Annotated in this window: 214 protein-coding genes, 4 tRNA genes, 2 pseudogenes and 1 riboswitch (1 of these 221 cut by a window edge); of the genes and pseudogenes, 95 read left to right on the top strand and 125 right to left on the bottom strand. The window is 41.8% G+C overall.

Translation table 11 applies throughout. The annotated features are described in order from the left end of the window. On the top strand, positions 1-222 hold the 3' end of the coding sequence (locus tag MMO42_RS06230) for an MFS transporter (RefSeq protein WP_005297407.1). 1,071 nt of this gene lie to the left of the window's left edge; the window shows 222 of its 1,293 coding nt (coding positions 1,072-1,293); its start codon lies beyond the left edge, outside the window; its stop codon occupies positions 220-222. Positions 223-274: 52 nt separating this feature from the next. Here the strand turns inward: MMO42_RS06230 and MMO42_RS06225 are convergent, their stop codons facing one another. Then, positions 275-1,051, bottom strand: a complete 777-nt coding sequence (locus MMO42_RS06225; protein WP_241319743.1) for an HD domain-containing protein — start codon at positions 1,049-1,051, stop codon at positions 275-277. A 353-nt stretch (positions 1,052-1,404) separates the two neighbouring features. Here MMO42_RS06225 and MMO42_RS06220 point away from each other — a divergent pair, with 353 nt between their 5' ends. Next, positions 1,405-2,712: a citrate:proton symporter gene (locus MMO42_RS06220; RefSeq protein WP_241319742.1), complete on the top strand. Its 1,308-nt coding sequence runs from the start codon at positions 1,405-1,407 to the stop codon at positions 2,710-2,712. An 87-nt stretch (positions 2,713-2,799) separates the two neighbouring features. On the opposite strand, the gene MMO42_RS06215 is transcribed toward MMO42_RS06220, so the two are convergent. Continuing rightward, entirely contained in the window at positions 2,800-3,684 is an 885-nt protein-coding gene (locus tag MMO42_RS06215) for a LysR family transcriptional regulator (RefSeq protein ID WP_241319741.1), read from the bottom strand. 107 nt (positions 3,685-3,791) lie between these two features. Here MMO42_RS06215 and MMO42_RS06210 point away from each other — a divergent pair, with 107 nt between their 5' ends. Further along, positions 3,792-4,547 (top strand): SDR family oxidoreductase, encoded by a 756-nt coding sequence (locus tag MMO42_RS06210; protein ID WP_241319740.1) that lies wholly within the window; start codon positions 3,792-3,794, stop codon positions 4,545-4,547. Positions 4,548-4,593: 46 nt separating this feature from the next. Here the strand turns inward: MMO42_RS06210 and MMO42_RS06205 are convergent, their stop codons facing one another. From MMO42_RS06205 to MMO42_RS06195, 3 genes are all read right to left on the bottom strand, one after another. Next, the gene (locus MMO42_RS06205) at positions 4,594-4,911 is read right to left on the bottom strand and encodes an AzlD domain-containing protein (RefSeq protein WP_241319739.1); all 318 of its coding nucleotides are present in this window, start codon (positions 4,909-4,911) and stop codon (positions 4,594-4,596) included. After that, a complete protein-coding gene (locus tag MMO42_RS06200) occupies positions 4,908-5,621 on the bottom strand; it encodes an AzlC family ABC transporter permease (protein WP_005297419.1) in 714 nt (237 codons plus the stop codon). The genes MMO42_RS06205 and MMO42_RS06200 overlap by 4 nt, the downstream gene beginning before the upstream one ends. A gap of 77 nt (positions 5,622-5,698) precedes the next feature. Next, positions 5,699-6,529, bottom strand: coding sequence for an AraC family transcriptional regulator (locus MMO42_RS06195; protein WP_241319738.1), 831 nt, complete (start codon positions 6,527-6,529; stop codon positions 5,699-5,701). Positions 6,530-6,756: 227 nt separating this feature from the next. On the opposite strand from MMO42_RS06195, the gene MMO42_RS06190 reads away from it, so the two are divergent. Genes MMO42_RS06190 through MMO42_RS06180 form a run of 3 tightly spaced genes read left to right on the top strand, consistent with a single transcriptional unit; the run spans position 6,757 to position 9,553 of the window. Beyond that, positions 6,757-7,629, top strand: coding sequence for a sce7726 family protein (locus MMO42_RS06190; RefSeq protein ID WP_241319737.1), 873 nt, complete (start codon positions 6,757-6,759; stop codon positions 7,627-7,629). Continuing rightward, positions 7,598-8,500 (top strand): sce7725 family protein, encoded by a 903-nt coding sequence (locus MMO42_RS06185; RefSeq protein ID WP_241319736.1) that lies wholly within the window; start codon positions 7,598-7,600, stop codon positions 8,498-8,500. Before MMO42_RS06190 ends, MMO42_RS06185 begins: the two co-directional genes overlap by 32 nt. 3 nt (positions 8,501-8,503) lie before the next feature. Beyond that, positions 8,504-9,553, top strand: a complete 1,050-nt coding sequence (locus MMO42_RS06180) for an RES family NAD+ phosphorylase (RefSeq protein ID WP_241319735.1) — start codon at positions 8,504-8,506, stop codon at positions 9,551-9,553. An 86-nt stretch (positions 9,554-9,639) separates the two neighbouring features. Here MMO42_RS06180 and MMO42_RS06175 read toward each other — a convergent pair whose 3' ends face one another. Beyond that, complete coding sequence (locus MMO42_RS06175; RefSeq protein ID WP_241319734.1) at positions 9,640-11,994, bottom strand: Tex family protein; 2,355 nt, start codon at positions 11,992-11,994, stop codon at positions 9,640-9,642. 339 nt (positions 11,995-12,333) lie between these two features. Here MMO42_RS06175 and ompR point away from each other — a divergent pair, with 339 nt between their 5' ends. The 3 genes from ompR to MMO42_RS06160 all read left to right on the top strand — a co-directional run bounded on the left by ompR (position 12,334) and on the right by MMO42_RS06160 (position 16,381). After that, positions 12,334-13,098, top strand: a complete 765-nt coding sequence (ompR, locus tag MMO42_RS06170; RefSeq protein WP_004657337.1) for a two-component system response regulator OmpR — start codon at positions 12,334-12,336, stop codon at positions 13,096-13,098. A 17-nt stretch (positions 13,099-13,115) separates the two neighbouring features. Next, complete coding sequence (locus tag MMO42_RS06165) at positions 13,116-14,570, top strand: ATP-binding protein (protein WP_005297427.1); 1,455 nt, start codon at positions 13,116-13,118, stop codon at positions 14,568-14,570. A 296-nt stretch (positions 14,571-14,866) separates the two neighbouring features. Next, positions 14,867-16,381: an acetyl-CoA hydrolase/transferase family protein gene (locus MMO42_RS06160; protein ID WP_005297428.1), complete on the top strand. Its 1,515-nt coding sequence runs from the start codon at positions 14,867-14,869 to the stop codon at positions 16,379-16,381. Between the two features lie 68 nt (positions 16,382-16,449). On the opposite strand, the gene MMO42_RS06155 is transcribed toward MMO42_RS06160, so the two are convergent. The 4 genes from MMO42_RS06155 to MMO42_RS06140 all read right to left on the bottom strand — a co-directional run bounded on the left by MMO42_RS06155 (position 16,450) and on the right by MMO42_RS06140 (position 18,042). Beyond that, positions 16,450-17,172: a class I SAM-dependent methyltransferase gene (locus MMO42_RS06155; protein WP_241319733.1), complete on the bottom strand. Its 723-nt coding sequence runs from the start codon at positions 17,170-17,172 to the stop codon at positions 16,450-16,452. Between the two features lie 97 nt (positions 17,173-17,269). After that, a tRNA-Phe gene (locus MMO42_RS06150) sits at positions 17,270-17,345 on the bottom strand. A 141-nt stretch (positions 17,346-17,486) separates the two neighbouring features. Next, positions 17,487-17,562: transfer RNA gene (locus tag MMO42_RS06145), tRNA-Phe, on the bottom strand. 102 nt (positions 17,563-17,664) lie between these two features. Beyond that, positions 17,665-18,042 (bottom strand): GNAT family N-acetyltransferase, encoded by a 378-nt coding sequence (locus MMO42_RS06140; protein WP_005297430.1) that lies wholly within the window; start codon positions 18,040-18,042, stop codon positions 17,665-17,667. A 104-nt stretch (positions 18,043-18,146) separates the two neighbouring features. Between MMO42_RS06140 and hisB the strand changes: the two genes are divergently transcribed. The 6 genes from hisB (at position 18,147) to MMO42_RS06110 (ending at position 23,299) form a co-directional block, all read left to right on the top strand. After that, positions 18,147-18,740, top strand: a complete 594-nt coding sequence (gene hisB, locus MMO42_RS06135) for an imidazoleglycerol-phosphate dehydratase HisB (RefSeq protein WP_005297432.1) — start codon at positions 18,147-18,149, stop codon at positions 18,738-18,740. Further along, complete coding sequence (gene hisH / locus MMO42_RS06130; RefSeq protein ID WP_241319732.1) at positions 18,740-19,357, top strand: imidazole glycerol phosphate synthase subunit HisH; 618 nt, start codon at positions 18,740-18,742, stop codon at positions 19,355-19,357. The genes hisB and hisH overlap by 1 nt, the downstream gene beginning before the upstream one ends. A gap of 155 nt (positions 19,358-19,512) precedes the next feature. After that, positions 19,513-20,058 (top strand): DUF805 domain-containing protein, encoded by a 546-nt coding sequence (locus MMO42_RS06125; RefSeq protein ID WP_241319731.1) that lies wholly within the window; start codon positions 19,513-19,515, stop codon positions 20,056-20,058. Between the two features lie 93 nt (positions 20,059-20,151). Further along, positions 20,152-20,814 (top strand): 3'-5' exonuclease domain-containing protein 2, encoded by a 663-nt coding sequence (locus MMO42_RS06120; RefSeq protein WP_241319730.1) that lies wholly within the window; start codon positions 20,152-20,154, stop codon positions 20,812-20,814. Between the two features lie 66 nt (positions 20,815-20,880). Further along, the gene (gene hisA / locus MMO42_RS06115) at positions 20,881-21,612 is read left to right on the top strand and encodes a 1-(5-phosphoribosyl)-5-[(5-phosphoribosylamino)methylideneamino]imidazole-4-carboxamide isomerase (protein WP_004803807.1); all 732 of its coding nucleotides are present in this window, start codon (positions 20,881-20,883) and stop codon (positions 21,610-21,612) included. 229 nt (positions 21,613-21,841) lie between these two features. Continuing rightward, positions 21,842-23,299, top strand: a complete 1,458-nt coding sequence (locus tag MMO42_RS06110; RefSeq protein WP_241319729.1) for a SulP family inorganic anion transporter — start codon at positions 21,842-21,844, stop codon at positions 23,297-23,299. A gap of 82 nt (positions 23,300-23,381) precedes the next feature. Here the strand turns inward: MMO42_RS06110 and MMO42_RS06105 are convergent, their stop codons facing one another. Continuing rightward, a complete protein-coding gene (locus tag MMO42_RS06105) occupies positions 23,382-23,933 on the bottom strand; it encodes an XRE family transcriptional regulator (RefSeq protein ID WP_241319728.1) in 552 nt (183 codons plus the stop codon). A 102-nt stretch (positions 23,934-24,035) separates the two neighbouring features. On the opposite strand from MMO42_RS06105, the gene MMO42_RS06100 reads away from it, so the two are divergent. Then, the gene (locus tag MMO42_RS06100) at positions 24,036-24,935 is read left to right on the top strand and encodes a DMT family transporter (protein ID WP_241319727.1); all 900 of its coding nucleotides are present in this window, start codon (positions 24,036-24,038) and stop codon (positions 24,933-24,935) included. Between the two features lie 65 nt (positions 24,936-25,000). On the opposite strand, the gene MMO42_RS06095 is transcribed toward MMO42_RS06100, so the two are convergent. Beyond that, positions 25,001-26,260, bottom strand: coding sequence for a monooxygenase (locus MMO42_RS06095; protein ID WP_241319726.1), 1,260 nt, complete (start codon positions 26,258-26,260; stop codon positions 25,001-25,003). A 12-nt stretch (positions 26,261-26,272) separates the two neighbouring features. Then, complete coding sequence (locus MMO42_RS06090; RefSeq protein ID WP_241319725.1) at positions 26,273-27,523, bottom strand: SfnB family sulfur acquisition oxidoreductase; 1,251 nt, start codon at positions 27,521-27,523, stop codon at positions 26,273-26,275. Between the two features lie 356 nt (positions 27,524-27,879). On the opposite strand from MMO42_RS06090, the gene MMO42_RS06085 reads away from it, so the two are divergent. Next, entirely contained in the window at positions 27,880-29,280 is a 1,401-nt protein-coding gene (locus MMO42_RS06085; protein WP_241319724.1) for an LLM class flavin-dependent oxidoreductase, read from the top strand. A gap of 26 nt (positions 29,281-29,306) precedes the next feature. Here the strand turns inward: MMO42_RS06085 and MMO42_RS06080 are convergent, their stop codons facing one another. The 3 genes from MMO42_RS06080 to MMO42_RS06070 are packed head-to-tail and all read right to left on the bottom strand — an operon-like array spanning position 29,307 to position 31,313. After that, on the bottom strand, positions 29,307-29,702 hold the full coding sequence (locus MMO42_RS06080) for a hypothetical protein (RefSeq protein ID WP_005297450.1): 396 nt from the start codon (positions 29,700-29,702) through the stop codon (positions 29,307-29,309). Positions 29,703-29,735: 33 nt separating this feature from the next. Beyond that, on the bottom strand, positions 29,736-30,353 hold the full coding sequence (locus MMO42_RS06075; RefSeq protein ID WP_241319723.1) for a DUF1294 domain-containing protein: 618 nt from the start codon (positions 30,351-30,353) through the stop codon (positions 29,736-29,738). Between the two features lie 9 nt (positions 30,354-30,362). Further along, positions 30,363-31,313: a homoserine kinase gene (locus MMO42_RS06070; RefSeq protein ID WP_241319722.1), complete on the bottom strand. Its 951-nt coding sequence runs from the start codon at positions 31,311-31,313 to the stop codon at positions 30,363-30,365. A 101-nt stretch (positions 31,314-31,414) separates the two neighbouring features. Between MMO42_RS06070 and hisF the strand changes: the two genes are divergently transcribed. Beyond that, positions 31,415-32,173 carry an imidazole glycerol phosphate synthase subunit HisF gene (gene hisF / locus MMO42_RS06065; protein ID WP_004776152.1) on the top strand — a complete coding sequence of 253 codons (759 nt, stop codon included), beginning with the start codon at positions 31,415-31,417 and terminating at the stop codon, positions 32,171-32,173. A gap of 306 nt (positions 32,174-32,479) precedes the next feature. Here the strand turns inward: hisF and MMO42_RS06060 are convergent, their stop codons facing one another. Further along, complete coding sequence (locus MMO42_RS06060; protein WP_241319721.1) at positions 32,480-33,133, bottom strand: sterol desaturase family protein; 654 nt, start codon at positions 33,131-33,133, stop codon at positions 32,480-32,482. Between the two features lie 115 nt (positions 33,134-33,248). On the opposite strand from MMO42_RS06060, the gene MMO42_RS06055 reads away from it, so the two are divergent. Together MMO42_RS06055 and aqpZ are read left to right on the top strand one after the other, a co-directional pair. Continuing rightward, the gene (locus MMO42_RS06055; protein WP_241319720.1) at positions 33,249-34,256 is read left to right on the top strand and encodes an AraC family transcriptional regulator; all 1,008 of its coding nucleotides are present in this window, start codon (positions 33,249-33,251) and stop codon (positions 34,254-34,256) included. A gap of 177 nt (positions 34,257-34,433) precedes the next feature. Next, entirely contained in the window at positions 34,434-35,123 is a 690-nt protein-coding gene (aqpZ, locus tag MMO42_RS06050; protein WP_005297457.1) for an aquaporin Z, read from the top strand. 47 nt (positions 35,124-35,170) lie between these two features. On the opposite strand, the gene MMO42_RS06045 is transcribed toward aqpZ, so the two are convergent. The 3 genes from MMO42_RS06045 to MMO42_RS06035 form a co-directional block, all read right to left on the bottom strand. Beyond that, complete coding sequence (locus MMO42_RS06045; protein ID WP_005297458.1) at positions 35,171-35,413, bottom strand: hypothetical protein; 243 nt, start codon at positions 35,411-35,413, stop codon at positions 35,171-35,173. A 72-nt stretch (positions 35,414-35,485) separates the two neighbouring features. Continuing rightward, entirely contained in the window at positions 35,486-36,559 is a 1,074-nt protein-coding gene (locus MMO42_RS06040) for a DNA/RNA non-specific endonuclease (protein WP_005147489.1), read from the bottom strand. A 157-nt stretch (positions 36,560-36,716) separates the two neighbouring features. Continuing rightward, positions 36,717-38,597 carry a potassium transporter Kup gene (locus MMO42_RS06035; protein WP_241319719.1) on the bottom strand — a complete coding sequence of 627 codons (1,881 nt, stop codon included), beginning with the start codon at positions 38,595-38,597 and terminating at the stop codon, positions 36,717-36,719. Positions 38,598-38,722: 125 nt separating this feature from the next. On the opposite strand from MMO42_RS06035, the gene MMO42_RS06030 reads away from it, so the two are divergent. From MMO42_RS06030 to MMO42_RS06015, 4 genes are all read left to right on the top strand, one after another. Then, positions 38,723-38,812: transfer RNA gene (locus tag MMO42_RS06030), tRNA-Ser, on the top strand. 153 nt (positions 38,813-38,965) lie between these two features. Then, entirely contained in the window at positions 38,966-39,835 is an 870-nt protein-coding gene (locus MMO42_RS18245; protein WP_241319718.1) for a GIY-YIG nuclease family protein, read from the top strand. Between the two features lie 148 nt (positions 39,836-39,983). Then, positions 39,984-40,310, top strand: coding sequence for a gamma-glutamylcyclotransferase (locus MMO42_RS06020; RefSeq protein ID WP_241319717.1), 327 nt, complete (start codon positions 39,984-39,986; stop codon positions 40,308-40,310). A 100-nt stretch (positions 40,311-40,410) separates the two neighbouring features. Next, positions 40,411-40,486, top strand: a tRNA-Thr gene (locus MMO42_RS06015). A gap of 9 nt (positions 40,487-40,495) precedes the next feature. On the opposite strand, the gene MMO42_RS06010 is transcribed toward MMO42_RS06015, so the two are convergent. From MMO42_RS06010 to MMO42_RS05995, 4 genes are all read right to left on the bottom strand, one after another. Continuing rightward, positions 40,496-40,918 carry a GFA family protein gene (locus MMO42_RS06010; RefSeq protein ID WP_241319716.1) on the bottom strand — a complete coding sequence of 141 codons (423 nt, stop codon included), beginning with the start codon at positions 40,916-40,918 and terminating at the stop codon, positions 40,496-40,498. Between the two features lie 7 nt (positions 40,919-40,925). Next, positions 40,926-41,753, bottom strand: a complete 828-nt coding sequence (locus MMO42_RS06005; protein ID WP_241319715.1) for a class I SAM-dependent methyltransferase — start codon at positions 41,751-41,753, stop codon at positions 40,926-40,928. 2 nt (positions 41,754-41,755) lie between these two features. After that, the gene (locus MMO42_RS06000) at positions 41,756-43,054 is read right to left on the bottom strand and encodes an FAD-dependent oxidoreductase (protein ID WP_005297503.1); all 1,299 of its coding nucleotides are present in this window, start codon (positions 43,052-43,054) and stop codon (positions 41,756-41,758) included. Between the two features lie 433 nt (positions 43,055-43,487). Beyond that, positions 43,488-44,354: a pirin family protein gene (locus tag MMO42_RS05995; protein ID WP_241319714.1), complete on the bottom strand. Its 867-nt coding sequence runs from the start codon at positions 44,352-44,354 to the stop codon at positions 43,488-43,490. A gap of 285 nt (positions 44,355-44,639) precedes the next feature. Between MMO42_RS05995 and ycaC the strand changes: the two genes are divergently transcribed. Further along, on the top strand, positions 44,640-45,266 hold the full coding sequence (ycaC, locus tag MMO42_RS05990; RefSeq protein WP_005147560.1) for an isochorismate family cysteine hydrolase YcaC: 627 nt from the start codon (positions 44,640-44,642) through the stop codon (positions 45,264-45,266). Positions 45,267-45,337: 71 nt separating this feature from the next. Next, a complete protein-coding gene (locus tag MMO42_RS05985; RefSeq protein WP_241319713.1) occupies positions 45,338-46,264 on the top strand; it encodes a LysR substrate-binding domain-containing protein in 927 nt (308 codons plus the stop codon). 10 nt (positions 46,265-46,274) lie between these two features. Here MMO42_RS05985 and MMO42_RS05980 read toward each other — a convergent pair whose 3' ends face one another. Next, the gene (locus MMO42_RS05980; protein WP_241319712.1) at positions 46,275-47,195 is read right to left on the bottom strand and encodes a LysR substrate-binding domain-containing protein; all 921 of its coding nucleotides are present in this window, start codon (positions 47,193-47,195) and stop codon (positions 46,275-46,277) included. Positions 47,196-47,330: 135 nt separating this feature from the next. On the opposite strand from MMO42_RS05980, the gene MMO42_RS05975 reads away from it, so the two are divergent. Beyond that, the gene (locus MMO42_RS05975) at positions 47,331-48,008 is read left to right on the top strand and encodes a hydrolase (RefSeq protein ID WP_005147577.1); all 678 of its coding nucleotides are present in this window, start codon (positions 47,331-47,333) and stop codon (positions 48,006-48,008) included. 137 nt (positions 48,009-48,145) lie between these two features. Here the strand turns inward: MMO42_RS05975 and MMO42_RS05970 are convergent, their stop codons facing one another. The 4 genes from MMO42_RS05970 to MMO42_RS05955 form a co-directional block, all read right to left on the bottom strand. After that, positions 48,146-49,582 carry an amino acid permease gene (locus MMO42_RS05970; protein ID WP_241319711.1) on the bottom strand — a complete coding sequence of 479 codons (1,437 nt, stop codon included), beginning with the start codon at positions 49,580-49,582 and terminating at the stop codon, positions 48,146-48,148. A 415-nt stretch (positions 49,583-49,997) separates the two neighbouring features. Then, positions 49,998-50,582 carry a single-stranded DNA-binding protein gene (ssb, locus tag MMO42_RS05965; RefSeq protein ID WP_241319710.1) on the bottom strand — a complete coding sequence of 195 codons (585 nt, stop codon included), beginning with the start codon at positions 50,580-50,582 and terminating at the stop codon, positions 49,998-50,000. A gap of 51 nt (positions 50,583-50,633) precedes the next feature. Beyond that, positions 50,634-51,995 (bottom strand): MFS transporter, encoded by a 1,362-nt coding sequence (locus MMO42_RS05960; protein ID WP_241319709.1) that lies wholly within the window; start codon positions 51,993-51,995, stop codon positions 50,634-50,636. A gap of 157 nt (positions 51,996-52,152) precedes the next feature. Further along, on the bottom strand, positions 52,153-53,235 hold the full coding sequence (locus MMO42_RS05955; RefSeq protein WP_005209435.1) for a DUF475 domain-containing protein: 1,083 nt from the start codon (positions 53,233-53,235) through the stop codon (positions 52,153-52,155). A 174-nt stretch (positions 53,236-53,409) separates the two neighbouring features. Between MMO42_RS05955 and tenA the strand changes: the two genes are divergently transcribed. After that, on the top strand, positions 53,410-54,084 hold the full coding sequence (gene tenA / locus MMO42_RS05950) for a thiaminase II (protein ID WP_241319708.1): 675 nt from the start codon (positions 53,410-53,412) through the stop codon (positions 54,082-54,084). Positions 54,085-54,236: 152 nt separating this feature from the next. Here tenA and MMO42_RS05945 read toward each other — a convergent pair whose 3' ends face one another. The 3 genes from MMO42_RS05945 to MMO42_RS05935 form a co-directional block, all read right to left on the bottom strand. Then, positions 54,237-54,590: a DUF1304 domain-containing protein gene (locus MMO42_RS05945; protein WP_005297513.1), complete on the bottom strand. Its 354-nt coding sequence runs from the start codon at positions 54,588-54,590 to the stop codon at positions 54,237-54,239. A 69-nt stretch (positions 54,591-54,659) separates the two neighbouring features. Continuing rightward, positions 54,660-55,637, bottom strand: coding sequence for a zinc-binding dehydrogenase (locus tag MMO42_RS05940; protein ID WP_241319707.1), 978 nt, complete (start codon positions 55,635-55,637; stop codon positions 54,660-54,662). Positions 55,638-55,640: 3 nt separating this feature from the next. Further along, positions 55,641-56,243 carry a TetR/AcrR family transcriptional regulator gene (locus MMO42_RS05935; protein WP_005147589.1) on the bottom strand — a complete coding sequence of 201 codons (603 nt, stop codon included), beginning with the start codon at positions 56,241-56,243 and terminating at the stop codon, positions 55,641-55,643. A gap of 244 nt (positions 56,244-56,487) precedes the next feature. Between MMO42_RS05935 and uvrA the strand changes: the two genes are divergently transcribed. Further along, positions 56,488-59,319 (top strand): excinuclease ABC subunit UvrA, encoded by a 2,832-nt coding sequence (gene uvrA / locus MMO42_RS05930; protein WP_241319706.1) that lies wholly within the window; start codon positions 56,488-56,490, stop codon positions 59,317-59,319. A 49-nt stretch (positions 59,320-59,368) separates the two neighbouring features. Here uvrA and MMO42_RS05925 read toward each other — a convergent pair whose 3' ends face one another. From MMO42_RS05925 to blaOXA, 3 genes are all read right to left on the bottom strand, one after another. Continuing rightward, complete coding sequence (locus tag MMO42_RS05925; protein ID WP_241319705.1) at positions 59,369-60,325, bottom strand: helix-turn-helix transcriptional regulator; 957 nt, start codon at positions 60,323-60,325, stop codon at positions 59,369-59,371. A gap of 78 nt (positions 60,326-60,403) precedes the next feature. Beyond that, the gene (locus MMO42_RS05920; RefSeq protein WP_241319704.1) at positions 60,404-62,125 is read right to left on the bottom strand and encodes a GGDEF domain-containing protein; all 1,722 of its coding nucleotides are present in this window, start codon (positions 62,123-62,125) and stop codon (positions 60,404-60,406) included. Between the two features lie 536 nt (positions 62,126-62,661). Further along, positions 62,662-63,498, bottom strand: coding sequence for an OXA-286 family carbapenem-hydrolyzing class D beta-lactamase (gene blaOXA / locus MMO42_RS05915; RefSeq protein ID WP_241319703.1), 837 nt, complete (start codon positions 63,496-63,498; stop codon positions 62,662-62,664). Positions 63,499-64,230: 732 nt separating this feature from the next. Between blaOXA and omp33-36 the strand changes: the two genes are divergently transcribed. Next, entirely contained in the window at positions 64,231-65,127 is an 897-nt protein-coding gene (gene omp33-36 / locus MMO42_RS05910) for a porin Omp33-36 (protein ID WP_241319702.1), read from the top strand. Positions 65,128-65,250: 123 nt separating this feature from the next. Here omp33-36 and MMO42_RS05905 read toward each other — a convergent pair whose 3' ends face one another. Next, complete coding sequence (locus MMO42_RS05905) at positions 65,251-65,901, bottom strand: response regulator transcription factor (RefSeq protein ID WP_004657203.1); 651 nt, start codon at positions 65,899-65,901, stop codon at positions 65,251-65,253. Positions 65,902-66,250: 349 nt separating this feature from the next. Between MMO42_RS05905 and msuE the strand changes: the two genes are divergently transcribed. Together msuE and sfnG are read left to right on the top strand one after the other, a co-directional pair. Beyond that, a complete protein-coding gene (gene msuE, locus MMO42_RS05900; RefSeq protein WP_005297521.1) occupies positions 66,251-66,991 on the top strand; it encodes an FMN reductase in 741 nt (246 codons plus the stop codon). Between the two features lie 27 nt (positions 66,992-67,018). Further along, positions 67,019-68,125: a dimethylsulfone monooxygenase SfnG gene (sfnG, locus tag MMO42_RS05895; RefSeq protein WP_241319701.1), complete on the top strand. Its 1,107-nt coding sequence runs from the start codon at positions 67,019-67,021 to the stop codon at positions 68,123-68,125. Between the two features lie 75 nt (positions 68,126-68,200). Here sfnG and MMO42_RS05890 read toward each other — a convergent pair whose 3' ends face one another. Next, positions 68,201-68,614, bottom strand: coding sequence for an AsnC family transcriptional regulator (locus tag MMO42_RS05890; protein ID WP_241319700.1), 414 nt, complete (start codon positions 68,612-68,614; stop codon positions 68,201-68,203). 104 nt (positions 68,615-68,718) lie between these two features. Here MMO42_RS05890 and MMO42_RS05885 point away from each other — a divergent pair, with 104 nt between their 5' ends. Beyond that, positions 68,719-69,261 (top strand): cysteine hydrolase family protein, encoded by a 543-nt coding sequence (locus tag MMO42_RS05885; protein WP_046739887.1) that lies wholly within the window; start codon positions 68,719-68,721, stop codon positions 69,259-69,261. 55 nt (positions 69,262-69,316) lie between these two features. On the opposite strand, the gene acs is transcribed toward MMO42_RS05885, so the two are convergent. Continuing rightward, the gene (gene acs, locus MMO42_RS05880) at positions 69,317-71,260 is read right to left on the bottom strand and encodes an acetate--CoA ligase (protein WP_005297526.1); all 1,944 of its coding nucleotides are present in this window, start codon (positions 71,258-71,260) and stop codon (positions 69,317-69,319) included. 337 nt (positions 71,261-71,597) lie between these two features. On the opposite strand from acs, the gene MMO42_RS05875 reads away from it, so the two are divergent. Both MMO42_RS05875 and MMO42_RS05870 read left to right on the top strand, forming a co-directional pair. Next, positions 71,598-72,161 carry a DUF805 domain-containing protein gene (locus MMO42_RS05875; RefSeq protein WP_241319699.1) on the top strand — a complete coding sequence of 188 codons (564 nt, stop codon included), beginning with the start codon at positions 71,598-71,600 and terminating at the stop codon, positions 72,159-72,161. Between the two features lie 131 nt (positions 72,162-72,292). After that, positions 72,293-73,255, top strand: coding sequence for a mechanosensitive ion channel family protein (locus MMO42_RS05870; protein ID WP_241319698.1), 963 nt, complete (start codon positions 72,293-72,295; stop codon positions 73,253-73,255). On the opposite strand, the gene MMO42_RS05865 is transcribed toward MMO42_RS05870, so the two are convergent. The 5 genes from MMO42_RS05865 to prfB all read right to left on the bottom strand — a co-directional run bounded on the left by MMO42_RS05865 (position 73,252) and on the right by prfB (position 78,040). Continuing rightward, a complete protein-coding gene (locus tag MMO42_RS05865) occupies positions 73,252-73,962 on the bottom strand; it encodes a 16S rRNA (uracil(1498)-N(3))-methyltransferase (RefSeq protein ID WP_241319697.1) in 711 nt (236 codons plus the stop codon). The two genes, MMO42_RS05870 and MMO42_RS05865, sit on opposite strands and share 4 nt — an antisense overlap. Continuing rightward, the gene (locus tag MMO42_RS05860) at positions 73,959-75,278 is read right to left on the bottom strand and encodes a 3-deoxy-D-manno-octulosonic acid transferase (RefSeq protein ID WP_241319696.1); all 1,320 of its coding nucleotides are present in this window, start codon (positions 75,276-75,278) and stop codon (positions 73,959-73,961) included. The genes MMO42_RS05865 and MMO42_RS05860 overlap by 4 nt, the downstream gene beginning before the upstream one ends. Positions 75,279-75,387: 109 nt before the next feature. Beyond that, the gene (locus tag MMO42_RS05855; RefSeq protein ID WP_241319695.1) at positions 75,388-76,452 is read right to left on the bottom strand and encodes an alkene reductase; all 1,065 of its coding nucleotides are present in this window, start codon (positions 76,450-76,452) and stop codon (positions 75,388-75,390) included. Positions 76,453-76,479: 27 nt separating this feature from the next. Then, on the bottom strand, positions 76,480-76,782 hold the full coding sequence (locus MMO42_RS05850) for a helix-turn-helix transcriptional regulator (RefSeq protein ID WP_032863220.1): 303 nt from the start codon (positions 76,780-76,782) through the stop codon (positions 76,480-76,482). A 162-nt stretch (positions 76,783-76,944) separates the two neighbouring features. Continuing rightward, a protein-coding gene (prfB, locus tag MMO42_RS05845) for a peptide chain release factor 2 (RefSeq protein WP_096089470.1) occupies positions 76,945-78,040 on the bottom strand; the annotation gives its coding sequence in 2 pieces (ribosomal slippage) (positions 76,945-77,967 and positions 77,969-78,040; 1,095 coding nt in all). A gap of 409 nt (positions 78,041-78,449) precedes the next feature. On the opposite strand from prfB, the gene MMO42_RS05840 reads away from it, so the two are divergent. Together MMO42_RS05840 and MMO42_RS05835 are read left to right on the top strand one after the other, a co-directional pair. After that, complete coding sequence (locus MMO42_RS05840; protein ID WP_241319694.1) at positions 78,450-79,262, top strand: putative porin; 813 nt, start codon at positions 78,450-78,452, stop codon at positions 79,260-79,262. Positions 79,263-79,488: 226 nt separating this feature from the next. Then, on the top strand, positions 79,489-80,346 hold the full coding sequence (locus MMO42_RS05835; RefSeq protein ID WP_241319693.1) for a putative porin: 858 nt from the start codon (positions 79,489-79,491) through the stop codon (positions 80,344-80,346). Between the two features lie 46 nt (positions 80,347-80,392). Here MMO42_RS05835 and recJ read toward each other — a convergent pair whose 3' ends face one another. The 10 genes from recJ to MMO42_RS05785 form a co-directional block, all read right to left on the bottom strand. Beyond that, positions 80,393-82,093 carry a single-stranded-DNA-specific exonuclease RecJ gene (gene recJ, locus MMO42_RS05830; protein WP_241319692.1) on the bottom strand — a complete coding sequence of 567 codons (1,701 nt, stop codon included), beginning with the start codon at positions 82,091-82,093 and terminating at the stop codon, positions 80,393-80,395. Continuing rightward, entirely contained in the window at positions 82,094-82,744 is a 651-nt protein-coding gene (gene pdxH, locus MMO42_RS05825) for a pyridoxamine 5'-phosphate oxidase (protein WP_241319691.1), read from the bottom strand. It abuts the gene before it with no gap. Between the two features lie 12 nt (positions 82,745-82,756). Then, entirely contained in the window at positions 82,757-84,094 is a 1,338-nt protein-coding gene (gene glmM / locus MMO42_RS05820; RefSeq protein WP_241319690.1) for a phosphoglucosamine mutase, read from the bottom strand. A 127-nt stretch (positions 84,095-84,221) separates the two neighbouring features. Then, positions 84,222-85,688: an IMP dehydrogenase gene (gene guaB / locus MMO42_RS05815; protein WP_005147644.1), complete on the bottom strand. Its 1,467-nt coding sequence runs from the start codon at positions 85,686-85,688 to the stop codon at positions 84,222-84,224. Between the two features lie 267 nt (positions 85,689-85,955). After that, a complete protein-coding gene (locus tag MMO42_RS05810) occupies positions 85,956-86,762 on the bottom strand; it encodes an MBL fold metallo-hydrolase (protein WP_241319689.1) in 807 nt (268 codons plus the stop codon). A 164-nt stretch (positions 86,763-86,926) separates the two neighbouring features. Then, on the bottom strand, positions 86,927-87,502 hold the full coding sequence (locus MMO42_RS05805; RefSeq protein WP_241319688.1) for a TMEM165/GDT1 family protein: 576 nt from the start codon (positions 87,500-87,502) through the stop codon (positions 86,927-86,929). 84 nt (positions 87,503-87,586) lie between these two features. Continuing rightward, positions 87,587-87,727: riboswitch (yybP-ykoY riboswitch) on the bottom strand. 34 nt (positions 87,728-87,761) lie between these two features. Continuing rightward, positions 87,762-88,049, bottom strand: a complete 288-nt coding sequence (locus MMO42_RS05800) for a hypothetical protein (protein WP_241319687.1) — start codon at positions 88,047-88,049, stop codon at positions 87,762-87,764. Positions 88,050-88,185: 136 nt separating this feature from the next. After that, the gene (locus tag MMO42_RS05795) at positions 88,186-90,147 is read right to left on the bottom strand and encodes a 2-oxo acid dehydrogenase subunit E2 (RefSeq protein ID WP_241319686.1); all 1,962 of its coding nucleotides are present in this window, start codon (positions 90,145-90,147) and stop codon (positions 88,186-88,188) included. Positions 90,148-90,149: 2 nt separating this feature from the next. Next, positions 90,150-92,867: a pyruvate dehydrogenase (acetyl-transferring), homodimeric type gene (aceE, locus tag MMO42_RS05790; RefSeq protein WP_241319685.1), complete on the bottom strand. Its 2,718-nt coding sequence runs from the start codon at positions 92,865-92,867 to the stop codon at positions 90,150-90,152. A 204-nt stretch (positions 92,868-93,071) separates the two neighbouring features. Further along, positions 93,072-93,773, bottom strand: coding sequence for a M23 family metallopeptidase (locus MMO42_RS05785; RefSeq protein WP_005297544.1), 702 nt, complete (start codon positions 93,771-93,773; stop codon positions 93,072-93,074). A 104-nt stretch (positions 93,774-93,877) separates the two neighbouring features. Between MMO42_RS05785 and MMO42_RS05780 the strand changes: the two genes are divergently transcribed. Continuing rightward, positions 93,878-94,318 carry a hypothetical protein gene (locus MMO42_RS05780; protein WP_005147659.1) on the top strand — a complete coding sequence of 147 codons (441 nt, stop codon included), beginning with the start codon at positions 93,878-93,880 and terminating at the stop codon, positions 94,316-94,318. A 98-nt stretch (positions 94,319-94,416) separates the two neighbouring features. Here MMO42_RS05780 and lpxC read toward each other — a convergent pair whose 3' ends face one another. The 9 genes from lpxC to MMO42_RS05735 all read right to left on the bottom strand — a co-directional run bounded on the left by lpxC (position 94,417) and on the right by MMO42_RS05735 (position 104,364). Continuing rightward, complete coding sequence (gene lpxC, locus MMO42_RS05775) at positions 94,417-95,319, bottom strand: UDP-3-O-acyl-N-acetylglucosamine deacetylase (protein ID WP_005297545.1); 903 nt, start codon at positions 95,317-95,319, stop codon at positions 94,417-94,419. A 111-nt stretch (positions 95,320-95,430) separates the two neighbouring features. Beyond that, positions 95,431-96,612, bottom strand: coding sequence for a cell division protein FtsZ (gene ftsZ / locus MMO42_RS05770; protein ID WP_005297547.1), 1,182 nt, complete (start codon positions 96,610-96,612; stop codon positions 95,431-95,433). A gap of 164 nt (positions 96,613-96,776) precedes the next feature. Continuing rightward, on the bottom strand, positions 96,777-98,039 hold the full coding sequence (gene ftsA / locus MMO42_RS05765; protein WP_241319684.1) for a cell division protein FtsA: 1,263 nt from the start codon (positions 98,037-98,039) through the stop codon (positions 96,777-96,779). Positions 98,040-98,100: 61 nt separating this feature from the next. After that, entirely contained in the window at positions 98,101-98,958 is an 858-nt protein-coding gene (locus MMO42_RS05760) for a cell division protein FtsQ/DivIB (protein ID WP_005209472.1), read from the bottom strand. 6 nt (positions 98,959-98,964) lie between these two features. Further along, a complete protein-coding gene (locus MMO42_RS05755) occupies positions 98,965-99,891 on the bottom strand; it encodes a D-alanine--D-alanine ligase (RefSeq protein ID WP_241319683.1) in 927 nt (308 codons plus the stop codon). A gap of 39 nt (positions 99,892-99,930) precedes the next feature. Next, positions 99,931-101,376 carry a UDP-N-acetylmuramate--L-alanine ligase gene (murC, locus tag MMO42_RS05750; RefSeq protein ID WP_005297550.1) on the bottom strand — a complete coding sequence of 482 codons (1,446 nt, stop codon included), beginning with the start codon at positions 101,374-101,376 and terminating at the stop codon, positions 99,931-99,933. Positions 101,377-101,389: 13 nt separating this feature from the next. Then, positions 101,390-102,487 carry an undecaprenyldiphospho-muramoylpentapeptide beta-N-acetylglucosaminyltransferase gene (gene murG / locus MMO42_RS05745; protein ID WP_081401650.1) on the bottom strand — a complete coding sequence of 366 codons (1,098 nt, stop codon included), beginning with the start codon at positions 102,485-102,487 and terminating at the stop codon, positions 101,390-101,392. A gap of 229 nt (positions 102,488-102,716) precedes the next feature. After that, positions 102,717-103,661, bottom strand: coding sequence for a glutathione synthase (gshB, locus tag MMO42_RS05740; protein WP_005147678.1), 945 nt, complete (start codon positions 103,659-103,661; stop codon positions 102,717-102,719). 223 nt (positions 103,662-103,884) lie between these two features. Next, positions 103,885-104,364 carry a glutathione peroxidase gene (locus tag MMO42_RS05735; protein ID WP_005209477.1) on the bottom strand — a complete coding sequence of 160 codons (480 nt, stop codon included), beginning with the start codon at positions 104,362-104,364 and terminating at the stop codon, positions 103,885-103,887. Positions 104,365-104,542: 178 nt separating this feature from the next. On the opposite strand from MMO42_RS05735, the gene MMO42_RS05730 reads away from it, so the two are divergent. The 5 genes and pseudogenes from MMO42_RS05730 (at position 104,543) to MMO42_RS05710 (ending at position 108,150) form a co-directional block, all read left to right on the top strand. Continuing rightward, positions 104,543-104,995: a MarR family transcriptional regulator gene (locus MMO42_RS05730; protein ID WP_241319682.1), complete on the top strand. Its 453-nt coding sequence runs from the start codon at positions 104,543-104,545 to the stop codon at positions 104,993-104,995. Beyond that, positions 104,996-105,193: a DUF3565 domain-containing protein gene (locus tag MMO42_RS05725; RefSeq protein ID WP_241319681.1), complete on the top strand. Its 198-nt coding sequence runs from the start codon at positions 104,996-104,998 to the stop codon at positions 105,191-105,193. Between the two features lie 96 nt (positions 105,194-105,289). Next, positions 105,290-106,606 (top strand): ATP-binding protein, encoded by a 1,317-nt coding sequence (locus MMO42_RS05720; protein WP_241319680.1) that lies wholly within the window; start codon positions 105,290-105,292, stop codon positions 106,604-106,606. Between the two features lie 36 nt (positions 106,607-106,642). After that, positions 106,643-107,218 (top strand): annotated as a pseudogene (locus MMO42_RS05715) (RloB family protein); the annotation flags it as partial. Between the two features lie 212 nt (positions 107,219-107,430). Further along, positions 107,431-108,150, top strand: a complete 720-nt coding sequence (locus tag MMO42_RS05710; RefSeq protein WP_241319679.1) for an SDR family oxidoreductase — start codon at positions 107,431-107,433, stop codon at positions 108,148-108,150. Between the two features lie 4 nt (positions 108,151-108,154). Here MMO42_RS05710 and MMO42_RS05705 read toward each other — a convergent pair whose 3' ends face one another. Continuing rightward, entirely contained in the window at positions 108,155-108,991 is an 837-nt protein-coding gene (locus MMO42_RS05705) for a GNAT family N-acetyltransferase (protein WP_241319678.1), read from the bottom strand. A gap of 304 nt (positions 108,992-109,295) precedes the next feature. On the opposite strand from MMO42_RS05705, the pseudogene ddlA reads away from it, so the two are divergent. Beyond that, a pseudogene (ddlA, locus tag MMO42_RS05700) lies at positions 109,296-110,405 on the top strand (D-alanine--D-alanine ligase). A 71-nt stretch (positions 110,406-110,476) separates the two neighbouring features. Here ddlA and pyrE read toward each other — a convergent pair. Beyond that, positions 110,477-111,127 (bottom strand): orotate phosphoribosyltransferase, encoded by a 651-nt coding sequence (gene pyrE, locus MMO42_RS05695; RefSeq protein ID WP_241287823.1) that lies wholly within the window; start codon positions 111,125-111,127, stop codon positions 110,477-110,479. A gap of 41 nt (positions 111,128-111,168) precedes the next feature. Here pyrE and MMO42_RS05690 point away from each other — a divergent pair, with 41 nt between their 5' ends. Both MMO42_RS05690 and MMO42_RS05685 read left to right on the top strand, forming a co-directional pair. Then, a complete protein-coding gene (locus MMO42_RS05690) occupies positions 111,169-111,993 on the top strand; it encodes an exodeoxyribonuclease III (protein ID WP_241319677.1) in 825 nt (274 codons plus the stop codon). 439 nt (positions 111,994-112,432) lie between these two features. Beyond that, a complete protein-coding gene (locus MMO42_RS05685; RefSeq protein WP_241319676.1) occupies positions 112,433-112,783 on the top strand; it encodes an arsenate reductase in 351 nt (116 codons plus the stop codon). Between the two features lie 65 nt (positions 112,784-112,848). On the opposite strand, the gene MMO42_RS05680 is transcribed toward MMO42_RS05685, so the two are convergent. Continuing rightward, a complete protein-coding gene (locus tag MMO42_RS05680) occupies positions 112,849-113,286 on the bottom strand; it encodes a DUF2147 domain-containing protein (protein WP_005209507.1) in 438 nt (145 codons plus the stop codon). Between the two features lie 204 nt (positions 113,287-113,490). Here MMO42_RS05680 and MMO42_RS05675 point away from each other — a divergent pair, with 204 nt between their 5' ends. After that, entirely contained in the window at positions 113,491-114,402 is a 912-nt protein-coding gene (locus MMO42_RS05675; protein WP_241319675.1) for an alpha/beta hydrolase, read from the top strand. 272 nt (positions 114,403-114,674) lie between these two features. Next, positions 114,675-115,862 carry a GGDEF domain-containing protein gene (locus MMO42_RS05670; RefSeq protein ID WP_241319674.1) on the top strand — a complete coding sequence of 396 codons (1,188 nt, stop codon included), beginning with the start codon at positions 114,675-114,677 and terminating at the stop codon, positions 115,860-115,862. Between the two features lie 37 nt (positions 115,863-115,899). Here MMO42_RS05670 and MMO42_RS05665 read toward each other — a convergent pair whose 3' ends face one another. The 5 genes from MMO42_RS05665 to MMO42_RS05645 all read right to left on the bottom strand — a co-directional run bounded on the left by MMO42_RS05665 (position 115,900) and on the right by MMO42_RS05645 (position 120,391). Next, a complete protein-coding gene (locus tag MMO42_RS05665) occupies positions 115,900-116,595 on the bottom strand; it encodes a glutathione S-transferase family protein (protein WP_241319673.1) in 696 nt (231 codons plus the stop codon). Between the two features lie 5 nt (positions 116,596-116,600). Then, positions 116,601-118,448, bottom strand: coding sequence for a protein-disulfide reductase DsbD (gene dsbD, locus MMO42_RS05660; RefSeq protein WP_241319672.1), 1,848 nt, complete (start codon positions 118,446-118,448; stop codon positions 116,601-116,603). Positions 118,449-118,527: 79 nt separating this feature from the next. Then, complete coding sequence (locus tag MMO42_RS05655) at positions 118,528-119,295, bottom strand: transporter (protein ID WP_241319671.1); 768 nt, start codon at positions 119,293-119,295, stop codon at positions 118,528-118,530. A 31-nt stretch (positions 119,296-119,326) separates the two neighbouring features. Then, positions 119,327-119,872, bottom strand: coding sequence for an ankyrin repeat domain-containing protein (locus tag MMO42_RS05650; RefSeq protein ID WP_005297591.1), 546 nt, complete (start codon positions 119,870-119,872; stop codon positions 119,327-119,329). Between the two features lie 144 nt (positions 119,873-120,016). Next, positions 120,017-120,391 (bottom strand): HPF/RaiA family ribosome-associated protein, encoded by a 375-nt coding sequence (locus MMO42_RS05645; protein WP_004803557.1) that lies wholly within the window; start codon positions 120,389-120,391, stop codon positions 120,017-120,019. Positions 120,392-120,761: 370 nt separating this feature from the next. Between MMO42_RS05645 and MMO42_RS05640 the strand changes: the two genes are divergently transcribed. The 3 genes from MMO42_RS05640 to MMO42_RS05630 all read left to right on the top strand — a co-directional run bounded on the left by MMO42_RS05640 (position 120,762) and on the right by MMO42_RS05630 (position 123,003). Beyond that, positions 120,762-121,487: an outer membrane protein OmpK gene (locus tag MMO42_RS05640; RefSeq protein ID WP_241319670.1), complete on the top strand. Its 726-nt coding sequence runs from the start codon at positions 120,762-120,764 to the stop codon at positions 121,485-121,487. A gap of 136 nt (positions 121,488-121,623) precedes the next feature. Further along, the gene (locus tag MMO42_RS05635; RefSeq protein WP_241319669.1) at positions 121,624-122,181 is read left to right on the top strand and encodes a GNAT family N-acetyltransferase; all 558 of its coding nucleotides are present in this window, start codon (positions 121,624-121,626) and stop codon (positions 122,179-122,181) included. Positions 122,182-122,262: 81 nt separating this feature from the next. Beyond that, positions 122,263-123,003: a hypothetical protein gene (locus tag MMO42_RS05630; protein ID WP_241319668.1), complete on the top strand. Its 741-nt coding sequence runs from the start codon at positions 122,263-122,265 to the stop codon at positions 123,001-123,003. Between the two features lie 298 nt (positions 123,004-123,301). Here MMO42_RS05630 and urtE read toward each other — a convergent pair whose 3' ends face one another. The 7 genes from urtE to MMO42_RS05595 form a co-directional block, all read right to left on the bottom strand. Next, entirely contained in the window at positions 123,302-124,000 is a 699-nt protein-coding gene (gene urtE, locus MMO42_RS05625; protein WP_241319667.1) for an urea ABC transporter ATP-binding subunit UrtE, read from the bottom strand. 9 nt (positions 124,001-124,009) lie between these two features. Next, positions 124,010-124,837, bottom strand: a complete 828-nt coding sequence (gene urtD, locus MMO42_RS05620; RefSeq protein ID WP_005297601.1) for an urea ABC transporter ATP-binding protein UrtD — start codon at positions 124,835-124,837, stop codon at positions 124,010-124,012. After that, positions 124,838-125,908, bottom strand: coding sequence for an urea ABC transporter permease subunit UrtC (gene urtC / locus MMO42_RS05615; RefSeq protein WP_241319666.1), 1,071 nt, complete (start codon positions 125,906-125,908; stop codon positions 124,838-124,840). It lies immediately after the preceding gene. A 4-nt stretch (positions 125,909-125,912) separates the two neighbouring features. Next, positions 125,913-127,535, bottom strand: coding sequence for an urea ABC transporter permease subunit UrtB (urtB, locus tag MMO42_RS05610; protein ID WP_241319665.1), 1,623 nt, complete (start codon positions 127,533-127,535; stop codon positions 125,913-125,915). An 86-nt stretch (positions 127,536-127,621) separates the two neighbouring features. Beyond that, entirely contained in the window at positions 127,622-128,902 is a 1,281-nt protein-coding gene (gene urtA / locus MMO42_RS05605) for an urea ABC transporter substrate-binding protein (protein WP_241319664.1), read from the bottom strand. 259 nt (positions 128,903-129,161) lie between these two features. Then, on the bottom strand, positions 129,162-131,045 hold the full coding sequence (parE, locus tag MMO42_RS05600) for a DNA topoisomerase IV subunit B (protein ID WP_005297610.1): 1,884 nt from the start codon (positions 131,043-131,045) through the stop codon (positions 129,162-129,164). Between the two features lie 14 nt (positions 131,046-131,059). Beyond that, positions 131,060-131,650, bottom strand: a complete 591-nt coding sequence (locus MMO42_RS05595) for a YqiA/YcfP family alpha/beta fold hydrolase (protein ID WP_032877725.1) — start codon at positions 131,648-131,650, stop codon at positions 131,060-131,062. 262 nt (positions 131,651-131,912) lie between these two features. On the opposite strand from MMO42_RS05595, the gene MMO42_RS05590 reads away from it, so the two are divergent. Next, entirely contained in the window at positions 131,913-133,259 is a 1,347-nt protein-coding gene (locus MMO42_RS05590; RefSeq protein ID WP_005297614.1) for a hypothetical protein, read from the top strand. A 53-nt stretch (positions 133,260-133,312) separates the two neighbouring features. Here the strand turns inward: MMO42_RS05590 and MMO42_RS05585 are convergent, their stop codons facing one another. The 8 genes from MMO42_RS05585 to gshA form a co-directional block, all read right to left on the bottom strand. Beyond that, on the bottom strand, positions 133,313-133,861 hold the full coding sequence (locus MMO42_RS05585; RefSeq protein WP_241319915.1) for a hypothetical protein: 549 nt from the start codon (positions 133,859-133,861) through the stop codon (positions 133,313-133,315). Between the two features lie 50 nt (positions 133,862-133,911). Further along, complete coding sequence (locus tag MMO42_RS05580; RefSeq protein ID WP_241319663.1) at positions 133,912-134,439, bottom strand: hypothetical protein; 528 nt, start codon at positions 134,437-134,439, stop codon at positions 133,912-133,914. Between the two features lie 25 nt (positions 134,440-134,464). Next, positions 134,465-135,061 (bottom strand): hypothetical protein, encoded by a 597-nt coding sequence (locus tag MMO42_RS05575; protein WP_241319662.1) that lies wholly within the window; start codon positions 135,059-135,061, stop codon positions 134,465-134,467. A 129-nt stretch (positions 135,062-135,190) separates the two neighbouring features. Continuing rightward, positions 135,191-135,586: a hypothetical protein gene (locus tag MMO42_RS05570; RefSeq protein ID WP_241319661.1), complete on the bottom strand. Its 396-nt coding sequence runs from the start codon at positions 135,584-135,586 to the stop codon at positions 135,191-135,193. Next, entirely contained in the window at positions 135,583-137,334 is a 1,752-nt protein-coding gene (locus MMO42_RS05565; protein ID WP_241319660.1) for a glycoside hydrolase family 19 protein, read from the bottom strand. Before MMO42_RS05565 ends, MMO42_RS05570 begins: the two co-directional genes overlap by 4 nt. Next, entirely contained in the window at positions 137,331-140,198 is a 2,868-nt protein-coding gene (locus MMO42_RS05560; RefSeq protein ID WP_241319659.1) for a type VI secretion system Vgr family protein, read from the bottom strand. The genes MMO42_RS05565 and MMO42_RS05560 overlap by 4 nt, the downstream gene beginning before the upstream one ends. Before the next feature lie 185 nt (positions 140,199-140,383). Beyond that, positions 140,384-140,890 carry a disulfide bond formation protein B gene (locus tag MMO42_RS05555; protein ID WP_241319658.1) on the bottom strand — a complete coding sequence of 169 codons (507 nt, stop codon included), beginning with the start codon at positions 140,888-140,890 and terminating at the stop codon, positions 140,384-140,386. A gap of 18 nt (positions 140,891-140,908) precedes the next feature. Beyond that, positions 140,909-142,483 (bottom strand): glutamate--cysteine ligase, encoded by a 1,575-nt coding sequence (gshA, locus tag MMO42_RS05550; RefSeq protein ID WP_241319657.1) that lies wholly within the window; start codon positions 142,481-142,483, stop codon positions 140,909-140,911. Between the two features lie 268 nt (positions 142,484-142,751). On the opposite strand from gshA, the gene MMO42_RS05545 reads away from it, so the two are divergent. From MMO42_RS05545 to MMO42_RS05525, 5 genes are all read left to right on the top strand, one after another. Further along, on the top strand, positions 142,752-143,291 hold the full coding sequence (locus MMO42_RS05545) for a DUF924 family protein (RefSeq protein ID WP_241319656.1): 540 nt from the start codon (positions 142,752-142,754) through the stop codon (positions 143,289-143,291). A gap of 36 nt (positions 143,292-143,327) precedes the next feature. Further along, a complete protein-coding gene (locus tag MMO42_RS05540) occupies positions 143,328-143,885 on the top strand; it encodes a hypothetical protein (RefSeq protein ID WP_004776316.1) in 558 nt (185 codons plus the stop codon). A gap of 17 nt (positions 143,886-143,902) precedes the next feature. Next, entirely contained in the window at positions 143,903-145,210 is a 1,308-nt protein-coding gene (locus MMO42_RS05535) for a DUF445 domain-containing protein (RefSeq protein WP_241319655.1), read from the top strand. A gap of 261 nt (positions 145,211-145,471) precedes the next feature. Continuing rightward, positions 145,472-146,626 carry a pyridoxal phosphate-dependent aminotransferase gene (locus tag MMO42_RS05530; protein ID WP_241319654.1) on the top strand — a complete coding sequence of 385 codons (1,155 nt, stop codon included), beginning with the start codon at positions 145,472-145,474 and terminating at the stop codon, positions 146,624-146,626. A gap of 105 nt (positions 146,627-146,731) precedes the next feature. After that, positions 146,732-148,099: an MATE family efflux transporter gene (locus MMO42_RS05525; RefSeq protein ID WP_241319653.1), complete on the top strand. Its 1,368-nt coding sequence runs from the start codon at positions 146,732-146,734 to the stop codon at positions 148,097-148,099. A 69-nt stretch (positions 148,100-148,168) separates the two neighbouring features. Here the strand turns inward: MMO42_RS05525 and MMO42_RS05520 are convergent, their stop codons facing one another. After that, positions 148,169-148,996 carry an SDR family oxidoreductase gene (locus tag MMO42_RS05520; protein ID WP_241319652.1) on the bottom strand — a complete coding sequence of 276 codons (828 nt, stop codon included), beginning with the start codon at positions 148,994-148,996 and terminating at the stop codon, positions 148,169-148,171. A 299-nt stretch (positions 148,997-149,295) separates the two neighbouring features. On the opposite strand from MMO42_RS05520, the gene MMO42_RS05515 reads away from it, so the two are divergent. From MMO42_RS05515 to MMO42_RS05500, 4 genes are all read left to right on the top strand, one after another. After that, positions 149,296-149,973, top strand: coding sequence for a TetR/AcrR family transcriptional regulator (locus MMO42_RS05515; RefSeq protein ID WP_241319651.1), 678 nt, complete (start codon positions 149,296-149,298; stop codon positions 149,971-149,973). Positions 149,974-150,224: 251 nt separating this feature from the next. Next, complete coding sequence (phoB, locus tag MMO42_RS05510) at positions 150,225-150,935, top strand: phosphate regulon transcriptional regulator PhoB (RefSeq protein WP_005147788.1); 711 nt, start codon at positions 150,225-150,227, stop codon at positions 150,933-150,935. A 9-nt stretch (positions 150,936-150,944) separates the two neighbouring features. After that, a complete protein-coding gene (gene phoR, locus MMO42_RS05505) occupies positions 150,945-152,303 on the top strand; it encodes a phosphate regulon sensor histidine kinase PhoR (RefSeq protein WP_241319650.1) in 1,359 nt (452 codons plus the stop codon). 103 nt (positions 152,304-152,406) lie between these two features. After that, complete coding sequence (locus tag MMO42_RS05500; protein WP_241319649.1) at positions 152,407-152,874, top strand: DUF2147 domain-containing protein; 468 nt, start codon at positions 152,407-152,409, stop codon at positions 152,872-152,874. A gap of 98 nt (positions 152,875-152,972) precedes the next feature. On the opposite strand, the gene MMO42_RS05495 is transcribed toward MMO42_RS05500, so the two are convergent. Continuing rightward, the gene (locus tag MMO42_RS05495) at positions 152,973-153,425 is read right to left on the bottom strand and encodes a PACE efflux transporter (protein WP_241319648.1); all 453 of its coding nucleotides are present in this window, start codon (positions 153,423-153,425) and stop codon (positions 152,973-152,975) included. A gap of 94 nt (positions 153,426-153,519) precedes the next feature. Here MMO42_RS05495 and MMO42_RS05490 point away from each other — a divergent pair, with 94 nt between their 5' ends. Further along, positions 153,520-154,413, top strand: a complete 894-nt coding sequence (locus tag MMO42_RS05490; RefSeq protein ID WP_241319647.1) for a LysR family transcriptional regulator — start codon at positions 153,520-153,522, stop codon at positions 154,411-154,413. Between the two features lie 430 nt (positions 154,414-154,843). Then, positions 154,844-155,185 (top strand): DHCW motif cupin fold protein, encoded by a 342-nt coding sequence (locus MMO42_RS05485; protein WP_016542258.1) that lies wholly within the window; start codon positions 154,844-154,846, stop codon positions 155,183-155,185. A gap of 402 nt (positions 155,186-155,587) precedes the next feature. Here the strand turns inward: MMO42_RS05485 and MMO42_RS18200 are convergent, their stop codons facing one another. Then, positions 155,588-155,713, bottom strand: coding sequence for a hypothetical protein (locus tag MMO42_RS18200; protein WP_277603276.1), 126 nt, complete (start codon positions 155,711-155,713; stop codon positions 155,588-155,590). Positions 155,714-155,809: 96 nt separating this feature from the next. Between MMO42_RS18200 and MMO42_RS05480 the strand changes: the two genes are divergently transcribed. Continuing rightward, a complete protein-coding gene (locus tag MMO42_RS05480) occupies positions 155,810-156,727 on the top strand; it encodes a LysR family transcriptional regulator (RefSeq protein WP_241319646.1) in 918 nt (305 codons plus the stop codon). Positions 156,728-156,965: 238 nt separating this feature from the next. Here the strand turns inward: MMO42_RS05480 and MMO42_RS05475 are convergent, their stop codons facing one another. Continuing rightward, positions 156,966-157,775 (bottom strand): PhzF family phenazine biosynthesis protein, encoded by an 810-nt coding sequence (locus tag MMO42_RS05475; RefSeq protein ID WP_241319645.1) that lies wholly within the window; start codon positions 157,773-157,775, stop codon positions 156,966-156,968. A 206-nt stretch (positions 157,776-157,981) separates the two neighbouring features. Here MMO42_RS05475 and MMO42_RS05470 point away from each other — a divergent pair, with 206 nt between their 5' ends. Next, a complete protein-coding gene (locus tag MMO42_RS05470) occupies positions 157,982-158,587 on the top strand; it encodes a LysE family translocator (protein WP_241319644.1) in 606 nt (201 codons plus the stop codon). On the opposite strand, the gene MMO42_RS05465 is transcribed toward MMO42_RS05470, so the two are convergent. The 6 genes from MMO42_RS05465 to MMO42_RS05440 form a co-directional block, all read right to left on the bottom strand. Beyond that, the gene (locus MMO42_RS05465) at positions 158,568-159,464 is read right to left on the bottom strand and encodes a LysR family transcriptional regulator (protein ID WP_241319643.1); all 897 of its coding nucleotides are present in this window, start codon (positions 159,462-159,464) and stop codon (positions 158,568-158,570) included. The two genes, MMO42_RS05470 and MMO42_RS05465, sit on opposite strands and share 20 nt — an antisense overlap. 358 nt (positions 159,465-159,822) lie before the next feature. Beyond that, positions 159,823-160,674 (bottom strand): archaetidylserine decarboxylase, encoded by an 852-nt coding sequence (gene asd / locus MMO42_RS05460; RefSeq protein ID WP_241319642.1) that lies wholly within the window; start codon positions 160,672-160,674, stop codon positions 159,823-159,825. Next, on the bottom strand, positions 160,671-161,519 hold the full coding sequence (locus MMO42_RS05455; RefSeq protein WP_241319641.1) for a rhodanese-like domain-containing protein: 849 nt from the start codon (positions 161,517-161,519) through the stop codon (positions 160,671-160,673). Before MMO42_RS05455 ends, asd begins: the two co-directional genes overlap by 4 nt. A gap of 368 nt (positions 161,520-161,887) precedes the next feature. Then, the gene (gene pncB / locus MMO42_RS05450) at positions 161,888-163,093 is read right to left on the bottom strand and encodes a nicotinate phosphoribosyltransferase (protein WP_241319640.1); all 1,206 of its coding nucleotides are present in this window, start codon (positions 163,091-163,093) and stop codon (positions 161,888-161,890) included. 140 nt (positions 163,094-163,233) lie between these two features. Then, positions 163,234-163,719, bottom strand: a complete 486-nt coding sequence (locus MMO42_RS05445) for an ankyrin repeat domain-containing protein (protein WP_241319639.1) — start codon at positions 163,717-163,719, stop codon at positions 163,234-163,236. A 127-nt stretch (positions 163,720-163,846) separates the two neighbouring features. Beyond that, a complete protein-coding gene (locus MMO42_RS05440) occupies positions 163,847-165,370 on the bottom strand; it encodes a catalase (RefSeq protein WP_241319638.1) in 1,524 nt (507 codons plus the stop codon). A gap of 196 nt (positions 165,371-165,566) precedes the next feature. Here MMO42_RS05440 and dtd point away from each other — a divergent pair, with 196 nt between their 5' ends. Beyond that, positions 165,567-166,007: a D-aminoacyl-tRNA deacylase gene (dtd, locus tag MMO42_RS05435; RefSeq protein WP_241319637.1), complete on the top strand. Its 441-nt coding sequence runs from the start codon at positions 165,567-165,569 to the stop codon at positions 166,005-166,007. A 50-nt stretch (positions 166,008-166,057) separates the two neighbouring features. On the opposite strand, the gene MMO42_RS05430 is transcribed toward dtd, so the two are convergent. The 3 genes from MMO42_RS05430 to serB form a co-directional block, all read right to left on the bottom strand. Beyond that, complete coding sequence (locus MMO42_RS05430) at positions 166,058-166,537, bottom strand: hypothetical protein (RefSeq protein ID WP_005147825.1); 480 nt, start codon at positions 166,535-166,537, stop codon at positions 166,058-166,060. 148 nt (positions 166,538-166,685) lie between these two features. Further along, positions 166,686-167,021, bottom strand: a complete 336-nt coding sequence (gene aciT / locus MMO42_RS05425; protein WP_004803470.1) for a ciprofloxacin tolerance protein AciT — start codon at positions 167,019-167,021, stop codon at positions 166,686-166,688. Positions 167,022-167,427: 406 nt separating this feature from the next. Next, positions 167,428-168,648: a phosphoserine phosphatase SerB gene (gene serB / locus MMO42_RS05420; protein WP_004803468.1), complete on the bottom strand. Its 1,221-nt coding sequence runs from the start codon at positions 168,646-168,648 to the stop codon at positions 167,428-167,430. Between the two features lie 61 nt (positions 168,649-168,709). Here serB and MMO42_RS05415 point away from each other — a divergent pair, with 61 nt between their 5' ends. The 8 genes from MMO42_RS05415 to glmS all read left to right on the top strand — a co-directional run bounded on the left by MMO42_RS05415 (position 168,710) and on the right by glmS (position 177,014). Further along, the gene (locus MMO42_RS05415) at positions 168,710-170,005 is read left to right on the top strand and encodes a hypothetical protein (protein WP_241319636.1); all 1,296 of its coding nucleotides are present in this window, start codon (positions 168,710-168,712) and stop codon (positions 170,003-170,005) included. A 284-nt stretch (positions 170,006-170,289) separates the two neighbouring features. Continuing rightward, the gene (ribBA, locus tag MMO42_RS05410) at positions 170,290-171,411 is read left to right on the top strand and encodes a bifunctional 3,4-dihydroxy-2-butanone-4-phosphate synthase/GTP cyclohydrolase II (protein ID WP_005147838.1); all 1,122 of its coding nucleotides are present in this window, start codon (positions 170,290-170,292) and stop codon (positions 171,409-171,411) included. An 11-nt stretch (positions 171,412-171,422) separates the two neighbouring features. After that, positions 171,423-171,893 (top strand): 6,7-dimethyl-8-ribityllumazine synthase, encoded by a 471-nt coding sequence (gene ribE, locus MMO42_RS05405; protein ID WP_004803462.1) that lies wholly within the window; start codon positions 171,423-171,425, stop codon positions 171,891-171,893. Between the two features lie 3 nt (positions 171,894-171,896). After that, positions 171,897-172,346 carry a transcription antitermination factor NusB gene (gene nusB, locus MMO42_RS05400; protein ID WP_004803459.1) on the top strand — a complete coding sequence of 150 codons (450 nt, stop codon included), beginning with the start codon at positions 171,897-171,899 and terminating at the stop codon, positions 172,344-172,346. A gap of 15 nt (positions 172,347-172,361) precedes the next feature. Further along, on the top strand, positions 172,362-173,279 hold the full coding sequence (thiL, locus tag MMO42_RS05395; protein ID WP_241319635.1) for a thiamine-phosphate kinase: 918 nt from the start codon (positions 172,362-172,364) through the stop codon (positions 173,277-173,279). Beyond that, on the top strand, positions 173,257-173,772 hold the full coding sequence (locus tag MMO42_RS05390; protein ID WP_241319634.1) for a phosphatidylglycerophosphatase A: 516 nt from the start codon (positions 173,257-173,259) through the stop codon (positions 173,770-173,772). The genes thiL and MMO42_RS05390 overlap by 23 nt, the downstream gene beginning before the upstream one ends. 26 nt (positions 173,773-173,798) lie before the next feature. Further along, the gene (gene glmU, locus MMO42_RS05385) at positions 173,799-175,163 is read left to right on the top strand and encodes a bifunctional UDP-N-acetylglucosamine diphosphorylase/glucosamine-1-phosphate N-acetyltransferase GlmU (protein WP_241319633.1); all 1,365 of its coding nucleotides are present in this window, start codon (positions 173,799-173,801) and stop codon (positions 175,161-175,163) included. Positions 175,164-175,175: 12 nt separating this feature from the next. Continuing rightward, entirely contained in the window at positions 175,176-177,014 is a 1,839-nt protein-coding gene (glmS, locus tag MMO42_RS05380) for a glutamine--fructose-6-phosphate transaminase (isomerizing) (RefSeq protein ID WP_241319632.1), read from the top strand. Between the two features lie 79 nt (positions 177,015-177,093). Here glmS and MMO42_RS05375 read toward each other — a convergent pair whose 3' ends face one another. From MMO42_RS05375 to pncA, 3 genes are all read right to left on the bottom strand, one after another. Further along, positions 177,094-177,732, bottom strand: a complete 639-nt coding sequence (locus tag MMO42_RS05375; RefSeq protein ID WP_241319631.1) for a YitT family protein — start codon at positions 177,730-177,732, stop codon at positions 177,094-177,096. 217 nt (positions 177,733-177,949) lie between these two features. Continuing rightward, positions 177,950-178,414: an Lrp/AsnC family transcriptional regulator gene (locus MMO42_RS05370; protein WP_005147848.1), complete on the bottom strand. Its 465-nt coding sequence runs from the start codon at positions 178,412-178,414 to the stop codon at positions 177,950-177,952. A gap of 91 nt (positions 178,415-178,505) precedes the next feature. Continuing rightward, positions 178,506-179,138, bottom strand: coding sequence for a bifunctional nicotinamidase/pyrazinamidase (pncA, locus tag MMO42_RS05365; protein WP_241319630.1), 633 nt, complete (start codon positions 179,136-179,138; stop codon positions 178,506-178,508). Between the two features lie 290 nt (positions 179,139-179,428). On the opposite strand from pncA, the gene dapA reads away from it, so the two are divergent. The 4 genes from dapA to MMO42_RS05345 all read left to right on the top strand — a co-directional run bounded on the left by dapA (position 179,429) and on the right by MMO42_RS05345 (position 184,346). Further along, on the top strand, positions 179,429-180,322 hold the full coding sequence (gene dapA, locus MMO42_RS05360) for a 4-hydroxy-tetrahydrodipicolinate synthase (RefSeq protein WP_241319629.1): 894 nt from the start codon (positions 179,429-179,431) through the stop codon (positions 180,320-180,322). A 15-nt stretch (positions 180,323-180,337) separates the two neighbouring features. After that, positions 180,338-180,940, top strand: a complete 603-nt coding sequence (locus MMO42_RS05355) for a hypothetical protein (RefSeq protein ID WP_005297687.1) — start codon at positions 180,338-180,340, stop codon at positions 180,938-180,940. Between the two features lie 35 nt (positions 180,941-180,975). Beyond that, a complete protein-coding gene (purC, locus tag MMO42_RS05350) occupies positions 180,976-181,695 on the top strand; it encodes a phosphoribosylaminoimidazolesuccinocarboxamide synthase (protein ID WP_005186090.1) in 720 nt (239 codons plus the stop codon). Between the two features lie 242 nt (positions 181,696-181,937). Continuing rightward, entirely contained in the window at positions 181,938-184,346 is a 2,409-nt protein-coding gene (locus MMO42_RS05345) for a TonB-dependent receptor (protein WP_241319628.1), read from the top strand. A gap of 43 nt (positions 184,347-184,389) precedes the next feature. Here the strand turns inward: MMO42_RS05345 and MMO42_RS05340 are convergent, their stop codons facing one another. The 7 genes from MMO42_RS05340 to MMO42_RS05310 form a co-directional block, all read right to left on the bottom strand. Beyond that, positions 184,390-186,129, bottom strand: coding sequence for an amidohydrolase (locus MMO42_RS05340; protein WP_241319627.1), 1,740 nt, complete (start codon positions 186,127-186,129; stop codon positions 184,390-184,392). A 143-nt stretch (positions 186,130-186,272) separates the two neighbouring features. Then, complete coding sequence (locus MMO42_RS05335) at positions 186,273-187,391, bottom strand: acyltransferase (protein WP_241319626.1); 1,119 nt, start codon at positions 187,389-187,391, stop codon at positions 186,273-186,275. 133 nt (positions 187,392-187,524) lie between these two features. Further along, positions 187,525-188,409 carry an aromatic amino acid DMT transporter YddG gene (gene yddG, locus MMO42_RS05330; RefSeq protein WP_241319625.1) on the bottom strand — a complete coding sequence of 295 codons (885 nt, stop codon included), beginning with the start codon at positions 188,407-188,409 and terminating at the stop codon, positions 187,525-187,527. A 102-nt stretch (positions 188,410-188,511) separates the two neighbouring features. Then, positions 188,512-189,786 (bottom strand): replication-associated recombination protein A, encoded by a 1,275-nt coding sequence (locus MMO42_RS05325; RefSeq protein ID WP_171067499.1) that lies wholly within the window; start codon positions 189,784-189,786, stop codon positions 188,512-188,514. A gap of 82 nt (positions 189,787-189,868) precedes the next feature. Continuing rightward, positions 189,869-191,056 carry a class C beta-lactamase gene (gene ampC, locus MMO42_RS05320; RefSeq protein WP_241319624.1) on the bottom strand — a complete coding sequence of 396 codons (1,188 nt, stop codon included), beginning with the start codon at positions 191,054-191,056 and terminating at the stop codon, positions 189,869-189,871. Between the two features lie 25 nt (positions 191,057-191,081). After that, positions 191,082-192,245 (bottom strand): PQQ-dependent sugar dehydrogenase, encoded by a 1,164-nt coding sequence (locus MMO42_RS05315; RefSeq protein WP_241319623.1) that lies wholly within the window; start codon positions 192,243-192,245, stop codon positions 191,082-191,084. Positions 192,246-192,350: 105 nt separating this feature from the next. Further along, positions 192,351-192,803 (bottom strand): YcgN family cysteine cluster protein, encoded by a 453-nt coding sequence (locus MMO42_RS05310; protein WP_241319914.1) that lies wholly within the window; start codon positions 192,801-192,803, stop codon positions 192,351-192,353. Between the two features lie 187 nt (positions 192,804-192,990). Between MMO42_RS05310 and MMO42_RS05305 the strand changes: the two genes are divergently transcribed. The 7 genes from MMO42_RS05305 to MMO42_RS05275 all read left to right on the top strand — a co-directional run bounded on the left by MMO42_RS05305 (position 192,991) and on the right by MMO42_RS05275 (position 198,025). After that, positions 192,991-193,149 carry a DUF1328 domain-containing protein gene (locus MMO42_RS05305; RefSeq protein ID WP_004776391.1) on the top strand — a complete coding sequence of 53 codons (159 nt, stop codon included), beginning with the start codon at positions 192,991-192,993 and terminating at the stop codon, positions 193,147-193,149. A 167-nt stretch (positions 193,150-193,316) separates the two neighbouring features. Continuing rightward, positions 193,317-194,054, top strand: coding sequence for a dienelactone hydrolase family protein (locus MMO42_RS05300; RefSeq protein WP_241319622.1), 738 nt, complete (start codon positions 193,317-193,319; stop codon positions 194,052-194,054). Positions 194,055-194,504: 450 nt separating this feature from the next. After that, on the top strand, positions 194,505-195,542 hold the full coding sequence (mutY, locus tag MMO42_RS05295; protein ID WP_241319621.1) for an A/G-specific adenine glycosylase: 1,038 nt from the start codon (positions 194,505-194,507) through the stop codon (positions 195,540-195,542). Positions 195,543-195,580: 38 nt separating this feature from the next. Further along, on the top strand, positions 195,581-196,117 hold the full coding sequence (locus MMO42_RS05290) for a M23 family metallopeptidase (protein WP_241319620.1): 537 nt from the start codon (positions 195,581-195,583) through the stop codon (positions 196,115-196,117). 9 nt (positions 196,118-196,126) lie between these two features. Further along, positions 196,127-196,372 (top strand): hypothetical protein, encoded by a 246-nt coding sequence (locus tag MMO42_RS05285; protein ID WP_241319619.1) that lies wholly within the window; start codon positions 196,127-196,129, stop codon positions 196,370-196,372. Positions 196,373-196,408: 36 nt separating this feature from the next. Further along, on the top strand, positions 196,409-196,963 hold the full coding sequence (locus MMO42_RS05280; RefSeq protein WP_171550932.1) for a DNA-3-methyladenine glycosylase I: 555 nt from the start codon (positions 196,409-196,411) through the stop codon (positions 196,961-196,963). 36 nt (positions 196,964-196,999) lie between these two features. Then, positions 197,000-198,025, top strand: coding sequence for an NAD(P)-dependent alcohol dehydrogenase (locus tag MMO42_RS05275; protein ID WP_241319618.1), 1,026 nt, complete (start codon positions 197,000-197,002; stop codon positions 198,023-198,025). A 51-nt stretch (positions 198,026-198,076) separates the two neighbouring features. Here the strand turns inward: MMO42_RS05275 and MMO42_RS05270 are convergent, their stop codons facing one another. Then, a complete protein-coding gene (locus tag MMO42_RS05270) occupies positions 198,077-198,895 on the bottom strand; it encodes an isocitrate lyase/phosphoenolpyruvate mutase family protein (protein ID WP_241319617.1) in 819 nt (272 codons plus the stop codon). A gap of 38 nt (positions 198,896-198,933) precedes the next feature. After that, positions 198,934-200,361, bottom strand: coding sequence for a PLP-dependent aminotransferase family protein (locus MMO42_RS05265; RefSeq protein WP_241319616.1), 1,428 nt, complete (start codon positions 200,359-200,361; stop codon positions 198,934-198,936). Between the two features lie 90 nt (positions 200,362-200,451). Between MMO42_RS05265 and MMO42_RS05260 the strand changes: the two genes are divergently transcribed. Next, a complete protein-coding gene (locus MMO42_RS05260; RefSeq protein ID WP_241319615.1) occupies positions 200,452-200,862 on the top strand; it encodes a hypothetical protein in 411 nt (136 codons plus the stop codon). Here the strand turns inward: MMO42_RS05260 and MMO42_RS05255 are convergent. Beyond that, on the bottom strand, positions 200,810-201,712 hold the full coding sequence (locus MMO42_RS05255) for a LysR family transcriptional regulator (RefSeq protein ID WP_241319614.1): 903 nt from the start codon (positions 201,710-201,712) through the stop codon (positions 200,810-200,812). The two genes, MMO42_RS05260 and MMO42_RS05255, sit on opposite strands and share 53 nt — an antisense overlap. A gap of 133 nt (positions 201,713-201,845) precedes the next feature. Between MMO42_RS05255 and dkgB the strand changes: the two genes are divergently transcribed. Both dkgB and MMO42_RS05245 read left to right on the top strand, forming a co-directional pair. Beyond that, positions 201,846-202,652: a 2,5-didehydrogluconate reductase DkgB gene (gene dkgB, locus MMO42_RS05250; RefSeq protein WP_241319613.1), complete on the top strand. Its 807-nt coding sequence runs from the start codon at positions 201,846-201,848 to the stop codon at positions 202,650-202,652. A 1-nt stretch (position 202,653) separates the two neighbouring features. After that, positions 202,654-203,841 carry an MFS transporter gene (locus MMO42_RS05245; RefSeq protein ID WP_241319612.1) on the top strand — a complete coding sequence of 396 codons (1,188 nt, stop codon included), beginning with the start codon at positions 202,654-202,656 and terminating at the stop codon, positions 203,839-203,841. A 39-nt stretch (positions 203,842-203,880) separates the two neighbouring features. Here the strand turns inward: MMO42_RS05245 and MMO42_RS05240 are convergent, their stop codons facing one another. The 6 genes from MMO42_RS05240 to MMO42_RS05215 all read right to left on the bottom strand — a co-directional run bounded on the left by MMO42_RS05240 (position 203,881) and on the right by MMO42_RS05215 (position 211,559). Further along, positions 203,881-204,531: an START domain-containing protein gene (locus tag MMO42_RS05240; protein ID WP_241319611.1), complete on the bottom strand. Its 651-nt coding sequence runs from the start codon at positions 204,529-204,531 to the stop codon at positions 203,881-203,883. A gap of 95 nt (positions 204,532-204,626) precedes the next feature. Beyond that, positions 204,627-205,448 carry a 4-hydroxy-tetrahydrodipicolinate reductase gene (dapB, locus tag MMO42_RS05235; protein ID WP_005297729.1) on the bottom strand — a complete coding sequence of 274 codons (822 nt, stop codon included), beginning with the start codon at positions 205,446-205,448 and terminating at the stop codon, positions 204,627-204,629. Between the two features lie 113 nt (positions 205,449-205,561). Next, positions 205,562-206,674, bottom strand: coding sequence for a molecular chaperone DnaJ (gene dnaJ / locus MMO42_RS05230; protein WP_241319610.1), 1,113 nt, complete (start codon positions 206,672-206,674; stop codon positions 205,562-205,564). Between the two features lie 143 nt (positions 206,675-206,817). Beyond that, the gene (locus MMO42_RS05225) at positions 206,818-207,195 is read right to left on the bottom strand and encodes a hypothetical protein (protein ID WP_241319913.1); all 378 of its coding nucleotides are present in this window, start codon (positions 207,193-207,195) and stop codon (positions 206,818-206,820) included. A 132-nt stretch (positions 207,196-207,327) separates the two neighbouring features. After that, entirely contained in the window at positions 207,328-210,456 is a 3,129-nt protein-coding gene (locus MMO42_RS05220) for an efflux RND transporter permease subunit (protein WP_241319609.1), read from the bottom strand. A gap of 2 nt (positions 210,457-210,458) precedes the next feature. Then, entirely contained in the window at positions 210,459-211,559 is a 1,101-nt protein-coding gene (locus MMO42_RS05215) for an efflux RND transporter periplasmic adaptor subunit (protein ID WP_241319608.1), read from the bottom strand. A 151-nt stretch (positions 211,560-211,710) separates the two neighbouring features. Between MMO42_RS05215 and MMO42_RS05210 the strand changes: the two genes are divergently transcribed. The 4 genes from MMO42_RS05210 to MMO42_RS05195 all read left to right on the top strand — a co-directional run bounded on the left by MMO42_RS05210 (position 211,711) and on the right by MMO42_RS05195 (position 217,705). After that, positions 211,711-212,334: a TetR/AcrR family transcriptional regulator gene (locus MMO42_RS05210; RefSeq protein WP_005297742.1), complete on the top strand. Its 624-nt coding sequence runs from the start codon at positions 211,711-211,713 to the stop codon at positions 212,332-212,334. Positions 212,335-212,418: 84 nt separating this feature from the next. After that, entirely contained in the window at positions 212,419-215,100 is a 2,682-nt protein-coding gene (ppc, locus tag MMO42_RS05205) for a phosphoenolpyruvate carboxylase (RefSeq protein ID WP_241319607.1), read from the top strand. Between the two features lie 309 nt (positions 215,101-215,409). Beyond that, positions 215,410-216,705 (top strand): solute carrier family 23 protein, encoded by a 1,296-nt coding sequence (locus MMO42_RS05200; RefSeq protein WP_241319606.1) that lies wholly within the window; start codon positions 215,410-215,412, stop codon positions 216,703-216,705. Between the two features lie 109 nt (positions 216,706-216,814). Beyond that, positions 216,815-217,705 (top strand): LysR family transcriptional regulator, encoded by an 891-nt coding sequence (locus MMO42_RS05195; protein WP_241319605.1) that lies wholly within the window; start codon positions 216,815-216,817, stop codon positions 217,703-217,705. Between the two features lie 12 nt (positions 217,706-217,717). On the opposite strand, the gene MMO42_RS05190 is transcribed toward MMO42_RS05195, so the two are convergent. From MMO42_RS05190 to ilvD, 3 genes are all read right to left on the bottom strand, one after another. Beyond that, complete coding sequence (locus tag MMO42_RS05190; protein WP_241319604.1) at positions 217,718-218,449, bottom strand: sulfite exporter TauE/SafE family protein; 732 nt, start codon at positions 218,447-218,449, stop codon at positions 217,718-217,720. Positions 218,450-218,530: 81 nt separating this feature from the next. Continuing rightward, positions 218,531-219,820, bottom strand: a complete 1,290-nt coding sequence (locus tag MMO42_RS05185) for a hypothetical protein (protein ID WP_241319603.1) — start codon at positions 219,818-219,820, stop codon at positions 218,531-218,533. A gap of 143 nt (positions 219,821-219,963) precedes the next feature. Further along, on the bottom strand, positions 219,964-221,793 hold the full coding sequence (gene ilvD, locus MMO42_RS05180; RefSeq protein ID WP_241319602.1) for a dihydroxy-acid dehydratase: 1,830 nt from the start codon (positions 221,791-221,793) through the stop codon (positions 219,964-219,966). 210 nt (positions 221,794-222,003) lie between these two features. On the opposite strand from ilvD, the gene fmt reads away from it, so the two are divergent. Beyond that, positions 222,004-222,966 carry a methionyl-tRNA formyltransferase gene (fmt, locus tag MMO42_RS05175; protein WP_241319601.1) on the top strand — a complete coding sequence of 321 codons (963 nt, stop codon included), beginning with the start codon at positions 222,004-222,006 and terminating at the stop codon, positions 222,964-222,966. Continuing rightward, complete coding sequence (gene rsmB / locus MMO42_RS05170) at positions 222,963-224,270, top strand: 16S rRNA (cytosine(967)-C(5))-methyltransferase RsmB (RefSeq protein WP_241319600.1); 1,308 nt, start codon at positions 222,963-222,965, stop codon at positions 224,268-224,270. The genes fmt and rsmB overlap by 4 nt, the downstream gene beginning before the upstream one ends. Positions 224,271-224,318: 48 nt before the next feature. Here rsmB and MMO42_RS05165 read toward each other — a convergent pair whose 3' ends face one another. The 3 genes from MMO42_RS05165 to MMO42_RS05155 form a co-directional block, all read right to left on the bottom strand. After that, a complete protein-coding gene (locus MMO42_RS05165; RefSeq protein ID WP_003654330.1) occupies positions 224,319-224,462 on the bottom strand; it encodes a methionine/alanine import family NSS transporter small subunit in 144 nt (47 codons plus the stop codon). 10 nt (positions 224,463-224,472) lie between these two features. Further along, positions 224,473-225,951: a sodium-dependent transporter gene (locus MMO42_RS05160; protein ID WP_005201740.1), complete on the bottom strand. Its 1,479-nt coding sequence runs from the start codon at positions 225,949-225,951 to the stop codon at positions 224,473-224,475. Between the two features lie 377 nt (positions 225,952-226,328). After that, positions 226,329-227,771 carry an aldehyde dehydrogenase family protein gene (locus MMO42_RS05155; protein ID WP_241319599.1) on the bottom strand — a complete coding sequence of 481 codons (1,443 nt, stop codon included), beginning with the start codon at positions 227,769-227,771 and terminating at the stop codon, positions 226,329-226,331. 132 nt (positions 227,772-227,903) lie between these two features. On the opposite strand from MMO42_RS05155, the gene MMO42_RS05150 reads away from it, so the two are divergent. Further along, positions 227,904-228,599, top strand: coding sequence for a TIGR04219 family outer membrane beta-barrel protein (locus tag MMO42_RS05150; RefSeq protein ID WP_241319598.1), 696 nt, complete (start codon positions 227,904-227,906; stop codon positions 228,597-228,599). A gap of 290 nt (positions 228,600-228,889) precedes the next feature. On the opposite strand, the gene MMO42_RS05145 is transcribed toward MMO42_RS05150, so the two are convergent. Together MMO42_RS05145 and MMO42_RS05140 are read right to left on the bottom strand one after the other, a co-directional pair. Beyond that, positions 228,890-229,201 carry an ankyrin repeat domain-containing protein gene (locus MMO42_RS05145; protein ID WP_241319597.1) on the bottom strand — a complete coding sequence of 104 codons (312 nt, stop codon included), beginning with the start codon at positions 229,199-229,201 and terminating at the stop codon, positions 228,890-228,892. A gap of 438 nt (positions 229,202-229,639) precedes the next feature. Next, a complete protein-coding gene (locus MMO42_RS05140) occupies positions 229,640-230,470 on the bottom strand; it encodes a hypothetical protein (protein WP_241319596.1) in 831 nt (276 codons plus the stop codon). Between the last annotated feature and the right edge of the window lie 216 nt (positions 230,471-230,686).

The following is a 230,686-nucleotide window of genomic DNA, read 5'->3' as shown; positions in this document are numbered from 1 at the left end:
GCTGAAATGTTCCCACCACATGTCCGTGCTTTGGGTGTCGGCTTTTCTTATGCTGTCGGTAATGCCTTATTTGGCGGTTCTGCACCATCGGTGGCGTTATTATTTAAAGATGCAGGCATTGAAAATACCTTCTTCGTATACGTGATTGTCATGCTGATTATCTGTTTCTTATGTAGTTTGGCCTTACCGAAAAAGCCTGAATACTTGGAACATGACCATTAAATATATTCTGTCGTGAACAAGAACCACTTTTGTCAAAGCAAAGGTGGTTTTTTTATTTGGGGGTTGATTCCAAATAAGGATTCAGATTTACCAAATGCCTAAATCCACTCTGCACCACCATGGCGGTACGGGATCGAGGACGTTGCATCGCTTCTTGTTGAGTAAATTCAATTATGATTCGATTAAAATCGAGCCGAGGATATTTTTGCTGTAATTGCTGCCTAAATTGTTTTGAAAACTCAAAACCACGACTTCCAATCACATCACAACTGGCCGCCTGTTGCAGCAAATGTGCTTCAACGCCTTCTTTCAATGCCACATGAGGATTCATATGCATACTGATCACATCAAAAAGTTGATCGGCTCGTGCTGGTTGCCACCCCTGCTCGAGTGACCAATCTCTTGCAGCATAAGCCCCCTGTCCCGCAAAACAACGACAATGTGGTTCATGCTGATAATGCGGTGCAGTCATTCCCAAATCATGCAATAAACACGACACCGCCAACAGCTCATCATCACGCTGAAGATCTTGCATCTTGGCAAAAGCAACTGCGTAACACCATGTGCGGAGACAATGGTTTTGCAAGGCATCCGAACTACAAGATTGCATTTGCTCTAATGCCTGCCGTACGTCTGAACTGTCAGGCAATCTAAGATCATCCAGACTCAAGTCGTGCTGAACAAGCGGCCCGTTACGATTCGCCAAACTGTACATTTTTATACTTTGTTTTAGTACAGGCAACAGGCTATGACTCAATAGCGCCATACGATCCTTTAAGGATAAATCACCTGAAGTTTGTCTCATCCAAGCTTGTCGACCAATTTGCATTTTCACTTTCCCTATCAAAATTAGAGTAATTACTCTAATTTAATTTTTACTTGAATGAACCGCGAAAGTCAAAAGGATTACGATTGGCTTTTTGGGTTTTACCTCTCTCTTTTAGACCAGATAAAAATCATTTTTTCACACACTTATCACATAATTTAAAAGGAGCTTGAGTCGAATTTTTATCTAAAATTAAACATTTTGTTCATTTAATCGGCTTTTTGCGTAGTTTTTATTCTTATTTTTAAGAATTAATTAAGTTTTTATGCATAATGGACGGCGCTTCATTTTTTAATTTTTGGTGTATTTTTAACACTTTTCCAATGACAAGAGGTTACAACTTAAGGGAGTAAATAATGCTGACGCTGATCGGTATTCTAATTATTGTGACGATTGTCGTGCTGCTGATGTCTGGTAAAACCAGTCCAATTGTAGCGATGTCGATTGTTCCTCTTATTGGCGCCCTCATTGCTGGTTTTTCGATTAGCGAGATTTCTGGCTTCTTTGAAGCTGGTCTAGCCAAAGTGACCAAAGTAGCGACGATGTTTTTATTCGCTATTTTATTTTTCAGTATATTAAAAGAATTACATGTCTTTGACCCAATGATTAAACGCATGGTTCAAATGACGCGCGGCAATGTTGTGATTGTTGCGGTCATGACCACTGTGATTGCCGCAATTGTGCATCTGGATGGTTCAGGTGCTGCAACCTTTCTGATTATTATTCCAGCCTTATTGCCACTCTACCGTAAACTCGGGATGAGTCCTTATCTGATGTTATTGCTGATGGCAGGTAGTATGGGCGTGATGAATATGGTGCCGTGGGGCGGACCTTTGGGCCGTGCTTCAGCCGCGACAGGGTTGGATGCTGCCACACTCTGGCATAGCCTGATTCCCGTTCAAGTGATTGGTGTGGCAGGAATGATGGTGTTTGCCGTATTCATGGGATTACGTGAGAAAAAACGGATTCTCGCAGCTCAAGCTTTCGGTACCACCCCATTTGAACAAGGCTGTATGGCCAAGGACCTTGCCGAAGATATCCAAGAAGATGCTCAACCCAAAAACCTGTGGTTTAACTTGGGGTTGATCGTTGCAGCGATCATTTGCTTGGCGTTTGGTCTATTCTCTGCGCCTTATGTGTTTATGATCGCCCTTGCACTGGTGTTGATCATCAATTTCCCTCAACCAAAAACACAGATTGAAGTGATTGGTCGTCATGCACCGCAAGCATTAAGTATGGTTGCGATTATTTTTGCTGCGGGCGCATTTCTTGGGATTCTCTCTGAATCCGGCATGTTGCAATCGATTGCCTTGGATTTAATCAAAATTCTACCCAGCACATGGATCGGCAGTTTACATATTCTGGTCGGGATCTTAGGTGTACCGATGGACATTTTTACCAGTACCGATGCTTATTACTTTGCGCTGTTACCGATCGTGCAGGAAGTTACTGCAACGGCTGGTGTCAATGCTGACTCGGTGGTGTATGCCATGGCAATTGGCAATAATGCAGGAACTTTTGTGAGTCCATTCTCGCCTGCAACTTGGCTTGCAGTCGGACTGACAGGCACCGATATGGGACGCCATTTGCGCTATTCTTTCGGTTGGATCTGGTTATTCAGCTTCTTCACCTTAGGTGCTGGCTTCTTACTTGGTCTTTATTAATCCTTTCCACAATAAAAAAGCATACTCAGGTATGCTTTTTTATTGGTTTGAATGCTGCGCTTAGCCTCAGAAAATCACGCTTTTATTTTAAAGTTTGGTTTTTAAGAGTTCATCCAGCCAATCTATAAAATCTTGAAAATACTTGGGTCGATACTGACGGTCAGTCAGTAAAATATTGACTGGTAACTGCATACTCGGGATGTCAGCAAATAAACGCTGTAACTGCCCGTGTTGCACATAAGGTGCTGCATCAAATTCAGGAATTTGAATAATGCCAATACCCGCTAAACCTGCCTGAATATAGGCTTCGGTGTTTTCAATCAATAAGCGATACGGCATTTTGATCCGATGCGCTTGAAAAGCCAATTCACTCATCTCTCGATAATGTTTAGCCACATGATAATCGACCGCAAAATGTTGTTGTAGCTCCTCAAAACGCTGAGGTTCACCAAACTCAGCCAAATATTGTGGGGCCGCCACAGTCCATATCTCGGTCTGGGTAATGGGACGAATCAACAGATATTCATCCTGAACTTGTCCCACGCGTACCACACAATCCAGCTGTTGCTCGATCAAATTAGAAAAGTCATCACTACCATTCACCAGCACTTTTACTTTGGGGTAACGTTGGTAAAACGCGGATAGATGAGGAATCAGAACTTGTGTTGCCAAACGTTTTGGCATACCAATACTGATCTTGCCCTCCTGACTACGCACATGGGTTTTGAAACGATTCAGCTCCTTGAGCTGTGCCACCAACCGCATGGCTTCATCATAGAACAAACTGCCTTCATGAGTTAAAGACACCTTTCGCGTGGTTCGATAAAACAAGAGCACTTCATATTCTTTTTCAAGTGACTGAATCGCATATGTGACATTGGAACGCGGCAGCCCCAGTTGCACTGCGGCTTGTGCAAAAGACTGTTTCTCTGCAACCAAACAGAAGATCTTTAAACGATCAATCTTATCCATTTTTATTGTTCAACTTTCTTGCACAATCAGTTCAATACTAACAACTATTTCAAACAAATAAATTCAATTAGCATGATTTTCATGCAAAACAAGACGAGGATAAATCAATGTCAAAGCATGATCTAAAAGGAAAAACCGTATTGATTACGGGTGGTGCTAAAAACTTAGGTGGTTTGATCTCACGTAAATTCGCTGAACAAGGTGCCAATTTACTCATTCATTATAATAGTTCAGCGACACAAGTAGATGCGGAAGAAACCTTAAAAGCAGTTCAACAACTTGGGGCAAAAGCCATACTCGTTCAAGCAGATTTATCTCACATTGAAAATATTGAAGCACTCTTTGTCAAAGCCAAAGAGGAATTTGGCGGTGTTGATATTGCGATTAATACGGTTGGGCGCGTACTAAAAAAACCATTCTTAAACACCACCGAACAAGAGTTTGATGGTATGAATGACATCAACAATAAAATTGCCTACTTCTTTATTCAATCAGCGGGTTGGCATCTCAATCCAAATGGAAAAATCTGTACCATCGTCACCAGTCTACTGGCTGCCTATACAGGTCTCTATTCAACCTATGAAGGTTTAAAAGCACCTGTTGAGCACTATACGCGTGCGGCATCAAAAGAATTTGGTGAGCGCGGTATCTCGGTCACTGCTGTTGCACCTGGGCCAATGGATACACCTTTCTTTTATGGACAAGAATCGCCAGAAGCGGTGGCTTATCATAAATCAGCATCGGCTTTAGGCGGTCTTACCCAAATTGAAGATATTGAACCACTGGTCCGCTTTCTGGTCACAGAGGGTTGGTGGATTACCGGACAAACCATTTTCGCCAATGGCGGCTATACCACACGTTAATGTGTGTTGAGTAATAAGCTTGGGATGGTTTCTATCCCAAGCTGGTTTAATTTAACCCATAGACCAAGGCATAAAAACAAGCCAGACTCAGGATAATAGTCAGCAAGGTATGTTTGACTTTATAGGCAAGCACAACGGTGATGATCGTGGCAAGGAAATATGGATTCAATAAAGTCGAACGGAATGCACCTTGCTCATCCATAAAGACAATCGGTGTCGCAATCGCAGTCAGCAAACACGGCGCAGAATATTGCAATGACTGCTGAAACCATTTCGGTAATCGCAACGGAATATTCGGTTCCAGCAAAATATAGCGATTCATAAACACCACTAAAGCCAAAATAATCAGAAGAAACCAAGTCATGCTGCACGCTCCCGAAGATTCTGTAAGCAGGTCGCTGTCAACATGCCGATTACACCAGCCAAAATGGCTGCACTCTTAATCCCTAAGCTCAAGAAAACCAAGGTTAACAGCACAGATACCAACACACCGACCAAGGTGTTTATATTTTTAATAAAGGGAATAACAATCGCGATAAAGGTCGCAACAATCGAAAAGTCTAAATGATATTGATCTAAATTTGGCACTGAAGCCGCCAATAATACGCCACATAAACTAAACAGCACCCAGCACAGATAAAAACAACTGCCAGCCCCAAGTAAATAGTAAATATAGTGCTGCTGTTTTTTAATGCTTACAGCAAACAATTCATCGGTGAGCAAAAAACCCAGCATCAATCGATGTTTCAGCGGTTGCTTGGAAATATCCTCACGTAAATACAGCGCATATAAATAATGCTGCGTGGTAATCAGAAATACCGAAATGATGATGGTTAAGGCAGGTGTTCCAGCCATCACTAAACCCAAGGTCATCAATTGCGCCGCACCAGCAAAAACCAAAGCCGACATGCCAATCGCTTGTAGCGTGGTCAGTCCCGCCTGTATCGCCATGGAGCCCGCAAGCAAACCCCACGGTAGAACTGCAAAGCATAGAGGCAATATTTTAATCACACCGTTTAAAAATGCCCGAGATGCGGTCATTGGCGTGTTATCTGTTATGGTCTCACTTAACATCAAAATCACAATTGCTCATAAAAGACACCATCACTATGCCAAAAATTGATAAATGAGAATTGTATAAAATTGCTGTTTTATTTGAGGTAGCTGATATAGCCACCCGGTGTAATACCAAATGTTTGACGGAAATGCCGACTAAAATGACTCTGATCCGAGAATCCACATTGCTGTGAAACCTCAGATAAATTAAGTCCTTGTCTTAACAATTTTTGTGATTTTTGCAGCCGTGCCTGCACCAACCACGCGTGGGGTGCTAGTCCCACATGTTTTTTAAATTGACGTAAAAAATGCCACTGACTCAGATTGGCCATTTCCGCAAGTGCAGCCAATGAGAACTCCTGCTCTGGCATGCTCGCCATCAGCTCTTTAATATTTAAAATTCGCTGCTTGGCATTGCTCAAGTCCGTTGTTTGTGGTTTGACCTGACTATATTTGGACACCAACCATGCAATTGTAGATAAGAATAAAGTTTGTTTTAGCAAGGTGTTGTTGGGCTGTTCCAATAAATCGAAGAGTAATCGAAATTGTTGAGCTAGGCCTTCATCATGGAGTACTGCCTCTCTAAACCACGGCGCAGTGCCATGCACGGTAGTCAAATCACGTGTCAGTTCATTAAATATTTCGGGGGTCGGATAAATTGCACGATAGCGCCATCCTGTTTCTACAGCAGCAGAGCCCGTATGAACCTCATCAGCATTGACCAGAATAATATCGCCTTGTGGTGCAACATGATTGCCACCTGTACGATAAAAGCGTTGCGCGCCCTCTTCGATCACGCCAATGCAAAATCCTTCATGAACATGTCGTGAAAACTCCTGCTGATAGTAACTTGCTTTCAGCATTTCCAGACCACCTAATTCTTCTAGGTGTAAGTAATCGACTTGTTCACGAGGTCTACGCGACATCACGACCTCCTTTGAATTCTTTGCATCATGTCAGGTTAACGCGATTTAGATAGATTTATAGAACAAAATTGCTGTTTGATATATTAAGTTATATAAAACAACTTAGTAGTAATTTATGTTCAAAAATTTAAGTAATAAGAGATAAAAAAATCTTTTTCAGCTTTTGTTCACATTAGATTACTAGGTACAATATGATCAATCTAATTTATCTAACTTGTCTTAAGATTGTGAATACTGTAGAGAGAGAAATTGCCAAACTTTTTACAAGCAACAGCTTAAAAGCGATTGCTTCTGGCAACCTTTCATCTCTTGAAAAAGTAATAAATAACAAAAATTTAAGTTCAAACATAAATATAACCAATTTCTATAATTTATATTCGTCTGCATTTGACTTCTTGGGTCAGAATTATCGAAATGAATATGTCTATAAAAATCTAATTGCTCGCAAAATTTTAAAAAGCAAACATTCACTCCAGTCATCGGTTTTACTTTCGGAATTTAGAGTAGGTCAGAACAAAGCTGATTTAGTCTTACTAAATGGCTGTTCAACGTGTTATGAAATCAAAACAGAATATGATTCATTGAACAGATTAGAAGACCAACTACAGTCATATATTCAATTATTTGAAAAAGTTTATGTCGTTTGCCCCAGCTCCCTACAACCAGATGTAGAAGCTATCATTCCTCATAATGTTGGTATTATTGTTTTGACCGACAACAACACTTTACGGACTATAAAAGAAGCTACATCAAATAATATTTTTGATATTGGTCTTATGATGAAGTCATTAAGAAAAGAAGAATATTTAGATATCGCTGAAAATATATATGGTTTGAAAATAGATGTTCCTAATACTCAAGTTTTTGATCTATGCTTTAAAATTCTAAATAAATCTGATAAAGATGTCATAAACAAATTATTTTTAAAAACTTTAAAGAAACATAGAAAGAATAATATTGAAGCAATAAATATTCTTCCAACCCCTTTGACTAATGCATTGATTAGCTATAAATTCAATAAAAATGATATTAAAACTTTAATTAGCTTTTTCTCGGAGAAAGACCTCAATGTATTATCCAATTTTAAGAGGGAAACTTAACGAACTTTTAGCCCTAAGAGAATTAGCTCCATTACAGCTGAACTACTATACACCAGTCATTGAACCAGTGAAACGAGATATCAAACCATTAGTGAAAGCTGTTGAAATGCTTAATAGTAATGGGATTACTCCTTACATTATCATTAATCCAACTATTGGTGACTATGCCAACTCTCCCCATGAATTATTCAACGAGTTAAATAAAATTGAATCGATAGAATATGAAACTCTTTATTCAATCAATGAGAAAACAGAAAAATATCAAGACTTCTTAGATATAGGTTCATTTGGACTATTTATACAAAAAGGCATTGATCAGAATATTATTGACTTCTCAAAATTATCTAAAATTAATTTCATTCAAAATGACACCAGCCCAAATGTTAAAAGATTAATTAAAAACAAGGTCTTATACGAAGATTTTTTTAGAAAGCAAATAAGAAATGCTGACTATCCTAAAGAATCTCCTTTTTCCTCTCTCCATAGTTATTATTCTGATGAAAATAATATAGGCTTTGCAGATTACACAATAACGGGAGATGAATTTACTGAAGGTGGTGGGCCTGCTTATGTGGTAACCATTCATGTTTCATACATTGATAAAAATAGATTTGATGAACTATTTATTCGGCACTATTCATCGAGAGATGATGGTACACCAACAAATCCTGGTTCAAAATTTAAAGAAGCACTAGATTTACTAATACAAGAATATTTATTGAATGAAATTCCATTTTACAATACTAATGGTCTACAGGAGTTCTATGAACTTCATAAAATTGAACATTTCCCAGGATTAGGACAAGTAAAAAAAATATCCATAAAACATCATATCGAAACTACCACACAGTATCTTAGTGAAAAGGGGTAATGGATGGCTCATAGATGTTGTAGTAACTGTTTTTCAGATAAGTCATTAAAAGCAAAAATAAATGCTATTGGAAGAATACAACGATGTTTTTATTGCAAAACTAATGAAAATAGTTCTATTGATATTGACCAACTCTACCCTCTTATCCAACCACTTATAGAGGTTATCATACAAAATTATCCTGAAACCAATGAAGGCTTAACTATAACCGAAATATTAGACCAAGAATTTAGCCTATTTAATACCAGCAATTGTATTCCTCTAATAAATGATGCTCTTTCAACAAATCAAAATAATTTACTTTTAAAAAGATTTGCACCTGTATCCAAAAATTTACCAAGTGAATGGAAAGAGCTAAAAGAAGAACTCATGCATAACAATCGCTTTTTTCCACAAACTCAACTATATCAAGATGCCTTCTTAGAAAGAGGCAATTTATTTGAAATATTTACAAATGTTATTGAAGATCTCAACTATGAAATTAATACATCTGATGAACTCTTTCGAGCAAGGATATCAGACAAGCCTTTGATTCATAGTGAAATGTTAAAACCACCAATAGAAGTTGTATCTATCGGTCGTGCAAATCCTGATGGTATTTCATATTTATATGTAGCTGAAAATATTGATACCTGTCTATCAGAGGTTAGACCTAGCAATGGACAAACTATTTATATTGCATTATTTAAGCCTATAGTAGATTTTAATGTTCTTGATTTAAGAAATCCAAGAAAAGACATCTCTTTTTTATCTTTAGCCGAAAATGATGACAATGATGATTTTAAAAAATTTCTGAAATTAATAAACTTACTTGAAGAGTTCTCAAAAGAACTTTCTTTACCTGTTTTACCTAATAGATCTAGAATAGATTATATACCCACTCAATTTATTACAGAGTTTTTCAAAAATATTGGTATTCTTAGTGGCTTAATGTTTAATAGCTCTTTTGGTAAAGGTTACAACGTTGTTGTTTTTAATCAAGATTTAATGAGCTGCTTATCAACAGAGATAAAAATATATAAAGTAAAGGGAATAGATTTGCACTATGAATAAAAAATCTTTCAAAAGAAGGTTGATATAAAACAAAATCACACACTCAAAATAAAAGCCTCCGAAGAGGCTTTTATTTATTGGATCAATTACTTAGAACCCTTAATCCCAGCTTGCAATAACAAAGCACCTAAACCACCAATTTTTTGCTCTTGTGGTTTTTCAGTTTTTGGCTTGTTATTCTGCGGACGCTTAAAGTCACCTTCTTTACGCGGTGGACGCTGGCCTTGTGGCTTACGCTCTGAACGTTCCGTACGATCTTGTGGCGCACGTTGTGGACGCGCAGCTTTTGCAGGAGCAGAACCTTCTGCACGCATACTCAAGTTGACACGATTACGTTCCACATCTACCTGCATCACACGCACTTGCACAATTTGACCCGGTTTCACCACTTTATGCGGATCAGAGACAAACTCATTTGCAAGTTCAGAGATATGCACTAAACCATCTTGATGCACACCCACATCGACGAAAGCACCGAAGTTAGTCACATTAGTCACTACACCTTCAAGCTGCATACCCTCAGTGAGTTGAGCAACTTCAGTGATGTCTTCGCGGAACTTCGCTGTACGGAACTCTGGACGTGGATCACGGCCTGGTTTTTCCAATTCAGCTAGAACGTCTTGGATGGTTGGCAAACCGAATTTGTCATCCACAAATTCATCTGCTTTGACTTGGCGAATGATTTCAGTATTACCGATAATGTCTTTTACCGTCGTAGCTTTAGCAGCAACAATTCTTTCTACCAAACCATAACTTTCAGGATGAACTGCAGACGCATCCAATGGCTCAGAACCATCTTGCACACGCAAGAAACCTGCCGACTGCTCAAAAGTACGCTCGCCTAAACGTGGCACTTTTTTCAAAGATTGACGGTTATCAAAACGACCATTTTCTTTACGATATTCAACAATTTGCTGTGCGATTGCTTTATTTAAACCTGCGATATACGCCAGAATCGCTGGAGAAGCAGTATTTACATCCACGCCCACAGCATTCACACAGTCTTCAACCACAGCATCCAATGTTTTTGCCAAACCTGCTTGGTTCACATCATGCTGATATTGACCTACACCGATCGATTTAGGATCAATTTTAACGAGTTCAGCCAACGGATCTTGTAAACGACGAGCAATTGAAACTGCACCACGAATTGAAACATCCAATTCAGGCAACTCCTGTGAAGCCAATTCACTTGCAGAGTAAACCGATGCACCCGCTTCACTGACAGTGATACGTGTAAGTTGCAGATCAGTATTGGCAGACATCATTTCTGCAACAACAGCTTCGGTTTCACGACTTGCTGTTCCGTTACCAATCGCAATAAGTTCCACGTGGAACTCTCGACACAAACGTGCAAGTTCTGTAATAGAACCTTCTTTATCTTCTTTTGGAGCGAATGGATAAATGGTGCTATGCGCAAGAACATCACCAGCATTACTCACTACGGCAAGCTTCACGCCTGTACGGATACCAGGGTCAACACCTAAAGTTGTACGACCACCAGCAGGCGCAGAAAGCAATAAATGACGCAAGTTCTCAGCAAATACATCCATTGCTTCAGCTTCAGCAGCCAAACGTTTATCCGTTAATAATGAATGTTCGATTTGCGGACGAATCTTGCCTAACCAGAATAGCTTTGCCGTTTGCTTTAAATAATCCTGACGCGTTTGTGGTTGAATTTGTTCAAGATTGTATTCAGTTTCAATACGAGCCAATGGAGCATCATCTTCGCCATCAACTTTCAAACCCAATACATTTTCTTGGCGGCCACGCAGCATTGCCAATAAACGATGTGAAGGGACTTTATTAAAGTTTTCAGAGAATTCGAAATAATCACGGAATTTTTTGCCAACTTCTTTTTTCTCTTCAGAAGCAACCGCACTTTTCAACACCGCAGTTTTAGCAAAAGTTTGTTTTAATTCTGTGGTTAACGCAATATTTTGCGCCCAGTCATCAATCAAGATATGCTGAATTGCATCCAGTTGGCTTTCAACATCTGAGTAGTCTTCATGACTAAAACCAGCCAAAGCTTCAGTTGGATCAACTTGATCTGCAATAATTTTTTCAGCAATGATGCCTAAGCCAGCTTCTCTCGCCTTAAATGATTTGCTGGTCCGTTTTGGACGGTATGGAGCATAAATTTCTTCTAATGCGTTTTTAGTCTCAGCTGCATTTACACGCGCCAATAAATCATCGCTTAATTTATCTTGTTCTTGTAAAGATTGGATCACCTTCTCACGACGCTCAAATAAATCACGTAAATATGTTAAACGTGTATCGAGTTGACGTAATTGCGTATCGTCTAAGCCTTGCGTGACTTCTTTACGGTAACGTGCAATAAAAGGAACGCTAGCACCTTCATCAATTAAACGAATAGCAGCTTCTACTTGGTTTGGACGTACGGCAAGTTCATTTGCCAACTGCTGAACTAAGTCAGTCATCGTGATTGATTCCACAAGGGTTAAGTCTAAAAGCACTGATTATAAAGTTCATGGCTATAAAATCCACCATTGTTTTTTTGAATATTGTGCAAGTAGTTTATGCAAATCGCTGAATGTTTCTAAAATACCAAGATTTTTTCGCCTAAATATTGAAAAATAGATTGATTGTCATAATTTTGCCTGTATATATTTGGTATCTATCTCTTGATTTTATTGGCAATATTTGTTGCTTTATAACATAGCCAAAACTGTGCAATGAATCGTATACTCAAAGGTCTATTGATATTTCACAATCGCATTGCATAAAGACGATGACAATAAACGATAAAGGAGCACATCATGAGTTTAGTTGTACCTGCCGAATCGACGGAAACTGTACACCATGAGACAGACCGGGTCGAACGCATCTTAGTGGTCGATGACGATGTGCGCTTGCGTACGCTGTTACAACGCTTTTTAGAAGATAAAGGCTTTGTGGTAAAAACTGCCCATGATGCAACCCAAATGGACCGTTTACTGCAACGTGAATTGTTCTCGCTGATCGTGCTTGATTTTATGCTCCCTGTAGAAGATGGTTTAAGTATCTGTCGTCGTTTACGCCAGTCAAATATCGATACACCCATTATTATGCTGACAGCGCGTGGCAGTGACTCTGATCGTATCGCAGGCCTTGAAGCAGGCGCAGATGATTATTTACCAAAACCATTCAACCCAAATGAATTGTTGGCTCGTATCCGTGCAGTATTGCGTCGCCAAGTGCGTGAAGTACCTGGTGCGCCAAGCCAACAAGTGGAAGTGGTGAGCTTTGGTCCTTGGTCACTCGACCTTTCTACTCGTACCTTAACCCGTGAAGGTCAAGTCGTTACCTTAACCACAGGCGAGTTTGCCGTATTGAAAGCACTGGTTCAGCATCCTCGCGAACCACTGACACGCGATAAATTGATGAATTTGGCGCGTGGCCGTGAATGGGGTGCGATGGAGCGCTCGATTGATGTCCAAGTCTCTCGCCTACGTCGTTTAATTGAAGATAACCCTGCTCGTGCACGCTATATCCAAACGGTATGGGGTGTGGGTTACGTTTTTGTTCCAGATGGTGCTGAATAAGCTTAGGAAATAAAACGTTGAAACTTGAACCAATTGATCCACAAGAATTCACTGAGTTCGCGGCTTATTCCGAAAGGCCACGAACCCAATGGGAACGTTTTTTAGATAAAATTAAACCGCGTTCTGCTGCCATGCGTACGACCATCTTGGTCTTGTTCATGGTATTTTTCAGCCTATTTATGTCCTTGTGGTTCTTTTGGCGCACTCTCTATCTTCCTGAGTTACAGCAACACGCCCGTTATCTCGCGATTGAGTTAGAACTGGTCAATAATCCGGATATCCGTATTCTGCATCGCGACAGTGAGGTCGATGTCGACACTTGGCTAAAAAATCGGATTGGCATTGAATACGTGACCGATCCTAGAGAATTCCCCAAAGTTGAAGACAAATTCTTGGCGGAACTGTTCACCAATCAGATCGAATCTAAACTGGCAAAAGAACTCGGTGTAGAAAACGTCACCGTTTATTTTAAATTTAAACCGATCCCTCGTATCTGGATTCAAACACCAGAGATGAATGGCAACTGGGTGAGAGAGCCACTCAAAACCTATACCAACTACAGCGTAGAGTTGATCGCTGCATGGTTATTTGGGGTTCCAATCGTATCTTCCATCATTATTTTGATTTTGGTTCGACAAATGAACCGACCTTTGCGTCGCCTACAAAATACAGCCAATAATTATAGTAAAACAGGTAAAGCACCCTATCTGGATACCAACCATGGTCCACTCGAAATCCGTCAGGTCAATCAAGCCTTTAACCACATGGTATATACGCTTGAGCAGACCGAACGTGATCGCCAAATTATGTTGGCAGGTATTTCCCATGATTTACGCACACCACTGACACGCATCCGCCTCACCGCAGAAATGCTGCCAGATGAGTTCTTTCGTGAAGGCCTGATCTACGATGTCGATGACATGGATGCGATTCTGAATCAGTTCATCTCCTATATGCGTGATGGTTCAGATGAAGAGCTCACAGACACTAATCTGAATACCCTATTACAAGAAGTGGTGGTACAGTTCAAACCGCTAGATATTCGTTTTCAAGCGCAAGAGCTACCGATCATTCCAGCCCGCAGCTTGTCTTTAAAACGTTTGATTGCCAATTTGGTCAATAATGCCAAGCGCTATGGTGCAGAGCCAATTGAACTCTCTGCCAGCCACGTCGATGACCATATTTTAATTACAGTTGCAGATCATGGTGAAGGCATTCCACCCGATCAAGTGGAAGAGCTGATGCAACCCTTTGTTCGCGGCAACTCCGCTCGCACCATACAAGGGAGTGGGCTTGGACTGGCTATTGTGAAACGTATTGTCGATATTCACCAAGGACAAATCAGCATCCGCAATCGTGAACAAGGTGGTTTGGAAGTGGTGATTTCCCTTCCAATCAATATCGCGCCAGAGGAAGAACCTCAAAATAACGCAATCGACAAAATCAAACAAACCTTGACAGGGCGCTTTTAAAAACTGCGCTTAAGTGTCCAACGCACCCCTCTCTCTTCGACTAAAGTCTTCAATCAGAACACCACCAGACTGAAGACTTTTATTCCGTTGAAGAGCGTCTAAGCATGAAGCAAAATCCAAGACCCAATTTGTTTTTCTGCATGAATTCAATTAAATATCACACAGAAAATCGCCTATCGCATCGCAACTGAATAAAGCGTATTCACCTGTATTAGACCTTAGCCTTATTTCAATCCACTTTTCATGTTTTAGCGATAGAATCCATAACCAATGAAAAGCAATATTGAGAATGGATGATGTCTTTAAGTCGTATTCGCCTTGCGTCGCTGCATGACAAGGTAATGAGTGCAGAGCAGGCAGCTCAGTTTATTAAAAATGATATGACGGTTGGTATGAGCGGTTTTACCCGTGCTGGTGAAGCGAAAGCAGTACCACAAGCATTGGTTGAACAAGCGAAAAAGAATCCGTTAAAAATCACATTAATTACGGGTGCAAGTCTCGGCAATGACTTAGACAAACAATTGACGGAAGCTGGTGTTCTTGCCCGTCGTATGCCATTCCAAGTCGACAATACCTTGCGTCGCGCGATTAACAACGGCGAAGTGATGTTTATCGATCAGCATTTGTCTGAAACTGTTGAGCAGATGCGTAACCAGCAATTGAAACGTCCTGATGTTGCGGTGATCGAAGCCGTAGCGATTACCGAAGATGGTCATATCGTTCCAACCACATCTGTAGGTAACTCGGCAAGTTTTGCCATTTTTGCAGAAAAAGTGATTGTTGAAATCAATACGTCTCTTAGTGAAAACTTCGAAGGTCTACACGATATTTATATCCCAACCTATCGCCCTACGCGTACCCCACTACCTTTAACGCAAGTGGATGATCGTATTGGTTCGACTGCGATTCCAATTGATCCAGCGAAAATTGTGGGTATCGTATTGAATGATACGGCGGATTCTCCATCAACTGTGACCGCACCTGATGCTGAAACTCAAGGCATTGCCAACCACCTGATTAAATTCTTCGAAAAAGAAGTGGCTGAAGGCCGTTTAGCGAAGAATTTAGGGCCGTTGCAAGCAGGTATTGGTTCAATTGCTAATGCTGTTTTAACAGGACTTAAAGATTCGAATTTCGAAGACTTGGTCATGTATTCAGAAGTACTGCAAGACTGTACTTTTGAACTGATTGATGCAGGCAAAATGAAGTTTGCTTCGGGTAGCTCAATCACCTTATCAGCACAGTGTGGCGAGCGCGTTTTTGGTAATCTTGAAAAATACAAAGACAAGTTGGTGTTACGTCCACAAGAAATTTCAAACCATCCTGAAATCGTGCGTCGCCTAGGCATTATCGGGATTAACACTGCGCTTGAGTTCGATATTTACGGCAACGTGAACTCAACCCATGTATGTGGCACCAAAATGATGAATGGTATTGGTGGTTCAGGTGACTTTGCCCGTAACGCACACCTCGCAATCTTCGTAACCAAATCAATTGCCAAAGGCGGTGATATTTCATCGATCGTCCCAATGGTCAGCCATGTCGATCACAATGAACATGACGTGGATATCTTGGTAACAGAAGTTGGTTTGGCTGATTTACGTGGTTTAGCGCCACGTGAACGTGCTCGTGTCATTATCGACAACTGCGTACATCCACTTTATCAAGGTGCGTTAAATGATTACTTCGACCGCGCTTGCGAACGTGGTGGTCATACCCCTCATATTCTTCGTGAAGCATTGTCATGGCATGCCAACTTTGAAGAAACAGGTCATATGTTAGCGCGTGTGGATATTGCTAAATCAGCTTAATCCACCCCTATTCCCCATCAAAAAGCATGCTTCGGCATGCTTTTTTTATTGACTGACTTTTAAACCACTTATCGCCCAACTCTGAGCAACACTGGAAAAGTGACCTGTATCGGCTTTTGAATCTGCAAGATATCCTGTAAATCTGCCAAAGCACTAACATGCAATTGATCTTGGTAATGCTTTAACGCCGACCAAGTATTGAGATAATCCCAAAGCTGCGGCCCTGTCCATGTCAATTCAATCTGGAACTGCGGCATTGGAATTCCCTCAAAGGGAAATGGAATGGTTTGGTAATGCTCATCGATATAACGTCGCTCTGCGTCCCAGAAGCCATTTAAAGTCTCTCGATAGAGGCGCTGTACGCGATCATTTAAATCCTGATCATCAAGCTGTAATAGACCATAGCCAATGACTGCAAAAATACCATCGACCTTTAATGTCCGTTTCACTTCTGCATAGAATTTTTCAAAATCAAACCAATGAATCGCCTGTGCAACGGTAATCAAGTCAAAGTACTGGTCAGGGAAAGCACGTTGTTCAGCAGCTTGTTGTAAATATTCGACATTGGCAAATGCAGGTGCTTGATCCAATTGGCTCTGACTGAGATCAGTCGCGACCACCGTTTCAAAATAGGGTGCGATCAACTGCGTCAATTGCCCTGAACCCGCACCACAATCCCACGCTCGCTCAAAGTGATTGAGGTGCATTAATACGCTTTTGATCAGCAATTGTGGATAACTTGGTCGCGCCTGTTGATAAAGTTCACTTTGCTCAGAAAATAAGTCTTTCATCGTGATTTCTTCTTAAAATTTTTGACTGAGCACCAATATAGCAAAATATGATAGAGATAAAAAAAGCCCCAAACTTTCGTTTGAGGCTTTTTGAATATGGTGGCGAGACCCAGGATCGAACTGGGGACACACGGATTTTCAATCCGTTGCTCTACCTACTGAGCTATCACGCCGATGGGGTGTATTAAGCCGTATCTCAGCTGAATAGTCAATAATTATCATGGGCTTTTGATTTGAATGCACATTTTTCACGCAATCAAATTTCGGATAAAAAAAAATCCCTGATGGGATCAGGGATTGAAAATACAAATTTATGGTGGCGAGACCCAGGATCGAACTGGGGACACACGGATTTTCAATCCGTTGCTCTACCTACTGAGCTATCACGCCAAAGTGGGCGTATTAAACAATGTTTGTCTAAGCCCGTCAAGCAAATTTGTGGATTTTTCTCTTAAGCGCTTATTTTTACTCCAAAGAGCAAGCTAAGCGGCTTTAGATTTTCCCAAGATGCGATAAACAGCGGTGAATTGCCCCACAACCTGGCTCAAACTGTTTAACACCCTGCTCTTCCTCCATACGGCAAACTTCTTCAACCAAACGTTCTGCAACCCCACGGCCACGATTGGCTGGATGCACCACAATATATTCCAAAACACGGCTTTCGCCTTGTCCTGTTGCCCAAATTGCACCTATAATTTTGGTGTTAAATTCGGCAGTGTAAACTGTGGTATATTGCTGGAGATTTTGTTCAAGTTGTTCCAGTGCATCTTGCCCATCACCAAACTCTGGGCTGGTATCGTAAAGTCGCTCTAGCTGAGTACGAATTCCTAGATTATCCAGAGAACTGTAAGCATGTACGGTAATAGGCATTGATTAACCCTCCTGAGCAAACTATGATGCTGTCACTTTTTCGTCACAGCGAAACTATTGGTTTTTAATTCAATCATTTTTGACGTTTTTTGAGGAACGTGTCCATGACGCAACGTATCAGTGAAGTGGTAAGAAATACCAACGAAACAAAAATTCGAGTTCGTCTCAATCTCGATGGTACTGGTCAAGGCACACTCAACACTGGAGTTCCATTTTTAGACCATATGATTGATCAAATCAAGCGTCATGGTCTATTTGATATAGACATTCATTGCGATGGTGACCTAGAAATTGATGATCATCATACCGTTGAAGACTGTGGAATCACCTTGGGACAAGCCTTTGCGCAAGCTTTGGGTGATAAAAAGGGCTTACGTCGTTATGGTCATTTTTATGCACCATTAGATGAAGCACTGTCTCGTGTGGTCGTCGATCTTTCTGGTCGTCCAGGCTTATTTATGGATATCCCATATACACGTGCCCGCGTCGGAAGCTTTGATGTCGATTTATTCTCGGAATTTTTCCAAGGTTTTGTCAATCATGCACTGATGACATTACATATTGATAACCTGAAAGGCAAAAATAGCCACCATCAGATCGAAAGTGTGTTTAAAGCACTGGCGCGTGCATTGCGCATGGCCTGTGAAGTTGATCCACGTGCAGAAAATACCATTGCTTCGACCAAAGGTAGTTTGTAATGACCCGTATTGCGTTACTTGATTATGGTATGGGCAACTTGCACTCTGCGGCAAAAGCCTTAGAGCATGTTGGGGCAACAGTTGATGTCACCAATGATCCTAAACTGATTGCCAAAGCGGATAAAATTGTTTTTCCGGGTGTTGGTGCTATGCGTGACTGCATGCAAGGCATGCGTGAAGCAGGGATTGATGACGTGGTACATAAAGCCGCGTTCAACAAACCTGTTTTAGCGATCTGTGTCGGCATGCAAGCGCTGCTACAACGTTCGGAAGAAAATGGTGGTGTAGATGCTTTGGGTATTTTTGAAGGTGTGGGAAAACACTTTCCTGAAATTCCAAATTTAAAAGTGCCACACATGGGGTGGAACCAAGTACATCAACTTGATCCAAGTCATCCCATGTGGAATAACATTGAGCAAGATGCACGTTTCTACTTTGTACATAGCTATTATGTGGAACCTAAAGACACCTCAATCATCGCAGCAACCTGTGATTACGGCGTGAATTTCTGCACCGCTATTCATAAAGACAATTTGTTTGCGACCCAATTCCATCCTGAAAAAAGTCATACCGCTGGTTTGCAGTTGTTAAAAAACTTTGTGGAATGGAAGATTTAAGCTTCGCTCATACAGATCAAGTCCTTTGTTATGACTTGATCTGTTATTCATAAAATAATTTAAGCATTAATTTTAGAAAATTTCTTTAATATTCTAAGGCATAATACATTTTTTAAGTTTTGCAATCCCATAAAAACACTTAGATAGGAATAACAATGAATTCATTAACTCAAAACGTGGATCATCCACTGAGCCACAAAGGCCGTTTTGGTCGGCTTTCCTATGCAGCTTGGACATTGTTAAGTTCAATCGCCGCAGTGATTATCATTTTTGTCTTGGCATTTGGCGCTGTGCTCGTGACTGGTGGCAATCTCGAACAAGGGCAAGATTATCCAATCCTCGCAATTGTCCTGTTTATCATTCTCTATATCGTGTTCGTCTATTTTTCTTTTGTATTTACCATTCGTCGTCTACATGACCGAAATCAAACGGGTTGGTTGTCGTTATTAGCCATTGTTCCCTTTGTAAATTTCATTTTCATTATTTATCTACTCTGTGCCAAAGGAACGGCAGGCGAAAATAAGTTTGGTGTTGAACGTGAGACATCAGGCTGGGAAAAAGTCTTGGGCTGGATTTATATTGTAATTATTCCACTTGCCGTCATTTTTGCCTTAGTGGGCAGCGCAGTTCCTGCATATCAGGAATATGTGCAAAGAAGCCAGCAAGCTCAGATTGAGCAACAGATAAATCAAGCTGAATAAATACGTCATGTTTACTAAGCCAAGTTCCGACTTGGCTTTTTTATTTCAATAAAACCCTTTAAGCTCAATCAAACGCTTTGAACTTTTAATCTGATGAATATGCAGCCATCCACCGTTCCGTTAAGTAAAGAACAAATCCGCGCATTGCCTGCATTTCAAAACCTAAACACAGATCGTATCTTGGTCATCCAAACGCTTGAACAGTGTTTAGCCATCCAAGCTGAACTGCACTCCACTCAGGTTTTTGGCTTTGATACTGAATCCAAGCCAATGTTCAAAGTTGGAGAAAAATCGACAGGCCCTCACCTGATCCAACTTGCAACACCAGATAGAGCTTATCTATTCCAAGTCAATGCTGAAATTTTAGATTTTCTTCGACCTATTCTCGAAAATGAACAGCAACTAAAAGTCGGTTTTGGATTAAAGAATGACGCCCATATTTTTCGTGCTAAAGGAATCAATCCTCAATCCATGATTGATCTGTCCAAAAGCTTTGCAAATTTTGGCTATAGCGCTCAAGTCGGTATCCAAACAGCAATTGCCCTGCTGTTCCAACGTTATTTTGCCAAAAGCAAGAAAGTCAGCACCTCAAATTGGTCGGTTAAAAATCTCAGCCCACAACAAATCAATTATGCCGCAGCGGATGCCTATGCAGCATTCTTATGCTTCGAAAAACTGTATCAGCAACGATTACTCACATCACAATTATTGCAACAAATCATGAGAATACTTGAAGGTTCAGCAGACAAGGCTTAGCGATTGATCAATACTTTGCTAATATGTAGACAATTTAAACTCTATGATGACGCAAGGAGCGAAAGCATGCTAATCATCCCAGCAATTGACCTGAAAGATGGTAAATGTGTCCGTTTAAAACAAGGACGTATGGAAGACGATACCGTTTTCTCTGAAGACCCTGTGGCAACTGCACAACATTGGGTGGATGAAGGCGCACGTCGTTTACATTTAGTCGATTTAAATGGTGCTTTCGCAGGTACGCCGATTCATAAACCTGTGGTTGAAGCCATTGCGCGTGCGCAGCCTGAACTACCAATTCAAATTGGTGGCGGTATCCGTTCACTCGAAACCATCGAACATTATTTAGAAGCTGGCGTTTCTTTCGTAATTATCGGCACCAAAGCAGTAAAAGAGCCTGAGTTTGTGGAAGAAGCATGTAAACGCTTTGCAGGTCATATTATTGTCGGTATCGATGCGATCAACGGTATGGTGGCAACAGATGGTTGGGCCAATGTCACTGATGTGAAAGCGACTGATCTTGCCAAACGTTTTGCGGATGCAGGCGTATCAAGCATTGTTTATACCGATATTGCCCGTGATGGCATGATGCAGGGTGTTAACGTTGAACAAACTGTGAACTTGGCCAATTATTCAGGTCTGCCTGTAATTGCGTCAGGTGGTGTTACCAATCTGGATGATGTCCGTAATCTAAAAGACAAAAAAGGCATCCTAGGTGCGATCACAGGTCGTGCAATCTATGAAGGCACATTAAGTCTTCGTGAAGCGCAGTTATTGTTAGACCAACAATCGCTCTAAGCATTGTCAGCTCTAGTTATTGTCAGAATAGCTAGAGCTTTGGTCCTTTGAATGTTATTCTAGCCGCAGTCCCAATTCAGGTCTTCTCTCCTCACATGATGCTTACGCCACCTTAAGTTTTTTACATGCCCTATGTATTAACTCATCACTGTCTAGTGATGTGGTGTAGTTGTGTGTCTGTATATCACATCACTAGCCTTTAAAAATTCCTAAAGAATAGGCTATTTCTATGTTATCCAATATTCGAGCGCAATGGTTCTCCAATATCCGTGCGGATATTTTGGCTGGACTGGTTGTCGGTTTAGCACTTATTCCTGAAGCCATTGCCTTCTCTATCATTGCAGGGGTAGATCCCAAAGTCGGTTTATACGCTTCGTTCTGTATCGCAGTTGTGATTGCGTTTGTCGGCGGTCGTCCCGCGATGATTTCTGCTGCAACGGGTGCAATGGCTCTCGTCATGGCCAGTTTAGTCAAAGAGCATGGCTTGCAATATCTACTTGCCGCCACCTTGCTCACGGGTGTTTTACAAATCATGGCTGGCTATTTAAAGCTGGCGAAACTCATGCGCTTTGTTTCCAAATCTGTAGTGATTGGATTCGTCAATGCGCTGGCGATTTTAATTTTTATGGCGCAACTGCCTGAACTGGTGCATGTAACGTGGCAGGTCTATGCATTGGTTTTACTGGGTCTGGTCATTATCTATGTATTTCCACTCATCCCGAAGATTGGAAAATTACTCCCCTCGCCTTTGGTCTGTATTATTACAATCACGCTGCTCGCCCTCTACTTCGGCATTGATATTCGAACCGTCGGAGACATGGGCTCATTACCCGATACACTTCCTGTATTCTTGATTCCAGATATTCCCTTCAACTTTGAAACCTTAAAAATTATCTTTCCGTATGCTGTTGCCTTGGCTGCAGTGGGTTTACTTGAGTCGATGATGACCGCGACCATTATTGATGAAATGACCGATACCCCAAGCGACAAGTTTCAAGAATGTAAGGGTCAAGGTATCGCCAATATCGCTTCTGGTTTTATGGGTGGCATGGCAGGTTGCGCCATGATTGGACAGTCCATGATTAATGTCAAATCAGGTGGGTTGACCCGTTTATCAACTTTCTCAGCAGGTATTTTCCTCTTAATTTTAGTGGTCTTTATCAGTGACTGGTTGAAAGTGATTCCAATGGCAGCCTTGGTTGCGGTCATGATTATGGTTTCTATCAGCACTTTCGAATGGAAATCCATCAGCAGTTTTAGAAACAATCCTATGAGCAGCAATATCGTGATGCTTGCCACCGTCATTGTTGTGGTCGCTACCCATAATTTAGCCTTGGGTGTACTGACAGGTGTGTTGTTATCAGCATTATTCCTTGCCAATAAATTAGAACAAGACATTCGTGTTGAGTGCTATTTTGAAGGTTCTACACGGGTATATGATCTCAAAGGGCAGATTTTTTTTAGTTCGTCAGAAAAATTCATGCAGTGTTTTGATTTCAACGAAGACGTCAATGACGTCATGATTGATTTAACCCATTCACATATTTGGGATGTCACCTCAGTGGCGATGATCGACAGTGTAGTGCATAAATTCCAGCGTAAAGGCGTGCACGTCAGTGTGCGAGGTCTCAACGAAGCAAGTTCAATCATGATTGAGAAATATGGTACACATCAGACTTCGATTTAATATGCTCGAAAATGCATGAACCCAATCCAAAATCCGTCAAACTACAGCGCTTAAAGCAACCAGCTCAAGCGCTTTTTCAGGATTAATAAATGACGTTGCGAATAAAGCGCACGCGGGTGTCGCCCTGATTGAGATACCGATAATCGACAGAGCTTTCAAATAAAATTGAATCCCCTGCCTGAACGACTCGATTTTCATGTTCAAACGACAGGGTTAATTCTCCCTCTAAGACATAAATCAATTCTTGCCAACCTTTTGGGTCCGCTTCAGCCTGATAGATCTCTCCAACAGCTAAGCTCCAGTTCCATAATTCCACCTGAGCGTGGGCAGGTACAGCGGCGAGTAAAGTTGCCCGACTTTCAGGAAACTGTCCTTGCCAAGCCAAGGTATTCACAATCGCAGATTCATTTAAGGCCGATGCACTGACCAATCTTTTAAAGTCCACAGCCAAAGCTGTTGCAATTGCATCCAGCTTGGCCAAACTAATGTTGACTTGCCCTGTTTCTAAGGCTGCGATGGTACGGCGACTAACACCAGCTTGGTCTGCCAATTCTTGCTGACTCAATTGACGTTCCGTTCGGAAAAGGCGGATATTCTGTCCGACATATTCCAATACCACCTCTGAATGACTCATTGATAATCACAACAAATAAAAATATGAGCAATATATTGCACAATAGTTCAAAGCAATGCAACATGTGCAATATATTGCACTATATCTCACTGGAGCGATGTCTTGACTGCTTTATCACAATCCCCTAAAGCCGCACAAATTGCACTTATTATTATTACCATGATCTGGGGCGGCACTTTTTTAGCCGTGCAATATGCACTGAACTTTAGTACCCCCATGTTTTTCGTAGGTTGTCGTTTTGCAGTTGCAACCCTAGCCATTTTCTTGATTTCAATGAAATCGATGCGTGGGCTAACACTCAAAGAAAGCATGGCAGGTGCAGCGATAGGCGTTTTGATTGCAATTGGTTATGGTACACAAACCATTGGGCTGCAAACGATTCTGAGCAGCGAGTCTGCTTTTCTAACCGCACTATATGTCCCCCTCGTCCCAATTCTCATGTGGGCGATCTTTCAAAAACGACCGCCCTTGATGACATGGGTCGGTACTGCGTTGGCCTTTATCGGATTGATCTTTTTAACGGGTAATGGCTTTTCAAATATTAACTTTAGTTATGGCCAAATCTTAACCCTAATCTGTGCTCTTGCCGTCGCTTTAGAAATTATTCTGATTGGTTATTTTGCAGGAAAAGTAAACCTAAGACGGGTCACAGTCATTCAATTGGCGGTGGCATCATTATTGTCTTTTGCCAGTATGCCCATGGTGGGTGAACACAGTATCCCCAACTTCTCATGGGGTTTGGTGATTATTGCCGTGGCGTTAGGACTTGCCAGTGCCTTAATTCAGTTTGTGATGAACTGGGCGCAACGGATGGTTGATCCAACACGTGCTGCGATTATTTATGCAGGTGAACCCGTATGGGCAGGTGTAATCGGTCGTATTGCTGGAGAACGCTTAACTTTATTGGCTTTGTTTGGTGGCTTATTGGTGGTACTCGGTATTTTAGTCAGCGAGCTGAAATTTAAATTTTTTGAAAAGAAGAAAATTATAGAAAATAAATAAGGCAATTGAGAAGATAAATAACAGTGCCGATGAAAAATAAGCACTGTTATTCACTGTAGTTTTCTCTAGGCAGGAATTTCGTTTTGTTTCGCTGCAACAGGACTATTTCCAATTTGCCAGACATAAGGCAAGGGAGCTTGATTGACTTCCCAGTCGCCAATCACTTTCTGCTTATAAATAAGTGGATTATGAGAGGCTATGACACGTGCATTCCGCCAAAAGCGATCTAGCTGTTTTTCCGTGGTACTGGCGGATGCACCCAGAGCATTAAACAGCTCGCTACTCAGATTCAACACCAATTCCGCAATCACCACCTGCCCCTGTGATGACGCTAACTCGGCACGTTCGTTGGCTGCTAACTCAGCCTGCTCATCATTTTGAAAATGATGCAGATAGGCCTCATCCAATGCTTCCGCAGTACTTAGTGCAATACTTTGAGCCGCATAAGCCTGCGCAGAGGCTTTGCCAATTACCTGCAAAATTTGCGCATCATCGCGTACTAAACCCGCGTTGCCATGGCTATAAATACGAGTACGCTTCTGCACTTCCTGCTTAAAGTTTTGTACTGCACTTTGTGCAATGCCCGCCAAAGTCGCCAGATGCACCACTTGATAAAAAGCGGTTTGATATTTAAATCGATTTTCAAAGACAAGGACATGATCACGGGCAATCTCGACATTGCTAAGTGTTAAGCTTCCACTGCCCGTGGTTTTTTGACCAAAACCATCCCAGTCATCGACAATATCAATTCCTTCTGCTTGAGTGGAAACCGCAGCAATGACATGTTGATTGGTGGTTTCATCCAAAGCGAATAAATCAATCCAGTCTGCGAAAATCGTGCCTGTGGAGTAATATTTCTGACCATTCACACGTAATTTTCCATCTTGTGCTGCCGTCACTCGGGTCACGACATCCCCGATTTCGACTTTACCAATTTCAGTCCATGCATTACCAACAATTTCCCCACGTACAAATCGTTCAAACCATACGGTCTGAGGTTCAGTTTTGTGTGCATTTAGACGATCTTCGACAAAGGCAAAATGACCGCGTAATGCCTGCACCACATTGGAATCGGCTTGAGCAAGTTCTATCAACAACTGAAATAATTGCTTTTGTGAAACGCCATCACCACCAAAAGCCACAGGGACACGTACGGCACCAAAGCCAGCCTGCTTAAGCCATTGAATGGGCTCATAAGGTAAAATTCTATGCTTTTCACGGGTTAACGTACCCTCTGCAATACGCGCAAAGATCGGACGGAACTTGCCCGCCACCTGCTCATAATGCGCACCCAATGAGAGATTTTGATTGCTTTGAATTGTCATAATACGCTCCTCTCAACTCCACGCATGACGTGGTAGTGCCACACCATTCAGATAATAATTACCCACCAGATTAAACTTCCAACGTACGGGATCATGCAGCGTATGTGTTCGTGCATTACGCCAGTGCCGATCCAGATTCAACTCGGATAAGGTCGAGCGCGTACCAGATAACTCAAATAATTTATTGGCCGCCAACAATGCAATTTCAGTGGTCAGTACCTTAGACTCGGCGGTAATCAACGTTGCCTCGGTCACGGTTTCCTCAGTGGGATTTGCTAAAGCGCGATCAATAGCCTCGCCCGCCAAAGCTAAAACCGCCTCCGCAGCACGCAGTTTAATTTTCAGCTCACCGATATTACTAATCGTATAGGGATCGTCAGAGGCTTGTTCCAAACCTGAATCAATCCAAGGGCGTGCATATTCACGGACATAACCAATCGTTTCCTCAATTGCCCCACGTGCAATACCGGCATCGACAGCTGACTGAATAATTTGCGAAATTGCACCTGCTGCAGTAGGACGTTCAAAAGCCTGATGAATCGGAACCACATATTTCAGATCGACACGCACATGATCTAGCTGCACGCTGCCACTGGCTGTGGTGCGCTGACCAAAACTGCTCCAGTCATTTACAATGGTCAATCCTGGCGTATGTTGTGGCACCAGTGCAGCAAATACTTTTGCATCATCACTGACTGCAACCACAGGAATCCAATGTGCCAATAATGCTCCCGTGGCAAAGAATTTCTGGCCACTGATGACCGCATAATCATCTTTGAATTCAATTTTAGTGGTCAGATCCGCGACTGTTTTTGAGTTTTTTTCAGAAAATGCATTGCCTAAACGCTTACCTGCCAATACTTGTGCAAAGAAGAATTGCTGTTGTTCCAATGAAGCATCCAAACGGATATGTTCTAAAAAGGCCCAATGATTTTGTGCAATTTGCCCCAGAGATGAATCTGCACTGGAAATGATCGTCACGACCTCAGCAAGGGTTTTATAACTTACCCCTGCACCACCAAACTGTTTCGGGATATTAATTCCCCAAAGACCTGAGGCAGAATATTGCTGGATTTCTTGCAAGGGCAGTTTTCGCTCATGGTCACGCTTCGCCGCCTCTTGGGCAAAAGTAGCTGCTAAGCGATGTGCCACAGCGAGTGCTTCCTGATCTGAAGCAATCACATGTGCTGGCGTATTATTTAAGTAAAAATCTTGGGGAATACTCTGTGCATCTTCCAGTTTTATTTCTATTTTCGAGGTCATTATAAATACTCATTTCTCATTTATAAAAATAAACTAGCACTATTTTTATTGCCTATTTATAAGTTAAATTTGGAAACAAATCTTTTTATTTAAAATAAAACCACCCACCCACTGATTTTTTTAAATAGTCATTTAAAATCAAATAAAAAACCACGTTTACAGTATTCATTTACACCTCAATACATGCATACCGAGAAAACAAAATAACTTTTTGAATTTCATTAAAAAAGAATAATAAAAAGCGAAACCAGATACGCTACTCAATAGATTCATGATAAACATTGAATTTTTTATGATTAATAAATTAGATATTTTTTCATTAATATTTATAAAAAGCTTTCATTTAGTAAAGAGTAATGACCAAGAAAATTAGATTTAATGCCTTTGAGATGAATTGTATTGCGCATCAATCCCCAGGATTGTGGCGACATCCGCTTGATCGTTCTACCGAATATAAAGACCTCGAATATTGGACCGATTTGGCAAAAGTTTTAGAGCGTGGCAAGTTTGATGGGGTTTTTATTGCGGATGTTTTAGGGATTTACGATGTTTATCATCAGTCCGCAGAACATGCCCTCACTGGCGCAGTCCAAGTTCCTGTCAACGATCCCTTGCAAATCGTGCCTGCCATGGCAGCTGTCACCAAACACTTAGGCTTTGGACTTACCACCTCCATTTCTTTTGAACACCCCTATCCCTTTGCGCGGCGGATGAGTACCTTGGATCATTTGACCAAAGGGCGCATTGGTTGGAATATTGTGACTTCATACTTGGAGAGTGGTTCAAAAAATTTAGGCCTTAAAACTCAAGTCAGCCATGATCAACGCTATGATATTGCGGATGAATATCTCGAGGTTCTCTACAAGCTTTGGGAAGGTTCTTGGGAGCAGGATGCGGTCTTGCGTGATAAGGAACTAGGGATTTTTGCAGACCATCGCAAAGTTCATCCGATCAACCATCAAGGTCAATATTTCAGTGTTCCTGGCATCCACATTTGTGAGCCCTCCCCGCAACGCACCCCTGTGCTTTATCAAGCAGGTGCATCCAATCGTGGGCAGTTATTTGCCAGCCAAAATGCAGAATGTGTATTTATTTCAGCACCGACCAAAGCAGCTGTGAAAAAACTGGTACAAGGCATCCGTTCCAAGCTGATTGAGCAGGGCAAAGACCCGTATTCGATTTTGATCTATACCATGCTGTCGATCGTGGTCGATGAAAGCGATGCAAAAGCTCAGGCGAAATTTAAAGACTATCAAAACTACGCCAGTTATCACGGCGGTTTAACTTTGGCATCTGGCTGGTCTGGAGTCGATTTTTCACAATTTCATGCGGAAGACAAAGTTGAATATATTCATACCGATGCAATCCAATCGATGCTTGATTCTTATGTAAAAGCAGATCCGAATCGTATTTGGACCATTGAAGAGATTGCGAAATTTATTAGTATTGGCGGGAATGGCCCAATCTTGGTGGGCTCAGCTGCGACTGTAGCCGATCAGCTACAAGCATGGACTGAAGAAACCGATATTGACGGCTTTAACTTGGCTTATATCTTGGCGCATCAAAGCTTTGAAGATGTGGTGGAATATTTAGTACCTGAACTTCAGCAACGTGGGGTATATCAAACGGACTATACTGAAGGAACCTTACGCGAAAAGCTGTTTGGTCAAGGTCCACTTCTGACAGAACAACATCGCGGTGCGCACTATCGCTATCATTCAACGACAAAGGCAGTCAATAATCCAGAACTCGCTTAGTGCTACCAAGCGAGTTCTGAGCAATCTTAATCTTGATACATCGGTTTATTGTCATTTAAGGCAATCAGACCACGAATAGCACGATAGACAATCCAGATCCATGCACCAAAGATCACGGCAAACGCAAAGGTCGTTGCAGACACGGCCACACCAGCAAAGGCCGTGCTGTTATCTCCGGTAAAGAACAGGAACGAGAACGGTATAAAAGCAATAATATTCCAAGCCAAATACCACCAGAAGGTGCGAATTTGCCAAGTAAAGTGACTTTCAAAAATCGAACCTTGTACATCACTGCGTTTTACATAGTTGATGATTAAAGCAATGATTGCCAATAAACCACCCGTAAAAATGGCAATGATATAAAGTACATAAAGAACCAAAGTCAAAGTACGGTTTGGATCTTGATCAACGGAATAATTCATTTTTATTTATCTCCAGAAACAAAGCTCCCCCGATCAATAAAACACATTGAGTGGAGAAATTAACCAACATATCAACAATATATGGAAGACTATGGTACAGAAATAAATCTTACGAAACGGTTGTTTTTGTGTTTTATGTCTCAGTTTTTGCTGAGCAAGCCAACCAGCACACCATCCACCAAGTGAATCTACGATATGCAAGGTCTGTTCTGGAATACGTCGATTACCCAATTGCGCCGCCTCTTTGTCTTGCGCATAGAGCCAATAACTCAACACATTCATCAAGCTGACAAATAATAAGGTATACGGTGGCAACACTTTGCTAAAGCTTGCGATCACCATAAAGACAATATAAATGACGATCGCAATCTGCATGGCTGACCAAGGTTTAGAAGTCGTTGTTTTCTCTACTTTAGCTTTATGTTCAAAGACTTGAGAGGCTTTTAAATAAACCACTTGCTGAGCGCGATAACGACCGCGCTCATCCAGAATCACTACATATTCCAGCGCACAACCCACCAATGGTCGAGGCCCTGTGCGAGCAAAGTCTTTAATGTGAATAAAGACACGATCTTTTTGTGTGTCATTGGGCTGGATAAACCCATAGCCTTTATCATCGAACCATTCAACTAAACGACCTTGATCTCGCATGACTCTTTCCTAAGCTGTGATTCGTTGTAAACGGTCTTGCAACATCATGCGCATTTCCAGAGGATCTTTTTGCAAAATGTCATCGCCTGTACGGCCTTGCTCGGCATTTTTCTGTGCCACCTGTAAACGCATACTCCAGAAACGGCAAGCTGCCATGGCCAAGAAAATATTCAAACAAGCCAATTCATCTGCACTCAGCGTACGAATACCTTGATACGCTGCGAGGAACGTATCTGCTTTCGCTTGATCTAAATGCGCTTGTGGGTAGGCGGTACAAAAGTCATTGATACTAATCGCGATATCAAACAACCATTCATCTTGATTTAACTCATAAAAATCAAGAATACCTTGCAGTTGATCACCTTCAAACAGCGTATTGTCTCTAAATAAATCTGAATGAATAAAACCTGTAGGGCGATCTGGGTGTTGTTGCGTGATCTGTACAAACTGCTGAAAAACCTGTGCCAGTAGAGCCTGATCTTCGGCATTCATTTGAGGTTTAAGCTGATCAGCAACCTCTGACCAATATTGATGATTCCGATTAAAATCACGTTCTAAAGGAAAACCTTGCAAGGCCAAATGCAATTTTGCCTGTGCTTGGGCAATTGCCTGGATTTGTACAATCGTTGCATCTTCTGGATGCTCACCCATCAAGCGTGGCGCAATTTGTGCTGGCTTATCAGCAATGCTATGAATTGCCTGACCATGATGCTTTAACGGCACCGCCACAGGCACATCTGCCTCACCCAAACAGTCCAATACAGGCACCAGTTCACCTGCCCCTTCAGCATCTAATTCTTCAAAAACTGTTAAAACATATTGTTTCTGTGATTGATCCACCAAAAAATAATTGGTGTTTTGAATACCGCCTTGGATTGGAATCAGGTCAATCACCGCTAAACCATAAGGCTCAGCAAAGGCTTGAACTTCTTCTAAACTCAACGGGGTATAAACCGACATGGAAAACCTGCAAAAAATAGCTGTGAAGTTTGATAGAATACCTGTTCCCTCCATGAAGGTGTAGCACCCCTTTCTTTATTGGCGATTTTTTGGAAAATTTTATGCTCGCAAAACGTATTATCCCTTGCTTAGATGTTGATAATGGTCGAGTCGTCAAAGGCGTTCAATTCCTTGATATTCGTGACGCAGGTGACCCTGTCGAAGTTGCCCGTCGCTATAACGAACAAGGTGCCGATGAAATTACCTTTTTAGATATCACTGCTACCCATCATGGACGCGACACCACTTACCGTACCGTAGAACGCATGGCAGAAAGCGTTTTCGTACCTTTAACCGTCGGCGGTGGTGTCCGTAAAGTTGAAGATATCCGTTTACTGCTCAATGCAGGTGCTGATAAGGTCAGTATCAACTCGGCAGCAGTATTTACCCCTGAGTTTGTTCAGGAAGCCTCGCAACGCTTTGGCGCACAATGTATCGTGGTCGCGATTGATGCGAAAAAAACGGGCGAGAATAAGTGGGAAATTTTCACTCATGGCGGCCGTAAACCCACAGGTATCGATGCGATTGAGTGGGCGGTGAAAATGGCGGACTTCGGTGCTGGTGAATTGCTGATTACCAGTATGGATGCTGACGGAACCAAGGCAGGTTATGACATTGCCTTGATGCGCCAGATCAATGATCGCGTCAATATTCCAACCATCGCATCAGGTGGCGTCGGCAATTTACAACATTTAGCTGATGGTATCTTGAAAGGTGGCGCAGATGCTGTACTTGCCGCATCTATTTTCCACTTTGGTCAACATACTATTCCTGAAGCAAAACAATTCCTTGCTGCTCAAGGCATTGAAATGCGTCTCTAATCAATGCGCTATATAAAAAACCTCTCGCTGGAGAGGTTTTTTATTAAACAATATCTTTTAACAGACAAAAAAATACCTTGCTGAGCAAGGTAGGAAACTGCGTTATACAACGCTAGAGGGTAAGCATAATACGGTCAATTTGAACAAATTCTGAGCATTTAAAATGCTTGAGCTAAATTAGCGAGAAAATGAGCAGAAATATTGACATTAAAAACCAATTTTATTGACAATTTACGACAAAACCCTATTTTTGCCGTCATGATTTGTCAATAAAAAGATGCTGCCCTCTGTTATTCGTACATAAATTCAAGCCACCGATTCTTGTGCTTGTTTTTGCTGTTGCTCAAGCATAGCCGTCTCGACCAATTTTGGTTTTTGTTCTACCCATTTTGCAGGAAAGACAGATTCTATCGCTTGCGTCAACACTTTAGACAAAGCCGCAGGTAAAGGAAAACCCAATGGATTGGTCTCTTTTAAATCGGCAGAAGACACCACTCGCGTACCCATCACATAATCAAACCATGGACGAGTCACACACCAGTTGGCATCTTGGTTAGAGTTCATATGATGATCATAATGCCAAGGAATGGTTCGTTTTGCCCAATCAGGTTCTAAGTGCGCACGACGATGTACATAATAATAGTTACCTGCACTATAAAGCGCCGCCAAAGACATACCTTTTGAAATCGGATAAAAGGCAACACTGGCAACGCCTGCCACCACAGCCAATGACATGATTTCATTACGTGTCCGCCAGTGATCGACCCCTTCTACATAACAATCATCTGAAAATGCCTGCTTACGCACTTCACGGTGATGTGCCCAATGTGACTCCATGCTTTTCGGCACAGGGCTATAACGTGGCTGTCCAGGACGATGTACCCCATGCAAAATGTATTTATGTGCAAACCACTCAAATGCATTTGCAACAGCCAAGCCTGCGATAAAACCCTTAATCATGGTTTTCTCCAAATGTTTCCTTATTTTTATTAAAGATATAAATTTTTGTAGGCGAAGTATTGACGATGCGATATATTTATATTGACAAAACACGACAAAACACGAGGTGGACAGGATGTCACAACTCAAGAACTATACAGGCTCTGTTTTTGGGGGATTGGGGCATTTATTAAAGGCCTATTGCGAAGCAGAAAATATTGCAATTCCTGAACAATTACAACAAGTTCAAAATCTCGAACGGTTTGATTATGTGATTTGGCGTGACCTGTTGGAAGACCTCAATCGCCTGCATCCAAAAGCAGGTTTGGGCTTGCAAATTGCAGCCTACGTACAGCCCAAGCATCTTGGCATTATTGCCTATCTGGCCTTGTCTTGCGAAAATCTAGGCGAAGCTTTGGCACGTTATCATGACTTTCATCGCCTGATTTATGATGGCAGTCCGTTGGTGGTGGAATTAAGTCATCCCTATGGTTCGATTCGCTGGGAAGCACCTGAACCCCATCCGACTCAACTGACCGATGAAATTGCGATTGCGCTGATGGTGCAGTTTCTTAAACTGTTTATGTCAGGTGACAGCATTCATTTACATGAAGTACATTTTGTGAATCCTGCACCTAAAAACATCAGCATTTATGAACAGTATTTCCATTGTAAAGTCCGTTTTGAGCAGCCTAAAACCCAACTCCTGATCCCTGTCAGTGAAGCCTTTAAACCCCTGCGAACTGGCGATCACACTTTACAGCAATTACTGTTGCAGCAAGCCCACGCCTTGCTGGATAAACTACCCAATTCAACCCAGTTGGATCAACGCCTGCAACATGCTATCTTGACCGGGCTACAAAAAAACCAATATCAAATCGATTTTATTGCAGAAAAACTAGGGCTTTCTGTACGTCAACTACAACGCCATTTACAACAACAAAACACCACGTTTCAGGAGCGGGTGCAGCAAGTTCGCTTTATGTTGGCAACAGAATATTTAAAAGATCCACATCTCAGTTTGCAGGAAATTGCCTTGCTACTTTGTTATTCTGAACAAAGCGCTTTTCAGCGAGCTTTTAAGATCTGGACAGGTCAAACCCCGCAACAGTGGCGGAACAACAACACAACTTACAATTCTTAATAAAAATACTGAGGAACTAACTGTTTCACAACTGACCAGTTTCATTGCTCGTTTTATATAAGAGCCTATATACCTATGTGAATTAGTTCACAATTTTTTCACGCAGGTTAAACATATCCATAATAAATTTTTGGATGCTTGCTTTTTTATTTTTTTATAACTGATGTGGTGATAACAATGAACAAATATTTAGCAGAATTTCTGGGAACCTTTTGGCTCGTTTTTGGTGGTTGTGGTAGTGCCGTGCTTGCAGCTGCATATCCAGAACTTGGGATTGGTTTCTTAGGTGTTGCATTAGCGTTTGGTTTAACTGTTTTAACAGGTGCCTACGCTTTCGGTCATATTTCGGGTGGTCACTTTAACCCTGCTGTCAGTGTAGGTTTATGGGTTGGTGGACGTTTTGATTCTAAAGATTTAGTCCCTTATATCGTGTCTCAAGTGATTGGCGGTACTTTAGCGGCATTCGTGCTGTACATCATCGTACAAGGTCAAGCTGGTTTTGCGGGTACGGGTGGTTTCGCAACCAATGGTTATGGTGAGCTTTCTCCAAACCATTTCTCTGTTGCCTCTGCGTTCTTAATTGAAGTGGTACTGACTGCATTCTTCTTGATCGTGATCATGGGTGCAACAGATCGTCGTGCACCTGCTGGTTTTGCTCCAATTGCAATTGGTTTAGCTTTAACGTTAATCCATTTGATCAGTATTCCAGTGACGAACACGTCGGTGAACCCTGCACGTAGTACTGCAGTCGCATTCTTTGCTGAAACAGCGGCAATCAGTCAACTCTGGTTGTTCTGGGTTGCACCAATTATCGGTGCCATCATTGGTGCGGTGATTTACAAAGTGGTCGGCAGCGAGAAAAACTAAAACCTGCTTCCCATAAAAAAACAGCCTTCAAAGGCTGTTTTTTTTATTTATAGAAAAGGATTTTCGATATCCTGCTCAGGTTTTCGTTCAATCTGCTCAGGTAAATTCTCTTTCTCCAATGCAGCGACCACATCATTAATGAAGCTTTGCAATGCCTTTGCCGTTTTCAACCCCGCCTGATCTTTGGTAATCTGCAAATTACCATATAAACTGACGCAATCGACCTGATTTTCCAACGTCAGATCATAAATTGCTGACGACTCATCACCCTGTTCAAACGGTTTAAACATCTTTTCCCTCTCATTGTTCTTGTCTGTCTCACAACATGAGCCAAGCAGCATAACTTTGCAAGATGTTCTACATTATCTCAACATTTGTAAGAAATACTGCAGCAATGCATTGACCAGTTGATTGATCAAGGCCTGTTTGGTCTCTTCATCAATTTGTGGGAACTTGCTTTCTGCGGCCTCAGTTTGCTGTGAGGTAAATTCACGCTGCTGCGCTTGAATCGCATCTGTTTTAGCATCTTCAGCACATTGACTCTGACCATCCCAATGCGAATAACTAATATCTTTATTCGACTTCACTTGCTGCGCAGACAGTGGCAATTGATATACATTGCGCTTCTGTTGCTCCGTCAATTGTGGGAATAAATTAACGCCAAGTTTCTCTTCCAAATAGCAGACGCTGACCACTTTGACCTGCTGAGAATTATTATTCGGCGCATAGTAGGCTCCAATAATCCCCTGCTTCGGTAAATACACCGCTTTATATACCGCAGTCGGGACAATCACCCCTTTGCCTATGGTTTTCAGTCTTTTGCCTTCAAATACTGGACCTGTCAGGACATAGGCATCTTTATGCTGTTTGGTCACAATAGAACGCACGGCTTCTTCTAATTTACGCCAAACTTCCTGATTATTTTTAGGTGCTTGTGGCACCATATTGGCTAAAGAAAAGCTGTCGTACTGTGCCGCAGTATTATTCATGTCGCCATTGGGTGCCATATGCCCACGGTCATAGCCCGAGCCACGATAATCAGATAACAACGCACGATGTGCAAGTTTGACTCGTGTTTCCTCATGGAAATTATCTTCACGTTTAATTTTGATGCTTAAACGTTCTGGTGTCAGGTATTCTGCTGTCCATAACGGGGTTTTAGATACACCTGAATACATCACATTAAAGTCATTAAAACACAAGGCATAACTGTCTTTTTTAAGGCTGTCTTTGCTCAACAATGGTGGAACATCACGATAAAACTGTTTTAAACAGCCAGCATTACTCGATTGAAATGGCATCAACTTCGAAATTTTTTCACTGCCAAATGCGATCGCAAAACTTCCCGTCGCGACCAAAGCCAACAGCATTTTTCCAATATTTTGGCTCAAAAAAGCAAATGGTGTTTTACTCTTTCGAGTTGGTCTCTTTGCCATAACTACATCAAAATCAATACGAACGCGCAGCTTAACAACTCAAAAGCCCACTGTATATTGAGTTTCAGCCCAGAGCGACACTTTATGTCGCAAATCTGTACACTTGATCTACAGACAATAAAAAAGGCACCCGAAAGTGCCTTTTATCTGTTTTTATTTAAATTTCAATCTGACTGCCCAGCTCCACCACACGGTTGGTTGGAATCTGATAAAAGTCACTGACAGGACTGGTATTGCGCTGCATCGAGATGAATAACTTTTCACGCCATGGTGACATACCATCACCCACGGTATGCACGATACGATCACGTGAAATGAAGAAACTCATTTGCATCATATCGAATTCGAAGTCCAACTGTTCATAGGCCTGTTTCAACGCCTCTGGAATATTTGGCTGATCTTTAAAACCGTAGTAAATAAAGATGCGATAAAAATGCTCATCCAGTTTTTCAACTTTTAAACGATCTTCATTGGCCACATACGGAATATCTTGGGTATAGACCGTGACCATGACATTACGTTCATGCAAAACCTTATTGTGCTTAATATTATGCAGCATTGCATGTGGCACAATATGCGGTGTTCCTGTTAAGAAAATCGCTTCACCTGGTACAAAATGGGTTTCCTTGCTCATACCAATACTTTTGATGAACAATTCAATTGGCAAGGCATTGGTTTCCATACGGGTATAGACGATTTCACGACCACGTTTCCAAGTCATTAAAATGGTATACACCACCACACCAATCAAGATCGGCACCCAACCGCCTGACAAGATTTTTAATGAAGTTGAACCAACAAAAATTAAATCAATAATCAGGAATGGCACTGCAAATAATGCTACTTTCCATAACGGCCAACGCCATACACCATAGGCTAAAGTCGAGATCAGAATCGTACCGCACAGCATGGTCATGGTCACAGCGACGCCATAAGCACTCGCCAATTCCGCACTGCTTTCAAACAGTAAAATCAGAATCACAACTGAAATATATAATACCCAGTTAATAAAAGGCAGATAGATCTGACCTTGCTCTACATCCGAAGTATGGTGCACAGTTAAACGCGGTAAATAGCGTAATTGAATGGCTTGGTTTGCCATCGAAAATACACCTGTAATGACCGCTTGAGAAGCGATTACTGCTGCGGCTGTTGCCAAGCCAATCATCGGGAATAAAGCCCAATCTGGCACCAATAAATAGAATGGGTTTTCAATGGCTTTGGCATCACGTAACAACAATGCACCTTGACCTGCGTAGTTTAAAAGCAAGCAAGGTAGTACCACCAAGAACCACGCCAGTTTAATTGGCATACGTCCAAAATGACCCATATCGGCATACAAGGCCTCACCACCAGTCATGGTTAGAATCACCGCGCCCATGGTGATAAAGGCAACCGTTGGTTGATCAAAGACAAAATGGAATGCCCAATACGGATTGACCATCATCAATACATATGGCGTCTGGATAATGCTCCACAACCCGATCAGACCAATCGACGCAAACCAGAGCAAGGTAATCGGGCCAAAGAATTTCCCCATGGTGGCGGTACCATGTCGCTGCACCATAAACAATGCGGTGAGAATACCCAAAGCAATCGGAACCAACCAACGATCTAAAGTAGGCGTCACCAGACTCAAACCTTCAATCGCAGACAGTACTGAAATTGCTGGGGTAATGATCCCGTCCCCAAAGAACAGTGATGCTCCGATAAACCCCAATGCAATCAGAAAGATTTTATTTTTATTACTAAAAACGGAGGAACGCAAGTTGAGTGCGAGCAATGACATGATCCCGCCTTCGCCATTGTTGTCCGCACGCATAATCATTGAGACATACTTAAAACTAATGGTTAGGTTCATACACCAAAAGATCAGTGAAAGAATACCTAGAATCGAACCTTCACTGATATCAACATGTCCTGTGACAAAGCATTGCCGTATTGCATAGAGTGGGCTTGTTCCAATGTCTCCAAATACCACCCCTAGTGCTGCCAGCGTCATCGCGGGCAAAGCGGCTTTTTTTGCAGTACTTTGCATATTATGTTGTCTTCAAAATAGAACGTTATATGGCGCAATATTATCACTAGCCAAAAAGTTTTTCTGCAAATCTGTTCGACTACAACTTGGCAGCGTGCATTTTTTTGGTTACTATCGCACACCTTGGTGAGGTGTCCGAGTGGCTGAAGGAGCACGCCTGGAAAGTGTGTATACGTTTGCGCGTATCGAGGGTTCGAATCCCTCTCTCACCGCCAGAATTTTTTTAATACTTTTAATCTGCTTGAACTACAAAAAATAACTCTATTGATTATCAACAAACATACGACTTACTTGGATTTTTTAAATTCAATTCATAATATTAAATTTTCAATCTGCAACTTATACAAGAAATTTTAAGGATCGTTAAAGTGGGAAGAAAGTTAACAATCTATATGCTTGATGGTACTCCTACCGGTGCTAAAACTATTGAAATAGGCAATTGGTCAGGCAAAGCTATCTACTCACCTAGAGCATCTTTAAAGGCTTTACTTTCTCGATCTGAATTTGACGTTCCAGGAATTTATCTATTACGTAGCCAAAGTAAATCACACGATTTTGATGAAAGTATTTATATTGGTGAAGCGGAAGAATTAAGAGCTAGGCTAAAACAACATATTGCAGATCGAGATTTTGATTCTGTAATTTGCTTTTTAAGTAAAGATGAAATGTTAACTAAAGCTCATATTAAATATCTTGAAGCCCGATTAATTACATTAGCCTATAAAGCAAATAGTTCTTTTATTGATAACTCTAATCTGCCGAAAGGTGCTCGGCTATCAGAAGCAGATATTTCCGATATGGAATATTTTATTGACCAGATCCATCTTATTCTTCCTACAGTTGGGTTAAATACACTTGTGGAGGCCACTCCTCACATAAATATTCCAATACAGCCTATAGATAACCAAATGATTTACTATATTAAGTCTAAATTAATAAAAGCTACAATGATAGAAACTGATGAAGGCTTTATAGTTAAAGCAGGCTCTCAAGCCAGTATAAAAATCTCAAATTCAATTGCTGAAGGTTGGCTCAGAATACGGAAAAAACTTCTTGAAGCAGAAATCTTAAAACAACACGAACAACATCTCATATTCATTGAGGATGCAAGTTTTACTTCTCCAAGTGCAGCAGCATCTATTGTTTTAGGTAGACAAGCACCAGGGCCAATATCATGGATTAATGCATCTGGTGAGAGCTATAAACAAGTACAAGCAAACTTTCCTGTAATTGAATAATTTGAAAATTACATGAGTAGCTTCAACATATACATGTGTATCAAAACAAAGCAATGCTCCTAGAAAAAGCAGAATTCTTTTAGTCTCGCAGATATCCGTTCTCCCCCATTTTTGCTACTCTATTTCTTTTACTTTTCTATCTTTCACTATGCTCAGTTTATTTGTTTATGGCACTTTAGGGCCAAACCGTCCCAATGCCCATATCATGGAAAATATTGGTGGCACATGGGCAGACGCACATGTATTTGGCACCCTCAAACAACAAGGTTGGGGAGCTGAATTGGGCTTTCCGGGTATTGTTTTAGATCAAACAGATCAAAAGGTATCTGGCTTTGTATTCTTCTCAGACAATCTAGAACAACACTGGCAAGCACTGGATGAATTCGAAGGTGCAGGTTATCAACGTGTGCCTGTCAAAGCGCACTTAAGCACAGGCGAAATCGTTGATTCCTTTGTTTATGCACTGAATAATTAAGCTGAAATTGGCGAAAATTCGACAAACGAATTAAATTTATCTGATTGCTCATTTTTTCGCTTGTTTTTTTAATTAGATTCTGTAGAATTCTCGCCACGTTGCCGGCATAGCTCAGTTGGTAGAGCAACTGACTTGTAATCAGTAGGTCCACAGTTCGAATCCGTGTGCCGGCACCATTTCTCTCTTTATTCTCTTTTCTTCCCCATCATTTTTTCAAAATGCGAAATATTCGGATTTAACAGATCCCATTCATTTGCATGACTCACAAAACATTCTGCTTGCGGTTGATACAGATTTGGATCATCCAGCGTTCCTGCACGTATTGAAATCATCTCAGGTACGAGTTCTGGTAAACCAAACATTTGCGAACCACAATTAGGGCAAAATGCACGGCGAATCGGCTTGCCTGATAAACCGAAAGATTCAAAATATTTCAGCTCGCCTTCGATTTTCAATTCAGATTGATGAAAGAAGGCAATCGGTGCATAGGCACTGCCTGTAGCTTTCTGACAATCACGACAATGACAATTAAAACGATAACGTGGCGTAACTTCCGCCTGATAGCTCACTGCCCCACACAGGCATGAACCTTTATATTCATTTGGCATCTTGTTCTCACTTTTTTACTGCACTGATTTGAATATAACGTACTAATCCATCTTGGTAGAGTTTTCGGCACAACTTAGCAGTCATGTTTATTTTGAGTTGAGCCAAATCAAAAGCTGTTTTTTCAGTTTTTCGTGTTTCGATATATTCAGCAAAACCATTCAATACAGGTTCGGAAAAATCCTGAATTTGAATATCAGTAAAATCATGCTGCACCAAAGTCTGTGCAAGCTGCTGCTGACCCATCAACTGTTGCCAATTCACATCTGCACTTTTTAATAGGTAATGATATTTCTGTTTTTGTAGATAAGTACAATTCTGCCAATTCTCTGACCACATCAACGTGTGAAAAGCGATGCGGCCTTTTGAATTCAAAACAGTAGAAGCTGAATCGAGAAATGAATTCAAATGACTGTGATAAGCGGCATCTATACACAGCACCACATTAAATGAATTCAAAAGTCCGAGCGTTTTTAAATTCAAAAAAGATTCACAATGAGTTTGCACTTGCGGCAATTGTTTTTGAATTCGTTTGACGCAATCAGCTTGTAGTTCAACTGCACTGAGCTGTTGAATTTGATAATGCGTCAACCAATGTAATAGGCTTGCGCCTTGTCCACAGCCTAAATCTAAAACACGATCTGTGGATTTCAGTTGAATCGATCGTGCAATTTGATCGGCCAGACTTCGACAGGCCTGTGGATAATCATGATGTTGGCCTTGCCAAAAACCCAAATTACTCCAAGCAAGCAATGCATCATCGCCGAGCCGTGTGGCATCAATCGCATATTTATGCCCAATGACTTTTTCAATCAGTGCTTGCTTGAAGGTGGCCATGCTTAATAGCCGAGTTCAGGTGCAACGGCTACTTTCGGTTTCAATCCAACAAATGGCACAGAGGCGCCTAAAATTTCAGAAATATGCATTGCAGAGGTCACTGCCGATTCTAAAATTGGCAAGCCATCACATGACCATGAACCGCAATAAAATACTTTGCGGTTTAAATCTAAATGGCGTTGCTGAATTTGTTTATTCAAGGCCACCGTTTCCGAATCGACTACTGCACGGGTGAGTTTGACCTTGGAAATTATTTTCTTCGGATCAATATCAATCACAGGGCACCACGTTTGGAATACGGCATTTTTACCGACTAGGCTCGGCTCAATCGCATTGATCCACACGGTAAATTGCTGACGGGTAAATTTACGATCCATCATATAGCTCAACACCGCCCAATCTTTACGACGCTCTGGCATCACAATTGGATCGGTATGAATGACTAAATCACCTTGTTCAAAACGGAATTTTTTCAATAAGGCAATGTCTTCGGCAAATTGTGGCTGCTTGAGAAAATCTTCAATCACAGGCGTTGGTGTCGCAATCACTACACGATCAAATAACTGATTTTCACCTTGCTCATTTTCCACCAGAACTTTTTCGCCCTGCTCTTCCACTTTTTTAACTGGAGAACCGCTATGAATTTCGATACCTTCAATCAAGCGATTGACTAGCGCAGGTGTGCCACCTTTCATACGCAATAACGCTTCACCTTCAGTCAACTGACGGATAAATTCTAGTAAAGGTTTGGCAGGCCATTCACCGATGGTTTTGGGATGGCACGTACAAATCGTGTACAGCACTGGCATCACCGTGCCATGCCAGAACACCTCCTCAATATGATATTGATTCATGAATTCGGCCAAGGTGATGTCTTGATTATCCGATTTAAAGAATTGGTGCACCGCGGTTTTCAGCTGCAACATGCCTTTGACCAAACGCCAACCATATTGCTGAATGCCTTTGCGGTTATTAATAATTGGGAAATTGCCAATACGGCTGCGTGATGTGGTCAGCCATGTATCAGTCTTATCTTCAAACAACCAACTGCAAGCCATAAATGTACGGACAGGAAAGGTTTCAATGCCCAAGTAGCTTGCCAAGCTGAGCGTATTTTGCCAAAGCTTTGGATTCATTACACGTAATGGGGCATCAATAATACCACCATCAAAATCAATACTATGACTATCCATGCCTCGTCCAGCGAGTGCTTCGAATATAGTAACCTTATGCCCTGCATCATGTAGGATTCTGGCTGAGGCAAGTCCTGCCATTCCACTGCCAATAATTGCAATATCCAAAATTATGTCCCATCAGTTGATGATTTTTCTTGATTATGACCGATAGTTAAGCGAAACGCGGTATTAAAAAATACCAGATTCAAGGCTTCTGCCAGACTTTTGTCGTAATATCGTTGTTGGATTCTTGTTACATTTTATCACAATTTGCATTTCAACAGTAACATAATGAAAAACTTGAATTTATTACACTTTAGGACACAAAAACATACAGAACATTCTATATTTTTTCATTTTCAGCACTTTACACGCTTTGCAAAGCCCCAGATTAGTGCTATTTTTATTTAACAATAACGAGAACAAAGTCACATAACAAGCTGAATAATTATAAGTGACATAATATTAAAAAAATCAATAGAGGACCCTTACAGCGAAAGCCTATCACTCTAACGGAGTGATAGGCTTTCTTATATAAGCAACTGATTTAATTCATCAATTAAGCTTCCATTACACCAAATTTACCGCTATTGAAATCACGAACTGCTTCTACGATTTCCGCTTTGCTATTCATGACAAAAGGTCCATAACCTTCAATCGGTTCATTCAGTGGTTGGCCTGTCAAAATCAAGAATTTACTGTCCTGTTCGGCCTTCATACTAAAGTCAATTTCTTCGCGACTCAGTACCACCAAACTCGGTGCTTCAATGCTTTGACTTTCATTTAAGCTAACCTGACCAGAGAGCAGCACCAATAAAGTGGTATGTCCTTCGGTTACATAGAAGGTATGTTGCTGATCTTTAATCAGGGTGCCGTCCCACACATTGACTGGACTAAAAGTAGTTGCTGCGCCCGCAGTATCTTGATATTGACCTGCAATCACACGCATTTCACTGCCTGCATCATCCAGTGCAATATGCTGAATTTGATCTGCTTCAATCGCTTGGTATTTCGCTGGCGTCATTTTTGAATGCGCTGGCAAATTCACCCACAACTGTACCATTTCAAATAAACCACCTTGATGAGCGAACTCAGGTGAATGGAACTCTTGATGCAGGATACCGCCACCCGCAGTCATCCATTGCACATCACCCGCTTTGATGGTGCCACCACCACCACTTGAGTCTTTATGTGTCACTTCACCTTTATAGGCAATGGTTACTGTTTCAAAACCACGATGTGGATGCGACCCCACGCCATGCTGCGCTGTGGTTGGATCAAAGCGATAAGGTGCCGCATAGTCCAACAGTAAAAAAGGACTGATACTTTGGCCTAAACGGTCATAAGAAAACAAGTTATAAACTGGGAAACCATCACCCACCCAGTGCATGTGTTTGTTTTGATACACACCAAGAATTTTTTTCATTCGGTTTCTCCCATAGCGTAGAAGTTCTGTTCATGAGGTTAATTTTACGCCTCCGTGAATCTTGCTTATAGCCATAGATTAGCAACACATTATTCTATCTATAGGACAATTGAATTAATAAAACTTGATACTGCTCAGGATGCTATCAATCATCCCATTTTTGATATTGTTTATCTCATTTTTTGTCCTTCATCTATCCTCAAAATTTATCTAGCATAATTCCAAGCAATAGCTAAAAGAGCTGCTCTTTTTAAATTCTTTTTACAAAAACATGAGGATACAACCATGACTAAAGATTATATTCGCCTAGATAAAGACAATGCTGCCGTGCTGTTGGTCGATCACCAAACAGGTCTGCTTTCTTTGGTTCGAGATATCGATCCAGATAAATTCAAAAATAATGTATTAGCACTTGCCGATGCCGCTAAATATTTCAATCTACCGACCATTTTAACCACCAGTTTTGAAAATGGCCCCAATGGTCCATTGGTACCAGAACTGAAAGACATGTTTCCTGATGCGCCTTATATTGCCCGTCCTGGTCAAATCAATGCGTGGGACAATGAAGACTTTGTCAAAGCCATTAAAGCCACAGGAAAAAAACAATTAATTATTGCCGGCGTGGTCACAGAAGTATGTGTGGCCTTTCCTGCACTGTCCGCATTGGCAGAAGGTTTTGAAGTATTCGTGATTACCGATGCTTCAGGAACATTCAATGCGCTCACCCGCGATGCTGCGTGGGATCGTATGTCACAGGCAGGTGCACAATTGATGACTTGGTTTGGGATGGCATGTGAATTACATCGTGACTGGCGTAATGATATTGAAGGCTTGGGTGCATTATTCTCCAATCATATTCCTGACTATCGCAACTTAATGAATAGTTACGCGCAAAATACTGCTCAAAAATAAGGCTTGCGAAGAAAAGATTAGGATAGTTAATGCTATTCTAATCTTTCAATATTTATTGGATTCGACTTGCTTTGATCAATTCATTTGATGACTTTCATTATTTCTATCTGGTGGTGAAACACGGTGGATTCAGTGCGGCCAGCGAAGCTGAAAATATCAGTAAATCCAAACTCAGTCGTCGCATCATTGAACTTGAACATAAATTTAATGTCAGTCTCATTCAGCGAACGACCCGTCATTTTAAGGTCACGGAATTAGGTCAAGAGTTCTATGAAGAATGCTGCAAAGTGATTGCACAGGTAGAATGTGCGGAAAATGTCTTGCTCAAACAAAAGAATGAACCGCAAGGCGTCGTTAAAATCAGTTGTCCGCCTTTGATGATGCATTTTCAAATTCGGAAATTACTGAATCAGTTTTTGAAAACCTATCCAAAAGTTGAAATCTCTTTAGAACTTACCAGCCGTCGCGTTGATGTCTTGCATGACGATATTGATATCGCGATTCGAACCAGTTTTGAGCCAAATCAGGACTCTAGTCTCATCGTCCGTGATGTAATTCGCACCGAGCATTGTTTAGTGGCAGCACCGGAATTATTAGAAGGCAAAACCATTCAGCATTATTCAGAGTTACAGCACTACCCGAGCGTGGCTTTGGGCATTCAAAAACATCAATACTATTGGCATTTATGTCATGTCAACCGTGATGAAAGCGTGGATGTGCCTTATCAACCCCGAGTTAAAAGCAATGATTTGGCTGGTGTATATTATGCCGTCAGCGATGGTCTTGGGATTGCTGACCTCCCCTATCTCACCGTGCAAGCCGATATTGCAAAAGGCAAGCTGATTCATCTACTGCCTGAATGGAAATCTAATCGGGGTACGGTTCAATTGGTCTATGCTTCTCGTAAAGGTCAACGTTTGGTGGTCGAAAAGCTGATTGAAACGCTCATGGAGGGTCTACGTGAATTGGCAAAAACTGACAGTGGCTATTCTTTATAGTGCAGTTTTTTTAATAGAGCACTGAGTTCTGTTGCTTCAATTCAGCAAATTTTTTCACCAAAAAATCGATCAGTAATTTCATCGATGGGAGTAATCCTCGCCTTGAGGTATAAACCAAATGGATCAGTTCCGCTTTAGGCTGCCATTCTGGTAAAACGTGAATCAAGCGCCCCTGTTTAATATCTTCCGCCACCATTAACTCAGGTAATTTAGCCACACCCAAACCCTGTAGGGTGGCCTCTCTTAATGCAGTCAAATCAGTGGTGGTCAAGCGAGGATGGCACTGAACTTTGAGCTCTTGCTGATCATGAGAAAATAATTGCCAAGAATACTCAGGTGCAAAGGACTCCATCATCAAAATCGGGAATTGGGTCAATTGCTGTGGCTCAGTAATTGAATAGAACTGATGCAATAAATCTGGACTGGCAACAATAAACTGACGCGCCAAAGCCAGTTCTCGCACAATTAATTCACTATCTGCCAAAGGCAAAGGACGAATCCGTATCGCCAAATCAAAACGTTCATTGATTAAATCCACACGGCGATTGGTTGCTTCGACATGTAGGTTAATTTTAGGGTAAAGCTGCAAAAACTCGTTCAGCATCGGGCTAATATTGATATGCAGCAAATTGGTCGGACAAGACAGCTTAATGAGTCCACGTGGCTCAGCAGTTAAAAACTCAATCGCTTCTTCAGCGGCCTCGGCTTCAATCAACATGGCTTTGCAATGCTGATAATAGATTTTACCCACTTCGGTAATCGACACCTGTCGGGTGGTTCGATTTACTAACTTCACCCCAAGCCGCTCCTCTAATTCGGCAATACGGCGACTCAATAGAGACTTGGTGACCATCAATTCCTGACTGGCTGCCGAAAAACCACCACAGTCGATCACCTTGACGAAGAAATATAAGTCATTTAAATCTTTCATGTTTATTTGCTCGACGTGAGTGCAGGGGTTGATTGTTCTTTTAGTATGACAATATATCCTATTATAGATATTTTTTAGTCATCGTCCTACCTATATTATCAATTATACCAACGATAACATGATGAGGATACAACAATGACAATGCCAGCAAATTTCAATGGTCAAGCACCAGTCATCGATGTCAATGATGCCGTAATGCTGTTGATTGACCACCAAAGCGGCTTATTCCAAACCGTCGGCGATATGCCAATGCCTGAGTTACGTCAGCGTGCTGCGGCACTTGCCAAAATCGCAAGTTTAGCCAACATTCCAGTAATTACCACAGCGTCTGTACCACAAGGTCCAAATGGTCCTTTGATTCCTGAGATTCATGCCAATGCACCACATGCACAATATGTCGCACGTAAAGGCGAAATCAATGCATGGCATAACGAGGACTTTGTCAAAGCAGTCAAAGCAACTGGTCGCAATACCTTGATTATTGCTGGAACCATCACCAGCGTATGTATGGCCTTCCCTGCAATCAGTGCAGTCGCTGATGGCTATAAAGTCTTTGCCGTGGTTGATGCTTCTGGTACCTATAGCAAAATGGCAGAAGAAATTACCTTGGCACGTGTGGTACAAGCAGGTGTAGTGCCAATGGATACCGCAGCAGTCGCTTCTGAAATTCAGCGCACTTGGAATCGTGATGATGCACTGGAATGGGCGCAGGTTTATACGCAAATTTTCCCTGCGTATCAGCTTCTGATTGAAAGTTATAGCAAAGCTCAAGAAGTCGTGACCAATCATGAAACCTTAGATTCTGCACGCTAAAAGCAACACCAATAAGAAAGGCATAAAACTCAGTTTTATGCCTTTTCAAATTTTAAGACTTGCGATGTATTTCTAGAGATTACTCAAGTCTTGGATCATTAGTTTTCAAGACCATGAGGCTCTTTGCTTATCTACGTTTAGATCGACTGTTTTTCTTGCAGCAAGGCATTTTTCTCGACTTTGCTCCTGCTCAATTTCTGAACCAAAAAACCAACCAATACAATCGATAACGCTAGCATTGAGGTATAAGTAACTTCTTTAAAATAAGTCCCTTCGACCAACATCACCCCCAATGACCCAATAATAACGAAAATCACGGCATATGTAATCCATGGGAAAAACCACATTTTAAAGTCGATATGTTGACCTTCGCGTTCATATTTTTTCCGCATCCGTAACTGAGAACATGCAATCGCCAAATACACATATAAAGCGACCGTTCCTGTTGCCATCATTAAAACATCATAGACATTCATACTTTCTGTCGCGGTTAAATACACGGCAACGAGAGCAAATAGGCTGGAAAATAAAACACCAATCCATGGACTCCCCTGACGGTTAGTCAAAGCCAAACATTTTGGGGCATCACCGCGCTTGGAAAGTGAAAATAACATACGGGAACAGGTATACAGTGCTGAGTTAAAACAACTACATACGGAAGTGAGTACAACAAAATTTACAATATGACGCGCTTCAGGAATCCCAAGTGCCGTCAGCGTGACACTATAGGTGCCCCAAGTCGGATCTTTCAATAAAGGATTGTCATGCGGAATTAAACAGACTGTAATCAACATGGATCCGACATAAAACAATAAAATACGCCAGACCACAGAATTAGAGGCTTTTCGAATCTCTTTCTCAGGGCTTTTTGATTCTGCCGCAGCCACAGTCACAATTTCAGCTCCGACATAGGCAAACATCACACCCAACAACGCCGTTATTACAGGTGCAATACCATTCGGCATGAATTCTTTTTGGAATAAAAGGTTCCCTGAATTAGTCTGAGAAATTTCGCCCCATGGCCATAAGTGCAGAATGGCTAAGCTACCAATCACTAAAAATATGACAATCGCCACGACTTTAATTAAGGCAAACCAGAACTCAAACTCACCATAGCTTTTGACATCTTTTAGATTTACCCAAATCAAAGAAACAATCACCAATAACATATATCCCCAGATGGGAATAAAAGGAAACCAGCTATGTAGGATTTTACCTGCGACATAAGCTTCCCACCCCATGAGCAGTGTCCAAAAGCACCAGTACAGCCAGCCGATTGAAAACCCTGCCCAACGTCCAATCGCACGGTCCGCGTAGGTGGAAAATGAACCACTATCTGGATTAAGAACAGCCATTTCAGCCAGCATGCGCATAATAAAAAGGACTAACAAACCACCTAAGGCATAAGCCAATATGACGGCTGGACCCGCTGAATAAATTACATTACCAGAGCCAACAAACAGTGCACCACCAATCACGCCAGCAATGGAAATCATGGTCAGATGGCGAGACTTCAATCCACTTTGTAAACCTTGGGCTCGATTAGGCTCAGAACAATCAGGCTGTACTGCCATATTATTTTCCTTAACATATGGGGAATACTCATACTCCAGAGCAGCGAACTCTGAAATAAAAAATACTCTCTAAAAATTTAGTCGTTTTGTTCATCATCCATTCATGGATCTTTATATGACTAAACCGACACTTTCCGTATGCATACGTTCAATACACTTAATCTGTCGTTTCGGCAGTGAACAAACAAGAGCCACTTTTATAATAAAAATAAGAGCCAATTTCGGCGTTTCTATACAAAACAGAAGGAGCTTAAGGTCAGCTTTCAGAGGTTTTTTCTAATTTATTTCTTAAAAATAAAAGTATTGACGTCATATAGACAGCCATTGCACCTATCGTGTTATGGCTGTAGAAATAACCCAATAAAAAAGCGAGGTATAACCTAAGTTATCCTCGCTTTTGTTCTATGCTTTGAGCTTAGAACGGTAAATCATCGTCTAAATCAGCAGGCGCTGCGGCAGCGGGTTGTGGTGCTGCTTTTGGTGTATTAAAACCATTCCCTGCCTGAGGGCTACCCGCATAATTGCCTTGATTGCCACCGCCTTGACCATAACCACCTTGGTTGTTGTTATTGTTATAGCCTGTATTTTGGTAACCACCACCTTGGTTATTATTATTGTTGTTAAAACGTGGTTGGTTAAAGTCACCACCGCTCTGCTCGCCTTGTTGACGGCTATCAAGCATTTGCATTTGATCACCACGGATTTCCGTGCTGTAACGCTCTTGACCATTTTGGTCTGTCCATTGACGGGTACGCAATGAACCTTCGATATACACTTTTGAACCTTTACGCAGATATTGTTGAGCAATTTCACCTAAACGGTTATGCAACACGATACGGTGCCATTCTGTTTGCTCTTTACGCTCACCTGTACTTTTATCCATCCACGATTCACTGGTCGCAATCGAGAATTGAGTCAACGATCCACCATTTGGAAAAGTTTTTGTTTCTGGATCTTTACCTAAAGTACCTACTAAAATAACTTTATTCACACCACGCATTAGCTGTCTTCATCCTATATATTTCTATGTTTTACTTTATAAGAGTTATGATTAAATGGCTACCTCTTTGCCAATCAAGTGCGTTAAATCTTGTCGCCCAACATCATCTATGCGCTGTTTATCGACTTTAATATACGCAACTTGCTGTTCTGGCATCACCACGACTTCTTCAATACCACGAATCGCCAACAGTTTTGAAGTCCATTCATCTGTTTGTATAGCCTGAGGTAAAGGCAACACAATGGAAGATAAATATCTCGGCTGAGCCAGACCAAAACTAATCAGCAGCCATATTATAGCAATCCCCGTGAGCACACTCCACCCGAGCGCAGTATTCTGTAACATCAAAAGCTGACCACCCAAAGTACCGCCAAAGAATGCCCCTAAAAACTGGCTGCTGGCATTGACCCCCATTGCAGTCGCTTTAGACTGAATCGGTGCTGCTTTGGATAACCAAGACGGCAATAAAGCTTCCATGACATTAAAGGCAATAAAGAATAATCCAAGTCCAGCGAGCAACACATACTTAGATTCGTAGCCAAAAATCAGGATCAATAAACCACCGATAATCCCAGCAATTGCGGTAAGAAAAATGCCACGCATCTTGCGATATTTTTCCGCGATGATGATGCTTGGAAAAGCAAAGAATAGGCTGATGACCAATAATGGCAAATAGACTAAACCATGCTTCGCCAATGGAATTTGTGCGTATTCAATCAACTGCGAAGGTACATAGATAAACATCGCTGTCAGCAATAAATGCAGTGCAAATACCGAAACATGCAGACGATTCAGCTCACCCATTTGGATGACTTGTTTCAGCTGATTCAGATAGCCCTGCTGGTAGTTGCGATGATGTCGCGTTACTTTAGGAACCAACAGCAACATTAAAATTGCCGCCAAACCCATAATGGTGGTGACAAAAAATAGGCCTGAAATACCGACTAAACTGGTGAGCCACGGCCCTAAGCTAAAAGCGACAACGAAGGATAAACCAATACTCATCCCCATCACAGCCATGGCTTTGGTACGCTGTTCTTCACGGGTTACATCGGCCAATAAAGCCATGACCACAGCCGAAACCGCACCTGCGCCTGCAATCGCGCGACCAATAATCACACCATAAATTGTGTCAGATAAACCTGCGATTGCACCGCCAATTGCAAACAGCAATAAGCCGAGTACCACCAGAGGTTTACGGCTAAAACGATCGGCCAATAAGCTAAATGGAATCTGTAAAATTGCTTGGGTTAAGCCATATACCCCAACCGCAAGACCAATTAAGACTGGCGTCGCGTATTGATAGGATTGTCCTGCCACTGAAAAGACAGGAATAATCATGAACAAGCCCAACATGCGTAAGGCAAAAATGCTACTTAAGGCAAAGGTTGAACGGCGTTCTAAAGCATTCATTGTTGATAAGACACTATAACTGGCTCAGCGAATTATAAGCCATTCGCCTACAAAGGTTGTAAGTAGATTATGAAAAACACAATCTTTCTGCGGAGAAAAAATAAAGGAGCGATGTTCGCTCCTTTATTTATCATATCGAATCAAGCTGAAAGCAAACTTAAGAGGCTTGCTGTTCCCGCTTGCTATATTGGATCGAGGCGATGACTGCCCAAACAATAAAGGCTACACCGATTAAACCTGTCACGATTTCAGGTACATGCAAGCCAGTACCACTTGCGATCATGATAAATGCCAGAGCACCAATCGCATAATGCGCGCCATGTTCCAAGAAGATGTATGCATCTAAGGTGCCTTTCTCAACCAAATAAATGGTCATTGAACGGACGAAGATTGCACCAATTGCCAAACCGAGCATGATGATCACCACATCACTGGTAATTGCAAATGCACCGATCACACCATCAAAACTGAACGATGCATCAAGTACTTCAAGGTAAAGGAAACCACCAAAACCTGCTTTGACGACACCTGTCGCTGCGCCATTTGAGTCATGAGTCACGGCATTACCATTTTCATCAATTTCAGGTTCGCCACCCAACAAATGACTCAGTACTTGCACACCGATATACACCACGATGCCCCAGATACCTGCCATGGTCACTGCCAAACGAGCTGATTCTTCCACATTTGCAGCCATGATAATCATCGCGATCAAGGCAAGGAAAACAGACATTGCAGGTACGCTAGCCAAGTGCGCTAATTTTGCTTCTAACCATTTAAACCAATGGGTTTCTTTACCATCATCAAAGAAGAAGTTCAGGAATACCAGCAATAAGAATGTTCCACCAAATGCTGCAATTTCAGCATGATGTGCCATTAAGCGTTCTGAATAGGTCTTTGGATCATTCAATGCCAATTTAGCCACTTCAATCATGCCCATATCCGCAGTCACAGCCACGATGACGACAGGGAAAATTAAACGCATACCAAATACGGCAATCAGGATGCCCACCGTTAAGAAGATCATCTTCCAGAAATGATCCCAACCACGCAGTACCGATGCATTCACAACCGCATTATCAAATGATAAAGAAACTTCCATCACTGCCAAAATTGCAGTGATTGTTAATGCCTTAAGCATCGTCGCAACGCCTGCTTCTGGGCCGTGCGTATAGCCCCAGTAGGCAGATAGTGCTAAACACACTACCGTAAAGAAAATTGAGAAACGGAAATGCTTCATGAGCAACCTTTTATTCAAATTGTCGGGGGGATAAAAATGTGTCTATTGTAGGCGAGTTTGAGTTGAAATAGACAAAAGATTGTTGCACTTATTTTGAAGAAAAAATTATCGCGACAAGACTCTGTTATAGTGCTGACAGATTTCTTTTAGGCTTGCTTTAATAAGGTTCAATCCATGACGTTTTCTCAAGATGTTTGGCAACGTAATCAAGATTTATATCAAAAAATATTAGCACTCCCGTTTAATCAAGAACTTGCAGCAGGTTCATTAAATCGTGAAGCCTTTTGTCACTATGTCATTCAAGATGCACATTACTTATTGGCTTATGGTCGTGCTCTCGCTGTTGCTGCGGCAAAGGCCTATGAAGCGGATGATGTGATTCAATTTTCTGAAGCGGCTAAAATTGCCATTATTGTGGAACGCAGTTTACACAGTGACTTCATGCAGGAATTTGACATCAGCAAAACCGAGTTTGAAAGCACACCGCTGACCCTTGCCTGCCATCATTACACCTCTTTTCTGACAGCAACAGCATGGTCAGAAAGCTATCCTGTCATTCTGGCGGCACTCCTGCCATGTTTTTGGATTTATGCAGAAGTGGGTAAAGATATCGTCAATCAATCGGTCGAAAATAACCCTTACCAAGCCTGGATCGATACCTATGCAGGTGAAGAATTTAATACGGCAGTGCGTAATGTGATTGCAACGGTTGATAAAGTGGCTACACGTTGTGATGAAGATACTTTGGCGAAAATGCACGCAGCCTATACCATGGGCGCAAAACTGGAATGGTTATTCTGGGATAGTGCCTACCAACAACGTCAATGGTTAGGTCTGGATCAAGCCTAAACAGCCCCTTATCTGCATTTTCTATAGACATAAAAAAGCCCCTATTAGGGGCTTAGTCGTATATCGTATCGTCCGATATACTGTATGAGGCTCATCTCAAACTGAGTGCATTAAAGCATAAACCTCATCGAAAACCTACTTTTATCTTTCGACTAAAAAACATTCACCACAATTAAAGCAAGCAATGCCGGTACAGCTTGAATGTAAATAATCTTCTTGCTGGCAGTCAAACCACCATATATACCTGCGATCAGCACACAGGCTAAAAAGAAATTGGCAATCGCGATTGCATACGTAGCGGGTGCCAGTAATGACCAAAATAGACCTGCGGCAAGAAAACCATTATAAAGCCCCTGATTTTGTGCCAACACTTTAGTGAGCTGTGCTTTTTCCAGACTATTACCAAAGGCTTTTAGGCCATAAGGCTTGTCCCAAAGAAACATTTCCAACACCAAAATATAGACATGCAATAATGCGATGAGTCCGATAAGTAATTGTCCAAGCATCTGATTTTTCCTTTTTATGATGACTACATTGGAAGAGACCAGCCTCTCGGCTGGTGATGTGTGTTTAGATTATGGCTGTAACAAGACCTTACCCTGACGTGCACCTTGTGTTGCTTTAAGCGCGGCAGTCTTAATCTCATCAAAACTGAATACTCCCTCAACAGGCAAAATCAGTTTCTTCTGGGTCGCCAATGTAATCAGTTCCACGAACAAAGCCTTTTTACGTTCCGCTGGCATTTCTTTATTCACGACACTGGCCCAGAAACCTTTTACGGTTGCCTGTTTAAAGATCAGATCCCCGGATGAGATCTGCATGGTTTCTCCTGTCATACTGCCAAATGAAACCAACAGACTATTTTCACTCAGTAAATTCAACATTTCACCACTGGCACTGCCACCAATTGAATCTACCCCTGCAATTAATGCTTGATCTGCATGTATGGCTTTGACTTGTTGTTTCCAATCTGGCTGATCCGTCGCCACGATGTGCTGGATACCCAATGCCTGCATTTCTGCAATCGCATCAGTACGGCGAACTAAATTAATGACTTGTAGTCCACGAGCTTGGGCAATCATCGCAACGGTTTTACCCACTGCACCATTGGCCGTATTTTGAATCAACCATTGGCCTGCTTGTAGATTAACAAAATCAAGTAGCATCAAGGCACTGATTGGCATGCCGATCAGTTGAGCTGCTGTCTCATTATCGATTGCATCATTTAACGGAATGATGCTTTGTGCAGGTGCAATAAAATATTCTGCCCAACTGCCATGTACGCCAGCAACCGCAACACGCTGTCCCAGTTTACTTTCATCGACACCTTCACCGACTGCATCGACAATCCCCACCGCTTCGCTGCCACCAATGGCTGGGAGCGTTGGCTTATAGCCATAGCTACCACGTACGGTCCAAACATCATGGTTATGCATGGGAGACATGATGGTTTTAATACGAACCTCACCTGCTTTAGGTTCAGGTTGTGGCATTTCTGCTAGCTGCAATACCTCTACAGGTTCACCAAAACTTTCATGGATAATACTTTGCATGGTTTATTCCTTAATCGGCTGTAACAGCTGTTGTGTGGTTTCTAAAGCTAAATGTAGCGGTGCTTTGTCTTGCGCTAACTTGGTCATCAGGGCCGCACCCAACCACAATTGATACATGACTTGGGCTGTTTTGAGTGGGTCAAGATGCACAGGGATTGAGCCTTGCTGTTGCCCTTCTTGTAATAACAAGGCCACGCGTTGCGTCAATCGATGCACCCCAAGATTGAGAATTTCACGCATGTCCTCGGATAAATCCGCAACCTCGGCCGCCAGTTTCACAATCAGACAATTTTCCGCCCAACTGCCATAAACTGGGTCCTCAATCCACGCTTGCCATAAAGCCATCAGACGCGCATAGGCACTTTGTTCAGTATGTTGCCAAAGCTGCTCTACACGGACCTTATAATCCGCCATATATTGTTCGAGCAAAGCACAGCCAAATGCTTCTTTAGAAGCAAAATAGTGGTAGAACGACCCTTTCGGGACATCACAGGCTTTGAGAATCTCTTGTAAACCAACACCGACAAAACCCTTACGCAACACCAATTCAAAGCTGGTATCGAGGATATGTTGTCGAGTAGTTTCACTTTTATTTGATCGTTTCATGCACACACTATAAATCACTATTAGACCAGTCGTCTAGTAAATTATGTATTTTAATCCGTGATCAATTTTTACATGGCAATCTGTGGCATTGAATGCTAAAAATACTAGGCGCATCGCGTGAGATAAATGTGAACCAGTTCATTAACCGTCACAATTTGTCGTTTTAATTATTTTTATACCACTTGAACGATTTTAAATCGCTATCATATACATGTTTTCATATTCAGCTTATTGAGATGTATTTATGAGTCAAAGTCATATCCGTATTCGAGGCGCACGTACCCATAATTTAAAAAATGTGTCACTCGATATTCCACGTGACAAGTTTGTGGTAATTACGGGACTTTCTGGCTCAGGAAAATCATCCTTGGCCTTTGATACCTTGTATGCCGAAGGTCAGCGCCGTTATGTCGAATCCCTGTCGGCTTATGCGCGCCAATTCCTATCACAGATGGAGAAACCTGAAGTCGATTCGATTGAAGGTTTATCGCCTGCGATTGCGATTGAACAAAAATCAACAAGCCACAACCCACGTTCAACCGTCGGTACCATTACTGAAATTTATGACTATTTACGTTTGCTCTACGCACGTGTGGGTACGCCCTACTGCCCTGAGCATGATCTACCGATGGTGGCACAAACCATCTCAGAAATGGTCGATGCAGTAAAAGGACTTGAAGAAGGCACAGCCCTGATGCTGCTTGCGCCTGTAGTGCGTGAACGTAAAGGTGAATACACCCAATTATTTGAACAGTTACAAGGTCAAGGTTTTGTTCGTGCACGTGTCGATGGTGAAATCATTGATATTGATACACCACCTGAGCTGGACAAGAAGAAAAAACATACCATTGAAGTCGTGGTCGATCGCTTTAAAGTACGTGACGATCTCGGTAACCGTATTGCAGAGTCGTTTGAAACCGCATTACGTTTAGGTGGTGATATTGCAGTTTTATCATGGATGAATGGCGAACATCCTGAACGCGTGTTCTCGGCGAAACATTCTTGCCCTGAGTGTGATCGTGCTGTGGCTGAACTTGAACCACGTCTATTCTCATTCAACAACCCATTCGGTGCCTGCCCAGTTTGTGATGGTTTGGGTACACGCAGCCATTTCAGTTCAGATAAACTGATTCCAAACCCTGAGGTTTCAATCAGCCAAGGTGCGATTCGTGGTTGGGATAGACAACGCCCGTATTACTACACCATGCTGCAAAAAGTCGCGGATCATTTCAGTATCGATCTGGATCAGCCATGGAATACACTGGATAAAGACACGCAAAAGAAATTCTTGCAAGGCACAGGCAAAGAGAAAATCGATCTCAGTTATATTGATGAGCGTGGTCGTAAGCACAGTCGCGTGCAAGCCTTTGAAGGGATTTTGCCGCATTTAGAACGTCGCTATCGCGAAACTGAATCGAATTATGTCCGTGATGATTTAGCTCAATACTTATCGAATGCAGCATGTGATGCTTGCGGCGGTTCACGTCTGAATGAAATTTCTCGTCACGTTCGTGTCAAAGACAAAACCATTGCCCAAATCACCAAGATGTCGATTGGCGATGCGGAAAACTATTATCAAGATTTGAACCTTGAAGGTGCTAAAGGTGAAATCGCCGATAAAATCTTTAAAGAGATTCGTGAACGTTTACACTTTCTGGTCAGTGTTGGCCTGAATTATCTGAGTCTGGCACGTTCAGCCGAAACCCTTTCAGGCGGTGAAGCGCAACGTATTCGTCTGGCTTCACAGATCGGTGCAGGCTTGATGGGCGTGATGTATGTGCTTGATGAACCCTCGATTGGTCTGCATCAACGTGATAATGATCGCCTGCTACAAACCCTGATTCGCTTGCGTGATCTCGGTAATACCGTGCTTGTAGTTGAGCATGATGAAGATGCCATCCGTGCTGCTGACCATATTATTGATATCGGACCAGGTGCGGGTATTCATGGCGGTGCGGTGATTGCCGAAGGAACTTATGATGAATTGGCGAATCATGCCGACTCGCTCACAGGTCAATATCTGTCAGGTAAATTGAAGATTGAAGTACCAAAACAACGGACCCAATCCCCTCGTCCAGATGAAGTCATTAAACTCTCTGGTGCAAGCGGACATAACTTACAAAATGTCGATTTGACCATTCCATTGGGTATCATGACCTGTGTGACTGGGGTGTCTGGTTCTGGTAAATCAACCTTGATTAACCGTACCTTATTGCCTTTGGCTGCAACTCAGCTGAATGGGGCAACCACGCTGACTGCTGAAAAGTTTGATTCGATCGACGGCTTACAACATTTAGATAAAGTGGTGGATATTGATCAAAGTCCTATTGGCCGTACGCCACGTTCGAATCCTGCCACTTACACGGGTTTATTCACGCCGATTCGTGAATTGTTTGCTCAGACACCTGAAGCCAAAGCACGTGGTTATAGCGCAGGTCGTTTCTCGTTTAACGTGAAAGGCGGTCGCTGTGAAGCCTGTGAAGGCGACGGCATGATTAAGGTGGCGATGCACTTCCTGCCTGATATGTATGTGCCATGTGATGCTTGTCATGGCAAGCGTTATAACCGTGAAACTTTAGAAGTGGGTTATAAAGGCAAGAACATTTCTGATGTCTTGGAAATGACGGTGGAAGACGCCGCTGAGTTCTTTAGTGCCATTCCTGTGATTCATCGTCGTTTAGATACTTTAACTCAAGTCGGTCTTGGCTATATTCGTTTAGGGCAAGCAGCAACGACCCTTTCTGGCGGTGAAGCACAACGGGTGAAACTGGCACGTGAGTTGGCAAAACGCGATACGGGTCGAACCTTATATATCTTGGATGAACCGACCACAGGTCTGCATTTCCATGATATTGCCAAGTTGCTCGACATTTTGTACGAGCTACGCAATAAGGGGAATACCATCGTTGTGATTGAGCATAATCTGGATGTAATCAAGACCGCTGACTGGGTGATTGACTTAGGCCCTGAAGGTGGCTCGGGTGGTGGTCAAATCATTGCCGAAGGAACACCTGAACAAGTGGTGAAATCTAAAATTTCACATACAGCGAAGTTCTTAAAACCGTTGTTGAAGTAATGTTTGATTAAATTAGGCTAGAAGGCTCAGCGACTTCTAGCCTAATGATCTATTCACCCAATTCCTCTTCTAAAGTCTCTAATCGACCATAATTAAATTTATGTGCTGGAATAAAAATATAATCCAACTCTGAAGTATTTATAAAAATTGATCTATGGTATCTCTCTACGGGTAGATAGATCAGTTCATCTGCATTTTCTGGATCAATCTCAAGGCAGGAAAAAGCTTCATATAACTTTTGATCATCAAATACCTGCTCTTTTCTTTTTTTACCATTAACAAATTGCCACTGAATCTCGGTTGCTCTGGCATATAATTTTTTGAATTGTTTAGATGCATCTATTTGAACATTTTCCTTATCTTCCGCCTTTATATGACCTTGTTCAATTAATGCATCCAACTCTTCTTTGGTTAAAAGTATTTTCTTTACATAGTTTTTTACTTTTTCTTCACCTATTAGATCCGTTACAACCTCTAAACACTCAATATTCTCTATAACCAACCATTCCTCATCTTCAATTCTATTTAATCCTAACCAATCGCTATATTTTTCAGGGCCAAAAGTATCAAATGCTTCACTTGAGAGATAAACATCTAGTATTGAAGCTCGACGAATAAAAGCTATTCTATTATCTAGAGATTCAACAACTATAAAGTCACCTTTACCATTTAATCGATAATATAGTCTCGATCTTTCAGCCTCAGTAATTGGAAATAAAAGCCCTTTCCCTGATGCGAAATGAAATGATATTTCTCCAAAATACGTATCTTCATCGCTGATCTCTTCATGAATTCCTAAATTATCAAAAGGCCGAGGATTACCTAAAATCTCATCTACAGTTGAATTTAATATTTTTGCTAACTTTGCCTGTTTAGTCTTAGGAATAGAAGCAACTCCAGATTCCCAACGTTGATAATTGGGTTGACTAATTCCCATAGCTTCTGCAACTGCAGTTTGAGTCATCATTTTTGCTAGTCGAACTTTTTTTAGAGCTGATAATTTCATTATTCAAAACTTATACGTATAAAATATACTTAAAAGTATATTTTATTTAAAAGCAATGTCAAATCGCTGAAGACTATATCAAGTCTCTACAATATTCTTCCCTTTTGCCTTGGCTTTGAGCAACGACTGATCCGCTTGTTCTAACAGCTCTAGCCAACTATTTGCGCCAATCGCCACCCCGATACTCACTGAAACCTGAATTGAGTCAGACATGTTCGAAAGCACAATCTTTTGCTTTAAAATCCCCGAACGAATACCTTCTGCCACCACTTTTGCAGCCTCCATTTGAATATTCTCAATCACTACCAAAAACTCATCACCACCATAACGCACGATTAAATCAGATGCTCGAACATTTAGCCTCAACTGATCTGCAATCATGGTAATCACCTGATCACCCACGATATGCCCATATTGATCATTTACGAACTTAAAATTATCAATATCGATTGCAATCACACAAGTCTGTGACAACGACTCAGGTTTAGATTCAAGAAGCTGAATATATTCATCCAAGGCCAAACGATTGGCAACACCCGTCAATACATCAGAATTTGCAATCTGCTTCAGCTGCAACTCCATCGTATCGCGCTGCTTCAACATTCCTTTCAATTTATCAATCGCTTCAAACAAGGAGAAAAACTCTTCCTTATTTTTGTTATTCTCAGCTTGCTCATCCGAAGTTCCAGATAGATGCAAGATCATATCGCGCGCATGAATTAGTGGACTAAAAACTTTCCGCTTCGCATAGATCATGGTGAAAATCGCAATCAATAAAGACAGACTTGAAATACACAAAGTAAAAATAAACTGTCGCTTCGCCAACTGATTCTGTTCTTCTGCAACACTTATACTGTAATTCAAAATATAGTTTTGCAGATCCATCACTGGTGTGAATTTCCCCACCATACGTTCGGTCAGTTCTGTTCCTGAGAGGAAATATGCTTGGTTATTTTTACTTTCATCCAATAACTGCGCAATAATCGGCAAGCCTTTATCTAAAAACTCAGTTTTCACACGTCGATATAAATTTACATATTCTGGAGTTTTCGATTCTTCTGGCTGAATCGTATCAATCAGTTCCCAGAGATAAATGGCTTGATGTTGTGTCTGTAATGAACGAGCTCGGTTCTCATCTGGAATTTTTTCACCAAAGCTTACAGATGCCATCACATTGGAAGCTACGCGACCCGCTTGATCACGCATATCGGTCAAGACCAGAATCGAAGTAAAATAATTCGACATCTTGCTGTTCTTACTATTCGAACGCACCAGCAACCACGTTAAAAATTCACGACTGTCATCCCAGACCCCAAACATCGATAAAATGGCATGATCATATTGCGCTGAGGTGCGCTCAGCTTGCGGTGTGTTGGCATAGGTGTCGACAATGGCCCGTGCTGTGGCTAACTTAACTTTTAAATCTGTTTCTAATTCATAAGCGATAAGTTTGAAACCTTTTTGTTTTAAGGCCTCAATAGTGTCATCAATCTGCATATCAACAACTTTACGATACGCTGCCAATTCTTTTTGATTCTTGAGCAACACATCGGGCTGACTCGACATCACTTTATTTGAAGGTGCCCGCTCTCTGGAAATCTTATTGGCTGTTTTCACTAGTGCACGAAGGCAGGTAATTTCAGTGAGAGTTTGATCAGATTTTATATATTCTTGATAACTGTTAATGATTAAAGGAATAGAAAGATAGGAAATTGAAAAGATAATGGCAATCATGCAGAAAAAGAGGCGACGGCTAATCTGCTCAGAACGTAATTTTGAGCTTTTTAATTTACGCCCCATTCAGACACCTTGCTCGTTTCAAAAATGATCTCGATTGCTTTTTAAACAGCTAATAATTTTAGCTGAATTCCAAATAACACTACCACGATTAAACCAAGTTTTTTGCTTACATTAATTTCAATGACTTATATTCCGTGAATTTTCAACTAATAAATAAGAAGCGCATTAATTTATTGAGAATCATTATTAATTAAATCAAAGCAAGTAAGTCGTTCTTATTTATTTTTTATATTTTTAATATATTCAATAAAAATCATACAGATAGTATAATTATAAAGATTATCTAAATTCAATTTAACAGCTAAAATACACATATTCTTGTTAGATTTAACTCAATTAAAAATCGGAAAATTCTATTTAAAGAATAAAAATTATCAATTTCACAAATTACTTTCTAAAGCACATAATTTAATCAGAGCAAGATTCTAGTGTTTAAAAACAGAAACCCTCAGGATGTTTTCTCCCCCAATAGCAAACATCCTTTTCAACCCAGCTTTCCCCAAAGCTGGGTCTTTTTTTAGCTTAAAAAAAACAAGCTAATTCGCCAATAAATCCAGTTGCTGTAAGGCTTGATAAACTATTGCCTTACGGGCATCTGCATGCTCAGGCCGATTCATTTCCATATTCAATGAAAAAGCCGTGACCTTGCCATTTGCTTGCTCTATCCACCCAGTCCACCATCCTACTTGCGGGTTAACATCCATACCCCAGCCGCTTTTCGCGTAAATCTTGGTTCCTTGAACTTCATCAATCAATAACATGCCTTTCACTTGTTGCTGAGTGGATTGATCAAATGGCAGTTTTTGCTTCGCCAATGCGTAGGCAAAGCGTACTTCCTCTATAGGAGTAATTTTTAATGGGCCGACTAACCAAAAATTATCGACTTGTGTGCCAACATTCTTATTCCCATAACCTACTCGCTTCACTTCACTGGTCATCAGTTCTAGACCAATACGTCGTGCCAACTCTTGATATACAGGTACAGCCGATGCCTGCATTGCCTCAGCTAATGTGAGATCTTTTTCCCAGCTACTGAATGCGCGTTTTTGGCCATCCCATTTAAAGACTTCATTTGGCGTGGTTTTATGATGTTGTATGCCAATTAACGCATTCAGCATTTTAAATGTTGAAGCAGGGATATAACGTTGCTCTGCGCGACTGGTGTCATTGCCATATTTTTGAATTTTCTTTCCATCATAGATCACCAACACACCACTTGTTTGAGCCTGTTGGAAAAGGGCGGCAATATTTTGTTGTTCACTTTTCTCCGCCATGATGTCCTGTGTTTGGTCGCCAAAGCTCTGGCAAGCGACCAAAGGTAAAGCAAAAGTGAAAGATGCACTCAACGCGAGAATTTTTAATCTTTTTGACATGATAAAACAGGTGGAAAAGTAGAATAAACTGCTACTATAAATCTTTTACGACTTGGTCTTTGTAGCGTTATTTCATCTAAAACGTCAGAAAAAAGATAAAAAAAAGCTCGACCTTGGGGAAAGCCGAGCTAGTAAAACGATGATGTTAACAACATCAAAATACTTCAAAGAAAATGTTACGAGACACTTAAATGCAAATTAGATATCTCTTGCTTTGTATTATGTGAGTTACTTCTCATAAAGTAAAGTTGATTAAATAGATCGGGTTTATTGTTACAATCGATTTTGCTAATTGATCATTAAAAATGCGATTTTTACATGATTTTTAGTTTATATTAATTGAGAATGAGTATCATAATTTTGCAAAGTCTATCGCATAAAAATTACAGAATAGGATTTTAACTCACACTTTCTAACCGTGCTTTGTGACAAAAATAAGAACCTTTTAAACGAAAAAAACGATTATTATAATTGAAGAAACCAATTAAAATATTTAGCGATGCTATTCTTATCAGCCTCCTTATCTCATTAAAAAATAAACATATCTACTTGTTAGATATATACTTTATAAAAGGTTGACAACATTTTCTCCAATCGTTCGTTTTTTATGCACCACCTGTTCAGCTTTTGTTCGTTTATCGGAAGCCCAAATTTATTACATTGACTTCATACTTTGTTACAATACAATGACTCCAACTTTACTCTTTAATTGTTTTAAAGCTGGAAATCATTATGAAAAAACTCGGTTTAGCCACTGCTTTAGTTTTAGCCATGACCGGTGCTCACGCATACCAATTCGAAGTTCAAGGTCAATCTGAATTCATCGAAGCTAAAGACTTAAATGACAAAGACTTTACTGGTGCTGCTCAAGGTACTTACTACTTCAAAAATGTAGACGCTGCTAAAGGTCCTTTAGCTGAAGCTGCGTTTTTAAACCAAGCTTCTAATGTTTCAGCTGCTTACAGCTATGCAAAATTAAGCGGTGATGAATCATTAACTGTTAAGAACAACACTTTCGGTGCAAAAGGTGAAGTTTATCTTCCTACTCCTTATGTACCTGCTTATGCAAGTGCTGCATATAGCCACTCTCAAACTAAGTTTGAAGACGAAAAAGACAATGGCGACCGCTACTCTGTAGAACTTGGTGCTATGGTTTTACCTAACTTCTTAGTTGCTGTTGGTTATACTCGCGTTGCTGACCAAATTGCATTAGATGCAAACAAAGCTGTTGAAAATGGTGTATTCAGTGCTGTTGCTGATGCAGCAACGATTGGCGACAAACAAGACGTTGTAACTGCACGTACTAAATACGTAGGTAACATCGACGGTACAAACATGGCATTAGGTTTTGAAACTGGCCTTGTATACGGCGAAAACCAAGCTTACGGTTTAAAAACTGATCTTTATGTAACACCTCAGTTAAGTGTTGGCGCTTCTTATGCTGAAGCAAACTTTAGCAAAAACCCAACTAACGACAACTTCTCTCCAATCAAATCTGCTTGGGGCGCGAACGTAAACTACTTCATCACTCCAGCGATTGCTGTTGGTGCTAGCTATGTAAATGCAAATGCATTACATGCAAACGTAGATACGCAAACTGTTGGCTTAAACGCGAAGTTCCGTTTCTAATATTGGATTTATGTTCTAACTTTAGAACACTAAATTCATAATAAAAAACCAGTTCTTATGAACTGGTTTTTTATTTTCTAGATCTAAATAAAGCAAGAAATTGGATTTCTTACTTTAAATCTCTTACATCTTTTTATCTTCAATATTTAAAGCACTAATCGCCAACACCGCTTGGGTTCGATTTTGTACACCCAGCTTACGGAAAATTGCAGTGACATGTGCTTTGATGGTAGCTTCGGAAACTTCCAGTTCATAAGCAATTTGCTTATTCAATAAACCTTCCGCCACCATCATCAAGACACGGAACTGTTGTGGGGTCAGTGATTGTAAACGTTCAGCTAAAGCCGTTTCATCTGCCGCACGAGGATCAAAGCCTGCATGTGTTGGTAAATTGGGTGGTAACCAAATCTCTCCTTCTAAGACATGCTTAATCGCTTCCCCAATATGGCTCGGATGTGAAGATTTAGGAATATACCCCATGGCACCATGCGCAATTGCACGTTGAATAATCGAAACTTCTTCGTGTGCCGAAACCACAATAATTGGAATCGCAGGATATTGGGCCCGGACATAGACTAAGGCAGAGAAACCTGAAGCACCGGGTAGGTTTAGATCCAAAAGGACCAAATCAGGTTCTGCACCGTGTTCTAAACGTGCATAGAATTCATCTACATCTGCAGTCTCTTGGATCTGCGCCTGAGGCAAACTATAACGAACCGCTTGAATCAAAGCATGTCTAAATAAAGGATGGTCGTCTACAATTAAAATATTCATAAGCGCTTAAGCTATCTGCAAGTACGTCACTGTACGATGTTTATTTAAATTCAATCCGCTTAAGCCTATTTTCAATTCAAGGCTAGGTCAAGCACAAGACAGGATTTATTTCCTTTTCCCGCAAAATAAATCAAATATTGATATAACTTCATTAAAATGTTCTGTGAATAAAACAGATTCAAAAATCTTGAATAGAAACAGAAAATTAACTGCCTGAAATTTGATATTTATTGTGATTTATCGACATATCTTTAAAAAAGATAAGCTTGCAGCATTTCCTTATTTTACAGCTTGGCATGCGGTATAGGTAAATAAATAGCAATTCGAAATGATCTTTTAGGCCGTTATTATGTCCAATCACAATACCCTCTCGACTCCTCTAAATATTGTTGCAGTATCTGGTGGCTTAAATAGTCCATCAAAAACAGAAAGTTTAGTTCAGGCGATTCTTGATGAGCTTTCAGAGGCAATTAATATCAAGGTGCATTTCGTCAAACTGAGTGAAATTGGGCCGTTATTGGGTGGTGCGATTTATCGTAATCAGCTGCCACAACGCGTACAAGATGATTTGGCTGCGGTTGAAGCCGCAGATGCTTTGATTGTTGGAACACCTGTTTATCGTGCTTCATTTACAGGCTTATTTAAGCATTTCTTCGACTTTGTTGAGCAAACTGCCTTGGTCGACGTTCCTGTTCTGTTAGCAGCCTCAGGTGGAAGTGATCGTCATGCTTTGGTTCTCGAACATCAATTACGCCCACTATTTAGCTTCTTCCAAGCACAGACTTTGCCCATTGGCGTCTATGCTACCGATCGTGATTTTACGCCTGAATATACGGTTAAAAGCGAGCAATTGTCTGATCGCGTCACCTTAGCTGTGGCACGTGCTTTACCGATTTTGGAATGGGCACCTGCCAAAGGTCAGCGTGCTGCTGCCATTAAAACCAAAACCGAGCAGGCCAATCAAAATCTTGGCATCAACAAACAGATTGAACAAGCAGAAGTATTGCCATCTGCGGCAGTACCCAATTTGGATGCAGCTGAATCTCGCTTACACCCGAAGTCAGCCAAGAATTTAACCCACGTCGCATAAACCATATCTTTTATGGAGGATACAACGATGACAATAACAGCATCAGCAATTAAATTTGCCTACTGGGTTCCCAATGTGAGTGGCGGTCTCGTTGTAAGCAACATTGAACAACGTACAGATTGGAGCTACGACTATAATGTACGCCTAGCACAAGCAGCAGAAAAAAGTGGCTTTGAATATGCCCTCACACAGATCCGCTTTACCGCTGGCTACGGCGCAGAGAACCAACATGAATCAGTGAGTTTTAGCCATGCTTTATTGGCAAAAACCGAAAAACTCAAAGTAATTGCAGCGATCTTACCTGGCCCTTGGAAACCCGTGCTTGCAGCCAAACAGCTGGCAACCATTGACTACCTCACCCAAGGGCGTATTGCGATTAATGTGGTCAGTGGCTGGTTCCGTGGTGAATTTGATGCCATTGGCGAACCTTGGCCCGAGCATGATGAACGTTATGTTCGCTCAGAAGAGTTTATTCGTACTCTGAAAGGCATCTGGACCACTGACAATTACAGCTTTGAGGGTAAATATTACCAATTCCAAAATTACACGCTGAAACCGAAACCTTTGCAAAAACCTTATATTGAGGTGTTTCAGGGTGGTAGTTCACGTGCCGCACGTGATATGGCTGCACGAGTATCGGACTGGTATTTTACCAATGGCAATAGTGTCGAAGAAATTAAAAAACAGGTCGATGATGTTCGCGGCAAGGCCAAGCTGGCCAACCGAGACGTCAAAATAGGCGTTAATGCCTTTATCATCGCGCGTGATACTGAGGAAGAAGCCAAAGCCGTACTGAATGACATCATTGCACAAGCCAATGTCGAAGCCGTGAATGCCTTTGGTGATGCGACCCGTGAAGCAGGCGCGGCAGCACCTGAACGTGAAGGTAACTGGGCAAAATCGACCTTTGATGATCTGGTTCAATACAATGACGGCTTTAAGACTAATCTGATTGGTACACCGCAACAAATTGCGGAACGGATTGTGGCTTTGAAGAATGTTGGCGTTGATCTGGTTCTTTCAGGCTTTCTACATTTTATTGAAGAAGTAGAATATTTTGGCGAAAAAGTATTGCCACTGGTTCGTCAGCTCGAACAACAACAGGAAATTCAACTGGAGGCAAAATCAGCATAAGCTTGGCATTAAATAAGAAGAAAAATAAAAGCGATTGAATATTTCTCCCCAAGGCTCGGCTTGGGGATTTTTAATTTAAGCAGTCTCAATTTCCCGCATGACCGTTTCAACCGAATATCGGCACCACTGCGACAGTTGCTCAATAAACTCATTTAATTGTGATGGATTAAAATGACTGACAATCATATAACAAGCATTCCCGAGAATTTTAAAACATTCATCCACCTGCTCGTATTGTTTAACCAGTAATTCAACCTCGACAAACGCTTGCTGATCATTCATAAACAATTGAATAAACTGCTTATGTTCGTACTTGATCGCAACGGTGTAATTTTTGATGATGCCTGCATCCATCAATTGAGCAATCCGCGCTCCAACAGCTTGCCCAGTACGGTGCACTCGCTGTCCTATTTTTTTATGGCTTAAACGCGAATCTTGTTTTAGCAATTCAATAATTTTCAGATCAATCGGATCAAGTTCAATATTCATTTTTCATTACGAAAGAAAACCAGCAACAATGCTTTCATCTGAATATAGCCGATTTCTACGTTTCACCCTACTCTTGTTTTATCTTAACGCTGGAAGAAAAAATGATGAAACAAGCCTTACTGATTATTGATGTCCAAAACGATTATTTTAAAAATGGCAAAATGGAATTGGTCAATCCAGACCTTGCTCTAGCGCAAACCAATCTATTAGAAGATCATTTTATTCAAAACAATTTACCCATTATTTACATTCAACACATAAACCCTGCCTCTGCCAGTTTCTTTCAGGAAAATACAGTGGGTGTTGAATTACATCCACAACTTAAAGTCACAGATCGCTCACTGATTGTTGAAAAACATTTTCCCAATAGCTTTCTGGAAACCAATCTTCAAGCCTTGTTACAGCAGCATCAAGTTGAGCAGTTAGTGATAACTGGCATGATGACCCATGTATGCATTGATTCAGGTACACGTGCAGCCAAAGAACTTGGCTACCAACCGATTGTGATCGCCGACGCGACTGCAACCCGTGATCTTGAACATGATGCTAAGATCGCCAAAGCAGCCGATGTACAAACTGCATTCTTATCTGCACTGGGTTTCTTTGCCACGGTACAAAACACTGCTGATTTTTTAGCGCACAATTAAATCATGCAGAAAAAAAGAGCGCTCCATCGAACGCTCTTTTTAAATTTGAATAGATTTATCGGTTTGGATAAACCGTGGCAATCAGATGATCAACTACAGCTGGCTCAGCAAGGGTTGAGGTATCACCTAAACTATCCAGTTCATTGGCTGCAATCTTTCTCAAGATACGGCGCATGATTTTACCTGAACGGGTTTTTGGCAAAGCAGGTGCCCAATGCAGTGCATCAGGGGTAGCCACTGGCCCAAGAACTTTACGTACCCAGTTAACCAACTCCTTACGTAGCTCCTCAGATTCAGCGACATCGGCTTGCAAAGTGACAAAGGTACAAATCCCCTGTCCTTTAATATCATGCGGCATACCCACCACCGCAGCCTCTGCAACGGCCACATGCGAGACTAGGGCGCTCTCAATTTCCGCAGTCCCTAAGCGATGACCTGATACATTAAGTACATCATCGACACGTCCGGTAATCCAATAGTAACCATCAGCATCGCGACGTGCGCCATCACCTGTAAAATAGTAATTCTTAAAGGTCGAGAAATAAGCCTCGATAAAACGTTGTGGATCACCCCAAATCGTTCTCATTTGACCCGGCCAAGAATCTTTAATTACCAGATTACCTTCCGTCGCCCCCTCGAGCTCATTGCCTTCGCCATCGACCAATGCAGGCTGTACCCCAAAGAATGGACGTGTCGCTGAACCCGGTTTTAAGGCAGTCGCACCCGGTAATGGTGAAATTAAAATACCGCCTGTTTCTGTTTGCCACCATGTATCGACAATTGGGCAGCGGCCTTCACCGACCACTTCATGATACCAATTCCACGCTTCTGGGTTGATCGGCTCACCCACCGAACCGAGTAAACGTAAGCTACTGCGGTTACTTTCACGTACATAGGCATCACCTTCACGCATCATGGCGCGAATCGCGGTGGGTGCCGTATACAGAATCGTGACGTTATGTTTATCAATCACATGACCAATACGTGCCCATGTTGGATATTGTGGAATCCCTTCAAACATCACCGTGGTCGTGGCATTACTCAATGGACCGTAGAGTAAATAACTGTGGCCTGTAATCCAGCCCACATCTGCAGTACACCAATACACATCATCTTCACGTAGATCGAAAACTTCTCTAAAGGTGGTATTTACATAAACCAGATAACCACCTGTCGTATGCAGCACACCTTTTGGTTTACCTGTTGAACCCGAGGTGTACAGAATAAATAAAGGATCTTCTGCTTTCATTGGTTCCGGTGGACAATGTTCGTCTACGTCCATGATCGCCAAGTGATACCAAACATCACGTTCTGCATTGAACTGAATTGGGTTACCTGTGCGATGCACTACGATCACATTTTCAACACTATTGGTTCCATCAATTTCTAAAGCTGCATCCACGTTTTCTTTCAATGGAAGTAACTTTCCTCCACGCATTCCTGCATCCGCAGTAATCACCAGTTTTGCTTGACAGTCTTCAATTCGGCTTGCCAATGAATCTGGTGAAAAACCACCAAATACCACACAGTGCACTGCACCAATTCGTGCACAGGCCAACATCGCAATTGCCGCTTCAGGCACCATTGGCATATACAACACAACGCGATCGCCCTTGCGAATACCTTGTTTCTTTAACACATTGGCAAAACGACAAACTTCATCATGCAGTTCAGAAAATGAGATGATTTTATGGCGTGAAGGATGGTCACCTTCCCAAATAATCGCTGGCTTTAAAGGATTATCTTTGAGATGACGATCTAAACAGTTGGCTGAGACATTCAACTCACCATCAGCAAACCATTCGATTTTAAAATTATCTTGATTAAAACTGGTATTTTTGACCTGTGTGAACGGCTTGATCCATTCAATCTTGTTGGCTTCTTCTGCCCAAAATGCTTCAGGTTGCTCAATCGAATGCTGGTAACGTTTGAAATAGTCTGCTTCAGAGATTCTTGCCGTTTCTTTGAATTTATCAGGCACTGGGTAGATTTCTTTCATAGCTCACTTCCTTGGTTTTTTATCTCATACCTTAGATGTTCTCATCTATTACACGGGTATGTTTTGTTCTCACTTGCAGTATTGACACCATTTACAAGCGCAAACAATGCGGCTTTGGTCGTAGAAATGTCAGGGCTTTTAATCTTTCGATCTTGACTAAGTTATAGGCTAAAATAGCAAAGCCGACGCTTTTACGATCATTTTATTTTCAAAAATTTACTCAAAATAATTTAAATTTGAACTGCTTGTCTATGCTTTTTGTTTTTAAAATGAGTGATTATTTTGATCATTGCCAAGCCTTTAAAAGATTTAATAATCAGAAAAATAGGAACACTCTATGTTTGATCCCGCAACAACTGCTCAAATACAAGCAAGCAGTGACCATCCGCTCTCCCCAAATGGTCGCTTCAACCGTCTGAGTTATATCGCTTGGTATGGTCTACTCAGCCTCGTGTGTATGGGGGCTTTTCTCGGTATCTTCGCCTTCGCTGGCATTTTTAGTCTCAGTAATGTCGATGAAACCTTCTTTTCTACATTTTCAGGCATGACCATCTTTGCCCTGATTGGATTGTGGTTCGCTGCATTTTATTTGCAAATTGTATTTCTTATCCGTCGCCTGCATGACCTGAATAAAACAGGTTGGCTGTGCTTACTGCTCTTGGTTCCTGTACTGCAATTTTTGTTCACCCTATACGCTTTATTGGCACCGGGAACCCCTCACCGCAATGATTATGGTGATATTCGTCCATCCAGTGCGTGGGAAAAAATACTCGCATGGATCATGATTCTGTTCAGTCTGTTGATGATGTTCGGCATGTTTGTTTTTGCTTATTATTTTGCCAGCCCAGATTTATGGGATGCACCAACACAAATCATTCAAAATACGACCGAATATTTTTAAGCGATCGCATTCAGTTGATGGATTTGATCATAATGGGAAGCAAAGATTGAATTTTGCATGCGTGTTGGCAATAAATTCATTATGATTGCTTCCCTTATTTACTCCTTCCTTTGCGAAATAGAGATTTTCCTGTGGCAAATGAACAAACAACATTGACGGAAGTGGCGAAAGATACGGGCCAGTTGATCCATCAAGCGGGGGCTAAAACCACGCAAACCGTACTCGCGCATACTGAAAAATATCACGATGCCTATACCACGATTGATAAAATCATGGATAGCTTTTGGGAGCGTATTCCCTACATCGGCATTGCGATCACGGTATTCATCATTTTTTGGCTACTCACCAAGTTGTTTAAATTCTTTATTCGCAAAACCTTGGAAAATCGCAGCTATACCCGTCAAAACTTAGTTCTGGTACTGAATCGGGTCGGTAGCACTTTTATTCTCTTTTTTGGCTTCTTAATTGCATTAGTGATTGCCATTCCAGGCTTCACGCCAAGTCAGTTGATTGGTGCTCTTGGGATTGGTTCTGTTGCGATCGGTTTTGCTTTCAAAGATATTTTTCAAAACCTACTGTCAGGTATTTTGATTTTAATCAGTGAACCTTTCCGTATTGGTGATGATATTGTCGTGAATGGCTTGGAAGGAAATGTCGAAGATATTCAAATCCGTGCCACCTTTTTACGTTCCCCTGATGGCCGTCGTATCGTCATTCCCAATGCCACGGTGTATACCAGTGCAGTAACGGTGAATAATGCCTATCAACGTCGTCGTTGTGAGTTTGTCGTTGGCATTGGCTATGAAGATGACATGCAAAAAGCCAAAAAAATTATTCTCGATATCTTGGATCGCAATCTGAACGTGCTGAGCCAACCGGGATTCTCAGTTAATGTCACCGCACTGGCAGATTTCTCGATTAATTTAACGGTACGTTGGTGGGTCAATACCACTGAAACCAGCACCTCAGCATCTATCAGTGAAATTCAGGAACTGGTCGTGACTGCTTTTGATGAAAAAGGAATTTCAATTCCTTACCCAGTACAAGAAGTCAAAGTCTACCGTGGCGATCAACCTGAACCCAAGACACTTTAGACAAATAAGCGTCCCAAAATATTCGATACCGCGGTTTCAGTTCGTAAAATTCGGTTGCCTAAGCTCTTTGCTTGGCAGCCGTTTTTTATGAGCAGATCGACCTCATACGGAATAAAACCGCCCTCTGGTCCAACAATCAAGCTGCAGCCATGTTGAATTGCATAAGGCATTTGCTGTTCTGCATAAGGATGAGCCGCATAGGCTGGCCGTTCTGCGCTTATCAAAGCTGGTAAAACATCTTCAACAAAAGGCTTAAAGCGTTTATAAAGCTGGATTTCGGGTTCAATGGTATCGCCCGCCTGTTCTAACCCCAAAGTCACATAATCATTGAGTTGCTGTAAAAACGGTGTTTGCCAATAGCTCTTGTCCACTCGGTAACTGTGAATCAGACTAATCCGTTCCACCCCAATCGTCACCGCATCCATGATGATACGGCGCAATACTTTAGGACGTGGTAACGCGAGAATCAGATGCACTGGAAGCTTATCAGGCAGCGCTTCTAACTGAATAGGTTTCACAATGATCTGTTGTTCAGAAATACTTTGAACTTCCGTAAGATAACGCGATCCATGACGTACACCTACTTTAAGACGATCTCCAATCTTCAGTTGTAAGTGCTGACCTAAATGCAGTAATTGTCTGGGTTGGCTAATCTGCCACGCATCCACCGAACTACACTGCTCAGGTTCAAGTAAAACAATATTCATGACGATACTGTTTGCTGTAAATAATGATCAAGCAATTGAATATGTTTCTGCAGTGAACCCTTATTACGCTGCAAAACCAGTTGTGCTTGCTGAACCAATTGCTGAGTCTGTGCAGCATGATCTAGGCAAGCTAATAATTGCTGCCCCACCTGTGCTGCATCCTCTCCAATCAGAATGCCTTGTTGAGCCACAAATTCATCCACAATGGTTTGAAAATTGAAATAACGCGGACCAATGACGGTGGGGACATTCAGCACCATGGGCTCTAAAATATTATGCCCGCCACCTGGCTCATTGAGTGAACCACCGACAAAACAGGCTTGGCTCAAGGCATACCACAACCACATTTCGCCCATACTATCGGCCAGAAATACCTGTGTATCCGCTTGAATCGGTTGTTGAAGGCTACGGCGTTGAGTTTTTAAATTCAAACTTTGGCACACTTGATACACTTCATCAAAACGTTCAGGATGACGTGGCACCACGATACAGAGTAAATTCGGATTTGAATTTAAATGTGGCTGTAATTGTTTGAGTAAACTTTCTTCTTCGGGCGCATGCGTACTGGCTAAAGTAATCATCTGACGACTCGCCAATTGCCACTCTTGTTTTAACTGCTGTGCTTGTTGCAAATACTGTTGTGGTGCTGAAATATCAAATTTAATATTCCCAACCACCTGACTTTTGACTTGATCAAGACCTAAATCGATATAACGTTGTTGCGTTGCGGCATCTTGTGCCAGCATCCAAGTCAACTGTTGCAACATGGGCTGGGCCAAGCGGCGAACTTTGCCATAACCTTTGGCTGATTTTTCGGAAAGGCGTGCATTCAATAAAATACAGGGAATCTGTTGCTGCTTTGCCTGTGCAATTAAATTTGGCCAGATTTCAGTTTCGACTAGAGCCAAAAGCTGAGGCTGATATAAAGCAAAAAATTGTTTCAGTAATGCTTTTTGGTCGACAGGCAAATACACTGCCTGAAATAAATCAAGGTAAGGTGCTTTTAAAAAAAGTGATTTTGCACGTGCCTGTCCGGTCTTGGTGGTATTGGTCACCAAAACTGGATGACCAAGTTTTAAGTAATGCTCGATTAAAGGTTGGGCTGCGTTGGTTTCACCGACAGAAACGGCATGAAACCAAATCGTCCTTAAATTTTGAGGGGCTTGGAATGGACCAAAACGTTCTATACATTCCTGCTGGAATAGTGCATCAGTTTCCGCCCGCTGTTTGATTTTCCAACGATATAGCGGTTTGATACATGTCAGTAGAAAGTTATACCAGAACGGGGTTTGCTGTACTGCGTTTTGCTGCGCCATCCGAGACCATGATTCACAATTTGATTCCCGCTCATTATGCGGAATTTAAATAAAAAACTCATGCGATTTTGGTAAATCACATGAGTCATTTTTGAAGCTTTAAAGCAGATTAAGCTTCTAGCTTTTCAAATACAGGATAATCGGTATAACCTTCCGCACCTGCACCATATAAGGTTTGTGGCTGAAGCGGATTCAAAGGTAAATCGTGTTGCAAACGCTCAAGCAAATCTGGATTCGCAATATATTGTTTACCGAATGAAACTGCATCCGCTTGCCCTGTCGCCAAAATACGCTTAGCCGACTCTGCTGTTAGATTTTCATTAGCAATCCACACCCCTTTAAATTTCGGGCGTAGTTTTGGCAGAACACTATCTGCAGCTTCATATTCACGTGTGAAAATAAAGCCAATATTGCGTTGATCCAGTTGCTCAATGACATAACCGAATGTCGCCAATGGATTTTCATCGCCAATATCATGCGAATCACCACGTGGCGCAAGATGCACACCAACTCGACCAGCGCCCCAAACGTCAATAAAGGTATCGACCACTTGCAGTAATAAACGCGCACGATTTTCAATTGAACCGCCATATTCATCATCACGATGATTGGTTTTACTTTGCAAGAATTGGTCGATCAAATAACCATTCGCCGCATGCAGTTCCACACCATCAAAACCCGCCGCTTTCGCTTGTTCTGCGGCATTTTTATATTGCGCAACAATTTCCTGAATTTCTTCATGCGATAATGCACGCGGCGTTACATAGGCACGCTTTGGACGAAGTAAACTGACTTCACCAGCAGGTTGAATCGCACTTGGTGCCACAGGCGTATCACCATCCAACAAGTCTGGATGTGAAATACGTCCAACATGCCAAAGCTGAACCACAATTTTTGAACCTTGTGCATGCACAGCTTCAACAATTTTATTCCATGCCTGAGCTTGTTCTTGCGACCACAAACCTGGCGTATTGGCATATCCCGCTGCTTTTGGGCTAATGACCGTTGCTTCGGTAATAATAAGACCCGCATTGGCACGTTGTTGGTAATATTCCACCATTAAATCGTTTGGAATACGTTGTTCACCACTACGTGCTCGGGTTAACGGAGCTAAAACCAAGCGGTTTTTAATCGTGAAATCACCTACTTGCAAAGTAGAATTTAGTTCAGCCATGATCGCCTCAACTTACACTTCTTCGATCTAAAGTGCTTGTTTTAAATGTTCGATATATTGCTGAATCAAAGCTTCATTGCGTGTGAAATAGGACCACTGTCCATATTTCTCGACATTAATCAAACCGGCCTGTTGTAGTACAGACAAATGATTCGACATGGTCGATTGTGCAACTTTTCCTAAACGTTCGATGTGTCCTGCACATACACCACGTTCAAAACTACCACCACATTGCTCAACGGGTAGAAATTGCTCAGGCTCTTTCAACCATTGCAAAATCTGTCGACGTAATGGATTGGCTAAGGCTTTGCTTATAACATCAATATCCATAGACTCACCACGTTTCTCAAGCGGCAACACTTTGTTCAGCACCTGAATCCAGTATATCGAACTTTTCAAATATTAATATCCATTTTTTTCGATATTAATATCATATTTTTTCGATTAACCAATAGATGCTGAACGAGATTGCCGTTTTAATTGGATTAAAACTTATAAACCTTGTTTCAAACTTGCTTCGATAAATTTATCCAAGTCACCATCCAAAACTGCTTTGGTGTTGGAATTTTCCACACCTGTACGCAAGTCTTTAATGCGTGAATCATCTAAAACATACGAGCGAATCTGACTTCCCCAACCGATATCTGATTTCGAGTCTTCCAAAGCCTGCGCTGCTTCATTACGCTTGCTCATCTCTAACTCATAGAGTTTGGCACGTAATTGCTTCCACGCATGGTCACGGTTGGCATGTTGCGAACGCTGGTTCTGACATGCCACGACAATGCCTGTTGGTGCATGCGTTAAACGTACCGCAGAATCGGTTTTGTTAATGTGCTGACCACCTGCACCCGAAGCACGGTAGGTATCGGTACGAACATCTGATGGGTTGATATCGATTTCGATATTGTCATCAATCTCAGGTGAAATAAACACTGCTGAGAACGACGTATGACGGTTGTTATTACTGTCAAATGGCGATTTACGTACTAAACGATGTACGCCACTTTCGGTACGTAACCAACCATAAGCAAACTCGCCATCAACACGGATGGTGGCAGATTTAATACCTGCCACGTCACCATCTGACACTTCCATCAATTCAGCTTTAAAGCCATGACGTTCGATCCAGCGTAAATACATACGCAATAACATCGACGCCCAATCCTGTGCTTCTGTACCACCTGAGCCTGATTGAATCTCAAGGAAGCAAGGGTTTGGATCCATCGGATTACTGAACATACGGCGGAATTCAAGATTACCCAAAGCCTGTTCAGCGCTATCTAATTCTGCTTGTACATCCAACAATAAACTTTCATCATCCGCTTCAACTGCGAGGTCAAGCATTGCTTTTGCATCATCTAACTGTTCAGCAAGACGATCAAATACACCTAGCGTGTTTTCTAAACTGCCCTTTTCTTTTGCGATGGCCTGAGCACGGCTCTGATCATTCCAAATCGCAGGGTCTTCTAATTCTCTTAAAACTTCTTCTAAACGCTCAGCTTTTAGATCGTAGTCAAAGATACCCCCGTAGTGTTTGGCTACGATCAGATAAATCTTTCAATTGAATTAAATACGGATTAATTTCCACGCGTCTTTTCTCACACAGTTTTTCACTTAATTGCTTATTTTAACATAACTGTTTTGGTCGACACAGCTCTGTCATTTTGAATCCTTTTGTTTGTTAAATTTGCATTTCTCATTACTTTTTATTATCTTTTCAATGTTTTTAATCCCTCGTTTCAGCAGACCCATTGTGTAAAAATTAGACTAAAAACACTAAAACACATAATTCATCCTAAGTTTTAATAAATCAAAACAATGATTTTTTGTTTATATATATCAAATACATAAAATGTCAAAATTACAAGTCCATTACATTCGTACAGTTCGATTACTTTATCAAGATTGACGCTAGTGAAAATTGCTCTAGACTCGAGTTGTAACAAAACATGTATTAGTGTTTAACACTTGGTTTAAATCTTAATGAGGAAACAACCATGAAAAAATTAGCAATTGCATCAGCACTTTTATCTGCTATCGCAGTAACAGGCACTGCTCATGCTTATCAAGCTGAGGTAGGTGGTTCTTATACCTATAAAGACCAAGATCGTTTTGGTGATAATGATCGTTTCAGCGTAGATGGTAAGTATTACTTTAATCCAGTACAAACACGTAATGCTCCACTTGCAGAAGCAGCTTTCCTTGATCGTGCAAGCAATGTAAAAGCACAGTACGCTCATGAAAAAGATGATGCATTTAAAAATAACCAATATGGCGCAGGTATCGAATACTTTGTTCCAAACAGTGATTTCTATTTAAGCGGTAATATTGGCCGTGAAGAAATCAAACCAAATTCTAAATATGCAACTGATGAAGACAAATTAAAAATTAACCATTACTCAGCTGAAGTGGGTTACTTACCAGCACCAGGTTTATTAGTTGCTGCTGGTGCAAAAACTGTTGATGTGAAAGATGGCGACCGTGAAACTAGTCCAACACTTCGTGCGAAGTATGTGACTAAAATGGGTCAAAATGACGTGAACCTAGAAGCATACACTGCTTTTGGTGACAACAAAGAAGTGAAGTTAAAAGGTGATTACTTCATTGACAAAACTTTAAGCGTTGGTGTTGATTACCAAAAACTTGATTACGACAACACTTTCATCAATTCAAATGAATGGGGTATTTCTGCGAAGAAATTCTTCAATCAACAAGTGAGCTTGGAAGGTCGTGTAGGTTTCGGTAACGATAAATCGTATATTGATAACGACTACACTTCATTCGGTCTTCGTGGTGCATACCGCTTCTAAGACTTGAACAGAACTGTTTTATATCGGAAAAAGCCCTGAATGATTCAGGGCTTTTTTTATTGCTTCAAATAATTTTCCAATCACTTTTCGATCCCCACTCAACCATTCTTCCCTTGTAAGCTTTTCAACAGTCGTCTGCATTTAGCAATTGACGCTTGCCTATTTTTGACTACACTACAGCATGTAACAAAATATGTATTATTTTTAATCGAGGGGGGAAATTCTAATGAAAAAATTAAGTATTCTTGCAACACTAGTGAGTGCTTGCTTTGCAGTCAATGCCCATGCTTATCAAACTGAAACCAACGGTGCATATGAACATATCAATATGGATGATGGTAAAGGTAATAGTGCAGTAATCAGCGGTAAATATTATTTTAACCCTGTGCAAACCCGTAATGCACCTTTAGCAGAAGCGGCTTTCTTAGACAAAGCATCGAATATCGGTGGTGGTTATGCCTATAGCAAACTGAAAGATGACGAAGATTTAGGTGACTTACAATTTAATATTATCGGCCTTCAAGGTGAGTTTTATGTACCTAACTCACAATTCTATCTATCTGGTACCTTACATCGTACCAATATCAAAGCAACAATTAATGGTCTAGGCTCTAATTCTGAAAATGGCGATGGCTATAGTCTTGAAGCAGGTTTCTTACCCATCAATGGATTACTACTTGCAGTCGGTGTTGCCGATTTATCTGATAGCCTAGATCCAGTGCAAATTGCTCAATATGGCTTTACCAATACACTTTCAAATGCTGCAATCGTGTCTGGCGAAAATGACGATACCGCCGTTTCTTTACGCGCGAAGTATGTTTCACAAATTGGTGGTTACTATACCAACTTCGAAGCACTAACTTATATTGGAGATGAAACGACATATCGCCTAGGTGCTGATCTTTATCTTGATCCAACCCTCAGTGTCGGCATCTCATTTGCAGATTCTACTGCTGATGAGTCAGACAGTGTTTTCAATATTCGTGCACAAAAATTCTTTACTCCACAATTTGCTTTAGGTATCGGTTATACCACAACAGATGGTGCTGATTCTTACGGTCTTAACGGTACTGTCCGCTTCTAATCAATAGCGTAAAGCAATAAAAAATCCGCTCATCAGAGCGGATTTTTTATTGCTTTAAAAAAGCGATTTGCAATTGTAGGCTGGTGTTGCCATTAAAGACATTGCGTTCCAAGGTATAAACTAGATCGACATAACCCAGCATTGGATTAAATTCAAAACGATCCATCGCATTAAATGCAATCGCATCTATGGAATGTGACCCGACCGCCAATTTAAGTTTTAAATGTTGCTCTTTGAGCCAACGATAATCGATCACTTTGAATCGACCCTCAAATTGAGGTAATGGGAATTTCTGCCCCCACGGACCCAATTGCTCAATCCAGTCCAATGTACCCAAATGCAGATCTGAATCAGTCAGTTCACCATCCGTCCACAAGGTAGCGTGAAACAAATCTTCATCCATTTCAGCCACAGATTGGGTAAAAATAATTTTGAATTCATCAAAATTTTCTTTTCTTAAGGTCAAACCTGCCGCAGCCGCATGTCCACCAAAATGACTGACCAAATGCGGATATTGCTCCGCCACCTGCTCAATGGTATCTCGGATATGAATCCCCTCAATCGAACGTGCTGAACCTTTGATATGGATTCCATCTTCATCTGGAGCAAAGACAAGACTTGGTCGATGAAACTGTTCCTTTAAACGTCCAGCCACAATCCCAATCACACCTTGATGCCATTGTTCATCAAACATCACAAGTGCAGCAGGCAAATGTGAGGTTTCTAATTGAATATGTTGCAAGGCTTGCATAGCCTGTTGCTTCATTTCAGTTTCAACCTGACGGCGTTCAATATTCAGCTGATTCAACTGCTGTGCAATCGGATAAGCTGTTGCCATGTCAGGTGCAAGCAAGCATTCAATCCCTATCCGCATGCTTTCCATACGGCCTGCCGCATTAATTCGAGGACCAACAACAAAGCCTAAATCCTGCGCACGTAAACTGGCGGCATCTCGCCCTGCAATATCCAGCAAAGCCAAGATACCAGCACGACATTGATGCTGCTGAATACGCTTTAAACCTGCATCAATCAAAATCCGATTGTTGTAATCCAGACTTGCCACATCTGCATAAGTCCCCAAAGCCACCAGATCTAGATACTGGGTGACTTTGCTGCTGCTTTTACCTTGCTGACTGCGGGCACTGGCCAATTTCGCCAATACATAAAAGGCAACGCCTACCCCTGCCAGTGCTTTACTGGAAAATTCACACCCCAACTGATTCGGATTGACCACGGCTTCAGCACAAGGTGTTGGTTTAGTCGTGAGGTGGTGATCCGTAATGATCACCTGCATTCCCAATGCCTGTGCCGTTTCTACACCCGCATGGCTGGAAATACCATTATCCACGGTGATCAAAAGATCGGGCTGATAACTTTGCTGTGCCAGCTCTGCAATTGCAGGAGTGAGTCCATAGCCATACTTAAAACGATCAGGTACCAGATACTCAACTTTGGCCCCCATATCTTTCAACGCAAGAACCATCAAAGCAGTACTGGTTGCACCATCAGCATCATAGTCTCCGACAATGACGATCTGCTGTTGTTGATCAATGGCTTGATCCATTAAGGCAACCGCTTGTTCCAACCCTTTTAATGCGGGAGAGAGTAAATGCTTGAGCTTGAGTTGCAACTCTTGTTCGGACTGAACACCACGTCTTGCCAAAATTTCAGCGATAAACATAGGCACGCCCTGAAACTGTTCAGGGCGTGTCAGCAAAGGTCTTTTTTGAATTTGAATCTGGGTCATTTATGGCATCAAACGTTGTATAGTCCAAAGTCCGTTCTGTTTTTCATAACTTAAACGGTCATGTAGGCGATTTGGTCGCCCTTGCCAGAACTCATAATAATCTGCTTCGAGGCGATAACCACCCCAAAATTCAGGCTTATCCAATTCATTCTGGGCTTGACTCTGCAATGTTTGAAAACGTTGTTGCAATAACTCACGGCTCTCAATCACACCACTTTGTGGGGTACTGATATGTGCGGCGATCTGACTATCACGTGGACGTTTATGGTAATAATCCGTCGACTCTTGTTCAGAAATCTTTATCACCCGACCACCGATACGCACCTGACGTTCCAGACTTGGCCAGTAAAACAGCAACTCTGCATATGGATTTTCAGCTAAATCTAAGCCTTTCTGACTGTCATAATTGGTATAAAAGTCATAACCTGCTTCGGTCGCACCACGTAACAAAACCGTACGTACATGTGGACGGCCTTGCGTATTTGCTGTCGCTAAAGACATGGCATAAGGCTCATGTAGATTCGCGGCCAATGCATGGTTAAACCAATTGAGAAACTGTACATGTGGCTGCACACTGATTTGCGCTTCATGCAATTCACCTTGCTCATAACTTAAGCGCAGTTCACTCAGGTCCTTAATCACATCACTCATGATCGCTCTCCCTTAAGCAGCTTGGGCGTGAGCTCGTACCGCATCGGCCAAATGGTTCGCTAATGCTTCAACTTCTTGCTGTTGATCACCTTCAACCATGACACGAATCACAGGTTCTGTCCCTGATTTACGAATCAACAAACGTCCACGACCTTTCAGTTGTTGTTCCGCTTTTTCAAATTCAGCAACCAAAGCAGGAATCGAATACGGGTCAATCATGTGTTGTAAGCGTACATTCACCAGCACTTGAGGGAATAACACAAAACCGTCCACCAATTCATGTAACGCTTTCGCTTGTTCCACCATCACCGTAAGTACTTGTAAGGCAGCAATGATGGCATCGCCTGTGGTGCTCTTATCTAAAGTTAGAATATGACCTGAAGGCTCACCACCTGTCATCCAAGCATTTTCTTCAAGTGCTTGTAATACATAACGGTCACCCACACTCGCACGTACAAAAGCAACATTGGCTTTTTCTAATGCCAGCTCGAGTGCCATATTACTCATTACTGTGCCAACAACACCCGCTGGCTTATTTTTAGCCTGTGTTGCAAGGATATATAGGATATGGTCACCATCAATCAACTGACCATTTTTATCCACCATCACCACACGATCGGCATCACCATCAAAAGCAATACCGACATCTGCCTGATGTTCCAGCACTGCTTTTTGCAATTGCTCAGGATGGGTTGAACCACAGTTTTCATTAATGTTTAAACCATCTGGCTCATTAAATAATGGAATGACTTTGGCGCCCAATTCACGGAAAACCGATGGCCCAACGCTATACGCTGCTCCGTTAGCACAATCCACCACAATTTTTAAATTACGCAAATCAAAATGATATGGGAAAGTCGATTTACAAAATTCGATATAACGACCGTTGGCATCTTTTACACGTACACTTTTGCCCAGATTTGCTGTGTCCTCAATGACGAGATCTTTCTCTAGCTCTTGATTGATCTGTTCTTGGATTGCATCTGGAAGTTTTTTGCCTGCGCTCGAGAAAAACTTAATCCCATTATCAAAATACGGATTATGTGAAGCCGAAATGACGATTCCCGCGTGTGCATGCAGCGCACGGGTTAAGTGTGCAATCGCAGGGGTTGGTAATGGTCCCAATAAATGGACATAAACACCCGCAGCATTCAAACCTGCTTGCAATGCTGCTTCTAAAATATAACCCGACAAACGTGTATCTTTCCCCAGTACCACAATCGGTTTATTTTTAGGGCTATTTCTCTTTAATACTTTTCCTGCCGCGAAACCCAATTTTAATGCAAACTCTGGAGTAATTGGCATTTGTCCAAATTTGCCGCGAATTCCATCAGTACCAAAATAGCTCATCTTTTACTCACTTTCTTATCTTTATATGGTGTCTAACCATATCTTTCTTCATTGTATTCACTTTACACCAAAACAAAAAAAACCGTCAGTGTCCTGACGGTTTTTCGATCAGCAAAATTACCAAAAATCAACCAACTCGATAGTTTGGCGCTTCCTTGGTAATCGTCACGTCATGAACATGTGATTCTGACATGCCTGCTGAAGTAATTTTCACAAATTTCGCATTTTGACGAAGATCTTCAATAACCGATGAGCCCGTATAACCCATTGATGAACGTAAACCACCCATCATTTGGTGTACGATGTTACCCATTGGTCCTTTGTATGGAACACGGCCTTCAATACCTTCTGGAACTAACTTTTCCGCACCCGCTTTAGCGTCTTGGAAGTAACGGTCAGCAGAACCAGATACGCCTGCCATTGCACCCAATGAACCCATACCACGATACGCTTTGTAGTAGCGGCCTTGGAAGAATTCAACTTCACCAGGTGCTTCTTCAGTCCCGGCAAGTAGTGAACCCACCATAATCGTACTCGCACCTGCGCCAATCGCTTTCGCCATGTCACCAGAGAAACGAATACCACCATCTGCAATCAAAGGAATTTGATCTTTCAGTGCGTTGGCAACGCTATCAATTGCAGAAATCTGTGGCATACCGATACCTGCCACAATACGGGTCGTACAGATCGAACCAGGACCGATACCAACTTTCACCGCATCTGCACCAGCATCAAGCAATGCCAATGCTGCATCACCTGTTGCGATATTTCCACCAATGACTTGAACTTGTGGGTAGTTTGCTTTTACCCAACGTACACGTTCAATAACACCCGCTGAGTGACCATGGGCAGTATCTACGACAATCGCATCTACGCCTGCATCAACCAAAGCTTCTACACGACTTGGGGTTTCAGCACCTGTACCAACCGCAGCACCAACACGTAAACGACCCAAATCATCTTTACAACTGTTTGGGTAGCTTTCAGCTTTACGGAAGTCGGTTACGGTAATTAAGCCTTTCAGCTCATTGTTTTCACCAACGACCAAAACTTTTTCAATACGATGCTTTTGTAGCAATGCTTGGATATTTTCTTTCGATTCGCCTTCACGAACAGTCACGAGGCGATCTTGGCCTGTCATGATGTTACTTACAGGCTGTTCAAGATTGGTTTCAAAGCGTGTGTCACGACCTGTGACAATACCCACCACTTTGCCATCTTTTACAACAGGCACACCGCTAATATTATTCGCTTGGGTAATCGCAATCAGCTCACGTACTGTCGTTTCAGGACCAACCGTAATTGGGTCTTTCACCATACCTGCTTCAAATTTTTTCACACGGCGAACTTCAGCGGCTTGCGCTGCAATATCCATGTTTTTATGCAAAATACCAATACCGCCATTTTGCGCCATCGCAATCGCCATACGTGATTCAGTCACTGTATCCATTGCAGCAGAAACGAGAGGGATATTAAGTTGAATTCCGCGAGTTAAACGTGTCTTTAAGGAGACATCTTTTGGGAGAACAGTTGAGTAGGCAGGAAGTAATAAGACATCATCGAAGGTTAGCGCTTCTTGAACGATGGTCAGCATAACAATCTCACTGGTAATTTCCGTGAGCTATTATAAACAAATTTCGATGTGATTTCATTTTCTATGATGAAAATAATTTTAATCGGCACTTCGGTGGCTTTCTATTCCATCTTTTTGAGTACTGATTCGTGAAAATATAACTCGCTCAACTTTTTATTATTCATATTATATTCAATAACCTACAGATCAAAAACCAAAACTCACGGATGGAACAGCAACCTCTCTGCCCCACCACGCCATAAAGCGTTACATTTCACTGATCACAACTTAACTCATTTCAGTGGGCAAGCTAAAGACATATTCATTCATTAAGTCCACACCACATTCCAAGGTTTCGATCCAGTCTAAAAATTGATGGATCATGTCCTTGCCTATAAATGCTGTGCCATGTTGCGGCACAATCATGTCCAAATCCATTTGCCGTACCATATTCACCCACAAACGAATGACTTTATTGGAGCACATATAACGCTGATGGAAGCCTTTCATTTTTTGAATATGCACGTCAAAGTCAGTAATCGGTAAACTGGCATCTTCCACAATTGAAGCACCCATATCACCAGAAAACAGAATTTTTGCGGTTGGATCATAAAACTGGAAATTTCCCACCGAATGCAGAAAGTGGGCGGGAACTGCAACGATGGCAGATTCACCCAAAGCAATGATTTGTCCCGTATCTGCAAGCTCGATCAGACGCTCTTCCCAGTTGCCTTTCATACGATCACTCATAAAGGCAGAATTCAAATGTGGCAAGAAACGTGCCCATAGTTTTGATGCCACCACTTTGGCATCGGTATAGACCAACCAACGTGGCATCGAGGTAATGATGTCTGGGTCTTGATGAGAAGCCATCACATAATCCATATTTTTCAGTTTGGTATAGCGATTAAGCTCCATGGTGAGAGGCACATAGGTCAGATCTCCACCCGGATCTAAAACAGCCGCCCGATCATGATCAATAATTAAAAACTGATTGGCCTGAATGCCCTCTCCTTTAACCAAACTGGTAAAACTAATGCATTTATGTGTGCCATTATCAAACAAAATTTGTGATGTTGTCCGCTCAAAACTCATAACTTCCCCAGAAAAATTCTTTAAATATTAAATATTTTTAATTCCATAATAAAATAATGGGATTTAGTTCGTATTTCAATCAGATATTGGACTTTTATCATAATTTATAAGAAAAAAACCCATCACATTGGGATGGGTTCGTATAGATTTAAAATGTCAGCAGACTAAAAGAAATAATGTTGCACCAACGCTGAGACCCCAACGACCAAGAAAATCGCAGCCCCAATCTTATGAATCAAGGAAATCGGTAGCTTATCCGCCAGCTTATCACCAATAAACACTGCAGGTGCATTGGCGATCATCATCCCGAAAGTAGTACCAATCATGACCCAGAAAACACTGTCAAATCGTGCTGCCAAGGCCACGGTTGCAATTTGAGTTTTATCACCAATTTCAGCCAAGAAAAACAGGATGAACGTTGCACCAAACACCCCAAATTTTTGCCATTTATTGATATTTTCGGTTTCATCACCCAATTCATCTGGAATCAGCATCCAAATCGCCATCCCAATAAAACCAAGTGCAAGAATCCATAACAAGATTTCAGGACTGAGTACGGTGGTAATCCATTGCCCTAATACAGCGGAAATACCATGGTTAATGGTCGTGGCTAATAGAATAGCAATAAGAATCGGAATCGGTTTACGGAAGCGTGCAGCGAGTAATAATGCGAGCAATTGTGTTTTGTCACCCATTTCAGCAAGGGCAACAATCGATGTGGAGATGAGAAATTCATACATAGTTGAATGCTCTGGCTAGCAAAATATACCGATGACCTACCCCTCCTGCTAGCCAAAATCAAATAGATTGATGCAGAGTGGTAAATCAAAGGTCTTGCCAACAAAAGCTCAGCTAAACAGCTGCTCTTGGTTCTTTGCTATGATGACCATGCTCTGCTGAGCAATTATGTTGATCATCACCTCTTTACTTTGCGTAAAGAGCGGCTACTCCCCAATGAAGTGATTTCATTCTATCAAACAATAAAACGGTTTTAAATCGTTATGCCCAAAATTTTTGGTAACTCCAGATCAATATACGTGCAAGCCCCAGAAAAAAAGCCAAATAAGCACTTAAGCCAAGAAAACCAAAACTGCCCCAACCACTTGCACCACCGACATGTTGTGCCTGATACTCCATTGCCATGACCACTGTCGCTACCAGCACTTCGATGCCCATTACAGCATACATGACCCATTCCCAAGGGAAATGCAGGAAGCTCACCCACAATCCCATCAGCACAAAAACGATGAGTAATATGGGTAGCATCACCCGATAAATCACTAACATCCTTGCTCCTTGATTCAAAAAATCGTTATCAATACAAATTTATTTTAGGCAAAACTATTCTCAAATAAAGCCATTTTTTGTCATGCTAAAAATAGAAAACCCCGCTTAAGCGAGGTTTTCTAAATTCAAACTATCATTAGAGCAATAAGCTACGAATATCTTTAAGCAACTTGGTCAACTTATTGGTAAAGCGCGCGGCATCTGCACCATTAATCACACGATGGTCATAAGACAATGACAATGGCAACATCAGACGCGGATCAAAATCTTTGCCATTCCATACCGGTTGCATGGTTGCAGGAGATATACCCAAGATTGCGACTTGAGGCCAGTTCACCAATGGTGTAAATGCGGTTCCACCAATACTGCCTAGGCTGGTAATGGTAAAGTTGGCACCTTGTAAGTCTTTCGGTGACAACTTGCGATCACGCGCTTTTTGACTAAGTTCAGCCAATTCAGCTGCAATTTGCTTAATTGATTTCTGGTCTGGATTGCGCAATACAGGAACGGTTAATCCATCTGGCGTTGCGACTGCAATCCCCATATGAATCTCATTACGCAATAACACTGATTTTTGGTCATCCGCCAAATGCCCAGCAAAATAAGGCTCTTCTTTCAGCAGGTGTGCAACTGCTTTGGCAATAAAGGCCAAAATGGTTAAGCTGAGACCTTGCTTTTTAAAGCCATCTTTCAACTCACCACGCCACGCTTCGAGTTCAGTAATATCCGCCAAGTCAAACTGTGTTACTTGAGGAATGAAATTATTCAATGACAATTGCGGAACAGAGACCTGCTGCAAACGTGTCATCGCTTTCGCTTCACCACCACCAAATGCGCTAAAATCTGGCAACTTCGGCAAGCCTGAAGCCACTGGAGCTGCTTGAGAGCTAGCTGCTGCCTGTGGTGCAGTAAGGCGTGTTTTCACATAAGCAAATACATCTTCCTTAATGACACGATTATGCTCACCAGATGCTTTCACCTGTCCAAGCACCACACCCAATTCACGTGCTAATTTACGCACAGCTGGGCCTGCATAAACCTTGGCATTTTCTGCTTCTTGCGCTTTGGTCAGCTTCTCAGCGTGCGCTGGCGCACTTGGTGCTGCTGTCGTTGCTGCCTGTGGTTTTGCTGGTGCTGCTTGCGTAGCAGGCGCAGCGGCTGGTTGAGCTTTTGGTGCTGCTGGAGCAGCAGCCTGACCACTCACCTCAATCGTTGCCAAAGCCACGCCTTGACGAACTTCTTGATTAGCAGAGACATGGATTGCTTTCACAATCCCCGCTACCGAGCTTGGCACTTCAACAGAGGCCTTATCCGACTCAACCACGCATAGGCTTTGTTGAGCTTCAACGCGATCGCCTACATTGACCAGAATTTCTGAAACAAGTGCTTTTTCTACACCCAGATCAGGCACTTCAATTTCAACATTACCTGTTGAATTATTGCTTGTAGCTGGTGCTCCTGTCGTTGCGACTGGTGCTTCTGTTTGAGTAGGGGCTGCTTGCGGTTCAGATGACGCTGCAGCGCTCGCAGTCTTGACCTGAATCAGTACCACACCTTCTTTAATGCTGTCGCCTTCTTTAATCTGGATCGCTTCCACAATCCCTGCTACCGAGCTTGGTACTTCTACAGTCGCCTTGTCCGACTCAACCACCACAATACTTTGTTCAGGTTCAATCTGATCACCGACTTTGACCAGCACTTCTGCAACCAACGCTTTTTCTACACCAATATCTGGAACTTTTACATCCACAACCTGACTTGCTGTCGCTGTTGGAGCGGCAGCTGGTTGTGCTTTTGTTTCAGCTTCGACAGGTTTCGCTTCTGCTTTTGGCGCTTCCGCTTTCGATGCTTCGTTCACAAGTGCTTCAGCAGACTCAGACTCTAACTCAATCAATGCGACGCCTTCAGTGACTTCATCGCCCTGTTGAACCAGAATACTTTTTACAATACCTGCCGCAGTGCTTGGTACTTCTACCGTTGCCTTATCTGACTCTAAAACCAGAAGGCTATCGTCAACTGCAACATGGTCGCCTACTTTGACCAAGATTTCTGCAACAAGCGCTTTATCTACGCCAATATCAGGTGCTTGGATTTGCATAATTATTTCCCCTCACCTGTTTGTGTTTCGTGGTATTCAGCAACTCCCTGAACTTCTGGATGCGCTTGTGGTGCCCATGCAACTGGACGGTCAGTATCTAATTCAAAGTTAGAAATTGCATCTTTAACTAAACGTGCATCTACTTCGCCTTCGTCAGCTAATTTTTTCAAAGTCGCAACAACGATATGCGCAGCATCAACACCAAAGAAACTACGTAAGTTCGCACGTGTATCTGAACGGCCGTAACCATCTGTACCTAATGCAACAAATGGACGACCATCTGGTAAATATGCACGGATTTGTTCACTGTACGCACGCATATGGTCTGTCGCAGAAACGACGATACCTTCAGTGCCACGTAACTGTTTAGATACCCAAGATTCTTTCACTTCTTCAGTCAGCGGATGTAAGCGATTGTACTCTTCACATGCCATACCGTCACGTGACAACTCATTGAAGCTTGTTACGCTCCAAACGTTTGAGTGGATCTGGTATTCGTCACGTAAGATTTTCGCAGCTTTAATCACTTCACGCAGAATAACGCCTGAACCCAATAATTGAACCGTTGCTTTTTCATCTTTTTCGAATAAGTACATACCACGTTTAATGCCTTCCTCAGCGCCTTCTGGCATTGCAGGATGCTCGTAGTTTTCGTTCATTACGGTTAAGTAGTAGAACACACGCTCTTGGTTTACATACATACGTTGTAAACCGTCATGTACGATCACAGCCAATTCATAACCAAAACATGGATCATAAGATACGCAGTTTGGAATCGTGTTCGCCAAGATATGTGAATGACCATCTTGGTGCTGTAAACCTTCACCGTTCAGTGTGGTACGGCCAGCAGTCGCACCCAACAAGAAACCTTGTGCCTGTGCATCACCAGCAGCCCATGCAATGTCACCAATACGTTGGAAACCAAACATTGAGTAGTACATGTACATTGGAATCATTGGCAAGTTATTGGTTGAATAACTGGTCGCCAACGCAGCCCACGCACTCATCGCACCCGCTTCGTTAATTCCTTCTTGAAGCATGTGTCCATCACTTGCTTCACGGTAATGCATTAACTGTTCTTGGTCTTCTGGGGTATATTTTTGACCGTGAGCGGCATAAATACCAAGCTGACGGAACATCCCTTCCAAACCAAATGTACGTGCTTCATCTGGAACGATTGGAACTACGCGGTCTTTAATTGCTTTTTCTTTCAATAAAGCAGCAATTAAACGCACCATCACCATCGTGGTCGATTGCTCTTTACCACCTGAACCATTTAATACAGCATCAAATACAGAGAGTTCAGGAATCGCTAAAGTTTCACTCTCACGACGACGTGCAGGTAGGTAACCGCCTAATGCTTCACGACGCGCCTTCATATACTTCATTTCTGGAGAGTTTTCACTTGGGCGATAGAATGGAAGCTCTTCTAACTTATCATCTGTAAATGGCAGGTTAAAACGGTCACGTACATATTTCAAAGAGTCGATCTGCATTTTTTTGATTTGGTGAGTTTTGTTCACCGCTTCAATTTCTTCAGACAAACCATAACCTTTAACCGTTTTCGCAAGAATAACGGTTGGTTGACCTTTGGCTTTCATTGCTTCTGCATAGGCAGCAAAAACTTTGTACGGGTCATGACCACCACGGTTAAGATTATCGATGTCTTCATCGCTTAAATCTTTTACAAGTTCCGCAGCTTCTGGGTACTTGCCAAAGAATTTCTCGCGTGTATATGCACCGCCTTTCACTTGATAGCGTTGGTACTCACCATCAACTGTTTCGTCCATGACCGCTTTTAAAGCACCTGAAGTATCTTGAGCAAGGAGTGGATCCCAATGACGGCCCCACACCACTTTAATGACACGCCAGCCCGCACCACGGAATAAAGATTCTAATTCTTGAATAATTTTACCGTTACCACGTACAGGACCATCTAGGCGCTGTAAGTTACAGTTCACCACCCAAATCAGGTTATCAAGCTTTTCACGACCAGCAAGTGAAATTGCACCCGTACTTTCTGGCTCATCCATCTCGCCATCGCCCAGATAAGCCCAGACTTTACGATCTTCTTCTTTGATCAAGCCGCGATTCATCAAATATTTTTGAATGTGTGCCTGATAAATCGACATAATTGGACCAAGACCCATTGATACAGTTGGGAATTGCCAATAGTCCGGCATTAAATATGGATGTGGATAGCTTGGTAAACCATTACCGCCAACTTCACGGCGGAAATTACTTAACTGCTCTTCATTTAAACGGCCTTCGAGGAAAGAACGCGCATAAATACCAGGCGCACAGTGACCTTGGTAATAAATCATATCGCCGCCAAAGTTATTGCTGTTTGCGCGGAAGAAATGGTTAAAACCAACGTCATACAATGTTGCAGACGATGCGAAACTTGCAAGGTGACCACCGAGATCGTCACCCGTTTTATTGGCACGTAACACCATTGCCAAAGCATTCCAGCGGATCAAGGCACGGATACGGCGTTCCATATCCTGATCGCCAGGCATTGCTGGTTGTTCTTCAACTGAAATGGTGTTGAGGTAAGGTGTATTGATGCGTTGGATTGGAACGTGTTTTGCAATAGCCCGTTGATAAAGTTTTTCTAGCAAGAAGGCAGCACGTTCCGTGCCCATATGTTGTAATACTGAATCAAATGCTTCTTGCCATTCTTGGGTTTCTTGCGCGTCAGAGTCGCCATAAAACGCCATACAATTCACCTTTTCCCTTAAGTTATTTGTCGACCCTATTTTTATCATGTTTTGCTGTGATAGAACTATTGCCCCAGATGAATGCAAAACGCCTTATTATTTTCTGACAAAATAGTCATTGACCTAAATGAAACAAAACACATAAAAAATCGCCAATAAAGGCGATTTTTTTGAATATTGATATACAACTGTTAACAAATTACATTAAGGCAACATTGCTAAGTAAGTTGATGGATTTTTACGTTGACCATCTTTTACAACTTCAAAGTGTAAATGTGGTCCAGTACAACGACCTGTACAACCTACATTTGCAATATGTTCACCAGCACCTACACGATCACCAGCACTCACGATTAAGCGTGAAGCATGTGCATAACGGGTGATGTAACCATTGCCATGATCAATTTCAACATATTGACCATAACCGGTACCCCAACCTGACTTTGTCACCACACCAGGGCCTGTTGCATAGATTGGCGTACCAGACGGCGCAGCAAGGTCAACACCTGAATGGTGGCGAGTAGAACCGAGTAGTGTGCGATTGCCCCAAGAAGAACTTACACGACCTTCTTGTAGCGGATGGCTAACCAGCCAAGAATAACCTGTGTTTGCTGAAAATGACGGTGCGTTGTCTTGAGTTGAAATAGCTGAGCGGCCATATTTCTTCTCGATCGTCGCATTATTCAATTCAATGGTTTTTTCGCGTAGTTTAACTGACACATTCGATACAGCTGGCAAATCCATATCAGCTGAATGAGTATAAGAACCTTGAGCTAAGGTTTTTGATAATTGCTCTAAGCGGTCATCGCCTGTCGTCTGACCAATGTTCTGATAATCTGCAAAAGCAACCGAAGCAGCTGAAGCAGCTAATGAAAATGCGAGTAAAATACGACGCGTATGATGCATAAAAACCTCTTGAAACCGTCCTTCAAACGTTCCTTTATCATCTGTTCCTTGATAACAGCTGAACCAAACGCTTAAGATGGACACATTACCTCCGAGGAAGTCACATGTCTGAACCTAACAACGTTTTCCAACAGAAAGGACAACATATAAAAACTGGAAACTTAACGCTTCTGACGACGCAAGTGACACAATGGAAACAACTTACGAAAATTATTCAACCGTTATTGCCCCAACCAGAGCAATGGCAAGTTGTTTGTTATCAACACGGGGTTTTGATCATAACTGGTGAAAATCAAGCAATGATTAGTCAACTCAGCTATTTACAAAGCCACTATGTTGCGCAGTTAGCTCAGCTCGAAGGACTCAAGGAATTACGAAAAATCCAAGTTCGCTTAAGAAACAAAAATGTTGTCTCTCGTGAACCCTCTCCCCCAACAAAAACACTGACATCAGAGACCCAAGAGCTATTACGCAGCGCCGCTGAATATGTGAGCGACCCTAAGCTTAGCCAAGCTTTACTACGTTTGGCAAGCAATAAAAAGTAAACTTCATATATTAAGTGTTGGAATACACACTATTTTTATGTGATGGAAATCTCAGATTCAATTGTTATAACATAACATAGGCAATAAAAGACAATGACTTATGTCACACTTACATAAGGAATTGGACAATCACTCTCGTTATTAAATGTTACAATTTCATAGCTGCTTGGATCATTTTGAACATTGCGTAATAACTGATTATTCAGCGCATGCCCTGACTTATACCCATCAAACTTGGCAATAATTTGATGTCCAAGTAAATATAAGTCCCCCACTGCATCTAGAATTTTGTGACGCACAAACTCATCGGCAAAGCGTAAACCTTCTTCATTCACCACCCCTGTGTCATCGACACCAATCGCATTTTCCAGACTCGCACCTAATGCCAAATTATTGGCTTTCAAATAGTCCAAATCTTTCATAAAGCCAAAGGTTCTTGCTTCACTGACTTCATAGACGAAGGTTTCTGTAGAGAAATCGATGGTGGCTGACTGGTATTCTTTGGCAAATGCTGGATGGTCAAAATCGATGGTAAAGTTAAGTTGGAAGCCTGAATGTGGCGAGAAAATTGCTTTTTTGTCATCAATTAAAGCCTCAACTGGCTTTAAAATACGAATGAACTTCTTTGGCGCATCTTGCTCCGCCAGCTCACCTTGCATCAGCAAATAGATAAAAGGTCCCGCACTTCCATCCATAATCGGCACTTCAGAGGCAGACACTTCAACGATCAGATTGTCGATCCCTAATCCAGCAATCGCGCTCATGACATGTTCAATGGTACCGACCTTGATGTCTTCACGAACCAAGTTCGAGCACATAAAGGCTTCTTGGATCAATAAAGCGTTGGCAATAATGTCAACAGGGGGATTTAAGTCGATACGGCGAAAGACAATACCTCCATCAATATGATGTGGAACAAAATTAATCAGCACCTTCTGACCACTGTGCAGACCAATCCCGCTCGCTTTCACCACACGTTTGAGAGTACGTTGTTTCAACATGCCATACCAACTTCATTTGCAAAAACCGATATAACTTAGCATATTTTGCCATTTTAAAAAAATAAAAAAGGGGACAATTACTTGCCCCCTTTCTCTAAATATATGATTTTATTATTTACGCTGTTGATTTTTCAGATAGTCTTGAATGCTCATTGGCGATGAACGTGGCGTAGAACTTGCTGCTGCACTCGCTGGAGCATCAACATTTGCACGTTTGCTGATCGCTGGAACATCATCTTCATCCACAGATTGCTGAGCCGCTTGCGAAGCAGGTGCATGTGAAACCACCGCACGTCTCTTCTGATCAACTTCACTCGCATTACGCGTTAAACCTGTGGCAATCACAGTAACACGGAGTTCGTCACGTGCATCTGGATCAAATACGGTACCGTAGAAAATTTCGCCTTCATCCAAATCAACGATTTGGTTGACCACATCGGTAATAATTTCAGTTTCACGCAGGGTAATATCATCGCCACCCGTGATGTTGATCAATACACCTTTCGCATTGATAATATTTACATTATCAAGCAATGGACTACGAATAGCCTGTTCAGCGGCTTGACGAGCACGATCTTCACCACGACCCAAACCAGCACCCATCATCGCATAACCACGCGTACTCATTGCAGTTTTCAGATCGGCGAAGTCGAGGTTAATATGACCACGATTAACCACCAAATCAAAGATACTACGTACTGCATTCAGCAATACATCATCTGCCTTTTTATAGGCATCTTTCATTGAGATATCACCATACACGCTAAGTAAGCGTTGGTTTGGAATGATAATCAATGAATCAACGTGTGCTTCTAATGCATCAATACCTTTTTCAGCAGACTTTTGGCGACGACGACCTTCAAAATTGAATGGTGTAGTGACTACACCTACAGTCAAGATACCCATTTCTTTGGCAACTTCAGCAACCACTGGCGCAGCACCTGTACCTGTACCGCCACCCATGCCCGCAGTAACGAACACCATGTCAGTCCCTTCAAGGTGCTGACGGATCACGTCACGGCTTTCTTCAGCTGCGATTTGACCGACTTCTGGATTCGCTCCAGCGCCCAAACCACGTGTACTTTGTTCACCCAATTGAATTTTGAATGGAGCATTCATGCTATCCAATGCTTGTTTGTCCGTATTTGCACAGACAAATTTTACGCCTTGAATATCAGATTGCGCCATGTGCTGCACGGCATTACCACCGCCACCACCCACACCAAATACTGTGAAACGGGCTTGACCGTTGCCATTGTCTAGTTCATCTTCTATAAATTCAAATGAGGCCATGACCTTTAGATTTCCTAATATTAATGGCAGTTACTTCAGCCCGTTACTGCCCTGATTTTTAAACAACTGATGTGTAGGATGCTGTTCAATAATCGCTAGCTTGTCAAGTACAGTGGCGGATTTAGAACAACTTCCTAACAAATTTTCCCAAAAATAACTACAACTTAAAAGATGGCCTTTAATTTGCTATTTAATGCATTCCAACCATTGGCAACACGATCAACAAAACTACGATCACTTGTTTCTTCTGGTTCTTCAACCGTATCTTGCAAATCACTTTGGCTAAACATCAACAAGCCCGATACTGTGGCGTACATTGAACGACGCAAAGCAGGTAAATGTTGATCATCTGCATAGACTTGTAATGGCGGATTGCCCAAATGTGCAGACACGCCCAGCATACGACGCGCCAAATTCACCATACCTTCAATTTGACAAGAATCGCCTGTGAGTACCACACCATGGTAGAGACCATGGATTGCACCGCTATGTTCCAGTTCTTCACGAATTAAAGTGAAGATTTCTTCATAACGCGCAATGATGATTTCTGCAAGCTCAATACGACTGATGGTTTGTGTACCGTCAATCGCTTGCACTTGAATCATGTGATCTGGCTTCACCACACTTAAGTCAACACAACCATGCAAAATTTTGATGCGTTCAGCTTCTTCAGTCGTGGTCTGTAAAACAGCGGCAATATCACGGGTGACATTCTCACCACCACGTGGCAAGGTTCGTGCCAAAGCCAAACGGCCATCTAAATACACCGCAATATTGGTAATTCCTGCGCCAATATCAACTAAACATACACCATATTCTTTTTCGTCTTTGAGCAGACTGGCTTCAGCGGTTGCCAAGCAAGACACCACCATTTTTTCCACCCCGATATTGGCCCCTTTCATGGCACGATCAAGGTTTTGCATGGTGCTGATAGGCATCATCATCAACTGATAATGACCGGTCATGCTATGCGCAGACATATTCACCGGGTTTTGTACCCATTCAGCTGAATCACCAAGTTCAAAGCCCAATGGCACAGCACTGGCAAGATAATAGTCTGGTGATACATGACTCGCTTTGGCTAACTCTAGTGCACGAACCACTTCATTCGTCGTAATAATATGATCGTGGTTGGCGACTGGGGTACGGCCTGATGCATAAAAACTTTGTAATTCTGTACTTGGAATCGACACCCACGCACTATGAATACGACACTCCGCCATATCCTCAGCTTCGGATACCGCATTCTTAATCGCCGCGATCACCTTGTCTAAGCTAACAATCTTGCCTTTAACCATACCTCGGTTGCGAGCAGTTGCCATGCCAATGACTTGGATCTTATCTGGTGCATGGATCTTACCAATCAAAACTGAGACTTTATGGGTCCCAATATCAATCGCAACAACTGAGGGAACAGCTTCACTCATTACTTCAATACCATATCTTTAGTGTTGTTTAGGACAACTGTCCTTTATTTTAAGCCACGTATTATGGCTTTGCCTGAATTGCCCCTGCAAGGCTTGTGTCATCAATCGTTACAACTAACTGACCGTTAACAATCTTTGGCGGAGCTGCGTTTTTCCACTGAATAGCCAAGCCATTCCGATAACGCAAATCAATCGCCGTGATTTTTGACCATACAGGTTTTAAATCCGTTTGTGCCAAATGGCTTAAGCGTTGCAACTTATTCATGGTTTGATCTTGGTCCACAATAATCCGTAGGCCCGAATCAAACTGCATGAACCAAGTCATACGCTCGGTTAAATACAATTCTTTTAATCTCAAATTCGCTGGATGAAACAATTGATTAATTTCATTATAGCGACGCATCATCATTTTGGATTGGCTGGCTGGCCCATGTAAAAGCGGCAAGTTAGGATGTGCTGTTGGCACCGCCTCGCTAAATACATCACCATTGTCACTCAGCAAACGCCCTGTTCCCCAACGTGCAATCGCATGACGCGGCATTACCCGCACTCGAATTGCATTTGGCCAAGCCCGTGACACCACCACACGATCAACCCAAGACACTTTTAATGCTTGATCTCGAATCTGTTCTAAATCTGAAGTGAAGTAGTTATCTTTAACAATTGGATTGAGAAATTGAACCAACTGTTGATTTTCAACATCAGAATTGGTCCCAACCACCTGCAACTGCGCGACTCGTGCATCCGTCATGACTTTATACAAGCCAAACAGACCCAACGCCAATACAGCAAATGCAATCACCAGCAACACCCAACCGCCCGCATTCACCATTTTCTGTTTAGGCGAAGGCGGTTTCTCGTGAATCGAGCTAATGGCTGGCCGTGTTTTACGGCGCATAGAGGCAGGAAGCTGAGCCATAAATCGTTAAGCCGATGCTGCTAAGGTTTGCTCTAAAATAGCAACACAAAGCTGATCAAAACTATAACCGACAGCTTGTGCTGCTTTTGGCACCAAAGAATGGCTGGTCATACCCGGAACTGTATTCACTTCTAACAACCAGAAATTCCCCTGTTCATCCTGCATCGCATCAATACGGCCCCAACCTTCTGCACCCACGGCTTGGAAAGCACGTAAGCAGAGCGCTTGTAAGCTCTTCTCTTCTGCTTCGCTTAAACCGCAAGGAATGCCATATTCCACATCATTACGCTGATACTTTGCTTCATAGTCATAAAAAGCAACGTCTGCTGGTGGCTGTAAACGAATCACAGGCAATGGCTGACCATTCAAGAATGAGATCGTAAATTCACGACCTGTAATCCATTTTTCTGCCATCACCACGGCATCATGCTGAGTTGCTTTTTCAATTGCAGCAGCAAAATCCTCAGCTTTTTCAACCTTGCTCATCCCAACACTTGAACCTTCATGCACAGGCTTGATAATCACAGGTAAGCCCAATTCAGCAATCACAGGTTCAAGATCCGTATCTTTGGTGATAATGCGATAAGGTGCGGTTGGCAAGTCACTGCCCTGCCAGATTTGCTTGGTCTTAACTTTATCCATACCAATCGCAGAACCTTGCACGCCTGTGCCTGTATAAGGAAGGTTTAACCACTCCAATACACCTTGGATCTGACCATCTTCACCACCACGACCATGCAATACGATAAATGCGCGATCATAAGCAACTAACTCAATCACACTACGATCTTGCGGGTCAAATGCTTCTGCCTGAACGCCCGAACGCAATAACGCTTCTAAAACAGCTTGGCCGCTGTCCAATGACACAGCACGCTCAGCCGACTTCCCACCAAATAACACAGCAACTTTGCCGAATTTTGCAGCATTTGACACGTTTATATCCTTAAAACTTTTAATAATCACAAAACAAAATTATTTGGCATACAAGCGATGCTGAGCCAATTCTACCGAAATTGCACCAACGTTACCCGCGCCTTGTGTTAATAACAGGTCATCCGCTTGTAACACTTTTTGTAAAACGTTCGGTAAATTGCCTTCCACTGGGTCGACCAAGATCGGCTCAACCTCTCCACGTAGGCGAATACTACGTGCCAAAGCACGGCTATCTGCACCTACAATCGGTTTTTCACCCGCTGGATAAACCTCTAATAATAATAGTTGATCGACTTGCGATAACACATCAACAAAATCATCAAAACAATCACGAGTACGGCTAAAACGGTGTGGCTGGAATAACATCACCAAACGGCGGTCTGGATGGCTGGCACGTGCAGCTTTAATGGTGGCTTCAACTTCTTTTGGATGGTGACCATAGTCATCCACCAGTTTCACTAAGCCTTCGCCAACTTCATACTCACCCTGAACTTGGAAGCGACGTCCCACACCACTAAAGCCTTCTAAAGCACGGCAAATCGCACCATCAGAAACACCTTCGTCAGTTGCCACACCAATCGCAGCAAGTGCATTCAAAACGTTATGCAAACCTGGTTGATTAATGGTGACACGCAATGGCTCACGGTCTTTACGCAATACTGTAAAATGCGACTGCATGCCTTCTTGTACAACATCTACCGCACGGATGTCATTGTCTTCAGCAAAACCGTAGGTCAATACTGGACGACCAACACGTGGCAGAATCTCACGAATATTGGCATCATCGCCACAAACCACAGCCAAGCCATAGAATGGCAAGTTATGTAAGAATTGAATAAAGGTATCTTTTAACTTATCAAAGCTACCTTCATAAGTATCCATATGATCTGCATCGATATTGGTCACGATGGCAGCCATTGGCTGTAAATACAAGAAAGAAGCATCTGATTCATCCGCTTCTGCCACAATAAAACGGCTTTCACCAAGCGCAGCATTTACCCCAGTGCTATTCAGCAAACCACCAATCACATAGGTAGGATCAAGGTTTTCTTCTGCCAACATCGTCGTCAACAAACTGGTGGTGGTGGTTTTACCATGCGTTCCTGCAACCGCAATACCATGACGGTAACGCATCAATTCACCCAACATTTCCGCACGACGCACGATTGGCGTACGTTGTTCGATGGCTGCTTTAATCTCTGGGTTTTCAGGATCAATCGCCGTCGATACCACCAGCACATTGGCATTTTTAATATTGTCAGCCGAGTGACCAATAAATACCTTGATCCCATTCGCTTCAAGTTGAGCCGTGGTTTTCGACGCTTTGATATCTGAGCCTGAAATTTTATAACCTTGGTTACTCAATACTTCGGCAATACCGCACATCCCCGCACCACCAATACCAACAAAGTGGATATTTTTAATACGGCGCATTTCTGGCACTTTAATCAGCTTTTTGGCTTGGTTTGGATTTGTTGGAGACATAGATAAACTCGAATTACAATTTTTTAATCAGATCAACCACATGCTGCGTTGCATTCGGTTGTGCTTGTTGACGTGCTTTTACAGCCATTTCAGAAAGTAACTGGCGATTGAGTAAGCCAGCCAACATTTCATCTAAAACAGCAGGTGTCATGTCTGCTTGCTGGCAAATCTTTGCAGCGCCAACATTTGCCAAAAATTTAGCATTTGCTGTTTGGTGGTCATCCACCGCAATCGGTAAAGGAACAAAAATCGCCGCCAAACCTGCGGTTGCCACCTCGGTCACCGTCAATGCGCCTGCACGGCAAATAATCAAATCCGCTTCACTATAGGCTTTCGCCATATCATGAATAAAGGGCTCGACTTGAATATTTAAATGCTCTGGCGCACCTTGGTACAAAGCACGAGTTGCATCTTGCTTATTTTGACCACATTGATGGAACACCTTGAGCGGCACAGTGACCTTTTTCAAAGCTTCCGGCAAACGCTCATTCAATGCTTGCGCACCGAGCGAACCACCCACGATTAGAATATTGAGCGGCAGTTGTTCCTGCTCACGGGTTTGATAACGCCATGACGGATTCAAAATCGCAGTAATCTCCGCACGTACAGGATTACCTGTGGTCACGATCTTATCACTGCTAGCAAAAGTATTTGGAAAAGCCTGACACACGGTCTTGGCAATTCGTGCCAGTTGGGTATTGGTAAAACCTGCAATCGCATTTTGCTCATGGATCAGTACAGGAATCCCCAGTAAACGCGCAGCCAAACCACCCGGACCTGCTACATAACCACCAAAACCTGCCACAGCATCAATCTTGAGCTGTTTCATATAGCGCATTGCACTTAACGTTGCTTTTAAAATTTTAAACGGCGCACTGAGTTTACGGACTAAACCATTGCCCCGCACACCTTGAATATCAATTTGATAAATTGGAATATTTTGATCTTTGAGCAACCGATTTTCCATTCCCGTAGGCGTCGCTAGCCAAGAAACTTGGCAGCCTTCCTGTTGCAACTGTTTGGCAACAGCAAGTGCGGGAAAAACATGCCCACCAGTACCTGCGGCCATCATCATGACATGTTTGGGTTTGTTCTGTGGTGAATTGGTCACGGTCTAATTCTTCAACTCAAAAAAAGAAGGTTATCGTCTATTGTTTTCGGCAGTTATTTTAATCCTAAAGCTTCATTCACGAAAAGCGAATTTCACTTGTTTACAACAGAAAGCTGAGCTTTTTTCGATTCTTTGTTAAAAACAAGGTACTGCCGATATGCAAATGCCCGTTTGCATCTAAATTTTCATTCAATACAAACGGGCATTTTGGTCAAAAAGTGAAACTTTTTTAGTTTTGACGACCTGCTTCTAACACCGCAAAAAGATCATCGGCAATCGATGTCCCAAATTGTGCATCAATCTCACGAATACAGGTTGGACTCGTCACATTAATCTCGGTCACATAGTTGCCAATCACATCCAAACCAACAAAGACCAAACCTTTTTCACGCAGGAATGGGCCGACTTTCGCGGCAATCAATTTATCATTTTCACTGAGCGGACGCGCCTGCCCTAAACCACCTGCTGCCAAGTTACCACGCACTTCACCATTTTGTGGAATACGCGCCAAACAATATGGGATCGGTTCACCATTCACCATCAAGATACGCTTATCGCCTTCGACAATCTCAGGAATATAGCGCTGCGCCATGATTGGGCATGTCCCCATTTCTGTCAGCATTTCCAAAGTCGAACCGATATTCACCCCATCTTGGTATAAACGGAAAATCCCCATGCCGCCCATACCATCTAACGGTTTCACAATCACATCGCCATGTTCTTTGATAAATTCACGGATCAGGCTTTGTTGAGAGGTCACCAGAGTTGGCACTTGCAGCTCTGGGAATTGGGTGGCAAACAACTTTTCATTACAGTCACGTAATGATTGTGGTTTATTGATGATCCAAGCACCTTCACGCTCAGCCTGTTCCAAAATATAGGTGGTATAGACAAAGTTCATGTCAAACGGTGGGTCTTTACGCATCAAAACCACATCGTAATCTGCCAACGATTCTTTGCGCTTTTCGCCCAGCTCATAATAATGATTGTAATCCTCAAACACTTTTAAAGGTGAGATCAGACCAAAAGCTTTGCCTTGGTCGATATATAAATCGTGTTGTAATGCATAACCCAATTCATGTCCGCGACGACTGGCCGCCCATAACATTGCCATGGTTGAATCTTTTTTGAGATTCACGGTTTCAATCGGGTCCATCACTACCAGTACACGCATAATCTGACGCTCGTATTTTTAATCTTGGCAAAAAGTATAGCGAAGTTTACTGATGATGTTTAAACAAGTTATGTAATTATTAAATCTAAAAAATTCTAATTTATTCAAATCACTAGATTCAATTTATTTGAATAGACTATTTTGTTACGGATAAAAAATTTAAAATTACTGGCAAATGGATCCACCGCCAGTAATTTGAAAAGCATCGCATTTTAAATTCAAATCAAGCCAAAAGTTTTTGAATATCTTTGGCAATTTTTTCAGGTTTGGTGATTGGCGCATAACGCTTAACCACTTCACCGTTTTGATTGATCAGGAATTTGGTAAAGTTCCATTTAATGCTGCTGCCGAGGAGGCCTTTAGCTTCAGAAGTGAGGTATTGATACAAGGGATGTGCAGTTGGACCATTAACATCGACTTTGGCAAACATCGGGAAAGACACACCATAATTACGTTGACAGAAGCTGCCGATTTCTTCATTGCTGGATGGGTCTTGGTTGGCAAATTGGTTACATGGAAAACCAAGAATCACCAGACCTTGTTGTTGATAGTCCTGATATAACTTTTCCAAACCTTCAAATTGTGGCGTGAGACCACATTGGCTCGCGGTATTCACCACCAATAAAACTTTGCCTTGGTAGTCCGCGAGGTTCTTTTGTTCGCCTTCTAGCAGTTCAGCCTGAAAATCATAAATCTTGCTCATAAGTGTTCTCTCATCTATCCAATATGGAATTGCTCAAAATAGTTTGCTTAATAATTCAGCTTGCTTATTTAATATTGCATACAATTATCTTGTGTGCAAGTTTATTATGCGCAATGTACTTTTTGAGCAATCCAATTTATACTGAATGTTCAACAACTAAGTCGAGGAAAAAAGCATCATGGCTGACGTTTCATTTTTGGATAACCAAGTGTGTTTTGCCATGTATTCCGCGACCAATGCGATGATTCGCCAGTATCGCCCTTTGCTGCAGGAATATGATCTGACCTATCCGCAATTTATTGTATTGCTGGCTTTGTATGAACAAGACAATGTGATGTTGTCTGAGATTGGACAAAAGACTTTTTTTGATTCGGGAACGCTGACTCCAATTATTAAAAAACTCGAAGAAAAGCAGTTTTTAAAACGTGTTGCGGTCAAAGAAGATGAGCGGATGAAAAAAGTAATTTTGCTGGAAAAGGCGCTGGCGTCAAAAGATGAAATCACCCTGATTCCATTTAAACTGGCTTGCTCATTGGGTATGGACCCGAATGATCTGCTGGCGATTCATAACTTATGCCATCGTTTTTTAAAAGGTTTGGAACAATCTAAACTCGAAAGTCTGGAAAATTAAATGCAGCAAGCGATTGTCGGTTTTCATCTCGATGAGGAAGGACATTATGTTGCTGATCTCGCCTGTGGTCACGGGCAGCATATGCGCCATGACCCACCGTGGCAGAATCGCCCTTGGGTATTAACCGAACAAGGGCGCAATGAAAAATTAGGTATGGTGTTGGAATGTAAGAAGTGTGAAGAGATGAAATTTTCGTAAGAGGTTTTGTATTAAAAAGCATGTTTAAGTACAAAGTAATAGTATTGAAATCATAAAAGTGGTGTTTTTTATGAAATAATGATGTTTGAGTCGATTATGTTACTTTCATTCTCTTTGCAGAACTTCGCTTCTTATAAAGATTCTGAATATATTGATTTTCGTCCTTCTTCTATTAAAAAGTTAAGAGAAGGAAGCTTTCATACTATTGAAAATCCAAATGACGCTGCTAAAAAAGAATATGTTTACACTACAAATGCAATATTTGGAGCGAATGCATCTGGTAAATCTAATTTAATTTTTGCACTTAGAATGTTGATTTCCTTAACAGAAAAATCTGCTACATGGGATGAGGGGAAAAAAATATCTACGTATTTTCCTTATAAGCTGTGCTATGAGTCATCAACAGCACCTATACATTTTGAATTAGAGTTTATTATTAATAACATTAAATATTTATATGTTATTGAATATGATAGAGACACAATTATTTATGAGTCTTTGGACTTTTATCCAAATGGGTTAAAAGCCAATTTATTTAAAAGAGACGAAGGTAGTGATTGGAAAACCATAAGTTTTGGTAAATTTTATACGGGTGGAATTAAGCAAATTCCATTTTTTAATAATCAATCTTACTTATCTGTAGCTGGTCGTAGTGCAGGAACACCCAAAATAATTAAAGAAGTATATAACTTTTTAACTGTTAATATATTTTGTATTTCAACGCATGTATCTAATTCTTACTATAAAATTTCTAAAAGCTATGAGCAATTACCAGCATTACAGGAAATTGCATCACAATTTATCCCTAATATTGGTATTTCTGCTGATAAGCTATTTACCAAAACCATAAAAAGTGAGGATCCTGAAAAAGATGATAAGTATGAAATTTGTATTCAAAGGCAAGATGATTTAAATAATTTAATTGATTTTGACTATCATGATGAATCTGATGGAACAAAACATTTAATAGAATTGCTACCATTAATTACTGTGGCATTTTTACGACCATCTGTTCTTGTTATTGATGAGTTAGATAGTAGTCTACACTCAGAGTTAGCAATACTCTTAATTAAAATATTTAATGATCCAAAGTTAAATAAACAAGGATCTCAACTAATATTTACAAGTCATAATTTACAATTAATGGATAAAGATATATTTGACAAAGAGCAAATATGGTTTGCTGACAAAGTAGATAAAAAAACAAAAATTTATAGCCTTTCTGATTTTGACTCAAAGACTGTAACAAATGATTCCCCATTTAGAAAATGTTATATGAATGGTAAATTCGGTGCTTTGCCTGAAATAAACTATTCCAATATATCTGAACTAATTGAAAATATTCAAACTATTGTTTTAGAAAACCAAAAGCTCAAAATTGAGAATACAATGGCTCGAAAAAGTCCTAAATAATCGAAACCCGTAAAAAAGACCCTAGTTGTTTTTAGTGAGGGAGAGAAAACAGAACCTAATTATTTAAATGGTTATAAAGGAGACTTTGCAGTTGATCCCCGGTCAATCATTATTAAAAATAGTAAAAACACAGATCCTAAAGGAATTATTAATGATGCCAACAAGTATAAACAAGAAAACAGATTGTCAAATAATGATCAAATTTGGGTTATTTTCGATCGAGAAAGTGTAAGCAAATATAGTCATAATTATCACAAAGAGGCAACTCAACTCGCAGATTCGAAAGGAGTTAATATAGCCTTTTCTAATGTGTGTTTTGAACAGTGGCTTATTTATCATTTTTCGGATTCAACTAGAAATTATTCTAGTTATACCAATTTGATAAGCGAATCTGAATTAAAAACTAAATTAGCCGAAATTTCTATTACCTCTTATGAGAAGGGACAAAATATTTATTCCAAATTAAAAGATAGAGTAGATATAGCAAAAGAAAACTCTAAAAATATTAGAGAACAATTAAAACAAACTGATCCTAACAAACATCCTGCTGAAAAAGGCGGATACGTTGATATTGATTTACTCTTAGATGCTATTAGAGATATCAATAGATAAACTTTTAGTATTGATCAATAATTTATATAAAATAAAAGGTTAAGCATACGAAATATGATTTTCACACTTCATACTTATTTTCCAACCATCGATTAGATAAACCAAACAAAAAACTCTCTAAGGCTTTTTCATATATCTAAAATGCAGCTCTTGACCTCAAGCCAACTTGAGCTTTTATAGTTGCCCTCTAATCTAAAAAAACGGATAGGTGGATGAACAATTCAAGTAAAACATTTCTCATTTACGGTGTTAGCAAAGGCTTAGGAAAAGCGATTGTCCAAGCTGTACCAAGGCCAATAGATACTGTCTATGGCATCTCTCGAAGCCAACCACAAGAAATTCCGAATTTAAACTGGATTTGTACTAATCTTTCTAATCCTGAACAAGCGGTAAGCGATGTCAAAACAGCGATTGGACAACAAAAAATTGATGTGCTGATTTACAACGTTGGGATCTGGGAACAACATGCTTTTAGCGAAGACTATAATTTTGAAAAAATTTCCGCTGTTGAAATCACCCAAATCATTAACACCAATATCAGCACCTGTATCCAGTCGATTCAATCATTGATCGAAAATCTCAGACTCTCTGACAACGCCAAAATCATTCTGATTGGTTCGACTTGGGGCGTTGATAATCATAACGGTAAGGAACTTGTATTCTCCGCAACTAAATTTGCATTAAGGGGCATTGCGCAATCACTACGAGAAATCTTGCGTGAACACTTGATTGGAGTCAGTGTGCTGAACTTGGGCTATCTGGCCAGTGAATATGAAATCGACAAACCGATTCAAGACGTTTTAGAAGAAACCGAAAATTCGCTCATTCCCTTGACTGATGTGATTCAAGCAATTCATTTTATTATTTCAACCAGTAAGGCAACTTGTGTTAAAGAAATATTGATGCCTGCAATGTTGGATCAGAACGTTTAGCTCTTTATGAATACTCCAAATAACCAACATAAGAGGAGCCAACACTTTCAAAACCCATTTGGCGATAAAGTTCTATTGCTGGAAAATTATCGATGTCAACAATCAAATGTGCGATACGCCCACTCTCAACGATTTGATTGACTGCAAACGCCAGTACTTGCTCAGCATAGCCCTGCCGACGATATTCGGGGAATGTATAAGTCCCACCTATACTCACCAAACGATTAGTTTCAATCCCGAATCGAATGATAGAGACAATTTGACCATCAACTTCATGCACAGCAACCTTAGCTTGTTGAATAAGTGCATCCCAATCGGATACATCCTCAACTGAACGTTCTTGATTATATAAGTGCTGATATTCAATAAGACGAGGAATGTCTGATGCAATTGCTAAGCGTCCATTTGCCTTCAGGAAACCATGCATACAGACCATAATCCATTGATCGTATTCTCGCACCAAACTTGCTTCATGCCCGACTGAAGAGCGCAGTAAATCACGTCCAAAAGCACTCGTAACAATTCGACAAGGCTGAAGTTTTAAAATCTCTGAACAGAATAATCCAGCGGCATAATTCTGCTCGGGTAACCAAAAGCAAGTTCCGCCAACCAAGACCACTGCAACACCCAACAGGGCATTTGCTTCATTTGAATCATATAACCGCAACAATTGCCATTGTGTATCAATAGTTCGTGTCTGATCCAAAAAGGCAGTGATACCTAGAGAGTGATGAAATCGTGAATCAAGCCATTCAGAGATAAGCTGATACTCTCTCAGAGATGTTAAAGACCCTCTTATAATTTTCAGATTTGAACTCTCTGATTTCATCTTGTTCTTCATACCTCTTTTCTCTAACTGCAATTAAGATCAATCTGAAAACAAATAAAAAATACCTCTGGGTCCAAGCTAATTTGAGTCTTTAGAATAATCTAAATATTTTTAATTCTTTATCAAAATATTTTCGAGCTTTAACTAATCTAGAGATAAATCTAAATAAGATTGTGGTGGCTTCTTTCTTTCGTTCACATGGAAATGAGTTTAGCCAAGCGACACAAATATTAATAATGATGTTACATGGTTAAGAGGTAAATTAAGGTTTCGTTTTTAAGTCGAAAATTATGCAAATACCCAAGGAAATATAGATATGCAGAAGAAAAATATTGGCATTATATTTGGAGGAAAATCTACTGAGCATGAAGTTTCGCTCCAATCCGCAAGAAATATTGTCGATGCTATAGATAAAGAAAAATTTGATGTGACATTAATTGGTATCGATAAAGATGGAATATGGCACCTGAATGAAAGTACTCATTTTTTATTAAATTCAGACAATCCTTCTCTCATTTCACTGCATCAATCAGGACGAAATATTGCGTTTATTCCAGGCAAAAATGAAAAACAAATCATCGAGTTCCAAGACAAAACGCTATCACAATTGGATGTGATTTTTCCTATCGTTCATGGAACACTTGGAGAAGATGGCTCATTGCAAGGATTGTTAAGAATGGTGAACCTTCCATTTGTTGGCTCTCAAGTACTCAGTTCCGCCATGTGTATGGATAAGGATATAACAAAAAGATTATTAAGAGATGCTGGTTTAAATATTACACCGTTCATAAAGTTAACGAACAAAAATAGAAAAGATATAAGCTTCGAAATTGCAAGTTCTCAATAAGGCTGCCCATTATTCGTAAAACCCGCTAATCAAGGCTCATCAGTAGGTGTGAGTAAAGTAACCACTCCTGATGAATTTGAAACAGCCTTAGATACGGCTTTTAGCTACGACAATAAAATATTGATTGAGCAAGGGATTGATGGCAGAGAAATAGAATGTGCCGTTATCGGAAACAGTGAACCGTTAGCGAGTGTTTGCGGAGAAATTGAGCTTGAAGATAGCTTTTATTCCTATGACACAAAATATATTAATGATAAGGGTGCAACAGTAACCATCCCTGCAAATATATCGGATGAAATCAGTCAAAAAATTAGAGAGATCTCAATTAAAGCTTATGAAGTCTTGGAATGCACTGGTCTAGCAAGAGTTGATGTTTTTTTAACGAATAAAGGGGAAATTTTTATTAATGAAATAAATACTTTACCGGGCTTTACCAATATAAGTATGTTTCCAAAGCTGTGGGAAGCGAGTGGGCTAAATTACTCTGACCTCATTACGCGCTTGATAGAACTGGCAATTGAACATCATGAAAATAGTGCTCAACTACAAAATACAGTTTCTTTAAATGAGATAGATTAATCGTATTTTCCCGCTCAAAACCAAGGAATAAAAAAGGAAGCTAAAGCTTCCTTTTTCTTTACACCTAAAACTTAAATGCCATATTTTTCACGATATGCCTGCATATTGGCCAAAGCGTCTTTTTCGCCTTTTACATCCAAATAATCCATCAAATCTTTCATGGTAATCAATGCATGCACAGGAATTTCGAGTTCTTTTTGCACTTCCTGAATCGCAGAAAGCTGACCTTGTCCACGTTCCTGACGATCTAGCGCAACCAATACCCCAGCAATTTCAGCACCTGCATTTTTTAAGATGGTCACGACTTCACGAATCGCAGTCCCAGCAGTGATCACATCATCAATAATCCAGACTTTTTGACCCGCAACCGATGCACCCACCAAGACACCGCCTTCACCGTGATCTTTGGCTTCTTTACGGTTAAAGCCCCAAGGTACACTTTTGCCATGAACTTGAGACAATGCCACCGCTGTTGCTGCAACAAAAGGAATCCCTTTGTAAGCTGGGCCAAAAATCACACCGACATTGTCACACTGTACCAATTTATCGGCATAGCCTTGCGCTAACAAAGACAATGCTTCACCATCGTTTAACAAACCTGCGTTAAAGAAATAAGGACTGACACGGCCTGATTTTAAGGTAAACTCACCAAATTTAAGTACACCACGTGATAATGCGAGTTCGATAAAAGCTTGCGGATGAAATGACACAGGCGTTGTCATATAAGGTGCTCCAAATTCTTCAATTGAGGTTAAACAGACGTATGATACCAAAGGATAGCTATCCAAGTGATGTAAAAATTCTTCGAGTCGTTTCAATCAACGTAAATGGCTTGCGCTCATCAGTCACCAAAGGTCTACTCGAATGGTTAGAACAGTCGGGTGCCGATGTGGTGTGTATGCAGGAAAGCCGCATCACCCATGAACAATGGACCGATAAATTTAAACCTGAAGGTTGGTATACCCACCTGTTCCCAGCTGAACGTGCAGGCTATGCGGGTACGGCGATCTATAGTCGTCTGCCATTCGTGTCGGTAAAAGATGGCTTAGGTTTTGAACTGGCTGATTCTCAGGGACGTTTTGTCGCAGCCGAATTCGATTTGGGCTTGTCACAAACTGTTCATATTGCCTCGTTATACTTGCCATCAGGATCAAGCGGTGACGAAGCGCAAGCACGCAAAGACGTGTTTTTACAAGAATACGCTAAAATACTAAAACAGTGGCGAGATGAAAATAAATCCATCATTGTCTGTGGGGATTACAATATCGTGCATAAACGCATCGATATTAAAAACTGGTCAGGCAACCAGAAATCTTCTGGGGTTTTGCCACATGAGCGTGCTTGGCTTGATCATATGTATGATGAGTTGGGTTATGTGGATACTTTCCGCGAAGTTCGCCCTGAAGCAGAATTGTATTCATGGTGGTCAAATCGCGGTCAGGCGCGTGCAAAAAATGTTGGTTGGCGTATTGACTACCACGCCTGCTCTCCAGACTGGAAAGCACGCACAACCAACGCATGGGTGTATAAAGAACAATGGTTTAGCGACCATGCACCGGTCATTATCGACTATAAAATACACGAATAAGTGAACACTTGTTCACTTTGGTCGCTTCTTTGGCTTACATAACTTGTCGCTTTTGTATATTTTTATTTCACTTCTAGAACGGCATTATAGCTTCACGGCACAGGGAAGCGGTCAGGATGACCAAAAAGGGATAGGACGCCGTAGGAAGATAAAATAAACTTAGATTAAGTTTATTTGCAAGGATGAGACATTGGACGTTGAAATGAGACCCGCATAATCAGGAAGATTATATGCGGGTTTTCTCTTTTCTAGATCTTAGATTTTCTTGCTCTGATTTGTCTTTAGCAGGTTTGCTCAAACCATATGATCATTTTCGCCATTTAATTTTTTGCTTCACACATTCTACCAATCAACGTGATAAAAAATTTCAACTGGTACAGCACCCATCTTTTACGTTAGGCTTTGCCCATATCTTTTATTGTTTTCGATGGTTTTTCACATGTTTAAAATTTACGGCATTAAAAATTGTAATTCGATGAAAAAAGCCTTTGATGCGCTACAAGCCAAAGGGATCAATTACGACTTTCATGATTATAAAAAACAAGGCATTGATGCAGAGACTTTAGCGATCTGGCTAAAAGAGATCGGTGCAGACAAAATATTGAATAAAAAAGGTACCACCTGGCGCAAATTGACTGCCGATGAGCAAACACATGCCACCAGCAATGAACAGAACCTGATTGAAACCCTAATTGCGCAACCAAGCCTAATTAAGCGTCCTGTACTGCAAACACCGCAAGGTTTTGTGATTGGTTTTGACGAAGCGACATATCAGGACTTATCTGCTTAAGCATTTTAGATATACAGATACAAAAAAACCGAGTCAGAGCTCGGTTTTTTTCATTCACAGATGGCTTAGTTGGTACGAATCCAAGTTTGGTTACGACCTAAAGCAGCTACGCCAATATAACCTCGTAATTTCAGCTTTTTACCACCGTCGATGATTTCAGCTTTTAACTTGTAGGTTTTACCGTTCTTAGGATCGATAATTGAACCACCATCGTAATTCACACCACCCACATTTTTCAGGCTATGTACAATGGTTACGCCTTTGAGTGGTTTGTTGTGATAAGTCCCTTCACATTTAGAGCAAGCATTTTCTTGGCCAGCCACTAAATACTTTTGAATAGACGCAGTCAGAGTTCCATCCTTTTGCTCCGTGAATTTCACGATCGCCTTTGGCTGTTTTGTTTCATCATCAATGGTCTGCCAAACACTACCATTCAGCGCATCCGCTGCATTGGCAAAAGTTGTCAAACCGAGCAATCCAAATGCTAAAGCAATTTTCTTCATTTTTGTAATATCCTTAAGGGGTCTTTCAAACTGAAAGTATTGAGAACTTCAATCAATATTGCAATTCTTGATTATGACTATTTGGTATAACCTGAGTAAGAGTGTCGTAGTGCACATTTTTTCAGATTTTATCGTCGCGCTTCGACATAGCTTATTTTCAAGAGCTTTCTTATTGCTATACTGATCTAACAATATGGAAAAATTATGAAATTTGCTACTGTTTGGAAATATTATTTTACTGAATCCTTACTTAAAGCGACGATTCGAACACCCAGTCAGTTCAATTTGGCTCCCAATGCATTACGTCCCTTGCTCGACCAACTTTGTCGCCTGTTTCCTCAAGATTCAACAGTACAAGTTCGCCCAATACGTCTAGCAGGTGTACGCGGTGAAGAAATTAAAGCTCAAACAGCTGCCACACAGTTGATTTTTCACATTCACGGTGGTGCTTTTTTCTTGGGGAGTTTAAATACGCATCGGGCCTTGATGACTGATATTGCGGCACGTACTCAAATGCAAGTCATTCATGTCGATTATCCACTTGCCCCAGAACATCCGTTCCCTGAAGCCATTGATGCGATTTTCGATGTCTATCAAGCCCTATTAGTTCAAGGAATTAAACCCAAAGATATTATTATCTCTGGAGATTCCTGTGGTGCAAACCTTGCTTTGGCGTTGTGTTTACGTCTCAAACAGCAGCCAGAGTTCATGCCAAGTGGCTTGATTTTGATGTCGCCTTACCTCGACCTCACCTTGACCAGTGAATCGCTACGCTTCAACCAAAAGCATGATGCTTTATTGTCTATTGAGGCCTTACAGGCAGGCATCAACCATTATCTCACTGATAATATTCAAGCAGATGATCCACGTGTTTCTCCACTGTTCGATGATTTAGCTGGATTACCGCCAACACTTGTGCAAGTCGGTTCTAAAGAAATCTTACTAGATGATTCAAAACGCTTTAGAGAAAAAGCAGAACAGGCCGATGTCAAGGTTCAGTTCAAACTGTATACCGGCATGTGGCACAACTTCCAAATGTTTAATGCGTGGTTCCCAGAAGCCAGACAAGCCTTGGCAGACATCGCAGAATTTGCGCATGCACTCGATCGCGATTAAGCCCTTTACAATCGTGCAAAAAATGGTCAGCTATGTCTGACCATTGTCACTCTTAATTCACTTTTGTCATCATAAAATAAAACTGATTGGATATTTAGATAAGAGCTGATTTTTCAAAGAATTTTTCCCGTCTTATTTTGCACTAAAAAGCCCAGAGCTAGACTTTTTTCTCATTCTAAAGATGCTATTGTTATTTTAATTATCGTTCTTCAATATTTTGACGACAGATATACAGTTCCTAGGAATCTCATTGCATAAAAGGATGCATGCCAATGGTGAAGATTCGTTTCAATAGGTCAACTGACGCAACAGGATGGGGCCTTAGGCTTTCTTGGGAACATCACATTGTCGTCAATTGGACCATACTCAAAAAAAGTATTCTATTACTGATACTTGCTGCATTTATGAGTTTATTCTGGATCAGTTGGGATATTTTTATTCTCATGCATCCACAATATTCGGAATGGGTTCATTTGAGCATTGTACGCTCACACTTATGGACCAGCTTGATCACACTGCTGGTGATGCTCCTGCTTATCATTCCTTGTCATGTATTTAAAGATCGAGCTTGGGCACAAAATGTTTTGCCGATCCTAAGTGTCCAGATCTTTACCGCCATGCTCTGTCACAAAGGCTACTTAGTCGGTAGTTTCAGCCCTGCTACAATGGTCGGCTATGTCAGTGTGGTTGGTGTAGGCTTGGTCTTGTTCGATCGTCGAATGGTCTATTGTGCCCTCATTCCTGCCACGCTTGCGCTGCTGTTCTGCAACTATTTAAGTATGGTTGGGATACTGACTTACGCGCCGCTATTTAATATGCAGCGATTGAATGAGGTATCCATGCATCCCTTTTGGGTCGGTAGTATGGTGTTCTTTTTATTGCCAATCTTACTGGCCTGTTTATTTCTGTTTGAAATTTTGTTGACGCAATGGCGAACTCGGGAAATGACCATTCAAATTCTCAGTCGTCTTGATCCGCTCACCAATGTATTGAATCGACGCAGTATCGGGAGTTATTTAGAACGGTTACATCAACAACCAAACCCGCTCTATTCAATTGTTTTGCTCGACCTAGATCATTTTAAAAGTATTAATGATCATTTTGGACATAGCATGGGCGATCAAGTGTTGGTCACCGTGGCACAATGCCTAGCAAAAAATCTACGTGACCAAGACATTATTGGTCGTTTTGGCGGCGAAGAGTTTATTTTATTGCTACCCAATACCACCACTGCACAAGCACAGAATGTCGCTGAACGCTGCCGTCTTGCGGTCTCAAAATTGCGCTTTATTAATGAACAGAAGCAAGAATTTACGGTCAGTGCCAGTTTTGGGATCAGTAGCTCACTCAGTGCTGATGAACCCCATCTCATTATTAGCCAAGCAGATCAAGCCCTGTATGCCGTTAAAGCAGCAGGACGCAATCAGGTGAAAATCTTTACTGAACTGGCAATGAGTTAGTGTCGTGAAGGCCTCACCAGCCTTCATTCCCTCATGCTCAAGCTTTTAAAAATTCATCTCGATGCTGACGATAAGGCTCATCAAAAGGGACAAACATGTGTTCCTGCTTGGCCTCGGCAATCCATTGTTGCACCGAAGACAAAGCCAAGATTTTTTGCATATAGGCCTGACTGGAGTCAGAGAGTGGGAGTTGATAGCATTCGAAACGCATCACCACAGGTGCGTAAAATGCATCGGCAAGACTAAACTCACCACATAAAAAACTGTCCTCACTCGGACGTTGTGACCAGATTTGATCGATTCGGGCAACGTCCGCACGTAACTGAGCATGCTCTGTCCAAAGCTGTTGACCAACATGTGTCAGATCAGCTTCCACATTCATGGGGCATAGATTGCGTAAGCTTTGAAAACTACTGTGCATTTCGGCACTGATACAGCGTGCTCTGGCCCGTAACTTTCGATCCTGAGGCAGTAATACTTTTTCAGGATATTGCTCTGCCACATATTCACCAATCGCCAGACTGTCCCAAACAATCAGATCGCCATCAGCCAATGCAGGTACTTTCCCTGTGGGATTCAGTTTCAGAATTTCTGTTTTGAATTGACTATCTGCATCAAAGCTATCGAACTGAATCAGCTGTTCCTGAAATGGAATACCTGCTTGTTTCAATAAAATCCACGGACGCATTGACCAAGTCGAATAATTTTTATTACCAATAAAGAGTTGATACATACTTATTATTTTCCTTTAAATAAGGCGAGTTGTTGTAATAGCTCGGCTTTCTGGAATGCTCCAGTTAAACGTAGTGAGCGGATTTCTTGTTGTTGTGGATCTAAGAATAAATACGTCGGTGGTCCTAAAATATCCCACTGCGCTAACAGTGCTTGATGTGACGCATCATAATGGCTTAAATCCATTTTAATTAAATAAAAACCTGATAATGCTTGTTGTACCTCGGCATCTTTTAAAATGCGATGCTCAATCGGCTGACAAGCCACACACCAATCCGCATAGACATCAATCACAATGCCACGGTCTTTGGGTGCATTGGCTAAAATCTGCTGAAACTCATCTGCTGTTTTTGCCACATGCCATTCAGCGAGCTTCTCAGCCTGAGCCGAGCTGAGACTTTGAATGTGTTGGTATTGATTAAAAGCCAATGCTGGGATCACCAAAATCAGCAATATTGCATAGAGCCATTGCAGTTTGGATTTTTGTCCAAACAAGCGATACACGGCATAAATAATGAAAGCCAAACCTAAAATCAGGCTGAGAATTTGTAGGGCCAATTCAGGCAATAATGGACGAATAAAATAGAGGCTTAAAGCCAGCATTAAAAAGGCAAAAATGATCTTGATTTGATTCATCCACTCGCCAGCTTTAGGTAAGGCTTTTGCCCCTAAAACACTCGCGAGTAGCAATGGAATGCCCATACCAAAGCCGAGGGTAAAGAGTAACAATGCGCCTTGCCATTGATTCTGGGTTTGCGAAATAAACAACAATACCCCTGCCAAAGGTGCGGTCATGCATGGCCCAACCAGCAGTGCAGAAATCATGCCCATGACAGCAGCACCCACCAGCGTGCCGCCTTTTTGATTGGATTGCATCTGATCCAGTCGATTGACCCAACGCTGTGGCAATTTCAACTCAAATAGACCAAATAAGTTTAAAGCAAACGCCACAAACAATAAGCTAAATGCAATCAATGTCGCAGGTTGTTGTAACCAACGTTGAAAATTCAATCCTGCTGCTGAAGCAATCAACCCCAGTACCGCATAGACAAGAGCCATACTGACCACAAAAGTCAGCGCAATTGACCATGCTTTAACCCCTTTATTCTCACGCACAATCAACGAGGTCAGAATTGGTAACATCGGTAATGAACACGGCGTAAAAGCCAATAAAATACCAAGGCCTAAAAATAATAAAATGCTATATGCCAAGGAATGCTGTTCGAGTGCACTCGACCACTTTTGGTCTTGTGCCATCACAGCTGTATGATTTTGATTTGTCGTTTTTGTGGTCGGTTCTGCATCAACTTCATCATTTATTGCCGTTTGAGCATTTAAGGCATTGGATGAACGTGCAGCATCTAAAAAGCTTTTTTGCGAGTTTGCGCTGACATTCTGAACATTGACCAAACCATCGGCGTCAGTCTGAAATTCAATATTTTGCGGTGGGTAGCAAATACGGTCTTTGGCACAGCCCTGCCAAGTTACACGATAATGTTGAGAGGCTTGGGTGGGAATACTAAATTCAGCTTGTTGATAATAAACTTGGCTATGACCATAGTTTTCATCATATTGTTCAATCGCTTTTGGCAAATTCAAGGCAACGGGTTGATTGCCTTGCTGTACTTCAAATTTATGTTGATATAAATAGTAATTGGGCTGAATCGACCAATGCAAACGCGCCTGATGTGGCTGAGTTGATTCAACCGTAAATGCAAACGCCTGTTCAGGGCTTAACAACTGTGCTGATGAGTTCTGTTGAGCGTAAGTCATAGACCCGCATAACAACAATAAAGTTCCGAGGACGTAACTCATCAGTGGGAAATGCGTCCCACCCTGAACAGACATTTTCATGATTATCTCACTATCATTCTCCCGAACTCCCCAACTGCGATCGCAGCAGTTAATTTAAGAGAATTCAGGTGCATCATTATTAGAATAAAACAGATACGCCGAAGCCACCGTTATAGCTTTTCTGATCACCATTGAGATCAACCCCAATACTTGCATCGAGTTGTGTACGATTATTCAAGGCATACACTAGACCCGTGCCAAGACCATATTCATAATCCTGACTTTCTGCTTTGCGGTAAATAAATTCTGAGAAACCAGATAATTTACCCGCGATTTTATAATCAATAGTCGGTACAGCTGTGACTGCCCAATTGCTGTTTTGCGCTTCATAACGCATGGTAATGGACGTACCAATCAAATCGCTAAATTCATAAGCAACTGCAGACGTTAAGCTATAGATATCATCATGGTTGGTGAATTCATCATTCCCCGTTGCAATAATTGCTTCTGCCAGCAATGCCATCGATAAACGATCATCTTTTAAATCAATGGCTTTTTTCAAACCGATACTGACATCACCTAGGCCATTGCTTTCTTTTTTCATGCCAGCACGTTTATATTGCTGCCAAACAGGCCCCTGCCAACCCAATTGTAATTCCAGTCCATCAGCCAGACCGGTACGCAACAACATGTCTCCGTTAAGCGTTAAAGTTTTATCTTTTACCCCATCTACTTTATCTTCTTGGTAGCTGACGCTTGGTAAACTTTGTTCCCATGCCAAATGCCCAACAGGGGTAATCCCTGTACCCATACCCGCACCTGGGCGGTCAAAAGAAAAGTCGGCAGCAAAAGCAGTGCTTGCCATCATTGATGCTGCAATCAAGCTCAATGTTTGAAATGTTTTCATACGTATCCTCGTTCTATTCTGTTGGCTTGGCTTATGCACCGAGCTCTTTTGACATTTTTGCACCATGCTGACGTAACAATTCCAGTGTTGCACGTTCTTCTGGCAATGATTCTGACCAATCAATTTCATCAAATTCACAATCAAAGAAAAGCTGGCTAATAGATGATAAAACGGTTAGACCCTCTTCATCACGGGTATTTGGATCTACTTTTTCATCGAGTAAGCGTTGTACCACAGGTGCGCAAGCAGAACTTGCTGCGTCCCAAAGCGGACCATAAAACTCTTCTGCATCCCACAAATGTAAATTTGCTTTGGCTTGAATCAATGCATCTAAAATATCTAAATAAACTTTGAGTTGTTGTTGCTTTTCTTCGTCGCTGAAAGGCTTACCTGCTTCATAAGCTTCACAAATTCGTTCCCACCATGTGAACAAACCATCGCAAATCATAGACACAGGTGGTCCTTGTTCAGGATCAATAAAATTCGGGTCGAGTCCTTCAGCAAGTAAAGATTGCACTTGGTCCAAATCGAGTTGTTGTATGGCTTGCACCAAGGCCTGCTGTTGCTTATTTAACATGACCAGTTCTCACAATATTTTTTAATGGCTCTATTATGCCGAATATCCTGACAGGATTTTATAAAACCATCTAAAAAATCATGTATAAATTTGATACACACGTAAAAAAAGCCCAAGAACTGGGCTTTTTCTTTGCATTTGTGGCTATGCTTCATCATCCACTTTTACATCATCATCGACATCAACGTATTCGGGTAAACCACCACGATGGTGCTCTTTTTTCTCATAAAGATGCTCCAGACTACGCTTCAATTTATCAATTGCACCATGAATCGAGTTATCAATATTTGCTGCTTTATGTGTCACTGCGACAGGTTTCATTCCTGCTGGGCGAGCTTCAATCATACATCGTTTGTCATGATCGCCCGTTTTATCCCCGTTTTCATCACTAATATGAACCGAAAAATGTGTAATACGCTCGCTATAACGTTGAAATTCTTGTGTAAGTTCTGCACGAACATAACTGTTTAAGCGTTCACTACCTTGAATGTTTTTATCTGTACGGATTTCAATATTCATAAATATCTTCCTCTCTTTTCTGTGAGACGGTGCTACAAAACTTTCTTCTTTGCACGCTTTGAGCATGCAGTCATTCAGTGCAGTTGTATATTTTGATTATGTAAATGCTTGTTGTCTCCTCGCTTTGCATCTGTTGTTTTTCAGTATGTAAGAAGATCTTTTATAATTCCAATATCTGTCTTTCCTCCAAAATATGCAAGCTGATTTTTGACATTTTTATTAAAACTTAAAACAAAAATATTTTTAACTTTATAGGCCATTTTACTTTAGCTCGCTATATACAATTCTTTTGTTCATTTGGTCAAATTTGGCTTTATTTTTGCTTAATACCTTGTATCCTTTACACGCCTTTTGGGGGGAGATTTTTTAAATGCAATTGAAGCAACTTGCAGCAACATGTTTATTGGTATCTACAGCAGCTTTCGCTCAGGCGAAGCCAATTTGGCAAGATTTCAGCGTGACTGGTTTGTACGGTGAGAACTATGAAGTTGTTGATGAAAAACAAACAACGGTAACACTCGAATATGCGGCAAAAGTTAAATATGCCGATGTGTTTTTCTTTATGGATCGTATGCGTGGCAGCGATGATCATAAAAGCACATATTTCGAACTCTCTCCACGTTTAAGCTTGGGCGAGATTTCAGGACAAAAACTTGCGTTTGGTCCAATCAAAGATGTGCTGATCTCTACAACATGGGAAAGCAACAACGATGACTTTGCTAGTTTTGACAACTTCTTATATGGCATAGGTTTTGATCTTGCCATTCCATATTTCCAATATGCGAATGTGAATTTCTACCGTGCCAACAATGAAAATACTGCTGATGACTACCAAATGACCATCGCTTATGCGTTGCCATTTAAAGTATCAAACGAAGATTTCTTGGTTGATGGTTTCCTTGACTGGTCGACAGGTGAAAAAGATCACGCCAGTGAGCTCAACTGGACCACACAATACAAGTGGAATGTAGGTAAACACATTTCACCAGACACTCGCCTTTATTTAGGTGTTGAGCACTCTGTTTGGAATAACAAATTTGGTCTGAAAAACCGTGACGAAAACAACGTCAGTGCGTTAATCAAATACCACTTCTAAATCATTTAGAATGTAAAAAAAACAGCAAGGAATTCCTTGCTGTTTTTGTGTGTATCACCGAATATAAATTTGAGATGAACGATCGCTGTATTCAATATTCATCTCTTGTTTTTGTCTGATTTGATGACCTTTGCCCATGTCTGTGAATATTCCGCTTGCACCTTATGCCTTAGCACCCCATTTCCAAATTCGTTTTGCGACAGTGAATGATCTTGATGAGATTCTTGCTATTTACAATGCTGAAATTTTAAATGGAACCGCAAATTGGAATGATCACGCCGTTTCCCTGAAGGATTATCAGCAACGTTTTCAAAGCATGCAACAGCAACAATTCCCAATGATCGTGGTTGAAGACCTGAATACCCATCAAGTCGCAGGCTATGCGTATTACACTGCTTTTCGGACCATCAGTGGCTACCGCCAAAGTATTGAGCATTCTGTTTTTATTAATCCAAGCTATGCACGCCAAGGTCTGGGCAAAGCCCTCATGCAACAGCTCATTCATCTAGCCAAACAGCAAAACATGCATATTATGGTCGCTGCCATTGATAGTGAAAACCAAGGCTCAATTGTGTTGCATGAACAACTCGGTTTCGTTCAAACAGGGTATATGCCACAAGTGGGCCAAAAGTTTGGTACATGGCGTGATCTGGTCTGGATGCAACTGCAACTGCAACTCACAGAAACTCAATAAAAATCTCACTTTTAGCGTACTGTCATCGCACTGAATTGTGGCTTAAAATGAAGGAAATACTTCATTTCAAAAATAGCCAAAATGATTAAAACGTCTCAACTCGGCCTCTGCCTCAGCATGCTACTCGGTTCAAGTGCCAGCTTTGCCGAACTTTCCTTCGAGCAAGAACTGCAACAGGGCTGCGCCAAAGTGAAACAATATGCTCAAGCAGGTAAAAAGTTTTACGATCAAAAACAATATCTCAAAGCAGCCAAACAGTTTGAAGACCAAGCTGCATGGGCACATTTCTGCCAAGCCAATGCAGAAGAAAGCGGTGTTCAGATCAGTGATCGAGACATTGAAATCGCCAATAATAATGTAGGTTTGAGTTATGCAAAACTAGGCAAACCACAATGGGCCAGAGTCTGGTTTTTACGTGATAAAGACACTAAAACCAGCCAATACAACTTAAAACAACTCCCGAAGCCCAAAGTAACTTCTAACCTACAAGGAACGTATGTTCGAGCCAATGGTTTTGGGCAATGGGATTACATCAAGGTCAACAAAAAACAGAATAAATATGCGATTGCATTTGATGGCTATTACTTTGGACTACGTGGCCTAATCTATGGTCCAAATATGGGACAATTTGAAACCAGCATGCCAATCAAGTCAAAACAGGCTAACTATCGCAATGAAGACTGTCTGATTAAACTTCAATTTGCCAATGATGCAAATCTTGGACAAAAAATTGAAGTTGAACAAAACAACGGTGAGTCCTCATGTGGCTTTGGACATAACGTCTATGCAGGCGGAACGTTCTATAAAGTGGAAAACAAATGAGTGATCTTTACACCCAAACTCAACAAAAAATTTAAGAAAAAGTATGAGACTCGGAAACGTCATTCACAACCTGCATGATCTTTGAAAGATATTGTTTCTGCGAAACAATAGAAAAAATCCAAGAATTGAACAGGTTTTGTGAATGACAATGCCTTTGGTTACTTTGGGCGAAACCAAAGTAACTCCAGCCGAAGGCTTATTTAGACATTAGAAGACTTCTTGGTATGACTCCGTAAAAATAATCATTTTTTAATATCTACTTTTCTAAATAGTAAAATGAGATATGTAGAGATGGATATTAAATCGCCACCAACTCCCGAATCCCCTTCCCAGGCATATCCTCACCCCGCCCTTGCGCAATCACCTGCCCACGAGCCATCACCGTATAATTATCCGCAAGCTCTTCAGCAAAATCATAAAACTGCTCGACCAAGACAATCGCCATCTCGCCCTGATCAGCCAGTTTACGAATCACCCGACCAATATCTTTAATAATCGAAGGCTGAATGCCTTCGGTGGGTTCATCCAAAATCAATACGCTCGGCTCTGAAGCTAAAGCTCGAGCGATCGCAAGTTGCTGTTGTTGACCGCCAGATAAATCACCGCCACGGCGATGCTTCATTTCATCTAATACAGGAAAAATTTCATATAAATGACTCGGTACTTTACGGGTCTTAGCACCCGAAAACTTGGCCATCCCGATTAAAATATTTTCTTCCACGGTCAAGGTCGAAAAAATATCTCGCCCCTGTGGTACATAGGCCAAACCGGCACGCACCCGTTGCTCAGGAGACATTTTGGCAATGTCTTTACCATCGAGCAGGATTTGCCCTGATTTAATCGGCAGAATGCCCATCAAGCACTTCAGCAAGGTGGTTTTACCCACCCCATTACGCCCCAAAACTACACTACACTCACCTACAGGTGCATGAAAGGACACATCACGTAGAATATGACTGCCACCATAGAACTGATTAATTTGTTTCACTTCTAACATGTGCGTCTCCTAGCGTCCTAAATACTTTTCAATCACATCTTCATTGGCCTGAACTTCTGCCAATGTGCCTTCTGCCAAGATCGCACCTTGTGCCAAGACCGTGACTTTTTCACTGATGGTGTCAATAAAACTCATGTCATGCTCAACCACCACAAGGGTATGATTTTTTTTCAGTTCAAGGCAGAGTTCAGCAGTACGCTCAGTTTCAGCATCGGTCATACCGGCGACAGGCTCATCCAGTAAAATCAGCTTTGGTCGTTGCATCAACAGCATACCGATTTCCAGCCACTGCTTTTGTCCATGCGACAGCAAACCTGCTGGCTTCTGTACAAATTCCTTTAAACGAATTTGTTCCAATGTTTCATCCAAAGCCAACTGCGCTTCTGGATCTAAACGAGAAAATAAGCTTTTTTTCACTCGTTTATCTCTTGGCGCAGCCAGTAGCAGATTTTCCATCACAGTAAAATTTTCAAATACCGTTGGTTTTTGGAATTTGCGACCGATACCTGCCTCGGCAATTTGCTCGGTACTCATTTTGGCTAAATCATAGTTTTGCCCAAAAAATGCCGTGCCAGTGGTCGGACGGGTTTTACCTGTAATCACATCCATCAAGGTGGTTTTCCCTGCGCCATTCGGCCCGATAATGCAACGTAACTCACCCTCAGCAATATAGAGAGACAGATCATTCAAAGCCCGAAATGAATCAAACCAAACGCTGACTTTTTCCAGATATAAGGCAATGCCATGACTAAAGTCAGCCCCTTGTGGTTTGGCACGTCCATACCCTTCACCGAGTTGACCGCCATGTTGAGCTGAGTCAATTAATACATCACTCATTTAGTCGCGCTCCTTTTTAAAACGGTCAAATAGGCCAATCACACCTTTTGGCAGGAATAAAGTCACCACAATGAAGAGTGCCCCTAAGATCAACAACCATGCTTCTGGTGCAGCCACTGTAAAGTAGGTTTTCACTGCATTAATTAGACCTGCTCCAAGAATTGGCCCAATCAGAGTGCCACGTCCACCCGCAGCCACCCACACCGCCATTTCAATCGAGTTGACGGGATTCATTTCACTCGGATTAATGATGCCCGCCTGTGGCACATACAACGCGCCAGCAATACCCGCGATCACCGCAGACAAAACCCATGCCGACAGCTTGTACCACAGCGTGCGATAACCCAGATATTGCAAGCGATTTTCACTGTCGCGAATGGCTCCCAATACTCGACCATAAGGACGATTCATCAGTTGTCGCAAGCCAATAAAGCACAGCATCAACACCAGTGCGGTAACAAAACACAGCGTGGCACGCATTGATGCGGAGGTGATATCAAAACCCAAAATGGTTTTAAAGCCAGTAAAACCATTATTGCCCCCAAAGCCAGTTTCATTGCGGAAAAACAATAACGCTGCGGCAAAGGTCATGGCTTGGGTAATAATGGAGAAATACACGCCTTTGATTTTGGAGCGAAAGGCAAAAAATCCAAAAATAAACGCGATCAGACCAGGGACCAGCACCACCAAGGCTAAGGCCCAAGCAAAATGCTCCGTCCCGACCCAATACCACGGCAACTCGGTCCAGCTCAGGAAGCGCATAAAATCAGGGAGTCCATCGCCTGCAGATTGACGCACCAGATACATCCCAAACGCATAACCACCTAAGGCAAAATACAAACCATGCCCCAAACTCAGAATCCCTGCATAGCCCCACACCAAATCCAGAGCCAAGGCGACCAAAGCCAAACACATGATCTTGCCAATTAAGGTAATCCAATAAGCGGATAGGTAAAATGCAGAGTCTGGAGACAGCAAATGCAACCAAGGCAACAACAGCAACACTGCAAAACAGCAGGCAATTGCGACAGCGCTATACGGTTTATCTGCGAACACAGAAGTTATTTTCATTGGCTTACTCCACAAAACGGCCTTTGATGGCAAACAAACCTTGTGGACGCTTTTGGATAAACAAAATCACAAGAACCAAGAGAATAATTTTTGCTAAAACCGCACCTAAACCAATTTCCAGCACCGTTCCACTGATGCCCAGTCCGAGTGCTGCAAGTACGGCACCCCACACTTGACCAACACCACCGACAACGACGACAAGGAAGGCATCAATAATGTAATTCTGACCGAGATCAGGCCCGACATTACCCACTTGTGCCAAGGCACAGCCTGCTAAACCTGCCAAGCCAGAACCGAGGCCAAAAGCCATCATGTCAATACGCGCAGATCGAATGCCAACAGCACGCGCCATTTGACGGTTTTGCGTGACCGCACGAACAAATAAACCAAAGCGGGTTTTATTGAGTAAGAACACCAATAGCAATAACACAGCAACGGTAAACGCAATAATGGCAATACGGTTATATGGCAGCATCAGGCTTGGCGTAACCGCAATCCCGCCACTCAACCAGCTCACATTAGAGACTTCGACATTCTGTGCACCAAAGACCATGCGTACCAATTGCATCAGAATTAGACTCACCCCAAAAGTAGCGAGTAAGGTTTCTAATTGACGACCATATAACGGACGAATGACGGTGCGCTCAATCAACATCCCAATCAAGGCACTGACCAGAAAAGCAGCAGGAATCGCAGCCACCAAATACCAATCTACCAGTCCAGCAAAATAGGTTTTAAAGAAGCTTTGCATCACATAAGTGGTATAGGCACCGATCATGATGAGTTCGCCATGCGCCATATTAATCACGCCAAGCAGACCATAAGTGATTGCGAGTCCTAGCGCAGCAAGTAATAAAATGCTGGCAGTACTTAAACCTGAAAATACATGACCCGACCATTCACTGATTTGCAAACGGGTTTTAATTTTATTTTGTGCATCCAGCAGAGCTGCCTTCAATGCAGGATTGGTTTGGGGCTGCTCTAAAGTCTGCGTGATGAGCGCGAATACATCAGGACGATTTGAATCTGCCAATATTCTCACGGCTTCAAGCTTGGTGAACTCATCGGCACTGTTAAAATCCAACCGCGCTTTAAGTTGCGCCAACCGTGCTTTGACCTGATCATTTTTTTCATGCAGGTAGAGTTGTTTGATGGTGGCCAAATCTAACTCGGCCAAATTATTTTCTAAGATATCGACAGCGGCTAATCGCTGTGATGCATCATTGGAGCTGAGTTTAGCTTTGGCTTGCCCAAAATTCAGTGCCTTACGTAAAGTATTGACCAAAGTCACTTGGGATAAATCCGCAGGCCATTGCTCCAGTGCTTGCTGTGCAGGGTAGCTGAATAGTTTGTCATCATTTTTCAGCAAATAGGTATTGCCCGCACTATCGGTATACAGCTCATTGTCATCGATATACGCCACCAATTGATCCAATTGTTCAATACTGGCAGGCCATTGATTGAGCATGGCACGACGTGTGGCAAAATCAGCTTTTACGAAAGTTTGAATGGCATCTTGAGAAGCTGTAGACGTCACGGTTGCTGTGGATGTGGCCTCTGCCCATGCTGGACTAAACATCAGTTGTGCCATGATGCAGAGTAGTGCCAAAACATAGTGTTTCGCCATAGAACTCCCCTTATTTTGTGGTTTAAATTGATCAAACAAAAAACAGAATGAAAAGCCTGCTGCTGAAACAACAGGCTGAAGAAAAATTATTTAGGAATATATGGACTCCAAGGTTCCGCCTTGATGGTTTGCGGTGTTTTGTAGACCACATCAAATTGGCCATCACCACGGATTTGCCCAATCATCACTGGCTTATGCAAGTGGTGATTGGTTTCATCCATTTTGAGCGTGTAGCCAGATGGTGCAGCAAAGGTTTGACCTGCCATGGCATCACGAACTTTATCCACCTCAGTAGACCCTGCTTTTTCAACGGCTTGCTTCCACATATTGATGCCCACATAAGTCGCTTCCATTGGATCATTGGTCACCACTTTGTCAGCATTTGGCAGTTTGTATTCGACCGCATATTGTTTGAATTTATTCACAAACTCGGTGTTTTTAGGATTCTTCACCGACATGAAATAGTTCCATGACGCTAAATGACCGACCAAGGGTTTGGTATCTATACCACGCAACTCTTCCTCACCCACCGAGAAGGCCATGACTGGAATATCAGATGCCTTAATGCCTTGGTTGCCCAATTCACGATAGAACGGTACGTTAGAATCACCATTGATGGTCGAGATCACCGCAGTCTTTTTACCAGCAGAGAATTTTTTAATATTGGAAACAATGGTTTGATAATTGCTATGACCAAATGGCGTATATTCCTCCATGATGTCAGCATCAGCGATGCCTTTAGACTTCAAGAAGGCACGAAGAATTTTATTGGTGGTCCGTGGATAGACATAGTCCGTTCCAAGCAACACAAAGCGCTCAGCTTTACCACCTTCATCACCCATCAAATATTCAACCGCAGGAATCGCTTGTTGGTTGGGTGCAGCACCGGTATAGAAGATGTTTTTAGATTGCTCTTGGCCTTCATATTGCACCGGATAGAACAACAAGCCATTTAGTTCTTCGACCACAGGTAGAACAGATTTACGCGAAACAGATGTCCAGCAGCCAAAAATAACCGCTACTTTATCTTGGGTAATCAACTGACGTGCTTTTTCTGCAAACAGCGGCCAATCCGAAGCAGGATCGACAATCACAGGTTCTAATTTTTTACCCAATACCCCGCCATTGGCATTAATTTCATTGATAGTCATCAAGGCCGTGTCTTTCAGCGATGTTTCAGAAATCGCCATGGTGCCTGAAAGTGAATGCAGAATTCCGACTTTAATGGTGTCACCACTTGTTGCAGGTGCAGTCTTGGCTTCTGTTTTTGTTTGTTCTGTTTTTTCCGCTGGCTTTGAACAACCGACCAGACCGATCCCCATCATGGCTGCCATCAGTACAGACATCGACATCAATTTATTTTGCATCTTGTTTCTCCACCCATCGATATTGTGATTTTTACTGGGTGGAGTTATTCAATTTCTGTGCCAACACAACAAGCTATTGTTTTTAATTGATTTAAATAAAATTTAGGTCTTGATTATTAAATCTTGTATACAACATTGCATACAAAAAATACGTCCTGACCTAAAATGATGCAAATGTGTTCATTTCAGATAGACACACTTTGAGCAAAGAAAAAGCCAAGCTGACGCTTGGCTTTAATTCAATCAGGATATAAGGAACTTAAACGGTAATATCCGCTAAATTGCCTTTTTGCTCTAGCCAATGTTTACGATCAGCTGAACGCTTCTTCGCCAGCAATTTATCCAATAAACCTGCGGTTAAATGCGCATCATCCAAGTCTAATTGCACCAAACGACGTGTATTCGGATCCATCGTAGTTTCACGCAACTGACTGGCGTTCATCTCACCCAGCCCTTTGAATCGTGTGATTTGCGGGTTCTTATTGCCCTTCACCTTTTTCAAAATGCTTTCAAGCTCATCATCATCCAGTGCGTAATACACGTCTTTACCGATATCAATACGATAAAGCGGTGGCATAGCTACGAACAGATGACCTTCTTCAACTAAGGCTGGAAAATGTTTCACAAATAGTGCACATAACAAAGTCGCAATATGTAAACCATCCGAGTCCGCATCGGCCAAAATACAGACTTTACCGTAGCGTAATTCAGACAAATCATCACTGCCTGGGTCGACACCAATCGCAATGGCAATGTCATGTACTTCTTGTGAAGCCAATACTTCATCTGAAGATACTTCCCACGTATTTAAGATTTTTCCGCGAATCGGCATAATCGCTTGGAAATTCTTGTCGCGTGCTTGCTTGGCACTTCCCCCAGCAGAATCCCCTTCGACAATAAATAATTCACTGTCTTCACGGGTTAGACCGACACAATCGGCTAATTTGCCAGGTAATGCTGGACCTGCCACGATCTTCTTACGTTCTACTTTTTTCGCAGCTTTGAGACGACGTCCTGCTTTGGCAATTGCCATCTCAGCCAGCTGTGTCGCAATTTCAGCATGTTGGTTTAACCATAATGCAAAAGCATCTTTAGCAATATTCAACACGATATTAGAGGCTTCACGGCTTGATAACCGTTCTTTGGTTTGTCCTGAGAATTGAGGTTCTTGGAATTTCAGCGATAGAATGAAATTTACGCCATCCCAAACATCTTCCGCAGAAAGCTTTACATTACGTGGCAATAAGCTACGTAACTCACAGAACTCACGCAGTGCTTCGGTCACACCTGAACGTAAACCATTCACATGCGTTCCGCCTTGGGCGGTTGGAATCAGGTTGACATAACTTTCCTGAATCTGCTCGCCACCTTCAACATTCCAGCAAATCGCAAATTCACATGCCGCTCGGTCTGCTTGCCCACTGCTCACGAAAGCAGGATCAGGTAGAATTTCTCGGTCTTGCAGTTCATCCATCAAATAGTCGACTAGACCATTTTCAAACTGCCATTCAATTTTTTCGTTATTAATTTTATCTAGATAAATAATTTTTAAACCCGCAGCTAAAACAGCCTTGGCTTTTAAATTATGTTTGAGGGCTTTAAGCGCAAATTTAGGGCTATCAAAATATTTGGTTTCAGGCCAGAAACGAACGGTAGTCCCTGTAGCACGCTTTGCTACCTTTCCTTCCAAAACCGACAATGGCGCAACGGGCTCACCTTGTTCAAAGGCCATTTGATAAAGATTACCTTGACGCTGTACTGCCACTTCAACTCGGGTCGATAACGCATTGACGACTGAAATCCCAACCCCGTGCAAACCACCTGAGAACTGATAGTTATCGGTACTGAATTTGCCACCAGCATGTAGTTTGGTCAAAATAATTTCGATACCACTTTGCCCATATTCAGGGTGAATATCGACAGGCATCCCTCGCCCATTATCTTCGACTGACAACGAACCATCTTCATATACGGTGACACAAATTTGATTGGCGTGACCCGCAAGTGCTTCATCGACTGCATTATCAATGACTTCCTGTGCCAAATGGTTTGGCCGCGAGGTATCGGTATACATGCCTGGTCGACGGCGGACAGGATCTAAACCAGAAAGAACTTCAAGGGATTGTGCCGTGTATTGTGTCACTTGTTCTGACTTCCTTATTGGATAGCTGCCGATAAAAATTCGAGAATTAAAGGTAATTTTTCTTCAAAATCATCCATTGCATGATTACCATCTGCGTCAGTTAAAATCAATGATGATGGATGAACTGCACTATAATAGCGTTGAGCTTCGCGATAATCCAAGACTTCGTCGCCTTGTTGCAAAAGCACTAGAATTTTATCAGCATGATTGAGCTTCGTGTCAGCAATCGATTGTAATTGCTGCAATTGATCGGCATCAAGTGTCCATGATTCCGTGACTTTGAGCGGGATTTGCTCAATCCCGAATAAATCTTCGAATAACCGCCATGGTTGCATAGCAGGATTGATCAGTACAGCTGGACAAGCATATTTCGCGACAAGATACGTCGTATAAAAGCCACCTAAACTGCTCCCCACCAAAACAACATGATCATGTTGAAAATTTTCGATAAGCTGAGAAAGTTGTATAAGGACTTGATCGGGCGTACGATTTAAATCGGGTAAATGCACCTGAATATGATCATACTGTGCACAATATTGTTGCAACTGTTGCCCCTTTATTGACATCGGGCTGCTTCGAAAACCGTGTAAGTAGATAATTTGCATACGCACCAAAATAGGCAATGACTTGACATAAAGTGAAATAAATCACATTATTTTGATTAATAGTTAAACAAATAACAATATAAATTACATTTAAGCTCGATATTGTCGGACATAAAAAACGATACTGTACTCCGTTCATCAGTATTCTAAAAAAATTACGTATGAAAGACATAAGATGTAAGAGTTTGTTGTAGTTTATCTAAACAATATTCAGAAAAATCACTTCAAACCTTCGGTATATATCAAGGATGGGGAAATCAATATGCCAAGTTTAACGCCTCTGCATGAAACGTATTGTAAGTGGGATCGCACGCCACCGAGTCAGGCAGATGTTTTGGAAGGTTTGGCACAACTCGTCAGTACCAGCTTAAGTGGGGTACACGAATTGGTGCAAGTGGTACAAACAGAGGTGTTAAGGACAACGCTCGGTTTAAGTGCACAAAAAGCCAAACAATTACAAAAGCACCCGCAACTGCAAAAGTTCTATCAGTTTTCTTATGTCGCGCTACAGAAGTACGGCAGCCATTTTCTTGCGCCGAATTTGCGCCGCATTATTGAGAAATTTCCCGTCTTACATGACAAACCACTCACACCCACATTGCATTTCGTGGTGGGCGCGCTAAATGGGATCTTTGGTGATTTCTTTTTAAAGCAACACAATCCTATGGCCTTGCCAATGGTGCTTTATGATCACTATGGGTCATTACAACAAGGTGAACTCACAGGTCGTGTAGTGATTCTTGCGCATGGTTTATGTATGAATCATCTGACGTGGTCAAATCATCGTTATGGCGGGATTGGTGAGCGTCTGCTTGCGCAACGTGATAACAACACCATGTTGTATCTGAATTACAACACAGGGCGCCGAATCTCAGCCAATGGCCGTAGTTTTGCCAATACCCTAGAAGATTTGGTGCAACGCAATCCGCGGATCACCAGTATCGATCTGATCGGACACAGTATGGGTGGCCTGGTTTCTCGAAGCGCACTGTTCTATGGCAAACAAAATCTGTATCAATGGGTACATATGGTCGAAAATCTGGTGTGTATTGGTTCGCCACATCATGGTGCAGTGCTCGAACGCTTTGGTTTTGTATTGCAGGACAAACTCGGTGGATTTCCGTTTATCAACCTGCTTGGTCAATTGGTGAATGTTCGCAGTAACGGCATACTCGATCTACGCTATGGTAGTGTTCGTGATGATGACTGGGAACATAATGATGCACGTATTGGCTTCGCCGATGACAATCGTAAACCAGCTCCTCTGCCATCACATATCAATACCTTTCTGATTGCAGGAACTTTAGAGTTTGAAAAGTTACGCAATAAAGCACTTTCTGTGATTGGGGATTATCTAGTCAGTGTGAAAAGTGCTTTAGGCGAACACCAGAATCCACGTTTCCAACTGAAGTTACCTGATACGCATAAAGCGGTTTTCTATGGTCTCAATCACTTTGAAATTCAGTATCACTCGAGTGTCGCTGAGCAGATCACCCGCTGGTTGTATCCAGATGCGGGAGAGAAAGTTGAGGCAGGTGTACAAACGCATCTGATCAATGTCCCGAACAATTATACCTTTGATGATTTAGAAGGTATTGTTGAAACCTAAAATAAGTAAGCTCAGCTAAGTTCTAGCTGAGCTTTTTCAATTTATGAAAGCCTTTATTTAACAAAGTCACCTTGTTCATTTAGTTTCAGTTTTAAATCTTTCCCATTTTCTTTATATAAAATCTCATATTTTTGATTAATTACAATATTTTTAGATGCGTCTAAGGTAATGCTCTTAACTAAGCCTAATTTATTCACTGAGCTAAGATGTATTTCTGGACGTCCACTCTCGCTTGAAGAAGCTGAGGCGATGAATAGAACACCATCACTTGTTTGTGGAAAAACAACGGAATCGCCATAACTTGGGTTAATAAAGTTATAAACTTTGATTAGACGAACACTATCAATCAAATTGATTGAGCCGCAGTTCATTCTTTGTGCCGATAAAATACAGTTAAGATGTGCATTTGAGTTATAAGGAAGAGAAGTGATCAGGAAGCCATCATCATTTTTTAACTTTACAGGATTTGACGAGCCTTTTTTTATTTGGCTTTGATAGAAAATTTCATGTTTCTTTTCCGGCGCATTGCTACAGGAAGAAGCTAAGAGACTTAGGCTGACCAAACCTAGAATATAGGTATATTTTTTATAACAATAAGGCATCATCATTCCTTTCATAATCATTTTAAAAACTAAAAATCCATATATTTTAATTAATAATTTTTATCTAACCATTTTTTGATTTCAGCTATAGTCTTATAATTATAATGGACTCTACCTTCAACTTTACCATCAAAACCTTCTGCATTAGCACCCAAAATATTTGTTATATTTTTCAAAATCATACTATTAGGTAATCTCATTTGATAAAGGTTTACTTGATACATCCTACCTTCCATTTGGGGAGTACAACAATAAGATGCCGAATTAAGTGTAATCAACAACGGTGGCTTTTTTGTCTTTGCCTTATAAACACTAACAGCTAAAAGCTCAGGACTTTCTTTAGCAGCAAAATCAGAATACTCTCCAACAAATACTTTATTTTTTGGGCTTCCAATATAACTTTTTAAGTATAAACCACTATCAGACTCACAGGTATAATTATAAAATTTGTAATCATTTTTCTTTAAAATACTTAAATCTATGACTTCTTGTATATGACATTGATCTTTTGCAAGTACATTCGGAGAATATACTAATGATGAAACAATGAAGAGCATAATAAGAGGATTTTCTTTCATCTTAGTTCAACTCCAATATTCCTAGTCATAAACCTTCTTTCTTTAGCTCTTCTTTTATTATATTTATAGTTGTAAATTTGAACCGCTCAACTTCTCCATCTTCCCATTTTCCAACCTGCCCCTGTCGAACACCTTTCAATGACGTCTTATCTTCTTTTATCTGAATTTTTTTATTTTTATTTGCATATAAATCAGCTATATAAATTTCATAATTTTTCCCTTTAAATTCAGCTAATGATTTACCATAAATATCCTTTGATGTTATTACAACTATAATTTTTTTTGCACCGTCTAGAGATGTATATCCACCAACGGCCTCTATAATAGGATAAAAACTCCCATCTTGTAAAAATTTATGAATAGTGATTGGCCGTGCTTCTTTTTGAGTATCAATAAATGAAATTTTAATACTATTTAGACCATCTTTTGGACTATTAGAATGGGCATATATAATTTTTCCAATAATATTACCAATCTTGATTGGTGTGGGCGTAAAATCACACTCATTATAGCTATAACAAGATGTATATAAAATTTCTGCATTATTTGGTTCAGAGCCGTATGATACATTGCTCAAAAATAAAAGTGATAAAAACATGAGGGATAAAGAAAAACTTCTCATTGGCTATCTCTTACGCTGAGTAATTTATTTAATGAAATTACTATTTATAACCATATATTTATCAACTCTATATCTAAGATTTTGAGAGTCTGCAAAAATTTAAACACAATCATACTAAATGTAAAAAAATTATAAGCAATTAACACCTTTTAAAACCAATTCATGCTCTCTAAAAAAATTAGTTTTTTTATTATTTTTTTTATTTACATAAGTGGCCTTATAAATCAAATAACCTTGTGACATAAATGTATAATTACCAGTTATTTTATTACCAAAAACCTCATTCATAACTCTATAAACTTCAGGCTTAGCAGCCTCTCCCATATCAACATCATAGGTTTTTATAGGTTTAGATAGTTTTATATCTTTAAGATATGGGTAATATTGAACTTTAGCAATATTTGGATAGCTTGCAGGAACTAATAAAACTATTTTCTGACTGCTATTTACTAAACAAAAAAAATCATTATTTGCATACGTTGATATCGTTAATAATCCCAGACACATACCTAAATAGATTCTCATAGTTCTTTCACTCTTCTTGAAGCAAGATTTTTAGCACTATCAATAGAGTAACCATACCGTTTTCTACCTATTTTTTGTTTATTTTTGTATTCATATCCAAATGGGAAGTCTTTCCCTTCAACTAATTCAAGAAACCGTTTATATCCTTTTTTAGCCTCATTTGGATCCTTTGTCTTGCCCTCCTTATTTCCTTGAGGATCGTTCCAGAGTCCCCAACCAAAACACTCGCCAACTTTATTTCTATAAATATAACTGTCATTAAAATCAGTATAATTATCTAGTGTATTTTTAATGGTACTCTCTAAATTTTGACATTCTTTTATATTAAATGCCGAAACAGCTTTTTTATAATACTTTTCTCTTTCATTAAAACCATTATATCCACCATTAATTAGAGCACATGTTGTAATAAGATCATTCTTTAAAGCATGAGGTGTTAAGTTTCCAGCTTTGGAATGATGCCAATACCACACAGCTGAACCAACAGCATGCTGCCGATCTTTAGCAATTTTGTGTTTATTTTCATCAAGAAAGTTCTCCTTCACTGCATTACCATACCCTTCATAGTTCTTTTTATATGTAAGTTGCATTAAACCTCGACCTTTATAGCCATCATACACAGAACTTTCTGATTTCCCTCCCAGCCCTTCCTCCATTAATGAATAACCTGCAGTTTCATGTAACGTGTGAGCTATAAAATGTGCTTTTTCTAAACAATTATTCATCTCAAGTTTTTTAAACTGTTCATTTAAGTCTTTTAAAAAACTTAATGCTTTTGATGTATTGATTATTTTTTTAAACTCCTCAATAGTGATATCTCGGTTACAAGTACATAATTCACTTTCTATTACCCTATTAATCTCTGGATCATTAGGTGCCGTAGTCCCTTTAGTTACATCCACATCCAGATATAACTCAGCAGGATTATTTTTAATTCGTGTCGCCATGTACGGCTGTGGTTTCAATGGTTTGCCATCAGGTTTATACACAGTAAATTCAAGTTTTTGCCCTACCATGCTTTGTAGAGCTAACTTCCCATTGGAGATGCTATACAACTGCTTGTTGTCACTCTCTACGATTAACATTTCTACATTGGTTTTTTCTACAATGTAGTCGCTTCCATCTCGATCTAAGATTTTAATCATCGACTGACTTAAAAATTTTGCATAAGGTTCATCTAATTTAATCAGAATCGGTTGTGAACCTCCGCTACCAGAGTTTATTGAACTTTTTAAAACAAATTGATCATTCGATGTCAGCACCAAAACTTCGATATCTCGATGAGGTGAAGACTTCACCTCAACAATCCCCTGATCATCAGTGAGTTTATCTGGTGAATTGCCTTTACCTTTCGGTCTAGATTGGACAGGAAAATTCTTCATAATTTTCCCTTGACTATCCACCACCTTAAAAAAGGTACTCACAATCCCTTTCGTAGATGTAGGCTGTTTGATCTGTTGATATTCATCAATGGTTTTAGGCAGTTGGACTTTTATAGGATTTTCTTCTGATGAAGATGCCGAAGAATTTATAGTTTTAAATACGCTATATTCTTTTTGATTAGGCGGTTTTGCGAGTATCTCCACTGTTCTATTGGGTGAAGCCTGAAATACAAATAAGCCTTTAGAATCAGTCTTTTGAGTATTGGCTTTAGAAGAACCTTGATATCTAGACTGAACATCCAAATTACTAAAATGGTTTCCTGATTTATCATAGAATTTAGCTGTAATGGTAACTAAATTGCTCATTGCTCAGAATCCTCTTCCGTATACACCTCATCACTTTCTTCATCCAAAAGTGCCTCTTCTAACAGTTCATCAATATTTTCACTGTCAGGTACATCCTGCTTTAGCCATGGAATATCCGAATTAAAAATGAGTGCGGTAAAGTCTGTTGCTTGCGGTGTATGGAACCTTAATGAACTAATCTTATTTTCAGAATCAAGTTGATCCTTTTTTGTTTTTATTAAGCGATTACTCTTCTGATCTATAACAAAAATCTCTTTTTTTCCTTCAGATTTTAGATGCCAGTTATAGTTAATCTGATGGCTAAACAATGCTTTTACAGTCGGCAGACTTATTTTAGGGACAACAACATTCGCCCCACCTTGAAACACATGCTGCCCTGCCTTCACCTCAAACTTGCCCCCTGTGGTCGGAAAGATACCAGAGCCATTGAGCTTGAGTTGTGAATTGCCTGCAGTAAATAAAATTTCTTTCGGGCTGGTGATATAAATCGTATCTTCAGTCGAAGTAATCTGAATGTTGCCCTTTGCAAGTAAATCAATTCCATCGGAATGGGTCTGTACTTCAAATTTTCCTTTCGCTGCAACCTGCTTCATTCCACGTTGTGCGGCAAATAAGCTGATTCTATTCTGAGCATGGATAATCAAATTTTGTTGCGTACTAAAATTGACACTATCACCCGCAAACTGATTAATTTGTCCGTCCGCAGAAATCTGAATATCTTCATTACTGCTTAGACCAATACCGTTGGGTGAGCAGAGTAAAAGCATCGCCTTATTAAATTTAGCTATCTTTTCTTCAATCTGTGCAGCGAATTCTTTTAATTGTTCTAATGATTCAATTTCATCGCTCTGCTGATGTTGAGCAACTTTACTGAGTGCCTTGGCATTATTTTGATTAGCTTGTAACTGTTGCTTAGCCGCCTGTGCATCAAGCTGTTCTCCTTTCGCCTGATCCTGCTTTTGACTACTAACAAGCAAGCCTTTTCCTGCCCGCACTGCGCCCCAAGCATCGGTTCTCAGCTCAAAGCCTTCACCACGGCCCTGACTGGTTTCCTGTTCTTTCGGATGGCTTAAGATACCTAAATTCAGCTGTGTTGCGGCATGACTACTTTGTAACTGGGTACTGATTTGTCCTGTCGTATCATCAAAGCGTAACTGGTTAAAACCATTGCCATTAACTTCCTGACTGCGTATACCACTCAGTTTTTTGGTATCTGGGAGTTGTCCTTTGACATCAAACTTGGTGGGTGCACGTTGTGCTTCATGGATTCGCCCTAGCACAAGAGGGCGGTCAATATTGCCATCAAAAAAGTCGATGACCACCACCTCACCAATCCGTGGCAAGAAACGTGCGCCATAGCCTTCTCCTGCCCAAGGTGTGAGGACATCAACCCATGCGGAGTCGGTGTCATTGTCATTGCTACCTGCACCACCATCATGCCCATGATCATCACTACGGGTAAACAGAAAGCGCACCTTGATCCGTCCCCATTCATCTACATAAATGGTTTCCCCTTCAGGCCCAACCACTTTGGCGCGTTGCGGGTAAGCAATTGGACGATGCAGCTCTGGATCATATTCAGGGGTGATTTTGATCTGACGGCGGCTCAAAGTAAGTTCATTACGCTGACGCTCCGGGTCGTCATAGCCACGTTGATCCCAATGACTCTGACTTAACAGCTGACTCAGCTGTTGCTGTAGATCTTTTGGTAAATTATTTTGATTATAGAAATGCTTGGCAATAATCAGGAACTCTTGATCAGCCCCTTCATGCTGATCAATTTCAGGATGTTCCCTCAGATTAAACCAATAACCGACTTGGCTATCCCGCACCGTACTATAAGCTTTAAAATATTTGGCTTGACTGGCATACATGTCATTGAATTGCTGATTCAGTTTTTCTAACTGACGATTTCCAGAAGCCGATGCTTGGTCTTCACCCTTTAAGTCTTGCATCCATGCAGGACTGATATGCCATGCCTGCTCAAGACCTAAACTGGCAGAGTCGAAACCGTCCGAATGGTTATGGCTGGTGACGACTGAACCTAGGCCTTCCTCTTGTGCCAAGGTGTCGGGCTGCCAGCGTTGTAGATGCACCGCTGTGGGTTGCAGGCTTCGCACCGCCACAAAACCAGTAATGCTATCGTGAAATTCTGTCGCACTACTGCTGTGATAACGCATGCTACGTCGAGCCAGAGCCTGATACTGGCTATTATCATCAATTAATCTTAGCTTCTGAGCTTTTATAGGCGTACTCGAATGCGGTACAAAAAGTTCAGCTTCATCAATCAGCCAACTGATGCCTTCACTCCGCCATAAACGTGTCAAAAAAGCATAGTCAGATTCATTATGACCCATTACAAAGGGCCGTATATCATAATTCTGGCTTAAACCATTCAGATCCAGACTCAAACTTGCCGCAAAAAGTGGGCTTCTTTGCTGCCATTCCTTAAATAAAACTTCAGTGATTTCCAGGATGCTTTTATTCATAAACACACGGCTATTACGGCGTTTATGCCATAAATGAGTCGCATCTTTGAACGTCAGCTTATACAGAGTTAATGCGCCATCGCTTTGCCCATAACTGGCCTCAGTCACAATCCCCGTGGTGCGAAACAGTTGCCCTGAATCGGTGACCTGATCAACCGCAACCTGAGCCCCAATAAATTGTTTGAGAGGAATCTGGGCATTGGTCGACAGGCAGATGAGCTCAGCTTCCAAACCCACATTGAGTTGATGCTGACCTTGTATGCGTTGTAAGAAAATTTGCTTATTCAGTAATTCATTAGAAAATTGTACGTGGATAATACGTTTTTGTGCATTTAGCCCTATTTTTTCTAATACATTAAATATATTAAAAAGCATTTTTATAATCATTAAATAAAGGGATCGATTGCACTTTATATAAAAATAAATTTAACTGTCTATAATAATCGGTCTATTATTATAAAATTGTCCTATTATGTTTATTATTTTAAATTTTAATAAATAAAAACCCGAAATATAAATCCATATTTCGGGTTTCAACAGTTAACTCAAAAACTATTCTTTTATTTTTGAGTAAGGTTATAATTTCTAAAAAGTTGCCATAAGCAAATCAGCAAAATTAAACTGAAATAAAGCAAAGACCAAACAGGTAACGACTGACCTAAAAAAGTCCAATCCACAACCGCACACTCACCAGAACCCGAAAGCACTTCTTGCAGCACGGTTTTCATCGGTAATGCATCGACCAAATAATCTAAACCAGGTCCACAGCTTGGGACTTTATCTGGTGGTAAACTTTGCAACCAGACATGACGTGCCGCCACACCAACGGACCAGCCAATCGATAAAGTCGCCAACAAGGCATAAAAACGTTTAAATGCACTAGAAACTGGGTTATGGATAAATGCAATGAGCGCAATAAGCCCCATTCCAATTAAGCCCAAGCGTTGGAAAATACACAATGGACAAGGATCTAAACCTTGCACATGCTCTAAATACAACGCAAATGAGATACCAATGATGCTGGTCAGTACCAGTAATGCACTAACTAAGCGGTAATTCCATCGCATGGGAAGTCCTCTAAAATTTTAGCGATATTGTGCAAGATATTGTTCAAAACTCATGTCGTTATCTTGTTCAAGTTGCGCCTGTTTTTGCAACGAAGTATGCGCCAATTGTGCAAAATATTGTTTACGTTCTTCACTGAGTGGATGTTGATCATAGTGATCGACATGTTGCTGTGCCATCACACTACCAAAATTCCATGTACCACTGTGCTTTAACGTATCATCAATCACATGGGCAGACAGGGTGTCTTCCACATGATTTAAACGCTGTTGCATGATTTGAATCGCATCTTGGTATAGCTGCGTGCCGTCCATTTGATCCAACAACACAGCACAGTTCTGAATTGCATCTAAATGACCCTGCGCCCAATCTTGCAATGATACGGTATTTTGACCTACTGCAATTTTAGCATCTGCCGCACGGCCACGATTAACCACTTCCGTTTGGTTATGATCAATCTGCTCTTGTTCTTCTGCAAATAAATCTGGGCTGTCTTTGAGTAAACAGTACAAGGCCAAACTTTCGAGAAAGCCTGCCGAGATTTCATCAATACCGATCGCACTGTATGGATTCACATCGACTGCACGCAACTCTACATAACCCACACCACGATTCTTTAAGGCTTGTGAAGGTGTTTCACCTGCTTGCGGCACCTGTTTTGGGCGAACTAAGCTGTAGTATTCATTTTCAATCTGAAGTACATGATCATTAATCTGAATTGGCTCGCCCTGTTCATCATTCAGGCCTAAATCGGTAAATGCTGCATAAGGTGTGTGTACCGCTTTTTGCAGGCCATCTAAATAATCATGCAAATCGTTGTAATGAATGCCGAGTTCCTTTTGCGCTGAGTTTTGATAACCCAAACGCCCCATACGCAATGCAGTTGCTTCTGGCAGGTATAAGGTCCCTTTAACCAACGGCTGTAAATGATGTTCACGACCTGTTAAAAAACAGCGACATACCGAAGGACTTGCACCCAACATATACATGACTAAAGGAATTAAACGAATAAAGTTTCGGATCAAACCAAAATAACGATGGCTACGATAATCTTGCAAACTGAGCTGTTTTAATTCTTGATTGGTCTCATGTTGCTGTAATGCTGCAAATAATTGGTCAGGGAAAGATAAATTATAATGAACCCCTGAAATAGTCTGCATCCGGCGACCATAACGCACACCCAAACCACGGCGGTAAAGGGTTTTAAAACGACCGATATTAGAGCTACCGTACTGGGCAAGTTTAATATTTTCTTCGTTATCGTCCAGCATACAGGGCATAGACAACGGCCATAGGCGCTCACCCTCTTCCAACTGCTGATGCACGATACTGTGAATATCACTCAATTCATTCAGCGCAGCCGCAATGGTGCTTTGTGGGGTGGTGATAAACTCCATCAACGCTTCAGAATAGTCTGTAGTGATATGTGGATGTGTTAACGCTGAACCTAAAGCTTCTGGATGATTTTTTTGTGATAAAAATCCATTACTTTGCATGCGTAAGCTTTCACGCTCGATCCCGCGTAACATCCCCTTTAATAGCGAGGCATCTACCCAAGTTGGTATCACAGAGGAGGTAAGGCTGGGTTGATTCATATTATATGCTCGCTTGTTCAAGATCAGCCGACCAAATTCATGGTAGCGACTCCGTCGATTCTACAGACATGATGACATGCCAATCCCTTCGACTCAGCCAATTATAACGACAATTACGATCTAGTCATCTAGGGTCTGTTCACATTTCATAAATGCCTGTGACAGAAACCCCTGTTTAGTTTGGCAATTTTTATCACAATCTTGTTACATAAGACACGCTGAAATTGTGATTTTATTTAAAAATAAATCTTCCACTGGATACTCGCCCATGCAAGCGCAAGACATTCTTAATTTTTGGTTTGACCCTAATCATCATTCACTCTGGTTTGCCAAAAGTGATGAATTTGACGCAAAAATCCGCGAATCATTTGCAGATATTCATCATCAGGCAGCCCAAGCAGAGTTATGGTCGTGGCGTCAAACGCCTGAAGGTCGTTTAGCTGAAATTATTGTGCTTGATCAATTCTCTCGAAACTTATACCGAGACCAAGCACAGGCTTTTGCTTACGACAGTCTTGCACTGGCACTTTCACAAGAAGCGATTAGCTTACAGCTCGATGCGCAACTGAGCCCTGAACAGCGCTCATTCTTATATATGCCCTTTATGCACAGCGAATCTAAACAGATACATGAATTTGCACTAAAACTGTTTCAACGTTTGGGCAATGAAATTAACCTAAACTTTGAGAAAAAGCATAAAGTGATTATTGATCGCTTTGGACGTTATCCGCATCGTAACGCAATTTTAGGGCGTAACTCCACAGCGGATGAACTGGAATTTTTAACACAACCGAATAGTAGTTTTTAAGTCGATCTCCCTCGACACTGAACATAGGAAAAGCATATGAAATCTTTATTAATATGCACACCGCTCCTTGTCGCACTGACATTTGCAGGATGTGCAACGGTTCCGTCCAAACCCAGAACCTTTGACCAACTCGGTCAATTCACCGCTTATCCGTTAAATAACAAAACTTACCGTGTCGGTTTCCAAGCCGATAATAATTTGAGTTATGGTACAGCTGAAGAAATTACCCTGCTCAAAGCAGCACAAACAACAGTAAAAAATGGTTTCCGCTATTTTAGTGTGGTGGATGATCCAAGTAATGCCCGTCATAAAGCACCACGTCAGGCTGTGATTTATCCAACACCGTCGTATTACCCTTATGGCTATTACCGTCGTCATCCAGCCTTTTGGCCTGATCCATTCTACGATACCCCACAAGTGGTCAATATTGATCCAATCCAAGTGTCGTATACTATCGAATGTTTCAAGACCCAGCAGCAATCACCAGATGCCTTTGATGCGCAACTGATTTTGCAATCCTTAGGCCCTAAATATGGCCTGAGTCCGACAGGAGAAGTGTTGCAGCCACCTGCACCACCTCAAAACAAAAAGTAAATTAAAAGGATGGCTCAATGAGTTCAGTCGAAGAAATCCACGTCCCAAGCTTACAAAGAAGTAAATACTTCGCCACCATGGCACTGATTATTGCAGTGGTGTCATGGATTGCTTTAATGGTCGCGGCACATTTTCTTCCTGAATATAAATGGCTCATCCATATTTTCATGTTAGGCGCAGAAGCAGGTGTGGTCGGTGGTTTAGCCGATTGGTATGCAGTCACCGTATTATTTCGCAATCCTTTCGGCAGAATGCCACTCCCCAAACTATTGCGTGATCACACTGAAATTATCCCTCGCAATAAGGCACGTATTGCCGAATCGATGGGCCGCTTTGTACAGGAAAATTTTTTATCACCACAAGTGGTTGAACGTAGTTTAGAAAATGCCGATATCAGTTTGGCGGTGGGTCAATGGTTGGCCAATCCAAAAAACAATCAACATGTGGTGCAGATGATTCAGCACACCGTGCCAAGAATTTTTGAATTTGTTAGCCAAGATCAAATTGCACACTTTGTTCAAAATAACAGTGTGCAATGGGTCAGAAGTACCAAGGTCAATAAATTGGCCAGTGAAATGCTGCGTGCTGTGCTGGAAAACGATTTCCACCAAGATGTGTTACAACGTGGACTGGATTTAGCGCATGAATGGATGGTGTCTCATCCTGAAGAAGCACGCGATTTATCACGTAAACTGTTTCAAGAGCTTGGTGTCTGGAAACTTGCCAAGGGTGCAAGCTGGATCGGTATCGATGTACAGCAACGTACCATTGACTCCTTGATTGAAAAAGTTGAATCCATGCTGGCCAATCCTGAACATCCGTGGCGTCAAGACATCGAAGCAACCACGCATTCACTGATGCTCCAACTGGCAGAAACCGACAGTGAAGCCAGCCAACGTTTGAATCGTGGCAAAGATGCGTTACTCGATAGCCCGCAAGTGTTGAACTTTATTAGTGGTGCTGTGGCGATTCTATGTGATGCCATCAAGACCGATTTAATGCAGGAAGATTCAGGCATTGCCACAAATTTACAGGCGGCGATACAGCAACTGGGTGAAAGCCTGATTCAAAATGAAAAAGTACGTCATGTATTGAATGAAAAGATGGTCGGCTTAGCGACCAATTTCAGTGAGCAATACAGCGACAAGATTATTCGTTATATCAGTGAACGTATTCATGAATGGGATTCACGTGAAATGATCGCCAAAATTGAGAGCGAAGTCGGCGGTGATTTGCATATGATCCGCGTAAATGGGGTAATTGTCGGTGCCTTTATTGGTTTAGCACTGGGTGTAATTCGTGCCATTGTTGAAAATGTTTTGTAAATCAATCACGCATTAAGCGAATCTTACCCTAAATTTCTCTTGTTAAATTTAAGTCAGAATCAGCTATCGTGATGGCGGCATGGATGCCGCCCGTAGTGCTGCGGCCTCAGGGACGGGCCATCAGCACTACAAAGGATTTTTGTTACTTTTCATCCTTGAAAAGTAAAACATGCCTACGCAAATTACATATAATTCCTCACAGCATACGAGGCTGTGCAGAATCATCGTACAAAAGAAATGAGATATTAAAAAGGACATCCAATGTTGCAACTTCAGTCAAAACTCCCAAGCCAAGGCGTTACCATCTTTAGCGTGATGACTGAACTCGCACAACGACTGAATGCCCTGAACCTATCCCAAGGCTTCCCCGATTTCCCAGCCCCACCTGCGCTACTGGAAGCCCTCAGTCAAGCCACACTTTCAGGTTATAACCAATATCCTGCTGGCGATGGTGTACTGGCATTAAGACAGCAACTGGCCACACAATTTTTACAACGCGACCAGCTACAACTTGACCCTGTCACCGAAATCACCATTACCCCCGGCGCAACCATTGCGATTTTCTGTGCGATTCAAGCCTGTATCCATGCAGGTGATGAAGTGATTATCTTTGACCCAAGCTATGACAGCTATGCACCTGCGGTACAGCTGGCAGGTGGGAAATCAGTTCATATCCATTTGGAAGCACCCAGCTTTCAGGTGAATTGGCAAAAGGTAAAAGACAGCATCAATGCGAAAACCCGCATGATTATTGTCAACACACCACACAATCCTACAGGTGCCATTTGGTCTGAACAGGACTGGCGTCAACTGATTGAACTGATTCAAGATAAAAATATTGTGGTGTTGTCCGATGAAGTCTATGAACATCTGATTTTTGATGGACAAAAACACTATAGCGCGCTGCAATTCCCTGAATTACGTGAACGTAGTTTTGTGATTGGTTCTTTCGGCAAAACCTACCATGTCACAGGCTGGAAAACAGGCTATTGTGTTGCCTCACCGCAGCTCATGCGTCTATTCCGTCAGATTTATCAATTTGCCAATTTCTGTGGTACCACACCTTGTCAAATTGCACTTGCCAATTATATGCAGCAGCATCCTGAGCATATTCAGGAGCTACCGAACTTTTACCAAGCAAAACGTGACTTATTCAATGCCCAGATTCAAAACTCACGTTTTAACTTCATCCCCTCCCAAGGCACCTATTTCCAAAATCTGGATTACAGCAATATTCGTCCTGATTTGAATGATATCGATATGTGCCAATTCCTTGCGGAACAACACAAAATCGTAGCGATTCCAATTTCAGTGTTTTATCAACACGCGCCTGAGTCATTACGATTGATTCGATTCTGCTTTGCCAAGACTGATCAAACATTGCAACGTGCGGGTGAAATCCTCGTACAGTGTTGATCAACAAAAATAAACTGAACAATCATGACTTCAACACAACAGATACCGATAATGGTATGTTGAAGAAAACATAGACGTTTCAGGATGAAGCGTGAAGGAAATTGAATGACACCACGCCAACCTTTGGTGATGCAACCAAATCTCTGGAAAACCTTTTTTGTTTTTCTTGTTCCATTGATCGCAACCAATATTTTACAAAACCTGTCGGGCACCATTAATACCATCTTTGTCGGTCAAATGATGGGCGTCGATGCGATTGCTGCCGTTTCAGTATTCTTTCCTATCCTATTCTTTTTATTGGCCTTTGTGATTGGAATTTCTGCCGGCTCCACGGTGTTGATTGGACAGGCATGGGGTGCGCAAAATCTGGAAAAAGTCCGTGCTGTCATTGGTTCTACCGTATTTATGACCTTGATTGGCGGCAGCATTATTGCGGTATTGGGTTTGACCTTTGCCAAACATATTCTGGAATTGCTGGGTACAGACCCTAAAGTGATGCATCTGTCTTTGCCTTATGTGCAATGGATGCTGGCCGGTAGCCCCTTGCTATTCGTTTATATTATTTATACCTCGATCTTGCGTGGTGTTGGCGATAGTGTGACACCATTGATTGCACTAAGCCTTACCAGCTTGATCGGTCTAGGCGTGACGCCCGTGTTACTGAAAGGCTATTTTGGTTTTCCTGCTTTAGGCATTGTGGCACCTGCGATTGCAACTATTCTCGGTTATGCTGCCGTGCTGATTTTCTTAGCGATTTATCTGAACTATAAAAATCATCCGCTGAAAATTGACCGTCTATTGCTGCAACATGTTCGCCATGATGCAGAGCTCAGTAAATTAATTTTAAAACTCGGGATTCCGACTGGCATTCAGATGGTCACTACGTCATTGGCAGGTCTGGTGATTATCGGCTTGATTAACCATTATGGGGCGCATGCCACCGCAGCCTATGGTGCAGTCAATCAAGTGCTGAACTATATTCAGTTTCCAGCGCTGTCAATTTCGATTGCCGCTTCTATTTTTGCAGCGCAAGCCATTGGCGCAGGTAAGCCTGAGTTATTGGCAAAAGTAACGCGTACTGCTTTGGGGATGAATTTCTTATTTACAGGGAGTCTGATTACCTTAGCTTATTTGTTCTCAAAATATCTCATGGCACTGTTTATTACCGATCACAGTGTGATTGAATTGGGCCAACAACTGTTATTTATCGTGCTATGGTCGATTGTATTCTTTGGGGCAAGTGCCATTTTTGCATCAATCATGCGAGCCAGTGGTGCGGTCAATATTCCCATGGTGATCAATATTTTGACCATTCTTCTGATCGAAGTCCCTTGCGCCTACTGGTTTAGCTCACTTTGGGGCTTAACAGGCATCTGGATTGCTTACGCACTTTCCTTTGTGAGTCTATGTATCTTCCAAGCGTTTTATTATCAGTTCTTCTGGAAAAAAACCAAGATCAAAGTCCTTATTTAACATTTCTTTGATCATCCTCCAATAAAAAAGCCATTCTCAATCGAATGGCTTTTTTATTGTTGTTAGGTCTTACATCATTTTAGTTGCAATCGCTGCAATACGTTGATAACCCGTCGGGAATAAACGCTGGAACGAATCCACGATACGTGCATCTGTTCCAATCAATAAACGGCGTTTGTCTTTCAAAACTGCATTTAAAATCTGACGTGCTGCTTCTTCTGGTGGCGTACGCAAGAATTTATCGAATTGCTTGATCGATTTGTTTGGATCCATACCCAAGCTTTTCAAGCTATCATTCATTTTTGCTGCTTTGGCGATATTGGTACGAATCCCGCCTGGGTGAACACAGAGTGAGCTGACACCGCCCTTCTCAATATCCAACTCTTGACGCAATGATTCGGTAAAACCACGTACCGCAAATTTGGTTGCGTTATACGCGGATTGAGTTGGTTGTGACGTTAAACCAAAAATACTGGAGATGTTGATGATATGACCATCTTTGGTTTGTTTGATAAATGGCAGGAATTCTTTGGTGCCATACACCACACCCCAGAAGTTAATTCCAACGATCCACTCTAAATCTTCGTAGCTTGCACCTTCAACAGTTGAACCTAATGCTACACCTGCATTGTTGAAGATCAAATTGACTGAACCATGATCTTGTACAGTCTCCTGCGCCCACTGTTTCACCGCATCACGGTTTGAAACATCAAGTACTTTGGTGGTTACGGTGACTGGATACTGCTTCACTAATTCAACGGTTTGGTTCAAGCCTTTTTCATTGATATCACTCAATGACAAATGACAGCCTTGTTTAGCCAATAAAACAGCTAATTGTTGTCCAATCCCAGAACCTGCGCCGGTGATCGCTGCGACTTTATTTTTAAAATTTTTCATTGCCTATCCTTTGTATTACGAATGATCTGCACAGATTCGCCCCAATCATGTGCTGCTTAACCTGTAACCAATATAATTTTGACAATACAGGTTGTCAATATAGTACACTGGTAATTTAAGACAAATGGCAATAACCAACATCCGACATGTCATAATAGGCCTATTTACATTTATGACCGAAGATGTTTAAAAGAGACAAGGCATATTTTCAAAATATGGTTATGCTAAGTCAGTACAACATGGTTGAAATGCAAAGATTAAGCACACGATTTAAAGACTTTTAGGGAACGGTTTTCTCAATGGCAACTCAAGATCAAGCAACACAGAAGAAAAAGAAGACTGAAGTGAAAGAGCGACAGTTCAAAGGCCTCTCTTTGACTGAGCGTAAAGAAGCACGTCGTGAGAAATTGATTGAAGCAGGTATTGCAACCTACGGCACGCATGGCTTTTTCTCTGTGACGGTGAAAGACGTCTGTAATGAAGCCAAGCTGACTGAACGCTACTTTTATGAATCTTTTAAGAAAAGCGAGGAATTATTCCAAACTGTATTCTTAAAAATGATTGAAAAAATGCAAACCTGCTTAACCCAAGCCGTTCTGATGGCCGCGCCTGAACCCAAAAATATGGTGACCGCAGGTTTGTCGGCTTTGTTGAGTGCGATTAAAGACGATCCACGTATGGCGCGAATTATTTATATCGATGCAATGCTGGTTCAAGACCTGCATAATCAAGCCACCATTCAAGAAACCTTGACCCAATTTGATCGTATTATTCAAGGCTTTGTAATGATCACCATGCCCAATGCGCCACAAAGTACAGAAGAAGTTTCCCTGATGGCGACAGGCTTAAATGGCTATGTGACACATATTATTATCCGTTGGGTCTCAGAAGGCTTCAAACAGCCCTTAGAAGATGTTTTATCAGCCTGCTGTGCCGTCTTTTTGTCATTTATCCAAACGACATCGCAAAAAAATTAAAATCGTTTTACAGTTTTGTGACAAACAAAGCTGTTAAACTACAATTCAGTTAAGCAAATGAATTCATTTGCTTTCTTGATAAAAAATTTGTCATCATTTGGTCACTGCTCTGCCCCACAATTGTCACAATTTATTGCTAAATTCGACTTTATTAACTCTTTTGCAATGATATTGTCATAATTAATCTTTGTAATAAGCCTGTCATAACAACAAAACGGTTAAACCGTTACGGAATTTAAGGGTATTGCGCTGTGAAAGATGACTATATTTTAATTGTTGATGATGAGCTACCGATCCGCGAAATGATCCATACCTCTTTGGATATGGCAGGCTTCCAATGTTTACAAGCAGAGGATGCCAAACAAGCGCATCAGATTATTGTCGACCAGCGTCCTGCTCTTATTTTGCTGGATTGGATGCTTCCAGGTGGTGTGAGTGGTGTAGACTTATGCCGTCGCCTCAAACGTGATGAAAACTTGGCAGAAATTCCTGTCATTATGCTGACAGCCCGTGGCGAAGAAGACCATAAAGTACAGGGTCTTGATGCCGGTGCAGATGATTACATGACCAAGCCATTTTCAACCCGTGAACTGGTGTCTCGTATCAAAGCCGTTTTACGTCGTGCCAATGCACTTAGCGGTGAAAAAGTGATTGATGCCAATGGTTTAATGCTTGATCCTGTCAGTCAGCGTGTCAGCTTTGGCAACAGTATTTTAGAGATGGGTCCAACTGAATATCGTTTACTGGCCTTCTTTATGACTCACCCAGAACGTGCCTATACACGTGCTCAATTACTGGACCAAGTATGGGGTGGCAATGTCTATATCGAAGACCGTACCATTGACGTACACATCCGTCGTTTACGCAAAGTGTTAGAGCCATTTGGTGTCGATCGTTTTGTACAAACCGTTCGTGGCACAGGTTATCGTTTCTCGACACGAGCAGATTTAGCAGTAGGTTAAAAATCCTTTATGTATGAACCTTATCCCGTCCCTGAACTGGCACGTGAACACCAACGTTTTCGCTACAGCAGTTTATGGACCTTTGCAAAACAAGATTTAAGACTGTTACTTTTTTTCTTATTGATTGCAAGCTTAGTCGGATTTGGGGTTGGATACTTCTGGAGCTGTATATTTGTTGCCTTTGTGCTGTTTTTCTTGCTACAGCTCCGCTCGCTTTATCTGGTCAATGAATGGATTTCAAACCGCCCTTATGATGTCCCACCGAATTTAAACGGGATTTGGGGCGCGTTGCTGTTCAATGTCTACCGTGCGCAACGTCAGGAACGTATTGTTCAAGCCGAAATGGTTGGCTTGATTGACCGTGCACAATCCTCTTTGGTGGCGCTGGCGGAAGCCGTTGTTTTAATTGATGATCAACATCAAATCGAATGGTGGAATCCTGCAGCCGAGAAACTGTTAGGCATAAGCCCCTTGGATCGTGGCCGCAATTTACTTTCAATTTTGCGCCAACCCAGTTTTATCGAATATTTTAACCATAGCGATCAATCGCCAGATGGCATCCGTCTACAAGCCCAGATGGATGAAGAACGTTATGTACAAGTCAAACTTACCCGTTTTGGTGGTGAAAGCCGTTTGCTCGTAGCCTATGATACCACTCGCGTACATAACCTCGAACAAATGCGTAAAGACTTTGTCGATAATATTTCCCATGAGCTACGCACCCCACTCACCGTACTCAGCGGCTATATCGAAACCTTTATTGATCAAGATGATATTACCCCGCGTTGGAAACGTGCATTCACGCAAATGCAGTCACAAACCAAGCGTATGAATGCTTTGGTCAACGATCTATTGTTATTGTCCAATTTAGAAAATAATAAAAAAGTCGCAAAAAATCAGATCATTGATATGGCAAATTTGATGAATCAAATCTTTGACGATGCGCGAGCCTACAATCTGGATTATGGTCATACTTTAAACTTAGATATTGATAGTCATTGCGACCTGATTGGTTCCGACATCGAAATTGCCAGTGCATTCAGTAACTTAATTACCAATGCAATTAAGTACACCCCTGCTGGCGGCATCATTACCATTGGCTGGCATGAAGACGGTGACCATGCTTACTTTACCGTACAGGACAATGGTATCGGGATTAATCCTAAACATTTGCCACGCTTAACCGAGCGTTTCTACCGTGTCGATAGCGCACGTAGCCGTCAAACTGGCGGTACAGGACTAGGACTGGCCATTGTGAAGCATGTACTCATGCAACACGGCGCACATTTGGAAATCACCTCTAAAGAAAATGAAGGTTCAACCTTCACCGCAGTATTCCCGAAAGAACGCTTATATCGCATGATTTAAAAAAGATAGGGAACTGCCAAGTTCCCTAAAATATGATGTGATTATTCCACTAAAACAATAAAATAAGCTGTTGTTTAATTTCCATATTTTTGATGTACCTCTCATGACTCATACACCTTTTTTCCGCGCTTGTGTCCTATTACTTGGACTGAGCGCGCCTTTGGCTATTCACGCTGCACCGACTGATCCCCTGATTGGTACCTGGAAAGTGGTGGATGAACGCACTGGCACTTATCTCTCTGATATTGTGATTCGAAGACATTCTGCGACCGAACAATACAGTGCAGTGATTGTTAAAATGTATCCTTCAGCGAAGGAGGCCGCCCCGACCGTATGTACTGCATGCTCAGGGACGTTAAAGAATCAACCCATTATCGGAATGGAAGTATTAACAGGTCTGAAAATGCTAAGCCAAAATGAAGAATTTGGGCAAGGTGTATGGATCAATCCCTATGATGGCAATAAGTACAGCTTGAATGCGCGCTTAAGTAAGACTGGCAAAATGCTCAGCATCAATGCAAAAAATCCAAGTAATAATAGCTTTCGCAATATGACTTGGATTCGACTTTAAATAGGTCGATTTCATTGATAAAAATAAATTAAAAATCACGTAAAAAAGAGTGTATTCACATACACTCTTTTTTATCGATTCAATCAAGCTGTCCGCTATCAAACACTGTTTTTAGCATTCAGCGCTGTGGGTTCAAGCAAATGGCTCGGCAAACCAAAAATATGATCGAAAAAATAATTATAAACAAACGTATAACATGGGATCAGCACCATCAAACTGAAATCGAGTAAGAAGGCTTTAAGCAAACTAATCTGCATCCACCATGCAATCAAGGGAATCAAAATCGTCACCAAGACAATTTGAAAGCCAATGGCATGCGCTATACGTCTGAGTACAGTTCGTTTTTTGGAAACTTGGGTTTTTTCCCACATTTCGAATGCATAGTTATAAAAGAAATTTACAGTGACTGCGATGACTGCAATCAAAATCGATAAAGGCCCTGTATGGCTAATGGTTGTACCCGAAAGTACGGCTAATACCATCGCACAGATAAAAAAGCTTAAAACTTCATAGAAAAATACATACGTGACTCTTCTCTTGGTTCCTTGCATAACCACACCTTAAAATCAATAATGAGTGGATTTTACGCTCAAATTTTGATAAAAAAAGTCAATCGTCATCAGATTTACTGACAAGGGATTTCCCATGAAACTCAGTAGTGAACAGTTAGAACTGATTCTTGAAATTATTGATCGTGGTAATTTCTCTGCGGCAGCACGTGCCTTAAATCGGGTGCCTTCAGCCGTGAGTATGGCGATAGCAAACTTAGAAGCAGAATTGAATTTAAAATTATTTGAACGCAGCAAAAATCATCTCGCCCCAACCGAGGTGGCACTCTCGATCGAACCGCATGCTCGACTGATCGTAACGAAACTGCGTCAACTTGAAATGCATCTGACCGAGCTTTCAACAGGATTGGAGACCAGTCTCTCGATTGGTATCGCTGCCGATGTGAACCAGAAATTTCTATTCGCGGGCATTGAACAGTTAATTCAGCATTATCCACTACTCAATATTGAGATGGTCAGCGCCCCACAACAAGAACTCAAAACACGCTTGCACAATAACGAAATCGATCTGTATATCGCCTATAGCTCATCGCAACTGGATAGCAATGAACGCTTCCGCTTACTTCGGATGGAGCAATTTGTTGCAGCCGTTTCCCCCAAAGATGCACTGCAACTTAAAGCGCATAATAAAAATGAACTCACTATGCTGTCTGAACTCAGACAAATTATTGTGGCCAGTAAGCATTATCCACTGCCTGACAGTCGGGTACTGGTGTCGGATTCCTGCTGGTATAGCGATAGTTTATCAATGGCGATTGATATGGTTGAGCAAGGACTAGGCTGGGGTAATTTTCCCCTTTCAGTTGTACAAGAACATTTTGCTAAACAACGGCTGGTGCGCTTAGCTTTCCTCGATACCACCAACGGACTGGATATGCCGATTCATGTCATTTGGCCGAGCTATAAACCATTGAGCAAATCGATGCAGTTGTTGATTGAATTGTGGCAAAAGCAAATCGACATCAAATAAAAAAGCCCGACATCCAAGTCGGGCTTTTTCGTATTCCTTTCACTAGGTACAACTCCTGTCATACCTCACGTCCTGATGCTGAAACTTATCATTCTTGTTTTATGTTTTGGAACTTCCTGTTCCTGATAAGTCCATATTAGGCAATTCCACTGGGTCTGAAAATGGGACATTGCCTCTAATCCTTGTAAGAAAAATCGTACATGATTTATGTTTAAAAATCTGACAAGAAATATCTAAACCATTCATAAAGAATCTATCTTATTTTAAATCAATGGCTTTTGTAGTTTTCTTAATATGGTCTAAATAAGTAGTGAATTTAAATTTTTTAATTAATATTCCTTCGCATCACAGCTCTTCGCTTAAATAAGAGTATTGCAAAAACTAAATTTATCTATATTTTTAGAATAAATCTAAAGTTTTGGAACAGTATATGAATATTTTCCCTTTTCCATTTCAAGTGACTAACTGGGATAAAATAGAAACAGTAGAATACCGCGGAGAAACTGGAAATGCTTATTGGAAAACACAATACTTTGGTGAAGAAGAAAATAGAATTAGAGTAAGAATTGTAGAATACTCAGCTAATTACTTAGCTGACCATTGGTGCGAAAAAGGACATATTCTATTTTGTTTAGAAGGTGAACTTGAAAGCAGATTAAAAGATGGAAGGACGTTTATTTTAACTCAGGGAATGAGCTATCAAGTTGGTGATCATGCCGAACCACACCAATCCTTCAGCTTGAATGGAGCGAAATTACTCATTGTTGATTAAATTAACATTATGTGGCTAAAGTAAAATACATAATATTCAATCTTAAACCTCAGGTTTAGTGATACACCTATTCACTACAATCTGTTGGTTATAAAACAGCAAGCCAACGCACTCAGCCACTTATTAGATTTGCAATAAAAAAGCCCGACATTCGAGTCGAGCTTTTTCGTATTCCTTTCACTAGGTACAACTCCTATCATACCTCACGTCCTGATGCTGAAACTTATCATTCTTGTTTTATGTTTTGGAACTTCCTGTTCCTGATGAGTTCATATTAGGCAATTCCACTGGGTCTGAAAATGGGACATTACCTCTAATCCTTGTAAGAAAAATCGTACATTACCGAGCTTTATCACCCTTTAAAAAGTCAGTGATTATATGGAACTGGGTACGGAAAACTTATCAATCTCCCAATAAATCAATAGTCTGCTCTTTCATCATCACACCCATATACTGATCATAGCTTTGAGCCAGTAAACAAATCACTACAGCAGCAATCAAGGTCAAAATTTTGTTTTTCATCATCATCTTCAGTCACCTGAATCAAGAACCTATAAAAAAGGTATAAGATTTCTTCCATCTAATCTAATATAGAAAAAACAAGCACTGATCTAATTTTGAGATATGTGGACATTCAAACAATTCAATTATCTAATTACGATTGTGGAAACTGGGGGCTTTATTGCCGCTTCAGAAAAGCTATTTATTGCCCAATCAGCACTCAGCAGACAAATTAAAAATTTAGAAGAAGAAATAGGTTTTGAAATTTTTGATCGTTCAGAGAAGAAAATTAGACTAACACCTGCAGGTGAAGCACTGTATAAAAGTTTAAAAACCAATATTGATCATTTAAAAAGTTCCATTGTCAGTGCCCAAAGTATTAGTCGGGGTGAAGGTCGGATTATTAAGATTGCCCATTCCAGTAGTATTGTACTTGATCAAAACAAACTCGAAATCTTTGAGCAGTTATGTGATAGCCATACCATTGATATTGAAATGAATACCTTATCATCTGAGTTACAACTCGAATATTTATTGAATGGCACGATTGATCTGGGCTTTATCCGACCACCGATTTATCACAACTTAAATGACGTGAATGCCATCAGTTTATATACCGCCCCTTTATATGTTGCTGCACATATTTCAGACCCATTTTTAAGTGAAAAAGAAAGTATATCGATTCGTGAATTGGAGTCATTGAACTTTGTTTCTGTGCCGCATAAAGCACGTGGTGGTTTGAGCTATTTGGCCGCCAATTTATGTTTGGTCAACGGCTTTAGTCCAAAAAGAACCAGAATCTATTCAAGAAAAAGATCTCAACTTGAACTGGTTGCCAATGGTTTTGGAATTTGTATCGTGCCTGAAGAATTTAAGGTCATCCTCCCCAGTAATGTCCGACTCATTCCTCTTCAAGATGAAAATACACTCAGCGAAGTGAAACTCATCTGGAAAAAGGATGATGACCCCATTATCAACAGCTGCGCAGAGGCTATTCATGCCTATTACAGTGCCAAGCAGACGAACTTAAGAAATTACTGAGTTTTAGCTCAAAATGAAAAAAGCCCGACATCCAAGTCGGGCTTTTTCGTATTCCTTTCACTAGATACAACTCCTGTCATATCTCACATCCTGATGCATAAACTTATCATTTTTGTTTTATGTTCTGGAACTTCCTGTTCCTGATGAGTTCATATTAGGCAATTCCAATGAGCCTGAAAATGGGACATTACCCCTAATCGATGTAAGCAAAAACGTACATGGTTTTTTAGTTTATAAGTTAAATGAAAATTTCACCTTCTAGATATAAGCGGCACTCGCCTGAGATTTCAATTCTGTCATCTTCAAGTAATTTGCAATAAAGCACACCACCTCGTTTTGAGGCCTGATAAGCAACGATATTTTCTTTTTTAAGTCGAGGTTGCCAAAGTGGTATTAATGAGGTGTGCAGCGAACCTGTCACAGGATCTTCATCTATTCCCATTGAAGGCGTAAAGTAGCGAGAAATGATATCGAACTCGCTCATTCTTTCATCTGTGGCATCATTTAAACTAGTAATTGCGACACGTCGTCCACCGAGTTTTTTAATCAAATCAAAGTTCGGTTGCTCATCTAAAACCGCCGCTGTATTTGGATAGATCACAATATAGGCCTGAGGATTGATATATACCTCAGTAACTTCTTGAGACAAGCTCTCTTTTAATGCTTGAGGAATCACCTCTAATCGATGAGGAATCTGTACAGGAAAATTCATTTTAATCCTGCCTTTTTCACTGCGACTAATAAAAAACTCACCCAAGTTCGCCACATGAAATACTAACGATTCAATTTCAGGTTGATTTTTAAAAATAATAAAACTGGTCGCTAGCGTGCCGTAACCACAAAACTGTACTTCTTTGACAGGTGAAAACCATTTAATTTCATAATTTTGATCATCAATTTTTCTTGCAAAACTGGTCTCAGACAAATTATTTTCTAATGCAATATTCTGCATTACACGCTCATCTAGCCACTGCTCTAACAACACAACCGCAGCTGGATTTCCTTTAAAGAGTTGATCACTAAATGCATCGACTTGGTAAATTTTCATTTTCTGCTACGACTATAATTTTTCAATACGATACTCAATCAACAAAACTCATAATGTAAATTTTTGATAAATAAAATGCATTCCTTACTATCTTTTAGCTTTAACCCCTAAAAAATCAAAATCTGCTTTTGATAGAACCTGACTAATCTTATTTAAACTACACTGTATTATCTTATTTTAAGATTAATTTCAAAAAGACCAAAATAATGCAACTCTCGATTATTTTAAGTATGTTTATTTTCTCGTTCAGCATGTCCATTTCCCCTGGGCCAATCAACATCACCATTCTCTCATCAAGTTTAATTCATGGTTTTAGAAAAACATTTCCCTTTATCTCAGGAGCAACAATTGGCTTTACGCTGTTATTAATATTCTTAGGTTTTGGTTTTAACCAAATAATTAATCACTATCCTTTTTTCTTCACATTAATCGAATGTATCGGCATTTTATTTATTTTCTATATTGGTCAAAAGATTATCTTTTCAACACCAAGCGTTGATATCTCAAACAATATTTCTCTTACTAACTTTATGGATGGATTTCTCTTACAATGGCTTAATCCCAAAGCATGGATTGCCTGTCTCTCTGGTATCTCTTTATTTTCTTCGCCCCTAAGTTATCATCCATTGCTTCTATTTATTGTGATTTACTTTATTACTTGCTACATCTGTTTAATTCTGTGGGGGGTTTCTGGACAAACATTAGCCAAAGTATTAACTCACCCACGTCAGATAAAAGTCATGAATACTGTAATGGGAGGATCTTTAATTATGTTATCGATCTATATGCTGATTAAACTATTTTGGGGTTAAAGGATTCATATATTTTTTCAATTAAGTCATGCGCAATACCATTGATTGGAATATTGGCAGGCCAAACCGCATATACACTCAAAGGTTCAAGTTTCCACTCTGGTAAAACTTCCACAATATTCTGTTGCTCAATATCTTCTTGCATTAAATAATCAGGAGGTGCAGCCAATCCTGAACCCAATTTTACCAGTTGATAAGATGCTTCAACATTATTCACATAGATATATGGCTGATAAGAAATCTCCACTTCTTCTTTTGTTCCGACATGCCTCAAAATCCTATTGTTTTTTCTCATACTCAATCCTATCCACTTCATATCCACCAAATCTTTGGGATGAGTAATTTTTTTATATTGGCTTAAAAAATAGGGAGTTGCAACGATACTTCGAGCGAGAGAAAATAGATAGCGGGCTTTAAAAGAACTATCTGGAAGCTCGCCAATTCGAAAAGCAATATCGACATTTTCAGCAATGAGATCTGTCCGGCTATCATCGCAAGTAATATGTAAAGTCAGATCTTTATATTGATCACAGAATGCCGTGATACATTGCATAAACTCTCCATGAATAAAGACCGCAGGGATCGAGATATGAAGCTGTGTTTTTTTAATAATAGAACGTTGCTTAAAATCTAAAATTCCTGATTCATACGTTACTAACATGGCCTGAGCCGTATCTAGAAGCTTCTGACCATCGTGTGTTAAGGTCATTTTCCTTGTATTTCTATAAAATAAAGCACACTCTAAATTTTTTTCTAGTTTAGTTAGATGTAAACTCACAGTCGCAACAGATAATCCTAAGGCTTTAGCGCCTTTAGAAATTGATCCAAACTCGGCAATTTTCGCAAAAATAATTAAATATCTTATATCTTCAATCATATTTTTTGATCTATAAAAGAGAAATTCATAAACAAGGATCGAAGTTAATCGGAAATTACTACATTGCTTTTATAACGTAGATAAAAATTTAAACTTGATAATGCCCCAGCAAAAACACAATACATCATAAAAATAGTTATATTGATCAGTGGTCGATCTAAAAAGTAATTACTGACTATTGTTCCAAAAGTTAAAATCCCGATAATTCAAAAAAAGAAAATTGTGGTATTAAAAATTTCATTATTATCTACCTTTATCTTAAATTATCTAAAAATATTTTGAGCTAAACAAATATATAAGATTTTGTCTATAAATAAAAAGCCCCAACTTCGGGGCTTTTTAAGATCATTTTGTAAACTTAAACCGAGTGACCTAAACGCTCACCCATGACTACAGTTGAATTGGCTTTAAACTGTTCTTCCCAGATCATTTTATCTTTTTCAAATAAAACCACAGCAGTTGAACCTAAATAGAAGCGACCTAATTCTGCGCCTTTATCCAATTTCATTTGATGATGTTGTAATTCAACTTTGCCAGATGGTTTTACTTTGCCTGTAGCAACAGTTTCAATACCAGCCACAATCATTGCCCCAACTAAAACCACCGCCATACGACCGAGTTCAGTATCAAATAAACACACCATACGCTCATTACGTGCAAACAAACCTGGTACATTTTCAGCTGTGGTTTGATTAACTGAGAACAACTCACCCGGAATATATAAAGTTTCAGTCAAAGTACCTGCCAAAGGCATATGTACACGGTGATAATCTTTTGGTGATAAATAAACGGTCGCAAATTGGCCATCTTGGAATGGTTTTGCCAGTTGCGGATCTCCAATTAATTTTTCAACTGAAAAGCTTTGGCCTTTGGCTTGGAAAATATCACCTGCTTCAATTTTACCGAGCTGTGAAATCGCACCATCCGCAGGACACACGATACTATCCGCTTGCTCATCGATACCACGTACACCATCTTTTAATGCACGGGTAAAAAACTCATTAAATGATTTATATTGTTGTGCATTGCTTTGTTCAGCAATGCTCATATCAATTCCGTATTTTGCTTTGAACGCTTGAATAACAGCAGTTTTTACCAAAAGATTTTCACTTGCGGCAACCTTACCAACTACACGGCTCAATTGATGTTGCGGCACAAGATTCTGTGCTTTGATAAAGAGTTGTTTTTTTAAATCTGCTGCAAAACTCAAGACGGTGACTCCCCTGAAATAATAGGACTATCGAGGCGATTGCCCCATTCACTCCACGCACCATCGTAGGCCCTAACTTGCCAGTTGAGCAATCTTGCCAAAATATACGCCAAGCCAGAACGGTGATGAGACTGACAGTACACCACCACAGGTTGTTGTAAATTAAAGCCTAATTGTTCTAAACGTTGTTGTGTGCGTTCAAGCGGGTGTAATTTTAGATGATTTTCACGGTTTAGGGCAGTACTCCATTCAAAATGCAGTGCATTTGGGATGTGACCGCCGCGTCGCGCAGCCAAGCGTAAGCCCGTATATTCCTCATTGGTACGGCAATCCCAGAGCTGAATATTGTCTTGTTCGACATGTTGTAACAATTCATGATATTCAATACGATGCTGCTGCACAGTGTCTAAATCAATCTGAAAAAGATCAGCAACAGATTTTACTGGATCGACTTCAGCTGTAGTTGGCAAACCTGCGCCCAACCAACCATGTATCCCGCCATTAATCAAACTGGTGCGGTTAAAACCAAGACAATGTAAATTCCAGATTAAGCGTCCAGCCCACGCCCCACCTTCATCGTCATAAACCACGACATGATGTTGAGGTGAAATATTTAACTTCTCGATTAAAGTCTGTAAACCAGATAAATCCGGCAACACCCCATTGGCTTGTTCTTGTTGTGCAACCAAGTATTTAGGCTGTAAATGAATCGCATGGGGAATATGCAGTTGTTCATATACCGAAGCTCGGCTTAAATCGACAATACGAATCAACTCACTACCCAAATAAGGAACAAGTTGTTCAGGCTCAATCAGTAAACCCAGTTTAAAATCTACGTCAGTCATCGTTATGCTGTTTTATCATCCGCATTGGGGATGATATTAACATAGCCGACTTTTTATCTTTGTCTGATTTTTTGCATTCGTTTAGCAGAAAAGGAGATATAGCGTAAAGCTAAACTAGGAAGGATCAAAAATTAAGAACTTGCTGATCATCGCAGAAGTTAAGCCATATTGCTTTCTCTGAAAAAATTACTGGTGCTAAGGCGGCATGGATGCCGCCCGTTGAACTGCGGCATCAAGGATGTGCCGTCAGTTCAACAAAAGATTTTTGTTACTTTTGATCTTTCAAAAGTAAAGAGTGTCTATACAAACCGCTTGTGGGTTTTGAGCTATTTCACACCTGTGCGAGATTTTGAGTTATGCAAGAATCATTATGCTTCTTCAATATCAAACACCTGACGCAAATAAGCCAAGAACGTATCATTATCAGTCATGGTCTTACCCGGACTATCCGAAATCTTCGCCACGGATTGACGATTACACTCCACCAATTTCAACACAATATTCAATGGTTTCTGCCCCATATCATTGGTCAAATTGGTGCCAATCCCAAAACTCACTTGGAAACGATCTTTAAAATACTGATGCAATAACCATGCTTTTTCTAAATTCAGACCATCACTAAAGGTCAACATCTTGGTCTTGGTATCAATCTTGAGTTTGCGATAATGCGCATAAGCCTTATCACCCCACTCATATGGGTCACCACTGTCATGACGTAACCCATCGAATAATTTGGCAAAATACAAATCAAAGTCACGCAAGAAGGCATCCATACCGACCACATCGGTCAAAGCAATCCCTAAATCTCCCCGATACTCTTGAACCCATGCCTCAAGGGCTGCTTTTTGAAAATTACGCAAACGCACATCAAGTGCTTGAAAAGCCTGTAAGAATTCATGTGCCATGGTACCAATCGGGCTAATTCCCAATTGCTTCGCCAATAGCACATTACTGGTACCTCGAAATACTTTTGGCGCAGCGGCATGAAATGCTTGTACTACATGTTTTTGCCACTCAAAACTATAGCGACGGCGTGTACCAAAATCTGAAACCAAGAAAGGCGGATCATTTTTTAGTTGTTCTTGTTCATATTGTTGCAGTTGCACCAGCTTCTGTTGTAATCGGCACTCGCCTTCTACCCAGACATCATCATTACGGATACGGCGGAAATACAGTTCATTGACGATTGCCAAGACAAAAATCTCAAACATCATCGCCTGCACCATTGGGCCTTCAATGCGGATATCTAAACGTCCTGCCTCATCGATACTGGCTTGAATAAAACGACGCTTCAGCTGAAATAATTCAAGGTAATCAACAAAATCACTTTTGATAAAACGCAATGAACGTAAGTATTGTAATTCATCTTCCGCAAAGCGCAGTTCACACAGCAAATCCAGCTGCTGATTCAAATCATCCAAAATTTCAACCAACGGATAGACTGTATCTTCTAAATTACGACAGCGGAATAAATAAACACTATGCGTTTGCGGAAACTGATGTAACACCACCTGTAACATGGTGAATTTATATAAGTCGGTATCAAGTAATGATTGAATAATTGGTGTAGACATGACTGACTTGGATCTATTCTCGTTTAAGCATTAAAGCATACTTTTACGCAGAAATGAGTCTGTCTACGACGATGGATATTTCCTTCTCAATATTCTTTTTTAGAGTCTTTTTAAATTCAAACATTTAAACAGAGACAAGCTTATTTCGATGGCGAAGGTTGAATCTCTTTTAAACGTTGCTGTTGTCCAAACTGAATCGCGAATTGTTCTGCGGTGAGCTGTCCCGTTTTTTCCGCATAGATGTCGCAATCCACCTGACGCAACTGTTTGGCAATGCTCCACTCGGCTTTCACAATCGCCCCCATCAGTGCAGTATGCCCCCGTTTATCCCGAAGGCAACGATTCGCATGATGCTGTAGCAATATTTTTACGGCGTCTTTCTGCCCATAATAACTCGCCATCATCAATGCGCTATAACCAGAATGATCTTGAATATCAATCGGAAATCCATATTTTAAAAACTCTTGCAAGACCTCGACATTACCCACTTTAGCCGCGGAGAAAAACAGCTCAACTACTTCTTCAGAACCATTGCTCTGTTCAGATGGTGTTGTCGCATGAACCGAAACCAAGAAATTGCTACAGATCATACTGATGACAAAAAATACCGAGCGTAAATGGAGCATGGCAATATCCTTAAAAATCTGAAATGAGTGCCTGTAACACTCGCCCTAGTTGCAGGAAAGGCTATTGAGGTTACAGGACTTTCTGGGGGTAACATTCAGGCACCTGTTACCACATCAACAAAACGTTTTATTCGTCTTTCAGTTGAGCTGCTTTGCTTTGTACATTCCTCAGATTCACGCTTAGTACTTTAGCAAGACGCGTTCCATAATCAGCATCCGCCTTATAAAAGTAAGACACCATAATGGTTTTGGTTTCGATATCTTTGACTGCGCCTAAGTCAGCCGTAAGGTTACGAATCAGGTCATTCTTTTCCAATGCTGAATAACTACGATATAAACCACCAGCCTGTTTAAATGGCTGCTGTTTCTGAATCGCGTGCTGCATCACTGTACCCTGCAAAGGTGTTTGTACAGCTCTGGCAATCTCAGAAGATGGCTTTGGTTCAATCGTACTTGGCTCATAATTCACATGAGACTCCGTTTGTCCCATGTTCATAAAGCCTTCCTGATTATTGTTATTCACCGCAACACGAGGACGATTCACTGGAATCTGTTGATGGTTCGCTCCTAAACGATACAACTGTGTATCTGAATAAGAGAAAATACGACCTTGCAGCAGACGGTCTTCTGAGGGTTCAATCCCAGGAATTAAATTGCCAGGTGCAAAAGCAGATTGCTCGGTTTCCTGGAAGAAGTTTTTCGGCATACGATTGAGGGTCAACGTTCCGACCTTCGTTTCTGGCACCAGATCATTCGGCCAGATTTTGGTCGCATCTAATGGATTAAAATCAAATTTATCCAAGTCTTTTGGATCTAGTACCTGAATATACAAATCCCATTTTGGATAATTGCCTGCATAGACATTTTTATACATGTCATTGGTCAAATGATTCCAGTCACGCCCTTGTACTTCGCGAACCTGATCTAGATTTAGGCCTTTGACCCCTTGTTTCGAACGCCAGTTAAATTTGATGTACTTATACTCACCCTTGTCGTTATAGAGCTTGAAAGCATGGACACCAAAACCATCCAGAGTACGATAGCTTTCAGGTGTGCCCAAGTTTGAATAGACATAGGTCAACATATTGATTGACCAAGGCTGAGTCTTTAAAAAATCAAAAATTCGGTTTGGATCTTGAACATTGGTAACTGGATCCGGCTTCATCGCATGGACAAAATCAGGAAACTTGATTGCATCACGAATAAAGAACACGGGTAGATTATTCCCCACCAAGTCCCAATTGCCTTGCTGTGTATAGAACTTTACCGCAAAACCATGTGGATCACGTGCAGTTTCAGGTGAACCTTTAGGATGAATCACCGTTGAAAATCGAACAAAAACAGGTGTTGTGGTACCTGCTTTAAACATGGAAGCAACCGTTAAATCAGAGAGGTCTTTGGTGGCAACGAAGTCACCATATACCCCTGTACCACGGGCATGTACAACACGCTCTGGAATGCGTTCACGGCCAAAACGTTGTAATTTTTGAATCAACTGGACGTCTTGCAACAAGGTTGCACCGTTTGCCCCAGCCGTCATGGAGTTTTGGTTGTCACCAACTGGTGCACCATTGTCTTTTGTTAAAGGTGCTGCATACGCTGTGTTGAGCGTTGCTGCCATAATTGTAAATAAAAAAGTTCGCTTAAACATGCTGTTCAATCCAAAAATCAAAATACCTTTCCTGCACAGCGACTATACAAAGATTCTATAGATAGATAAAAAAGATAATTTTAATAAAATGAATCGAAAAATAAGATCAAAGCCAATCAACTTCCTTGCTGAGGTCGATGCTAAACGAGCAAATCTGTTAGACTGCTGCCCTGATTCAATACCGATCTTCATTTTTATGCGCGCATTAATTCAACGTGTCCTCGAAGCCAAAGTTGTGGTTGAGGGGCAAACCACTGGTAAAATTCAACAAGGCTTATTGGTCTTTCTAGGTCTCGGTAAGGAAGACACCTTAGAGAAAGGCCAAAAGCTGATTGATAAGATTTTGAAGTATCGTATTTTTGATGATGAACAAGGCAAAATGGGCTGGAATGTCAGCCAAGCCAAGGGTGGGATTTTATTGGTCTCTCAATTTACTTTAATGGCACACACCCAGAAAGGCTTACGTCCTGACTTTGGACCCGCCATGCCGCCTGCAGAAGCTAAAGAACTGTATGAACAATTGGTTGCCTACGCACAACAACAATTTGAGCATGTGCAAACTGGGATTTTTGCAGCGGACATGAAAGTCCATTTAATCAATGATGGACCCGTCACCTTTAATTTAGAGATCGAATAATTCTAAGCAATAAAAAACTCCCGATTTGGGAGTTTTTTATTGCCAGCTGATTATTTGCCAGTTTTTTCTTTAATAAACGCACGTGCTTGACGAATTTTTTCTTTGACCGGTTTTGGCACTTTAGGTGGAATCAACTTCGCTGCTTGGTTAAACCAAACTAACAGGCTAAAGTCGCCTTCCATTTTGATGCTGCCATCTTGCATACCTGTCATGAATGCTGTTGGGTCGCCTTTTACCAACGTTTTTACCCCTTGCTCACTCGAGGCAAATTGTAAAATAAAATCAGCTTTTTCTGGGCTACCCGCCACTGTCTCGATCTTGCCACGGTTCACAATGATCTGACGTGCCAAACCTAAATCTGTACCAATCTGAATACGGAATTCACGATCATGAACCAATTCAATAAACTTTGGGCTCGTACGTGCCAATTGCTTCATACGTAACGCCAAACCTGCCACCAATAAATCAAGTGGATCAGTGCTTACATCAACGATAGGTAACTTAACCACAGGTAAAGAAGAAAGCTTCATGACATTTATGCCTACAGTATTATGATGAAAATTAAGACAACCGTATCCTAGCACAATTGTATCTAGGTCTGTAAAAGCTTTGTTGCAGAAAATTAGTACAAAAAAGGCATGCTGAGCATGCCTTTGATGTTGTTCAAATTATTATCATTTATCTGCTAGAACATTGCTGCTGATCGTCCTTATATACAGGGGTATGTTCAATATACTGACGATTTGCCAGCTGTTTTTGTGCTTGTTTGTCTTCACGTAAAAGGATAAATGTAACCGTTATCATCGCAAGGCTTAACGCGGTCAAATAACTATAGGCGACGGACATCTCGAATATGGTTTGCGCACCAAAGCGCACCACTTCTAACAGTCCCCAGCACAGCATACCCGCCAACATAAAACCTAACCAACGACGATAAGGAGAAAAGAAAACAGCAATAACTGCGACAGCGATTAAGCCAAATCCAACCCACATGGTGAAATTCGCTGCTTCCATAGAAACCTCCGTCTTAAAAGGGGTGGCCTGTATTTATATTCAGACCTCTATATTGTTCTGTAATCTCTAACAGTACTTCGTGTTGCATTAACGTCTTTATGCATTATGGAGCGTTTTTTTTAGAAAAAAAGAGCCTGAAATTAACCTTACGACACAAGCTGTCGCAATATGCTTTTGTCATTACATTTTTAAAACATATAAAAGTCTTGAATGTCCATATAGCATCGATTACAGCGTGTCATTACAAAAAACTATGCCGCTTTTTTGCTGCAAAAAAACTTTTTTCAGAATTTTTTTATCGTTGTTTTTCTATACATTTAGACATAATTATGACGAATAAATGACGCTCAAAAAATGAATAAGGCCGCAGTAAAAGCGACCTTATTTAAATCCTATAAACTTTGGGCTAAGCGCGGTTTAAATCCTTATCGTGCATACCCAACAAGTACAGCACACCATCTAAACCAACACTTGAAATGGCTTGATTGGCATTTTGGCGGACCAACGGTTTGGCACGGAATGCAACACCTAAACCTGCAATTGAAAGCATCGGTAAGTCATTGGCACCATCACCAACAGCCATCGCCTGCTCTAGTGAAATTCCCATTTTTTCAGCCAATTGACGCAGTAATTCTGCTTTACGGGCACCATCAACAATGGCACCTTTCACTTCACCAGTGACAAAGCCATCTTCAACATCAAGAATATTGGCATGCACTTCATCAATCCCAAGTTTTGCTTGTAAGTACTCAGCAAAGTACTGGAAACCACCTGATAAAATTGCCGTTTTATAACCTAAAGCTTTCAAGGTTGAAATTAAACGCTCTGCCCCTTCGGTGACCGTCAAACGTTCTGCAATTTTCGGTAATACCGAAGCATCCAAACCTTTTAATAACGCCACACGTGCGCGAAAACTTTGTTGGAAATCAAGTTCACCCAACATGGCACGTTCCGTAATTTCAGCAACTTGAGCACCAACACCGGCTTCTAATGCCAGTTCGTCAATGACCTCTTGCTCAATCAAGGTAGAGTCCATATCAAAGCAAACCAGTCGACGATTACGACGGTAAGCATTGTCTTCTTGCACCGCCACATCAATATTGAGCTCACCCGACAAACTCAAACAAGCAGCACGCATCGCTTGCGCATCCAACATTTGCCCACTTAGACCAAACTGCACACAGGCACGACGTGGAAATTGGCTTTCTGCATCGAGATCTAAACGTCCCGATAAACGGGTAACTGTTTCAATATTAAAGCCCTGACTTGACACAATTTTAGTCACGGCTTGCAGGTGTGCAGCGGTAAGTTCAGGTGCAAGCGCAGTTACGATATAGCGAGTTCGGCCGCCTTCACTCACCCATTGATCATATTCTGCGTTGGAGATTGGTTTAAATCGCACAGTTAAGCCAATATCATGTGCTAAAATCAAAATCTCTTTCATTGCTAATGCAGTTGCAGTCTCATTATCCGATGCAACAACGATCCCAAGGGTCAGTTGATTATGGATAACTGCCTGCCCCACATCGAGTATTTGCAAAGAATGTACGGATAGTACCTGCATTAATCGAGTAAACTGATTCGGTTGATCTGGTCCTAGAAAGGATATAAGAATGATTTCTCGCATGAATTGACTCGTGGTTGAGCGACAACTATTGTAAGAATCATAACATAACCCATGAATCTATTTGCCTTGGAAATTTAACTTGAATGCGCCTCGCCAAGGGCTATTTGCTAGCCTACTGATCGTAAGTTTTGCATTGCATACCTTTTTATTGGTGATTGCAACGACACATCAACTCAATGAAAATCGCGCTAGCCAAGGACAACTGATGACCAGTCAGTTAGTGGCAGATAGTCTTGCTGAGTTGGAACCCGCCAATACCGTTTCGCTGGCATTGGTGGCGAATCGTTATGCAACCAATCCGAGTGTTGCATCCATTCGTATTCTCGATGCGAATAAACAAGTGCTTGCAACCAGTGGCATGGCCAAAACCCGCCAAGGTGAAGTGTTCGTTCGTGATGCACTACAAAATGAAAAGAAAGTCGGTACGGTTGAAATTACCCTTATCCAGCCGAGTATCGGTGAGATTTTGCGGACTCAGTGGTTAGCGATTTTAGTTTCACTGTTCATCCATGGGCTGATTTGGTTAGCCTATCGTGCCATCGCACGCCCAACACGCAGCGAATACTTGGCGCGTATCAATCAAGAAAATCATCTCAAGCATGAGATTCAACGTTTGACCCAAGCCCTTGCACTTGAAAAACAAAATGCCGTGACTTTGGTTGCTCAGGCACAACAGCAGGCAAAAGCGCAAGCCAAACCGCGTGTTGAAAAAAATCCCGTTGAATCCGTATCACTGGACGATCAAGCTCTGGCGCTCAATATTCAGTTTTATGATCCTAAACAATTATTGAGTAGCGTGAACCAATCTGTTTCCGTGCCTTATTTCAAACTATGCCAATTATTTTTAGATAAAAGTATTGCGCTCTGTGCCAAGCATTACCAGATTGATGCGGCTCAAATTCAGGTGGTTCAAGAATTCAATGCAGATGGTGCAAGCTTAGCAACGACATCTGAAAACAGTCATGCCCTTGAATGCTTAATGATGGTCGGTGCTGTTTTCCAGTTATTGGCCGATGTACTGTATAAACGTTATCGTGAAGATAAACGTTTTGCCTTACAAACCCGTGGTGCAGTTGCAAGTGCAGTCGACGCCATGCAGTTAGATGCAGTTGAAGCAGCAAAACGCTTGGCACAGCATTTACATGCCAAAGAAGCCGCTTTGCATTTAAATCATGAGCAGCTCAAAAGCATTCAAAACAGTTATGAATTAGTGGCTATGCCAAATCCAAGTAATATCATGACCCGTCATGCTTTTATGATTAATGGTATGAACGAACAATGTGCAACCGTTGCTCAAACGCTGCGTACTGAAATTTTAATGGGTAAAAAAGCCAAAGCATCGACAGAGCTTGAATAAATAGTACTTCGGCTGCGGTAACTCGGTCATCCTAAACACAAGGCTTTGTCTCCAACAAAGCCTTGTGTTTTTTTATTTAGCCCGCAGATAGAAAGCTGACAATAGCATCACACCGTCTTGTAAAGCAGCAAAGCTGGTCAGGATAAAGTGTGGTCTTATAATTTGCTGGTCCTCTCTTTTTTATTGATAAAGAAGCACAGGCGAAATTTTTTTAAATGCGGTAAACTATGCCAGATTTATCGAATACTAGTGCCTAACAAAGGCAAGATAAAAGGTGAAAGCGAATGCCGCTGAGTCATGTTGAAGAGCTTGTTGCAGATATTCGTGCAGGCAAAATGGTCATCCTAATGGATGATGAAGATCGTGAAAATGAAGGTGACTTAGTCATCGCTGCAACACATGTTCGCCCTGAAGATATTAACTTCATGATTACACATGCACGTGGCTTGGTCTGCCTGACACTCAGTCGCGACCGCTGTAAACAACTCAACCTTCCATTGATGGTTGATCAGAACGGCGCGCAGCACGCAACCAACTTCACGCTTTCGATTGAAGCGGCAGAAGGCATCAGTACAGGTATTTCAGCAGCTGAACGCGCACATACCATTCGTACTGCGGTTGCAGCACATGCCAAACCAAGTGATATCGTACAACCAGGTCATATTTTCCCGTTAATGGCACAACCAGGTGGTGTTTTACACCGTGCAGGTCATACCGAAGCAGGTTGTGACCTCACCCGCTTAGCAGGTCTAGAGCCAGCCTCAGTGATCTGTGAAATCATCAATGATGATGGCACCATGGCGCGTCGCCCTGATTTAGAAGTGTTTGCAGAAAAACACGGCTTAAAAATTGGTACGATTGCAGATCTGATCCATTACCGCATGACCAATGAGCAAACTGTTGAACGTTTGTCTCAAGAAACCATTGAGACCGAATACGGCACTTTTGAACTGTATAAGTATCGTGAAATCGGCAATCCTGATATTCATGTTGCCTTAGTTAAAGGTGAACCGAAACAAGGTATTACGACAGTACGTGTTCATGGTTTCAGCCCGATCCGCGATTTATTAAAACTCAATAAAGCTGACGGTTCTCCTGCGTGGAACTTAGACCTTGCCATGCAAACTATTGCTGCAAGTGATCGCGGTGTATTGGTATGGATTGGTCAAGGCCAATTGGAAGATCTTGGTCCTGCATTGCAGAGTCTAAATCAGCCAAAACCACTCAAATCCAATGCAGCACTGTCTCATCAATATCAAACCATTGGTGTGGGCGCACAGATTTTACGGGATTTAGGTGTTGAGAAAATGAAGTTGTTGAGTTCTCCACTTCGTTTCAATGCTTTATCTGGATTCAATTTAGAGGTAGTGGAATACATCACTGCCGATCAAATCACAGCAAAATAATCGAGGTTGCTATGGCAATTCGCCGAATTGAAGGTTTATTACATCTCGCAAGCGAAGGTCGTTATGCGATCTTAGTGGGTCGTTTCAACAGCTTCGTTGTTGAACATTTACTTGAAGGCGCAATCGACACTCTAAAACGCCATGGCGTTGCAGAAGAAGCGATTACTGTTATTCATGCACCAGGTGCATGGGAACTGCCAATTGTTGCGAAAAAATTAGCAGCTTCAAATAAATTTGATGCCATCATTGCATTAGGTGCAGTCATTCGTGGCAGCACACCTCACTTTGACTTTGTTGCAGGTGAATGTGCGAAAGGCTTAGGTGTGGTTGCTCTTGAAAGCACAATGCCTGTAATCAATGGTGTATTGACTACAGACAGCATTGAACAAGCAATCGAACGTTCGGGTACGAAAGCAGGAAATAAAGGTAGCGAAGCTGCATTGACTGCAATCGAAATGGTTAACTTATTAAAGGCAATTTAAAGCATGTCGCAAACACTTCAGGCCGCTTATGCAGCGAAACGCAAAGCACGTCGTTTTGCTGTACAAGGGATTTATGAATGGCAAATGAGTCAGAACCCAGTACATGAAATTGAAGCACGTACGCGTGTAGAAAATGCCATGCACAAAGTTGACCTTAACTATTACCATGAATTACTCACTCAAGTGATTGCTCAACATGAAGCTTTAGATGAGTTACTCATTCCTGTGCTTGATCGTGAATTAAGTGCACTTGATGGTGTCGAACTTGCAACCTTACGACTGGGTGCTTATGAATTACGAGATCATCTCGAAGTTCCGTACCGTGTTGTACTTGATGAAGCGATTGAGCTAGCTAAACACTTTGGTGGCGCAGATAGTCATAAATACATCAATGGTGTATTAGACCGTCTTTCATCAAAGCTTCGTGAAGCTGAAAAACAACAAGCAAAATAATAGGCTTGATGTTGCATGGCTGAGTTTTCCATTATTGAACGTTACTTTAAACGCGCATCAAAATCTGATGTCAGTTTAGGCATCGGTGATGACTCAGCCATCGTTACCCCCCCTCCTTCACAACAATTGGTGATCTGTGCAGATACACTGGTTGCTGGCCGTCATTTCCCCTTAGATACTCCTGCTCATGCCATCGGCTGGAAAAGTGTGGCTGTCAATTTATCGGACTTAGCGGCAATGGGAGCAAAACCGCATAGTATTTTACTCGCGCTTAGTCTCCCGAAGGTTGATCATGACTGGCTGGCTGGATTTAGTCAGGGCTTGTTTGATTGCTGCGATCAGTTCGGTGTCGGCCTGATTGGTGGTGATACCACGCAAAGTGCTCAATTGACCATCAGTGTGACGGCCTTAGGCTGGATTGAACACGGTCAGGCCATCACACGTGCAGGCGCTCAAATTGGCGACTATATTTGTGTGAGTGGGCAAGTGGGTGATGCAGCCTTTGGATTACAGCATCTCGGCCATGCCTTACAGCACCGCCTAGACTACCCAACCCCACGCTGCCAGCTCGGACAACAGCTCAAAGGGCTCGCCTCCAGTATGATTGATGTTTCAGATGGATTGGCCCAAGACTTGGGACATATTCTCAAAGCATCCAATGTGGGTGCCAAATTACAGCTTGATCAGCTTCCGATAGATCCATCACTCAAACAACTGGATTTGCAACAGGCTTGGCATTATGCACTTGCAGGTGGTGATGATTACGAATTATGCTTTACAATATCACCGCAAAACTTGAAAGAACTGTCGCGACAACAATTAGATGTTCCGCTTACAATAATCGGCGAAATTACCCAACAAACTGGATTGTTATTTGAGTATATGGGCAAAGCACACCCATTACATGTTCATGGATACCAACACTTTGCATAAACCTCCCATTCACTTTAGCCAAATGACTTGGTTTGACCGCTTCATCGTATTCTGCGGTGTCGGTTTTGGCTCTGGTTTAGCACCTAAAGCACCTGGAACTTTTGGTTCTGCCTTTGCGCTGTTATTTGTCCCCCTATGGTCGTACCTTGGCTTGTCAGCAAGCCTGATTGTGATCATATTGATGTCTTTGATTGGCATTTATATCTGTGGGCATACTGCAAAAGTCATCAATGTTCATGATGACGGGCGTATTGTTTGGGATGAGTTTGCTGGTCAATCAATTACCCTATTACCTTTGCTGTATTTACAGCAAATGAATTGGCTATGGGTCATTGTTGGATTCGTATTATTCCGTATATTTGATGTCTGGAAACCGTTTCCAATTAGTTGGGCAGATCAAAAAGTATCTGGCGGCTTCGGAATTATGCTAGATGACGTCATTGCGGGAATTTGGGCAGCACTCTGTCTTTTTATTTTTTATTTTTTATTTTGACTTAAGCCATTGAATTAGAGTTAGTTATGTCAACAACTGTTATTATTCTTGCAGCAGGGAAAGGAACGCGAATGCGTTCACAACTACCTAAAGTATTACAACCACTTGCAGGTCGTCCACTGCTTGGACATGTCATTCAAACGGCAAAAAAACTCCATGCCCAAAATATTATTACCATTTACGGGCACGGCGGTGAACTGGTTAAACAAAGCTTTGCTGCCGAACAAATCGAATGGGTTGAACAAGCAGAACAACTTGGAACAGGTCATGCCGTGCAAATGACTTTGCCCGTTTTACCGCAAGAAGGTGTTTCACTGATTTTATCAGGCGATGTACCCTGCATTCAGGCAGATACCCTACAAAAACTATTGGATGCATCAGCTCAAACAGGCATTGGCTTAGTGACGCTCACTGTAGATGATGCAACCGGTTATGGTCGTATTGTTCGCAAAGATGGTAAAATTCAAGCTATTGTTGAACATAAAGATGCCAACGAAGAACAACGCCAAATTAAAGAATTTAATACAGGCATTTATTGTGTCAGTAATGCAAAACTGCATGAATGGTTGCCTCAACTTTCAAATGAAAATGCGCAAGGTGAATACTACCTCACCGATATTGTCGCGATGGCAATTGCAGATGGCCTAGAAGTTGCCTCAGTTGAACCAGAGCTAGCGTTTGAGGTTGAGGGTGTGAATAACCGCTTGCAACTTGCTACCTTGGAACGTCAATTCCAGCAGCAGCAAGCTAAAGAATTGATGTTACAAGGTGTTCACCTGATTGATCCAAATCGCTTTGATTTACGTGGTAGTTTAAAATGCGGTCAAGACGTACAAATTGATGTCAATGTCATCATCGAAGGTGACTGTGAACTGGGCGATAACGTACAACTCGGCGCAGGATGTATTTTAAAAAATACCCGTATTGCTGCGGGCACCAAAGTTCAACCCTATAGCATTTTTGAAAATGCAGTGGTTGGTGAAAGTGCTCAAATTGGTCCTTTCGCGCGTTTACGTCCAGGTGCCAATCTTGCCAATGAAGTGCATATTGGCAACTTCGTTGAAGTGAAAAATTCAAATATCGGACTCGGTTCCAAAGCCAATCACTTCACCTATCTAGGTGATGCTGATATTGGTGCGGGCTGTAATATTGGTGCAGGCACCATTACTTGTAATTATGATGGTGCGAATAAACATCGTACCATTATCGAAGACAATGTATTTATTGGCACCAATAACGCATTGGTTGCACCAATCAGAATTGGTCAAGGCGCAACAACAGGTGCAGGATCAACACTCACCCGAGATGTGGCTGAGCATAGTTTAGCTGTCGAACGATCAAAACAGTTTGAAAAAGCAAATTATCAACGTCCCCAAAAGCTGAAAAAATAAGAGGATAAAATTATGTGTGGTATTGTTGGTGGCGTTGCTGAACGTTGTGTAACCGATATTCTTATTGAAGGACTCAAACGTCTTGAATACCGTGGCTATGACTCGGCAGGCTTAGCTTTATTAAATAATCAAAAAATCCTACGTGAACGTCGTGTTGGTAAAGTCGCCAACTTGGCTGAAGCGGTGTCAGAACAGCACTTAACTGGAAATGTCGGGATTGCACACACACGTTGGGCAACCCACGGTAAACCGACTGAAAATAATGCGCATCCGCACGTTTCAGGCAATGTAGCTGTGGTTCATAACGGGATTATTGAGAACTACCAAGAACTCAAAGATGAACTACAAGCTTTAGGCTATGTGTTTAGTTCACAAACCGATACCGAAGTTGTTGCACACCTTGTCAATGATGCGTTGAAGCAAACCGATAGCCTGTTGGAAGCTGTACAGAAAGTGATTCCTCAGCTGAAAGGTGCTTTTGCATTAGGGATTGTTCACACTGCACATCCAGATGAACTGATTACTGTTCGTGAAGGTTCACCATTAGTGATTGGTGTGGGTATTGGTGAAAACTTTATCAGCTCTGACCAATTGGCTTTATTACCCGTCACCAATCGCTTCGTGTATTTAGAAGAGGGTGATATCGCTCGCCTCACACGTACCAGCATCGAAGTTTTTGCAAAGGGTCAACGTGTTGAGCGTCCAGTCAAAGAGTTAGATGCAACTGTTAGCAATGTATCTAAGGGTGAATATAAGCACTTCATGCTCAAGGAAATTTACGAGCAACCAGAAGCAATTCAACAAACCATTTCTCAAGCATTGAATGGCAACAGCTTACGTGAAGATTTCCTCAGCCATGCCAATGCTGATTTTGCCAAAATTCAGCAAATCCAAATCATTGCCTGCGGTACCAGTTACCATGCAGGGATGATTGCCAAATATTGGTTTGAACAACTGATTGGTGTGCCTTGCCAAGTTGAGATTGCCAGTGAATTCCGTTATCGCACGCCTGTAATTGTTGCCAATACCTTGTATATCTGTATTTCACAATCTGGTGAAACAGCCGATACGTTAGCTGCGTTACGTGAAACCCAAAAACGTGCCAAGGCAAGCAACATTGACATCAGCACCATGACGATTTGTAACGTTGCAACCTCATCAATGGTGCGTGAAACAGATCATCATTTGCTTACCCTTGCTGGCCCTGAAATTGGGGTTGCTTCAACCAAAGCATTTACCACGCAACTTGCGGCATTGATGTTATTAATCCTGAAAGTTGGTCAAGTCAAAAATCGCTTGTCTGATGCCCAGCTGAATGAAATTACCACTGCCTTATGGCACTGCCCGAAAGTGATTTTAGATACCTTGCAAGGTGATACTGAAATTCTGCGTTTATCGGCATTGTTTGTTGAGAAGAATCACTGCTTATTCTTGGGTCGTGGAACACACTTCCCAATCGCACTTGAAGGCGCATTGAAACTGAAAGAAATTTCGTATATTCATGCCGAAGGTTATGCAGCGGGTGAGTTGAAGCATGGTCCACTTGCTTTGGTGGATAATGAAATGCCAGTGGTTATTTTGGCACCTCAAGATGACATGCTCGATAAACTCAAATCGAATATGGAAGAAGTACAGGCACGTGGTGGTGAACTATTTGTTTTTGCAGATGAGAACAGTGGTATTCATGGCAAAGACCGTCAACATGTTGTACATATCCCTGCGGTAAATGAGTGGTTAGCGCCGATTGTTTATAGCGTACCAGTACAGCTGTTGTCTTACCATGTTGCTGTTTTACGCGGCACTGATGTCGATCAGCCACGTAACCTCGCTAAGAGTGTAACGGTAGAATAATATTTTAACTCGAAGGAGGGTTCGCCCTTCTTCGAGTTTTTTATTATATTTTTAGTGAATTAGAATAAAAATCTTAGGTTTAAGCCATGTATCTTGAACTTTTATGATTCAGTAAAACAATCGAATTGAGAATAATCACACCTAAAATTGAAATTAGAATTAATTTCCAGTCCACAAAGAACAACGAAGCTAACAAGATGATCAGATCAATGCCCAACTGTACTTTTCCTGCTGCGATGTGAAAGCGCTCCTGCAAATACAAAGCCAGTAAATTAATACCTCCTAGACTAGAACGATGTCTAAACAGAATTAAAAAACTTACCCCCATCAACACATTGGCAAAAATGGTCGCATAAATTGGATTTACATCCGAAAGATGAAAAAATTGCGGAATAATTTCAGTAAAACCAGCCAATAATGCAACTGCGATAAAAGTTTTTACCACCAACGCAATACCCATTTTTTTATAGGCGAAATAGTAAAATGGGATATTGATCAGGAAAAACAAAACACCAAATTTAATGTCGGTAATATAGTGCAGCAATAAAGATAAGCCCGCTGTACCACCCGTCATAATCCCTGCTTGCTGGAGTAACGTCATGGCAAAAGAAAGAATAAATGTCCCGATCAACATTGCCAATGCATCTTCAATCTTGGAGTGTTGGTCGATTATAGGCACGACTGGACTGACCAAAGATACATTCTGATCGGTATTCATAACAGTACAACTCAATAGGAGAACAACAGAAGGGAGAGAATGCTTTCAAAGAAAGACATGGCATATTTGATCATTTTTATTAATATTTCGCAATTTATTCTTATATTTTTGCCATAAATGCAATTTATATTCAAAATACGCCAATTCGAATAATCTACCCCTTTTACTTGACCAGCCCTGTTATTTTAAATGTGATTTCAGCAGATCAAGCTTGTATTTATTTAATCGCAATCCCGTTTTCTTTTAACTTTTCAAGCACGATAGAGGTGTTCAGATTACTCACCCCAAAATTTTGTGAAGACAGAATCCCGATCAGCTTAACCATTTCATCCAAGTTTTTAACCGCGACTTTCAGTGCAAAATCATAACTCCCCGTCAGTTTATGAATATCTTTCACCGCAGGCTCATGCATCAGAAATTCAACAAAACGATCATGCGTTGCGTCATGGTAATTCTGCAATTTCACTTCAATAATGCCCATAATCGGCGCTGGGTCTGCACTCAATGCAATTTGTGCATAATAGCCTGTAATAATTTTTTTCTGCTCGAGATTAACTCGACGGCGTGAACATTGTGAGGTCGACAAACCTACCAATTCAGCGAGTTCCTGATTGGCCAAACGTCCATTCATTTGTAAATGATGAATAATTTTCTGATCAAAATCATCAAGTTCGACTGTCATAAAATGCTCAATTTTGCCTTAAGTCATGGTTTCACTGATGCTGCTACATCAGTTTTAGAAGTTTAACGTCTTTAGATCAAGCAGCTCAAGCTTATGGCAAAATTGCAGTCGATTGAATGCGCTGAATCCCTTGTTCTAACATGCTTTGCCATGCGCTTTGCAATGAACCATTTAAATCAATCGCTTTACAGGCATCTTCAATCACATAGGTTTTAAATCCCATTTGTGCGGCATCTAAGGCTGTCCATGCTACACAAAAGTCTGTGGCAATCCCTACGATATAGACCGTATCAATTTGATGTTCGGTTAAATAGCCTTTAAGACCCGTCGGTGTTCTGCGATCCGCTTCCATAAAGGCAGAATAACTATCAATCTCGGCATGAAAGCCTTTACGGATAATCAATTGTGCCGTTGGGATATCAAGATCAGGGTGAAATTCGGCATCGTGTGTGCCTTGTACGCAATGTCTTGGCCATAACACTTGAGTTCCGTACGGCAACTCAATGGTTTCAAATGGCTGTTTATTTTCATGATTATCAGCAAAGGAAATATGCTGATCAGGATGCCAGTCTTGCGTTAGTACAACTGTGTCAAACTGGCATGCCAGTTGATTAATGAGTGGGATAATCTGATCAGCCGCAGTGACTGCCAAGTTTCCACCAGGGGTAAATCCGTTTTGTACGTCGACGACAATTAGGGCGCTGCGTTTCGAGTCTGTCTGCATCTCATTATTCAATCTAGATCGCTTCTTGCTACACCATACGCTGCCTATTGTCGTCTGACTAGCCATCCGTCAACTTTTCATAAGATGAAAATCATTCAGGACAAAGATGAATGAAAGTTTTCGGCTGTTTGACTAAAGCATATTGTTCTTATGCCGCCGATCAGTCATAATTTGCATAATTGTCATTCAATCGAATTCATTATTGAACGGCGAATCAAAATACTGCAACCATCCAATATTTCGTTTCAACTAATTCAATCTCGGATGGGAAAATAGGATAGTTTTTTAAAATGACTCAGCTAGCACAGAATATTCAAGGTTCAATTGTCGCACTCGTCACCCCTATGTTTGAAGATGGTCGCGTAGATTGGAAGAGCCTTGAGAAGCTCGTTGAGTGGCACATCCAACAAGGTACACATAGTATTGTTGCTGTTGGCACAACGGGCGAAGCGTCTACATTAAGCATGGACGAGCACACACAGGTCATCAAAGAAGTGATTCGTGTAGCCAATAAACGCATCCCAATTATCGCGGGTACAGGTGCAAACTCAACTCACGAAGCAATCGAACTCACTAAAGCAGCCAAAGAGCTCGGTGCTGATGCGGCATTGCTCGTTACGCCATATTATAATAAACCAACACAAGAAGGCTTATATCAACACTACAAAGCTATCGCTGAAGCAGTTGATATTCCACAAATTCTTTATAATGTTCCAGGTCGTACTGGTGTCGACATGCAAAATGAGACCGTGATTCGTCTTGCTGATGTTAAAAACATTGTTGGGATTAAAGATGCAACAGGTGATGTACCACGTGGTCAAGCCCTCATCGAAGGTTTAAATGACAAAATCGCGGTTTACTCAGGCGATGACGAAACTGCTTGGGAACTGATTTTATTGGGTGCCAAAGGTAATATTTCGGTTACAGCCAATGTTGCACCAAAACAAATGAGCGACGTTTGTGAAGCTGCCTTGGCGGGTGATAAAGCAAAAGCGCAAAGTCTGAATCAACAAATTGCAAATCTACACAATATTTTGTTTTGCGAATCAAACCCAATTCCTGTGAAATGGGCGTTGCATGAGATGGGATACATTAGTACAGGTTTACGCCTGCCACTAACCGCTCTCGCAGAACAATATCGTGAACCGCTCCGCACAGATTTAAAAACTGCGGGCATTATTTAATACGAGCAATTTATGATGCAATTACGTCTTGGTGTTGTCCTAGTCATTTCAGCTTTAAGTTTGGCTGGTTGTGGTCGTTTTGCCCTCAATAATCATTCTTTAGATTATAAAAAAGCGCAAGCGCTTGAACCACTCAAGTTCCCTGAGAATGCAACGGTAAGACCATTCACGCCTTTGTATCCAGCACCAACGGTTGATCCACTTGCGATTCAGCATGCGCCAACATTTGAGAGCAAGACTGGCAACCGTTACGCATTACCTCGCCCAGAGTCAATGCAAGCCGCAACCAATACTACTGAAGCGACAGCAACCAGCTTGGGTCGTCCACAACTGGTGATGGATGGCAATAAAAATCCGTTACTTAAAGTGGAAGGTCCAACAGCAAGTGCTTGGCAATATACCTTTGCAACGGTCAGCAGCCTCAACTACAAAGTCATCTCTCAAGCAGATCATGGCTATGAGGCAACCATTCAGGTCGATAATCAAAGCTATGTATTGAAGCTTTCTGCTGTTGGCTCAAGCAATACCATTGCCCTCTTCAAACTCGACACGACCTTTGCCGATCCTAAAGTTGCAACTGAAGTGTTAGCCCAGATTTACCAAAATTGGCCAGCCTAGTCGTTTACTAGGCATATTTTTCAAAAGGTTCCTCCATGTTAAAACAAACCTTGCTCTATACTGGTAAAGCAAAATCTGTATACGAGACAGATAACGCTGATCACCTGATTTTGGTCTTTCGTGATGATGCCTCGGCATTTAATGGCGAAAAAATTGAGCAACTCGATCGTAAGGGCAAGGTCAACAACCGTTTTAACGCCTTCATCATGGAAAAACTGGCTGAAGCGGGTATCGAAACGCATTTTGAGAAGTTACTTTCTCCAACTGAAGTATTGGTTAAAAAACTTCAGATGATCCCAGTTGAATGTGTCATTCGTAACTATGCTGCTGGTTCACTTTGCCGTCGTTTAGGCGTTGAAGAAGGTAAAGAATTAACACCGCCAACATTTGAATTATTCTTTAAAGATGATGCACTTGGCGATCCAATGGTGAACGAATCTCAAGCGATAGCTTTAGGTTGGGCAACAGCGGAACAACTTGAAAAAATGAAAGAACTCACTTACCAAGTGAATGATGTGCTTAAAGCATTATTTGACGCAGGTAATATGATTCTGGTTGATTTTAAACTTGAATTCGGCGTATTCCATGACCGTATCGTACTGGGAGATGAATTCTCTCCAGATGGTTGCCGTTTATGGGACAAAGACACTAAGAAAAAACTTGATAAAGACCGTTTCCGCCAAGGTTTAGGTGGTGTGGTTGAAGCTTATGAAGAAGTTGCTGCACGTTTAGGCATTAACTTAGACAATATCTAAGTCTATCTAAGCATTTAGCACGCTTAAAAATACCAGCTCAATCGGGCTGGTTTTTTATTGCCTATTCAAAAATGAACAACTTCATTTTAAATATCAAAACCATATAAATCATCAACTTAAAATTCACAGCGATAGCTTTGCGAGTTTTATTCTAATCTTATGTTTTTATATTGTTTTTGAATTTTTTTTGATCCTCCTACCATGTTCACAAATGTTTACAGAATTTGAGTCAGAAGATCAAAATGAATACGCCTATTTTAAAAAATTTTCCTTTAAGTCTGGGTACTAGCCTGATTCTATTTGCCCTTTATAGCAATGCGCATGCAAATGAAAACCATCCGATAGAACCTGAACAGGTAAAAACACTCGCAACCATTGTCGTCACAGGAACCCGTGCTAACAATCGTTCCCAAACAGAATCCTTACAGCCGATTGACGTAATTAGCGCCAAAGAACTCACTGAACGTACTGGCTCCAATGAACTCGGCACAGCATTATCAAGGATTATTCCTTCGATTAACTTTCCGCGTCCTACAGTCGTCGATGGCACTGAATTGGTACGACCAGCACAGCTAAAAGGACTTGCACCGGATCAGGTGCTGGTTTTGGTCAACGGAAAACGTCGTCACACAGGTGCCTTTATTAATCTGGGCGGTACCATTGGTCGGGGCTCAGCGCCTACCGACTTAAATGCAATTCCCATTTCAGCAATTAGCCGTGTCGAAGTACTGCGTGAAGGCGCATCGGCACGTTATGGCTCCGATGCAATTGCAGGTGTGATTAATATTATTCTGAAATCCAATCCCAAACAGAATGAGGCAGGCATCAAATACGGGATTTATGACAAAGGTGATGGCGAACAAAAACAGTCTTTTGTTTCAGGTGGTACCAAACTGAATAATTACGGTTATGCAATCTTTAGTGGTGAATGGCAAGATAGCCAAGCCACCAATCGTGCAGGGCCTGACTTGCGTGATCCAACCTCAACGACCTATGGGCAAAAAACTTTCCGTTTTGGCGACCCAGATTCCGATGAAGTCAAAGCAGCCTTTAACTTAGGTTATGACCTCAGTGATAATGCTGAGCTATATTCTTTTGCGACCTATAGCCATCGCAATGCAGAAACTGCTGGATTCTACCGTTTAAGCAATGCCTCTAATAATGTGCCTGCCCTGTTTCCCAATGGCTATCTACCGATCATACAAGGTCAACTCGATGATTTTGGTGTGGTTGCCGGTTTAAAAGGTGATTGGTCAGAGTGGCATTATGACGCCTCGGTGAACTATGGCTTGAATCGTTATGATGTCGATACCAAGACCATCAACGTCGATCTCTATAAAGATACAGCCACAACACCTTTCGGCTTTCAAAATGGCACACTGAAGAATGCTCAAACTGTGGTGAATTTCGATGTTTCTCGAGAATTTAATCTTGCAGCACTCGCCAGCCCACTGAATGTTGCGTTTGGGACACAATATCTAAATCAGAAATATCAAATTCAAGCAGGTGATCCCGCGTCCTATTATAAAAGTGGTTCTTCAGGGCTCGCAGGTTATCGATCAGCCGATGCAGGTGAATGGTCAAGAGACAGTTATGCCGCCTATCTTGATTTAGAAACCAATTTAACCGAAAAACTCTCAGCATCTACCGCGTATCGTCATGAATATTACAATGATTTTGGCCGTACCAATAATGCATCACTATCGTTGCGTTATGCGATTCATCCCGCAATTGCGGTACGTGGTAGTGCCTCTACAGGTTTCCGCGCACCGAGTCTTGCCCAGCAATACTTTGCCCAAACCTCCTCACAACTGATCAATGGTCAATTTGCTGAAGCAGGCACCTTCCCAACGACGTCTCAAGTTGCTCAACTATTGGGTGCTGAAGAGCTTAGACCAGAGAAATCCAAAAACTACAGTGTTGGTTTTGTTTTTACCCCAACCGATCAACTATATGTGACTTTGGATGCTTATCAAATCGACATTGATAATCGAATTAGTCTGTCTTCCAATATCAGTGCCAGCAGTGCTGCCGTTCGCCAATACCTGAATTCAAAAGGCATTACTGACACCAACTTCAGCACCATTCGTTATTTCAACAATGCCAGCGATACCCGCACGCGTGGCGTTGACTTAGTTGCCACCTATAAATGGAATACATTGCCTTATGGGGAACTGAATACCTCACTGGCTTATAACTACAATAAAAATAAAGTGACCCATGTAGATGGAAACCCAGCTATCTTAGATGCGTTGGGTATTAACCTCACTCGTCTTGACCGTCGCGAGCAATACGGTTTATTGGCTGGTAGTACACCTGAACATAAATTGAGCTTGGCCAATGATTATAAGCTCGGAAATTTTAGCGTGAATACCAATGTCACGCGCTATGGCAGCTTTAAAACATTTAGCAATGCAGGCGAAGCCAAAGACCAGAAATTCTCGGCAAAATGGTTACTGGATTTAGCACTTTCTTACCAATATCAGAACTGGAACTTTACCGTCGGTGGCGACAATATTACCGATGTTTATCCTGATAAAGATGTCTACGATATTAACCAACCGACTGGCGGTAGTTTGCCTTATAGCCAGTTCTCGCCTTTTGGTTTTAATGGCGCGTTCTATTACGGCAAAATCAATTATCGTTGGTAATAATTAAAAAAACCGAGCAATCTAGCTCGGTTTTTTTATGCCTTTAATTGTTCGAATCCTGATAAATCAGTTTGCCTTCTTTATAGGTTGCCAACACCTTAATATTTTTAATTTGTCGACTTGGTATCGTCAGTGGATTCTGATCTAAAATCACCAAGTCAGCAAGCTTACCCTGCGTTAAAGTGCCCTTGGTCTGATCCTCAAAATATTGATACGCTGCCCAGTCTGTCATCGACTTTAATGCCTGATAAGGGCTTACTCGCTCCTCTGCACCTAAGACATAATTGCTACGTGTGACTCGATTTACCGTCGCATCCAGCATCATCATACTACTTGGTGGTACAACAGGCGCATCATGATGCTCCGTAAAGATCAGATTCTTTTTTAAAGCCGCCGCTGTTGGTGAAATATGTGCAGCTCTGCTTTCACCTAAGGTTTGCTGACGATGCCAGTCCCCCCAATAAAAAGTATGTAAGGAGAAAAATGACGGAATAATATCAAGTGCTTTGAGCTGATCCAGCTGATCATTACGAATGGTTTGCGAGTGTATCAACACACTGCGTCGATCTGCTTGGCCTTGTTTTGCTGTGGCATCTTTCACAGCCCCAATAAATTGATCAATCGCTGCATCACCATTGGCATGCGCAAGTACCTGCCAGCCTTGCTTAAACGCAACATTAATATAGTCCTTGACCTGCTGATCATTACTCATGGCAGGATAGCCCTTGTAGGTCTTATCTTTGCCTTCAGGTGGAACTAAATAAGGCTGAGTGAGCCAAGCGGTCTTGCCTTGAGGTGAACCATCCAAACTAATTTTGACGCCACCAATACGGAAATGATGATCATACTGGCGACTACTGCCCTGTTTCAGCATATAGTCTTGGCTGGTGGTGATATCGGGATAAGAAACAACATCGATTGGCAGCCGACTCTGCTTGGCTAAAGCATGCCACATTTCAGTGGTGCCTTGATCAGCGCGTCCTTCTTGTACCGTGGTAAACCCATTTCTCACGTAGGCATCAATACCTTTTTCTGCAATCTGGAACATCACCGCTGGCGGTACATCTTTAAAGATTGAGCCAATCGCTGTAAATAAAGCGGACTCTTCCAGCACACCATTGGGCACATTAGAATTGGCTTCACGGCGAATCACGCCACCCTCTGGATTTGGCGTATTTTGATTGATATTGAGCAGCTCAAGTGCTTTATGATTGACCGAAGCCAAATGCCCAGATTGATGCAAAATCATCACCGGTTGGTCTTTAGATACACGATCAAGATCCGTTGCCGTCGGATGACGTTGCTGTTTTAATTGTGCATCATCATAGCCATTGCCCAAGATCCAACCACCCATGGTTTTAATCACAGTTGGATTTTGCGTTTTCCATGTGCTTAATACTTTCACCAGCGAATCTATGTCAGACACTTGACCATCAGGCATCGGGTAAAGATTAGCCACCATTTGATGAAAACCAACCATATTTACATGGCTATGCGCATCAATAAAGCTCGGCAATAAAGTTTTATTTTTTAAATCAATAGATTGAACATTTTTATCCGCCAAGCGTTCAGCCTCCTGTTTAGAGCCGACAAAACGAATTTTGCCATCTTTCACTAAAAGTGCTTCTACGTATTCAGGTGCATTGCCCGACATGGTTAAAATTGAGCCGCCATAAAACAGCTGTTCAGTGGGTGCGATTGGCATTGATGTCGTCGCGCAGCCTGCGATCGCCACTGATATAGAAGTGAATAACGTCAATCGATTCAGATAAGTGCGGTTCATATATTGAAATCCATATTTTTATTATGTCTTTTTTGATTAGAACTGATTCCGCATGTGATAGAAAGCATTTATGAATTATTTTTGTAATGATTGGTCAATTTTTCCTTGCTTAACATCTGACATGCACAGATCTGGCAGATCGGTTAAAACATTTTTGCCAGTTTATTCGATGCTTTAATCGCAATATCATCAACATAACGACTATAAGGTTGAGCCAATGCAACACTCAGCAGCACAGTCAATACACTCGCCAACAGAGCTGCATTGAGATAAGACAACTGTAATTGCACATGGAATAGATTAAACAATGGAATACCCAAAGCATAAAGCACAGCAAGATGGAGCAGATAAATCGAAAATGAAATCTTGCCGAGAAACACTAGAAAACGCTGATCAAAAAATTGCGCTAACCACTTGCCTTTCAGCACAGCATAAACAATACAAAAACCACCAATGAAATTGAGGTAATCATAAGTTTGCTCACCCAAAAACTGGGTAAAAACCTGATAACTGGCGCTGCTGTTATGTGCACCACAAAAATATAGCCCGATTAGAAACAACAGGATTGAAATCGTCGTACTTAATTCTACCGCATAAAGAAATAGCCCCATCCCCAGAATAAAACTGAGCAGGCCCAACAAGACCGTTTGCGAGATCGTATAAGCCGTGATCACGCTGAACAGCAAAAAGATGCCACAAAGAATCGGCAATTTGCCATAAAAATAACAGGCCAGATAAATCACCAACGACCCAAGTAACTCAATTTGCATGGTCCACAGCACCCAGTTATAGCTGGAGTCTCCAAATAAGAATGCACCAATACTGCCTTCATACAATGCTGTACGCAGTTGTGGATGTGGGTTAGCCAATGCAGCCCCCCATTCTGAAACATGGGAGACATCAACGGGTACAAAACAAACCAGATAGGCAATCACACAGGAGATAAAAGCGGGAATTGCCAAACGCGGATAGCGCTTAATCAAGGAGGTTTTCAGTTGGGCCGCCGTATTTTGCTTTTTAAAACTGGATAAGGTCAGTACAAATCCACTTAAAACAAAGAATACAAAAACAGCACCTGTACCTGAATAGAAAAAAGCCAAAGGTGAATGATGTAACTGTGCAAAGAAATCATATTGCGGCACTGCACTGACATCAAAATTATGCAGTTGCGGAAAGAAAGTCAGTGATAGATGTGACAACACAACGGCGAGACATGCCAAACCTCGGATACTTTCCGCAGCATTAATTTTGTTTGTGGTCATGGTGGAGCTTGATCATCCTTGATAAGCGGGATGATGCGACCTTTTATCTACAGTGTCTAGTAGTCACTTACAAAAATACAGTGACTATTGAGGTGCATGCTTACTCCACACTCAGCTCAAACCAGACTTCGATTTAGTGCTTTACTCGTGTCGACATCCAACACAGAATTGAGCCCAAACACACCATAAATGCACCATACCAAAAGGAAATTGTCAGTGGTGTGCTAAGTAAAATGGCTGAGAAAAAGGCAGATAAAACTGGAATAAAATAAGATGCGCCTGCCAATAGAGTCACATTGCCATGCAGAATTCCAACATTCCATGCTGCATAACCAAAGCCCATCGCTGCTGCCGCACAAAACAATGAAATTGAAGATGGCCAATCGAAATGAAATGCTGCCCCACCCATCAAGAAATACTTGATCCAAAGTACCACCGACACCAGAATAAAGAACAAAGTGATGCCATTCACGCCCTTGGCGATTCTAGCAGTGAGCGTGCAATAAGCCGCCCATAACAAGGTTCCAATAAATGCCAGCCCATAACTGAGTGGATTGTGCTGTATGTTTTGCATCATTCCAGCGAGGTCAAAGCCCTGCTCACCACCAAGTACCCAGCAGATCCCCAATAACGACAATATAAAACCAGGAATAATGAGAAAATTGGCCTTTTGCTGATTAAACACAATCGCGGCCACCATGGTAAAGGTTGGCCATAAATAATTGACCATGCCCACTTCAATCGCCTGTCGATTATTACTGCTATAGCCAATCGACAGCGACAGGCAAACCTCATAGGCAACAAATAAAATGCTGCCCCAGATCAGATAGGTTTTGGGAAAACTTTTGAGACTGGTCCAACCGACCGAGAAAAACAGAAAAATTGAGGCCAGTGTGTAAATCAGTGCTGCACCGCCCACTGCGCCAAAATGACTGCTGACCTCCTTGATCAAAGCAACAATCAAACTCCATAACAAGATCGCAATCAATCCAACCAGTGTCGCTTTTTTTGTGTTCATTTTTATACAAATAGAAAGTTTAGACCAAAGCAAAATCCCCTCGTTTTAAAACAGAACTTCGCCTTGGAAAATTTAAAATGAGGGAATACCCAAGATTATCGCTTACTGCTGTTGTTGTTCCTGCTGCCAACGACGCTGTTGTAAACGTTCACCTTCAACTTCACGCTTATTTAAGGCTCGTTCATACAACTTGGTGCCGCGTAGTTCAGGCGGCAAATAGTCCTGCAACACAAAATGCTCTGGATAATTATGCGGATACAGATAATCCACCCCATAACCTTGCTGTTTCATCAACTTGGTCGGTGCATTACGCAGATGTAATGGCACAGGTAAATTTGCAGTTTTTTCTGCCAGCTCCAACGCTCGATTAATGGCTAAATAAGTACTGTTACTTTTCGGACTGGTCGCCAAGTAAACTGCACATTGCCCCAAAATAATTCGTGCTTCAGGCATCCCTACCGCTTGTACTGAACGGAAGCATTCTCCTGCCAGTAACAGGGCATTTGGATTTGAATTACCAATGTCTTCCGATGCAGCTATCAGCATACGACGCGCAATAAAGACTGGATCTTCGCCACCTTTCAGCATCCGAGCCATCCAGTACAGTGTCGCATCTGGATCACTGCCACGAATAGATTTGATAAATGCTGAAACCAGATCGTAATGCTGCTCACCTGATTTGTCATAGCGGGCAATATTTTGCTGCGCCACTTTGACCACAATCGCATTGGTCACGATATTTTCAATATCAGGCTCAAAGGTACTGGCAATCAGATCAATCAGATTGAGCGCCTTACGTGCGTCACCCGCAGCGAATTGAATCAGTGCATCGTATTCTTCAATCTGAATAAAACGCTCTTTCAAGAACTTATCGCTTTGAATGGCTTTATTCAGTAAGGTTTGAATGGCATCTGCATCCAGACTATTCAGGGTATACACCTGACAGCGGGACAGCAACGCACTATTGACCTCGAAAGATGGGTTTTCTGTGGTTGCGCCAATCAAGGTGATTTTGCCTTTCTCTACCGCATTGAGTAAGGCATCTTGTTGCGATTTATTGAAGCGATGAATCTCGTCAATAAATACCACAGGTGTCAACAAGTCACCACTTTCCGCAATCACTTCACGAAGCTCTTTTACGCCCGTATTCAACGCAGACAAGCTGATAAAAGGACGATCCACAGCTTGAGCCAGTAACAATGCAATCGTGGTCTTCCCGACGCCTGGCGGGCCCCAAAAGATGATTGAAGGCAAGTGCCCTTGATCAATCATCTGACGTAACGGGGCGTTTTCACCTAGCAAATGATCTTGTCCAATAATTTCGGACAAGTCTCGAGGGCGTAAACGTTCAGGTAAAGGAATATGCGTATCTGACATCATCACTGGCTTTATGATCTTTTGTCCTAGTCTATTGTGTCTGACGCAAATCTACAATTTGAATCTGTAGACATGCGACATTCTATTGCGCGCTGTTCACTTGAATCAATTGCTGCATCACGCCATAACTGGCTTTAATCCGTTCTTGATTCGGAAAATTGGTATTGGCTAACATGACAATCCCGATTTTTTGTTGTGGAATAAAGGCCGCATACGCACCAAAGCCATTGCTTGATCCCGTTTTATTAAAGAACGTTGTTGCTGAAGCAATTTTTGGCTGCTGGATTGGTGTAACTGTATGGCTTTCTAAGGCCATTTTACTTGAGTTGCCCTGTAACAGTGTTTCAAGCTTAACGGGATAAGCATATTGCTCCCATCCCAAGCCTTGTGTCATCGCACCGACTTTAAAATACCCCACATGGGTATTCTCTATTGCTTTGCGGAACGGCTGTTTTAACTGCTGCGGGTTGATCTGTGCATCCAAAAATTTCAGCATATCCGCACTGCTACTTTTCACGCCATAGGCTTCGGCATCCAACATACCAGGTGATACACGTATGGCTTGATCTGCTTTATAGCCCCATGCATAGTTCGGCATCTGTTGCTCAGGTACCTGAACAAAACTTTGTGTTAGTCCCAATTGGGGGAAAAGGGTTTGCTCCAATAATTCAGAATACGGTTTCTTCATCGCCAATGCCGTGACATAACCCATCAAACCAATACTCGGGTTGGAATACTGTCTTGCCGCACCGACTTTAGTCTTTGGCTGCCATGTTTGAAAATACTTGACCATATCCTGTGGCTGGATCACCTGATCAGGAAACTGCAAAGGAAAACCACCTGCGCTATAGGTACCGAGATTCAGTAAGGTGGCACGATTCACCGCAGTGTTCTTGAGTTCAGGAAAATATTTGGCAGGATGATCAGCAAATGAAAGCTGGCCTTGTGCTTGTGCATAACCTGCTAAAGTTGCATTAAAGGTCTTACTCACCGAGCCAAGTTCAAATAAGGTATGGTTACTAATGGGTTGCTGGCTTTGTTTCGACGCTACCCCATAATTCACGAAATAATGCTTGCCATTCAATGTGACTGCAACCGCCATACCAGGGATTTTATACTGTGCTAACAATGGTTTGAACTGCTGGTCTACAATTTTTTGAACTTGTTGCTCCGTCAAAGTTCCAGCCCAAAGTGCTGAACTGCTAGACACTAATCCTGTCAGTAAACATAGTTTTTTTAAAGTCATAGAAAAGGTATTCGGCTGATTCATGGATTGTTTCACTGGTAGTTAAAATTTAATTAGCACTGAGTTTCAGTAACTTGGCATGCGGACCATCTTCGATGACCCAAATCGAACCATCCGTGGCTTGCTGTAGCCCACGAATTCGCTGTTTCATATCGAGCCGTTGTACTTCGTGTACAGGTTCAGATTTCAAGTCCACCACCACAACGGCCTTCGAAGATAAACCACCGATGAGAGCCTTATGTTGCCATAAAGGGAACTGCTGACCTGAATAAATGATCATGCTGGAAGGTGAAATCACAGGCGTCCAATCAATTGCAGGAGCTTTAAATTCTGGACGGGTATGATGATCTGGAATGGGCAAACCCGAATAATGATCTCCATTTGAAACCACGGGATAGCCATAATTTTCACCTTTTACAATACGATTCAACTCATCGCCGCCTTGAGGGCCCATTTCAACCACCCACAGTTGGTCTTGCGCATCAAATGCCATACCCAGTGGATTACGATGACCTAAAGACCAAATTTCAGCAGTGACTCCACCCTGTTGATAAAATGGATTCCCCTCCGCAGCAGTTCCATCCTCATTCAAGCGCAAGACTTTGCCTAAATTACTTTTTAAATCCTGAGCAGGGTCAAATTTCTGCCGCTCGCCCGAGCTGACCCACAGTTTGCCATCTGGTCCAAATTGCATACGATGCCCATAATGCCCCTGTCCTGAGACCTTAGGCACTTGCTGCCAAATGGTTTTTAAATTGGTGAGTTTGGGTTGTGCAGGATTGGATAAATCCAGCGTGGCGCGTGCAATCTCCGCACCATATCCAGCTTGCCCTTTGCTGGCATAGCTCAAATACAGCTCGTGATTATGCTGAAAATCGGGGTGTAAAATAATATCGCCTAGGCCACCTTGCCCGCCATAACTCACGGTTGGAACACCAGCTACATCGATACTGGTTTTGCTTTTAGGATCGAATAATTTTAATTGTCCTTTGCGTTCCGTAATCAATAACCGTTGATCAGGCAACTTGGTGATCGCCCAAGGTTTATCGAATTCGGCCACAGACTCGGTTCGATACGTTTGCGCAATGCTCTGACTCGAAGCATGTTGCGCTATATTCTGCTCTGGCGTTTTGGAATTGCTTTCGTTGGAACCACAAGCGACCAAAAATAAAATGCCACTGTATAGCACAGGTGTCATCAACAGTTTATTCATGGCATATCTCCCTCTTTTTATTCTTATCTTAGGGAATTGCATTCATAAAAATACTGTAAAAGTGTTGTTATGATGACTGGGTTTTGTTGATTATTTAGGTCAAGATCAGCGTATCCAGCGCACAATATAGTCTTCAATCTGTTCCTCATCAATTTCAGTTTCTGAAATACAGCGCCCAGCTGCGGACTTCTTCGCCTTGATCACACTTTGACGCGAACCTGTATTGAGGTAATGCCAAGACGGTAAATTCTTGCCCTCACTTAAACGACGGTACGCACAGCTTGGCGGCAACCAAGAAATCGTACTGAGCCGCTCAGGTGTCAGTTGAATACAGTCAGGCACTTGTTGCTGACGGTTGGGGTAATCTGAACAACGTGCGGTTTTACAATCCAACAATTTGCACGACACTTTGGTATAAGCCACCTCTGTGGTTTCTTCGTCTTCTAACTTGACCAGACAACATAAACCACAACCATCACACAATGCTTCCCACTCCGCATTGCTGAGCTGATCAAGCGGATATTGTTTCCAAAAGTTGGGACGCAGTTCGACGGACATACCAATTGTTTCAATTTTAAAGGAGCTTTGCATTATAGCATTCATCCATGCTCAACTTGGTCCAATCTCTTTTAACTCATTTAACACTTCTTTAAGTATTAAACATTTAAACCACATAAACACCACATTTCGCTCAAAAAACACACGCTATAGTGGACTCATAACGAAAAAATTAGGAGAACACGACATGTTCCGTTGGGCCATTATTTTTGCTGTAATTGCACTCATTGCCAGTTTATTAGGTTTTGGTGGTGTGGCAGGTTTATCCAAAGATTTCGCAGTCATCTTATTGGTTGTTGCCGTCATCTTAGCAATCGTTGGGTTTATATCTAGAGGTAAAGTCTAGTTATCTGACTTACCCAAAAAATAAAAAAAGAAGAATCTTGGTATTCTTCTTTTTTTATTTTTAATCGCCGCTAAAACAAGCGTATTTATTCTGTTTTTACGCTGCCATCCATTTTCCTTTTTATGTTTTAATCAATGCATTCTAAAAATACAGATCAGGATTATAGAATGAGCTTCCCGATTAACACACGTGAAATTGAATATACCGCTCCCGATGGTCAACGCTTAATTGGTTATTTCGCTGCGCCTGCAATTGACATGCCTGTTGCAGGCGTGATTGTTGCACCTGAATGGTGGGGGCGTAATGCATACACTGAGCAACGCGCACGTGAGCTTGCCGAACATGGTTTTGCTGCTCTAGCAATTGATATGTATGGCGATAAAAAAGTGACCACGGCTGTACCACAAGCTTCAGAATGGATGAATCAAACTTTTGAGCATGCAGATACCATCGTCAATCGTGCTCAAGCAGGCTTAGAAACTTTAGCAGCTCAAGCAGAAGTCAATGCAGATAAACTTGCAGCAGTCGGTTTCTGTTATGGTGGTAAAGTGGTGTTGGATTTAGCTCGTTCAGGTGCAGATTTAAAAGCAGTTGCAACCTTTCATGCCATCTTGAGTCCTAAAGCCCCTGCTGAGAAAGGCAAAATTAAAGCCGAGATTTTAGTCCTGCATGGTGAGCTGGACAGCATGGTGACCTTAGACAATGTCGCAAGCTTCCGCCAGGAAATGCATGATGCAGGCGTTGATCACGACGTGATTATTTTTGAAGATGCAAAGCATGGTTTTAGTAACCCACTTGCTGATGAGCGTGCCAAAGCCAATAACGTGGACCTAGGCTATAACGCTGAAGCAGAACGTCAAAGTCTTGAAGCGATGTACGAGCTGTTAGATAAACATTTAAAGTGATTCAAAAGAACTATCTCTAAAGACCACCATAAATACGGAATTGAACAAATATCTAGTTTGTTTAAATCCTAGATACCTTTGCTGTTTGTAAGTCAAAATCTAGACTTTCGTAAACATTTAATGGTGCAAAGGCGGCATGAATGCCGCCCGTTTGGCTGCCTTGCGCTGCTTTCAAAGCTTTGCTTTGAAATTGCTCAGGATGTGCCGTCAGCCAAACAAAGGGGGTTTGTTACTTTTGCCCCGTCAAAAGCAAGACATCGCCTGCACGTAAATATATAAACTTTCAAAAAATGGGGTAGTGCAAACTTAACGGAGTCTTGCCAAGTTCTCATCGAATTTCAAACCATGTCTTTGACGACCTACATCTCATTTATTTTCCTGTAGAATTTTCACACCGCAAAAAGACCCATTTCCGCTATACTACACCCCAGCTTTTTACTGTTCTGATTCATGCCTGATTTTTCATTTTCTGATGCACTGCTTACCTGGTTCGACCAACACGGTCGCCATGACTTACCATGGCAAGTTGCCGATGATCCCTACAAAGTTTGGGTCTCAGAAATCATGCTACAACAGACGCAAGTCAAAACTGTACTGCAATATTTCGATCGTTTTATTGAACGTTTTCCGACTGTAGAAACCTTAGGCCAAGCCAGTTGGGATGATGTCGCCCCGTATTGGGCAGGACTCGGCTACTATGCTCGTGCACGCAATCTACATAAAGCGGCAGGGATCGTTAGCCAAAAAGGTGAATTTCCAGAAACCCTAGAACAATGGATTGAGCTGCCCGGCATTGGCCGCTCCACTGCTGGAGCATTGATGTCGCTTGGCTTACGCCAGTACGGCGTGATTATGGACGGTAACGTGAAACGTGTTTTAGCGCGTTTTCTTGCAATCGAAGATGATTTATCCAAGCCACAACATGAACGAGCGTTATGGAAAATTGCAGAAGATCTTTGTCCAGAAGAGCGCAATCATGATTATACCCAAGCGATCATGGATTTAGGGGCAACCGTGTGTACCCCAAAAAAACCGCTGTGTTTATATTGCCCGATGCAAGAGCACTGCCAAGCCTATCAACAAGGCATCGAACAGGAACTGCCCTTCAAAAAAGCCAAGAAACCCGTTCCAGTTAAAACAGCCAATGTGTTACTGATCCAATCTGGAGATGAATGGTTCTGGCAACAGCGTGAAGCGCATGGTCTGTGGGGAGGATTGTATTGTCTTCCTATTATTGAACAAGCAACCGAATTACAACAGATTGAGCAGCACTTTAAACTACAAGCTCAAGTATCATCATTGCAGATTAGCCATAGCTTTACTCACTTCACTTGGTTACTGCATGAAAAGCTGTTCCACGTGGAACATGATCAAAAAGAACAGTTGAGCATCGAATTAAATGGCATATGGCTAAGTCCAGAAAATGCGATTGCCAAAGGCATTCCAACAGCCATGAAAAAATTGATTACAGCCAAGCAAAACACTTAAAGCGTTTTATGCTGTCGATCAAAATGCAAGGAGTTTGTGTGCGTCGTTCGATTTCCTATACCATTGTTGGCGTGTTGATGGTCCTACTTTCAGCATGTACCACTGCCCCAAAAAAACCGACACCCTTGCCCAATGCACAGGTGAATAAACTAAAAAGTATGCGTTTAGACAGCCGCCTACCCGTTCCAGTCAAAGGTGTGAGTCGAAACGAATTACGTGATACTTGGGGTGCTGCACGTAGTCAAGGTCGTAGCCATGAAGGCATCGATATCATGGCAGAGCGTGGTACGAAAGTGTATAGTGCGACCGAAGGCTTAGTTGCTGATTTACGTAATAATAATTTAGGTGGCAAAGTGATCTGGATTATTGGGCCAGCAGGCTCTTGGCACTATTATGCGCATCTGGACGGTCATAAACGCGGTCTCAACGTTGGTGACTATGTGCGTAAAGGTGATCTGATCGGTTATGTGGGAAATACTGGTAATGCTCGTTATACTTCTCCACATTTACACTACGGAATTTATTTAAATGGCAAAGGGCGTGGTGCAGTCAATCCATACCCGTATTTACGTTAGGAATCTACAATGTCAGAAGCATTGATTGAACGTCTGGTTGAATTTGCAGAGTCTGGAAATCAGCAAAAAATCATTATTGGTGGTACCAGCTATCAAGGTTGGATCATGGAAATTACCGAAGATGCGTTGTTGATTAGCACAGGCTTTGCCGATAAATCAGGTAAAGACTTTTGGCTTAAATTTACTGATTTAAATAGCGCAGAACTGTATTATTGGGATACTCGCCCAAATGAATGGGTGACATTCCAACTTTAAATTATGCTGTTCAAATAACAACAAGGAGCATCAAATATGTCAACTCAACGCTGTGGCTGGTGCTCCGATGATCCCCTCTATATTGCCTACCATGATCAAGAATGGGGTAAGGCTCAACATGACGAAGCCCATTTGTTTGAGATGCTCTGTCTAGAAGGACAACAAGCCGGACTTTCATGGATTACGGTACTGAAAAAACGTGATCACTACCGCTCACATTTCTTTCAACATTCCATTTCGGAAGTCGCGGCACTGACGGATGATCAACTCGAACTCAAACTCAGTGATGCAGGCTTAATCCGTCACCTCGGTAAGCTGAAAGCAATCCGTGATAATGCAATTGCTTGGCTCAAACTCAAAGATGAGGTCAACGACGTCCCTGCTTGGTTATGGAGTTTTGTCGATCATCAAACCGAAAATAATGATGTGGCGAATTACCGCGAAGCACCTGCACAAACTGAACTTAGCCAGAAACTATCAAAAACCTTAAAAAAACGTGGCTTTAAATTCGTGGGCCCAACCACCTGTTATGCGTTTATGCAAGCGGTTGGTATGGTCAATGACCACGAAAATCATTGCCAATTTAAATAACAAATCATCATCGATTTTCCTTGAATGGGAGTTCCAATGAGCAATAATCAAATTCGCGCTTATGCTGCAATGCAAGCAGGTGAGCAAGTGGTGCCGTACCAATTTGATGCGGGAGACTTAAAAGCCCATCAAGTTGAAGTCAAAGTTGAATATTGTGGCCTGTGCCACTCCGATCTGTCTGTAATTAATAATGAATGGCAATCATCGGTTTACCCTGCGGTTGCTGGACATGAAATCATTGGTACCATCCTTGCATTGGGATCAGAAGCCAAAGGATTAAAAGTCGGTCAACGCGTCGGGATTGGTTGGACTGCTGAAACCTGCCAAGCCTGTGATCCTTGTATTGGTGGCAATCAGGTTTTATGTACAGGTGAAAAAACAGCAACCATCGTAGGCCATGCAGGCGGTTTTGCAGATAAAGTCCGTGCAGGTTGGCAATGGGTCATTCCCCTTCCAGACGATTTAGATCCCGAAAGTGCTGGCCCACTGCTCTGTGGTGGCATCACGGTATTTGATCCTTTGCTGAAACATAAAATCCAAGCCACGCATCATGTCGGGGTGATTGGTATTGGTGGTCTCGGTCATATCGCGATTAAGTTGCTTAAAGCATGGGGTTGTGAAATTACCGCTTTCAGCTCGAACCCAGATAAAACCGAAGAACTCAAAGCTATGGGTGCCGATCACGTGGTCAATAGCCGTGATGCTCAAGCCATTAAAGCACAACGTGGCAAGTTTGATTTATTGCTCAGTACAGTCAATGTAACGCTGAACTGGCAAGCCTATTTAAATACTTTGGCGCCAAAAGGTAGTCTACATTTCCTCGGAGTAACTTTAGAACCGATCCCTGTTTCTGTCGGTGCAATCATGGGAGGTGCTAAATCTGTCACCTCTTCGCCTACTGGTTCACCTTTGGCACTCCGTCAACTTTTACAGTTCGCTGCACGCAAAAATATCGCACCGCAGGTTGAGTTATTTGCAATGTCACAACTGAATGAAGCGATCGAACGACTGCACTCGGGCCAAGCGCGTTATCGTATCGTACTCAAAGCTGATTTCGATTAATTCATGCTTTTCTGTACCCAATCCGCCAACTGTTGAATCGCTTGGCGGATTTCACCTTAGTCTTTTATTCAACTCAGCCCCAGAGATATTCTCTGCAAAACAGTTAAAATGACCAGTTTCCGCAATCGAAGTGGCTGCTTGAATAAAAGCATGCCATCCGGTCCGTGCCAATGCACTCCCTACACTGATTCGTCGAACGCCTAAAGATGCTAGCTCTTGAACACTAAACTCACTGTCCCATGCAATCAGAACATTTACTGGCTTGGGTGCTACAGCTTGGACCACCGCAACAATCTGATCTGCTGTTTTTATACCAGGCGCATAAAGACAATCAGCACCCGCAGCAGAATAGGCTTTCAGTCGAGTAATGGTATCGTCTAAATCTGGAACACCAATAAAGAAATTTTCAGCACGTCCGATCAACATCACGTCTTCACCACTTTCATCAATCGCTTTACGTGCTGCGGCTATCCTCTTAACAGCCTCCTCAAGCTCTCGTAATGGCTTTTCCGTATTTCCAGTCGAATCCTCAATCGATATCCCTGCAACACCTGTTGCAATCGCCATTGTTACGCTTTCAAAAACGCCCTCGATCGTTTCTGCAAAACCACTTTCAAAATCTGCATTCACAGGTAGATCGGTTGATTGAACTATATAACCAAGATGAGCGAGTACCTCTGCACGTGACAACTGTCCATCCGTTTTACCGCAAGACCATGCATAACCCGCACTGGTGGTTGCTAAAACCTGATAACCGAGTTGCTGCAACATTTTTGCACTCCCTGCATCCCATGGATTAGGCAATACAAAACATCCTGCCTGATGCAGATCACGAAATATTTTTCTTTTTTCAGCAATCGTGCGTTGCATTTTTTGGTGCCTCTTTAATTCAGATTGTTGATTAGATCTTAATACTCTAATGAACTTAAACTCGCCCGTGTCCAATCTGCCAATTGTTGAATCGCTTGGCGGATTTCTGCTGTTAACGCATGACCGGCATTTAAACGCAAAAAGTGCTGATAACGCCGATCTTCGCCAAATACTTCTCCTGGCACAATATTAATTCCTTGACCTTGTGCAAAATAATACAACTCCAAACCTGTAATACTATTTGGTAGTTGCATCCATAAAGCATAGCCACCTTGTGATTGGCTTAATCCAATCGGAATCCCCTGAAACACCTCGAGAATATAAGCCCGATATTGTTCAACCTGCCGCATCAGTTTAGGTCTTAACTGGTCCAAATGTTCTCGATAACCACGGCTGTAAATAAAATCGGCTAAACCGAGTTGCAAAGGCGTATTCACTCCCACATTGTTGGCCAACAATTGCGGTCTTAAATATTGCAGCTGTTGACCCAAGCAAAACCAACCAACACGATAAGCTGTAGATAATGATTTAGAAACCGAACCGCACCAGATGACATAGCCCTCCTGATCCCAATAGCGAATGGGTAAAGGTCGTTCTTTTTGAAAGCTACATTCGCCATAAATATCATCTTCCAAAATAAAACATTGATACTGCTGGGCCAGTTGAGCAATCTGCTGTTTTTGCTCATTACTGAGACAATATCCCAATGGATTCTGAAAATTAGCGGTCAGTAAACAAAGCTTAGCACTGCCCTGTTTCATAAAAAACTCTAAGCGCTCCAGATCAATGCCACGATGATCTGCTGGAATCTCAATAATCTTACGTTTCAGGCTAGCCAACATTTGCAACTGACCATTAAAGGTCGGGGTCGGAACTAGAATACTATCGCCCTCTTTGCTGATCTGTTGGATCAACAGCGATAAGGCAGGCATACAACCATTGGTAATAAAAATATCATCTGTCGCAACATAGATGCCGTCTTCACGCCAATGATCAGATAAGGCTTTACGAAGTTGCTGATGTCCTTGTTTATTACAATATAAAAAATCTTCAGGCTGGCAATGTTTCAATGCACGTTGCAAAGAGCGACGCAAGCCATCAACAGGAATTAAATGTGGAGACAGTTGGATCGCACCCAATGGCGTTAAATGATGTTGAATCGATGCCGTCTGTATTTGATTTTGCAGATCTAAATTTGAAACCTGTCGAGCTTTGGACTCAAAATTCGGGCTGTCAGGTACTGCACTTTGATATTGTCTAGAATTCACAAAATAGCCCGATTTTGCTTTCACATAGATCAGCCCTTTGGCTTCCAACAATTCATAACACTGTTGTGCCGTACTCAAACTCACACTTTGCTGACGCGCAAATTCCCTTAAGGAACTTAATTTCTGTTGGGGTTGCAGCTCATGTTGATAAATCTTGTGAGCCAATTGTTCTGCCAAGCGCTGATAGTGAAAAGTCATCTCTGTACTGCTTTTTTATAAATTTCTGTATCTGTATTGGTTTATACAACACCTTTAAGCTATAAAAATCAACAGCCAAAGGATAAGACCATGAAAAATAATATCTTATTTATATTAAGCACTGTTTTATTTACAGGCTGCAACCTCACTGACCAAGCGACTTATCAGCAACAACAGGTGTGTAAGTCTCTTTCAGAAGGATACTTACGACTTCAAAATCAACCGACCTATGAATTATGGAAAATGGAAAAAGCTGAAGCTCCGCAGCAAACTCGCATCATCAAAATGACCTATAAAAAGCCCAATGAAAATGGTCTGATGCTCTCAAGCAACTTTCTGCCAACGGTCGAACTTGAATGTAAATTACAGCAGCAACATATTGTGGTTTCAGTGATACAGAAAACGGGGCCATCAATTCCAGTGCTGAATGTACAACTTCAAAATGAGGCTATTGGCAAACCGAGAAGCCCTGACTTAGTTGCTCAGTCAAGAACTCAATAAATAAACGGACCCGTTTTGGCAAGTGCTCTTGTTGATAATAAACAGCATGGATGCTTTGATAAGAATGTTCAATTTGATCTTCAAACAGTGCTTCTAGACGCCCTTCTCGCATGTCCTGCCAGATTTCAAACTCGGAGAGTCTAGCAATGCCTTGCCCGCGCAAACATAATTGGCGTACTGTTTCACCACTCGATGCTTTTACTTTGGGCTGGGCCTGAAAATATTCAGCTCCAATTTTAATTGGCCATGTATTGATATAGGTAGGACGGGTAAAACCAATCACATCATGCTCAGTTAATGCCTTGGGGTGTAAGGGTTTACCTTTGCGTTGTAAATAGTCTGGACTAGCAACAATATAAATACGACTTTTACACACCAATTTGGCATGTAAGCTGGAATCATGTAATTCACCAAAACGGAAAGCAACATCCGTCTTATGTTCCAAAAGATCAATCACCAGATCATTGCTGTTCAACTCGATTTCAATATTGGGATAACACTTTCTAAACTTATGTACCAATGGTGTGATCACATGCAAGATAAATGGTGTCGCGGAATCTATTCGTATTACCCCCGACGTATCCTGATCTGATTTTTGTAGAGCCTCTTCGGCTGCATTCAGATCACTTAAAATTTTACGGGCCTGTTGCAGGAATTGCTGCCCTTCCTGTGTCAGTTTTAATTTGCGAGTAGTGCGTTCTAACAACGTCACTTCAAGTTTAGATTCTAAGCGACTAAGCGAACGACTCAATCCAGATGCGGTCTGCCCCAGCCGCTCAGCCGCAGCAATAAAGGAACCTGTATCGACAATGGTCATAAAAGCCAGCAGTTCTTCTACGGTTGATTTCATTGTCACCCTTCAATTATTGATATTTAGTCAACTGTATTTTGCAAATTCATCTATTTTTTAGCAACAATAATCATCGCAAAATAACAGCCATCAAATAGCTCTGCCGAGCATGAAAAAAGATTAGGTGAAAAATATGCGTATCCCCCAATTTGGTTTAGGTACTTTCCGTCTTAAAGAACAAGCGGTAATTGATTCCGTCAAAACAGCCCTAGAAGTGGGCTATCGTGCAATTGATACCGCACAGGTTTATGAAAATGAAACGGCAGTTGGTCAAGCAATTGCTGAAAGTGGTGTCGCACGTCAAGACTTGTTCCTCACCACAAAAATCTGGGTCGACAATTTTGCTGAAGACCAATTCATTCCCAGCTTAAAAGACAGCTTACAAAAGCTTCGTACGGATGCTGTCGATCTCACCTTGATCCACTGGCCTGCTCCACAACTCGGTGTGTCCATCCCAAGTGTGATGCAATTGTTATTAGAGGCAAAGCAACAAGGTTTGACCAAGCAAATTGGTATCTCAAATTTTAATATTGCTTTGACTCAGCAAGCAATTGACAGCATTGGTGTAGAACACATTGCAACTAACCAGATTGAGTTAAGTCCTTATTTGCAGAACCGCACATTGGTCAATTTTTTACGTGAACAGAATATTGATGTGACCTCATACATGACCTTAGCTTATGGCAAAGTGCTGCACGATCCAACTTTATTGGAGATTGCAGCACAGCATCAAGCAACGACTGCGCAGGTAGCCTTGGCTTGGGCATTACAAAATGGTTTTGCTGTGATTCCATCATCAACCAAACGCGAAAATCTGATCAGCAACTTAAAAGCTCAAGACTTAACCCTAAGTGCAGAGGAAATGCAACTGATTGCCCAACTTGAACGCAATGGTCGTGAAGTGAGTCCGAAACCATTTGCGCCTGAATGGGACAAATAACATGAGCAGCCGCATTAATCTGCCGTTATTGGCACTGGCGATTGGTGCCTTTGCCATCGGAACCACCGAATTTTCACCCATGGGCCTGTTACCCAATATTGCCAATGATCTCGGTGTATCCATCCCAAGTGCCGGTATGCTCATTACAGGCTATGCGCTGGGCGTAATGTTGGGTGCGCCGATCATGACCTTATGGTTTGGTGGCTTTGCCCGTCGTAATGCCCTGATTCTACTGATGGCAATCTTTACCATTGGCAACCTGATCGCAGCCTTTGCACCCAACTACATGAGCTTAATGGGTGCTCGGTTGATTACCAGCTTGAATCATGGCGCTTTCTTCGGGATCGGCTCTGTGGTCGCAGCCAGTGTGGTGCCTGCAAATAAACAGGCCAGTGCAGTGGCCACCATGTTTATGGGCCTGACCATCGCCAATATTGGTGGTGTCCCGCTGGCAACTTGGGTGGGGCAAAATATTGGTTGGAGAATGTCTTTCCTTGCGATTTCAGCCCTCGGTGTGATCACCATGCTGTCGCTCTGGAAAGCGCTTCCTGTCGGATCGGTTGGACAAAAGCCGAATGTCAAAATGGAGTTAAGCGTCCTTACTCGCTTACCCGTGGTCTTGGCCTTGCTCACGACGGTGTTTGGTGCTTCCGCGATGTTTACCTTATACACCTATATCGCGCCAAGTCTGGTTGAGTTCACCCATGCGTCACCGACCTTTATCACCCTCATGCTGGTTTTGATCGGGATTGGTTTCTCGATTGGTAATCACTTTGGTGGTAAGTTCGCAGACTTATCGATTGATAAGACCCTGATTGGTTTCTTGATCTTGCTGATCACATTGATGGTTGTTTTCCCAATCCTTGCCCAAACACAATTAGGTGCAGCGATCGGATTGGTGATCTGGGGTGCAGCGGCCTTTGCCATCGTTCCGCCATTGCAAATGCGCGTGATGTCAGTTGCACATGAAGCCTCTGGACTTGCTTCTTCTGTGAATATTGGTGCGTTTAACTTAGGCAATGCGATTGGTGCGGCAGCAGGCGGTGCAGTATTAAGTCTCGGTTTAAACTACGCAGCTGTTTCCATGATCGGTGCGGTACTGGCAGGTATTGGTTTAATCTTGGTTTTCATTCAAATGAAATTAGCAGCCAAACCAGACACGCCATTACAACAATGCCCGCAAGCTTAAGCTCACATAAAAAAGCCTGATTTCAATCAGGCTTTTTTATTATTTCAATAAATCTGGCAACTTTGGTTGCGCATATAACGGATTATTCACTTCTTTTTTCATTTTCATGAGCATTTGATAGGGTTGCTGCTGCACAAACATATTCACAAAGCTCAGTGGAATCGCTCCTGCTGGATCTGCATAGCCACTGGTGGTCACTTTAACTTTGTTATTTGCCAAGCGTTGGAAGGTCCAATCACCCGCATATTTGCTTAAACGCACCACATCAGGCTGCTCAGGATAATTATTTTGAATGGCATTGTTTTTAATACTAATGCTGCCATCTGCATTCTTACTCATTTTCCCTTTAATCACCACATCACGGTCTTTTAAAGGAAATGGAAAATCCAAAACCATATACAGGGTGAATTCGCCTTTCTTATCATCTCGAGACAACATTTGAGCCTTACCCACATACGGCACCCATTGTGGCGTACGTTCTACATCCAGCACCACAGCCACAGCACGTTCTAAAGGTACATCAAAGGTTGTTTCAGCTTTATATTGAATAATCGGATTGCTTTCTGTTTGGTAGGTCCAAACTTTAATATTATTGCGATTTAAACTCAGTTTAGCGGTATCGGTTGCAGCAGTTACAGCCAAGCTGCTGATACTTAGCAGTGTGGCAAGAACAATGTGTTTTTTATTCATGTCATGCTCAATTGTTGTAATGGTCAGGAGAGCTTGCGTGACTTCAAAGGGAAGAAAGCGCAGCAAGCTCTTTTATAGTACAAAAAAGGAACGTTTTATACTTCAATATCGTTAAAGCCTAAAACATCTTTCATATCATATTTACGCGCTTCACGACCAACCACCCACGCCGCTGCACGAACTGCACCTGAGGCAAAATTCATACGGTTGGTTGCTTTATGCGTCACTTCTACACGTTCACCTTCACCGATAAACATCACCGTATGTTCGCCCACGATATCGCCACCGCGAATAGTTTCAAAACCAATGGTTTGACGATCACGCGGACCGGTATAACCTTCACGACCATAGACCGCAACTTCTTTCAAGTTACGACCTAGGGTATCTGCAATTGCCTCACCCATCATAAATGCCGTGCCTGATGGCGCATCCACTTTATGACGATGGTGCGCTTCAATGATTTCGATATCAACCGTATCGCCAAACACTTTTGCAGCCAGTTCTAATAATTTAATCGAAACGTTCACACCTACTGAATAATTGGCAGCGTACACGACAGGTGTCTGTGTGGCTGTTTCATCCAGAAAGGCCTTTTGCTCATCTGACATCCCTGTGGTACCAATCACCATTGCCACGCCCGCTTCACGGCATAACTTTAAGTGCTGTTCAGTCGCGACAGGCGCGGTGAAATCAATCACCACATCACAGTCTTTCAACACTTCACTCAAACTTCCCACGATCTTGACGCCGATGCTGCCAATACCAGCAAGCTCGCCTGCATCTGCACCGACCAAACTGCTTTCTGGACGCTCAACAGCCGCTGCAAGTTGATAGCCTGCTTGTTGTACCGCTTGAATCAGAATACGCCCCATGCGTCCGCCTGCACCCAAGATTCCAATGCGTGGAGAAGATGACATAATTTTTCCCAGTCTTTTATTTAAACAATTCAGCTACTATAGCAAAACTCTGTGCCTGCGCTAAAAAATTCCAATAAAAAACCTGCCGCAGCAGGTTTTTTATGGAGGTTTAATTAGTCAAATAGACGATCAAAGAACGATTTTTTCTTTGGTGATGAAGCATGACCATCACCTTCGAAAGAGGCTTGTAACTCTTTCATCAATTCACGTTGACGGCCGGTCAAATTCACTGGTGTTTCAACCACAATACGGCAAAGTAAATCACCCACCATGCTGCTACGTACTGGGCGAACACCCTTACCACGTAAACGGAACAATTTACCTGTTTGTGTACCTTCAGGAATTTTTAAGCTGACACGACCATCAAGGGTCGGGATTTCAATTTCTTTACCTAAAGCAGCATCGGCAATGCTGATTGGTACATCCATATATAGGTCAGCGCCATCACGTTGGAAAATTTCGTGTTCACGAACAACAACTTCAACGTATAAATCGCCTGCCTGACCATCACGGATGGCTTCGCCTTTACCCGTTAAGCGTACACGATCGCCATTGTCCACACCGGCTGGAATGGTAACTTCAAGTGTTTGTTGACGGTCTGCAACGCCTGAACCATGACAGGTATTACACGGGTTTTTAATAATTTGGCCTTGACCACGACAGGTACTACAGGTTTGCTGAACCGAGAAGAAACCTTGTTGCATACGCACTTGACCAGCACCATGACAGGTACGGCAAGTTTCGACATCTTTCGGATTTTTAGATCCTTTCCCATCACAGGTTTCACATGGCGCTGGCGCAGTGAAAGTAATGGTTTTTTTCACGCCTTTTACAGCTTCTTCAAGTGTGAGTTCCATGACATAACGAAGGTCTGAACCACGGCGTTGACGTTGTTGACGACCACCGCCACCAAACGCACCACCAAAGATATCGCCAAACTGACTGAAAATATCTTCTGCGCTAAAACCACCGAAGCCGCCACCCGCACCACCATAGCCGCCTTCAAAGGCACTGTGTCCTGCGCGGTCATACATGCTGCGCTTTTCATCATCAGAAAGCACTTCATATGCTTCTGCAGCTTCTTTGAACTTTTCTTCAGCTTCTGCGTTGTCAGGGTTACGGTCTGGATGATACTTCATCGCCAACTTACGATAGGCTTTTTTGATCTCATCATCACTTGCGGTTTTCGAAACGCCTAAAACCTCATAATAATCACGTTTAGCCATGGTTGGCGGTGCTCCTCACGGAATTTACTTAAATCTAAAAAACAAATAGGCTCTGCTGACTTTAGAAATAAAAAATCAACAGAGCCTTAATAGGGGCTGTACAATAAATTTACAAGGTCTATTGCAATAAAAAAACGATAAATTTAGAAAACGGCTTTATTCTTAAAGTACTTCGCAATACCTTTCAGCCAAGCATTCAATAAAAATAACCATGCAATTGAACCAAATACCACTCCAGCAACCGTCATTGCGGTCACCCAAAGTGCGCTGTTCCAAACAAAAAAGAACAGTGGAATAAACCAGAGCGCTGCAAAGAAGGCCATCAGCAAAAACAACATCACATTACGCATAATCCAAAGTGCATGCGCATGTATCCATACTTCGGCATTATCCACAGTCGCAACTTTTCGTGCTAATAGGTACGCAAATGCAGCAAACACTATCGTAAATAATGCAAGAAACATGAACACATAAGAAATCGCCACATAGCGGCGATGCTGCTCAATACCGTCTTGCCCCATGCTCTCTATCACCTCATTCACAGCATTATGCAAAATTTGTCATGCTATGAAATTCAATTATTTTTTGGTCTTAAAATATAGGTGCTACTATATTGAAATTTTCAATCTTTCGCACCTTTATTCACAAAATAATTACGATAGTTGTGTTGTTTTCTTAACCTTAAACCATGCCGCATACAGTGCAGGCAGGAAAAATAAGGTCAATAAGGTGGCAACAATCAAACCGCCCATAATCGCAACAGCCATCGGACCAAAGAAAATACTGCGCGATAAAGGAATCATCGCTAACACCGCAGCCAATGCCGTCAACACAATTGGACGGAAACGACGCATAGTTGCACCAATCACCGCATCCCATGGCGCATGCCCAGCCTGAATATCTTGCTCAATCTGATCAATCAGAATCAGCGAGTTACGCATAATCATCCCAGACAATGCAATCGTACCGAGCATCGCGACGAAACCGAAAGGCTTGTTGAACAACAATAGGAACGCAACCACACCAATCAAACCCAGTGGTGCTGTCAGCAACACAATGGTTGCCCGCGACATGCTACGCAGCTGAATCATTAACAAAGTCATCACCACCGCCAAGAACAATGGCATACCCGCATTAACCGAATTTTGCCCCTTAGCCGACTCTTCAACCGTACCCCCCACTTCCAGTAGATAACCACTTGGCAGATCTGCACGTAAGCTCTGCATCTGATCAGCCAACTGTTGCACTACGGTTGCAGGTTGTAAGTGGGTGCGGATATCAGCACGAACGGTAATGGTTGGCAGGCGATTACGATGCCAAATTAAACCTTCTTCAAAACGGGATTCAATGTTGGCAATTTGCGCCAACGGGACTGTTGTGCCTTTGCTGGTCGGTACTGCCAAGCTTGCCAAAGATGCCACTTCAACGCGTTCAGATTTATCACCACGTAAGCGGATTTCGATCAATTCACGTTTTTCACGATATTGATTCATCACCGCACCCGTCACCGATGCATTGAGGAAATTGGCGAGATCAACACTGGAAACGCCCATTTGACGTGCACGATCCTGATCAATTTCAATCGCAATGATTTTGCTTGGCTCGCCCCAATCCAAATGCACGTTGGTGGTATTTGGATCTTCGCTCAGAACTTTGGCAACTTTTTGCGCCCATTGACGTACGGTTCCAAGGTCTTCACCCGACACACGATACTGCAATGGATAACCGACTGGTGGGCCATTTTCCAGTAACGACACCCGTGTTCTTACTTGAGGCAATAACTGTTTAATCTGCTTGTCCAAAGAGCGACGGATTTCATCACGATCATCTAAAGACGAAGCCAACACGACAAATTGAGCAAAACTGGCTTGTGGTAATTGCTGATCTAACGGTAAGTAGAAACGCGGTGAACCTGTTCCCACATAGGCCACATAGTTATCAATCCCCTTTTGCTTGGACAGGAACTGCTCCACCTTATGTACCGCTTGTTCTGTAGCGGTCAGTGATGCCCCCTCTTCAAGTTTTAAATCCACCAAAATTTCAGCACGGTTCGATGGCGGGAAGAATTGTTGCGGCACCAATTTAAACATCGCGACCGACAGCACAAAGATCCCGACCGTCACTGCAATCACGGTTTTACGGTAGGTAATACAAATTTCAACCACCCGACCAAAGGACTGATAGAACTTGGATTGATATGGATCGTGATGCTGCCCATGTGCTTGCACCACAGGGGCAGGCTGCTTACGCAGTCGTGCCCATAAACGGAGATACCATGCTGCCTGCTGATTCTGTTTAGTAAAATCGGGTAATAGCTTTTCACCTAAATAAGGGACAAACAAAACTGCCGCAATCCATGACACCATCAGGGCAATGGTCACCACTTGGAAAATAGAACGGGTGTATTCACCTGTACCCGATTGGGCTGTCGCAATCGGCAAAAAGCCTGCTGCGGTAATCAGCGTTCCCGTCAACATCGGAAAAGCGGTAGTTTGCCATGCAAAGCCAGCCGCTTTGAGCCTGCTATAACCCTGCTCCATTTTAATCGCCATCATTTCAACAGCGATAATGGCATCATCCACCAGCAACCCGAGGGCCAGAATTAATGCCCCCAAGGAAATCTTATGTAGCCCCACATCAAATAGATTCATGCCTGCAAAGGTCATGGCCAATACCAGTGGAATAGACAATGCCACCACCAGACCAGTACGGAAACCCAGTGAGAAGAAGCTCACCAATAAAACAATAATGACTGCTTCTGCAAGAACCTTTAAAAACTCTTGAATACTGCGTTGTACCGCGACAGGCTGATCAGACACCTTTTGCAATTTCATACCCAAAGGTAAGGTTTTTTGTAGACGATTGAATTCGGTTTCAAGGTTTTTACCCAATGCAATGATGTCACCGCCTTTACGCATCGAAACGGAAATACCAATACCGTTTTCGCCCATAAAACGCATACGTGGCTGAGCAGGTTCACTAAAGCCCCGATAGACTTCAGCAACATCACCGAGCTGAATGGTTTTATCCCCTACCAATAACGGCATTTTTTTCAGGTCATCAACACTATGTAAGTGCCCACTCACTCGGATTTGAATACGATCGGTACCCGTTTCAAAGAAACCAGCGCCCGCCATGTCATTTTGTTTTTGAATGGCTTCCTGAATCGCAGTGACAGGCACACCCAGCTGTACTGCTTTGGTATTGGACAGTTCAATCCAGATTTTCTGATCTTGCAGACCTACCAGATTGACCTTGTTGACATCTTTGACCCGTTGCAATTGCAGTTGTAAACGGTCGGCATATTCTTTCATTACCGCATAGTCAAAGTCTTTGCCTGTCAGTACATAAATATTACCGAAGGTGTCACCAAACTCATCATTGAAAAAAGGCCCTTGTACACCACTCGGCAATTGCGAGCGGATATCATTGACCTTCTTGCGTACGTTATACCAAACGTCAGGAATAGCACTGGATGGCAAACTGTCTTTGGCCACAAAGGTCACCAAAGACTCCCCTGGTCGTGAATAGGCCATGATGCGGTCGTACTGCCCCGTGGTCATCAATTCTTTTTCAATTCGATCCGTGACCAAGGTCGACACTTCTTTGGCAGTTGCGCCTGGCCAATAGGTCTGTACCACCATCACTTTAAAAGTAAACGGCGGATCTTCACTTTGTGAAAGTTTGGAATAAGACATGATGCCGACGATGCCGAGCAACAGCATAAAATAAAGGATAATCCCCTTATTCTTGAGTGCCCATTCTGAAAGGTTAAATTTCATGTTTAACCTCCCGCTTTTACGGTGACTTCACGATTATCACGATCAACTGGATGAATTTTTTGCTGGTCACGCAGTAAATGAACGCCACCGACCACAACCCAATCCGTTGCTTTTAATCCAGACACCACAGGCACACTATCTCGCCCATAAGTTCCTAAAGTAACAGGCACTTTGCGTATACTTTGATTGGCATTAACCACCCAAACATAAGCTTGTTGATCATTGGCAGTGACACTGGAGAGCGGTACGCTCAACACGTTATTTTCATTTGCGACAAAGAACACCCGTGCGCTTTGTCCTAACTGAATACTGGATTGCCCTTCAAGCAAAGAGACTTTTACCGTGAAAGTGCGCGACTGATCTGCTGCGGGTGAAACCTCACGTACTTTCGCCGCAAACCGTGCATCTGGCTGTGACCATAAAGTGACCCATACAGGTTGCCCGACCTTGATCGTACTGACCGCCTGTTCAGGTACACCAAAGACCACTTCACGTTCACCATCAATCGCCAATTGATAAACTGCTTGCCCTGCTGCAATGACCTGTCCAATCTCGATTTGACGTTGAGTAATCACACCATTTTTATTGGAAACCAACTGGTTATAACCCGTTTGGTTAGACGACACTTCATAGTTTGAACGTGCTTGTTGCAGGCTTGCCTGCGCCGATTCATATTGATTTTTGACTGCATCAAATTGCGAACGGCTCACTGCATTGACAGGTAAAAGTTGCTGATAACGCTGATATTCTTCAGCAGCAATCTTTGCGGCAGCCTGCGCACTGTCTAATTGGGCTTTGGCTGCATTCATCTGCAATTGTGCATCTTTTACATCTAATTTCGCCAGCACTTGTCCCACTTTGACCCGATCACCAACATCGACATAACGTTCAGTAATCTGTCCCCCGACACGGAAGGCCAAAGCAGTTTGCTGTCTCGCCTGCACATCACCGGCATAGCTTTTTTGATCAACATGATTGCTACTCGGTTGTGTCACCATGACATAGGGAATTTCCTCAGTCTTGGGCACCTCTTTTTGACATGCGCTGAGGAGTACACTACTGACAATGAGTAACCCCAATATGATACGATTAATCTGATTCATCTCTTTGCGCTCTTATTCAAATTGATTTTTAAGGCGTGATATGAGCATTATCATAGATTGTTTATTTTTTAATTAATATACCCATGAGTACACTAATTAAAAATTAAACCTAGAAATTTGATTTTTAAATCAATTAAAAGAGAACGATAACGTGCAAATCAGTAGTGGCCGTCCTAAAGATTTAGAAAAAAGAGCCAAGATTTTACAGGCCGCAAAATCTATTTTTTTAAAAATGGGCTATCACGCCACCAGTATGAACCAGATTGCCAAAGATGCAGGGGTCACCAAACTCACGGTGTATAACCACTTCCAAGATAAAGGCAATCTATTTATCTGTGCCATCGAAGAAAGTTGTGAAGAATCGATTCGGACCAAACAGTTTGAACTGACCGCTGAATCCAATTTTGAACAGGCACTGAGCTTAATGTGTCAACGTGCTTTAGGGATTATTTATCTACCTGAAGCCTTGAAACTGGACTGTTTGCTGTTTGAATTGGCAGCTGAACAAAGCCCTTTGGCCAAACAGTTTTTTGATGCCTCACATACCCGTATGTGTCATGTCTGGTGTGATTTTTTTGAGCAAGCTATCGCATTTAAATTTATTCAAGCCGATGAGCCGCTCAAGCAAACTGAACTCATTATTTCCTTGATGTTGGGGATTCGTCATCAACAGGTACTACTGGGTTTAGCACCTGTGCCAACCCCGACTGAAATCGATCAGATGATTCAACACGCCATCGAGATTTTTTTGCTTAAATATCAAGCTAAAACTTAGAGAAAATTCACATTTTTTTACGTTCTGCTCTTGGATTGTCTCTCAATCGCGCTATAGTCGAATGAGAACAACAGGAGAATTAGAATGATTCAGCAAATCACTGCTCCATTACGTGAAGATGTCCGCTTACTGGGCAATTTACTTGGAGAGACCTTAAAGCAACATGCTGGGCAAGATTTGTTTAATCAGATTGAGCAAATTCGCGCATTAGCCAAAGGCGCACGTGACGGCCAGATTGAAGCTGAAAAACAGCTAGAACAACTTTTCCTCGGTTTGAAAGACGAAGAGATTCTGCCACTGACTCGCGCATTCTCACATTTTCTCAACTTCGCCAATATTGCTGAACAATATCATGTGGTTCGTAGCCGTCGTCAGGCCGAATTTGATGAACAGGCGCCTAGTCCAAATCCTATGCCACATTTATTTGAAAAATTTAAAAGCCAACAGATCAATACACAGCAACTGTTTCAGCAGATCTGTGATTTAAAAATTGAACTGGTACTGACTGCACATCCGACTGAAGTCAGCCGTCGTACCTTGATTCAAAAATATGATGATATTACCGACTGTCTCTCACAGCTGGATCAACAGAAACTCACGCCTAGAGAACGTCAACAGACCATTGCTACCCTTAAGCAATTGGTCAGTTCAGCATGGCAAACCGATGAGATCCGTCAGCATCGCCCGACTCCAGTGGATGAAGCCAAATGGGGCTTTGCAACGATTGAGCAATCGCTTTGGAATGCTGTGCCTAAGTTCATACGTGAATTGAATGAACTGACGCAGCAACATTGTGAGCAAACCTTACCCTTAAGTATTGCTCCGATTCGTTTTGCCTCATGGATGGGCGGTGACCGTGACGGCAACCCGAATGTGACCCATCAAGTGACCCAAGAAGTGCTGTGGTTATCCCGTTGGCAGGCAGCAGATTTGTATCTGCGTGATATTGAAAATTTACGTTGGGAATTGTCAATTCAAAGCTGTTCGGAAGAACTGACCCAAGCTTTAGGTTATGAACATCCAGAACCGTATCGTGAATATTTACGTGAGACTCGCGAACGTCTTAAAGCGACACGCTCATGGCTGGCACACCGTCTGCAAGGAACTGAAGCCGATGACAGCAATATCATCAGAAACAAAGATGAACTGTTAGCGCCTTTACTACTTTGCTATCGCTCATTGATTGATAGCAATCTGGCGGAGATTGCCAATGGACAATTGCTCGATTTCATTTATCGAGTCAACTGTTTTGGTATTGAGCTGCTCAAACTCGATATTCGCCAAGAATCAGGTCGTCATCGCCAAGCGATTTCAGCCATTACTGAATATCTGGGTCTAGGCAATTTTGAATCGTGGACTGAACAAGCACGTCAAAATTTCCTGATTCAGGAACTCCAAAGCAAGCGTCCACTATTACCGAAGTTTTTTAATGAGCCTGAAGGCAGCTTGATTCAGCATCCAGATGTACTTGAAGTGTTTGCCACCATGCGTACATTGGCGGAACAACCGACTGAGAGTTTAGGTGCCTATATTATTTCGATGGCAGAATATCCAAGTGATGTGCTTGCGGTGCTGTTGCTACAAAAGGAAGCAGGGATTCAGCATCCGCTTCGCGTGGTCCCATTATTTGAAACATTAAAGGATCTGGACGGCGCAGCCAAAACCATGAACACCTTGTTCAATATGCATTGGTACAAACAGCATATTCAGGGTAAACATGAGGTGATGATTGGTTATTCCGACTCCGCCAAAGATGCAGGCTTTATGTCAGCCAACTGGGCCCAATATCGTGCTCAGGAAGAGTTGACTGCCATCGCGCAAAAGCATGATGTGCAATTGACCTTGTTCCATGGTCGTGGCGGTTCAATCAGCCGCGGTGGCGCGCCAACGCAACAAGCACTGTTCTCGCAGCCACCAGGTTCAATCTCAGGTGCGATCCGTGTCACTGAACAAGGTGAGATGATTCGCTTCAAATTTGGTTTAGAAGGCATTGCGCTGCAAAATCTGGAAATCTATACCGCAGCGACCTTAGAAGCGACCTTGCTCCCACCGCCTGAACCGAAAAAAGAATGGTGTGACCTGATGACTCAAATGACTGATTTATCAGTTAAAGTCTATCGTCAAACCGTACGCGAAAATCCGAACTTTGTCAGTTACCTGCGTACGGTTACACCTGAACTGGAATTGCAAATGTTGCCACTTGGTTCCCGTCCAGCCAAACGCAAAGTCAGTGGTGGTATTGAATCACTGCGCGCCATTCCGTGGGTGTTTGCATGGACCCAGATCCGTTTGATGCTGCCTGCTTGGTTAGGTACAGGTACGGCGATTAATCAGGTGCATGAACAGCATAAAAACACCTTGAATGAGATGCTGGAACAATGGCCTTATTTCCAGACGCTGATTGATATGCTGGAAATGGTGTTGTCTAAATCTGATGCCGATATTGCCCTGTATTATGAATCGCATTTGACTCAAGATCAGGACTTAAAGATTCTAGGTGTTGAGCTACGCCAACGTCTACAAAATGCAGTGGATACCCTGCTCCGTTTGAAAGGCGAATCGAAACTGCTGAGCAACAATGAGGTCTTGGATCAATCCATGCAAGTACGCAAACCTTACTTATTGCCATTGCATTTATTGCAAGCAGAGTTGATGAAACGTCGTCGTCTGTATTTACAGGAACACCAAACCGAACACAGTCCTGTCGATCATGCCTTGATGGTCAGTATCGCAGGGATTGCTGCGGGTCTACGCAACACGGGTTAACTCAAAAGTCAGCCTTGCCATCAATAGAAATCACAGCGATTGATGGCGAGATTGGCAAAATATGCCATCAGAATTTAAAAAAGAGAAAAAAATCAAAAAATATTTTGAAAATAAGAGAGTTAACTTTTCAAACCATCAGCACGAAAATAAATAATAAAACCGCTAGCTTATTTTGAAACAAATTTTACCAAAAGGTAAAAATACAAACTCGCCATGCCTGTTCTGGCAATATTCTCAATGGCTTATAGGTGAAAGCTCGTTTTAAGACAGGGTATCATACGCGCTGATATCACATAATGAGTCTAATTTATGTCAAGTTGGTTTCCAAAATGGCAGCCGTATCAGGGGAAGATCGATCATCGCCCTGTTGCGACAAATGAATATTTACCGCCCTTACAAAGTGCGGTACTCGGGGTTCAACACGCATTTGCAATGTTTGGTGCAACAGTTCTTGCGCCATTATTGATGGGCTTTAGTCCTAACCTTGCCATCTTAATGTCAGGGATCTGTACCATCATTTTCTTCCTGATCACGGGTGGACGTGTACCGAGTTACTTAGGCTCAAGTTTTGCCTTTATCGGTGTGGTTGCTGCAGCGACAGGCCATATCACTGGCTCAGGTGCCAACCCCAACCTTTCTGTTGCCTTAGGCGGTATCGTGGCCTGCGGTATTTTTTATGCCTTGATCGGTTTTGCGGTCATGCTCACTGGCACACGTTGGATCGAAAAACTGATGCCACCGGTGGTCACAGGCGCGATCGTAATGATCATTGGGCTTAACCTTGCACCTGTCACCATCAAAGGCGTTGCAGGACAGCCTTTTGAAATGTGGATGGCACTCATGACCGTACTCAGTATGGGGATCATTGCAGTGTTTACCAAAGGCCTATTACAACGTTTATTGCTACTGGTTGGCCTGCTGATCGCCTATGCGATTTATGCCATTGCAACCAATGTTTTAGGCTATGGCAAACCGATCGATTTCTCCCAAATCGCAGCAGCGCCATGGTTCGGTATTCCAAGCTTTTCACATCCAACTTTTGATTTAAATGCGATTCTGATCATTGCGCCAGTCGCACTGATTTTAGTGGCAGAGAATCTGGGTCATATCAAAGCAGTGGGTGCAATGACTGGTGAAAATCTTACGCCGCAATTGGGCAAAGCTTTTGTTGCCGATGGTTTGGCCACAACTTTATCGGGTAGTGTTGGCGCGCCTGGCATGACCACCTATGGTGAAAACATTGGTGTGATGGCAGTGACCCGTGTTTATTCCACAATTGTGTTTGTGATCGCGGGTGTCTTTGCGATTTTCTTGGGTCTGTCTCCTAAATTTGGCGCAGTGATTAGTACTATCCCGACAGCAGTCCTTACAGGTGCTTCGATCGTGGTATTTGGCTTAATTACCATTGCAGGTGCGAAGATCTGGATCGAAAACAAAGTCGATTTCTCAAATAATAAAAATCTCATCATCGCCTCTGTCACCATTATTTTAGGGGCAGGTAACTTTGAATTACTGTTTGGTAACTTCAATTTAGGTGGTATTGGTACCGCCACTTTTGCTGCGATTTTCCTCAATCTGTTGTTTAGTTTAAAAGATAAAAATTAGAAGATTGAAGGCAGCTGAGGCTGCCTTTTTTTGCACCACAATAATACCCTATCTTTATTTAGCACCTTTTTAGTATGATGGCTTTTTTATATTTCAATACGTTGCCATCATGCGTTTTGATTTTTTTGATTTACAATTATTTCTGCATATCGTCAGCACTGGTAGTCTCACCAAAGGTGCCGAACGTTCTGCAATTTCGTTGCAAGCGGCCAGTGAACGGATTAAAAAACTCGAACACTACTTCGATACCGCCTTATTTATTCGACAGACCTCTGGGGTCGAGCTCACGACGGCGGGACATGCTTTGGCTGAACATGCACAGCGTTTGATTGGGCAAAAAAATCAACTCGAACATGAGATGCAACGCTTTCGGCAACAACCGCCCGAATCATTAACCTTGTGGTGTAACTCTTCTGCACAAAGTGAATATCTGCCACCGCTGTTACCACAATTTCTAATGCGCCATGCAGAAATGAATATCGACCTACATGAAGCAGAAAGTTCTGAAATCGTCGCGGCACTGAGCAAAGGCATTGCCAAACTCGGATTGGTTTCCAGTTTTTTTGATACTCAACATTTACAGACGCAGCAATTTGCCAGCGATCCTCTGGTACTGATCTGCCCTGCTGTTCATGCCTTAGCTCAGCATACGTCGTTAAATCTGGTCGAGGCACTGAGTTTTGGTTTTATTGGATTGATGCCGCATCATTCTTTGCAGCAATCGATTGAAACCCAAGCCAAATTGCTCGGCTTTAATATCCAATACCGTTTGCGCTTACCTAATTTTGCTGCGATTGCAGAGGTGGTCGCCAAAGGCGTTGGTATCGCCATTATGCCTGCCCGCGCTGCACAACGTTTACAACCCGATTATCATTTCCACATGGTTCAATTATTAGGTGCGTGGGCCAATCGCAAGCTGCTATTGGCAACACAAGATTTCAGTCAACTACCCGAAAATTATCAGCAATTTTCTGAGTTTCTGTTACAGCATCGTCCTTAGTTCACAGCAAGATTAATGCGATAGCATATATCCGCCTAACGCCACCAAGCCGATAAAAAATAAACGGCGGAAACGTTGTTCATTCAGTTGATAGCGAATTTTTTTACCCAACCACATCCCAACCAAAGCTGCCACCAAGGCCACAACCGACAGACGATAATCCAGTGTGATTCCCTGCATCGGGTTATGGTGTAGAAATACGGCCAAGCAAATGGTGGACACGGTAAAGGTCAATCCTAAAGCCTGAACCAGCTCATCACGTTTCAGATGCAAAGACTGCAAATAAGGTACGACTGGAATGATGACCACACCTGTTGCGACAGTCACCGCACCACCGATATACCCCACCAAAGGGGATAACCAACGTTCATGCGCTGCCAAATGAGGTAGATTTTTGACACATAGACCATACAGGCCATAGAGCACCAACATGCTGCCCAATAAAATTTCACTGGTCTTGCCATGACTTTGGCTTAAAGTCGGTAAGAAACTCCAGATCGAACCTATCACAATCCCCAGCAGCAACGACCAGAAACGACGGACAAAGGTCCAAACCCGACCTTCTGCAAACAACTGCCAAATATTGGTAATCATCGAAGGAACAATAAGTAGGGATGCTGCCTGAAACGGACTCATGGCAATCGTGAGCAACCCCATCGAGACCGCAGGTAAACCCAAGCCGATCATGCCTTTAATCATGCCAGCAAAGACAAATACCATCACAATGATTGCTAAAAAAGTCACGCCCGAATCTCCGATATTGCGTCGGAGTTATGCTACGAAAAAAATGGACGCTTGCCCTATTCTTATTTTTAGGAGTAGGCCTCAGGCAGAGCTTGAGGCTGTTTTATATTTATCTTCCAAAACATTACTAATAATGCTTTCAATCATCCAGACTCGATACAGGCTATTAAACACATAGCTCTGCCCATCAATACGTAATTCTAGTACTGGAAAATCTGGCTGATGCTTTTGCTGACACAATTCATCATTCTGTTTCAGCAAAATTTCAACATCTTGTTCGGTGATGCTTTCAATCTCTAAGCGTTTTTGCATGCGTTGGAAATGCGCTTTAAATGACAAGTCTTTGCCACGCGTCCACACCCCTTCAAAAATCTGATGAATACAATCCACCTGTTGTTCTTCTGGCACACTATAAAACAGTCGTGCCATTTCATAGGTTGCTTCTTTGGTTGGGCGACAGAATGGCGTAAATGCCACTTGAGTACGCTTGGAGACACGAGTCGCAAGACTCCAGTCAAACCAGTCGCGCCCGTGATAACTCAGAGGATAGACCTTCAACTGGATATTATAATAATTGGCCAACTCTTCTTTGATATAGGCCAATAACAACCAGCTCATTGGGTCTTCAAGCGCAATATACAGATCCAATTCAGGATGCAAAGCTTGGACTTCTGCCAAAGCTTCACCATCGTTAATCAAATGCTCACGCCATTCGATATGATTGATCAGGAAAATTGGATTTCCTGTCAGTAATTTTTGTTGTTTCAAACGGCGAGTCAGACGCAATAGATCATCGACCGCTTGGTATTTACGCTCACCAAATTCAAAATAACTGGCCGCAACAGGTACATCTTTAAAAATACGTTCAGGGTAATCTTGAGGGCTTTGATGCTGACTTGCCATTGCGTATAAGGTACGCAATTTTCCATATTGTTGCTGCCATAGCATATGGAACACATCTTCAAGCAAATGTAAGAAGTTTTGTTCTCGTAACGGGGTATTTCGAAGAATGGTTTCAGCTTGTTGTAATGCTTCTGCGCTGGGGATTTCTGGGGTGTCATCGAAGCCAAAACGGTGTTGTTTGGCCAGAATTTTGGCATCATTTAGACAATAGCTTTGCCAATCCTGCTTGGACATCTCGTTCGGAGGTTCAGCGTCTTGCCTTGAAATAATCACTTTTAAAGGTTTCAACTCATCACTCAAAATTTCATTGAGCTGATCCAGTTGTTGTACCGCAAGATAGCTATAAACATCGTCCAGACGCAGGTAAATACTCAAACCCTGTTCCGTGGGTAACACCGCCTGACGCGAAGGTTTCTGATAGAACCAACTCGATCGAATGGGGTCAAACCAACGACGTAACAAAGACATGTCGATAGCCTCTAATGGTCATAAATTTATAAATGGAAAAGTTTTTTCAAACTTGTGCTCTAACAAGTGAGCCAATAAGTGTATTCAGTATCTTATAAAATGAGAAAAAAGTCCCCCTTAATTGAAAGAGGGACTAAATGGGATTACAAAACTCGTACTGCACCTTTGGCTGCGCTGGTCGAATGCATTGCGTAAATCTTCAATGACTTAGACACTTTACGTTTACGCTCTTCGGCAGGATGCCAGCCTTTTGCTTCCTGAACAGTACGGCGATGAGCCATCGTTGCATCATCTACATTCAAATGAATGGTACGGTTTGGAATATCAATTTCAATGGTATCGCCATCTTCAACCAAGCCAATCGCACCACCTTCTGCTGCTTCTGGAGACACATGACCGATCGACAAACCTGATGAACCGCCCGAGAAACGACCATCGGTAATCAAGGCACAGTCTTTACCTAAACCTTTTGATTTGAGGTAACTGGTTGGATACAACATTTCCTGCATCCCTGGTCCACCACGTGGCCCTTCGTAGCGAATCACCACAATATCGCCTGCAACAATTTTATGATCCAAAATCGCTTCTACCGCGGCATCTTGGCTTTCAAAAACGCGTGCTGTACCCGTAAATTTAAGAATTGACTCATCCACACCCGCTGTTTTTACGATACAGCCATCTAATGCGATGTTACCGTAGAGAACCGCCAAACCACCGTCTTTAGAGAAAGCATGTTCAGCATTACGAATCACACCATTTTCACGGTCACCATCTAAAGTTGAATAATAACGGTTTTGCGAGAACGCCACTTGCGTTGGAATGCCACCCGGCGATGAACGATAGAATTCATAAACATCCGCATCTTCAGTACGGATAATATCCCACTTGTCTAATGCATCTTTTAGGGTTGGTTCATGTACTGTCGGGCATGAGGTCTTTAATAGCTGTGCACGATCAAGTTCACCCAAGATTGCCATGATGCCACCCGCACGGTGTACATCTTCCATGTGCACGTCTTGTTTTGCTGGTGCAACTTTTGACAATACAGGCACTTGGCGAGACAAACGGTCGATATCATCCATGGTGAAATCAACTTCTGCTTCATGTGCAGCTGCGAGTAAATGCAACACCGTATTGGTAGAGCCACCCATTGCAATATCAAGCGTCATGGCATTTTCAAACGCATCTTTAGTTGCGATTGAACGTGGCAAGATGCTGTCATCATTTTGTTCATAATAGCGTTTCGCCAATTCCACAACCAAACGACCTGCTCTTAGGAACAGTTTTTCACGATTGGCATGCGTCGCAACGATTGAACCATTACCCGGTAAAGATAAACCTAGGGCTTCAGTTAAACAGTTCATTGAGTTTGCCGTGAACATCCCTGAACATGAACCACAGGTTGGACATGCTGAACGTTCAAATGCAGCAACTTCTTCATCGGTATAGCTTTCGTCTGCTGCGACCACCATGGCATCAACAAGGTCAATCGCCTTCTCATCACCACGGAATTTGACTTTACCTGCTTCCATCGGACCGCCAGACACGAAAACCACTGGGATGTTCAGGCGCATCGCTGCCATCAACATTCCCGGAGTGATCTTGTCACAGTTCGAGATACATACCATTGCATCAGCACAGTGTGCATTGACCATGTATTCTACAGAATCGGCAATCAAATCACGTGATGGCAGTGAATACAGCATCCCGTCATGACCCATGGCAATGCCGTCATCTACGGCAATGGTATTAAATTCTTTCGCGACACCACCAGAAGCTTCAATTTCTCTCGCAACAAGTTGACCTAAATCTTTAAGATGCACGTGACCTGGAACAAATTGGGTAAATGAGTTGACCACCGCAATAATTGGCTTGCCAAAATCTTCATCTTTCATACCAGTCGCACGCCATAAACCGCGTGCGCCAGCCATATTTCTTCCATGTGTTGATGTTTTCGAACGATAATCAGGCATTTTGTATTCCCAACAAGTGTGTGCTCGAGAAAAATAGGACTTTCTCTCTGGCGAAATGATACTGAGCTCTTTGCATCATACTACAAGTTATCGTTTAACAGATGACCAACAGGCCTATCTTTTTTTGCTCAAAAGCAATTCATGCCCTGAATTAGGGGCTCGTCGCTTTTTCGCTTATAATTTGAGATAAGTTTTATTTGGATTCCATTTGTGAAAATCATTTTTGCTGGTACGCCTGAATTTGCGGCAACCGCATTGGCGGCATTATTAAAAACATCCCACCAGATCATTGCGGTTTATACCCAACCTGACCGTAAATCAGGGCGTGGGCAAAAATTAACGCCATCTCCTGTTAAACAATTAGCACTCGAACACGGTTTACCTGTTTATCAACCTTTGAATTTTAAAGCGTCTACGGAAGACGGCTTGGCAGCGCGACAAGAACTTGCCGCACTAGGCGCAGATGTGATGGTGGTCGCAGCTTATGGCTTGATTTTACCGCAAGCTGTTTTAGATACACCGAAATACGGTTGTTTAAATATTCATGGTTCATTGCTACCACGCTGGCGTGGTGCTGCCCCAATTCAACGTGCTATTGCCACAGGCGATGCTGAAACAGGCATTACCATTATGCAAATGGCGGCAGGTTTAGATACGGGCGATATGATGTATAAAACTTATTGCCCAATTACTGCGGAAGATACCTCTGCCAGCTTGCATGACAAATTGGCTGCTCAAGGTGCAGAAGCGATTTGTGCTGTGCTTGAATCAGAACAAAGCTTGCAAAGCTTCATCGAGAAACGTGAAGTGCAAGATGAAGCACTCACCGTCTATGCACACAAATTGGTGAAAGCAGAAGCACGGATTGATTGGAGTATGAATGCGATTCAAATTGATCGTAATATTCGTGCTTTTAATCCTTGGCCCGTGGCATTTATCCAGCTGGATGAAAATAATGCCTTGCGTGTATGGGGGTCTGCACTTTCACAGCATAGTAAAATCGATGCACAAGCTGGTGAGATCCTTGCCATTGATAAACAAGGCGTTCACGTTGCCTGTGGCGACACTACCGCAGTGTGCTTAACTAGCTTGCAATGGCCAGGTGCTAAAGCCCTCAATCCAGTTCAAATTGCCCAAACCCAGAAATTACATATTGGACAAATTCTCCCATGAGCCAATCGAATCAATCATCTGCAAAAAATTTGAATCTTCGTGCCCAAGTGGTCAAAACACTTTTGGCGGTTCAAAATGGGCAATCTTTGACTTCCGTTTTGAATCAACATATCAATATTGTTGCTGAGCGTGACCGTGGTTTATATCACGAGCTTACGTTAGGTTGTTTGCGCCAATGGTATTCGTTAAAAGCCATTACCTTACCATTGCTCACAAAACCATTAGACAATGAAGCACTAGAAAGTTGCTTATATCTGGGTTTATATCAAATTTTATGTACGCGTATTCCTGTACATGCTGCGATTTCAGAAACTGTAAATGCGGCTAAGCAACTCGGTTTCGAGCCAATGAGTGGTTTGGTCAATGCGATTCTGCGTCGTGTTTCACGTGAAACAGCTGAATTTGAAACAGCGTTGAATAATACGCATGGTTTACCAAGTTGGTTATTCAAACGCCTCAAAAAAGATTGGCCTGAGCAAGCAGAGTCTCTATGTCAAGCCTTAAAACAAGTCGCGCCACTGACCCTGCGCGTCAATGAACGTCAAGTCAGTCGTAACGAATATTTAGAGATTTTGGACGAAGAGCAAATTGATGCTCGTCCTTGCATGCTTTCAGATGTTGGTATTGTTTTGGAGCAAACGGGCAATATTACCCATTTACCAGGTTTCGAAGAAGGTGGCTTTTCTGTTCAGGATGAACATGCACAACTGTGCGCGATGCTTTTACCCAACTTAGATGACCAAGTGGTTGTCGATGCATGTGCTGCACCAGGGGGTAAAACTGCACATATTCTTGAGCGCTTTAACCCGAAAAAACTGATTGCACTCGATCATGATGCAAAACGTTTATTACGTGTTTCTGAAAATTTAGAACGTCTTGCCCTAGATCAACCTAATGTTGAGATTATTACCGCAGATGCCACTACTTGGCAGGCACAGGAACTAATTGATTGTATCGTGTTGGATGCGCCTTGTTCTGCAACAGGTGTGATTCGTCGCCATCCTGATATTCGTCTGCTCAGACAATCAACAGATATCGCGCAGACTGTGGCCTTACAACAACAGATTTTGCAGCAGATGTGGCAACAACTTAAAGTCGGTGGCACTTTACTGTATATCACCTGCTCGATTCTCAAAGCTGAAAATGAGCAGCAAATGGCGGCATTCTTTGCAGAACATGCTGATGCAGAAGAAATCAAAATCAATGCAGATTGGGGTATTGAACAGACTTATGGTCGTCAATTATTACCTTCTGCTCAATCTGGTGATGGTTTCTATTATTGCCGAATTAAAAAATTGGCTTAATCAAAATAAAAAAGCAGGCTTTGAAGCCTGCTTTTTTATTCATTCAATTTAGAGCGTATGCTGATCTTTGACTTCTTCCAGAACATCATCGAGTTCTTCTGGATGTTTGGATAAGTGCAGAATAGACAATGCTAATCCGCCCCATAAAAACACCATTGAAATCACCATCATTACGATTGCTGAAGTATTCATATTTGTTCTCCTAGCGATCTTTGATTCGGCTGAGTACAATTGCAACGACTGCACAGAAAATCACGCTACCCCATCCAAAGATGCCTTGTAAGCTCATGCTATAACTATCGTAACCGTTTTTCACCAAGTTAAATACGGTCATGCTTAAGGTGGTTAACAAGATCAACGAGGTGATCACCGTCAAAGTGAAATCCCACCCTTTGCCCAATTGAATGGTCGAAATACGGTTGACGTGATCACGCAGTTCACGCAAAGCAGAACGTTTAAACCAAGCAATACTGATAATCGAGATCAATGCACCACCAATAATACCGATGTTATTGATGAAGTGATCGACGATATCTACCAGTTTAATCGCATTCACACTTGAGAATAAGATAACTGAAACAAGCGCACTACCACCACCAATAATGGTTACAGCTTTGGTACGGCCCCATTTCAACTTGTCCTGCATTGCCGCAATCGGCACTTCCAAGATACTGACCATGGAAGAGATACCTGCAACAAACAACGAAGAGAAGAATAAGAAACCAAATAAATCTGCACCCGCACCTAAACTTGAAATGATTTTAGGGAATGCGATGAATGCCAGACCAATACCACCACTCACAACATCGTGTACTTCTTTACCTGCCGCATGTGCCATAAAGCCCAACGCAGCAAAAATACCAATACCTGCCAAAATCTCGGTTGAAGCATTGGCAAAACCAACAATCAAGCCTGAACCCGTTAAGTTGGTTTTTGGTTTTAAGTAAGAGGCATACGTCACCATGATCCCGAAGCCAACAGACAACGAGAAGAAAGTATGACCATACGCAGCTAACCAAACTTTATAGTTCATCATGGCTGACCAGTTCGGGGTAAAGAATGCATTTAAGCCTTCTACCGCACCTGGTAAACGTAATGATTGAATAACAAGAACCGTAAACAAGACAAATAACAACGGCATGAAAATCTTATTGGATAATTCAACGCCCTTCTTAACCCCACCATACAAAATAATTAAGGTGAGTGCCCAAATCCCAACGATTGGCCAGAACAAATGACTCACAAACTGTAGATCGAAACCAGTCGCTTTCGAGGTTTGCAAATACGTATTGAAGAAGAAGCTTTCTGGGTCACTGCCCCATGCCTGACCAATTGAGAAGTAGACATAGCTACCCGCCCAAGTCAGTACGCTCGCATAGTACAAGCCGATGATGATACACACACAGACTTGCCACCAACCGAGGGTCTCACCGCCTTTAAATAGCGCACGATATGCCTTTGGAGGTGAATTACGCGCACGATGTCCTGTTGCATAATCTAAAAATAAAAGAGGTAAACCAGCAGTAATCAATGCCAGTAAATAAGGGATAAGAAATGCCCCACCGCCATTTTCATAAGCAACATAAGGAAAACGCCAAATGTTACCTAAACCTACAGCTGAACCAACAGCTGCAATAATAAAACCAGATCGTGATGTCCAGTTTTCACGAGAATCTGCCATAAAACACCTAAGTATGTATTGCTGGCATTCCATGCTGCGTTAGGTTTTTATTATCCAACAGACATGAAAAGTGCCATAAAAAATCTTGTTTTGTTTGCATGAAAGTTCAACCTTGTGGGTCTCCGTTTGCATGAACAAACAAAGCAAAAACCAAACCATCTTCCTTAAAGATTGGGCTTTGTTTTTCTGCTTTTAATAGCCGAACAATACCTGTTTTTATTCATTTTTACTGTAAATTCTGAAAGAAAAAGTCATCTTTTTTGAACAACTGATTATTTTTCAACAGACTGTAATTTTGACCTTGCAGTCAACTTATAAAAATCAAGTACATAAAACAATCAAGCGAAGCTAAAACTTCGCTTGGGCCACAATCTTTTTTATTGTTTGATGGCTAATAATCTTTCCTCTTGCATATCCCGAATCGCAGAATGAATCCCTTCGCGGCCTAGGCCAGAATCCTTCACACCACCATAGGGCATATTATCGACACGGAACGTCGGGACATCGTTAATAATCACGCCTCCAACATGTAAATGATCCCATGCATACAGCATTTTATTGAGATTTTGCGTATACACACCTGCCTGCAAACCAAAACGACTTTGGTTAATGGTGGCAATGCCCTCCTCGAACGCTTTAAACTTTTCTAAAATTGCAACGGGACCAAAAGCTTCGTCCTTATACACTTCAAGTTTGGCATCTACATTCTCCAGTAAAGTTGGCTCAAATAGGACACCTTGTAAACTTCCTCCTATCAGTACTTTTGCTCCTTTCTTCTCAGCTTTATCCACCCATTTTTTCAGGCGAACAGCTTCAGCTTCCTTAATCATCGGCCCAACCACAGTGCTGCTTAAGCTTGGGTCATCTGCCTTGATTTTTTTCAATTTTGCGATGAGTTTCTTTTTCAGATCAGCATAGATATCGGCATGTGCTAAAATCCGCTGCACACTGATACATACTTGCCCCGCATGACCATAAGCCGCAGCAATTAAACGATCAATTAAAGCATCATCAATTACGGTATCCCCATCAATCAACACTGCGGCATTGCCACCAAGTTCCAAAGTCACTTTCTTGCGACCCGCACGCGCTTTCATGTCCCAACCGACCTGATCCGACCCCGTAAAGCTCAATAATTTAAAGCGATCATCCGTCACCAGAATATCTGCTGCTTGGCGATCACACGGCAATACTGACCATGAACCTTTAGGTAACTCTGTTTCCGCCAAAACCTGAGCAATCATCAATGCACTGATCGGGGTCAAACTTGCAGGTTTCAACACAAATGGACAACCTGCTGCAATCGCAGGGGCAATCTTATGAGCGACCAGATTTAAAGGGAAATTAAACGGGCTGATTAAAGAAATCGCACCAATTGGCACCTGTTTGACCATGCCACGGAACCGTGCGGCAGCAGGCGTGACAGCTAAAGGCAGCATGCGACCGTCATCGAGCTGCGTGACTGCATCTGCGGCCAATTGAAAGGTATTAATTAAGCGTTCTACTTCGGCACTCGCTGCACCACGAGGCTTGCCCCCTTCGGCAATCAGAATTTCAGTGAGTTGCTCACGTAATTCATTAAAGCGTTTTACACAATGCAGCAAGATTTGCTGCTTTTGAAAAGGCTTGAGTGCTGCCATTTCCGTTTCTGCTTTTACCGAAGCCGAAATCGCTTTTTCAAGCACTTTAGCATCAGCCAATGCCACCCGTGCGTACACGGTATTTCGATACTTATCATGCACTTCTAACCATTGCCCCGTGGTCACAGCCTTTCCTGCCACATACAGCGGATAATCCAGCACGCTTGGTGTATCTGTCATTATTATCGATTCCTTTATAAAAATTTAAAATTAGACTACTGCATATTTCCCAAGATCACTATATGATTCGCCCATTCACTGATGAATTCACAACAATTCATTACGGTTTTCGATATTTATTAGGACAATGCAATGAAAATATTAAAAATATCAATGCTTGCTTTAGGGACAAGCTTTTGTGGCGTCGCACAAGCGGATTTGATTGGTGTAAAAGGTGATCTCAGCTATTGGAATTACAATGGTGAAGCCAATATGGCTGCGCAAACATCAGCGCCAGATCAAGACCTTGATCGCAAAGGTTCTGCACAAGTTTCACTGGCATTTGAACACCCAATTCCACTGATTCCAAATGCAAAAATTCGTTATGTGAATTTAAAATCACAAACTGACAATGAAGTCGCAGGTCAGCCTGTGTATGACCTCAACATCGACCATACCGATTTCATTTTATATTATGAAATCTTGGATACCATCGTAAATGCAGATGTCGGTCTAGGCGCAACCAATCTCAATGGTGATGTAAAAACACTGGGCCTAAGCAAAACCGACATCGATAAAACAGTCCCTGTGATCTACGGCTCTGCTGGTGTGAAACTGCCATTCACCGGCCTAAGTGCTAAAGCAGAGTTGTTATATAGCAACTTTAATGATGCCAAAATCACCGATGCTCAAGCCGAATTACAATACAACTTTATTGATAATCTTTTGGTCGATGTCGGCTTAAAAGCAGGCTACCGCATCTTAGATATCAAATTAGATGATTACGAAAAAAATGACCTTAAATTTAACTTTAAAGGCCCTTATATCGGTTTAGATATTCATTTCTAAAACCAGAATTAAACAGAAACGGAATCAATAGATTCCGTTTTTTTATAGCTAATCGGTCCCCACGCTCTATTGCTGTACGCCAAAGCCTACAAAGATCGCAGTAATTGACGAATATCCGAATGCAAACTTTTCACCTATCATACAAATCATAGAGAGACAGGAAGTCTCATTGAGAATAATAAAACACACAGGACGTGGTCGTTAATAGGATATCAACGACATAAACTGAATATGAAGAAGCCCCGTCAGGATGATGGGGCTTCTTTTTATCTATCATTTTTATGCGTGATTTAAAGACTTTTAAGATATGCAACTACTTCGTCATGATTCGCCATTTCAGCAAGCTGTAGGGCCGTATATTCGCCTTTATAAGCCACGTTTGCACCTTTACCCACAAGTAACTTCACCACAGCTAAATGATCATTCTCTGCAGCAGCCTGTAATGCACTATAACCGTCATCATCGGTCTGATTTGGATCTGTACCCTCTGCCAATAATTGCTCTACTTGTTCCACATCACCAAGAGATGCCCAATACACCAGCTCAGGAAGATGCAGTTCGTCATCATCTTCAAGGAGTGGAGAGAAAGAATTGAGTTTCATAAGGTATGACTCAGTTTTTAGTATCAACCACAATTAAAACTTAAATTTAGTGATGCATCTATATTAAATTTGATGCTAACTCAATATCAGTTTTATATATGATGTGGTTCCATTTCAAAATCAACAACTTCTGACAGATAAGAGAAACCCTCCTCTCCTTTATAAACCTTTTCACAGTCTTCTGATTTTGCAGTAGCTATTAAATATTTATCTCTTAACTTAGTATTGTACTTAACTACTAAAATATCTGATCTAGTAGCTATCCAAAGCTGATAAACAAATTGCACAGCATGAATGGCTCTCTCGAAAGAATTCTCATCGGTTACATCATAAAACTCTGCATATGCTTTATTAATCTCTACCTTTAGATCAATTACTTCAAAACCCTGAGATGCTGCGCCAACACAAAACTGAAATTGCTTATCGGCATCTTTCCTTTTAAAAACCGTTACAATGAGATATCAATGAGTCAGCACTATCTAAGAAGAATATTGTTTGAGACGTCCTAATTGCTGAATACAAAGTAAAAATAGATCTTGCTATTTCCATTAATTCTTCTCTTTTCAGTTTAATAATATGCTGATTCTTCGCTCCATATCTGCAATTAATTGAAAAGTTATCCGTATCTATAGAGAAGTGTTGAGCAATATTTCTCCACTGATTTAGGGGAACCATCCATGGGCTTAATGTAAAAATATCAGAATTTCCAAATTTTTCAGATAGTTTACTAATAACATTACCTAAGCTTAAAGATGAAACTTCTGAATAAGAACTACTTTCACCATTTGCACAAAGTGTAATGTGCAGCAGTTCTTTTAAGTAAATTTGAAGTGTGCCTTCGATCAACCCACCAATATTCCTAAATAATTCATAAGCATATTCATCAATTGGCAAATCATCTTTAGAATGCTCAAATTTAATAGAGCTCCAATAAAAAGTCAGCGCCTTACCAATATCTGCTTCCCATTTTGAGCACACTTCAGCGCATATATTTTTATCATTAGCTAAAAGGCTTCTACGAGCCTCCATACTTTTATCATATAATTGAGAAGACCAATCATTAGCTCGTACCTTGGTAACATTTATTGTTTCTACTGCCAATAAATCAATCCCATATCTTACAAGGATTTCTGGGTTATCAAACTCAGGCTCGAGGGTTGTTAAAATATGAGCTTTAATCTCCTCTTTTGAATACCCAGCCTCAAAAGCTTGTAATAATGGACTAAAAGCTCTTACCCCTCTCAGCAGCCTATTATTTCTATTTTCCAAATTAGTCACCTCATTTATAAAGTTATATCAAGATAAAATAATACAAAAACTTATAAATAATATTTTTTATTCCATTATAAACGTCTTAGTTTGACGCTTTTCTTATTTATAAAAATTGCTCCAATAAAAAACACCCCCTCTGCGTTAGCGGAGGGGGTGTTAGTATTTAAAAGCTGGCGATGACTTACTCTCACATGGCAAGTGCCACACTACCAT

It is taken from the genome of Acinetobacter sp. ANC 3882, from assembly GCF_022549545.1.
Classification (GTDB): Bacteria; Pseudomonadota; Gammaproteobacteria; order Pseudomonadales; family Moraxellaceae; genus Acinetobacter.
The sequence above is the reverse complement of the archived record's forward strand: the minus strand, read 5'-3'. Positions and strand labels throughout refer to the sequence as shown.

Excerpts from the sequence above, each read along its gene's own strand:
- MMO42_RS05335 (WP_241319626.1), bottom strand. The coding sequence starts at position 187,391 with ATGACCACAAACAAAATTAATGCTGCGGAAAGTATCCGAGGTTTGGCA.
- MMO42_RS05800 (WP_241319687.1), bottom strand. The coding sequence starts at position 88,049 with ATGTTAGTGATTTATCGGGTGATGCTACCCATATTACTCATCGTTTTT.
- MMO42_RS05440 (WP_241319638.1), bottom strand. The coding sequence starts at position 165,370 with ATGTTTAAGCGAACTTTTTTATTTACAATTATGGCAGCAACGCTCAAC.
- MMO42_RS05475 (WP_241319645.1), bottom strand. The coding sequence starts at position 157,775 with ATGAAAATTTACCAAGTCGATGCATTTAGTGATCAACTCTTTAAAGGA.
- MMO42_RS05245 (WP_241319612.1), top strand. The coding sequence starts at position 202,654 with ATGAGCAGCCGCATTAATCTGCCGTTATTGGCACTGGCGATTGGTGCC.
- MMO42_RS05980 (WP_241319712.1), bottom strand. The coding sequence starts at position 47,195 with ATGAAAGATTTAAATGACTTATATTTCTTCGTCAAGGTGATCGACTGT.
- MMO42_RS06020 (WP_241319717.1), top strand. The coding sequence starts at position 39,984 with ATGCTCAGTTTATTTGTTTATGGCACTTTAGGGCCAAACCGTCCCAAT.
- dapA (WP_241319629.1), top strand. The coding sequence starts at position 179,429 with ATGACTCAGCTAGCACAGAATATTCAAGGTTCAATTGTCGCACTCGTC.
- ampC (WP_241319624.1), bottom strand. The coding sequence starts at position 191,056 with ATGAATCAGCCGAATACCTTTTCTATGACTTTAAAAAAACTATGTTTA.
- MMO42_RS05390 (WP_241319634.1), top strand. The coding sequence starts at position 173,257 with ATGGATACCAACACTTTGCATAAACCTCCCATTCACTTTAGCCAAATG.
- MMO42_RS06220 (WP_241319742.1), top strand. The coding sequence starts at position 1,405 with ATGCTGACGCTGATCGGTATTCTAATTATTGTGACGATTGTCGTGCTG.
- MMO42_RS05685 (WP_241319676.1), top strand. The coding sequence starts at position 112,433 with ATGTTTAAAATTTACGGCATTAAAAATTGTAATTCGATGAAAAAAGCC.
- MMO42_RS05730 (WP_241319682.1), top strand. The coding sequence starts at position 104,543 with ATGGCTGACGTTTCATTTTTGGATAACCAAGTGTGTTTTGCCATGTAT.
- MMO42_RS06120 (WP_241319730.1), top strand. The coding sequence starts at position 20,152 with ATGAATATGCAGCCATCCACCGTTCCGTTAAGTAAAGAACAAATCCGC.
- MMO42_RS05500 (WP_241319649.1), top strand. The coding sequence starts at position 152,407 with ATGACTCATACACCTTTTTTCCGCGCTTGTGTCCTATTACTTGGACTG.
- MMO42_RS05445 (WP_241319639.1), bottom strand. The coding sequence starts at position 163,719 with ATGCTCCATTTACGCTCGGTATTTTTTGTCATCAGTATGATCTGTAGC.
- thiL (WP_241319635.1), top strand. The coding sequence starts at position 172,362 with ATGGCTGAGTTTTCCATTATTGAACGTTACTTTAAACGCGCATCAAAA.
- MMO42_RS05540 (WP_004776316.1), top strand. The coding sequence starts at position 143,328 with ATGAAATCTTTATTAATATGCACACCGCTCCTTGTCGCACTGACATTT.
- mutY (WP_241319621.1), top strand. The coding sequence starts at position 194,505 with ATGCCTGATTTTTCATTTTCTGATGCACTGCTTACCTGGTTCGACCAA.
- glmM (WP_241319690.1), bottom strand. The coding sequence starts at position 84,094 with ATGAGCTATTTTGGTACTGATGGAATTCGCGGCAAATTTGGACAAATG.
- MMO42_RS06010 (WP_241319716.1), bottom strand. The coding sequence starts at position 40,918 with ATGCCAAATGAATATAAAGGTTCATGCCTGTGTGGGGCAGTGAGCTAT.
- uvrA (WP_241319706.1), top strand. The coding sequence starts at position 56,488 with ATGAGTCAAAGTCATATCCGTATTCGAGGCGCACGTACCCATAATTTA.
- MMO42_RS05530 (WP_241319654.1), top strand. The coding sequence starts at position 145,472 with ATGTTGCAACTTCAGTCAAAACTCCCAAGCCAAGGCGTTACCATCTTT.
- glmS (WP_241319632.1), top strand. The coding sequence starts at position 175,176 with ATGTGTGGTATTGTTGGTGGCGTTGCTGAACGTTGTGTAACCGATATT.
- MMO42_RS05960 (WP_241319709.1), bottom strand. The coding sequence starts at position 51,995 with ATGAATGCTTTAGAACGCCGTTCAACCTTTGCCTTAAGTAGCATTTTT.
- MMO42_RS05680 (WP_005209507.1), bottom strand. The coding sequence starts at position 113,286 with ATGAAGAAAATTGCTTTAGCATTTGGATTGCTCGGTTTGACAACTTTT.
- MMO42_RS05355 (WP_005297687.1), top strand. The coding sequence starts at position 180,338 with ATGCAATTACGTCTTGGTGTTGTCCTAGTCATTTCAGCTTTAAGTTTG.
- MMO42_RS05345 (WP_241319628.1), top strand. The coding sequence starts at position 181,938 with ATGAATACGCCTATTTTAAAAAATTTTCCTTTAAGTCTGGGTACTAGC.
- serB (WP_004803468.1), bottom strand. The coding sequence starts at position 168,648 with ATGCGAGAAATCATTCTTATATCCTTTCTAGGACCAGATCAACCGAAT.
- MMO42_RS05185 (WP_241319603.1), bottom strand. The coding sequence starts at position 219,820 with ATGTCTTTGTTACGTCGTTGGTTTGACCCCATTCGATCGAGTTGGTTC.
- MMO42_RS05945 (WP_005297513.1), bottom strand. The coding sequence starts at position 54,590 with ATGCTTGGACAATTACTTATCGGACTCATCGCATTATTGCATGTCTAT.
- lpxC (WP_005297545.1), bottom strand. The coding sequence starts at position 95,319 with ATGTTGAAACAACGTACTCTCAAACGTGTGGTGAAAGCGAGCGGGATT.
- ppc (WP_241319607.1), top strand. The coding sequence starts at position 212,419 with ATGATTCAGCAAATCACTGCTCCATTACGTGAAGATGTCCGCTTACTG.
- MMO42_RS05480 (WP_241319646.1), top strand. The coding sequence starts at position 155,810 with ATGTGGACATTCAAACAATTCAATTATCTAATTACGATTGTGGAAACT.
- rsmB (WP_241319600.1), top strand. The coding sequence starts at position 222,963 with ATGAGCCAATCGAATCAATCATCTGCAAAAAATTTGAATCTTCGTGCC.
- MMO42_RS05520 (WP_241319652.1), bottom strand. The coding sequence starts at position 148,996 with ATGAAAAATTTTAAAAATAAAGTCGCAGCGATCACCGGCGCAGGTTCT.
- MMO42_RS05455 (WP_241319641.1), bottom strand. The coding sequence starts at position 161,519 with ATGACTGACGTAGATTTTAAACTGGGTTTACTGATTGAGCCTGAACAA.
- MMO42_RS06055 (WP_241319720.1), top strand. The coding sequence starts at position 33,249 with ATGTCACAACTCAAGAACTATACAGGCTCTGTTTTTGGGGGATTGGGG.
- MMO42_RS06035 (WP_241319719.1), bottom strand. The coding sequence starts at position 38,597 with ATGCAAAGTACTGCAAAAAAAGCCGCTTTGCCCGCGATGACGCTGGCA.
- MMO42_RS06125 (WP_241319731.1), top strand. The coding sequence starts at position 19,513 with ATGAATTCATTAACTCAAAACGTGGATCATCCACTGAGCCACAAAGGC.
- MMO42_RS05555 (WP_241319658.1), bottom strand. The coding sequence starts at position 140,890 with ATGCGATGGAATTACCGCTTAGTTAGTGCATTACTGGTACTGACCAGC.
- MMO42_RS05650 (WP_005297591.1), bottom strand. The coding sequence starts at position 119,872 with ATGTTAAATAAGCAACAGCAGGCCTTGGTGCAAGCCATACAACAACTC.
- MMO42_RS05225 (WP_241319913.1), bottom strand. The coding sequence starts at position 207,195 with ATGGGGCAAGACGGTATTGAGCAGCATCGCCGCTATGTGGCGATTTCT.
- MMO42_RS05240 (WP_241319611.1), bottom strand. The coding sequence starts at position 204,531 with ATGAATAAAAAACACATTGTTCTTGCCACACTGCTAAGTATCAGCAGC.
- urtB (WP_241319665.1), bottom strand. The coding sequence starts at position 127,535 with ATGGCGAAACACTATGTTTTGGCACTACTCTGCATCATGGCACAACTG.
- MMO42_RS05155 (WP_241319599.1), bottom strand. The coding sequence starts at position 227,771 with ATGACAGATACACCAAGCGTGCTGGATTATCCGCTGTATGTGGCAGGA.
- MMO42_RS05260 (WP_241319615.1), top strand. The coding sequence starts at position 200,452 with ATGAAAAATAATATCTTATTTATATTAAGCACTGTTTTATTTACAGGC.
- MMO42_RS05590 (WP_005297614.1), top strand. The coding sequence starts at position 131,913 with ATGCCAAGTTTAACGCCTCTGCATGAAACGTATTGTAAGTGGGATCGC.
- pncA (WP_241319630.1), bottom strand. The coding sequence starts at position 179,138 with ATGCAGACAGACTCGAAACGCAGCGCCCTAATTGTCGTCGACGTACAA.
- MMO42_RS06200 (WP_005297419.1), bottom strand. The coding sequence starts at position 5,621 with ATGTTAAGTGAGACCATAACAGATAACACGCCAATGACCGCATCTCGG.
- MMO42_RS05495 (WP_241319648.1), bottom strand. The coding sequence starts at position 153,425 with ATGCAAGGAACCAAGAGAAGAGTCACGTATGTATTTTTCTATGAAGTT.
- MMO42_RS05340 (WP_241319627.1), bottom strand. The coding sequence starts at position 186,129 with ATGAACCGCACTTATCTGAATCGATTGACGTTATTCACTTCTATATCA.
- MMO42_RS05200 (WP_241319606.1), top strand. The coding sequence starts at position 215,410 with ATGTCAAGTTGGTTTCCAAAATGGCAGCCGTATCAGGGGAAGATCGAT.
- ycaC (WP_005147560.1), top strand. The coding sequence starts at position 44,640 with ATGACTAAAGATTATATTCGCCTAGATAAAGACAATGCTGCCGTGCTG.
- MMO42_RS05150 (WP_241319598.1), top strand. The coding sequence starts at position 227,904 with ATGAAAATATTAAAAATATCAATGCTTGCTTTAGGGACAAGCTTTTGT.
- MMO42_RS05890 (WP_241319700.1), bottom strand. The coding sequence starts at position 68,614 with ATGAATATTGAACTTGATCCGATTGATCTGAAAATTATTGAATTGCTA.
- MMO42_RS05470 (WP_241319644.1), top strand. The coding sequence starts at position 157,982 with ATGCAACTCTCGATTATTTTAAGTATGTTTATTTTCTCGTTCAGCATG.
- MMO42_RS06045 (WP_005297458.1), bottom strand. The coding sequence starts at position 35,413 with ATGTTTAAACCGTTTGAACAGGGTGATGAGTCGTCAGCAATTTATGAT.
- MMO42_RS06140 (WP_005297430.1), bottom strand. The coding sequence starts at position 18,042 with ATGCCTATTACCGTACATGCTTACAGTTCTCTGGATAATCTAGGAATT.
- MMO42_RS05315 (WP_241319623.1), bottom strand. The coding sequence starts at position 192,245 with ATGAATAAACTGTTGATGACACCTGTGCTATACAGTGGCATTTTATTT.
- MMO42_RS05720 (WP_241319680.1), top strand. The coding sequence starts at position 105,290 with ATGTTACTTTCATTCTCTTTGCAGAACTTCGCTTCTTATAAAGATTCT.
- aceE (WP_241319685.1), bottom strand. The coding sequence starts at position 92,867 with ATGGCGTTTTATGGCGACTCTGACGCGCAAGAAACCCAAGAATGGCAA.
- sfnG (WP_241319701.1), top strand. The coding sequence starts at position 67,019 with ATGACAATAACAGCATCAGCAATTAAATTTGCCTACTGGGTTCCCAAT.
- MMO42_RS05670 (WP_241319674.1), top strand. The coding sequence starts at position 114,675 with ATGGTGAAGATTCGTTTCAATAGGTCAACTGACGCAACAGGATGGGGC.
- MMO42_RS05465 (WP_241319643.1), bottom strand. The coding sequence starts at position 159,464 with ATGATTGAAGATATAAGATATTTAATTATTTTTGCGAAAATTGCCGAG.
- MMO42_RS05570 (WP_241319661.1), bottom strand. The coding sequence starts at position 135,586 with ATGAGAATCTATTTAGGTATGTGTCTGGGATTATTAACGATATCAACG.
- MMO42_RS05165 (WP_003654330.1), bottom strand. The coding sequence starts at position 224,462 with ATGAATACTTCAGCAATCGTAATGATGGTGATTTCAATGGTGTTTTTA.
- MMO42_RS06060 (WP_241319721.1), bottom strand. The coding sequence starts at position 33,133 with ATGATTAAGGGTTTTATCGCAGGCTTGGCTGTTGCAAATGCATTTGAG.
- MMO42_RS05145 (WP_241319597.1), bottom strand. The coding sequence starts at position 229,201 with ATGAAACTCAATTCTTTCTCTCCACTCCTTGAAGATGATGACGAACTG.
- MMO42_RS06075 (WP_241319723.1), bottom strand. The coding sequence starts at position 30,353 with ATGCGAGATCAAGGTCGTTTAGTTGAATGGTTCGATGATAAAGGCTAT.
- MMO42_RS05375 (WP_241319631.1), bottom strand. The coding sequence starts at position 177,732 with ATGAATACCGATCAGAATGTATCTTTGGTCAGTCCAGTCGTGCCTATA.
- aqpZ (WP_005297457.1), top strand. The coding sequence starts at position 34,434 with ATGAACAAATATTTAGCAGAATTTCTGGGAACCTTTTGGCTCGTTTTT.
- dkgB (WP_241319613.1), top strand. The coding sequence starts at position 201,846 with ATGCGTATCCCCCAATTTGGTTTAGGTACTTTCCGTCTTAAAGAACAA.
- MMO42_RS05265 (WP_241319616.1), bottom strand. The coding sequence starts at position 200,361 with ATGACTTTTCACTATCAGCGCTTGGCAGAACAATTGGCTCACAAGATT.
- MMO42_RS05785 (WP_005297544.1), bottom strand. The coding sequence starts at position 93,773 with ATGCATCATACGCGTCGTATTTTACTCGCATTTTCATTAGCTGCTTCA.
- MMO42_RS06185 (WP_241319736.1), top strand. The coding sequence starts at position 7,598 with ATGTATTATCCAATTTTAAGAGGGAAACTTAACGAACTTTTAGCCCTA.
- MMO42_RS06195 (WP_241319738.1), bottom strand. The coding sequence starts at position 6,529 with ATGTCGCGTAGACCTCGTGAACAAGTCGATTACTTACACCTAGAAGAA.
- pyrE (WP_241287823.1), bottom strand. The coding sequence starts at position 111,127 with ATGACAACGCCTGTGTCATTTCATCCGCAAGCTTTTATCGAACTCGCA.
- MMO42_RS05935 (WP_005147589.1), bottom strand. The coding sequence starts at position 56,243 with ATGAAACGATCAAATAAAAGTGAAACTACTCGACAACATATCCTCGAT.
- glmU (WP_241319633.1), top strand. The coding sequence starts at position 173,799 with ATGTCAACAACTGTTATTATTCTTGCAGCAGGGAAAGGAACGCGAATG.
- MMO42_RS05810 (WP_241319689.1), bottom strand. The coding sequence starts at position 86,762 with ATGAGTTTTGAGCGGACAACATCACAAATTTTGTTTGATAATGGCACA.
- MMO42_RS06070 (WP_241319722.1), bottom strand. The coding sequence starts at position 31,313 with ATGTCGGTTTATACCCCGTTGAGTTTAGAAGAAGTTCAAGCCTTTGCT.
- MMO42_RS06205 (WP_241319739.1), bottom strand. The coding sequence starts at position 4,911 with ATGACTTGGTTTCTTCTGATTATTTTGGCTTTAGTGGTGTTTATGAAT.
- MMO42_RS05705 (WP_241319678.1), bottom strand. The coding sequence starts at position 108,991 with ATGAAGAACAAGATGAAATCAGAGAGTTCAAATCTGAAAATTATAAGA.
- MMO42_RS05675 (WP_241319675.1), top strand. The coding sequence starts at position 113,491 with ATGAAATTTGCTACTGTTTGGAAATATTATTTTACTGAATCCTTACTT.
- MMO42_RS05215 (WP_241319608.1), bottom strand. The coding sequence starts at position 211,559 with ATGAATCAGATTAATCGTATCATATTGGGGTTACTCATTGTCAGTAGT.
- MMO42_RS05305 (WP_004776391.1), top strand. The coding sequence starts at position 192,991 with ATGTTCCGTTGGGCCATTATTTTTGCTGTAATTGCACTCATTGCCAGT.
- MMO42_RS05580 (WP_241319663.1), bottom strand. The coding sequence starts at position 134,439 with ATGAAAGAAAATCCTCTTATTATGCTCTTCATTGTTTCATCATTAGTA.
- MMO42_RS06160 (WP_005297428.1), top strand. The coding sequence starts at position 14,867 with ATGTCTTTAAGTCGTATTCGCCTTGCGTCGCTGCATGACAAGGTAATG.
- urtD (WP_005297601.1), bottom strand. The coding sequence starts at position 124,837 with ATGAGTGATGTATTAATTGACTCAGCTCAACATGGCGGTCAACTCGGT.
- pdxH (WP_241319691.1), bottom strand. The coding sequence starts at position 82,744 with ATGAGTGATGTGATTAAGGACCTGAGTGAACTGCGCTTAAGTTATGAG.
- MMO42_RS05885 (WP_046739887.1), top strand. The coding sequence starts at position 68,719 with ATGAAACAAGCCTTACTGATTATTGATGTCCAAAACGATTATTTTAAA.
- MMO42_RS06085 (WP_241319724.1), top strand. The coding sequence starts at position 27,880 with ATGACCAAGAAAATTAGATTTAATGCCTTTGAGATGAATTGTATTGCG.
- MMO42_RS05370 (WP_005147848.1), bottom strand. The coding sequence starts at position 178,414 with ATGACAGTCGAACTTGATGATTTTGATCAGAAAATTATTCATCATTTA.
- purC (WP_005186090.1), top strand. The coding sequence starts at position 180,976 with ATGTTAAAACAAACCTTGCTCTATACTGGTAAAGCAAAATCTGTATAC.
- MMO42_RS05780 (WP_005147659.1), top strand. The coding sequence starts at position 93,878 with ATGTCTGAACCTAACAACGTTTTCCAACAGAAAGGACAACATATAAAA.
- MMO42_RS05805 (WP_241319688.1), bottom strand. The coding sequence starts at position 87,502 with ATGTATGAATTTCTCATCTCCACATCGATTGTTGCCCTTGCTGAAATG.
- MMO42_RS05630 (WP_241319668.1), top strand. The coding sequence starts at position 122,263 with ATGATTAAAACGTCTCAACTCGGCCTCTGCCTCAGCATGCTACTCGGT.
- MMO42_RS06180 (WP_241319735.1), top strand. The coding sequence starts at position 8,504 with ATGGCTCATAGATGTTGTAGTAACTGTTTTTCAGATAAGTCATTAAAA.
- MMO42_RS06040 (WP_005147489.1), bottom strand. The coding sequence starts at position 36,559 with ATGGCAAAGAGACCAACTCGAAAGAGTAAAACACCATTTGCTTTTTTG.
- MMO42_RS18200 (WP_277603276.1), bottom strand. The coding sequence starts at position 155,713 with ATGATGATGAAAAACAAAATTTTGACCTTGATTGCTGCTGTAGTGATT.
- MMO42_RS05655 (WP_241319671.1), bottom strand. The coding sequence starts at position 119,295 with ATGAAAACATTTCAAACATTGAGCTTGATTGCAGCATCAATGATGGCA.
- ftsA (WP_241319684.1), bottom strand. The coding sequence starts at position 98,039 with ATGAGTGAAGCTGTTCCCTCAGTTGTTGCGATTGATATTGGGACCCAT.
- MMO42_RS05860 (WP_241319696.1), bottom strand. The coding sequence starts at position 75,278 with ATGGCGCAGCAAAACGCAGTACAGCAAACCCCGTTCTGGTATAACTTT.
- MMO42_RS05565 (WP_241319660.1), bottom strand. The coding sequence starts at position 137,334 with ATGAGCAATTTAGTTACCATTACAGCTAAATTCTATGATAAATCAGGA.
- MMO42_RS06110 (WP_241319729.1), top strand. The coding sequence starts at position 21,842 with ATGTTATCCAATATTCGAGCGCAATGGTTCTCCAATATCCGTGCGGAT.
- msuE (WP_005297521.1), top strand. The coding sequence starts at position 66,251 with ATGTCCAATCACAATACCCTCTCGACTCCTCTAAATATTGTTGCAGTA.
- MMO42_RS05595 (WP_032877725.1), bottom strand. The coding sequence starts at position 131,650 with ATGCAAATTATCTACTTACACGGTTTTCGAAGCAGCCCGATGTCAATA.
- MMO42_RS05300 (WP_241319622.1), top strand. The coding sequence starts at position 193,317 with ATGAGCTTCCCGATTAACACACGTGAAATTGAATATACCGCTCCCGAT.
- MMO42_RS05535 (WP_241319655.1), top strand. The coding sequence starts at position 143,903 with ATGAGTTCAGTCGAAGAAATCCACGTCCCAAGCTTACAAAGAAGTAAA.
- guaB (WP_005147644.1), bottom strand. The coding sequence starts at position 85,688 with ATGCTGACCATCGTTCAAGAAGCGCTAACCTTCGATGATGTCTTATTA.
- MMO42_RS05995 (WP_241319714.1), bottom strand. The coding sequence starts at position 44,354 with ATGAAAAAAATTCTTGGTGTGTATCAAAACAAACACATGCACTGGGTG.
- MMO42_RS05710 (WP_241319679.1), top strand. The coding sequence starts at position 107,431 with ATGAACAATTCAAGTAAAACATTTCTCATTTACGGTGTTAGCAAAGGC.
- acs (WP_005297526.1), bottom strand. The coding sequence starts at position 71,260 with ATGAAAGAAATCTACCCAGTGCCTGATAAATTCAAAGAAACGGCAAGA.
- MMO42_RS05545 (WP_241319656.1), top strand. The coding sequence starts at position 142,752 with ATGCAAGCGCAAGACATTCTTAATTTTTGGTTTGACCCTAATCATCAT.
- MMO42_RS05195 (WP_241319605.1), top strand. The coding sequence starts at position 216,815 with ATGCGTTTTGATTTTTTTGATTTACAATTATTTCTGCATATCGTCAGC.
- MMO42_RS05855 (WP_241319695.1), bottom strand. The coding sequence starts at position 76,452 with ATGGCTGAACTAAATTCTACTTTGCAAGTAGGTGATTTCACGATTAAA.
- ilvD (WP_241319602.1), bottom strand. The coding sequence starts at position 221,793 with ATGCCTGATTATCGTTCGAAAACATCAACACATGGAAGAAATATGGCT.
- pncB (WP_241319640.1), bottom strand. The coding sequence starts at position 163,093 with ATGTCTACACCAATTATTCAATCATTACTTGATACCGACTTATATAAA.
- MMO42_RS06095 (WP_241319726.1), bottom strand. The coding sequence starts at position 26,260 with ATGACAATTCAAAGCAATCAAAATCTCTCATTGGGTGCGCATTATGAG.
- MMO42_RS05325 (WP_171067499.1), bottom strand. The coding sequence starts at position 189,786 with ATGTCAGATACGCATATTCCTTTACCTGAACGTTTACGCCCTCGAGAC.
- MMO42_RS05515 (WP_241319651.1), top strand. The coding sequence starts at position 149,296 with ATGGCAACTCAAGATCAAGCAACACAGAAGAAAAAGAAGACTGAAGTG.
- MMO42_RS05160 (WP_005201740.1), bottom strand. The coding sequence starts at position 225,951 with ATGGCAGATTCTCGTGAAAACTGGACATCACGATCTGGTTTTATTATT.
- urtA (WP_241319664.1), bottom strand. The coding sequence starts at position 128,902 with ATGCAAAATAAATTGATGTCGATGTCTGTACTGATGGCAGCCATGATG.
- MMO42_RS05835 (WP_241319693.1), top strand. The coding sequence starts at position 79,489 with ATGAAAAAATTAAGTATTCTTGCAACACTAGTGAGTGCTTGCTTTGCA.
- phoR (WP_241319650.1), top strand. The coding sequence starts at position 150,945 with ATGTATGAACCTTATCCCGTCCCTGAACTGGCACGTGAACACCAACGT.
- dapB (WP_005297729.1), bottom strand. The coding sequence starts at position 205,448 with ATGTCATCTTCTCCACGCATTGGAATCTTGGGTGCAGGCGGACGCATG.
- hisH (WP_241319732.1), top strand. The coding sequence starts at position 18,740 with ATGACCCGTATTGCGTTACTTGATTATGGTATGGGCAACTTGCACTCT.
- MMO42_RS05490 (WP_241319647.1), top strand. The coding sequence starts at position 153,520 with ATGAAACTCAGTAGTGAACAGTTAGAACTGATTCTTGAAATTATTGAT.
- tenA (WP_241319708.1), top strand. The coding sequence starts at position 53,410 with ATGACGTTTTCTCAAGATGTTTGGCAACGTAATCAAGATTTATATCAA.
- MMO42_RS06215 (WP_241319741.1), bottom strand. The coding sequence starts at position 3,684 with ATGGATAAGATTGATCGTTTAAAGATCTTCTGTTTGGTTGCAGAGAAA.
- MMO42_RS05975 (WP_005147577.1), top strand. The coding sequence starts at position 47,331 with ATGACAATGCCAGCAAATTTCAATGGTCAAGCACCAGTCATCGATGTC.
- murC (WP_005297550.1), bottom strand. The coding sequence starts at position 101,376 with ATGTCTCCAACAAATCCAAACCAAGCCAAAAAGCTGATTAAAGTGCCA.
- MMO42_RS06005 (WP_241319715.1), bottom strand. The coding sequence starts at position 41,753 with ATGGCCACCTTCAAGCAAGCACTGATTGAAAAAGTCATTGGGCATAAA.
- MMO42_RS05270 (WP_241319617.1), bottom strand. The coding sequence starts at position 198,895 with ATGCAACGCACGATTGCTGAAAAAAGAAAAATATTTCGTGATCTGCAT.
- urtC (WP_241319666.1), bottom strand. The coding sequence starts at position 125,908 with ATGAAAATAACTTCTGTGTTCGCAGATAAACCGTATAGCGCTGTCGCA.
- MMO42_RS06175 (WP_241319734.1), bottom strand. The coding sequence starts at position 11,994 with ATGACTGACTTAGTTCAGCAGTTGGCAAATGAACTTGCCGTACGTCCA.
- MMO42_RS05875 (WP_241319699.1), top strand. The coding sequence starts at position 71,598 with ATGTTTGATCCCGCAACAACTGCTCAAATACAAGCAAGCAGTGACCAT.
- MMO42_RS05955 (WP_005209435.1), bottom strand. The coding sequence starts at position 53,235 with ATGAAGCATTTCCGTTTCTCAATTTTCTTTACGGTAGTGTGTTTAGCA.
- MMO42_RS05430 (WP_005147825.1), bottom strand. The coding sequence starts at position 166,537 with ATGAAGCTTTCTTCTTTACCTGTGGTTAAGTTACCTATCGTTGATGTA.
- MMO42_RS05275 (WP_241319618.1), top strand. The coding sequence starts at position 197,000 with ATGAGCAATAATCAAATTCGCGCTTATGCTGCAATGCAAGCAGGTGAG.
- MMO42_RS06080 (WP_005297450.1), bottom strand. The coding sequence starts at position 29,702 with ATGAATTATTCCGTTGATCAAGATCCAAACCGTACTTTGACTTTGGTT.
- MMO42_RS06225 (WP_241319743.1), bottom strand. The coding sequence starts at position 1,051 with ATGCAAATTGGTCGACAAGCTTGGATGAGACAAACTTCAGGTGATTTA.
- aciT (WP_004803470.1), bottom strand. The coding sequence starts at position 167,021 with ATGGAAGCAGCGAATTTCACCATGTGGGTTGGATTTGGCTTAATCGCT.
- ftsZ (WP_005297547.1), bottom strand. The coding sequence starts at position 96,612 with ATGGCCTCATTTGAATTTATAGAAGATGAACTAGACAATGGCAACGGT.
- MMO42_RS05920 (WP_241319704.1), bottom strand. The coding sequence starts at position 62,125 with ATGGGGCGTAAATTAAAAAGCTCAAAATTACGTTCTGAGCAGATTAGC.
- nusB (WP_004803459.1), top strand. The coding sequence starts at position 171,897 with ATGTCGCAAACACTTCAGGCCGCTTATGCAGCGAAACGCAAAGCACGT.
- MMO42_RS05635 (WP_241319669.1), top strand. The coding sequence starts at position 121,624 with ATGTCTGTGAATATTCCGCTTGCACCTTATGCCTTAGCACCCCATTTC.
- MMO42_RS05525 (WP_241319653.1), top strand. The coding sequence starts at position 146,732 with ATGACACCACGCCAACCTTTGGTGATGCAACCAAATCTCTGGAAAACC.
- MMO42_RS05255 (WP_241319614.1), bottom strand. The coding sequence starts at position 201,712 with ATGAAATCAACCGTAGAAGAACTGCTGGCTTTTATGACCATTGTCGAT.
- MMO42_RS05280 (WP_171550932.1), top strand. The coding sequence starts at position 196,409 with ATGTCAACTCAACGCTGTGGCTGGTGCTCCGATGATCCCCTCTATATT.
- MMO42_RS05850 (WP_032863220.1), bottom strand. The coding sequence starts at position 76,782 with ATGGATATTGATGTTATAAGCAAAGCCTTAGCCAATCCATTACGTCGA.
- MMO42_RS05640 (WP_241319670.1), top strand. The coding sequence starts at position 120,762 with ATGCAATTGAAGCAACTTGCAGCAACATGTTTATTGGTATCTACAGCA.
- ompR (WP_004657337.1), top strand. The coding sequence starts at position 12,334 with ATGAGTTTAGTTGTACCTGCCGAATCGACGGAAACTGTACACCATGAG.
- gshA (WP_241319657.1), bottom strand. The coding sequence starts at position 142,483 with ATGAATCAACCCAGCCTTACCTCCTCTGTGATACCAACTTGGGTAGAT.
- recJ (WP_241319692.1), bottom strand. The coding sequence starts at position 82,093 with ATGACCCAGATTCAAATTCAAAAAAGACCTTTGCTGACACGCCCTGAA.
- hisF (WP_004776152.1), top strand. The coding sequence starts at position 31,415 with ATGCTCGCAAAACGTATTATCCCTTGCTTAGATGTTGATAATGGTCGA.
- ssb (WP_241319710.1), bottom strand. The coding sequence starts at position 50,582 with ATGCGTGGTGTGAATAAAGTTATTTTAGTAGGTACTTTAGGTAAAGAT.
- dsbD (WP_241319672.1), bottom strand. The coding sequence starts at position 118,448 with ATGAAAATGTCTGTTCAGGGTGGGACGCATTTCCCACTGATGAGTTAC.
- ribBA (WP_005147838.1), top strand. The coding sequence starts at position 170,290 with ATGCCGCTGAGTCATGTTGAAGAGCTTGTTGCAGATATTCGTGCAGGC.
- gshB (WP_005147678.1), bottom strand. The coding sequence starts at position 103,661 with ATGCGTGTACTGGTAGTGATGGACCCGATTGAAACCGTGAATCTCAAA.
- MMO42_RS05735 (WP_005209477.1), bottom strand. The coding sequence starts at position 104,364 with ATGAGCAAGATTTATGATTTTCAGGCTGAACTGCTAGAAGGCGAACAA.
- MMO42_RS05560 (WP_241319659.1), bottom strand. The coding sequence starts at position 140,198 with ATGCTTTTTAATATATTTAATGTATTAGAAAAAATAGGGCTAAATGCA.
- yddG (WP_241319625.1), bottom strand. The coding sequence starts at position 188,409 with ATGAACACAAAAAAAGCGACACTGGTTGGATTGATTGCGATCTTGTTA.
- MMO42_RS05760 (WP_005209472.1), bottom strand. The coding sequence starts at position 98,958 with ATGGCTCAGCTTCCTGCCTCTATGCGCCGTAAAACACGGCCAGCCATT.
- MMO42_RS05645 (WP_004803557.1), bottom strand. The coding sequence starts at position 120,391 with ATGAATATTGAAATCCGTACAGATAAAAACATTCAAGGTAGTGAACGC.
- MMO42_RS05220 (WP_241319609.1), bottom strand. The coding sequence starts at position 210,456 with ATGAAATTTAACCTTTCAGAATGGGCACTCAAGAATAAGGGGATTATC.
- MMO42_RS05840 (WP_241319694.1), top strand. The coding sequence starts at position 78,450 with ATGAAAAAATTAGCAATTGCATCAGCACTTTTATCTGCTATCGCAGTA.
- MMO42_RS05310 (WP_241319914.1), bottom strand. The coding sequence starts at position 192,803 with ATGTCCGTCGAACTGCGTCCCAACTTTTGGAAACAATATCCGCTTGAT.
- MMO42_RS05905 (WP_004657203.1), bottom strand. The coding sequence starts at position 65,901 with ATGAATATTTTAATTGTAGACGACCATCCTTTATTTAGACATGCTTTG.
- MMO42_RS05795 (WP_241319686.1), bottom strand. The coding sequence starts at position 90,147 with ATGCAAATCCAAGCACCTGATATTGGCGTAGATAAAGCGCTTGTTGCA.
- blaOXA (WP_241319703.1), bottom strand. The coding sequence starts at position 63,498 with ATGTCAAAAAGATTAAAAATTCTCGCGTTGAGTGCATCTTTCACTTTT.
- MMO42_RS05925 (WP_241319705.1), bottom strand. The coding sequence starts at position 60,325 with ATGAAATTATCAGCTCTAAAAAAAGTTCGACTAGCAAAAATGATGACT.
- dnaJ (WP_241319610.1), bottom strand. The coding sequence starts at position 206,674 with ATGGCTAAACGTGATTATTATGAGGTTTTAGGCGTTTCGAAAACCGCA.
- MMO42_RS05725 (WP_241319681.1), top strand. The coding sequence starts at position 104,996 with ATGCAGCAAGCGATTGTCGGTTTTCATCTCGATGAGGAAGGACATTAT.
- urtE (WP_241319667.1), bottom strand. The coding sequence starts at position 124,000 with ATGTTAGAAGTGAAACAAATTAATCAGTTCTATGGTGGCAGTCATATT.
- omp33-36 (WP_241319702.1), top strand. The coding sequence starts at position 64,231 with ATGAAAAAACTCGGTTTAGCCACTGCTTTAGTTTTAGCCATGACCGGT.
- MMO42_RS05665 (WP_241319673.1), bottom strand. The coding sequence starts at position 116,595 with ATGTATCAACTCTTTATTGGTAATAAAAATTATTCGACTTGGTCAATG.
- MMO42_RS05285 (WP_241319619.1), top strand. The coding sequence starts at position 196,127 with ATGTCAGAAGCATTGATTGAACGTCTGGTTGAATTTGCAGAGTCTGGA.
- MMO42_RS06155 (WP_241319733.1), bottom strand. The coding sequence starts at position 17,172 with ATGAAAGACTTATTTTCTGAGCAAAGTGAACTTTATCAACAGGCGCGA.
- MMO42_RS05865 (WP_241319697.1), bottom strand. The coding sequence starts at position 73,962 with ATGAATATTGTTTTACTTGAACCTGAGCAGTGTAGTTCGGTGGATGCG.
- MMO42_RS05940 (WP_241319707.1), bottom strand. The coding sequence starts at position 55,637 with ATGCAAAGTATTATCCATGAAAGTTTTGGTGAACCTGTAGAGGTATTG.
- MMO42_RS05690 (WP_241319677.1), top strand. The coding sequence starts at position 111,169 with ATGATACCAAAGGATAGCTATCCAAGTGATGTAAAAATTCTTCGAGTC.
- hisA (WP_004803807.1), top strand. The coding sequence starts at position 20,881 with ATGCTAATCATCCCAGCAATTGACCTGAAAGATGGTAAATGTGTCCGT.
- hisB (WP_005297432.1), top strand. The coding sequence starts at position 18,147 with ATGACGCAACGTATCAGTGAAGTGGTAAGAAATACCAACGAAACAAAA.
- MMO42_RS05575 (WP_241319662.1), bottom strand. The coding sequence starts at position 135,061 with ATGAGAAGTTTTTCTTTATCCCTCATGTTTTTATCACTTTTATTTTTG.
- MMO42_RS05970 (WP_241319711.1), bottom strand. The coding sequence starts at position 49,582 with ATGGCAGTACAGCCTGATTGTTCTGAGCCTAATCGAGCCCAAGGTTTA.
- MMO42_RS06105 (WP_241319728.1), bottom strand. The coding sequence starts at position 23,933 with ATGAGTCATTCAGAGGTGGTATTGGAATATGTCGGACAGAATATCCGC.
- ribE (WP_004803462.1), top strand. The coding sequence starts at position 171,423 with ATGGCAATTCGCCGAATTGAAGGTTTATTACATCTCGCAAGCGAAGGT.
- MMO42_RS05585 (WP_241319915.1), bottom strand. The coding sequence starts at position 133,861 with ATGCCTTATTGTTATAAAAAATATACCTATATTCTAGGTTTGGTCAGC.
- MMO42_RS05485 (WP_016542258.1), top strand. The coding sequence starts at position 154,844 with ATGAATATTTTCCCTTTTCCATTTCAAGTGACTAACTGGGATAAAATA.
- dtd (WP_241319637.1), top strand. The coding sequence starts at position 165,567 with ATGCGCGCATTAATTCAACGTGTCCTCGAAGCCAAAGTTGTGGTTGAG.
- MMO42_RS06210 (WP_241319740.1), top strand. The coding sequence starts at position 3,792 with ATGTCAAAGCATGATCTAAAAGGAAAAACCGTATTGATTACGGGTGGT.
- MMO42_RS06090 (WP_241319725.1), bottom strand. The coding sequence starts at position 27,523 with ATGACCTCGAAAATAGAAATAAAACTGGAAGATGCACAGAGTATTCCC.